This is a genomic window from Arthrobacter sp. MMS24-S77 (genome assembly GCF_054888235.1).
In genome coordinates, this window is the sequence record NZ_JBTZRN010000001.1 from 1,079,301 (window position 1) to 1,309,986 (window position 230,686).

Sequence of the window (230,686 nt, forward strand, 5' to 3'; positions counted from 1 at the left end):
CCGGCCTGTCATGGTCCACGCCGTGCCGCCGATCAAGCAGCCGCCGGGGGATTCAATCAGTCGCTGAATATCGTCCTTTGCCTGTTGGCTCCAGGGGACGGGGTCATCGTGTTTCACTTCCTTGGCGATGACATCCGTATCGACCCCCGCCCTCACCGCGGCGTGGAGCATGTGTTCCACCACCGCATGGGACTGCGCAACAACCCCCACCTTCCAGCCCTCGAGCACCAGCCGGGCAATTACGTGTGAGCCCACGTGGGTCTTGCCCGTTCCGGGTGGGCCTTGGACTGCCAGGTATGACTGATCCAGATCTTTCACGGCCGTGGTGATCGCATCCACATAACCATCGTCGCCTGGGCCGACGGCGGGTAGGGCCGTGAGCATCGCCAGCCTTGGGGGCACACGACGCAGCAGGTCCAAGGCGGGGTCCTTCGGCCACGACGGCAGACTGGAACGCACTTTGACCGCGAGTTCGCTCAAGGCCGTCCTTTGCCCATCTGTGTTGAGCGGGGCATCGGGAGTCAGGGCTATTGGCAACTGTGAGTATTCGGCAGCGCCTTTGGGCAACCGCTCCGATATGGTCACGACGTCGGGCGCGGCGTCGTCGGGCTCCGGAAGAGTAAGGCCGTCACCGGGTCCGCCAGCATCGATCACGTCCGTGCTGAACAGCCCCGATCTGCCCAAGGCACTTTCGTTCTTGCCTCGGAAAGCGTCGGGGAGCGGAGGTCCGTACATCCGGAAGTACTTTTTACCGGGCGCAAAGCCGGAGCCGTCGGCGGCGTGGCCGAACAGCTGTACCGTCCGCGCCGGGTTGCTGCGGGGGGTCGGTTTGGCCCAGTCCCGCACCACCTCGCCGCGTTCCACGATGAAGCAATCCCTGGTGTCCTCCCATTCTGAGACGGGCCGGTCCAGACGGTCGAAGTGTCCCCACCAGAACTGCTTGTCCTCCCGCCGGTGAAAGCCGACAGCGGCCGCCACCAGGGCAACCGCACGGTTGTCATCGGATCGAAGCGCCTCGTCCGGCAATTCTGAGAGGTAGTCGAGGAGGGCTGTTTCCTCGGGCGCGGCCTGGTACTTGTCGGGCTCCGTCTCCGTAGGTAGCTCGGGTAAGGAGGCCGCCGGAACACCGAGTTCGATGGAGCGCTCCGCGGCCAGGCCCAGCAGCCAGTTCCGCAGTTCCAGGGTGGAGAGGCAATCGTATTCGTTGTAGTCGGAGATCCCGGCCAGGATTGCTGCCGCTTCATGTTCGCGATGCGCGTCCCGGGCCGTGCAGTAGTTGGCGTAGGCAACCACGGAGGCTCCGGCATCGGTCACGTCCCCCGAACGCAAGTGCTGGCCCATGTACAGGGGTTCGAGTTTCTTGATGCTGTAGGAGTCTTCAGAGATGCGGATGCTGTGGCGCACGGTGTCGTAGAGGTCCACCAACACGCCCTCACGGAGGAGGTTGTCCACGGCCGCTTCGCCCACGGTGTGTATGACCGACAGATTGCGCAGCGCGGTTTTCTCGTAGGCGGCGTAGTGGTAGATCCGCATGTCCGGATACTTCATTCGGCGTTCGTCCACGTAGTCCAGGAAATCGATGAACGCCTGGCGCTCCTCGGCCCGGGAGTGTGCCCAGAACGGCTTGAACACCGGCGTTCCGCCTGGCTCGGTGGGATTCTCGATCACGCCGAACAAGTACTCCAAGCCCCAACGGCCGGTCACGGGGTCTTGCCACAGCGGGTCGCCTTCGAAGTCGAAGAAGATGTCTCCCGCGTCGGGCCGGGGGAGCCGGGCCAAGGAGTTGGATTCCAGGACGGAGTAGCTGATGCTCTTGGCTTGGCCGGTCTTGTCCGTGTAGTTGACGGTGCCGTCGGGCGTGGCTGTTCCGGTCTGTAGGCGGGCTTGTTCCTGCAGGCGCCGTGTGGCGGAATCGGCGGCGTCGAGCATCCCGGCGAGGGCGTCGATGGTGAAGATGCCGTTTTCCATGAGCTTCTTGCGGCGAGTGATTCTCATCCCCGCGACCATCAGCAGATCCCGGTGGAGGCGCACTTGTTCTTTGCAGTAGTCGCAGCGGCCGCATGCAGTGATCCCGGGCGAACCCCATTGGATGGGCTCCGGCTGCGATCGGTGCGCCTCAGTCAATGCCAAGAAGCGGTCGCGGCGCTCGCGGAACACTGGCAGCACGTCGGCGAGCCGATGGTTGCTGTGTACATAGTCGAAGCCGGCCGCACCCTCCGGCCCAGGCGATTCCGATCCGGCGACCTCACGTTGAATAGTCGCGCCGAGGACAAGTGTCAGGTCCGGTGCGGGAGCAACCCCCGCTTTGAGTAGCTGGTCTCCGTAGGCTGCCAATTGCAGCAGCGCGGTGACCTTGGCGTGGCGCGCGAGCTTGGTGTCGAAAACGGCGTAGCTGTTGTCCGGCTGCTTGACGAGGAAATCGGACCGTCCATGGAACTGTCCATCGAAGAACGCCGCTTGGAAGACCACGTCCGCGCCGGATCGCAACGCGTCGATGGACTCCGCATGCTTGGCTTGCAGGGTGGCGCGGTCCATCGCCGCGGCGGGAACGACGTCGAACACGCCTTTTCGGGTAAGCGGATCCCACCGCCCGAACTCCGCCACGAAACGGTCCAGCACCCTGTGTTCGTGAATATCGCCCAGCACGGCGGTGCGCTCGAGCATTTCGTCGACGTCGAAGACAGGCTTCGGCGACCGGCCCAGCTTCTCGTCCAACTTGCGCAGCAACTGGTACTCGCAGGTGGAGGCCGTGACGAGGTCGCTGGCCGAAAACACCAGGTCCTGCTCTTGCCCTGCAACCTCTGAATCGAGAAAAAACACCGTGCCCCCAGACCGTTGAGCTGATGAAGCCAAGCTATCAGTGGGGTGCGACAATAAGTGGTTGCTCGACAGGGCTTGTTAGCGCTAACATGTGACGCAGATCAAACGGGGTGATCTTCGGGGTTTTCTCGACAACGACGTCAACTGCAATCGAAGGACTGAAAGTGAAACTACGGAAGCTTATTGTCGGCGCTGCGGCCGTCAGTATGGCCCTCAGCGTTGCCGCCTGCGGTAGCCGCGGCGCTAGCGCTGAAAGCAGCGGAGGGGACAACAGCGGATCCTTGGTGGGCATTGCGATGCCGACAAAGACCTCCGAACGTTGGATCAAGGATGGTGATGCCATCAAGGCTTCGCTGGAAAAGATGGGCTACAAGACGGACCTTGAGTACGGTGACGACAAGATTCCACAGCAAGTCCAGCAGATCAGCAACATGATCACCAAGGGCGCTAAGGTGCTGATCATCGCTGCGATCGACGGGACGGCGCTCAGCGACCAGCTGGATAACGCGGCCAAAGCCGGCATTAAGGTGATCGCGTACGATCGCCTGATCAACGGCAACAAGAACGTCGACTACTATACGACCTTCGACAACAAGAAGGTCGGGGTCCAGCAGGCCACCTCGCTGTTGACCGGGCTGGGGATCCTCGATAAGGATGGTAAGGAAACCGGCAAGAAGGGCCCGTTCAATGTGGAGCTCTTCGCGGGCAGCCCTGACGACAACAACGCGACCTTCTTCTACAACGGCGCCATGGAGACACTGAAGAAGTACATCGACGACGGCACCCTGGTGGTCAAGAGCGGCCAGACGGGCTTCACTCAGATCGCCACGCTGCGTTGGGATCCGGCGACGGCCCAGAAGCGCATGCAGAACCTGATCGCCAGCACCTACTCCGGCGGAGCCAAGGTGCAGGGAATCCTCTCTCCGTATGACGGTCTCTCGATCGGCATCATCTCAGCACTGACTGCTTCGGGCTATTCACCCTCGGCATTGCCGGTCATCACAGGCCAGGACGCGGAGGCGGCCTCGGTGAAGTCGATCATCGCCAGCCAGCAATACTCGACGATCTTCAAGGACACCCGCGAGCTCGGAAAGCGGGCCGTCACCATGGCCGATGACCTGCTCAAGGGCAAGACCCCCGAGGCCAATGACACCAAGAGCTACGACAACAAGGCCAAGATTGTACCGACGTATCTGCTGCAGCCAGTCGTCGTCACGAAGGATAATTATCAGAACGTTCTTGTCGACAGCGGCTACTACAAACAGTCGGACCTGAAGTAGTCCTGCCCTGAACCGTGGTGGTGGCGGGCTCCTACCGCCACCACCACACCTTTGAGATCCACAGCGTGAAAACGCGAAAGCTAGGACTTGACGTGACGACGAATATTCTCGAGATGCGCGGCATCACCAAGACGTTCCGGGGGTGAAGGCCCTCCAAGATGTTTCCCTTGAGGTCCAGCGGGGCCATGTACACGCGATTTGCGGCGAAAACGGGGCCGGCAAATCAACGCTGATGAAGGTGCTTTCCGCGGTCTACCCGGTCGGAACCTACGAAGGCGAAATCCACTTCGAAAACGAGCTTTGCGAATTCAAAGACATCAAAGGATCCGAGGCCGCAGGCATCGTGATCATCCATCAGGAGCTCGCCCTGAGCCCCTACCTTTCCATCGCCGAAAACATCTTCCTCGGCAACGAACAGGCCAGAAACGGCTTCGTAGACTGGAACAAGACGAACCTTGAGGCGTCAAAACTGCTCGCGCGCGTGGGCCTCAACGACAACCCGATCACCAAGATCACGGATCTAGGCGTGGGCAAGCAGCAGCTGGTCGAAATCGCCAAAGCACTTTCCAAGCGGGTGAAGCTCCTCATCCTTGACGAGCCGACCGCAGCCCTGAACGACGAGGACTCGGCACACTTGCTGCGCTTGATCAAGCACCTGCAGGCCCAAGGCATCACCTCGATCATCATCAGCCACAAGCTCAACGAAATCAAAGCCATTGCGGACAAAGTGACCATTATCCGCGATGGCCGGACCATCGAGACTCTTGATATGCACAGCGATGAGATCTCCGAGGAGCGCATCATCAAGGGAATGGTGGGCCGGGACCTCGATCATCGCTATCCCGAACACCAGCCCTCCATCGGGGAGGAAATCCTGCGGGTCGAGGACTGGACCGTGCACCACCCGGTGGACCAGAGCAGGCAGGTGGTTAAGAACGCGAGCTTCAACGTTCGTGCCGGCGAGATAGTCGGCATCGCCGGACTGATGGGCGCCGGACGAACCGAACTCGCGATGAGTATCTTCGGCCACAGCTACGGAGCGAAGATCAGCGGCCACGTCTACAAAAACGGCCAGGAGATAAAGACCAACACCGTGACCGCCGCGATCAAGCACGGCATCGCGTATGCCACCGAGGACCGCAAGCACTATGGACTGAACCTGCTTGACAACGTCATGCGTAATGTCTCTGGCGCCGCCCTAGGCAAGCTTTCCCGCTGGGGCTGGGTAGACAGCAACAAGGAGAACCTGGTCGCTGAAGGCTACCGACGCAGCATGAAAATCAAGGCAGCCACGGTTGCCGCGGTCACCGGAAAGCTCTCCGGCGGCAACCAGCAAAAGGTCGTCCTGTCGAAATGGATGTTCGCCAACCCAGACGTACTGATCCTGGACGAGCCCACACGGGGCATCGATGTCGGCGCCAAATACGAGATTTATACGATCATCAACCAGCTGGCAGACGAGGGTAAGGGCATCGTTGTGATCTCCTCTGAGCTGCCCGAACTGCTGGGCATCTGCGACCGGATCTACACCCTCTCGGAGGGCCGGATCACCGCCAACATTCCACGGGAAAAGGCCACCGCCGAGTACCTGATGCAATACATGACCCAAGAAAAGGAAGCCTGATGTTTGCGCTTCGCTCCGCATTGCACTACCTGGCCGGCCAGTTGCGCCAAGTCGGCCTGTTCATCGCACTCATTGTGATCATCCTGTTCTTCCAGGTCAGCACCAACGGCATCACGTTGGCTCCTATCAACGTCTCGAACCTGATCGTGCAGAACAGCTACATTCTCATTCTCGCCATTGGCATGGTGATGGTCATCATCGCCGGACACATCGACCTCTCCGTCGGTTCCGTGGTCGCCTTTGTCGGAGCAATGTCAGGTGTGATGATTACCCAGTGGGGCGTGCCTTGGTGGCTTGCCATCATCCTTTGCCTAGCGATCGGCGCCCTCGTTGGCATGTGGCAGGGCTTCTGGATCGCCTACTTCGGCATACCGGCGTTCATCGTCACCTTGGCCGGTATGCTCACCTTCCGCGGGCTAACCCAGATCGCCTTGCAGAACCAGCAGATTTCCCCTTTCCCGGATGAATTCCGATCCTTGGGCAGCGGCTTCCTTCCTGACCTAGGGGGCGGCACCTCCGCCCTTGAGCCACTCACGATGATCATCGGCATCGTCGCAACCATTGCTCTGGTTGTGCAGGACCTGCGCCAACGGACGGCGCGCCGCAAGCACAACCTCGAGGACGAGCCGTTCGCTTGGTTTCTGTGCAAGATGGTCTTCACCGCGTTGCTGATCCTGCTGATCACCTACCTGCTCGCGGGCTACCGTGGGACTCCGATTGTGCTTATCGTGCTGGGCCTGCTCACCGTCGCGTATTCAGCGGTGATGGCCAACTCGGTTTGGGGCCGCCACATCTACGCGATCGGAGGCAACCGGTTCGCCGCGGAACTCTCGGGTGTCAAGGTCAAGCGGGTCACGTTCACCCTGTTCGTGAACATGGGTGTTCTGGCGGCTTTGGCCGGCCTCGTCTTTACGGCGCAGTTGAACCTTGCCAACCCCAAAGCCGGAGACGGCTTCGAACTTGATGCGATCGCTGCAGTCTTCATCGGAGGCGCTGCCGTCACCGGAGGAATTGGAACGGTAATGGGCGCCCTGATCGGTGGCTTGATCATCGGCATCCTCAACAACGGCATGTCCATTCTTGGCGTCGGTACCGAATACCAGCAGCTGATCAAGGGCCTGGTACTTTTGGCCGCCGTCGCGTTCGATGTCTTCAACAAGCGACGCGCGGGAGGATCGAAAACGAGCGGCCGCCAACAGAGGAAGACCACCCCCGAAGTGCCCCGAGCGACGCAAAGAGCAGGACACCCGTCGCAAGCTCCTAGGCAAGGATGGGCAAAAGCGCAGGTCCCGGCACGAACTTCCGGGGGCCTGCGCTTGGGTCCACACAGCAAGCCAACGGCCAAAGCAGAACACGAAACCCCGGAAAGCAGGCCACGAATGACGCAGCCCGATGCACAACCGTCGCCGGATCCCGCCTCCGAGGCCGCCTTCGAGGCCGCGTACCAGGCAGCCCGGAAGAGCCTCGGAGAAGGTGGCATTCCCATCGGTGCAGCACTTGCCCGTGACGGGGTGGTCATCGCGAGTGGGCACAACGAACGCGTCCAAAACGGCGATCCGATCGCCCACGGGGAAATGTCGGCCCTCCGCGCCGCTGGTCGCCAAAAGAGCTACCGGGACACCACGCTGTACACCACCCTCGCCCCGTGCGCCATGTGTACGGGGACCATCATCCAGTTCAAGATCCCCCGCGTCGTGGTGGGGGAGGCCCGCACGTTCGGCGGAGAATTCGAGCTCCTGCGGTCCCGGGGCGTGGAGGTGGTGGTCCTCGATGACCAGCGGTGCGTGGACATGATGCGCACCTTCCAGGAAGAGAATCCGGAACTGTGGGCCGAGGACATCGCCGAGTAATCCAAGGGAACAGACAGCATCTGGCCACAGCCAAACCCCAAGCGTAGGCTGACAGCATCGGCGTCGGTGCCGGGGGGTCCGCGTCGATACCCAATCGATGAAGGAGGACTCATGAGTGTTGTGCGCGAATTCATGACCACTAATGCCCAGTGCGTCAAGGAAGACCAGTCGTTGCGTGATGCGGCTGTCCTGATGCGCGATCTGGACGTCGGTTCCCTGCCGATCTGCGGCAGCGATGGAAGACTCAAGGGATTCATCACTGACCGCGACATTGTGGTCAAATGCGTTGCTGAGGGATGGGATGCCGGCCAGAAGACAGCGGCCGACCTCGCCCAGGGCACGCCAATCTGGATTGATGCCGATGCAAGCATCGACGCCGCCATTGACCTGATGGAGAAGCACCAGGTCAGGCGCCTTCCTGTCATCACCGACCACAAGTTGGTAGGCATCATCAGCCAGGGCGATATCGCCCGCAACTACGCCGAGCAGCGGGTGGGTGAATTGGTCGAGCACATCTCCGCCAAGACTCCCATGGCGCAACTGGGCTAACCACAACTTCCGCACCCATCAAGCGTCACGGCCTTCCGGCCGTGGCGCTTCCGTGTCCAAGCCAGCGTTCCCGGTCAGCGCGTCCGGGCCAAGTCGCGCAAGCAAGGGCCGCCAAGCTAGAGAAACGCCTCCCGCCCCGTGCCTTCCCGAAGGACCAGTTCCCCGTCCTCGATGGAAACCAGGAGGCTCTTTGCCTTTCCGTGGAGCTTCTTGCTCGCGCTCAGCTTGCGGCTGGTCACCTCAACGCCAACCGTGGATCCCTTTGCCGGCAGCTCCACGGAGATCTCCGCCGCCATTCCCAGCATCTCTCTGGTGGACACATCGCGCTCGTGGTGAGCCTCTTTGTGGTTGACCGTGACTTCTACGTCATCGGCGTCAAAGCCGTCCTGCAGGATGATGAGCAGTTCTTGCATGATGCGCCTCTTCCTTGAGTAGCATTCGTGACCGGGATCCACAGCGGCTCTTTCCACTACAGCACTCCGCGCCCGCTTTAGGTAGGGCAAAGCTTTAGGTAGGGCAAAGCTTTAGTAGGGCAACGCAGTAGGGCAAAATGTCATGGTGACCCAACTTCCCCAAAACCAGTCAGCACAGCACCAGTCAGCAGACGCCGCCATCCACGCCCTGATCGCCGAAGAGCTCGGCGTGAAGTCCTGGCAGGTCAAAGCCGCGGTTGAACTGCTCGACGCCGGATCCACCGTTCCCTTCATCGCCCGGTACCGCAAGGAGGTCACCGGGACGCTCGATGACACCCAGTTGCGCGAGCTTGAGGAACGGCTCCGGTACCTGCGGGACCTCGAGGACCGCCGTCGAACGGTGCTTGAGGCGATTGCCGCGCAAGGCAAGCTGACCCCGGAACTGGAGGCCGCCGTCGTCGGGGCAGATACCAAGTCCCGGCTTGAGGACATTTACCTGCCCTTCAAATCCAAGCGGCGCACGAAAGCGCAGATCGCCCGCGAAGCAGGCCTCGAGCCGCTCGCCGACGCGCTTCTCGCCAACCCACAGCTCGATCCGGAGCACGAGGCCGCCAAGTACCTCAACTCTGAGCACGCCATTGACGATGCCTCTGCGGCCCTCGCCGGCGCCCGCTCGATCCTCGTGGAGCGGGTATCGCAGGATCCCGATCTGGCCGAGACGCTGCGGGAGCGGCTGTGGACGCAGGGGCGCATGGTTTCGCGGGTGAAGAAGGGCCAGGAGACCGAGGGGCAGAAGTTCAAGGACTACTTCGAGTTCTCCCAGGTGCCCTCGGGCATGCCCGGCCACCGGGTGCTCGCGCTCTTGCGCGGCGAGAACGACGGCGTCCTCGAGCTGGATCTCGCCGAGGCAGAACCAGCCGACGACGACGCCCTGGCCGCCGCCCGTGGCAGGTACGAGAACGCCGTGGCCAAGTGCCTCGGGGTTGCCGAGCGCGGCCGGCCCGCCGATTCGTGGCTTGTCCAGACCGCCCAGATCGCGTGGCGCTCGCGCATCCTGGACCGCTTGAGCAACGACCTGCGCGGGCGGATGTTCGCACAGGCCGAGGATGAAGCCGTCCGGGTGTTCGCCGCCAACCTGCGCGACGTGCTCCTCGCCGCGCCCGCCGGAAACCGCGCCACGCTGGGCCTGGACCCGGGACTGCGCACGGGTGTGAAGGTGGCGGTCGTCGATGGCACGGGCAAAGTCGTAGCCACCGATACCGTCTATCCGCACGCTCCGGCCAAGAAGTGGGACGAGGCACTGGTGACGTTGGAGCGCTTGGCGCGGCAGCACGGCGTCGAACTCGTGGCGATCGGCAACGGCACGGCGTCGCGCGAGACGGACAAGCTCGCTGCCCAGCTCATCAAGTCGCTGGCAGCCTCGGGCGGTCCGACGTTGCAGAAGCTCGTCGTGTCCGAGGCGGGCGCTTCCGTGTATTCGGCGTCCGCGCTCGCGGCCGCGGAGCTGCCTGGCATGGATGTGTCCTTGCGCGGGGCAGTGTCCATCGCACGGCGTCTGCAGGATCCACTGGCGGAATTGGTGAAGATCGAGCCGAAGTCGATCGGGGTGGGGCAGTACCAGCACGATGTCACCGCGGCGAAGCTGGACCGTTCGTTGGACGCCGTCGTCGAGGACTGCGTGAATGCGGTGGGCGTGGACGTGAACACGGCGTCGCCCGCGCTGCTGGCCCGGGTGGCCGGCGTCGGGCCGCTCCTGAGTGAAAACATTGTGGCGTACCGCAACGAGAACGGCCCGTTCGCCAAGCGGGCCGACCTCAAGAAAGTGCCGCGGCTGGGTGCCAAGGCGTTTGAACAGTGCGCGGGCTTCCTGCGGATCACGGGGGGAGTGGAGCCGCTCGATGCGTCCAGCGTGCACCCGGAAGCGTATTCGGTGGCCAGGAAGATCGTGGCCGCTTCCCGTGGAGCTGCCGTGTCTTCGCTCGACCCGCAAACCTTCGTGGATGGGACGTTTGGCCTGCCCACCGTGCGGGACATTATGTCCGAGCTCGAAAAGCCTGGCCGCGACCCCCGTCCGGCATTCGCCGCAGCGACGTTCTCCGAGGGCATCGAGAAGATCTCGGACCTCAAGCCCGGCATGATCCTGGAGGGTACAGTCACCAATGTGGCGGCGTTCGGGGCCTTCGTGGATGTCGGAGTGCACCAGGACGGCCTGGTCCACGTGTCCGCATTGTCCAACAAGTTCGTGTCCGATCCCCGCGAGATCGTGAAATCCGGACAGGTGGTGCGCGTGAAGGTCCTGGAGGCGGATCCGGAGAGGAAGCGGATTTCGCTCACCCTCAGGCTCGACGACGAACCCGGCACCGGGGGCGGGTCCGGCTCGCGCGGCGGCGGGCGTGACCGCGGCTCGCGTGGCGAGCGAAGTGGCGGAGAGCGGCGCCCGGCGCAGCAGGCTGGACAGGGTCCGTCGGGTCGGAACGCGGCGCCCGCAAAGGGTGTGCCAGCGAAGGGTGCGCCGGCGAAGGCTGCTCCCAACCCGCCCGTGAACACGGCCATGGCGGAAGCACTCCGCCGGGCCGGGCTGGGGAAATAGCCTCGACGCCCAAGGGCCGATGTTTTCGAACAAGTGCTGCTGATTCTCGAGCTATGAGTGGCATTATGTAGGAGATCAGCATCCGTAGTTTGTGTGCCAGGGGGAGGCATGATTCGAATGCGAAGGCCGGGGAAGAGTTATCCGACGTTGCAGGGCAGCCGCTGATGCGGATTGCCGGGCGTCGGGAAAACGCACCACGTGAGGGGATCACTGGTGCCCTCCAAAGCCTGTTGGATCCGCCCGGTTCGCGGCCTATTCCATCCATGCCCAAATGGTGGCTGCTCGTCATCATCGTGATGGAGGCCGGTGTTGCCTTGGCTGTCGGAATTCCGATGGTCATTGGCGAGGATCCCTGGAACGCTTTCGGCTGGCCAGTCTGGATTCCGGATGTTACTGCTTTGCTGGTGGTTCCCATTGTGGTTTATGCGTCGTTTTCCCTGGTGCGGCAGCAGCTTCGGGAGCGGGCCCAGGCGTCCATGACCACCCGCCTGATGGATACTGTGCTGACCACCAGCCGGGAGTGGTTATGGGCCATAGGACCCGACGGTCGCTTTACTTTCTCCAGTCCGGCATGCGTGGAGCTAACCGGATACGAGCCTTCCGAACTGCTGGGAAGGCATATCAGTTTGATCATCGATCCTGATGACCTTGCCGATGCGCTGCAAGCGGTGGCGTCCAGCCAGGACGAACCTGGCGGATGGTCCGGACTCCACGCCGCGTGCCGCCGCAAGGATGGCAGCAGGGTTCTGGTCGAGGTGTCCGGAAGGTCACTTCGCGACGCCGCCGGCCGACCCGGCGGTTTCGAAGGAACAAGCAGGGCCCTTGACCCCGGGACAGCGGACACGCTCGCCGCCGGAGAGATCAGGAGACGGATCGAAGCGATACTGGCCGGCCGTTCCCTGATGACGGCGTTCCAGCCCATTCGCTCCTTGGAAAATGGCGCAATCATTGGAGCCGAAGCCTTGACCCGGTTCCCTAGCTCTCCAGGCATTTCCCCCGAGGCGTGGTTCGTTGAGGCCGCCGCCGTCGGATTGGATGTCGAACTTGAGATCCTTGCCCTTGAAACCGCCCTCGCGACTGCGATCGGGCTGCCACCCACGTTGTCGGTTTCAGTTAATCTTTCACCCCAGGCATGCCTTGATGCGCGGCTCCCCGGCATCTTTGCGGAGTCCGGAATTTCGACGGAGCGGATAGTGCTCGAGGTGACGGAACGGCACCACGTTGTTGACTACGGCCCTCTCGTAGCGGAGCTTGCACCTTTGCGAGGCCGTGGATTGAGGATCGCCGTTGATGACGCAGGTGCTGGCTTTGCATCCATGCGCCACGTCCTGCTCCTCAAGCCCGATGTGATCAAGCTGGACAGGGAGATCATCGCCGGCATCGACACGGACCCGGGCCAACGGGCCTTGGGAGCGGCCATGGTCGGCTTCGCGAAGGAAATCGGGGCAGCCCTGGTCGCCGAAGGGATCGAAACCGAAGCCGAGTTAAGCGCGGTAGTCGAGCTCGGCATGACTGCGGGGCAGGGCTATCTGCTCGGGCGGCCCTCCCTGGAGCCGGAGGATTGGGCGCAGTGGGGCAAGGCGTTTGAACACAGAGTTAGGACGAAGACGTCGATGAATCCGCGACCGGCTGACGAGTAGCCGGGATGACTAAACGACGGCGGCGCCCCGGTTCCTTTCGTCAGGAACCGGGGCGCCGCCGTCGTTCGCGTTAGCTCTGCCCGCTAAGGTGCCGGGATCGGGAAGAAGGCCCGCGGATCCTGCAACAGGGCCGGGTAGTCGAAGTCCGCGCGGTCGATGATCTTGGTGACCTCGAAGTTGCGGCCGAAACGGCCGTCTTCCAGGGTGATGGGGCGCCCGTGGATCTTGCCCAAGGCGAATTTGGCGCCGCCCTCGACGGGGATGAGGACGGGGGTGTTGCCGGGGAGTGTCCTGAAGGCCTCGTCCTGGCGCTGGCGGTTGCGGGTGGGCTTCTTCACCAGTTGCTTGGGTGCCTTGCGCGCGGTCTTGCCCGGCCGGCGGGACTTCTCGGACTCGTAGACGAACTGGTAACCGTCGCCGTCGCTGTTGGCGGCCTTGGCCTTGCCTGCTGCCGGCATCCCTACCCTGTCGATCTTCTCGGGTTCGACGTCGCCCACCGGCGCGCGAAGCACCCAGATGAAGTCGTCGTAGGGGTCTTCGGGGATGAACTCGTGGCCGGGCTCGGGCCAGAGGTATTCCAGGTCGTTCGGAGTGTCCGGGAAGAGCTCGGCGTAGAAGCGGGGCTCTTTCTGGAGCAGCTTGGAGCGGTGGCTCAGGTGGAAATCGGCGTCGCCCAGCCATGGCGGCATCGGAATCTTGGAGGCATAGTCCGGGTGGGCCGCCTGGGGTGCGAACTCGGTGATGCTGGCGCGGGTGTTGTCCGGATTGCCGCGGGCAATCCATTCGTCCACTATGGCCAAGCCGTAGAGGGTCAGCGCGGGGACATAGCCCATCCACATGCGGATGGCGGGGTGCGAGGGCCGGCCGAACTCGGGGATCACCAGTGCGCGGAGGATCTGCAGTGCTTCGACACGCTGCTTGCCCAGCCTGGCGGTGTCCAAGACGGCAGCACTTTGCTTGAAATCGGGGAACGGGAGGAAGGTCTGCATCCTTTCAGTTTGGGGGCCTGAGGGCGCAGATCCAAGTTGACGCGGTGTGGTCTTCACCTCGGAGGGCTCGCTCGGCTTGCCCGAGTTCGCTTTGCAGGGCGTCCCGATGGGGTTGGCTGGGGTATTCGTCCTAGTCTTGTCGGGTGGAAACTTTTGGCGAAACGACGACGACGGCGGCACCCCCGGTTGCCGAACTGCACCTGCACATCGAGGGGACTCTTCAGCCCGAGCTGATTTTCGCTCTCGCGGAGCGTAACGGGATTGGGCTTCCGTACGCGGATTTGGACGAGCTACGTGCGCGGTATGAGTTCACGGATCTGCAATCGTTCCTGGATTTGTACTACGCCAACATGGCCGTATTGCGCACGGAGCAGGACTTCGCGGACATGACCAGGGCATATTTGGCCCGGGCCGCAGCCGGTGGCGTGCGGCACGTTGAGATCATGATGGATCCGCAGGCGCACATTTCGCGCGGAGTGGCCTTGGAGACATGCGTGACCGGCGTGGCGTCCGCACTCGCGACGTCGGTGGAGGACTTCGGCGTCTCGACGCTCCTGATTGCCGCCTTCCTGAGGGACATGTCCGAGGAGTCTGCGCTGGAGGTCCTGGAACAGCTTCTTGCCATGAAGGCGCCGATTGCGGGCATTGGCCTGGATTCAGCCGAAGTGGGCAATCCGCCGTCGAAGTTCGAACGACTTTACCGCCGCGCGGCGGAGGCCGGGCTACGACGGATCGCCCACGCCGGCGAGGAAGGGCCTGCCTCGTATGTGTACGAGGCGCTCGATCTGCTCGGCGCCGAGAGGATCGACCACGGCATCCGGTGCATGGAAGACCCCGCCCTCGTGGAGAGGTTGGTGGCCGGGCAAGTTCCGCTGACCGTGTGCCCGTTGTCCAATGTGCGCCTTCGTGCGGTGGACACCCTGGCAGATCACCCCCTGCCTGCGATGTTGGCCGCAGGGCTCAATGTCAGCGTGAATTCGGATGACCCCGCGTACTTTGGCGGCTACGTGGACGACAACTTCGAGCAGCTCGTCGCAGCGCACGGGTTGTCTATCGGTGACCGGGCGCGCCTGGCCGCGAACTCGGTGCGTTCATCGTTCGCGGACGCGGCACGGAAGGCTGAGTTGTTAGCTGAGATTTCGGCGTGGGAGAAGGCCGCAGGGGAGTAGAGGGCAGGCTCCCGGCTCCTCCGCGGCTTCCTCAACTTGCCATGTCGATGTAAGTTCCGTAGCCGTGCCGGACTGCGGCATCGAACAATAGACGGCCGATAACGAGGTCCTGCATGCCAATGCCCACGGAATTGAACAGGGTGATGTCCCCGATGTTGCTGCGTCCCGCAAGCCGCCCGGCGATGACGGCTCCGAGTTCTCCCCGGACATCCCCGATCGACATGGCGCCTTCCTTGACCGCCAACATCAGGTCACCGGATTTTTCAACGGCTGTTGCCATGTTGTCCACGAAGACGCTAGAGCGGCTCATGCCGGCGGAGTCGATTTCGCGGTGGTTCGGGCGGGGGCGGGCTCCTACCGCGTTGATGTGGAGCCCGGGCCGGAACCATTCGCCGCGGACCACCGGCTCCACGGAAGGGGTCAAGGTACAGAGCACATCGGCTGCCTCCACCACCTCCCGGATGCTCGACGCCGCGATGACCCGAACAGCATGGTGGGCAATTTTGGCCCGGAAGGCCTCCGCCGTGGCAGGGGTGCGGGACCAAACAATGACCGTGTCGATCGGGAGGACGTGGAGCATGGCCTCGACATGGGCGACCGCCAAGGCGCCGGCACCGATGAGACCGAGTGTGGAACTTGTCGGACGGGCAAGGTGCTTGCTTGCCACGGCGCTCGCGGCCGCGGTCCGCACGCGTGTGGGCACGCGGCCGTCGAGCAAGGCCAGGGTCTCACCGGTGCGTTGGTCAACCAACAGGGTGCTCGAACGCTGGGTCGGCAAGCCGGCGTCCCCGTTCCCGGGGATGTCGGAAAGGAGTTTTACGGCCGCCAGTGATTGGGCATCCGCCAGTCCGGACATCAGCACGAAGCGGGCGTCGGAGCCTGGCAGACGGAGGGATGTGGGTCCGGGTTGGTGGGCGGACCCGCATACGATGTCACCGAAGCCCTGCTCGACGGCCGCGATGGTCGCTTGCATATCTGCCAATGATTCGAGGACGGAGGCGGTGAGGATGAGTGTCATGGGTACCTCTTCTAGTTGACGTTTAAGGATCAGGAGGCCAGTCGTTCGCGCCTTGTCGGCTTCCATCCGGGCCTGGGTACGGCCGCACGCAGGGAGCGCGTGTAGGGATGAGTCGGATGTGCGAGTAGCTCGGATGTCCTGCCCGCGTCGACCACCCGGCCCTGCTCCATCACAATCATTCGGTCTGAAATCTGATTGACCACCGCAAGGTCGTGGGAGATGAAGAGGTAGCTCACTTGGCGCTCCGCGCGAATATCACTCAGGAGATTGAGGATTTGCGCCTGGATTGAAACATCGAGGGCTGCGACTGCTTCATCGAGCACGATCACTCCGGGGTTGGCGGCGAGGGCCCGCGCAATGGCGACCCGTTGCCGCTGCCCGCCTGAGAGCTGATGCGGAAACTTGGCGAAGAAGGGTTCTCCAAGGCCTACACTCTGCAGGATCCCAAGCGCCGCATGCCGAAGCTCCCGTTTCCCGGGGTGCCCTGACGAATGCAGACCGACATTGCTTTCTATGATGTCGCCGATGCGCTGACGACCGTTGAGGGACGAGTATGGATCTTGGAAGACGTACTGGACATCGCTGGCCCAGCGGCGACGGTCCTGGACTCGGCGCGCCCCGCGGGCACGCGACTCGCCACGGACGCTAAGTTGCCCTTCGGTCAGGGATTCGAGTCCGACGAGCATTCGGGCCACCGTGGTCTTTCCCGAACCGGACTCTCCGACGATCGCGAGGCATTCGTCGGGATACAGTTCGAAGGAGACGTCGTCGACGGCGATGACCGGATCCCTCCCCGAGCCCTTCGAGACAAATACCTTTCGGAGATTCCGTGCGATGACGATGGCTTCTTGATCTGTCATGCTCTCGCCTTCAATTCTTCGTGCAATTGTCGGTTGTAGTTCAGCACCGGGAGCCGGTCGAAGCGCTCCTCGATGCTTGGGCGGGCGCCGAGCAACTCGACCGTATAAGGATGGGTAGGAGCGTCGTACACGTGCGCGCCCTGCTCTACGATTTCACCCGCATACATCACAGCGAGCCGATCACAGCATGCCGCGGCCAGCTCCAGATCGTGGGTGATGAAGAGGAACGCGAGCCCGCGGGCCCGGCGTTGCTCGTCGAGGATCGCCATGACGTCTGATTGTGCTGTCACGTCGAGGGCGGTGGTCGGTTCGTCGGCCAGGATCAGGCGTGGTTCGGCGAGAAGCACGCTTGCGATCATGACTCTCTGGAGCAAACCGCCGGACAACTCGTGAGGGTACTGGCTCAGTCGACGCTCGGGGTGCCGGACTCCCACTTCGTCAAGAAGCACGATCGCGCGTCGCTCGGCCTCCTCGCGAGACAGGCTCCGATTTCGAACGAGGGCTTCTGTGAGGAAGTCCCCAACTGTGTGGATTGGATTAACATGTGCCCTCGGATCCTGGAAGATCATTCCGATGTCGTCCGCCCGGAATCTGCGCAGTCGCTGGGGGTTCATCCCGAGTACGGACTCGCCGTCGAACAGGATCTCACCGGTAACGCTGAAGACGGGGTCGAGCATCCGGATGATTGCCTTCGTGGTGAGCGACTTCCCGGACCCTGACTCGCCCACGAGCCCGAGCGATTCGCCGCTGCCGATCTCGAAGGAGACTCCATTCAGGAGGGTCCGCTTGCCCGCAGTCGTGTCCAGGGTCGCCCGAACGCCGGCGAGCCGGAGGAGTGGTCCTGTCATCGCTTGCTCCTTGCTTGGGAAGTGAGCCTGTCGCCGAGCACAGTCACGCACCAGACAATCAGGACAATGAGTGATCCTGCCGCGATTGCCTCGCCCGGGCGTCCGCGGAGAACTGCGTCAAATCCGCTCTTGACCATGAGGCCGAGATCGGCGGAGGGTGGCTGGACACCCAGCCCGAGGAAGGAGGTCGCAGCGAGGTCGATGACTGCGAAGCCGAGAGAGGAAACCGCCTGGGCGATCACCATGGGCTGCACATTCGGCAGGATCTGCCTCAATGCGATTCCTGGCCCGGACTGACCCTGTAGCCAGGCGGCTGAAACGTATGGCATGTTTCGTTCGCGAAGGGCGGCCCCGCGTACGACTCTCGCGACGTAGGGGACGTAGGCGATGGCCAAGCCCGAAACGACCGTGAAGAGGCTGGGCCCGAAGATTGCCACCGCGATGAGGGCGAAGACAATACCAGGGACGGAGAAAAGGACGTCGAGTACCCAACTGATTGCAGTGTCAACCCAGCCGCCGTGCCAGGACGCAACGAGAGCCAGGACAGTACCTGCGAGGGTCGAAAGGAGGATGACCAGGCCGGGCCCGGCGAGGGTGACCCTTGCGCCCCAGATCAGCCGCGACAGGATGTCGCGGCCGAGCGTGTCCGCGCCAAGCAGGTGGGTTGAGCTCGGGCCGCTGAGCGATGAGAAGAGATCCGGGCGGTCCGGATCGTATGGCGCAGTCAGGGGCGCGAACACGGTGACGAGTACGATCACCCCGAGCAGCACGAGGGCGAGGAGGCCAACGGGCCCCAAGCGGTCCGCGGTCGCTCGAACCAGGCCCGGGCTGCCGCGGAGTTTGCCGGTCCAGCGCGCGGTGACAGTCTTTGTGGCGACTTGCGTCATTGTTTGCTCCCCAGTGCGATTCGCGGGTCAATGAGTGTGTAGAGGAAATCGACGATCGCGTTGACCACCACGAAGGCGACCACGAGGACGAGGATCACTGCCTGCACGACCGCGAAGTCGCGCTGCAGTATGGCCCGTACCAAGAGCGAGCCAAGACCATCAAGGGCAAACACGTTTTCGATCACCACCGCCCCGGCGATCAGTGTCGCCACGGTAAGGCCCATGACGGTCGTGATCGGGATAAGGGCGTTCCGCAAGACGTGCCGACGGACCACCACAGCCCCGCCGAGTCCGCGAACGATTGCCGTCTGCACGTGCTCCCGCTCTCGCTCCTCGTTCACGGAGGCCCGCGTGATCCGCGCGAGGTAGGCAGCGCTTGAAAGCGTGAGCGCCGTAGCCGGAAGGAGCAAGTGCCAGAGGGTGTCAAGCCCGCCCGTCCCGGCGCCGTTCGTGGGGAACCATCCGAACAAGACCGCGAAGACGCTGATCAGTGCCACCCCGACGACGAAGACCGGCGTCGAGAGCCCGATCGTTGAGACTGTTGAGATGACCTGGTCTGCCCAGCCGCCCTTGAGCGCGGCAAGCGTCCCCAGGCTGACTCCGACAACCGCGATCATGAGCGCCGCGAGGGCGACTAGTCCGAGCGTGGTGGGGATCCGGCCTGTGATGAGGTCCGAAACGTCTTGCCGGTAGACGATTGAGTGCCCGAGGTTGCCTTGGACGATGTCTCCAAGCCAGCGGACGTACCGCAGCAGGAATGGGTCATCGAAATGGTACTGCGCGGTTACCTGTGCGATCTGTTCCGGAGTGCCGCCGCGTGGACCGAGAACGAAGGACAAGGGGCTACCAGGTGCGAGGTACAGCAGACCGAAGACGATGAAGGAGGTGACGAGGAGAACAAGCAAGAGCCCGCCTGTCCTTCGCAAGAGGAAGGAGGAAGTCGACATCGTGGCTACTTCACTCCGCCGATAGTGGCTGCCCAGGGGAAGTAGAGGTACCCGATGGAGGCCGTCGCGCCGGAGATGTGCTTGCTCTGGACGAGCGTTGTGGGCTCGTAGGTGAGCGGGAGCCACGCCGCGTCGCGGGTGACGAGCTCTTGGGCCTGCACCGTGATCTTGGCCCGCTCAGCGTTGTCGAGTGTTCCGATGGCTTTGTTCACGAGGGCATCGGCCGCGGTGTAGTTGTTGAAGTTGTTGGGGTCGCCCTTGCGGAACACCTGGTAGATGTCGATCGGGTCGGAGTAGTTGCCGTACCAGGTGGTGAAGAACCCGTCGAGGCCCTTGCGCGCCGCGGGGTCGCGGTAGAGATTACCGAACTGTTCGACAGGAATGACTTTCGTCTCGACCTTGAGCCCGATTGAGGCGGCCGCCGCCTGGATGAGGTTGGCGGTCTGCTCATGCACCGCCGAGCTGCTCTGCACGCCCAGGACGATCGGTTTCGTGATGGGACCCACAGCGGTGACTAGCTTCTTGGCCGCTTCGATGTCCGGGGCGGTGCTGAACTTGTCGGCGGCCTGCTTGAAGGTGTCCTTTTCGTTCGCCCAGTAGTCGGGTCCGGCGAGGGTCGCGGCCGGAATCGCCGCGCCTTGGAAGACTACGTCGGCGATGGCTTTCCGGTCGATCACTGAGAGAATCGCCTGGCGCACGCGAGGGTCCGCGAAGGGGCCGTCCTCGGAGGCGCCGGCCAGCGCAAAGAACACGAGCGACTTGCCGTAGGTGGTGGTGACCTTGTCATTGTTGGCGAGCTGGGAGAGGCCCGTCGGCGGGAGGTAGAAGAACTGCCCGTCCACATCGCCGCTGCGGAGCGCGTTGATCGCCGTGGACTCGTCAGCGATGAAGCTGAAGGAGACCCGCTCGGCGTGGGGCATGAGCTGAGCATTCCAATAATTCGGGTTCTTCTTCAGCTCGATCGACTTGCCAGCCTGCCACGCATCGAGCGAGAACGGGCCCGTGCACTGGATGCCGCCCTTAGGAGTGCCGAAATCGGCCCCTGCTGCCTCGACCGCGCTCCGCTTGACGATCGCTCCGGCGGCGCTCGCCATGGCCTGCCCGAATCGTGCGTCGGGCGACTTCAGCTTCACTGTGACCTCACGGTCCCCGGTCACTCCTACCGAGCTCACGTTCGAGAAATAGAAGCCGAAGTACGACGTCGACGACGAGCCGACCTGACGCTGGATCGAGAACGCGACGTCGTCGGCAGTGAGGGGGCTGCCGTCCCAGAACTTCACTCCCGCGCGGATCTTATAGATGACCGTTGTGTCGTTAGGGGTCGTGACGCTCTCCGCGAGTCCCGGTTCGGTAGAGAGATCGGGCTTCATCCGCACCAGGCTCTCGCACATGTTCGCAATGACCGTGTTCTCGGCATAGTTAAAGGAGTGCATGGGGTCGAGCGACATTGGTTCATATGGCAGGTTCCACTTGACCTTGTCCACCGGCTCGGTCCCTGGGGTTGTGGTGGTTGCGAGGTTGTTGAGGTCGGCCTTGAGGGCTTGAACGCCGTTATTTGTGCCGCCGCTTCCCCCTGAGCAGGCGCTAAGAATCAAGGCAGCGGCAACGAGGGACGCTGCCCCCGCGAGGGACTTGGGTTTGGACACTGGAACTCCTTTGTACTGTGTCAGATTTTGTACTGTGTCAGATGGGGCTGTGATGGGTGGGGCACTCCGGGAAGGGAGGGGCTAAGGGTGGCTTATCGCGAGTAGTTGGCGGACGTCCCGTCCGTTGCGAATCACGTGGCTGGGTGTGGGGCGGTCGACGACGAGCTGCGCGATCGATTCTGCTCGGAATTCGAGACGTGTCTCCGCGGAGTTGCCCGTCCAAGAAGCCAGTTCGGGGATGCCTAGCATGCGGCCGCCTTCCGTGGAGGCGATCTGGTAGCAGCGCTCGAGCTCCTTGTCGGTCGAGGCGCCCGTGCGGTATGCGAGCAAGTGCGCTCTGTCGACCATGCTGCCTGTCCCGAAAGGGGTCCAGGCATCCCGCACTCCGTCCGATCCGGCGGCAACCTGGACGCCGTGCTTGGCGAGCAGATCGAGGTCCGGCACGGGGTCGCTGCCTAGCGCACATGTGGTGATCCACAGTTCCGCTTCGGCCACCCGGTCAAGCGTGGAGCGCAGCGTCGGCTGCCAGGAATCCGCAAGGGCGAACGCGTGGCTGACCGTGACCCGTCCCTGCATCCCGGCAGCTTTGGTTCGCCGTGCAATCTCCCGGATCTGGGCGAGGCCTGGCTCGCCGTCGTCGTGCAAATGGATGTCCACGTCACAGCCTCTGCGCTCCGCGAGGCCGAAAACAGCGGCGAGGTGCCCGTCGATGTCTCCTTCGAGGCCCAGGGGATCGATGCCGCCAACCAGATCTGCGCCTGCATCGAGAGCCGCAGCCATGGCTTCGAAGGTGCCGGGGTTCGTGAGCAAACCAAATTGGGGAAGGCCACGATCTGCACGGTCAGGTCCGGTGCTAGTCGATCAGCGGCTGCCCGAACACCTTCGACGTTTGACGTTCCGAGTTCGCTTGAAACGTCAACGTGGGCCCGTAGGGCGAGCGTGCCGCTCTGGAGCGCCTTGTTGAGGAGCGCGAACGCACGCTCTTCGACGTTTCGCATATAGCTGCGTTGCGTGGCCAGATCGTTGGCGATGAACTCAGCAAGGGTTTTGGCCGCTCGCCTCGACAGCCACGGTCCACCCCAGCTCGATTTGTCGGGATGAATGTGCGCGTCAACAAGGCCCGGCGCCGCAAGGGTATCCGCCCCTTGCTCAATGTTGTTCCTGCTCAATTCCTTGGCTCCTTTGTTCGAGTCGGCCGGCTGGCGTGGCTGCTCCGGATGAAATCGGATGACTGGCGCTGGGCTGATGAATCATCCCGTTCTTGTATACCAAAGTGAGAATAGGGCAATTTTCCTGAGATGTAAATCACTTTGTTTCGAGCCGCGTGTCAGCCGAACGCTGCATGGTTTGAGTCCAGTCGAGGCGTTGTCACCCTGAAAACAAGAGGAATGATAGATACAATCAACGCGCCGCGTTAGCTGGCGAGCCGCCAGCGCTGCGGGTCATGAAGCGCGGCCCAAACAGTTTTGGTATACCAATGACAGGATTTGGTCAGCGAGCCGCATCATTTTCAGGCGCAGTGATGCGGGCGGCTCCAGCCGCACCGGGATCGGCGGGCGCATCACCCTTTGATGCTCTTCCGAGGACCATTGAGGATACTCCAACCGTTTGCTACTGTCCGGTACCCGAGACCTCTCCATCACTTGTTGCTGTTTGGGCGTAATAGTGGGTCACGACACACGGTGTTTACCCAGAACAGTCGCCAGAATTTACAGAACATTGGCAGACTGCTGAAGGAATGTTCGCCGTTGAAGGAGACCCAGTGGCCAAGTCCACCGTCGAAAAAAGCAGTGCCCGTCTCAAGACCGTCCTGGACGTCTTGGCTGAGGGAACGTGGTCCGAGAAGTCGTTGAATGCCGGCGAGATCCTGGCAGAGGCGATTGTCCGAGTCCCGCTGGATGAGCGTGAGAGTGAGCTGCTCAGTGGAGGCATTCCGCGCGGCCATAAGAGCCTGACGACGGAGACCGCGAAGCTGGTCAAGGCCGGCTGGCTCGTCAAGGGCCGTTCGGGCTGGACCATCACCGACGACGGCCTGCGTGCCACGGTCGCTTTCGCCAAGCCGGACGAGTTCGTCACGGCGCTGACTGAGGGCATCCCCGTCCCGGCAGATACTCCGCTTCCCACAGCCCCCGTCAAGAAGACCGCTGCCAAGAAGGCTCCCGCAGTGGAAAAGGCACCTGCTGCCAAAGCCGCAGCAACGAAGGCCCCTGCCGCCAAGGCAGCGCCCAAGAAAGCTGCCGCACCCAAAGCAACTGCCGCCGTCGAGAAGCTCGAGCAGCCGTCCGCCGTCGCGATCGCTGGTGACTTCAACACGATTCTCGGCGCGCCGGAGGACTGGGCCCCGCAGTACGACGAGGTGCAGATGAAGTTCAACGCCCGTCGCAAGGTCTGGACCCTCGCCGCGACGCTGCCTGCCGGTTTCTACACGTACAAGATCGCACTGAACCGCTCGTGGGACGAGAACTACGGCGCGTTCGGCGCGCGTGACGGTGCCAACCACGAGCTGAAGCACGACGGCGGCAAGGTCACCTTCACGTACGACCACGCCACGCGGGACATCGTCACGGCATAGCCGTTCCGCCAAGTTTTCTCCAAGTCCACATGTGGACTTGGAGAAAACTTGGAGTTGCTCTGCCTTGCCCAAATTTTGCGCCGCCTACCACCTGTCACCCTCCACCTCTCGTTTCGGAACGCCACGGGGCGTGCCGTTTGACTGGACAAGCCGCATGCCCGTGCGTAATCCTCCTGGTGCATTTACTTACACGTTGGGGGATACGCATGACTGAATGGATTACGGCGTTTTGCAGCTTGTTTGCGCTGATCGCGGCTGCGTGGGCGGCCTTGACGGCGGCACGTGTTCACAAAATTGAGCGGGACCGAGACCTGAAAGCCGACGAAGAAAAGCTCAAGGCCCAAGCGGGCAAGGTAGCAGCGTGGAGCGCGTCCCACGTCGGTTCGGATGGGGGCGTGTTGGCCTACGGGGTAGTGGTGAACAATGGTTCCACCACGCCGATTTTTGACGTTGTCCTAGAAGCGCAGGACGTTCCGGGCAAACTCCGGCCATTGAATCTCCGGCTTTTGCCGCCCGGGCAGTACTTTGTGGAGTCACACAAGGACCGCAGTGGTTGGGCTTTGGCCGATCACACGAGCGCCTTGGCCGGTTTCACCCGGCCAATCACGCGCAAGGAGAACTGGTGCGTAACGCGTCTGGCTTTCCGTGACGCCCAGAACAACGTGTGGTCCCGGACTAATGCGGGATTGTTGGAAAGAGCGGGCCAGCCCGGAATCTAGGAGTCCTCGGTGCCGGATCCGTTGATGGCTGCACGAGCGTCTGCAACCTTGCACAGGGAACAAAGCGCCCTGGCTCCGAGGTTAGGGTATGTCAAGAGGGACCCAACCAAGGAGCTAACGATGACCGATGTCACCATCCGCCACAACGTTGACCGCGAGCGCTTTGAGGTGCTCGTTGGCGGCCGCGTGATCGGCAAGGCCGTGTACAAAACGTATGACGACGGCGGGTCCCCGCAGCGGATTTTCTATCACACCGTGATCAACGAGGAGTATGGCGGACAAGGGCTTGCTGGGCGGCTCGCCGAAGTGGCTCTCAAGGAAACGGTGGGCGAGGGACTGCGCATTGTGCCGGTGTGTCCTTTTATCAAGAAGTTCCTCACCAAGCACCCGGAATATGCGGCGGACGCCACTGCTCCGACGCCCGCGCACCTGGAGTACCTCAGCGCGGCTCTCGCTCCGGCTGCTAGGGCCTAGTGGCTCCTGCGGCTAGGGCCTAGCGACGCGCCCGGGAGCGCCGTCGTCCGCTCCTAGGCGTACATTAGCGAGCCCGGCGTGGTGAGAACCTCACCGGTCTCCAGCCAGGTCTTCAGGCCGGAGAGGATCATCGGCCAACCGCCGTAGATCTGGTCGTTGCCGCCTTCGCGCAGATCGCTGTGGGTGACGGTCAGGTGGCAGGAATCGCCCACCGGTTCGATCTCCCAGGTGATGCGCGAGGTGCCCTCGGCTTTGACGTCCTCGCCCCAGAGTGCGCGCATGGTCTGGACGAGCCGGCGCGGGGGATCGACCTCCAGGTTTTCGCCTTCGCCCAGGACCATTCCGTTGGCCTTGGGGTTGTGCATCTCGTAGTGGCCGCCGGGTGTCCAGTCCGCGGTATGGGTGTTGCCGAACTGGTACTTGCTGCGGATGTCGCTGTCCGTAATGGCTTCCCAAAGCCGTTCCGGAGTGGTCTTGATGTAGATTTCGAAGATCTTTTCCACGGGACTTTCCAATCTGGTTTTGAGGTCGCTCAACGCAGCGGCCCATGGTTCTGCATATTTGCTCACCCAGCGGTCGTGGACGAGCCTGATGGGTACCGGATTCAGGAAATGGAGCTTTTCGCGACCACGACGGCGGGTCACAACCAGCCCGGCCTCCTCAAGGATCTTGAGGTGCTTCATGATCCCGAAACGGGTCATATCGAACCGTCCTTCAAGCGCGCTCAGTGTTTGCCCGTCCTCGCGGAAGAGCTCATCGAGCAGGTCCCTGCGGGTGGGGTCGGAGAGTGCCTTGAAGACGGCGTCCATGGATTCAGAATAGGTGACCATTTAGTCACATGTCAACGGTTTCATGGCCCAACTCCGCGGGTTTATGTCCGGGTGGGTCTGAAGTGGTGGTTGCGTCTGGGTGTTTGGCGGGGATCGACGTGGGGTGGGGGTTTGAACCATGCGGTGCCGGTTTCCATGGTGATGGTCCAGTGTTCTTTGTGGATGACGTGGTGGTGGTGGCTGCACAATAAGGTGCCGTTGTCGGTTCCGGTGGTGCCGCCGTGGGACCAGTAGGTGATGTGGTGGGCTTCGCACCAGGGTGCGGGGATGGTGCAGTCGGGGAAGGCGCAGCCTTGGTCGCGGGCGGTGATGGCTTTGCGGATGTGGGGCGGGAAGACCCTGGTGGTGCGGCCGATGTCCAGGACGCGGCTGTCGCTGCCGAGCAGGACGGGGATGATGTCCGCGTCGCAGGCGATCTTGCGGATGACCGAGGGGTGGATCGGACCCTGGAACGTGGAGGCAGCGGTGCTCGGACGAGGATTCGCGGTAGTGGGGGCGTGGTGTTCGACGCGGTCCAGCAGGTCTCGGTAGTCGATGGTCACCATCACCTGCGGCCGGAGGCCACCCGTGGCGGGCAGTTCACCGGTGGACAGGGCCATTCCGCAGGCGCCGATGAGCCCGTCGAGCAGCTTCTGCGCCCGCGAGCGGCGATCCAGGGAGGGGTGAGCGCCGCCGCCGCCGTCGTCAGCAGGGTCGGCGCCGTGCGTGTCGTGCTGGAGACGGGGGTTGGTGGCGGTGTTCATGACGGTGGCGAGGGTTTCGAATTGTTCCGCGGTGGCGAAGATTTCCAGGTGATGCAGGCCGCGGCGGGGTTTGCGGATGAACGCACCCTGGCGGTGGCGCAGTTCCTCCTCGCCGGGTTCGGCTCCGTCCTGGTCGATCGCGTCGACCCAGCGCTTGGCCATCCGGGACACGAAATCGGGATCGCTCTCAATTGCGGTTCGGGTGAGGGAATGTTCCATCCGCAGGACCGTGTCCTTATCGGCGATGTGCCGTACCTGATCCAGGGCGACGCTGATCACCGTGGCCGAACGGGACGGCACGCCCGCCGAGGACAGGGCCGCGGCGAGGACTTCGTGGCGTACAGGTAGGTCTTGTCCGGCGATTCCGGTCTGCGGGAGTACTCCGGCGGCCAGGGTCAGCCGGCGCCGGGCTTCGCCGATGCCGATCCGCAGCCTGGCCCGCAGGAATTCGGCCGCGTTCCGGTACCCGTCGTCGACCGCGCCGGCTGCTTCCGTAGCGCTGGCGGCAGGAGCCGGGGCCGGGACGGCGGGGGCCTCCGGAACGTCCGGGCCGGATGCCGTTGCCGCGGGCTCGGCTGGCGTGGACTCGGTCCAGCCCGTCCTCCACCCCGGCCCCGCGGACGGCTGCCGTGCGGCCTGGGCTTCGCTGCGCGTCCGTTCCACGGCCTGGGCCGCGACGAGCTGCAGAAACTCCACCGTCCGGGAGATCTCTTCGACCGTGCCGGCGAAATCCGCGGCATCGGGGAAATCGAACGAGCGGGCGTCGGCGACGGCGGTTGAGCGCAGCGCATCCATGGCCGCCACCGCCTGATCAAGGCCACCCGCGGGGGACGGCGCGGCGGCCGGGTTTCGGAGCTGGGCAGGGTTTTGGAACTGGAAAGGGCTTTGGAACTGGGCATGCCGGGCAGGAACGGGCTTCAGGCGGCGGGAAAGACGTCCCAGCGCCGCAATCCCGCCAGCGGGCGGGGCTGCCCAAGGTGCCACGAGTTGACCGATGCCTTCCATGAATAAACCCTGTCACGAGGCTCTGACATTTAAGGCCCTCGCGCCGCCAATCGACGTCGAGGCATTGGACTTCGTAGCGTCTCAGCGAAGAGCACAGTGAAAGGACGCAATGAAATCCAACGAACTGCTGCTGGATGCCTTCGGCCGGATCCGTGACACAGTGGCCGCAACGCTTGAGGGGGTGGACGACGAGTCTTTAGTCCGCAGGCCCTCAGGGAGCGGAAACTCGATCGCGTGGCTGATCTGGCACCTCAGCAGGGTGGAGGACTTTCAGCTCGCCTCCGCTGCCGGCGTGGAACAGGTCTGGACTTCGCAGGAGTTTGCCGGCCGCTTCAAGCTGCCGCTGCCCGAACGCGACACCGGTTACGGCCACACGAGCGACAAAGTCAACGTGGTGCAGGCCCCTCCGGAGCTGTTGCTCGAATACTACGCCGCCGTCCACCGGCAGACGGTGGCGTTCCTGGAAACTCTCGGCGATGGGGACCTCGATCGCATCGTCGACACCCGCTGGGACCCGCCCGTCACTCTCGGCGTGCGATTGGTCAGCACGATTGCGGATTGCCTTCAGCATGTGGGGCAGGCGGCGTACGCCAAGGGGCTGAAGCCCGCGAACGGCTAGGGCCGCTCGGGCTCCTCGCCGTTCGCCGGCTCCTCGCCGTTCTCGGGGTCCTCGCCGTTCGCTACTGCCTCAATCCAGTCGACCGCTTCGTCCGGGAAATAAAACCCCGCGGGCCCGTTCTGGCTAGCCCACCATGTATCGGAAGTGGCCGGCCCGCCGGCCTGGGTGATCTCTGTAACCAGGTCATGGGGAACCGCGTCGCCATTGTTCTCGATCAGCCACTTCTGGGTGGAGGGCTTCAGCTTCGGCCACCAGTGCTCGATACTCATGGCCGAAGTCTGCCATGCGGGGCAGCCCGCCAGGAAGGGCGCCCGTCAGGAAGGGCGCCTGGTCAGGGAGCGCGTACCGGAGTCAGGCGACCTTCCGTGCCTTGAAGACCAGCCCGACGACGGCTGCCAGCGCGAGCGCGGAGAGGACAGTCGCGGACCAGAACCCGGCCCTCCCGCCGGTCAGGAAGTCGCCGGGGATGGCGAAGGCCGCGTAGGTCGAAGCCACGATGGCCAGGCCCACGGCGCCGCCGAGTTGCTGCATTGTCTGGAAAAGCCCGGAGGCGGACCCTGCGTGCTCGGGTTCGACGTTGCGTAGCGCGAGCGTCGTGAGCGGCATGAACGTCATTCCAGCGGAGACTCCTGTACCGAGAAGGGCAAGCACAACAAGAGCGAACGGAGTGTCCGCGTTCAGCTGCGTGAGCGGCAGGAAGGCGACGACGCGAAGGGCGGTTCCGAAGATGACGAGCGGGACCGCCCCGAAGCGCTCGAGTAGCCGCGGGACGATCCGCGACATCGCGAAGATGCTCAGCGGCATCGGCAGGAACGCCAGGCCTGTCACCATGGGCGTGAGGTGTAGATCGTCTTCGAGGTACTGGACCATGAGGAAGAACATCGCCAGCATCCCGCCGTAGGTGGCCGCCATCGCCGCCAGCGCCGCTACTCGGCTCGGGCTGCGTAGCAGCTGCGGTCGGAGCAACGGGTGGGCCACCCTCCGCTCGGTGATGGCAAGCACTGCGATCAGAGCGGCGCCGACCACGAGGCCGCCGATGGTCCGCGGGCTGGACCAGCCGACGTCGCCCGCTTGGATGAGACCCCACACGATGGCGACGGCGCCGCCCGTCGCGGTCACCGCTCCGAGGATGTCGAAACGGCCGGGCCTCCGGGGAGTTTCGGCGACGAGGCGCGGCACTGCAATGAGGACCACGACGCCGATCGGCACGTTAATAAAGAGGGTCCACCGCCAGCTGGTGGTATCGGTGAGCAAGCCGCCGAGGATGAGCCCGAGCGCGCCACCCATTGAGGCGATCGCGGAGAACAATGCGAGCGCTCGGTTCCGCGCGCCGTCGTCCCGTGCGCTCGTGGTGATGAGCGCGAGCACGCTTGGCGCGGCGAACGCGGCACCGAGACCTTGCAGTGCGCGCGCGATGACGAGGAGAAGGGGCGAGGTGGCCAGGCCGCCGAGCAGTGAGAAGAGCGTGAAGGCTGCGACGCCCACCAGGAAGGTGCGGCGACGGCCGAAGACGTCTCCGATCCGTCCGCCGAGCAGCAGGAGGCCGCCAAAGGCAACGGCGTAGCCGTTCAAGACCCAGCTGAGTTCGGCCCGGTCGAAGTGGAGATCGGTGGCGATGTGTGGGAGCGCAACGTTCACGACCGTCGCGTCGAGGACAAGCATGAGTTGGGCCAGCATGACCAGCCAGAGGCCGATGCTGCCGGCGCGGCCGCGCGGACCACCGCTTACCCGGGCGATCCCGGCGGGTGCGCGTGTGGCGATTGTGGGTGTCATGAGATTGTGTCCTGTTCTAGCCGAGGGGCTGACGTACACTAAGAGGAGAGATGCTCCGCTTAGAACTATACGGAGACACTCTCCGGTTTGCAACTGTTTTATTTTGGCTGTTTTTGGAAGGGCTGGTTTCTGTGCGCGCTGACGCTCAACGCAACCGCGATCGGATCGTGGAGGTTGCGCGCGCCCTCTTCCGCGTCAAAGGCTTCGAGGCTGTTTCGATGGATGAAATTGCCAAGGCGGCCGAGGTTGGCCCCGGCACGCTCTACAGGCATTTCCCGACCAAAGAGTCCCTGTACGACGCGGTCCTGGAGGCATGGGCAGAAAAGGTCAACGCCGCCGTCGAACGGGCGCTTGCCCTTGACGCCCCCGCACGGGAGCAGCTGGTGACTTGGTTGACTGACTATGCCGCGATGCTGACAGAGCACAAGGGTGCGGCCGCCCGGATCACCGCCGCAATGGGCGACGCAGGGTCCCCGTTTGCGGCGAAGTGCCAGACCTACCTCGGCGCCAACCAGCGCATGATTGACGCATTGGACTCTGCCTTGCGCCCGGGGGTCGAAGCAATGCAAATCAGTCGGCTGGTTGGCGGCGTGGCCGCCGTCGTTGACAACAGCGAGCTTCCCGCTGATGCGGCAGCCTCGATGCTCGCGATCGTCGCGGACGGACTGCTCGCTTCCTGACTGCACTGCTCGCTTCCTGACGCTCCGGCACTGGCGCGGCGCTGAGTACTGCCACATCTGGGCTGTACTCCAAGTGCAAACCATCACTTACTCGCAAACTCGTTAACTAAGTCCAGTAGGAATCACTCACGGCTGCCCGGAAACGGCTCCGTAGCATCCAAAGTGAGCCGAAAAGAGGCTCACTGCCATTGCTTCTGGAAGCAATGTGCGGCAGTACCAACCCGTCTGGGTCCTGACCCTGCCGAGGATGCACATCATGAAAACTGCAAAACTCATGGCCCTCGCATGTCTTCTTCTTGCTGGGACAGCCACATCGCTCTCCGCCGCGAACGCCGCACCCATGGAGGCGTCGGGCATCGTTTTGGGCAACGACATATCCTGGCCCCAATGCGGCGGCGGACTTCCTGCCGGGCAGGCGTTCGGGATCGTCGGTGTGAACGGCGGGCGGCCGGACAATGCAAACCCCTGCCTGGCCGAGCAGCTTCAGTGGGCTGCCGGTTCGACGGGCGGGACAAGCCAACCCCCGGCCGCGTTGTATGTCAATACCGCCAATCCCGTGGAATCTGGGTCCGCGTGGTGGCCGGCATCCAACGTGGTCGGGGGTGCGGACGTTGCCAATCCTTACGGGCTCTGCAACGGGAGCGCAACCGCGGCCTGCGCTTACATCTACGGTTACGTCATGGCCTATAACGACGTGAACTATAGCGGTGTCAGCGACCCTGCCAAGCGCTTGTGGTGGCTGGACGTGGAGACGGGGAACGCCTGGTCCTGGGACCAAGTTGCCAACGAGGCGGACCTCGAAGGCATGACCGCGTACCTGCAAAGCATCGGCGCCCAGGTGGGCATATATTCCACCTCGTACCAGTTCGGAATCATTACCGGTCAGCTTTTGCCAGGCAGCAGGCTGAACGGCTTGAAGAGCTGGCTTGCAGGCGCAACGTCAACCGAGACGGCAGTGGAACTCTGCTCTGCTCCTCCGCTGACGGCCGGTGGTGTGGTCGCACTCACCCAATTCACCACGGACTTCGACTACAACTACTCCTGCATTCCGCCCGCGCCGCCACCGCCCCCGCCACCTGCTCCGGTAGTGGCCCCGCCGAAGCCTCCCGTCCCGACTTTGACTACAGACGCGAGCGGAAAGCGGAAGCCGCTGCGGCTGCAGCCACAGGGCTGATGCGGCTCCAGTGACGCCCGTGTTGCGTCGCGTTTCGTAACCCGAGGCAACCATGGACCAGACTTAGGGGCGTGACCAACAAACCCCGCCCCGGCCTAGCGATCGCTGCGCTCAGTCTAGGGACAGCTTTGAATCCGCTGAACTCGTCGATGATCGCGGTGGCGCTGGTGGTGCTGCGCGAGGACTTCGCGCTCGACGTCGCCACGGTCACCTGGGTGATCACGTCCTTCTACCTCGCCTCGGCCGCGGGCCAGCCGCTCATGGGCAGGCTCGCCGACCGTTTCGGTCCGCGGAGATTGTTTACTTTCGGCATGGCGGTGGTGGCCATTGCCTGTGCGCTCGCGCCGTTCTCACCGAACTTCGCGCTGGTCTGCGTGGCCCGGGCGCTCATGGCGGTGGGGACCGCGACGGCGTACCCGTGCGCCGTCGTCATGGTCTCGGCACTTAGCCGGCAGGCGAACATCAGCTCTACCCGCCCTTTGGGGCGCATCCAGATGGCGAACACGTCGGCGGCTGCGGTGGGGCCCGTTGTCGGCGGCCTTCTGGTGAGCCTCGTCGGCTGGCAGGCGCTGTTCGCGATCAACGTGCCGATCTCGCTTCTTGCCCTGATTGTGGTGTGGCGGGTGGCGCCGCCCGACGTCGGACGCGAGAGCGGCAAGCTCTCCGTCCTCCTGCGCGATTCGGACATTCCAGGCATCCTGGCTTTCATCGCCTCGCTCACGCTGGCGATGATGGCCCTGCTCAACGTGATGCCGGCCTACCGCTGGTGGTTCATCGCCGTCGCGCTGGTCCTGGCGGGGATGTTTGCGTGGCGCGAGTTGCGGTTCAGCCCGCCGTTCCTGGACTTGCGGCTGCTCGGCCGGAACCGGCCGCTGCTGCTGTTGTACTTGGGGTTCGCGGTGTTCAGCGCGGTCTACTACTTTGCGTTTTTCGGCCTTCCGCAGTTGCTGCAGCAGGCTGGAAAGTACGACGCCGGCGTGGTCGGCCTGCTGATGCTGCCCCTGGCTGCCATGTCAGTTTTCATGACGCCAGTTACGGTGCGGTTCATTGAGCGGTTCGGCGTGCGTTCCGTGATGATCACCGGCGTCGTGCTTTTGGCACTGGCGGCGGGTGCGCTGGGGCTCCTGACTTTGTCTTTCTGGCCGCCGCTGGTGCTGGTGCTCACGGCGCTCATGGGTGTGCCGTATGGCGTGGTCAGCACGGCTTCGAACCAGGGCCTGTACGTATCCGCGCGGCCGGAGGACAGGGGAGTGGCTGCCGGGATCTTCCAGACCTGCCGCTACCTCGGGGCGATCACGGCGACGGTGCTTATTGGCGTGCTCTATGGGTCCGGCGTGAACCAGCCGAATTGGGGGCTCATGGTGTTGGTCATGCTCGGTCTGAGCGTGGTGGTGTTCGCGTTGGCGGTGGCATGGCGGAAGCCGGGGGCAGTGGGTTAGCAAACCTTATTGACACCCCCATGGGGCGGGAATAATCTCGGCTTTACGAGGTTCGTGGTCTCGTTGTGAGTGTTTTCGGCGCTGCCTCTGGGGGAGCTCCGCTAGTCGAATGAACTAGCGAGGAGAGTCCTCAATGTCTTGGGAAATGTCCGGAAAATATGTAGCCAACTGTAGTTGCGCTTTGATCTGTCCGTGCCCGGTGGACGGCAGGCCCAACAGTACGAACGGCGAGTGCCGTGGTGTTGCTGTGTTCCATGTTGCGGCCGGGAAGCTCGATGACACCGATCTTTCGGGTGTCGACTTCGCCTTCGTCAACTTCTTCCCGTCTAACCTCACCGCGGGCGGTTGGAAGATTGGAGTCGTCCTAGATGAAGGCGCATCGGACGGGCAGGCGACCGCCCTCGAAAGCATCCTGCATGGCGAGGTTGGCGGCCCGTTCGGGGACCTGGCGGCGTTGTACGGCGAATGGCTGGGCGTAGAGAGAGCCAAGGTCACCTTCTCGGATGGCGAAGGCCCGTCCGGCACAGTGGGAGACCGTGTGAACTTCACCCTTGAGACGCTGCCCGGACCGGGTGGCGGTGTCACCACCGTCAAGAACGCCATGTACGCCTTCGCTGCCGACTACATGATCGGCAAGGCGCCCGGGCACTCGGATCTCTTCGGCCTGGACTTCGACGGGATCTACGGCGAGAGCGGGGAATTCGCCTACGCAAGCGAGATGGCCGAAGGCGCCCCCAAGGGCCGGGTATGACTGCCGGGCACGTGCCGCGCAGAAGGTTGATCCCGGGAACTGTGGCGGGCTCCACCGCGCGCGCCACAGTTTTCCGTGTTGATCTGCGCGAGGCCAGCTTGGTTGCGGTGCTGCTGGTCCTCGCAGCGGTGAGCTGGATCGTTTCGGCCGTGCAAATGTCCGGGATGGACATGGGGCGTTGGACAGACCCGGGGCCCCTGGGCTTCTTCTTGACCACCTGGGTTGTGATGCTGGCGGCGATGATGTTTCCGTCGGTGGCGCCCATGGTGGTTGCTTACGCCCGGATCACCGAGCACCGCCGCGAAACCGGACGTTACGCTCCATCGGGGTCTACGGCCGTGTTCGTTGCCGGCTACCTGATCTCGTGGACCATCTTCGGCCTCGCCGCCTACGCGCTCTACACAGGGGTGGCGGCGATCGTCCCCGGTTTGTTTTCGTCGGATCCAGGAGGCCGCTACCTGGCTGCGGGGGTGATCTTTGCGGCGGCTGTCTACCAGCTCACGCCGGCCAAGAACGTGTCACTCATGAAATGCCGTACGCCCATGGACTTCATCCTGCGCCGCATCCGCTACGGGCCCATCGGTGCGCTGCGCCTTGGACTCGAGCACGGTGCATGGTGCGTCGCCTGCTGTTGGGCGTTGATGGTGGCACTCTTCGCGCTCGGCGTGATGAGCGTCGGTTGGATGGCTGTGGTCGGGGCGTTCATTGCGCTCGAGAAGATGCTCCCGTGGAAACGGTTCGCTAACCGCTCAGTAGCGGTGGCGCTGGGTCTGATCGCGGTGGCCGTCGCCTTCGCGCCGGGGATGGTGCTTGGAGTTGGGATGTAAGTGCGGGGGAGAAAAATGGGACGGTCTCAATCACTAAGGAGTCGGAGATGGCTGGCAGTAAACTGATCGAGCGCTTTTACAAAGAAATCCTCGAGGGTGGGAATCTCGATCTCATTGATGAGTTGGCAGCGGACGACCTCGTCGATCACGAACAGGCTCTTCCTGGGCAACCGCCCGGCAAGGAGGGCGCCCGGTTCTTCGTCAACGCCATCCGAGCGGCGTTCCCGGATATCAAGGTCAAGACGATCGAGCCGGCGCTGGCTGATGGAAACCTGGAGGCGTGCTACGTGGTTCTCACCGGCACTCATACTGGGGAAATGGCCGGCATGGCAGCAACGGGCAAAAGCGTCGAATTCGACAGCACCGACATTATTCGCGTCGAGGACGGCAAAGTGGCTGAGCATTGGGGAACCACGAACAACCTAAGCCTCATGCAGCAGATCGGCGTCGTACCCCAGTAGCGATTCCCCATAGCGTCTCCCGCCCGCGCTCCTAGCTGCGGGCGGGAGGCAACTCAAGGTGAGCCGGGAAGTCTGGTCGGCAGGCCGATAGCTCTGCCATGGAACCGGAGATCCCCGTGAAAGGAACGTTCACCAGAGGTGGTCTGGGCAGGGCCTTGCGCGCCCGCACCGCGCTGCTGTTGGCGTTTGCTTTCGCGGTCATGGCCGATCCGGTCTCCTCCGTCGCGTACGCCATCGAAGCGGCCCTGCGCGCCTTGAACGGTGATTTGGCGTTGCTGGTCCCGACGATGGTCCTGGTGGTGGCGATCGTCGGCTTGGTCATCGTCAACTACCGGCGACTGATCTCCCGCTACCCGCAAGGGGGCGGGGCGTCCGCCGCTGTGGGTGAGGCCTTCGGAGATGGTTGGTCCTTCATCCCGATCGGTGCCCTGGTAGTGGATTTCGTGCTCACCATCGCGATCAGCGTCTCGGCCGGGTCCTCGGCGGTGATCGCCTATTTCCCCGCCCTTGCCGCGTGGCGGTTGCTGCTCGGGCTGGGCTTGGTGGTCCTTGTCGGTGCTGCGAGCTGGTTCGGACACCTGGGCCGGCTGGTCTTCGCGGCGATGACCGTGGCCTTCATCGTCCTTTCCGTTGTGGTCCTTCTCTACGGTTTGGGCGCAGCGCCTCGACCGGTTGGCACGATCACGGATGCCCCCGGGCATCAGCCGGTCCTTGCGGTGGTGCTCGCCTTCCCGGTCGCCATGGCCATGGCCACCGGTGTGGAAGCGGCGACCTCGGCGGTTGCCCAGCTCGGGCAACTCGGCAACGACGGGAAGCGCCGCTTTGGGCAGCTCACCCTCTGGCTGACTCTCGCCGTCGTCGGGATCATCACCCTGGGCCTCGCCCTGGAGGCCGCGCAGCTACACGTCGGCATACCTCCGGAAAACAGCACGCAGATCGCCGAACTCGCCCGCCTCACGGCCCCGGCACCCGTGTTCGCTGCTTTCCAGCTCGTCACTGCCCTGCTGCTGCTCTCGGCGGCTTCCTCGGGCTTCCAGGCCGGACCGGGCTTGCTGAAGGCTCTGGCACGCCACGTCAACCGCGATGGTGAGACAGTCGGTATCCTCCCTTCCTCCCTGGGCCGCACCAACATCCACCACACGCCCTATTGGGGCGTCGCACTGTTCATCGTCCTGGCCGGAGCCGTCACCGCCATCGCCGGCAGCAAGGACCAGGAGCTTGTCCTGTTCTACGCCGTCGCGGTATTCCTGAGCTTCCTGGCTGGCCTGGTCTCCATGGCACTCTTTGCGCGCAAGGACCGCCAACCGGGATTCCTCATCCTGAACACCGTCGGAGCCATCGTCGTGGCGTTCACTCTCCTTGCCAACCTCTCCCGCGGTTTCCCCATCGCCAGCCTCGCCGCCGCCCTCGCCATCGCCGGGCTCCTTTACCGGGCCTGGACCAAAGCAGGACGCCCGCGCGGCATCCGCAACGCAGCAGCGGAAGCAGAAACCGAATGACGCACCCACCGCCCTCGCTAGCCGGCGTCACTCCGGCGGTCCGCGACGTCGAACGCCTCGAGTACCGTGGCCCCTTCCGCGAGAAGGGGTTCGCGATCGGCTGGCTGGGCCACGAGGCGGGTCACATCGCTGAGGAGGGTCTCGACGTATTGCCGCACGACGGCGCGGTGGGCCTCGTCGCCGAACCACACAAGATCGCGGCACACGCGCAGCAGGGCCCGGACCACGCGAGGCTCGTTCGCGCCGTACCGCCGCACCTGGCCGAGGGCCAGATCCACGAGATAGGCGAAATCGCGAGCCGGTACGTGCAGCCTGACGGTGCCTTGCGCGTCCGCCACGGCCTGTGGGCCGTGCTGCCGGAGGGTGAGGGCCGCGAGGATCGAGCCGAGATGGTCCACCGCTTGGTTCGCGGTGTAGGGGTCGTTGATGGCGGGCGAAAGCGCCTTGGATGCGACGTCGGCGAGTTGCCGGATCCCGAAGGCGACGTCCTGCTCAAGGGTCCGTTCGTAACCGATCCGCACGCTCTGTGCGAGCGCCCGGCGAAGTTCAGTGCCGGCGTCGGGCGCAAGGGGACGTTCGCCGTCGCCGGTGCTCTCCCACACCCAAGCGAGCGGGGACCCGGCGATGACGTGCCGGCCCACCATGGGCACCATTCGGGCCGTGAGGCCCCGGCTCGCGAGCACCCCGACGAAGGCCTCGACATGGAAGGCCTGGACGTATCCCGACTGCGGTACCAGCAAGGCCGTGGCGCCGGGCGGCGGGTTGGGCATGCGAATACCGGGATCGCCTGGTACGAACGACCGCTCGATCACCTTGAGCGTGGCCTTCTCGACGCCCTTCATGACTTGGTCCACCTGGATGGAATGCGATAGATGGTGGGCGAAGAAGACGAGCATGACCATGCTCACGAACAACAGCAGCAGTGCGCCGCTCACCGCGAGGCGCGGGTAGTCCTGGGTGCGCTGTCCGGCGGCGATGCCCACCGTGTAGAGGCCCGCCGTGCTGTACGCGAACGTGGCCACGAACGCGCTGAGCGTCACCTGGTTGGGGATGTCGCGCAGGAAGTTCCGCAGCAGCCGCGGGCTGAACTGCGTCGAGGCGAGCTGCAGGGCCACCACAGTGAGGCCGAGCACGACGGCGATGACCGTCACCATGGTGCTCGCGATCCCGATGAGCAGGTTCCGCGCGTCGTCGGACGTCCCTTGGAAGAGGAGGACGGCGAAGGGAGACTCGGGGTCGAGCTGCACTGCGGAGAGGCTCGCCCCCGCGATGATCGCGAGGACGACGGCACACGTCGGCATCGCCCACAGGGCACTCGCAAGATACTCCCGAACGGCCTCACGCCTCACATGTGACACTCTCGACCGGCGGTCTTCGCGAGTCAAGGGGCCGTGCTGGAATCCTTGACTTCACGGTGAGGCTCAACAAGGGTGGAGGGGATCGATCCACGCGAAATTCTTTCGAACCAGGAGATCCACCATGACTCTTCCCACAGGCCTGACTTCCGGCGTCTGGTTGCTGGACATGTCCCACAGTGAGATTGGTTTCAGCGTGCGGCACGCTGGCATCAGCAAGGTCCGCGGCCGTTTCACGGAAGCGAGTGCCGAGGCCCGCGTGCGCGAGTCCCTGGCCGACGCGTCCCTCCACGCGACCGTCAAGACCGCGAGCTTCGACTCCGGCGATGCCAACCGGGACGCCCACGTCCGCGGCGCCGACTTTTTTGACGTCGAAGAGTTTCCGGAGATGACCTTCCGGGCCACCAGCGTAGAGGGCGACGGCGATGACTACACTCTCACGGGCGATCTCACCATCCGAGGGATCACCAAGCCGGTGGAGCTGGAAGTGGAGTTCACCGGCGTCGCCGTCGATCCATTCGGCGCGACCCGCGCCGGGTTCTCCGCCGAAACTGAGATCAGCCGGAAAGACTTCGGACTGACGTGGAACGCGGCCCTGGAGACCGGCGGTTTCCTGGTGAGCGACAAGGTGAAGATCAACCTTGAGGCCGCGTTGGTGAAGCAGGGGGAGGCTGGGGCGTAGTAGGCGCGGGGACGGGACTCTTGGTGCCGGGGTGGCGTACTTCTTGGGGCCTGGGTGGGCGGGCGTACCATGGGCCATGGCTCGTTTTGGAATGAAGATGGCATGTACGTTCCTCGCTCTTCTTGGGCTGTCGCTGGCGGGGATGGCCCCGGCAGCAGCGGCCCCACCTCCCCGGACTCAGGGTTTGATCGGCAACGATGTTTCCTGGCCACAGTGCGGCAAAACCCTGCCCGGGGACAAGCGTTCGCGATCGTGGGAGTGACCGGCGGTCTCGCCAACAACACCAACCCTTGCTTGGCGCAGCAACTGGCTTGGGCGGCTGGCTCAAAGGGGGAACAGCGCAGCCCAAGGTCGCCCTGTACGTGAACACCGCCAACCCTGGGCTCGCGGGCTCGTGGTGGCCCTCGTCGAACACCTACGCCGGCACACAGGTCGCCAATCCTTACGGGACGTGCGGCGGTGCGGTCGATCTCGCCTGCTCCTACATGTACGGCTACGCGAAGGCTTATGACGATGCCACTATCCGCGGCGTGAACAACCCTGGGAGCTATTTCTGGTGGCTCGATGTGGAAACCGGCAACAGTTGGCAGACCACCACAGCACTGAACAGGGCCGACCTTGAAGGAATGGTCACCTACTTCAAGGGCATCACCTCCGACAATGCCGGTGCGGGTGTCGGGATCTATTCGACGGCAAGTCAGTGGGGAACCATCGCCGGAGCCGTGCCCGCCAGCAGTCCGCTCGCTGGGCTGCCAAGTTGGCTTCCCGGTGCCAACACCTTGCGCGCAGCGAAGTCCAATTGTTCTTCGCCTGGCCTGACGCCTGGAAGCAGGGTGTCTGTGACCCAGTACGTGTCCGCCGGGCTCGACTACGACTATTCCTGCCCCTGAGTAACCACTCGCGCTGCGAGCCCTGTTCGGAGAGTTCGACGGCGGTGGCCAGGTTCTCAGCCAGTCGTTCGCGGTTCTTGGTGCCGGGGATCGGGACGGAGTGCTCTAGCTTGAACCGATCGTTACATGATGTCCCAACTGAGAACCCGGGACGCGCGCGGTAGATTGCTTTCAGGTTCATTACTGGCCATATGGCAGTGACGCGGGACAAAGGGGTACAGATGACTGTCGCTGGAGCGTTTAACACAATCTCGGACGACCAGGCGCGCTCAGGTTTGGAGCGCTATTTTGGACTCGGCGAGTGGGCAGGCATTGGGTACACCGGATCGCATTTCGATTCCTTCGGTGTGAATGGCGATGTCGTCTTCGCCTCAGATGACCTGATCTCCGTCTCTTGCCTTTCGGTGCACGTTCCGGCACCTGCCGCACTCGGGATCCTTGGCGATCGCTCAGCAGAAATCTCAGCCCTTCTGGGAAAGATTCCAAACGACCTGGCGCTTCAAGATATCCCGCTCGAGGATCACGATAAGTACTTCGGAGAAGGTAGCCCCTGTTTGCTTCTTTGGCGACTTTTGCGGTCGCAGGAGGCAGAGCGTTGGGGCGTGGGTGCCACAACCGCAAGCAAGCTTATGGCCCGGAAGCGTCCTGCTCTTATCCCGATCTATGATTCCGTGGTTGCCCGTGTAACGGGCTTCAAGGATTCGACTGGAACGTGGAAAGCTTGGCACGAAGCATTCGCCACTGATTTTGAATTGGTTAGGCGTTTGGAGGCTTTGCGCTCGACCATTGGGCGGGATGACATCGCCCTCCTTCGGATCCTCGACATTGTGCTTTGGATGCACGGTAGCCAAGGAGTCGAAGTCCTTGGGAACGCCGCACAGGAGGTCAGCTAACCATGCCGGTCGGCGACGCGCAGGCGGCGTTTATGGCCGCCGCGGCCTTGGACGGCATCCAACTTGAACCGGCGAAGGTGCCCTGGATCAACCAACGTGGACATTTCGGGCTCCCGGAGCGGGCGGTCATTGCCACAGCAACTTTGAATGACATTTTTGAGGATCTGGGTGGCCAAGCCGGTGTCCACAAGTCCAAAAAGAATACTGCTCTGCGAGGCGACTTTTATCATGGGCGCTCAAGGACCTTTATCGAAATCGACGAAATCCAGCATTTCACGTCCTTTCGCCTTCGGACACTCGAACGATATCCGGGGACCATCCCGCTCGGATTTCACCTTGAGGAGTATTTAGAGTTGTGCAGACAGCACGCTCCTCGGGCGGACAGGTACAGGGCCACCAAGGAAGCCGTTGGCTTCGGCCCGCTAGGGCGGCAACGCCAGCGCGCGTATTACGACGCCCTTCGCGATCTTGCCGTTCCGTCTATGGGATATCCACCCCTCATCCGGATTCCGATTCTCAACGGGGATGGCGCCGCTGGCTATGCCGCGAACCGTGATTGGCTAAGTGGGAGACTCCGGGCGTCGGACGAAGCTTGATGTTGCAACCGCTCGGGGTGCTTGAGAATTATTCGTGGTGGTAAGCGGCAGCTGGATGTCATCTACGTCGGCCGCGCCGCCCCGATCACGAACCGTTTGGGTAAAGGCACTCAGTAGATTTGTGCTGGAACTACAACATGCCGTCTGACTAATTGGCCCGGCCAAGGGAAGCAGGAAAAGGGACATGAGCGATACCGCGCTGCGCGCCGCGAACATCAGAGTGATGGCATGATGACTGCCCCGCTGCGGGTGTGCCTGCCCGATCAGAAGCTCCTGGACGCCATGGAGCCTTCCGCCGACGTCGAGTTCGTGGTGTGGGACTTGGCTGGTCCCGCGCCTGCGGACCGCTTCGACCTGCTGGTGCCGCCCTACATGGGGCAGCCGGATGCCCTCGCGGCGCTGGATGGCGTGCCGGTCCGGTTGGTGCAGAGCCAGTCGATCGGGTACGACGGCGTCGCTGACGTCTTGCCCCCGGGTTGCGTTTTCGCCAACGCGACGGGCGTCCATGAGACGTCGACGGCGGAACTCGCCTTGGGAATGATGATCGCCAGCCAGCGCGGGATTCCGGACTTTGTGCGGAACCAAGCGACCGGTACGTGGGCTGCCGGGCAGCGGCCCAGTTTGGCGGACCGCCGCGTTCTCCTGGTGGGCTATGGGGGAGTGGGGAAGGCCATTGAAGCCAGGCTGTTGCCGTTCGAAACGCACGTGACGCGGATGGCCAGCCGGGAGCGGGACGATGAGCGCGGCCGGATCTTCGGCATCGATGCACTGTACGAAATGCTGCCGCTGAACGAGATCGTGGTGGTGAGCGTGCCGCTGTCCGAGCACACCCGCGGTTTGGTGGATGGCCGGTTCCTCGCGGCCATGCCGGACGGCGCGTTGTTGGTGAACGTGGCGCGGGGCCCGGTGGCGGACACGGAAGCCTTGCTGCGGGAGACTTCTTCGGGACGGCTGCGGGCTGCTTTGGATGTGACCGACCCGGAGCCGTTGCCCGCCGACCATCCTTTGTGGACGGTGCCTGGCGTGCTGATCACGCCCCATGTGGGCGGGGCTAGCTCGGCGATGTTCCCCCGGATGGTCCGGCTGATTGAAAGGCAGATTTCCTTGCTGCTGGCCGGCGAGGCGCCGGTGAACGTGGTGCTGGGTAAGGAATCAGTGGCGGGGTAGGGACTGAGCTGGTAGGGGCGTTTGTGGCGGCGTGAAGGGTGCGTTGAAGGCCACTATGGGCACGTTGGTGGAGGGGGTGCAACGGGTGGATACGGGTGGACCAGGAGCGCACTTACAAAAATTAAAAGCCGTGCCGGGCCTTCTTCATTTGCGCCGGATGTCCGTATGCAGGCGTACATTTCACGCATGACTAACGCAACGAAGTCCGCAAAGGGGCGGTCAACCACCCGGAGATGCCCGGTTTGCGGTCACGAGGCCTGGCCGATCATGTACGGCCAGGTGATGCCGGACGCCCGGGATGAGCTCCCGAAAACCGAGTTTGCGGGCTGCTGCATCGACTCCGAGCGCAGGATTTACCCCGCCACTGGCAAGGTCGAGATAGGTACCCCCAAGTGGGCCTGCCAGAACGACGACTGCCGGCATCGGTGGTGGTGACGGCGCTCCTTGTTCGGAGGGCCCCTCCCTTAGCCGTCTTCCAGCGTCGGCCGCCACGCCTCCGCACGCGCCAGGACCAGCTTCAGCTCCCGGCCGCCCGCCTCCTCTAGCAACCCGGAATCACCCACCACCACCAGCAGGCTCCGCGCCCGGGACAACCCCACGTAGAGCTGCTCCCCCGCCCGGTCCATGTCCTTGAAACCGTTGACGCATAAGACCACAACGGATCGTTCCAGCCCTTTGAAGCCCAGGACGTGCCCGTAGAATTCGGCTTCTCCGGCGTGGAATTCTCGCCAGTACTCTTCGGTGGCTCCTCGTTCGTAGAAGTCCAGATGCACGGGGTGGCGCTCCTTGGTGGTGAGGAGTGCGACTTGGTTGTTGGCCCAACCTTCGGCGATGAGCGCATCTACGCAGTCCCCGGCGACGTCGAGCGCCTCGTCGGTAGGGCAATCCACCAACCGGACAGGTAAGCCCGTGCTGCCGCGAGGCGTGAAGTGCTCTCCGGCGAAGGGCTTGAATGTCTCGGCGATCTTGCGGGTGTTACGGAGATTCTCATCAATGTGGATCGGCACAAAGCTTGCGGTGGGCCCGTAGGCCAGGTCCGCCGTCGCGCCGCCCCACCTGCGGTAGACGTCCTGACGGTCATCCATGAACGCGAAGACCTCGCCGCCGTCGGGGTCTTTGGTGCAGGCCAGCAGCGCTTCCCACCACAGCGGGGCAAAGTCCTGCGCTTCATCGACCACGACGGCGTCCAGCCGCTCGTGGGTCTCCAGTCCAGCCGCGAGTTCCTTGAGGAGCCGCGGCATCTCCTCGTCGAAGTAGGCCTGCCCGGCGCCGTCGGGAACGCCCAGCCCGCGCACGTATTCGTGGAATTCGCCGGTGAAGACGGGCTCGGCTTGACGCCAAGTGGCAACCCGGTCCTGCAGGTATTGTCCGAGGCCCTTGTTGTAGCAGAAGAGGCCGACGCGTTTGCCCTGTTTGCTGAGTAGGCGGGCCTTCTCCACTGCCAGCCAGGTCTTCCCGCTGCCCGCACCACCGGTAAACCGGATCCGGGGGAGTGACCGTGTTGCTTGGAGCAACACTGCCTGACGCTCGGTGAGGTGGTCTTGCGCGTCTTCATCCTCCTTGGGATTTCGGGAGGTCCCGACGGCGGTGTCCAAGTCTCCGCTCAGCTGACGGACGATGCGTTCCAGGAAAGCCGGGGCCAAGGGGGAGGCCCCGCCACCTTCGTTCTCTATTGCCCGGCGCACGAGCTCGGCGGGGGACTTGCTGTCGGTCTGGTCAAGGATGAGCGAGCGTGGGCAGCCTGCCATCGCCCAGTCGTTGGGTACCGCCGTGTAGGGCAGGCTCACCATGTATGCGCAGCGGCTGCTCAGGCGTGAACCAAGCTGTTTCTCGAGCCAGTTCTTGAAAGCGTGCAGGGAGCTCTGTGACTGCGCAATGGGGCTCTGAATCTTGTGCTTTCCGTGCCGGTCGGACTGGTACCACTGCCCGTCGGCAATGCTGACCTGCCCGCCCTTGACCTCGATGGCCGCTATCCCGACGCCTGGCCAGAGGACAAGCAGGTCGATCTCGTGCTCGGCCCGGCCGTCACGAACTTGGACGGAGTGGGCCAGGACAACGTCGTCAGGGAGGCTCTTCCTCAGCGCGTCCCAGACAGCCTTTTCCGCCAGCTGACCGTCGCCGAATTCCGGTTCCTCCGGTAGGCACCTCAACGTTCACCCTCACCGCTCGACAGTGTTTCCACCCCAACTGGTATCACTTCGTACACCTGACCCAATGCGGGAAGATGCATGAGCGTGCGAAGAACGGGTTTGCCCGCGGCTGCCACAAGCGCCTCGCGGTAGGCCGCCATCTGCCCCAAGTACTTCTCCAGAATGTGTCCCTCGGGATCGTTGCCCGGATACGTCTTGTGGTCAACGAGGACGAATCCTTCTGGGCTCTCAAGAAGGAGGTCTATCCATCCTTCCATCACTCGGTTCTCCGGCCGCCAGCTAATAGCTGCCTCTCGGTGTCGGATCCAGCCGGGGAATTCAGTTTCGAGGTATGCCTCGAATCTTGTTCCCGAAGAGAGGAGCAGCTCGGGCTCGATAAGGTGCCCCACGTTCCAGCGAGAGATGATGCGCTCGGCAAGAGATAGCCGCTGGTCGGTGTCGAGGGTTCCGTGCCCCGTCCCGAGGTACGCGTGGACAGCGCTACCGACTGCGCCCCACTCGTTCGTACCATGGGCAGCCAGGTGCGGCCCGAGTTGTGCAGCCAGCAGCACCTTTGCCTCGTGCCCCGAAGAATCTTGGGAGCTGGCAGTGATGCGGGACGGCAGGTGTTTCGCGGTAGGCAGGGAACATGGAGCGTCACTAAACCGGGCTTCCTCAAGGACTGCGAAGGCGGCCCCTTCATCAGGTTCACATCGCGCCACTCGGCCCCGGAGGACTGTACCGCCGGCGATCCTTAGCTCACCGGGATCGTCCGAGCCGTCCACCGCGGCCCAGGAAAGCAGCGAACTGACTCCGAGGTTGTTTAGCAGCTCAGGAGAATTGCCCTTGGCTGTTAGCACAGTCGTCTGCACGGCCCGGGTCATTCCGACGTACATCAGCCGTGACATGTTCTGGCGCTCGCGCTCCTCAGCGTTCAAGGCCACTTGACTCTGCTTGCCACGGGTGTCCAGCGGCGAACCGGCATACGGGAAAGGGCTTGGCCAGAAGCGGATCCAGCGCCCCGCAAGCGGTCGTTCGAGGTCCAGCGCACCATCCTGCTCAACGGCGGCCCCGAACGCAGCGAAGCGCAAGTCTTTGTCGAGCGCCTCCATGACCACCACGGGCCACTCCAGCCCCTTGGCCTTGTGGTACGTCAGGACGTTGACGACGTCCGGCCCGGCGTTCTCGGCCGATTGCTGCTCTTCTGAGCCGAAGAAGGTCAGGAACCCGCGCAAGGTGGCGGGGGAGCGGAGCGCCAGGCAGCGTTCGTAGTAGTCCTCAAGGGTGCCGCGGAATGCATCGAGGTTGCGGAACCGTGTGGCAGGTGCAGACCAGGATTTGATGAGCTCTGGAAGCCCGAGCACACCCACCACGCCTTCGAAGATTTCTGTCGGTGTGGCCGACTTGGCCTGCGTGCGCAGGGCGTCCAAAGCCGTCAGCGGCGGTTCCCCATTCCAGCGTTCAAGGACCGGGGCGGAGTCGACGGCGGACAACAGCTCTTGCTGCCAGGTCCGGTTCGAAGGATGGTCGGGATGGAGGGCAACAATCTCAGTGAGCGCGACCGTGTCGTAGCCGTCCGCGAGGTAGGCCATTCCCGCGCGGGCCAGCTGGATCTCGCGGGCTTCTGCGAGCTTGCGCGGATTGCGGCTTGCCCTGATTCCCAAGGCATCAAGGGCAGCTGAGAGCGCATCGACGTCGGCGTTGGACCGAGTCAGTACCGCGATGTCTCCCGGCCGGATCTCGGAGCGGCGAGCCAGGAAATCAGCGACGCCAGCCGCCGTCGCGCGCAGGCGCTCGGCGTCATTGCTTTGCGGACGCGTCCAAGCCTCAAGGCTTCCGGTGGACCAGCTTTTGTGAGCCTCAGGCAACTCGAGGTGGACGGTTTCGTGCGCCATGCCGTGTTGGGCAAAGACCGGCTCGAAAACGGCATTCGAGAGATCGACAACGGCTTGGTGCGACCGCCATGAATTGGAGAGCTGGCGCTTTGTTGGCACACGGTCCACCACGGCCTGCATGAGGTCCGGGTCTGTTCCGCGGAATTCGTAAATCGATTGCTTCGGATCGCCGACCCACACGGCATCCTTTACCAGACGGCTGAGCTGGAGGAAGAGTTCAAGCTGGAGCGGGCTCGTGTCCTGGAACTCGTCGACAACTAAGAAGCTGATGCGCGTCGCGAACGACGCGCGGAAGCTTTCGCTGTCCCGGACCAGCCGGAGGACCAGCGACTCCTGGTCCACGAAGTCCATGAGTCCATGAAGTCGTTTGAACTCGGCGTAAGTCGTGAGGCATTCGGCGGCACAGGCAAAGATGCGCCGGATGTATTCTTCCAAGTCCGAGTGGAACGCCGGATTGGCGAGGAGTCCCTCATGAATACGTTCACGCAGGTCCCAGAAGATGGATTTGATGGGGCCTATCGGATTGGAGGCCATGAAGCCCCGCCAAGTCTCCCAAGGCGTGTCGTCGACGGAGACCGCCTGATCGAGCTTTTGGATTAATTTGGGGTACTGCTCGATGAAGCCCTTCGTATTGATGTTCGCGGCCTTGCCGTCCGGGCCCACCCCAGTCTTCGCAAGGACGTCGAGTTGTGCACGCCGCTCGAGAAACTGCCGACGCCAGTGTTCCCGATCGTCCTGGCCAGGGTCGTCGAGCAATTCCCGCATGCTAAGCCATGAACGCTCGGCACAGGCAACCAGATCGTCGGCATCAAGGAGGTTGGTTCGAGCGGCGTCGACGATCCCGCGAACTGTCTCCTCCCACGGTTGGGCGTCGCGTGCTCCGGTTCCATCAGTTCCCATCGGGCGGGCGATGGGTAGGATCTCGGTCCCATGTTCGGCGAGGACGGCATCGGTGGCCAGATGGAAGATCCCTTGGAGTTGCTCTTCACCGATTACTTCGAGCGCGGGAGAGAGTCCGGCATCGATCGCGTGTTCCTGGAGCAATTTTCCGCAGACGCCGTTCACGGTTCCGATAAGGCTTGCCGGCAGTTGCTGTGATGCAAGCTGTAGGGCTTCGGCGACATTGGCCTGTCCCGCTGAGGAGGCCGTACTTGCCTGTTCCAGCAGCCGGGCCCCGATGCGCTCCTTCAGTTCGCCAGCTGCCTTTTTGGTGAAGGTGGTTGCCATGACGGCATTTGCGGGCAGCCCGTCCTCGATCTTCTCGGCGATCACCTGAGTGAGATGGAAAGTCTTCCCGGTCCCGGCGCTCGCCGAGACCATGGTGACGTTGTCCAGCAGGTTCATGAAAAGTCCCCCTTCAATCCGCAGAGCACACCGAACTCGCAGAAACGGCAGGGTGGTTTGATGTGGTGTCGGCCGGCGTCGGCGTCTATTTGGGCGCGGTCAGGCGCATCTTCCGCACGGGCATCGTCAGCGGGCTGCGCCGCCGTGATCCGTCCGGCGAGCACTTCCTCTACGGTGAATTCGGCGGCCCGTACAGCCTGAGTCCAAAGTTGAGCGGGCTCGATCGCCCTGGGCAGGCCGGTGCCGAACTGGGTGTGGGCGGACGCGAAAGCGCCCTGCTTGAGTAGGTAGAACGCCGTCGGATCATCGGGTGGTATGTCGCCGGGGTGGAGAGCCCATTGGTAGAGCGCGAGCTGGAGGGCGGTGCCCTGCTGGATTTCCTCACGCCGGTACTTGGCGTTGTTGGTCCACTTGAGATCGACGACGACGGTGCGGCCTTCGGTGTCGATGCCCACTGCGTCTGCACTGCCTTTCACCGGGACGTTGAATTCCTCGCCGCCGGCAGCGAGCCGGATTTCCTTCTCGAACTCCTCCTCGACATTTTGGAGGGTGATGCCGCCGCGTGAAAGCTGGGTGAAGAAAGTCCTGATCGAGGTTACGAGGGTGGCGACGATAGCGGCGCGGCGGCGGAGTTGGCCCGGCAATAGCAACTCCGAGGCGTAATGGGGCATCAGTTCGTCGACGGTAAGCCGGATTTCCGTTTCGTCCGGAACTGCGCGGTTCTCCGCGCGTAGGCGATAGTGAAGGACCTCAACTACCTTGTGCGCGAAGCTCCCGAGCATCTGGTTGTCTGTGGGGATGTTGGCGGCGTCGGCTACCCGCAGGTGCGACTTCTTTCCAAGCACCCAGGCGAGGGAGCAACCGAGCAGAGTGGAGAGCTGGCTAAAGGATAGGCGATCCGGCCGAAGCGAGGAGTTGGCGCCAACTTCTTGAACGGGTGCGGGCGGAACCGGACGGCACGGATCCACGGGAACCAGCTGCGCTCTCCGTCCGGCGAACTGCCAGTCACCATCGGGACGGGTCAGATCGGCGGACGTGGTGCTAAGGCGTGCGAGCCGCTCAGAGAGGGACTCCCCGGAATCTGCCGCCTGCACGGACGGCTGGGCGGCGGCAAGCGCCTCAAGGAGTGGATTGCCTTCTGTGCGTTCACCGTTGAGTTGCTCCACTTGAACGATGACAAGATTCCTGCAACGGCTGGCCGCAGCGAGTGTCTGTGCGATCGATAGAGCCGCGAGATCTTCCGGCGACAGCAGGTGCACGCCCACTCTGGCGAGGGTCTCGACGTCGTGCGCCTCCCAGCTGCGCCCTGACGCTGTACCGCCATTGCGGAATCCCCACCACAGCACGGTTTCGACGTCGTCCTTGAGCTCATTCAGGTGGTTCAGCCGTAGCCAGGGGCTGGCTTCTGTGGCGACCAGGGGGTTGGACGTCGGGGTTACAACAGAGGCAATGATGCGCCGCAGCTCCCTGCGGGAGATGTCCGGCAGCGGCGCAACGAGCTCAACGAGTCGCTGAAGTTGGCCAAAAGCCGTCAGGAAGGATGCGTCGACAGCGGCCAAGGCCCTTAGCCGGTCTGCGAGCCAAACTGATTTCAACTCGAGCTCTGCACCACTGGCGGTGTCGCCGTTGAGCAACTCGGTGCGGAAAAGACGGTCTAGGGTCCGGGCAAGTTCGGAACCCAAATGCTCGTCCTCGGCGATCATCTGAACGGCTTCCTGCCAGGCTTCGCCCCCGGTTCCTGGCGCTTGTTGGAGTGCCCTCAGGAGATGACGAGCTGCCGCCCGTTTGACGGGGGTGGTCGGTAGTGACAGGAATTCACCGAGAAGCCGAACGTCCACTGGTGCCCAGATGAGTTCGAAAAACAGGGGAATAAACTGGTCCTGTGCCCGCCACGGTGAGCGGGTCCCCACGCCAAGACGGGGAAGCCCGTGCCCGGCCAGGTACTGGTCAAGCACTGAAGTGCTGTCGGAGCACACAACCGCCGTGCTGCTGTTGTCACCGTTGGCCAGCCAACGCGCAGCATGCTCGGCAGCTTCCCATTCGGTTTCGGCAGTGAGGACAGTCATCCGGGGTGGTGTTGCTATTCGTGGCGATTCGCTGACGTTGATGCCGCGCTCGCGGAGCTTGCCGATGATTTGCTGCCAAATGCGTGGGAAGGTGGCCTCGGGGTGCTGGAGGATGAGTTGTCCGATGCCGAGGGGGAGCGGGGTCCCCAGGGCGTCGAGCAGTTCCGGGACATCGTCTGCCAGTGAAGGTTCGAGCGCGCCCCCGACCCGTTCGGCTGCAGAGAGCGTCCGGAGAAGAAGTGAAGGAGCTGCGTCCGGATCGTCGCCGGGCAACGTGCCGTCCCAACCATTGCTCACGGCATCGTCCCGCGCGTCGAGGAGCTCGCGTGCGGTGGACCAAGGGTCAACCGTGAGCGAGGCGTGGAACCATGCGCTTGGCGTGTCGACGGCCTGCAGTCGCTGCAGATATTGGCTGATGCGCTCGGCGTGCGGTGTGTCGGGACGTGTGATTCCGAGCCGGGTCTGGAGAAGGCTTGTGAAACCCTTCCGGCCCACCCGCACGTGATTGAGGCCTGGTTGGGTGTAGGCCCACGGCGCTCGGTCCAGAAACCACCCGAACTCAACGATCATTGTTGCCCCCGTGCTTGTCTGCCGGCTTTTGTATCACCGTACGGGAGGAGTCGGACAATTATTTGACAGTCGTGGCCGTGGCTCTATGCGTAATCGGACCGACCTCGGTCTCTGTGTTCTTGCGAGGCTGCTGCCTGGTCGCGTTAAGGATGCGCAGGCGGCGTGCCTCAAATAATTCCAGACTGTCCAGGCGGTAACGCGCGTAGGTTGGCAGGTCGGAGGGCAGCGCCGGCGACTTGAAGTTGTCGAAGGGGAGCAAGAAGCGCACTGCACCACTGGCATCCACGAAGTCGCCGAGATGGAAATGATCGATGTATCCGGCGAAGGATCCGAACAGCGCAAAGAAGCCGTCATAGCGATCCATGGTCGTGGCCAAGGGACTCGTGCCACCCTCGTAAAAGCGCCGGATCGCTTCGAGGGTCAAGTCCCATCGGTCTTGGATCCGCGGATGAGTGCCTCGATTCTGGTTGAGACTGCCTCGCGAGACTGGGAAGATCATGAAACCGCAGATCGTGTAAGAGCGTCGCAGGAACGCATCATTGACCTCGTCTGGAAGCTGCGCGTAAAGGTGGCTCAGTTTCCTCCGATGCCGGGTCGCAATCGTGTCGCTTCCGAGAACGATTCTCGTGACATCTGTTTCATACACAAGATACGGTGAGCGAGCGCGCCCAGCGTGAAGCTCGAACGGCCGCCCGTCAGGAAGCGGCTTGCTCCAGAGGAGCTGGTGGTATCGCCGGAGTGTAGGGCTGTGACTGTCGGGGTCCTTGCCCGCTGGAGTGTCATCGAAGAAGTTGTAGTCGACGTCAATCTCTCTCAGCTCGCCCATGAACTGAAACTAGCAGGAACGGCCGACGGGCTGGTGTCCTACACGCCGATGAAGTGCTTGAACCGTAGAACGAGATTCGACGTCACGCCGTGCGCACGTAGTGCCAAAGGACGATAATTACCCACCACGGTCGCGAGTTCAGTGTGGTCGCACGTCTGGCGAACCTGCTGGATGGTCATCAGGGTGGCGATTACCTCGTTGGATGCCGGTGCGCGCGGCACCCCCGAAAAGGTTCCTGCCGTGGGTGAGGATTGAGCCATGGCAAAAGCGCATCCGCGGCCTAACCGCCGTGATCTATAAGCAGACCGGGTTCGTTCCGGTGATCCAGAGTGCATCCTCATGAAGCAGATGAGGCTCCGGTACGCCGGGGAGTGTCGGCTGTGCAGTGCCTCTCTTCCCGCCGGGACGGAAGCAATCTATGAGAGCGAGACGAGGACCGTCCGCTGCCTGGAATGCATCCCCGAGGCTAAGTCCCCGGATCCGGAGCCACCCGGTGAACCTTCATCGCCCACGGAGTCCGGAGTAGCCGGGTCGTCGGCGCGACGTGAGTACGAGCGCCGCAAGGCCAAGGATGAAGAGAGGCTCCGGGCGAAATGGGGCCGATTGGGTGGCCTTGCCGTCGCGCTCTCCGACGAGCGGCAAAGCACCAAAGCCTGGGACCAGGGTGCGATCGGCGAGGAACGCCTCGGGGCCCGGCTCGATTCCTTGGCCGCCGATGACATCGCGGTCCTTCACGACCGCCGCATCCCCGGCTCGAAGGCTAACATCGACCACATAGCCATCACTCCCGGTGGAATCTGGGTGATCGATGCCAAGCGGTACAAGGGGCGACCCGAGCTGAAGATCGAGGGTGGCATCCTTCGGGCTCGCGTCGAGAAGCTTACTGTCGGCGGGCGCGACTGCACGAACCTGGTCGACGGGGTGCTCAAACAGGTCGGGCTCGTACGCGACCTTGTCGGGGATGTGCCGGTCACCGGGGCGCTGTGCTTCGTCGAAGCCGACTGGCCACTGATCGGGGGAGCGTTCGCCACGGGCGGCATTCACGTTCTCTGGCCGAAACGCCTAGCCAAAGTACTAGCAGAGCAGACAGCCGGCGACGTTGATGTCGCCGCTACACGTGAGTCGTTGGCCTCGCGGTTCAAGTCTGCGTGACGTCAGGGTGTGCTTTCGAACGTCTCGATTACCCGTTCTGCAACTCATGGGATGCAAGACGACACTAAGTCCGGGAGCACGCCACCGAGCGACTACAGAACGACTTCCCGCCCACCGCGAGTACGGCGACCGGGCAGGGGAGTGGGCTCTGCCGGGCACGTTCCTTCGCGAACGCGAGCGGCTGAGTGACGGGGTTCTGAGGTGCCTCAGCGAGAAGACGGGCACCTCGGGCCGGGTGCCGAGGCAGCTGCAGGTCTTCGATGATCCCGCTCGGGATGACCGCGGTTGGGTGCTCTCTGTGGCGCACGTTGATGTGGTGCCTTTGGCGGCGCTGGGGGAGGCGTTAGCGTCCGACGGCGTCAGGCTGGCTTCAGGAGCTGGGGAACCTAGCGTCGTGGCTGGGTTGCCGTGCGGTCATGCGGACATCGTGGCGAAGGCCGTGGAATGGATGCGGGCCGCTTACGCGGAGCTGCCGGATCCTGGTGCGTTGCTAGATGAGCCGTTCACGCTGCGTGATTTGCGCACGCTGCATGAGGCCGTGGCGGGGGAGACGTTGATGCGGGACACGTTCCGGAGGTTCATGGAGCCGAAACTTGTCGGGACGGAGCAGATGTCGGATGGGACGCGAGGGTGGGTGCGCCCGAGAGCATAGATCGGTAGAAACCGAGTCAGACCAAATTGTGCGCAGATTGCGCGCAGTCAGTCGGTGACTTTGGGAGGATTCCCAGCATTCGGCAGCGGTGTGATTGCGTCAGGAGTTATGTGAGGCATGGCGATGAACGCTATATCCTGGCTGAATGATCACCGGGGAGACAGGAAAGCCGTGGATAAGCAACGAGGTTGACGCCACAGTTGAGAGATACTTCGACATGTTCATCATGGACGTTCAGGGGCAACCCTTCGTCAAGGCCGGTGTGTATCGTGAGCTTTCCGACCGGTTCCCTTCGCGGAATGTGAATTCAATAGAACGCAAAATGAGCAATATCAGCGCAGTGTTGGTGGGCCTGGGTTACCCGCATCTGCGCGGCTTGTCCCCGTTAGCAAATTATCAGCAGAGTCTTGTGGAATCTGTTCTAGCTGAATTGAGTCGTCGCGGGTCGCTCGACATGATGCTTGATTCCAAGCTCACGGACCGCGCTCCCGTGGGGGTCGTTGATATCGTGCGGGAATCTCCTGCTCCGACGGAAGTCATTACTGATCTTCTTCACGGCCGGGGAATGGCGAGGCCATTCAAGCGAGACTATCTTCAACTGGAAGCAGCCAACCAAGCGCTTGGATTGGCGGGCGAGTTGGCCGTGGCAAGGCGAGAGCAGTCCTTCCTTCACGGGATCGGACGAACGAAGCTCGCAGACCGCGTTGAGCACGTGGCGCAAACGAAGGGGGATGGCCTTGGCTATGACGTACTTTCCTTTGATCCCACAGGCCGCGAAAAGTGGATCGAGGTCAAGACCACCAAGTACGCGATTGATGTGCCCTTCTTCGTCACCCGAGGGGAAGTCCGGGTCTCTGCCGCCGCTCCTGAGCTCTACCATCTCTATCGACTGTACGGATTCGGTTCGGCTAAGGGCACGGGCCTATATCGGCTTCCGGGAGACCTGGAGAAGTCCTGCAGGCTAGACGCTCTCACATTTGAAGCGGCGCCAATGCAACGGTCGAGCGCGACATTTATCTGAATGGTTTATCAAGCAACCACTCCGCCGCCTCAGGCTCGTGCAGGCAGCGGCTTCCAACCGGCAAGTGTGGCGACGAGCACGACACTTAGCACAGACATGATGACTGCAATCATTTCCTCGGGTGCGCCAAGGCCAGGCGCTGCGCAGGGCGTCACGACACCGCTCGCTCCCTGAACGCTCTGCGCCGAAGTGTCGACACCGCCACGCTTCACGGTCGCAAATTCAGCGGCTTGATCTCCGCCCCTTCCTTGATCAGCCCAAGAAGATCGCCCTGCCTCGCCTGCCCCAATGTCAGCCGATACTTCGCAAGGCCAGCCAGCATGTGCTTGGTTCTGGGCACATCACGGCTCAGCGGGTGGTCCAGTAGCCGCCGCTCGATCTTGTGTTTTCCTGGATGAATCCAATGCGGGGCGAACTCAGTGCTGGAATCCTCCGGCTGCGCAGCGATCCCAGACGCGGCAACCGAGAACAGCGTCTCCCACGGGTTCGTGACCCCCGGCTTCAAAGCCTCTGAACCGTGGGCATCAGCAACATTCTTCCGAACCGCATGGCCCAGGTACCTGTGCACTCGTCCCTCGCGCTGTTCGAAATCGACCGGATTGCCGGGCACATTCCAATGGATGACAGAGTGCGCCCACCAGTGGAAATCGATGCCCTCCTGCCCCACTGATGTAGATGCGAGAACGAACGGCCAGAACGGGCTGTTGAAGGCTCGGCGCACGTCGGGCATGCGGTTATTGTCGCCGTCGTCCGTTTTGGCGTTGCTGTACCGCACGGCGAAACGGACGCCCATCCGGAGTTCCTCAGGAGTGCCAGGGTACTTGGCGAGCATCTGTGCCGGCTTGAGGGACAAGGAGCGTCGGATCTCATCGGCCAGCGTCCACAACTGTTCCGTGGTGATCGTCCCAAGAGCCAGCTGGCTTCGGAGCTGAAAGACGTACTCGTCCAACGCCGCCTGCAGGTTGCCGGCTTCGCAATAGCGCAGGACCTTCTGCCAGTAGGCGCCTTCGGGATAGAGCTTTTCGAGCAGCTCCGAGACGTCGAGCCGGTTGAACAGTGTGCGTAAGCCGGTTGCCGAAAACACCGCGGCCTTCCATAGCTCGGTACCATCGAATTCGACTGGCACCACGCGCTTCAGGGCACGGAAGAGGCAGTTGGCGGGGGAGTTTACAGCCAGGTCTTCAAGTCCGTCTTCCCAACCGGTCGGCTCACCGCCGGAGGCCTCCAGCATCCGTTCAATATGGGCCAAGTAAAGCCCGGCCTCGGAGCCAGCTTCCTGGTCTGTTCCGTCCGAGTCCGACGCTTTGCCGAGTTGCTGGGTGTACTCGTCCAGCTTGCGCAGCTCTCGTACGGCCAACTTGGCATCGTTCTTCCACTCTGACGGCAGCGCGCCCGCCACCGAGAAATAAGATGCCCAGGTTCCGAGGCGGCTGGCGGGGTCAGCTTCGGCACCGCCCACCATAGTTTTGACGGCTTCTGCCACGGCTTGCCGTAAGGCGGACCCAGATACTTGAGATCCCGCCAAGGAGGCGCGTCGCAGCGGATCGCCTTCGAGCGCAATGGCGGCATGGGGGATGAAGAGCGCCAGCGTGGACATGGCCTGCGGTTCACCGTCGCGGACGCGGAACCGTAGTCGGCCGCGGAAGCGCTTGCGAGCTTCTGCCGTGTTTTCACCGTGCAGCTCCGAGCCTTCCAAAATCTGACGCTCGGCTTCATAGGACAGTAGCGTCGCTATGGCCGTTGGAGCGGCATTCCAGGCTGAGAAAACCAGCTGCTTCGTCACGGGTCCGGCCTCGGCAAAGGGACCGTCCGGCAGAATGTAGGGGAGCGACGGCGGCATCCACAGCAGCCTCCACCAGCCCTGGCCGATAGTGTGCTCGCGAACGGCCCGGAACTTGGCGTTGTCGGTCTCGACAGCCCCATAACGGCGATATGCATCGGGGTCGATAGTCGACAGGGCCGGCAGTACTGGGTCAACGGCCTGGCGGTCACACTGAATCCGGCCATCCAGCATCCTGCCAACCTTGTAGTCAGTGAGGAAATGCGCGAACATCGGCACGGACTTCCAGTACTCAATCGGATTTCCCGCGCGCGTGGCACGGAACAAGGCGGCCAGGGACCGGTAGCTCTGAAGGTCCCGCGCGCGCACATCCGTGGGGAGCATCGGGATGACGTCGAGCATGTCGTCTTTACCGAGCTGTGGCCGCTCGGTACGGGTCATGAACAGTTTCAAGCCGTCCTCAATGCGGCGCGTCAGCGCGTCGTCGGTAAGTTGTTTCAGCAGCTGGGTCCGTCGACTGTCCAGATCCGTCTCGATGCTTTCCATGTACCCGGGACGCTCGCTGCTCAGGAATCGCAGAAGCTGCCGGAAGTCTGCAGCGTGGTCGTCGCCGCTTTCCTCGTTCGCTCCGGTGTGCGCCTTGTATGGCGTGGCCGAAAGCAGGATGAGCTTGGCACCCTTGTAGTTCAGGAACTGGCGCGCAAGCTCGGCTGCGGGATCCTCGTCGTCCGGCGCGGAACCGGGGGTGTATAGGAGGTCACGGAAGCGCTGGAACTCGTCCAGGATGATCAGATCCGGTTCCAGGCAATCCAGCCCGGCCTGGGCCAGGTCTCCTCTGAGCCCGCCAATGATGGCGCTCATCCGGGGACGGACAGCCTCCGCTCCGTCCGTCAGGGCATCGCGCATAGAATCTTCAAATGCCGGCAGATTTCCGCTGCTATTGGCGAGCTCAAGAAATTTGTCGCGCACGGCCGTTGCGAATCCGTCAGGGAACTGCTCAACCAGCCTCTTGACCTCCCAGTTGAAGCCAGGGGCCCGCGCGCCGGACCTCAAGAGCTCGATTGCGTCGTCATGACGCTGTTGGCTGATAATCCCAAGCTGCTGGAGGATCCGAAACAACACCGCGCGCTCCCTGGCTTGGCCGGGGGCTTTGCTGACGTTGAAGGACGTGCCCGGCGTCAGCGAGATGAAGTTCACCCGTTTCCGGGTCCCCGATCCGGCTGGAGCGTTGAGTTTCGCCAGCTCGGTTGGCAGCAGCGTCAGCCGCCCGGACTCAATGATGTCCTTCTGCCCGGTGACGTTCAGCCGGTCGAGGTTCTGCTTGGCCAGATCGGCATTGGAGCAGACGTAGACGACGTCGATCCGTTCCACGCCGGAATCCGGCTGGTCGAGTCGCTCGATGGCTTTCGCAATGACGCCGCGGGCCACCATGCTCTTGCCCAGACCTGTCTCGTCGGCGACGAGGAAGCGATCCGCCGGCTGGTCATCCAGATAGAGGCGCTTGAAGACGTGTTCCACTGTGCGGCGCTGGAAGCCACGGAGGCCGTCTAGCGCGAGAGTTGCATCAAACCCCATGAAGTTCCCCTATCTCCAATGCCTCGGTGGCTGCCGTCCACAGCGCGTGCAGCTGCTGAATTTCCGGGTCATCGCCGCGAAGGGCGAGCAGCCGGTCCATCACTACTTTCAAATCCGGGAAGACAGAGCCGGCGTCCGGACCCGCCATCGCGCCGACCATCGCTTCGAAGAGTCCCGCGGTGGAGCCGTCTCCGAACCCCGAGCCGGCGAACCATCCCGTGCCAGTCCCCGAACTGGGAAGGGCATCTTCCGGGGTGAGGAACAACAGGAGGAAGTGCCGGAGCTTTTGCGGGTCGTCCAGCTGGCGGGCAATAATCTCATCCAGCCGTCCAGCAGGGTCGGTACGCAGGCTGCCTTGGATCACAGTGCTCTTGGACAGCCCGGCTTCCGGGTCCTCCAAAGTGAGCGCCAGATACGGGGTCACGTCCGCGAGCGGTATGGCGTGGAAAACGTGTTCGTGGTGACCGCCAGAGGGCTCGACGACGGCGCTCGGCTGGGGGAGTGAAAGGAGCCGAAGCTTCGCGTGGAACTCGGGATTGGGCGACCAGTCATGCCAGACGGTCACCTTGAACGTGTTTTTCGCGTCGCCGTCGGGGATGGCGTCGAGGAGGAACTGCTGGGCTGCAGCGTCCCGCAGCGCATTCTCCAGCCGGAAGACAGCCACATCGTCTTCGGAACGGGCTTCGCCTCCGCTGCCCGAGTAATCCTCGAAGGGAACGTCCTTTAGGCTTTCTCGGATGCGCTGCACCCCCAGGCGTTTCTTGGCTCCCCGCATTTCCAGCAGGAACTCCACGTTCCTGGTGAATCCAGCCTCGGTTGCATTCGCCGAGCCTAGGAGCGCGTAGGTGAAGTGGTCGTAGTCGCAGAAGTAGGCCTTCGCATGCAGGCCGGTCAGATCATCGACAACCCTCTGGACGCCGGACTCGTCGGTGTCGTTCTGCCCTGACTCCGACGATTCGGGGACACCGAGCTCGTTAAGGCTTTGAAAGACGTACGGGAATCGGCCACCGTTTTCTCGTTCAGGAGGTCCAGCTGGTCGCCCCGCGAGTAGACGTAGAGATTCTCTGTCCAACGGTCCTGCAGCCGACCGATCAGCCTGTCATCGAGGAAAGGCGAGATAACCAGCTTGTCTCGGCCCAGGAAGGCGGCGTCTCCAGTCTTCTTGTTGAGTGCGATGAAGTTCTCCGGGTCGCGGAGGTGAGCCACGATCGAGCCTTGTTCGAACTCGTCGCCCATGCCCATCGGCCGGAAGGCCAGGCGGTTTATGTCCTCCGGCAGGTCCCAGCGGACGTCGGCCAAGCGCAAGGCGAGCCCGCGCACCCTGGCCAGCCGCCGGGCGTCGGGCACTACTGTGCAGAGGTCGGGCAGCCCGGCGATGAAGCGCGCCAGAGGCCCGCTGTCAATGCCAGCATTCTCGGTGTCCTGCACGGGTTCGCCATCCAGACGGACAAGGAGGTCCCAGCTGGCATCGGTGGTGAGGTTGCGGCTGCTGCAGAGGAAGCGGTAGCGGCGCTCGGTGTCGTTCTCGAATTCAAGGAGCCAGATCTTGGGGTGAAACAGCCAGGGCTTGACACTGACCTGATGAACCATTGGCTCCAGCAACGCGAGCAGGTCAGAGGCGTCCGAGGGCGCCTTGATGTGACCTGCCTGGCAGAAGATATCGACACGGTCGGAGACTTTGCGCAGTGCGCTGAGCACCGCCACGGGGTTGGTGAATTCCTCTCCGGAACCTGCCACGAAGCTCAGCGGTACCGAGAGGGCGCTGGTCATGTCCAGGGTGAAGGTAGTGCCTACCGCGTGGGAGAGCCGGAATCCTGACGGCGGGCGTAACTGCTGGGTGAGTGCCTGCCTGTTTGCTGCCTCAAGCATTCGATTGCCCTTCCAATGCAAGTCCTGCGTGGATGTCCAGGACATTCCGGCGTACTTGCGTCCAGCGGAAGGCCAGGGCGCCCACCCTGGCCGGTGGCTGCCAGGCGCGGAGTCGGCGTTCGTTGCGGAACCGCGAGTTGGACTTCTTCATAAGTTTCTCCCGGGTTTCGACGGCGGCACGGAATTCCGCGTTGTCAATCAGTTTGACGGGGCTCATGGCTGCCTCGGCCATGGTCCGGGCGAAGTCGGCGGTGTTGATGTTGATGCCGCGGTTCAGTGCCGTGGCGCGCGCGAGGTAATCATCCACGTCCCAACCGGCGAGGAGATCGCGCCTACCATCCCGCTGGTCCTCCCACGCTGCGAGGAGTTCCTGCGTTGGCTCCGCTGTTTCCCCGCCGGCGGAAAATGTCCTCATGGAGAGCTCGGCGAGGAGGTGCTGGTAGAGGATGCTGGCGCCGTTGTGGATGAAGGAGAAGGCCTCTGCGTCTTTGAGCCATTGCGCAGGTTCGCCTTCTGCGCTCTGGCAGACCGGGTCCAGCCAGGGCGCCCAGAGTCCCGGCGTGGGGCTGACATCGGAGCCTACGACGTGGGCCAGCATGGTGCCGGGGCACGTGCTCAGGATGCGTTCCTGCAGCCAGCTCGCCTCTTCGTGGGACAGCGTGAGACCCCGGTCCTCCGTCTCGGGGAAGCCTGCCGGTGGCTTCGGCAGAGTCTGATTCCAGACGGAGTAGCCGGTTTCACCTTCTTCAGGGGTAGGAACGTCTGCGCACATGAGCTGGGCGACGGCGGAGCGGTCTGTCTCGGGGTTCACGATCCCGTAGCGGCGCAGCGCTGACCAGTACGCAGCAGATGGAAGCTGCCGGACGTTCCTGCCGGCGTCGCTTCCGATGTAGCCTTCCGCGCCGAGAGCCTTGAGTCGATCAATCAGCCGCCGTTCGGATTCCTCTGAACGCTTCCGCAAGTCATCGGGGTTTCTTGTGCCGCGGTGGGCGCTAAGGAACGCCCAGGGGACCAGGAGCAGGTAACGGGCGCCCAGATGCAGCACAGATGTGCCGGGGAACAGGCTGTTGCTGATCGCGTCGCGAAGCTGTCCCATCCCGAGATCATCGATGGTTTCCGGCGTGCCAAAGAGCTTCACGAGCTCGCGCATCTTCGAGTTTTCCTCGGTGGACGCGTCGAGCCAGGAAATGAGGGAGGTCATATGGTTCGTTCGTCTCTTTCCTGTTCACGCCGGCCTTATGCAGCGTACGTTCGCCATGCAGTGTCATTTCATCATCAACTTGGCAAGTTACGGCGCTCCGACGCCAGACTCATCTGCCCAACGCGGCTATTGTGCGGAACAGCCGAGCGGGAACCCATCTTCCGCCCCCAACTCATTGAGATGCTCGAAGATACCGGGGCAACCTACAAGGATGACCTGTCGCGAAAGGTTTCTCTCCTCGTCCACGGGGACCTGAGTTCCCAGCATGTCGTCAACGGGTGGGAGCAGCACAGTCAGAAGCTCGAGTTTGTAAAGGCGGAGGCCAGGAGCGGCCGTCACATCTGCGTGGTCACAGCACGTGGATTCTCTATCTTGATACGTGGCCAGACTGCAGACTGCCAGCTTTGGTGTTATTGCCAGTCATTGAGGTAATCCTTCTGAGGGAGTCCACGGGCAACGACTGCCGGGCGGACAATGTCAACAAGATCGTGGTGTCTATGCAAAACTGGCATCCGAACAGCGAGAAAAACTACATGGGGGTTGTACATGAGCGTTGATGCCGTCGTGACTGGGACGTCACAAGTGACCGGCGTTCCAACAGAGGGGCAGCTTGTTGAGGTCCGAGGGTCTCGTTGGGTCGTCACTGATGTCCAGCGCCAGGGACTGACACGCAGCCCGGCAGACGAAGGCATCCAGTCCAGCCAGCATGCCGTTGCACTCCAATCCGTCGAAGACGACCGGTTGGGGCACGAGCTCAAGGTTGTGTGGGAACTTGAACCCGGACGCATGCTCGTCCCGAACAAGGACCTGCCGGACAAGATCGATGCTGATCGCTTCGACGATCCTGAGACGCTCGCCGCGTTCATTGACGCTCTCCGCTGGGGCGCAGTCACATCTGCGGACGCCAAGCAGTTCCAGGCCCCATTCCGAAGCGCAGCCAACGTCGAGGCCTACCAACTGGATCCATTGCGTCGAGCTCTCGAGGCTTCACGAGCCAACCTCCTGCTGGCCGACGACGTCGGACTGGGCAAAACCATCGAGGCTGGTCTCGTCGTCCAGGAACTTCTCCTCCGCCACCGCGCCCGCACCGTCCTCGTCGTCTGCCCGCCGAGCCTCTGCCTGAAATGGCAGGACGAGATGGAAGACAAATTCGGTCTCCGGTTCGAAATCATCAACAGCGAATCCATTGTTGACGTGCAGAAGGCCTACGGACCTCAGGCCAACCCTTTCCTCCTGTACCCCCGCGCGATCGTGTCAATGGCCTGGCTCTCCCAGCCCCGCGCGCAGCGGATGCTCCGCAACATCTACTCAGAGGTCAAGAACCCAACCAACGCCAGGCAGTTCGCCTTCGACATTCTCGTGGTGGATGAGGCTCACCACGTGGCACCATCGTCGCCGTCCGGCAAGGGAGGCGGCGGCTACGCGGTGGACAGCCTGCGGACCATCGCAGTGCGCGAGCTCGCTGAAGCCTGCGAGAACCGGCTCTTCCTCAGCGCCACCCCGCACAATGGCTATGCGGAGTCGTTTACTGCGCTGCTGGAGATGATTGATCCCCGCCGTTTCGCACGCGGCGCGGCCTTGGACCAGGAGGCACTCAAGGCCGTCGCGATCCGCCGCAGGAAGGATGACCTTCCGGAAAAGGGATTCAAGGCCCGCGAAGTCAAAGCGCTTCCCTACACGCCGACCGAGGACGAGGCAGACGCTTACGAGCGCCTGCTTGAGTTCACCACGAGGCGGGACAAGGCCGCGAAGCAGCGGACCGGTTCAAGTGACCTCGTGACGTTGCTGCTCAAGAAGCGCTTCTTCTCATCCCCTCCTGCCTTCGCCATGACCGCGGAAGCATTCGTCTCCACCAACGACTGGAAGTTCGCCAACCAGTCCGCCAGCTACGACGAAACCCTCGGGTCAGAGGCAGCGGACGAAGAAGAAGGCCTTCTGGAACACCCGGAGATGCAGGCCCTGGAAGCCGCGCGCTCCGGACAAATGCTGTCGGCCGAGGACCGGGACCTCCTACAGGAGCTCGCCGCATGGGGCCGTGAATACGAAGGCCGGGCGAACTCGCGTCTGGACACCGTTGTGGAATGGCTCGACGGCGTCTGCCGCACCGCCGGTCCCAACGGCACCAAGCTGTGGACCGATGAACGCGTGGTGATTTTCACCGAGTACGTGGACACCCTGAATTGGGTCCGGGACGTGCTGCAGAGCAACGGGTACACGGATGGCAGGCTCGAGGTCATTGAAGGCGCGACTGACAAGGAAGAGCGGGAGCTGATCCGGGCACGGTTTAACGCGCCGCCTTCGGAGCAGCCGGTTCGGATTCTGCTGGCGACCGACGCCGCCGGTGAAGGCATCGACTTGCAGGAGCATTGTCACCGCCTGATCAACTTCGATATTCCTTTCAACCCCACCCGGCTGGAGCAGCGAATCGGCCGAATCGACAGGTACGGCCAGACTCACAATCCCCAAGTCTTCCACTTCACGCCAGTAGGGGAGTCTAAGGCACTTCTAGGCGGAGATGCGGCGTTCCTTGCCCGCATCGCCGACAAGATTGCGCGGGTCCGGAACGACTTGGGTTCAGCCAACGAAGTAGTTGCCCCGGACATCCAGCGGCAGCTCGGCGGCTGGGATATCCCCAAAGTAGCGCCGAAGAAGAATACAGCCGAAGACACCATCAACAAGATGCTCGCCGGCGGCCAAGAGCTGAACCGCAAACTGACCCACTTGGAAGAAGGGCTGGAAAAGGACCGCAGCGAACTGCACCTGACTCCGGCGAATCTGCAGCGGGTTGTGGCAACCGCACTCGAGCTGGATCGCCAACCGCCGTTGAAGGACGCGGGGAGCGAGGACACAGACGCACTGTCCTTCACTGTACCCACGCTGGAACCGCGCTGGTCACGAACCGTTGATGCGCTGGCCACGCGCCTCAATCCTGGCCTTCAGCGGAAGATTACCTTTGACGCGGAGGGAGCCAAACAGGACAAAGACCTCGTTCATGTCCACTTGGGGCATCCCATGGTCCAGCGGTCCTCCCGGATTCTCCGCTCCGAGATGTGGAACCCTGAGGCGCGCATCAGCCGGGTTACTGCGGTAGTGGTTGAGGGGCTTCAGGAGTCCTTCGTCTCGGCTGCAAGTCGCCTCGTACTGGTGGGCAAAGGCGGTCTCAGGCTTCACGAGGAAGTTTTCTTCGCAGCCACACGGCTCAACCGCCGCCAGGCAATCGCGCAGGGCAGCGTGGAGAAGCTGCTTGCCGACGCGCTCGATGCTGGACGCCTGGTGGCGGCACCGGAACCGCACCGGATCGCCTTGGCAGAAATCTGGAACAGCGAGGCGGAATCGGTGTCCATGAAGCAGCGCGTCCAACAGATTGTGGATGAGACTGCGGCTAAACGCGCTGACAAGGTCCGTGGAGCTTTGGAGTCCCGGCGCGTCGAGGACCGCAAGAGGGTCGATGAAATTTTCAGCCGCTTCAAGAACACCCTGCAGGGGACATTGAGAGGTCTGAAGGAAGCAGAAGAGGACATGAACATCCCGCTGTGGGACGACGCCGAGAAGCGGCAACGGGAACAGGACGTTATCCGCATCAGGGTCAGACTCGATGCGCTGGAAAGCGAAAAGGAAAAGGAGCTTGCCACAGTGGAGCGTCGTTACCAGGATGTGAGTCCGCAAACGCTGGCGGCCGCCGTTGTATTTGCTCTCACTCCCGAAGACGCGAAGCTAACCGTTGTGCAAGCCCAGCAAAGGTGGGCCAAGTAATGATGAATTTTGCAGCACGCAAATCACTGCAGAAAAAGGCCCAAGAGTCGCATACAGCCTGGATTAAGGCATTTGACACTGAAGGTCCGTTCATCTCGATTCCCGTAGCCAAGAAGACCTGGGGCGACGTGGTCCCTCGGCTCTCCGCCGAGGCGCACGGGGCGTTTAGACTTCGCTTCGCGGATTTCGTCAAGGCCTACGACGACCTGGACGCGGCCCGCCTGAACGCGCTAAGCGGCCTGTCGGCAGCCACGGAGCGACTCGAGGCCCAGGAGGGACTTTTCCGCGAGATCCAGGGGGAGTGGGTCGCTTTTGTCCTGAAGGACTTGGCGAAGTGGGGAGATAGGCTCGAAACGTATGCAGGCCCGAGCGCCGAATTCGCGGCTCACAGCCCCAACGGCGCCGTCACTACCTCAGCAAGCGGCCGCCTGCTGAGGGACGGCAAGCCATACGCTCTGCTTCTGACCGGCGACCCGGTGGACAGTCTTCGCCAAGATGGAAAGGACGGCTGGTCTGCGAATCTCATCGACCGGATGGGGGAGATGCTGCGAAACGCCGAGATCGCCTGCGGCATCGTCACGGACGGACGTTGGTGGTCTGTCGTCTGGGCGGACACGCGCACGAACACAACAAGGGTCTCAACCATAGGCAGCGGCATCACTGATGGGCTGAACTGGGCCAGCGACCTTCTCACCCGGGACGCGTACGTCAACTTAGTCAGCCTCAAATCGCTCTCAGGGGCAGACGCAAGCCAGCGGCTTGACGCCCTCATCGGCGACAGCCTGCTCGATGCCGAACAGATCACTGAGTCCCTGGGAACCCAGGTCCGCGGCGCCGTCGAACTGTTGATCCAGGCCTTCTCCGAAAGCTCGCTGAACGCCCGGAAGCTCGGGCTGCCCGAACCGCTGCCGGCCGAGACCCACCACGCCTATGAAGCTGCCGTAACGGTCATGATGCGTGTGGTCTTTCTGCTCTTTGCCGAGGAGAGAGGCCTCATGCCGAATGGGGAGATGTACCGAACGGCCTACTCTATGGCCGGCCAGCTGGACGAACTGGATGAACGCAGACGTTACGATGGCGACGAGTCACTGGAGCGGACCGAGGTGTGGCACCGCCTCTTGGCGGCAAGTGCAGCGCTTTACGAAGGGGCTTCGTTCGATGATGTCCGTATGCCGGCGTACGGCGGTTCACTGTTTGACCCGGAGCGATTCCCATGGATGGAAGGGACCGGCACGGCTGGATTGGCCATTCGTGTCAACGACAGGGTCATGCTGGAAGTCCTGCGGTCCGTTCAGTACGCCGAAACCGGTAGCGGCCGGACAGTCACGCGACAGAAGCTTTCCTTCCGAGACATTGATGTGGAGCAAATCGGTTACATCTACGAAGGTTTGCTGGGCTACACGTGCACGCGGGTGCCCGAAGGACAGATCGTCCTGGGCATTGTGGGAAAGCCGGGGTCGGAACCCGAAATATTCATCGACGAGCTGGAAGAGCTTTACCGGGCGTCCGACGGCGACGATGCCGCCATGGCAAAGAAACTCATCGAATTCTGGAAAACTGATCAGCCGAGTGCCGTGGCAAAGTCGCCCGCACAGCTGACCAAAATCCTGGCCGCCATTGACACCACCCAGAATGAGGCAGTTGACCTCAAGATCCGCCATCTGGTTGAAAATGACGAGCGGCGCAATCAGATCGCCAGCTGGGGCAGTCTTATCCGACGCGACCTCCGCGGCATCCCTTTCGTGGTGTGCGAGGGCGGACTCGTCGTCCAGGAAACTAAATCACGCGCCAACGCGGGCGCACACTACACCCCCCGGTCCCTGGCCGAGGAAGTGGTGCTTCATGCCCTGCAGCCGCTCTGTTATGAGCCGGGACCTCTGCAGACGGCGGATTCGAAGGCCTGGAAACTCAAGAGCTCGACGGAGATCCTGAATCTACGTATTGCGGACATCGCTGTCGGCTCTGGAGCCTTTCTCGTGGCCGCAGCGCGATATTTGGGCGAGCGGTTGCTGGAAGCTTGGCAGCAGGAATCGGCGGCTAGCGGGGACACCACCGGCCGCGACCTCAATCTTGCCATCCGAGAAGTGGTTTCCCAGTGTCTGTACGGAGCTGACATCAACGAGATGGCAGTTGAGATGTGTAAGCTTTCGCTATGGCTCGTGTCGCTTGATCCCAAGAAGCCGTTCAGCTTTGTTGATGACAAGGTTCTCCACGGAAACTCACTTCTGGGACTGACCGACGTCAAACAGCTTCGCGGGCTACACATCAATCCGTCAGCTCGACGACTAAATAACCCTGGCTTCACCGTGGACGTGGATACCCCACTGCAAAAAGCTGCTGACATCCGTGCGAAGCTCTCCACTCCCATCGCCGACCAAGCCGAGCTCGACCCGCAGCGGAGCGCCAAACATAAGAAGGCGCTTCTTGCGGAGTCGAAGGCGGTTACGGACCGCCTCCGCACAATTGCAGACGGGATCGTCGCTGCGGGACTGAAGGTTGGGGGAAGCCTGGCAACGCTCTCAACGCGGCCTATGAGAATTTATCTCTAGCACTCCTTAGGGCGTATCCGAATTCGTCCGTAGATGCCGATCCTCGGATGCTGGAATCCATAATTCAGGCGGGCCTCATGCCTACGGTTGAAACCGACTACAAACAGTGGAAACCGATACATTGGATCGTCGAGGTTCCAGATGTAATGATCCGACATGGCGGTTTTGATGCCGTTATCGGAAACCCGCCGTTTTTGGGCGGTAAGAAGATTTCTGGCGTGATGGGAGATAATGTTAAGTCCTGGTTTACCTTGCAAATTGCGCAAGGTAGGCGCGGGATTGCAGACCTTGTGGCGTATTTCTTCTTAAGATCACAAGTGCTTCTTAGGCCTGCATCGGGACAATTGGGACTGATTGCCACAAATACTGTGGCTCAAGCCGACACGCAAGAAGTCGGGCTAGCATCAATGGTTAATAATGGTCTAACGATACGTCGAGCCATACAGAGTGCCCCATGGCCTTCAAAGAGTGCCGCACTTGATTTCGCTGCCGTCTGGGGTAGTCTCGCGCCCCTTTCTGAAACAGCTATCACGATGGCCGACGGACGCATAGGGACCGTCTCTCCTTGGTTGACGATAGAAGGTCGTGTGACGGGCGCGCCAAAGCCATTGCACACCAACACTGGCATCGCTTTCACGGGCGTGTATGTTCTGGGAACCGGTTTCATACTGTCTCCGTCGGAGGCAAATAAAATGCTGCAGGATGACCAGGCCAATTCTGAAGTGATTTTTCCTTTCCTTAATGGAGAGGACGTGAATGTGAATCCTTCGCTTTCTGCGGCGCGATTCGTAATCAATTTTGCGGCACGTTCTCTCGAAGAGGCCAAAGTTTACGAAGCTCCATTCGATCATGTTCTTTCGAAGGTTTTTCCTGAGCGACAAAAGATTAATGATGCTGTCGGTAAGGAAATATGGTGGCGATTCCTGCGCGCTCGGCCTGAGTTGCGGAAGGCCATTGGCGACCGAAGGCAAGTTCTCGTGCTTACTCGACATAGCAAGACGGTAATGCCCGTCCGTGTCGACGCAGCACAAGTTCTCAGTGACGCTCTCGTGGTCTTTGCAACTGATTCCTACGTCGTCCAGGCGGTTCTTTCGTCTCAAATACATCTAGCATGGGTGCTTGAATACTCTTCTACGCTCGGCACGACCACCAGATATTCCCCATCTCACGCATTCGAATCCTTTCCACTTCCAGAACCCTGTAATCAGCTGGAGGACATCGGCAGGAGGCTTAATGACTATAGGTCGAACATGATGATTAATCGCAACATGGGAATAACCAAGCTATACAATCTCGTCAACGATCCTTCTCATTTGGGCGACGAGGAAGTGGATGAGCTCCGGACCATCCACCGTGGGCTTGACACTATGGTTTTGGAGGCATTCGGTTGGAATGATATTTCTCTTGAATACGGATTTCATACGTATCGAGGCTCAGAACGGTGGACGGTCTGCCCAGCGGCGCGGCACGAGATATTGGACCGATTGTTAGAAGAAAACCATCGGCGTGCTGCCGAGGAAGTTACGAGTGGCAGTTCGACGAAGCCCCAGCGGACCTTCGCAGCCAGGCCGGCCGTCCAGCTCGCCGATGCCCAAGAGAAGATGTTCTGATGTCAACATCATTTGAAGCCCGTGAGGACTTCGTAGACCTCGTTCGACTCAATCTGCTTGGACCGCGGCTTGGGGAAACTGAGACTCTGACCCAGAGTCCGCGAGATGCCTACCTCGTGGGCGCGCTGGCCCCGTCGTCGTTGGAACCAGACGTAATCAAGGGCAACGTGCCCCTTTCACCGGAAGACGCCGGCGACGAAGCTGCCCAACGTCTTTCCTTGGCGGACCCCCAGGCACAGCGCGGCGTCGCGGTTGAGGCGGAAGAGGACAACGAGGACGAAACTGAGGACGCTGATGACTCGGGAGTAAAGACCGTTAAGAAGGGCTTGATGGCCCCCTCATCCATGGGCATGCGCTTCCAACTTCCTGCCGAGGTGACCGCAGTACGGGTGATTGCGTCGTGGGGCCGCTACAGCACAAGCACGATAGTTCCGGAAGTGCCCGCGGAAACGTCAGTGGGCGTGCAAGCCAGGAAACCCCGGAGCGTCTATCAGCGTGAACCCTTCAAAATTGAGGAGACGCTCAACTTGGACGACATGGCGCCCGGGGTGACCCAGCGTGTTGATCTGTCCAAACCCGTGATCCTTCAAGTCGATCGGTACCTGCAGGAGAACGGAGCCCAGCTGATCGAACTCGCTCTGTGCAATGACCTTCCAACTTCTGCCAAGATCCCTCTTTACGATTGGCTCTTCCAGACCAAGGTCGAAGTGACCGCTGTTGACGGCTCATCCGTCTTCTTGCCGAGCCATGACTACCTTGGCGATGACATCGGGCCGCATCTGGAGGACGAGGAAAAGGCCTTGGCCTTGCAGTACCGCAATCGTCTGGAGTTCGCTGTCGGCCGCACATGCTCGGTGACGTGGACAGCGGACGAGGGTTCGCGGCGGGCGAAGTCCGTGGAGACCTCCTGGCTGCCCGTCGCCGAAATTCCGCAGACCCAGGCCCCCTCCATGAAGGATGTCGAGCTGGACATGGATGTCCTCGCCAACATCAGCTCGGACGGTGTTGCGGCTGCTCTCATGCCGATGGTGGACGGATACGCCACTTGGCTCGCTGAGCAGGAGGCAAAGGCCAAGGCTCTTCCGGACAACCTAGGCGAAACGGCTACGGATCTTATTGAATCCGCCGATTACGCCAAGAATCGGCTAGCCGAGGGAATCCAGTACCTCGCAGACAACGAAGTGGCCTTGGATTGTTTCCGCTTCATGAATGCGGCCATGCGCGACCAGCGCTTCCAATCGCAGGTGGCACAGGCTCGGGCCGCGGGGGAAGCTAGTTCCCTCGAAAGCTCGAGGCAGCATGTGCGGGCCGAGGCCGGCTACAGGCCGCCGGCTTGGCGCGCATTCCAGCTCGCCTTCATCCTGATGCAAATCCCTTCCATGGTTGAACCGCACCACCCGCGTCGGTCAAGTCCTGCGGCGAACGTCGAGCTGCTGTTCTTCCCCACCGGTGGTGGCAAGACTGAGGCGTATCTGGGTCTGGCCGCCTTCACTTTCGCTATCCGGCGGCTGCAGGGAACCCTCAAGACCGGAGACGAATTTGCGCAGCAGCTTGACGGCGAGTCCGGCGTCGCCGTCCTCATGCGCTACACACTCCGCCTGCTCACCGCACAGCAGTTCCAACGCGCAACCGCGCTCGTATGCGCCGCCGAAATGATCCGCCAGGTAGACCCCGCAAAATGGGGCAGCAAACCATTCACGATCGGGCTCTGGGTGGGCATGAACGTCAGTCCCAAGCGCTTTGATGACGCCAAAGAGCAGATCGATAAGGTCCGCGCCAACAACAGCGCCAAGGCGCACGGTCTCACTGTTCTCCAAGTGAGCCGCTGCCCCTGGTGCGGAACGGCAATCGACGGCCGCAGCCATGTAGAAGCTGATGCCGACCGTCAGCGCGTCTATGTGTACTGCGGCGATGATGAGGAAGTTTGTCCCTTCACCAAGGGAAGAAGCAGCAAGTGGGAGAACCCGGGTCTGCCGATTCTGACGGTAGACGAGGAAATCTACCGGCACCCGCCAACCTTCCTGCTCGGCACTGTGGACAAGTTCGCCCGGCTCTCGCGCGAGGGCGAAGCCGCAAGCCTCTTCGGCTACGTACGGAAATACTGCGAACGCCACGGCTACGTCCACGCTGACACGCGATCTTGCGGCGGGGCGGAGAGACACAATGCCAAGGGATCGATGCCCGTGGCCAGCGTGGTTGACTGCGACCGCCTGCGGCCGCCGGACCTGATCATCCAGGACGAACTCCACCTCATCGCCGGAGCGTTGGGAACCGCCGTCGGACTCTTCGAGTCAGTTATCGACGTTGTCAGTTCCTGGACGGATGCCGAAGGACGCGAAGTGCGCCCGCTCATCATCGCGTCCACCGCGACCGTGCGAAACGCACACGAGCAGGTCCGGGCGCTCTACGGGCGGACGCCGAGCGTGTTTCCGCCGCAAGTGCTGGATGTCGAGGATACCTTCTTTTCGAAGGAGCTCCCCGTGTCAAAGGAGAACCCCGGCCGGCGCTACATCGGCGTCTGCGCCCAAGGCGTGCGTCTGACGACCGCGGAAATATCGCTGGCATCGTTGCTCCTGCTGTCTGGGCAAAAAGTTCTGGATGACTTCGGTGAAGCCGCCGATCCATACATGACTCTGGTCGGCTACTTCAGCGCAACACGGGAACTCGCCGGCATGAGCCGCTACGTGGCCGACGATGTAGCCACGGCCGTCGGCCGGCCGCGTGAGGACTCCGGGTTCTCGCAGCGGATCTTGGGCTATCAGTTGCAGTACGGCGAGCTGACGTCGCGCATTTCGTCCGACGATATTAAGTCGACCCTGGACAAGCTGGCTCTAGAATTCGATCCCGAGGTCCAGTCAACATCAGCCCGTAAGGCTTGGCGCGAGGCCAGGGACGCGGGCAACAGTCTTGATTCAAGGAAGGGCCCGTATCCATACGACGTGGTACTGGCGACGTCCATGCTTCAGGTGGGCGTCGACGTCGGCAGACTGGGTCTCATGCTCGTCGTCGGACAGCCCAAAAACACGGCCGAGTACATTCAGGCGTCGTCCCGCGTGGGACGTGTCGCGAGCAAACCGGGAATCGTGGTGTCGCTGGGAAACTGGACACGGCCCCGCGACTTAGCCCACTTTGAACAGTTCCAGCACTATCACGACACCTTTTACTCGCAGGTGGAGCCGCTATCCGTGACCCCTTATTCCGAAACATCGATGGATCGTGGGGTGGCGGGCTTGCTGGTAGCGGCAGTCCGGGTGATCGAGGGAGCCTCCGTTGGTGATTCGCTCAATCCTGAACAAAAAGCCGGACTCGTCGGGGCCCGATACTCAGCGGTTGAAAACATCATCGCCAGGCTCGTCTCTCGTGTGGAGTCGGCCTCCGATGAACACCAATCCGAACGCTTCAAGGATCTGATTCAAATGAGGCTCAACCATTGGGACTCAAGAGCAAAACAGACCGCTCATGACCTGGGATTCACTAAGCCAACGAGCGCCAACGCCAACGCCAGTGCATTCCTGCTGAAGAGCCCCGAGGAACTTGACGCCAAAAACATGGACGACTTGTTCCGCGTTGCGAACTCGATGCGTGAAGTCCAACCCGAGATCAATCTTCTCGTCAGCCCCCTCAAGGAGAACCTCGTGGCAAATGAGGCCAGACTTGGTGCCGTTGACTGGATCTTCCCTGTTGAGGACGGTGCCAAATGACTGAACAACTGACATCTGACCCTTCTATAGCCATTGACGCTGCTGTCAACCTAGATCCGCTGGGCGATGCCGAGGTTTCGGGCAGCAAGAACCGCGCGAAGGTCAGCGGCCAGAGACCGAACGCGCTGTTGTACTCCTCGGGCGTCGGGGCTGTCGTCGATCTGCCCAACATGACGGTGATGCCGGCCGGACTCGATGCCTGGGACACAATCTACGCCCGCAGGGAGCACCAGACGACGATCAGCGAGCCGAGGCTTCTTGACGTGGTACGTGGGCACCTGGGCCCCCAAGTGGAGCAGCTTCGCCCGTTCCCCTGGCAGCCCACCGCAAACGGCCACAGGGACGAGGGTAAGGACCTGGGAGTACCTGCGCGGGTGTTCCCGCAGTGGTTGCGCTGCACCGGGTGTGACCGGTTGGCTCGGGTTTCCAGCTCGGTGTTCACCTACAAGAACACAAACCCCTTTAGGCCCGATCAGGCCGGGTTCACGCATGAAGGCTGCCCGGGGCGGTCGAAGGCCGTTGCCGCTGTTGACGGGACGCCCAAACCCGACAAGAAAGGGTCGGCACGCCCTGCGGTACCGGCGCGGTTCCTGCTGGTTTGCACCAACGGCCATGTGGACGAATTCCCCTACCAGGAATGGGTCCACAGGGGCGGAAAGTGCGCCAAGGCCTCCGGCGCACCAACGCTTCGACTCCAGGATCTCGGAAGCTCGAACCTTACCAAGATTACGTGCTTGTCTTGCCGGGAATCCCGGTTCATGAACGAGGCTTACGGACCGGCCGCTCACGACAAGCTGCCACGGTGCAGGGCCAGGCACCCTCACCTCGACTGGTTCGACCCGAAAGGATGCACCGAGGAAGTCAAGACGCTCATGATCGGTGCGGCGAACCTGTGGTTTTCGTCGCTCGTTTCGACACTAGTGTTGCCTCGGAAGATCGACCGATCCGCGACTGAAGTCGCGAGAGAGTTGAAGGGTGCGCTGTATGCGGCTGACCTGGCTCAGGTTCAGTCAATTGTGCCGACAGGTCTTATCAGCGTGCTCCGGGATCAGATCAAGGCGAAGTGCCAAGTGCCCGTTGACGACTTGACTGATGAACTCCTCATCCAAGCGGTCGGATTGGCATTGAGCGGGGAAGACCTGACCAACATTGCCGACGTGAACTCGGAGGCCTTCGATCAAGTGAAGCTCTTGGACCCCGAGTGGCGTGTGCTGAGTGACCCCAGTCAGTTCCCCAAGATCGCGGCGACGTCTGATTTCCAAATTGCCGATGTGTCCCCTCCGGCTGGTGCGGGAGGTCTTATTGCCGGCGTGGGGGCCGTGAACAAGCTTAAGAAAGTCAACGCCATTGTCGGGTTCACCCGGATAGACGCCCTGGACAGAATCTCTGACCACAAAAGCCGCGTCGTGCCGCTACGCCGGACCAAACCCGAGTGGGTGCCGGCGACTGAAGACCGCGGAGAAGGTATCTTCATCCGGTTTGATGAGGACACTGTTGCTGCCTGGGAGAAGCAGGTGGAGGGGTCCGTCGTGTGGGAGCGTCACCGCCAGGCGCACACCCGCAACTGGGCCAACAGGCTCTCCGACACTGCGGGGGCAGGGACCGCGGATGAGAGATTTCCGCCGCCGCGTTTCTGGGCTGTCCACACCTTTTCTCATGCGCTGATCCGTCAGATGACTCTTCGGAGCGGGTACAGCTCGGCGAGTATCGGGGAACGCTTGTATGCGTGGAAGGGCGATGGGGTCCTGCAGCCGGCCGCCGGAGTCTTGATTTCCACCACCGCTCCGGATTCTGAGGGAACTCTAGGAGGATTGGTTGCACTCAGCGATCCCGACAAGCTGGGCAAGTTAATTCGGGACGCTCTCCTACGAGCCTCACGGTGTTCTTCGGATCCAGTGTGCGCTCAGCGTGTCCCTCATGATCCGGAGGACTTCCTGCATGGCGCCGCGTGCCATTGTTGCCTATTCAACTCGGAGACGTCCTGCCAGAACTCCAACCGGTTCCTTGACCGGCGGTTCATGGTGGACCTTCCGGCGTCGAGCGAAGCCGGCGGCGAAAAGGTCCCGAGCCTGTTCCAGGCACTCCTGGAGGGATGACATGGCAGCTGCGGGTGGGGGCGCATTCGCGGAGCTTGGCAGAATACTGACGGCAGCAGAACTAAAGAAGCTGGTTGCTGCTTTCGATATGGGCCAGAGCTGTGGAATGGCGGCCAAGCAATTATCGGGAAGCAAAGTGCAGGTGGTCAGCCGCCTATTCAATGAAGCTGAGCTGAGCGAAGTGTCGCCGCGCCTGCGGTCCGGAATTTGCACGGCACTTCTGTCTGCCAGGGCAGAGGTACAGGCGGAGATCGAGACTGTTTGGACAATGCCTGCGCTGGCCCAGGTTGCGGGACTTAGCACTTCCGCGATGTTCCACGAGATCAGTGAGGCCAAGGAATCTATCGTCGCCTCTACTTTCAACATTCAGTTGCAGAGCGCGATGGTACGGGCGTTACGGGATGCAGCCGTGCGCGGAGTGGCCGTCACCCTGATGGCAACGCCAGGAGGCAAGTACGGTCCAGCAAATGGCATGACGCAGCTGGGTATTCAGCTCAGCCACGAGATCCCCGGCTGCAAGCTCCTAACGCTTGCCGACGCTGCCGACGGATCGTATCAGGTGCTCCACTCAAAGTTCGTCGTTGTCGACTCCAAGTGGGCATTCGTCGGAAGTGCCAACTTTAGCAATGCGGCGTCGTCAAAGAACGTCGAGCTGGGTCTGCAGGTTCACTCGGAAACGCTGGCAAGAAAGATACTGAGGGATGTCCGGGCCTTTGAGACCCAAGGTCTGCTAATTCAGGTGCAATCTGCGACTCAACACTCGAGGTCTTCATGATGAACGTTGTTCAGCTTTTCATTTCCGAGATACTCCGGTTGCCAACGAAGAACGGACAATAGTGGATTACTTACCGGAGATGGAAGCCGACATCGATGATTCGCACATCCACATCCGAATGTTTCCCGTCGAGAAGCGCGAACTCAAAGGCGAGATCTTTCGAGCGCTTGAAACAGACTGGACTGTGGTTCGTCAGTTGGCGACGCAGTTTCGGGAAGAGACGCAAACCGGTTCTGATCCTGGGAATTTCGGTGAATGCGGTGAAGTGTGGCTAATCCAACCACGCAAGGTGCTTCGGGCGACCTATGAGTTGGCGTGCGGTGTTGTTCAAATGGAAAAGTTTCCCAGCGGATGGCTCCTTTGTTTCTGGTGGATTCACCCGAATCAGCGAAACAACGGGCTCTCGCTATCTGTGTGGAAACAGCTCGAGGGAATCTATGGTGATTTTTCGATCGAAGCACCAACGTCGAAAGCTATGAATGCGTTCTTGAAGAAAGTTGATCCAATGCGGGCGCACAGGATCGTCATATGTCGATAGTGGTGCGGTATCGCGGTCACAATTTGGATTTGTTCAACGCAACGGACTGGGTTCTGCTGGCGCTGATCTTGTACCGGAGGTCTGCGTCGGTTTGCAGGCCTCGAAACCGCTGTTGAATTTCGCAAAGAGGACGTGGGCAGGACGACACTCCTGAAGTTGGGCCTTGGGCGATTTGGACTTGCTGGCGTGGGCATTAATCTGAACTGAGTTGACGTCGGCTGAGTTGCCGAAGATTGGGGAACACAATGGGGCTTTCGAACCGCGAGTACGTCGGCCGTGCTCTGGACACCTTGGCAGCCGGACTTGGCCCCTACATCAGTGCACATCTGGGTGGCTTGGCGCCAGGAATCTCCTGGCCCAAACTTCTTGAGCACAAAGATGCCAGCGCGGGTAAAGCTCCGAAAAGCTATGCAGCCACGGATCTGAGCGTTCAACTGCGCGTTATGACCGAGTCTCTCGGCTCGCTCGGTTACCCCTTCAACCTGGGGCACGACGCCCGCAGCTACACCTCCGAACTTCGCCAGATGCGTAACCTCTGGGCCCACAACGAGGCCTTCGACAACGCGGACACCTACCGTGCCTTGGACACAGCGGGCCGGTTGGCTAAGTGTTTGAAACTCGACGACGCTGAGCAATCTGTCGCCGCACTGCTTGAGGAATACAGAACTAAGGACAAGGGCGCCGTCGGAAACGGCTTCGAAGCCACCGCACTTCCAGGTGAGGCGGACGAACTCCACGAATCATCGTCCGGCGAGCCTGCCGAGAAACCTCAGCACCAGATCCTTGTTGAGATCACTGCGGCTGACGCGCTGAGCTACGCGATGGCCCACAACGGTTTCAAGTTCGTCCGGCAGATCAAGATCACCAATCCAGGCGCCGAAGTCCGGGGCGCGGTGGTCCGGATCGAGGTGATGTCCACTGCGGGGAGGATCTCTGAGGACTTCCAACAATACGTTGACCTTGCCGCTGGCCAGAGCGTCTTCCTGGACGACGTGGACGTGCCGGTTTCGGCCAACACCATGTACGAGCTCTCAGACAAGCAAGCCGGCAGAGTAATCGTGACCGTTGGATCCGGCACGCGAGACGGCGCAACAGAGATCGGCAAGGCGGAGGTCCGCATCGATCTCCTTCCGGCCCAACTCTGGATCGCCGGCAACGGACTGGTTTCATACGAATTCTTGGCGGCTTACGTTCAGCCGCACCACCCAGCAATCGGAAGGCTTGTCTCCGAGGCAGCCGACCTTCTTTCAGCTGCCACCGGCAGTAGCAGCCTAGGCGGCTATACGGAAGGCTCCGATCGCGTTGACGAAATCGTCTTCGCGCTTTCCCAAGCTGCTAGCAACAGGAACATTCGCTATAGTTTGCCGCCGACTAACTGGGGAGTCCAAGGGCAGACGGTTCGCACCCCGGAGCAGGTGCTCGAGGATCGGCTCGGTACGTGCCTCGACACGACAATTGTCCTGGCCGCCGCCTTGGAATTCTCCGACATCAAACCACTGCTTTGGATTGTGGACGGCCACGCGTTCTTGGGATATTGGCGGGAAGAAGGTGTGCTGCCCACAGCCGCATCCGACGACGTCCCTCAACTCGTCAGCCTTGTCCAACGGGGTTACATCGGTCTGATCGAGACGACGCTGCTCACGGGCAGCCAGCCCATCACCCTTGCCGCGTTGCGGAACGCACCCGTAGCCAAATACATCGAATCGGGCAACGACCAGATTCAGGCCGTAACGGATATCCGGCGCGCTCGGCTTGACGGCATCTACCCGCTGCCGGCCCGGACCACGTCTGAGACCGGGACTCCGGTAGTGACCACTTACGCTCCCGCAACGAAGGTGGCACCGGCACTCCCCGAGAAGCATGGTCAGGTCGTCCGTACCGCTAGCCATGCAACCGAAATCCCGCCTCGTGTCACTCAGTGGAAAAACGCGCTGCTGGACCTGAGCTTGCGGAACCGGCTGATCAACTTCACCGACACCGCACGCTTCCCACTTGCCGTTCCCAGCTCGTGGATCGGCTCGTTTGAGGACCTCATCAACAACGGCACCCCGATCAGCCTGCTACCTTCCAACCAGATCAGCGCGGTTTACCAAGAGCGCGGTATCCGCTTTGGCCGTGACCTGCCACAGGATGAGCTCATCGCCTTGCTCAGTTCCAAGAAGGCAGTGTTCGCAGAGGTCAGCGAAGATGCTTACAGCACCAAGATGCGTGGTCTGGCCTACAAAGCCAAGACCCAGCTGGAAGAGACCGGCGCCAACAACCTTTACCTGGCTCTCGGCAGCCTTATGTGGGAACTCGACGGCCGTACCCTTCGCTCGCCGTTGGTACTTGTACCGGTCAATCTGACTTCCGCAGGCAAGCAGGGGCTCTACCGCGTGACCTTGGACGAAGCTGGCCAGTCCACTCCTAATTACTGTCTGCTTGAGAAGCTTGCTTTGACTCACGGACTGCGGATTCCTGGGTTGTCCGAGCCTGTTGAGGATGGCTCAGGAATCGATCTCGACGCAGCTTTCAACGCCGTCCGCGAGGCAGTCTCGGCCAAGGGGCTCGCCTTCCGGGTGGAGAACACCGTTGACCTGTCCGTGCTCCAGTTCGCCAAGTTCCGGCTCTGGAAGGATCTTGATGAAAACTGGGAGCAGTTCGCCAAGAACCAGCTGGTGCACCACCTCATCAGCACCCCCACGGAACTGTTCCAGGACGCCGTGACCGTGCGTGACGACGTCGACCTCGACGCACTCGCTGCCCAATGCCCCATTCCGGCTGACTCATCACAACTTCAGGCCGTCGCGTCGGCGGTGTCCGGTCAGACCTTCATCCTGGAAGGACCTCCAGGGACGGGGAAATCCCAGACCATTACCAACCTGCTCACGCGCGCAATCGTCGAAGGAAAGCGGGTGCTGTTCGTCGCCGAGAAACGAGCTGCACTTGAGGTCGTGCAGAAGCGCCTCGACGAGGTGGGAATGGGACCGTTCTCCCTGGACCTCCACGACAAAGGCAGCAAGCCTGCCGTGGTCCGAGCTCAGATCAAACGGGCCCTGGAACTCCGACTGGATTCGGATGCCCAGCAGCTCGAAACTGCCTCAACGGACTTGGCCGCCGCCCGCCGTGGCCTCATTCGCTACGCCAGCAACCTGCATGAGGAAAACGGGGCGCATCTCTCCCTTTACAGTGCCCGCACGAAGGCGCTCACCTACGAGCCGGACGATCCTGCGATTGCACTCGGAACAGACTTCACCTCCTCAGTGAACGATTCCGCTCTGGAGGCGGTCCGAAGCGTTCTGCGTGAGCTGCCTGAATACACCGACCGTGCCCGACCAGGGAAGGACCACCCATGGCGGTTTGTCGCGGCTGTCGCAGGGCCGGAGCAGGCAGAGCAGTTGCTGACCATCGGGAGGCGTCTCGACGCAGCGCTCGACGCCGTCCGCTCCGTTGAGGGATTGGCCCACGTCGTCCTCTCCGCCGGCCAGCCGTCCGACGTCGCGACTCTCGCCGCGCTGCTGAAAGACAGGAGCGTTCCGCTGGAAACGCTCGACGTCGTCCGGTCCGGGCAGTGGTCCACCGGTGCCGGCCATCTGGAACAGCTGGTGGCCGCGTTCGCCGCGGTTAATCACCCGGGTCTTGAACAGGTGGCGCCGGAGGCTATGGACCTTCCGCTGCAAGACATCCTGGCACGCGCTCGGCAGGCCGCTGCGACCGGGTTCTTCGGACGAAAGAAGCGGCTACTAGCCGTCGCGGCTGAACTGGACACCGTTGTACGCCCAGGCGCAGAGATTCGGCACAAGGAACTGCTGCCGCTAGTGGAAAATTTGGTCAGCGCACAGCAGCAAATTCAGGGGCTCCAAAACGAGGCTCAGGCTGTCCCCGGTGTCTCCGTTCCTCAATCGTGGAACCCGCTGACGGAAGCAGGGCAGGCGGCGTTGAACCACCGTCTGGGATGGCTGCGCTGGGCGGCCGAGGCAGTAGTCCCGAACAACGGGAAGAGCGATTTCCCTTTCCAGAGGGCTCTGCGCACCTTCCTCAACGAGGGGCCAGCTGTGCACGAAAACATCGTCGGATGGCTGTACGAGCTTGGGCAGGCGTGGGAGGCCTTCACGAAGGTCCCCGCGGTCGCGGGGTCCGAGCTGAGGAGCTGGGCGGGAGATGATGGCTTTCTGCAAGTCTGGGGAGACACTCGCTCGGCCCGGCGCCTGGATGCCGCCGGTTCGGCCCCGCTGCAGCGCTGGGTTGAGCTTTTAGAGCACATTGAACCGCTCCGGTCCGTGGGACTGCACGGGGCGCGCACTGCGATCCTTGACGGCCTTCTGGATGCAGACGACGCAGCAGCTGCCTTTGAACGCGGACTTGCCGAGAGCTCCCTCAAGGAACGCAGTCTCGCCACCGGTCTGCAGGACTTTGATTCCCATGCCCACGAACGCAACATCGAGCGGTTCACCTCGCGAGCGGCAGCCGTTCGCGAGCTACTGAGGCGCAACCTTGCCGCCGGGGTCGTTACCGGAAGGCGGGTCTCGTCGTCGTCGAACTCTGGCCGGATGGGGGAGTTGCAACGTCAGCTGACCCGGCAGCGCGGCGGGATGACCGTCCGCAAGCTCATGGAAAACTACGCGGATCTCGTCACGCAGATCATGCCGTGTACCTTGGTCAGCCCCGACTCGGTGGCGCGGTTTTTTCCCGCAAAGGCAGACCTGTTCGACATTGTGGTGTTCGACGAAGCCTCGCAGATACGCGTTGCGGACGCTGTTGGCGCCATGGGGCGGGGTGCCTCCGTGGTGGTCGTTGGAGACAGTAAGCAGATGCCGCCGACGTCGTTTGCTGAATCCTCCGGCGACTCTGGCGATGAGGTCGAGAACGACATCACGGCAGTGGAGGATATGGAATCCATCCTTTCCGAGTGCGTGGAGGCACGGGTACCGCGGCAGTGGCTGTCCTGGCACTACCGGAGCCAGGACGAGTCCCTCATCGCGTTCAGCAACCAGCAGTACTACGACAGCAAGCTCTCGTCCTTTCCCGGACCGTCGCACGGAGCGCCGGATCCCGGGCTTCGCGGCCACGGCGTCAACTTCGTCCGGGTGCACGGACAGTTCCACAGGTCCGGGCCGTCCAAGGTGCTTCGCACCAACCCCATCGAGGCGGGGGCCGTGGTGGCGGAGGTCCGCCGGCGTTTCGACGTGGATTCCGTAGGTTCGCCATCGGTGGGTGTGGTGACGTTCAACCTGCAGCAGCGGGCACTTATCGAAGGCTTGCTTCGCGACACGGACGATCCCCGGATCATCAAGGCGCTGGACGAAGACGTTGAAGGTTTGTTCGTGAAGAACCTTGAAAACGTTCAAGGCGACGAGCGGGACGTCATTCTCTTCTCCACGGGCTTCAGCAAAAACGATAAAGGCTACTTGCCGCTTAACTTCGGCCCGCTGAACCGCGCCGGTGGTGAGCGGCGCCTCAACGTGGCCGTGACCCGTGCTCGCCGGCAGGTGATCGTGTTCTCGAGTTTCAGCCCTTCGGAGCTGCGGGCCGAGGAGACGAGCTCTGTAGGGATCAAGCATTTGCGTTCTTACTTGGATCTTGCCGAACAGGGGACCAGCGCACTCCCATATGATGGTCGCCGCGCCATTGGGGTGGACTTACACCGTGAGGAAGTTGCTGACGCGCTCCGGGACCGCGGGTTTGCCGTCGCCACGGACGTTGGCTTGTCCGACTTCAAGGTCGACATCAGCGTCGCGTCCCAGGAGTCCCCGGACCGCCCGGCAATGGCCATTCTTCTTGACAGCCCCGCTTGGGCGGCCCGTCGCACGGCGGGCGACAGAGACGGCTTGCCAGGCGACGTCCTCACCCGCATGATGCGCTGGCCGTCAGTTCAGCGGGTCTGGCTGCCGGCGTGGATCAAGGACCGGGACGAAGTGCTGGACAAGCTTGAGAAAGCTTTCGAGCAGGCGGATTCTGGTCCTGCTACCTCGCCGTCCGAGTCTCTCGGATTGGCGGAGGGTGAGCTTGAGCTTTCGACGGTCGAGCCGATCCTTTCGGGTGATCATGGCGACGACGTATTCAGCTACGAGCCAGCGTCAGCTCAGGGTTTGTTGTTAGCTCCCGCGACTCAAATCCTTGGGCAAGCCACCGCCGCCGACGAACCTCAGCAATCTGTGTTTAGTCCATGGACAGTTCAGCGGTTCGGCAACGTGGACGTTTTGGATAGTTTGCATTCGCGCAGGTCCGTAGAGTCGGTCCGTCAAGTGATCCGTGTGATTGTTGATGAGGAAGGCCCGATCCACCGCGATCGGCTGGCCAAGCTCGCTTGCGCCGCGTTCAGCCTCAACAAGGTCAACGCGCAGCGCGCAAAATCGGTGTTGGATGTATTGGACAAAACGGTTCACCTCTGCGATTCGGACGGTTTCATCTGGGACGCATCTACCGACCGGGACAGTTGGTCCGACTTCCGGACCAGCGGACCTGAAATCGATAGGAAGCCGGAGCACATTAGCATCGTGGAGCTTCGCAACGCGATGGTGGACATTGTCCGGCTTTCCGGCGGAGTCTCCATTGATGAGTTGCACAGGGAGACTGTCCGGACATTCGGCGGAAAACGGCGCACGGCCGGCATCACTGCGCGACTCAACCAGGGCCTCCAACACGGCGTCGATACGGACCAGCTCGAGTTGCGCGACGGCGTAGTTCATCTAGCCGGGTAGCGCTTCGCAGAGCTTGGTTGATGAGACGAAGACGCGCGATGGGTGTCGGTGTCGGGGTCCATGCCTACGATTGTTCCGCCGATCAACTTGGCTGGGCGTTCCCGGGTAGGGTCGACGTTACCCAGTTTGGACAACGAAGGAGAAGCCTTTTGTCAAGGCACCTACGAAAACAGCGCGTCATATCCTCGTTTTCGAGATCTGCTGCGGAGAATCCGGCGCAGGCGTTGGAGTCTGTCCGTAAGGATTTGGAAGCTCAACTGGATGAAGCTCGCCGCGAGGATCCAGGATTTGTGATCACGACGATCTCTCACCACCTCACCGAGTGGAACCGAAAACCGATGGTGACTGCCGTGGCGACGTTGGACGTTCTCTAGGGTGACTTGTTTTCCGTAGCAGACCGCAGCTGGCTCCCTACCTGTCGTCGTGGTTTTCTTTCCTTGGTCGTATGACGGCCGGTCGTGTCCCGAAGCCAAGTGCCGCCCCGGCGATCAGCCCCGTGACAAGCACGATAGGCACCACCATACGAGCCCATTGGGGGATCTGTTTGAACCTTCCCAGAGAGACAACCCTTTGGCGACCGGTCGGCGTCGTGCCCTCCGACACTGTGCCGACCAAAGGCGACCATGCCGGCATTCCCGGCGGTGTGGGTGGTTCTGATTGCCACGGATCAGGACCCGGTTCAGATGGCGTATTCATGATCATTCATCCCCATCCATGATTTCTTGAGTGAGCGCAGTATGTGGGGATCCGGTGCCGTGCTCCGGCACCGGATCCAGCGATCAAATAGCTGCTACTTGCTGCTGCCGGTGCAGTTCGCCATGGCAGTTGTTCCAGAGCCGCTGTTCTTTGACACGCTCTGACCGTCGACCAGGATTTCGCAGGTCACGTTGCTCGGGCTCGTGTAATCACCAGTGACGGTCAAGGAGCTCAGGTTGAAGCCCTTGGCAGTTACGTTCTTCTTCCAGTTGGCTGCAATGTCCTCCGTGGACATGCCGCCCTCGGTCCAGTAAGAGACGTGCGCCTTACCAGTGACAGTGACGACGTAGTCAATCTTGTGTTCCTTGTTCACCGAGTCGCTTACGCTCTGAGCGGCGGCAGCGATGATGGCGGTGACGATGATTGCGACGATCACGGAGAGGACACCCAAGATCAGTCCGGCAGCCGAGGTTCCCTTCTTGGAGAACTTACGAGTCAACCCAATGACACCGAAGATGATCGCAAGCGGGCCGAGGAGGAAGGCAATGAAGCCGGCGATAGGGATGATCGAGAAGACGATGGCGAGAATGCCCAGAACGAGGGCGGCGGTGCCGAAGCCGCTGCCCTTCGACGGTTTGGCCTCGACGGGAGCAACCGGTGCAGGCTGCGTGTACGGTGCGAGTGGTTCGGTCATGATTGGTCCTTCGGGTTGAGCGATTCGGAGACAATGCAGGGCCGCGAGTGCGAAAGCGTTGAAATGACCCCTGCTCTTACTCTCGGCAGCCTGCTGTGCTCACGTTAGGACCGCGGTCGGACATTTTAGGGAAGATTCTCGAAAACGCCAGTCAACTCCCTGCGTTCGCCCACCGCCACGAGTTCTTGGGAGCCGAAATACTCAAGCCGCCGTCGTTCTATTCGCTTCTGCTGGCCCGGCGACGGGATCCGTGCGCCTTTCGCGCGGTTGCGTCGGCTGCAGGCGGCTACGAAATTCTGCAGCCGTCCCCTCATAATCCTTGGCGTTAGCAATTTAGATTAATCTACGAGGGTCCGGTTCCAGCCTGTATCTAGAAGCATCGACGGCGAAGCAGACCAGATTTACCTTGATTGCTTCCTGTAGACAAACCAGATCGCAAAACTCGCTGAAGCCGCGGCGAGCGACAAGACCGCCATGGCCAGGTTGCTGAAGGACGCAGTAATGGCGACGATCAGGGACATCACCGCCGCGGAGAGAGTTAGAAGTTTCATGAAACAACTACCCAAGAGACAAGGAATCGCGGAGCGAACGATGCGCTGTGACCTTCAAACTGTGCCTCCTCCGGTCGGCCGATTCCTTCGACTAATCCCGTGAGCAAGTCTGATCCCGTTCAGTGAAAACCCTGGGCTGAAGGCAACGCTCGTAAGGGGTAGTGTCAGAACGAGGTCTGCGGCGATCATGGCCAGAGCGAAAGTCCACAGTCCCATGAGGAGTGCGATTCCGGCATGGAAGAGTGCCGCTAGAAGGAATAGGTAGGGGCGCCACGCAATGGGGGTCACCAGAGTCACCCCAAGGGCGAATTCGAGGGCCAGGACTGACCAGGTTAGGAAACTGACCGTGGCTTCATTTTCAAGCAGCGGTGCCAGTAGGACTCTGACGGGATCTGAGAAGCCGAACACGCCTGAAGCGGTGTAGTAGAGGTTGTTTCCAGTTGCCCACTCGGTCTGCGCAGTTTTTTCGATGCAAGACTGCAAATACAAGATCGATACCTGAATCTTGACGCCGATCAAGCCCGCGATGGCCCATCCGCGTCGCCAGCCCGTCGAGATCGTGGAATCCGGTGAGGGCGACCAGTGGTTCCGGCGCGGGTCGGTCATGCAGATGGGTATCAGTAGGAGGGTCAACACGACGGTGATTTGATCTCCTCCGTCGGGAATGGCTATCCCATTGAACACGGAGAATGAGATCCAGTAGTGCAACAAAGAGGTGACCCGTGGAAAGTACCCTGACATGACCAAGAGCAGCAGGCCGAGCGCGACCCATTTCGATAGATCGAGGCTGTTGGCTCCAAGGGCACAGAAGAGGTTGAGTGCGTTAATTCCCTTGCATGCTGGCTGGAGGCCGATACCCCACAGGGGCTGGAATAGGCTGGCGGTTGGCGTCGCGCTGAGCGTCAGGAAACTTGCGAAGGCCAGAGTAGATCGAAGCACGCCGATGGCCGGTGACCAGATCACAGCATTGATTCGCTCGATTCCCGGTTGAAACATCCTCAGGAGCATCTGGACTCCAAACTCATTGCCTACTGCGCCTGGAATCGGGCATCAGTCAGGTGCCGGTAGGCCCATGGGACGGGAACTACCTCCACCGCCTTGATAGATCCACAAAGACTCGGCTCGGGCTTCTCGTTGCGCACCTGGACGGCCGCCATGGGCTTATCAAGACAGGACGTGGTGGTAGGGCCACATTTGTTCCAACCTTGGGACCCAACCCGGTTGACGATGTTTGCGAGTTCAACGGGCTGCCCGCGGCCGAACCGGTTGATGCCGAAATAGTTCTCGACGCGGGCAGTCGGTAGTTGAAGTATTTCTCGATGCGCGCCCGCCTCGTCATTCGCATAAACCAGCAGGAAGGGATCCCTTGGCGATTTAGTGAAGAAGGCCCAGCCCTGAGGAACCGCTTTTGACAGTGCTTCCTTTACTGTGTCTGTTCCTGGCGGATGAAAAGTGGAGTGTGGTGAAACAGCGAAGATGGAATATGTCAGTACCGCGCCAACCAAGAAGATCGGTATTGTCATGCGCCACTTCGCGACGCGCAGTGAATGGAATCGTACCCGGCGGGAGAAACACAGCATGTGCTTCGGCCTCGGAAGATCTTTACTTCGCGAATGCGACAGTCAACGCTGCCACGGTGTCTTCGGTGACGGCGCGGTGCTCATCTGTGGCAGCCACAGTCTCGAGGCTTGAAGAGCTCCGAACATTCACCGGCACTGAAGCATTGAACCAGCCAACTGCGTTAACAGCGCCTGCCACGTTGACGACACCTGCGTAGTTGACCACCACTGCACCGCTCCAAACCGCCACAGCGGCGACGGCAAAGACCCACAGGCAGTTGCCCGATGCGCCGCCGTCATTACTGACTGAGGCTACTTCCACGGGGTACTTTTCCCGTACGGTTTGAAGGACGTCTGTACTTGTCGCTGCAAGCGAGGATTCCACCTTATAGACGTCGCCGGAGGTGAGGTTCTTGTACAGAGTTGCGAGGTACCCCGGTTGTGATTTTTCAAGACGCTCGGCCACGTCGTTTGCCATTTGTCGTATGTCAGTTTCCTGGCTGGCATGTTCGTTCAGATAGGTCCGAAAACTCTGGCTCCGGACATTCTCACTGAGCTTCGGCACCTGATCTCCAGTGGCAAACCAGATTGCTTGAAAAAGGGAACGGGCCGCGGCTTCATCACTCTTCTTGGCAGATTCAATCAAAGCGGACGGGCTGGCGTCTGCGAATGCCGGGGTACCCGCCGGGATCCCGGTGAGGAGCAAAGCCGAAACTACGCCAGTGATGAGTATTTTTTTCATGATTCCCCCATTTGTTCTTATTCGGATAGTGCGGTTGTTCACTTATTTGTCATTTGAAGCCGGATTGTTGTTACAACATCCTCGGGATCGGCGGCAGAGATGATCCATCGGCGGCTGGCCGTTTCCAAGGCAACCGCGGGCCCACCCACCAGCACCCCTCGGGTGTTCTTACCCAAGACGCGGATGCCGTAGCCCTCAGAAAGGGACGTATCAGGGGCCCTGGTTACGGCTGAAAGGTCTGAGAGGAGAATCGCTGTTGAATAGAAGGGCTCACAACGTAGGACGATCTTCTCCTCCTTGATGGCGATGGAGACGGTCATTCGAACGATCAGCCAGGTCAGAGCCACGATGCTGGCGGCGACTAGGAGCCCGGGTAAGAGGATGCCCCCGGCTTGGGCGGAGATGACAATGACGATTGCGGATGCGCCGACAATTCCCCAGATCAAGCCTTTGGAATCACGCGCAAGCCGGGCCTCAGATATCACCATGTCTTGTCCCCAATCCGCCCGTATCCGGCAGCGAGTCTTGCTGTCTCCGTGCGAGAAAGGCTATGGTCCAACTCGGCAACTAGGTGGACGAAACCTCAAAATGAGTGCTGAAAAGGCAAAACTAGGTGTCACAAAGGCCCAATCTGTGTGTGCCCGCCGCTTGATCTAGGTGCATATCCCTCACACACTCACCGGCCCTCCGCATACGCGGCGTCGTCGGCCACTCCCAACCGCCCACACAATCCAACCCACAACACTCTCCGGCCCACCCCAACCACCCAGCTCCGAGCCGTACCCTTATCCCAAGTGCGACTCCCTTAGGCGACGCATTCGAATGGATACGGCGTGTCAGATCTCGAAGTCCAGGAGCGGCACGCCACACAGCTGCCGATCATCAACGCCGCGTGCCTTCAGCCGGACGAAGTACTGGATCACCTCGGCTCCAGTCCGGCAGGCCTGACAAACAAGGAAGCCTCGGAACGCCTTGCAGAACTTGGCCCGAACGCCGTCCGGACCCACCGGGCCAACGCTCGGGCGCGACGGGACCACGCAGGATGTGAACGTCACCGCCTTGGTGCCCGGCGACGTCGTACACCTCAGTCTGGGCGCCATCATCCCCGGTGACATCCGCCTCCTGAGCACCAAGAATCTCCTCTGCGACGAAAGCATCCTCACGGGGGAGCCCCTGCCGGCCTGCAGGGACCCGGCCCCGGTGGCGCCCGGATCGGCGCTGGGCGACCTCGCATCCTGCGTCTTCATGGGAACCGTCATCCAGTCCGGCGGCTACCACGACCCGTGAGCCAAGTGAGGTCTAAAGTTGGAGTCCGCAACAAAGGATGGTGCAGATTCCAGAGTCGACAGGGCCGTAGCCGACGCGCCAATACAATAGCGGGCTCAAGGAATCCTGGACCCGCTATTGTACGGAAACAATACTACTCATGCGTTTCTCACTAGACCCTACAATTCGTTACCGCCAGAATCATGACTGGGCAGTTTTTGATCAAGTTCGCGTCGAGCATCCCTGATTGCATTCTTTACGGCTCGATAAATGACACCGTAGAGGACATACAGGAATATCGCGGCAAAGATCGCCGGCACGAATAGTGTCAGAGTGAGGTCCAAGTTAGAGAGCTCCATAGATTGGTTGAGAAGATTGTCGCAGGACATCGCCCTGGCTTTCGTTCAAGTCGAGAATCGCGCCGTGGCGATCACTTCTTCGACGAACGCGGCTTCGCGGCTTTCGGTGGAAGAGTTGCCACGTATGCGAAGGCCTTGTCGACCCATTCCGCCGTTTGCTCTTCGTCGGCGTTCCAGGCTTCGGGCAGGCCGACATAGCCGCCCATAGAGCGACCTTCTGGGCCGAACGGAAGCGTCTGGTGCCCGGCCTCGATGACCGCCTTGTCGGCGTCGGAAAGCCTGACGCCAATCATCGGGCCGAACAGCCCGGCGAACATGTTGCCGTTTACGAAGGCGCCCAAGTTGCCGAACATCGGCTTGACGACTACACCGGGGTTGTCTGGCAGGACCGCGCGGAAACGGTCCTTGTCGGCGTCGGACGGTTTGGGTATCTGCATGTGCCTGCTCCGGGGTAGGGGATCGAAAGCTTAGGGCTTACTGCAGCATACGACGCGAGTGTGTGGGCTCCCAGCGTCAAGGCATTGTGCTCCGTCGCGAACGACCGCCCGGAGCCGTGAGCCGGGCTGGGCTTCCACCCTCTGGGATAGGAACCGCCCCGGATCCGCCTGCGGCACGCCAAACATACGGATGCTGCAGGGAGTTGGGCCGCGGAACACTCATTGGACGCTTGACGACCACTCAATTTGGCCTTGCCAGCACCTATTTCGGAGTTTTGACCACCTATTTTCCGGGTTTGACCACCTAGCGGACAATTTCGACTGTAGCCTTCCTCCCACGAACACACTGCGAGCTGAGGGGAAGCTTTGAAGAAGAAATTGACCGGATGAGACCCGTTCTTCGAATCCATCCCGTGCCTATATATGTGGCCTTCGTGTTCTCCTCCCTGTTGTTCAGTTCGGTGTTTCTCTTCGGACTCTTAGTCCCCCGGTCGAAGCAAGAACCGTCGTGTCGACGTACGGGACAGCCGTGTGTACCAGTTTGCTTCTGACTCAGTTCCTATGGGGTCCGATAGTTCACCGCCTCAGGAGATCGCGGCTGCCGAACGTGACGGTGCCTTTGTGTGTAGGCGGAGCCACTTTCGCTTTGGCCTTCTTCTCCGGCGTAGTGGAGCGCTTCCTTGTCGGTGGGCCGACCGCCGCTATGCTCCTGGGTACGTACTTTGTCTCGGTTGCAGTGGTCGGAGGAACCCTACTTGCGGTTTGGAAATTCGGTTCATCGCATGACGACACGGATTCTGCCCCCATCCGTGTCGTAGTGAGCCGCATACATAGAACTTTGAATACTGGCCGCATTCCGAACGCCGGCAAGAGATAGAGAAAACGTTGAACAAATCGGTAAGCAGAGGATTACTCTTCGGGGCCGGGTTCGGATGCACCTATGCGCTGGTGATTCTTCTCTTAAGCGGGTCCATCGGCCCGGGCTTGGCGATACTCAGCGGGCTCGGTGGCGCGGTGGTGGGTACCGTGTCAGGTTGCATTATCGCCGTATTGACATTTTGGGTCGTTCGGCTGGCCAGAATTCGACGTGATCTTGAAAAGGGCTTTGCCGCCGTGGTTACGGGGCCTTCGACTTTGCTGATCCTCACGGCTTTGGCACCGGTTTCGGATTCAAAGTGGCCATGGTGGACGCATGTTGTTTCGGCGGGTGCGGCAGCTGTTGTTGGTGGACTGGCGTGGCCTCGGGAGAGGACGGTGGTTGGGGAGTCCCATTAGGCTCCCCAACCACAGCCTACGTTTGTATTAGTAGAGCGGATAGAGCGCCCCGGGCTCCAACATTCCTTGCCGATCATGAATGTCGGCAGGCAGCGCCCTTCGGCTATTTGCGTGGTGTAGCCGGGGGCGAGAGTTGCTGCGGGAAGTATCCAATATTCCAGTGATCGTTGTTCCAGTTCAGCCAGATCAGAATCGTAACCGGTGCACCATCAGCCCGCTTTGCCTGGATAGTGGTGTCATAGAAGCCCAGTCCGCCGGGAGACTTGTAGGAAACCTGGTAGTCGACGGCGTCCACTCCGCCCCACCTCTTGGGCCAATCGTCCACCGCCTGATCAAGGTTTTTGAAATTCGCAGCAAACATGGTTTTCAGGCCGGCTGCGTCTTTGGCATGGAGATAGGACATGGTTTGGTGGATTGTCTGGTCACGCAACTCCGGCTTGGGAGGGTCGCCGGGCGTCCCATTGTATGGACCGCATGCCGACAGCGTGACAAGGACCAGGACAAGCCAGCAGCGCAGAAGCAACCGTCTCATGTGGTTTCCGATCTAGGTGCGGAGCGAGTAGTAGGTGGACGTTAGGTGCTTGTAACTCGCCGAAGTCACCATCGGCGCCCGGACCGACGATGCGGGTACCGTCGTCGACACTTTTGACATCGATGAGGGCGTCATCTGCAGCAAGCTCGACGTCGACGCGCCCGGCTAGCCCTTCGGCTCACCGTTGGGCCCGAGGTTCTTCGGGTGCTGAAGTTCCTTGGGAAGAGGGGCCGGGTTACCGTTGGCATCTCGGTAGATCTTAGCGCCGAGCCCAGATCCCTGCTCCGACGGTCCGGACGCTGCAGACTCATCAGCGGGACCAATCACAGTTGTCGGGAGCAGGTGACTCGGTTTCGTGGGCCGCGTGCCCGTGATCTTCCAAGCCGCTCCCGTTTTCACCAGATCGAATCGCTGTTCATAGACGTAGATCTGGTCAGGGCTCGGAGTCTCGTTCTGCGATGCGTACGATAGGTGGGTCGTTTCCGTGACAACTGCCCATGCCTGAGCACCCGTCACGCTGAGATCCTTGACTGCGATCTCGGATTGGCTGCCGGTGAAGACGACCCCGTAGGCCACGAGCCCGTCCCTGCGCGTGCGTAGTTTGGAGTATTCCTCCTCGGTTGAAGCCACGGCATCAGCGGCGAAGTCCTGGCCGATTTCATCCGCCTGGGCGGGTGGGTTCTCCTTGACCACCTGATGATTCCTGCGGTCGATCGCCCGAGCAATAAGCCGCTGAATCGCTGCCGATTCGGTGTCCGGCTTGCCGGCCGGGCTCACTCCCGCGGATGGAGGAGCGGGCTGTGCGGGGCCTGTATTGTCGTTAACGAAAACGGTTTGCAGTTGAATCCCTACCAGGGTAACTCCGAGTGCAATAACCCCGGCTGCGATTGATCGCTTGGTCTTTGTCTTTTCTTGCATTCAATCCCCCTGTGAGTGGTTCGAGTTTAGGCGAGGGCACAATGCTGAGAAGGCGCTCCCGTGTCTTGTCATTTCCTTGCAGCCACGGCGACCGGCTCGGAGCGACACGTCCTAGCGAGACCTACAGTTTCCGTGGGCAAAGGCTATGATCCGATTCGGCGACTAGGTGGTGAAAATCGTCAAAATGAGTGCCAAAAAGCCGAAAATGAGTGCCAAAAGACCGAAAATGAGTGTGGAAAAGGACGGGACTAGGTGTCCGCAAGTGCCAGCTGATTGCAGACTCCCCGTTCAATCTCGAAGTGCTTGCCGCGGAATCGCATCCAAAGACCTTCGGGTGCGGCAACCTCACCGCCCAGCCACGCGCCCCGCAACATACTCAGCATCCACCCCGACGCCGCCGACGATCGACGAGTAGTGACCTGTCAACCACGGGAGTCCGACCACGTATAGCCCCGGCTGCTCGGTGACGCCTCGAACATGCCGCGGATAGCTCCATTGGTCCAAAACGGGAATGTCCACAAAGCCAAGGTCGAGCTTGTAGCCGGTGGCCCAGAGCACTGAGGTGATGTTCTCGGCGGCCAGGTTGACCCGCGGCGACGACACGGGTAGCCAGTCGTCCGCCGGCGCCGGCTCGTGTTCGGGCGCGTCGATTCCAGCGGCGGCGATGTAGGCGTCGAGCGCACGCCCCATCCGCTGGCCGAACCCGGCCTCGACTGTTGCCAGGCGTTCGGGGAGGTCGTCCGTGAAGGTGAGGTCGCCGTCGTCGGCTGCTTCCAGGTGCCCGTGCAGGCGGACGCCCTTACGGCCGAGCTCGCGGAGGTGGATGTCGTGGCCGCCGTTGGTTCCGGAGAGCAGGGGGTTGCAGGCGAACCGTGCGGCGGGGGAGGGTAACTGCCCGACAGTCAGGGCGGTGAGCCCGTACTCGGGCCCGTGGATGCCGGCCTGCAGGATCCAGTAGATGATGTCGTGCCCGCGGTACCGGCGCGGCGCCTCCGGACACGTGGCCACCGCCAGATGCACCTGACGGCCGACGGCGAGCAGGTCCTCCGCGATCTGCCCACCCGACTGCCCGGTGCCGACAATCAGCACGGCGCCGTCGGGCAGTTGTTCCGGATTGCGGTAGTCGTGGGTGTGAAGCTGCAGGACGCTCCCCGGAAGACCGGCGGCCAGGGCAGGGATTTTAGGTATCTGGTACGCGCCGGTCGCCAGCAATACATTGCGTGCCCGCCACATCCCGTCGGACGTTTCAACGCTGAAGCCGCCGTCCGACGTCGAGATCCGCGTGACGTCCGTGCCGGTCCGGACCGGTGCATCGATCCGCCGCGCATAGTCCCGGAAATAGTCCACCGCGCGGTCCCGCGCCATGAACGCCTCCGGCTCCGGACCGCTGTACGGCATCCCGGGCAAGTCCAGCGAGAAGTTCGGCGTGTTCAGCACGAACGCATCCCAGCGATCCTGCCAAGCGCCACCCAGCGCGGCTCGCCGTTCAAGGACTTGATGCTCGACGCCGGCCCGGCTGAGGAAGTAGCTCGTGGCCAGTCCCGCTTGGCCGCCGCCGACTACGAGGGTGTTTGTCTCGAAGGCGTGGTTTCGTTGGGCGGGTGGGAGCGGGTCTGTCTCCATGATCGATCCCTTCTCCCTGCTGCCAGGGATTGCCCCGGGGCAGTTCCTGGCTGAACTCTACGCTCAGGGATTCGGGTGCGGGAGGCATGCAGGTGCGGCGGAGGTGGGACTGTGCCGCCAGGACACTCCTCCCGGGACATCGGGATGGGACCTCGCGAAACCAGGCCAACAATTCAGGACCCGCTCTGTCCTGAATTGGTATTAGAGTGCCGGTTATGGCTATCGCACGCTTCCCGGTCGTCGTACTCGACTGTCCTGATCCCAAGACCTTGGCTGAGTTCTACAGCGCCCTGCTCGAGTGGAAAATCGAGCGGAACGACGACAACTGGTGGTCCGTCCGCGCCGAGCACGGCGATTCGCTGGCTTTCCAGAGGGTCGACTCCTACACGCCGCCACAATGGCCCGGCCAGGATGTCCCGCAGCAGATGCACCTCGACGTCACGGTCGACGACCTCGACGCCGCTGAGGCATCCGTGCTTGAGCTCGGCGCGACCAAACACGAATACCAGCCGGGAACGTCATTCCGGGTGTTCCTCGACCCTGCTGGTCATCCGTTCTGCCTCTGCATGGACTGACGCAATTACGGCGACGCTGATACATCTGGTGCTGCACCTGCAGAACCGATCTGGCAGAGTGCTCGCATGGAATATCAATTGCGCATTCCCACCGCCGCAGACACAGAGGCAGTGACACAGCTTCACGTCGAATGCTGGCGTGAGACTTATGGTGACCTGCTGCCGGAGTCATTCTTCAACGACGAGCTCGTTGAACAGCGTCGAACGATGTGGACGGCCAACCTGCGGTCGATTTCTCCCGGGTGGGACATGCGGGTTGCCGAATCGGAGGGCGAACTGGTCGGATTCGCGCTGGCCGGGCCGGCAGGTGGAGAGTCCCCGCGTGCACGAGAGCTGCACCTGATCTACGTGCTACGTGCCCACCAGGGCGCAGGATTGGGGCAACGCCTCCTGGACTCCACCCTTGGCGCGGACTCCGGCATTCTCTGGGTCGAGAAGACGAACGAACGGGCCCAGGGCTTCTACCGACGCAATGGCTTTGAACTTGACGGCACTGAGGAAACCGACGAGCAGAACCCCGTCTTTGTCGACGTGAGAATGGTGCGGTAGCCGATCGACTTAGGGGCGGACGCCGGCGGCGATGCCCCCAAGGGGTGGCCCCCTTAGCTGATCCGCTCAGCCAGGGAAACGATGATTCCCTCTGGGCCGCGCACGTAGGCCATGCGCCAGGCGTCCTCATACTGGCCGATGCCACCGACCAGCCCGTATCCCTCCGCGGCCAGTCGATCGACGTGCGCCTGAAGATCATCGACTTCGAAGGACAAGCTGCGCAGTCCGAGTTCGTTGGCCATGGCGTCTGGCGAACCCGGCTCGGGGTCTGGCCGAACGAAACTGGAAAGCTCCACCCCCGTTCCTCCGCCAGGTGTCCGCAACATGACGATCTCTGTGCGGGAATCGGGGATCGCGATGACGGTGTCGATGAATTCGCCCGCCACGAACGTCCGGCCCTCGACCTCGAGCCCGAGGCCAAGGAAGAACGCCGTCACTTTGTCGAGGTCCTGAACGGTGACACCGACGTGGTCGAACCGCATGATGCGCGACATGAGAAAAGCCTCCAAGTGTTCGTTTTGCGCGGCGTAAGACGCAGCCTACAGCGGACTCTACGGCGGATTCACGACGGCGAATAGCCTCCTGCCGTGCGCGGCAGCCTCCTCCCGCCAGAACAACCCGGCGTTTCCACTTGCGCCGGCAGCCCGCCGTCCGCCAAACTGTCCTTGGATCCATGAGAGACAATTACCTCCCAGATCCCGCCGCCTGACCTTCAAGGCCGGCCACCGCCCCATCATCGAATGCCGGGCGCATTTCACAAAGTATCGCTTACCACCTCGCTTGAGCACCCTTCCCTGGAGCAACTCACTCCTGACCTCCCCGACGCACCTCGAGCCTCGAAAGAGAGAAGCATCATGATCAAGCACCTCCCCGACCTCGTCCTGGAAATCACCGCCCACGATCCGGGCACCATCGAAACCGAACTGAACACCGCCGTCGAGACCTTACTCGCCCAGGCCCTGCGCGAGCGCTCGCGCGGCATCCTAGTCACCCAGCATGGATACAACCGGTACACCGTGACCCTCAGCCCCGAGGTCCCTTACGGGCAGACGCACGAACACCGCGAATGGGACCGCGCCGATAGCGCCTCGATCCACACCCAGGCTCCCGTCCCCGAGGACCCCGAAGCCCAGCCCGAACAGCGCGCCGCATAGGGTCCTCCGCGACTAGTGTTGACCGATGATTGAATCGCGCCAATTAAGTGAAAGCGTCAGCATGCGTGTACTGCGCCTGAGTGATGCGGCAGCGCTTGCCGCCGCATATGTGCGCAACCGTGCGGATCTTTCACACTGGGAGCCAGTACGCCCCGAGGAGTACTACACCGAGGCCTGGCAGGCCTCCGACATTGCCAGCCGTCTCGTCGCGCATGAAGTCGGCGAGGCGTATCCCCTTGGCCTGTTTGCTGGCGACACACTCGTTGGTCGATTCAACGTCGCCGGGATCGTGCGTGGCCCCTTCCAGAGTGCGGGGCTGGGTTACTGGGTGGACAGCAAATATGCAGGCCGTGGGCTGGCGTCCACTGCGGTCCAGGTGATCGTCGAAATGGCACGCGACGAACTTGGACTGCACCGCATCGAGGCGAGCACCTTACTGCACAATGTTGCCTCGCAGCGTGTGCTATTGAAGGCCGGGTTCAAGCAGATTGGTATGGCGCCGCGGTACCTGAAGATTGCCGGAAAGTGGCAAGACCACAATCTCTACCAGGTGGTCCTGCATGACTAAAGTGTCTAATTCGTGCCCGGAGTTGGATGATGGCCCCGCGGACGATAATGGATATCGCGGGGACCATTTTGGTCCTTCGGTCCACATCTCCAAACAACGCTTTGGCTTATTCGATCGTGTTTTGCGGCGTCGGTGTGATGATTTGCGGCTATTTCATCGGAAGGCGCAAAAGCTGGAAATAACCCCGATGAAGGAATCTTTGCCCACGGCCGCGAGCGGTTGGCTAGACTTTCCCTTCTTACATCCCAGGGTTCTTGACCGCGCAATTATCGTGGGCGAGGCTTGGCGCATGGCAACTCGATACTTTCGAAGCATCGCCGCCGCGGCAGCCGCGCTGGCGGTTTTGAGTGGATGCACCGCGCCGGCAGCCCCGAAAAGCAACACCTCGCCAAGCATCACCTCGCCAAGCATCACCTCGCCAAGCCCGACACCCACCGCCGCATCGAGTGTCCCTTTCACTCTCCTTACGCACTGTGGCATCTACGAGGCAAAGGTGCAGGGATCGTTCTTCGTTGCCGACCAGCCGTTGGACGACGGCAACGGCAATCCGCCTGCAGGCTGGGGCAACCCCTTCCAGCAGGGCAACATGACCGTGGAGGGACAAAGGGCGGTCTTCCGTGACGACAGCGGCCACAGCGTGACCTTCCACGAACGGCCCGGTGCCACGAGCTTCCTCAGAACCTGCTCCTGAATCGGTAGTTTTCCGGGACGGCTCCGCATCCGCGAAGGTCAGGCAAACGCGCTGATACGTCTGGTGCTCCGTCCCCTCGCCCGAACCATGACAGATCCACAGGCCAACCAGATCCGCGACAATGTTTACCTGGCCCTGCACGAAGGACCGGTCAAGGAACTCATCGCAGGGTAAAGCCGTGCCGGCCGAGTGAGCAGCACGCCCGACTTGCTGCTCGCTCGGAGGGTAAAGATCTGGCGGTGAACGTACTTCTCCTCGCTTCGGCTCGCCTTCGATCGATTTCCAAGCACGTGTCAGGATTCGTAGCTGGCCGGAAATAAAGCCAGTGTCATGGAAAGGTAATCCTGAGCAAGGGGGGTGATGCGGATGAGTGCCATGGGAACGGCACTGTCCGTGGCGGACGGGGAGGACACGGTTCCGGAGAGGGAATTCGCTGACTTCTACCGACGCCATTACTGGTTGGTATTCGCGTTCGCGCAGCGGCGCCTGCGGGACGAGGAGACGGCGCGCGAGGTCGCGGCGGACACGTTCCGCATTGCGTGGTCGAAGATGCACCAGCGCGGAGCCCACGAGCTCGCCTGGCTCTACACGATCGCCCGGAATCTCCTCGGCAACGAGTACCGGCGCCAGTTCAGGGAACAAGCCCTGTTGTGCCGTGTCGGAGACGGGTTGGCTGCCGGCTCCGTCCAGACGGAAGGGGACCTGGTGCGAGAAGCACTGCTCGAGCTCCGGGACAAAGACCGGGACATTCTCTACCTCACCTACTGGGAAGAGCTCAGTGCCGCTCGTCTCTCTGCAGTGCTCGGATGCTCCGAAGCCACTGCCTGGAAACGCCTCAGCCGAGCCCGGAAAGCACTCCAGCACATCCTGCAGCGGAAAGGACACACGCATGGAAACTCTTGAAGACCTCATCTGCCGTGCCAACCCCACACCGGTGGACGCGCACCGATCACTGGACGAACGCGCCGAACACGATCTGGCCGCCATCCTTGGACGCACGGCCGCCAACGGAACTCGGGGACAGCGAAGCCTCCACCGCCGAACTCTCCTCCTCGCCGCTGGCGCCGCCGCCGCTGCGGCCGCCGGCGTCGTCCTGGTCACCAGGCCAGCAACCCCCGGCGCGCCGAATGCGCAGAACACTCCGATCGCGGAACCCGTCCTCGCTGCGGCACCGATGATGCTCGACCCCAAACCCATCGCAAAGGACGCCGCCACAGTGCTCGAGGAGGCCCGCCAGAAGCTCCGGACTCCCGACGGGCCAGGATACAGGCCCGGGTATTTCACGATCCACCACTGGGAGGCCGGGATCATGCAAGCCCCTGACAACTCGCCGGCTATGGACGTCTCCCTCCCAGTTACGGCTGAGACTCGTCGGGAGGCCGATGGATCTGGGACCCGGACCATGGCCGTGGGCCAGCCTTTCTCCCCAACCCGCTCGGATGTGAAGTTCCGGGCTCTCGGCTGGCCGATGGACGTCCAGCCCGGGCAGTCCAAGCAAGAGACTTTCGGGCCGGGCCAGTTCCCTGCCCTTCCGCTGCCTCAACCTGTCCCGACCGACGACGCAGGCATGGCCGCGTACATCAGCGCCTACCAAGTCCGCTCCTCGGCGATGGTCAACGAAGGCCCCCAAGGTGTGTTCCAGACCATTGGGTTCTTTGTCGGGTACTGGAACCTCTCCAACGCCCAAGAACACGCCGTCCTTGGCGCAGTGGCCAAGCTTCCCGGCCTGGCGGTCCTCGGCGAGGTCACCGACCGGCTCGGGCGTCCCGGGATCGCGCTCAGCGTCGAGACCCAGGACGAACGCTACGGGACCTCAAGAAACATCCTCGTCGTCGACCCCACCACTGGGCGCATCCTTGCCACCGAAGAAGACTACGTGCAGGGCCCCCCGGACGGAGGCAAACCCCTCGGGCCCGTCCCAACGGTCATGCGCTACATCGCCGTCGAAGACTCCGCCACCAAATAGTGAATCATCCTGATGTAGGCGCCAATCAGGACAATAGTTGACCTATTTGCCGCATAGTGTGACGAAACAACGCACATCTCGCTGAATGGAGATTCTGGTGACAAGTATTCCTGGTGGCAAAGCCACCGTGACGCCCTACGTCGTGGCGCACGGTGCCGATGCATTCCTCACGTTTATTGAGAAGGCCTTCGACGCCGACGTCTACCTCCGGGTCCCCAACCCGGACGGGAGCATCGGGCACGCCGAAGCGAAGATCGGATCATCGGTACTGATGACCTTCGACGCTTCACCGGATTGGCCAGCCACGCCAAGTTTTCTGAGTGCCTATGTCGACGACGTGGACGCCACCATCAATCGCGCGGTCACCGCAGGAGCTGCCATTGTCACCGACGTGATGGAGTCCGCCATCACCGGCGATCGTGGCGGTCGCCTCCGTGACCCCATCGGCAACGTCTGGTGGGTCCAAACCCACCAGCGGGACGTCTCTCAATCCGAGATGCAGACCGCTTTCGGAGACTACGACGAACTGATCAAAATCCGTTCCGCTCAGGAGTCGTTCGACACCGAGATGAGGTCCAGGCGGATCGACTGACGCACACTATCGAGGCGTGTGGACCACTGCATGCACGGGTCAGGCGCGGTCGTGCAGGGTGATTTGGTAACCGTCGGGGTCGGCGAAGGCAAAGGTACGCCCGAATGGTCCGTCGAACGGTTCGACGACGATTTCGGTACCGGCCGCCGCTAATTTGTCGTGGATCGTTTGCGTTTCCGTAGCGTGCAACCACAAGCCGATGCCGAGGCCAGGCTGCGGGACGGAGGCAAGGCTGACGCCCGGCGCCAGGTCCCGGACCGCGAATGCGACCGGTTTGGTGTCAAATACCACCGCGTGGGGTGGCCCCGCCTGGGAGCGGGTCAGCCCGAGGTGCTGTTCGTAGAAAGAGGCAGACGCTTCGAGGTTGCGCACTTGGATGGAAATGAAGTCGGGTCCGGTGACGGGCATGAGGGTCTCCTTAGTGTCAGTTAGTTGACACTAAGGCTATGTCAGAATGTTGACATGAGTCAAGACGTAACAAGAGTAAGCCTCGATACATCGCTCGGATATCTCCTTAAGGAGACGGCTAGTGCGCTTCGCACGGCAATGGAGAGTGTGTTGCGGCCGCTGGGCATGAGCATCACCCACTACGCCTGCCTTGAGCTCCTTGCCCAGCGGCCGGGGCTGTCCAACTCCGAGCTCGCGAGAGGTGCCTTTGTGTCTCGACAGTCGATGAACGTTTTGTTGCAGGCGCTAGAGCGTGACGGCCTGGTTTCTCGGGCGACTGAGGCTTCCGTCGGACGAATACTGCCGACCGAACTGACGGCGCATGGACGCCAGCAGCTCGAAGCCGCCAGTGCTGCAGTCAAGGCGGTGGAGGACACCATGCGCTCCGGCCTTACTGACGGCGAACAGAAACAGCTCCAAGACATGTTGAGGAAGTGCGTCGCTTCCCTGCAACCGGCCAGCCAATAGAAAGAAGCACATCGGTCAGGATCGGAGAAGCGGGTCAGTGAGGCCCCGGCATAGAGTCAAAATCACGAAGCTATCCAACTCACTGAAGGACAAGCCATGACCTCCATCGAATCAGTCACCCTTGAAGCACCCGACCCCACGGCTGCCTCTGCGTTCTACGACGCCGCCTTCGGATTGGGCGCACGCGTGCAGGTGCGAGCCTCGGATGCCCCGACTTCCGGCTTCCGCGGGTTCACGTTGTCGCTCGTCGTGTCGCAGCCGTCCACCGTCAGCAGCCTGATCGGCTCCGCCGTCGAAGCCGGCGCCACGACGCTGAAGCCGGTCGAGAAGTCTTTGTGGGGGTACGGCGGCGTCGTGCAGGCTCCGGATGGCGCGATCTGGAAGATCGCGACGTCGGCGAAGAAGGACACCGGTCCCGCTACCCGGGAGGTCGACAAGATCGTGCTCCTGATGGCGGCCGCTGACGTTGCTGCGAGCAAGAAGTTCTACGTCGACCGCGGCCTCGCTGTGGGGAAGAGCTTCGGCAAGTACGTCGAGTTCGCCATGCCGTCGAGTCCCGTCAAGTTGGGGCTCTACAGCCGCCGCGCCCTCGCCAAGGACGCCGGCGTCTCTCCCGACGGCACCGGATCGCACCGACTCGCCATCGGCAGCGACGCCGGCCCGTTCACCGACCTGGATGGGTTCGCGTGGGAGCCGGCATCGGCGTGAGCCGGACAGGAAGTCAGCGCACCCCCACTACGCTCCGGCGCCCGCACGGGCGCTGAGGCCGGCCTCGAGGAACTGGATGAAATCCACGCCCTTGGACGCGCCGCCGCCCCATTGCTTGCCGTCGACGAACGCGGACGGGACGCCATTGATTCCGCTGTCCAGGGCGAGCCTGTTGGAGTACCGCGCCCACGCGAGGAACGTGCCGCCGTCGATGCATTTCGACGCATTGGCGCCGGCTGCCGCAGCGAGGGACTCGAGCTCCTGGTTGCTCAGGCCCGCGGACCCCTCGGCTGGTTGGTGGGCATACAACTGGGCGAGGAAGTCCGCATACCTGTCCGGGTGCGCATCGGCGACGCACGCGGCAGCGGCGGACGCGCGCGACGAGTACCTCGTGGTGGACTCATTGTCGAGGATGGTGATGGGGCGGTACTCGACCGTGATCTTCCCTTCATTTCGCAGCCGGTCAAGGGTGGGCACATAGGAGCTGTTGAAGGCGCCGCAGGCCGGGCACATGAAGTCCATGTACACCACCACCTTGGCCGGCTGCCCCTTCGGCGCCGCCTCTATCCCTGGCGCATGCGGGTTACCGAACGTCGGGGCGGCGGGGTCCGGTGACGGGAGGGTGGTGGCGTCAACGCTCGACGCCGGAACGGACACTACCTGTCGGCCCGCCGTGAGGGTGATCCCGCCGTTGGCGTTCATGTTCGCTGGGCTCGGCCCCCGGTCGGGGAGCCGAAAGAGCGGAGTGGGCGAGGGGCTGCTTCCGATCGGCCCGCTTCCGATCCACTGCCCGGCGGTCATGGTGATCCCGGTGGCCACGAGCGTCAGCGCGAGCACGGCCGCAAGCATGCCAGCCGCGAGGCCTGCGTAGCCGATCACCAAACCCGCGACGGCGAGGCCACGGCCGCCGTCGCCGCTCCGCCTGATCCGTGCGAGGGCGATATGCCCGAAGATGATGCCCAGCAGGCTGATCACAAAAGAACAGACGAGGGAGGCGATAGCCAGTGGCTCGGTGCGCGGAGTCGGCGGGGGATAGCCCTGCCGCGGGTCGGGCCAGGGGCTGGGGCGTGTCTCGTAGTACGTAGTTGGCTGGGGCGGCCACGGGCGTTGATCGGGCTGGTAGTCACTCATCCGAAGTGCTCCTTCTACTGTGCAGGAGCGACTGCGCCCCCCAATGGTCAGAGCATAGCGCCACGCGTGGTGCCCGAGGCAGGGTCTCGGAGCCGTTAGTTCAGGCGCCGGCCAACTCGCTCAGCGCGCAGCTTACCCACCTCAGACGACCCGATCCGCCCGTTCCCAGTGCTCGCGCAGCAATGCGCCAAGCCGGTCGGGTTCGATCCGGTGCGGGGGATCGAAGTGGTGGCGGTCAGGGAAGACCTCAAGGCGGAAATCGGGGAACACCGTGGACAGCCGCTCGGCAACCTCGCCATAGTCATCCGGGTTGCTCAGGCCACCGAGGACGAAAAACACCGGCCGATTGAACGCAGCCAACCGGTCCCGGTCCAGATCGTAAATCTTGAAGTCTCGCAAGAACGCCCTGATCCCGCCGGGCCGCTTGGCCATCCACGGCGGCGGTCCGCCTTCGGGCGGTGGCGGAAGGACGACGTCGGGCTTCACTCCCAGCCTCATGAAGGCGGACATGAACTGCGTAGGCGGGAGCGCCTCCAGCGCTTCGTATTCCCTCCAGAGCTCGGCGTGCGCCGGGCTCCAGTCCCAGCTGCCGGCCCAGGCGGGCTCCAGGAGCGTGAGGCTAATCAGGCGCTCGGGGTGCTTGGCAGCGAACGCCAACGAGGCCGATCCGCCTCCTGAATAACCGAGCAGGTGGAACGTGTCCCAACCGCGGGCTTCGGCCTCGCGGAGCACACCGTCGATCTCGGTGTCCAGGCTCCACCCCGGCGGCGGCTCATCGCCGTCGTACAGCTCCAGGTCCTTCGCGACGGCGTCGACGTCGGGGCCCAGCGCTTCGATCAGCGCGCCATAAGCGGGTTGGGCGGGAAGAACGCTCCCCGGAAGAAGGACCACCCGAATCGGCTCCATGGCGGAACTCTACGCCGGTTGGGGCAGTAAAGGACGGGGGAGAGCGGCTATTTTCCGGGCGAGAGGACAGTGACGCCCGCGTCAACAGCGGCGGCGAGAAGTTCGACGTCGTAAGCGACCATTAGATCCGCCTGGAGCCTGATCGCTGCTGCGAGATGGATCGCGTCCGCGCTCCGCAGCCCGCCAGGAAGGGCGGCCGCGTACATCAGGTCGGAGCGGGCGACGTCCACCAGATTGATGCCACCGAGTACGGTATTCACCGGTCCCGCGTCCAGGCCCCGCCGACGCGCCGCGCAATGGAGCTCTGTGTAGAGCAGCATTGACGCGACGAGGCGGTGTCCGCTTGCCGCGGCCGTCGAAAGGTACTCGGCGAGGGCAGCGGATTCCGATTCGTCGACCACAAGCTTGAGGACCGCCGAGGTGTCCACATAGGTGATCACCGCTCGCCACGCAGATCGGCCAGTATGTCTGACGTGCCCATCTCAGTACTGATGCGGGGCACAAGCCTGAAATCCACGGGATTCTCGGCAGCACGCCGGACGCTGCCTGACTGCAGCAGCCGTTCGAAAGGCGAAGCGGATGGCGGAATGAGGGTGGCCGCAATTTCCCCGTTGTTGGTCACATCGATGATTTCGCCATTTTTCACGCGTTCCAGAATTTTGCTGCTGCTGTTACGGAGTTCGCGGTGCGGGATCGTGGTCATCATTTACCTCCGTAGCAATCGTAGCACCTTCGCATTCCGGGAGGTCGATTCGCTTGATCCGCGTCGGGGTTCGCCCGGGCGGAGGCGGCCAGCAGATGAAGAGTTTTTGCCAAATAGTAGCCATCCGCCCAAACCCCTGTATGCTTGTAGCTGTTGTTGTGTTTGGCATTTGGTAGTTCAGGCAGTTCCCGCGGTTCATCAACCGCGACCTTCTGAAGTAACGGTGGAGAACACCCCACACCGGAGGCCCGACAGTCGGGACAACCTCCACCTTCAGTAAGGAAACTGAAAAAATGGCTACAGGTATCGTCAAGTGGTTCAACTCCGAAAAGGGCTTCGGCTTCATCTCCCCGGAAGATGGCAGCCAGGACGTTTTCGCTCACTACTCTGCAATTAACTCGGGCGGCTACCGCTCCCTCGAAGAGAACCAGAAGGTTTCCTTCGACGTCGAGCAGGGCCCCAAGGGTCCCCAGGCAGTAAACATCCAGGCTCTCTAAGCTTCGGATTTCAAAAAGCAGGGCCGGTCAATGACCGGCCCTGCTTTTTGTGCCTATTTCTCGCAGCCGATGCCGTCGTTATCCCTATCCAGCGCGGGTCGGTAACCTGGCTGTCCCCGATAGATAGGTGCGGCTCCCGCGGCCCGGGCGGCCGTACAGTTCGCATAGTAAACGGACGACGGCGCCGGCGGCTGTACAAGCCGAGCCTGGGCTTGGTCTTGTTGGGCCTTCGCCGCTGCAGCGTCGGCGTCTGCCTTCGCCTGGGCCGCTGCTTGGTCCGCGGCCGCCTTGTCAGCTGCCGCCTTGTCGGCCGCTGCCTTTTCCGCAGCAGCCTTCGCCGCCGCTGCGGCACGAGCGTCCGTTACCTTCTTGGACTCCGAGCGTTCCATCCAGAGCAGGGCCCCCGCGTCGGACTTCGTGCAAACAAACTCTTTGGGCGGGTAGTTCTCTGTTGCGTTCTCCGTCACGCAGGACGGGGATTTCGGCGCGGTACGTGTGGGCGTTGGCGTGGGGGTCGGTGAAGCGGAAGCCGAAGCTGAAGCAGAAGCCGACTGCGTGGCACCCCCGTAAGAGCTTGTGGCGCTTCCGCCGCACGCCGCGAGGGAGAGCACTGCGGCTGTTGACGTGACGATGGCAAAGACCTTAAAGCCAGCTTTCCGAGGGTTCGAAAAGTCATGCGACGCGTGCTTTATTGCCCCGTAGTTTTTAGGCGCGCGAATATTCATTTATTGCCCCCAAGATTCAGTTTTTGACGCGAATGTCCGCAGATTCTAGCATCCAAAATGCGAGAAAAGGAAGAGTTTTCCACATGCGCGAAAAAGCATCTTGACATGGCCTCAAAATAGGTGGGGCGACACTCGTTATCGAATATATGTTCGAGTTAGAGAAGATGGATTCGAATAAATATCCACATGTGCGGGGTTTGGCCTAGAGACGGCCGCGAAGTCCCCGTAGCGTCTCAAACAAGAGGACGCCGACAGGAGAAACGTGGAGAAACCGTCACCGCCAAGCCTCACCTCGGTTGTCCCGGGGAACACCTAGTCGTCGCGGGCGCACACTCAGATGCGGAACAAAACCGCAGGTCGGCACACCTAGACGGCTCCCGGCGCACACGGAGTTTCGCCATCACACCACCTAGACGCCGGTTTCGGAATCTACGGTTCCCTTGGGAAGCGGTTCGTGGAAAAGCCTTGGGGATCCTCTCGGGTTGCCTCGGAATCCACTACCTAATGCCTGTCTCTGGACAGGCAGCAGTCGAATCGGATGGACGTGGCACCTCCTAGGGCCCGGAGCGTCCCGATTAGAGCATCAGAGAAAGTTGGATCGCGAGTGTTCGAACAGGAAGTTCGGCGAACGCTGGACTATATTGCTCGCGGCATGATGGTCCGAATTGTCGGTGCGCCCGGAAGCGGACGCACGAGCGTCGCGCAAAAGACAATCGCCGAGCTAGAGAAAACCGGAGCTACGGTTTACTCTATTTCGGCCCTTCGCTCACATCGTGAAATACCGTTTGGTGGAATATATAACCTGGGACTTGATATTCGAATAGGTCAATTGGGCGTGCTGGGGGTGGTTGACACACTGGCTGGACGGCTCGCCAGGCCCGGGGAGCGTGTGCTTGTTGTCGATGACCTCGAATTCGTCGACACGGAGACCCTTGCGGTCCTGGATGCCGTGAGGCTCAGGACGAAGCGGCCGATGATCGTGACAATGGGCGAGTCTTCCCCTTACGCGAAGGGACGGCGCGCCGTTCTGAGTCCCGGCCCTGAAGCCAGAGTCCAGCTGAATCCGCTTCGCTATGAGCACGTGAGCGAGCTCATCACCGATGTCTTAGGCGCTCCCGCGGACGCTGATACCACTGCCCGCATCCTCACGAAATCCGCGGGAAACCCCAGACTTGTGGCCCGAATCGCGGAAACAGCCTCACTCAGTGATTTGCTTGCCCTTAGCAACGGGCAATGGCACATGACAGGCGACACCCTGTGGAATGAGCACCTGCAGGGCACTGTGGAATCTCTCCTTGAAGGACTCGAGCCCGGCGAGCTCACCGGCCTTCAGACCATGGCCATCGCCGGTACGGCGCCCATCGATGTGCTGCAACGGGTAGTCGACGCAGATATTCTGGACCGGCTCGAACAGCACGGCTTGATTTCCGTCATGGAGGATCAACACAACAACGTTTGCGCTGCGATCACGCCGCCGGTGCTGGCCGACTATTTCCGCGGCCAACGGGTGCTCACGAGCCGGCGGGTACTGCAGGATCGAATCACCCGGACCTTGAGCGTCCCGCCACAGGAACCCAATGGTGACGTCACGCCAGCCGATTCGCTGGTGGGGGTCCTGGCCGCGGTGCGCCTTGAACGGAGTACAGACGACGCGGCTACGGCGCGCCATCTACATGAGAAAATCTCGGTTCTAGAGCGTCGCCGCTTTGACCGGTGGGATGCCGAAAAATCGGTATCGAACGCCGTGGCGCTCCTGAGCGTTTACTGGGGCTCGCCCGCTGACACATCCAGAATTGAGCGCGTGCTTTCCGAGACAGTGAGCTCGGAGGGAGACACGTGCGAACTCCTCTTCTTGGCAGTTAGCAAGGCGCTTTGGGCTATCCACTCCGGCAAAGGGCTGGACTATGCGGCCGACGCCCTGAGGAACTTTGGGAAGGAACACCCTGAATGGTCGGCCGAGGTTGAATCGGTAGAACTTTTCCTCGGAGCGTCATACGACCGAATGCCTCAGAATCTCGACGACACCCTCGCGCGTCTCCACGATCGCCACCCTGAAAGCGGTGTCCTGGCCTGCGTTCGGGGGATGTTGGAACTCTACCGCCTCAACCCTTCCGCGGCACTCAATGCCATCGACTCCTCAAACGGATTCAGGGGATTTCCCCTCATCGGACCTTTCATCCGAGGACTGGCATTGTTCACCTCCGGGCGGATCGAGGAAGCAATTGTCTTTGCGCTCGACCAACGCGCGGAAGCCCGCCGCAAGCTGGACCAATTCGGGATAGTGTCGAACACCTATGTCGCCGCCCAGGCACTCGTCTACCGTGGCTATTTCGACGAGGCAGAGTACCTGATGGGCAGCGTCTTCGCCATGGGACGGCCGGGCTTCCTAGTGGATTCCCTCCATGACGCCATGCTGCGGCTCGCCGGGCTGAGGGCTGCGACGTCGGCCATCTTGCCCACCGCGACCCTTGCAACGCAGGCGCGGCGCGAGGCCGAAGACGTCGGCCCTCTTCCGGGAATCGCAAAGGGAGTCTACGAGCTCGTCGCCGGGCGGCCCCTCATCCCCGCAGTATTCGACAGGAAAGCCGCACGCCTCATTCGACGGCAGCTGGAACGTGGCTATGTTCTGGAAGCGACGTACTCTGCACTCTTCTTCACTTGCCTTCTTCCTGGCCGGAAGGTTCTTGAGATTCTTCGGCAGACCTTGAAGGAACACGCCTGCACTTCACACGACCAGCTTGTGGCAATTGCGGCAGCGGTGGTGGAGCAAGACCACCAATTGCTCGGCGTCCTGCTCGAGAATTACGAGCCCGACTCCGATCTCTACCAGGTTCGGATGCTGCTCAGAGGTGCGTTTAAGCGATATGCCTTCGTGGACGACACCGTAGGGGCGGCCGAGATGGAGCGGGCATACTCGATTTTTGCGACTCGATTCCCTTCGGCAGATGAGCCCATGGCATTCAATTCCGGAAGCTACTCGCCTCTGACGGTCCGGGAAATTGAAATAGCTGCCCTGGCCGGTCATCGCTCCAACCCCGAGATCGCAGAGCACCTGGGAATCAGTATCAGGACCGTTGAAAACCACATTTCCAACGCGCTCCGAAAGACCGGAAGCCCAACGCGCGCTGCCCTATTTGACCTGGTCCGGGATACGGCTCCCTTCCGCTAGGAACGGCTTTCCGGGCATTGAGTAGTCCCGATCCATGGATTGGGTGTGCGTATCGGAACTACGCGGCCACGTGTCTCGGCTACGCCTCCACCTCGGTTCGCTCGAAGACGAAGGAATGGCCAATCGGCAGCTGGTCGGGAACTGTATGGGAGACAAGCACTACTAGTTTGTGCTGTGCCCACTCGCTCAGCTCTCCGACAAGGGCCTCGATGCCTTGAACGTCCATACCGTTGAAGGGCTCATCGATGGCGACCACCGGGGTATCGGCTACGGTACACATCAGAAGCCAGAGCTTTCGGATATTGCCCGTCGACAACATCGACACGGGCTGCTCCGCCCAATCTTCCAATCCATATCTAGCCAGACGTGCGAGCCCTGCCTCCGGGCCGACCTGACGGCTACGGGCCGCGAGCGCCAGATGGTCGTGAACGGTCATGGAAGGAAAGAGCGCGGGCGTCGTGCGGCAGACACTCCGTACATGGCGGGCATCGGGGGAACTGGCATCGATGCCGCAAAGGCGCACGCTTCCGGCCCAAGGCTGCAAGAAACCGCTAATGAGCTCGAGAAGAGTCGACTTACCGCTGCCGTTGCCACCAGCCACCCTGTAGAGCCCGGGCGCATTCATACTCAGACTGAGTCCGTCCAGGACGGGCGAACCTTGCCGGTAGCCGGCAGTTACAGAATCAATCTCGATCGAAGTCTCAAAAGACGTTGATTCAGACATGTGGCGGCCCCCAGGGTCAAAAGGATGGAGTAGCCCAACAACAGCAACGTGCTGAATTCGGGGCTGACGATAAGGATGAGCGAGCAAGGAGAAATCAGGAGGAGCGTAAACAGGGCGTCCATGATGTCATTGGACTTCGTGCCGTCGGTAGTGGTCGGCGGTCGGGAACACGATTCCGCAACGACCCCGGACGCTGCGACGATCATGCCTATAGCGACAGTGCCGGGGCAAGAATGCCCAGGAGAAGGAGCGCACCGAGGAAAACAAATCCTCCGATGACCGCCCCCGCCAGAATGTAGATCCCCATGAGACGGGCAACGATCGCGGTGCCGGAGAAGCCGTTCTCCCAGACAAACCGGTAGTGGTAAAGCTTTGCTGTGGGCCCGATCCGATAAAGCATCGGTTCCGTGACTCCCAGGCCCAGGAGAACGGCAACGCCAACCAGGAACTTGCGCAATTCCTCGTCACTGAGGGTCGAGTCGAGGGGGAGAACGCCTCTTGCTCCGAGCAGGATGCCAACGACGGTAATCCAAGCGAGGACGACCGTGCTGACCACAGAGCCATGCTTGCTGCTCAACAGATCGGTGACAACGAATAGACCAAACTTGGCCACGGATCGGCGCCTGGGGTCCCGTTGCGTGTCTAGGGAGATCTTTCGATAGGCGAGGCCGCGCCACTTGCGGATGCCGAGCATGACCAACAGCCCGCAGGAAGTCGCCGCTAGCAAACACAGCACCGGAAGGGCACGCGAAGTGTCTTCTGCGAGGCCGCCGAGCGGAGCGAGCCGAGGCACAAGAAACCCTGTGGCCGCTCCGAGCGCCAGTCCGAGAACCAGCGCTAAGAAGCAAAAAAGCCAGTGAAGGCCTATCCGTCGTACCGGCGCGGAGGCGAAATGAAGAACAGAGAGGAAGCAGGCGCAGGAAGCGCAAGCCAACACGGAGATCGAAGCCGCCAGGACGTTGAGGTAGGTCGGCGTCTCCTCGAAGAAGATCGCGAGGAATATCGCAGCAGAATACCAAAGCATGCCTGTGCGCCGGAACGCCGGGATCAAGCCGTATCTCACCACAACCTGCTGGAGCGGAAGTTCCATTGCCCTGAAAAGCTCCAGGTGCGGGGTGCCGGCGACTGAGAGCCGTCGGCTTGAGATGACCTCGCTGAGCACCGTGGCGACGGCGGCATAAAGGATGCTGAGGAACCCCCAATTGAGCACAGCAGCTATGTCATGGCGGAACGGGCCGTCGCGGAGAACAGACATCGTGGAAACGAACACGAGGGTTCCAACCACAATCAAGGCTATTGATCCGAAGGTCGCGAGGGCCCTGAAACCGTCCAGGGTGAGTGGCAAGCGCATCGCATTGACGATTTCGAAAGCCCGGAAGTCGCGCAAGATTCGGTAATCGGACCTCCAGACCGACGCGCCAGCGGGCTTGGCGTCGCGGACCCGGCCATCGATGTCGGCAGGGGCTTTTGTGCTCATCATTGCCTAGAACTTGTTCCGGGGAGTCTTCTTTTGGACCGAGTCGATGAAGGCCACAATGGTGAGAACTGCCAGCCCGAGTGCACAGACGACGGCGATGACCGACGTCGTTCCCTGAAACGGGACAACTATCGCGGGACCGAGCGCGGCCGCGTTGGCAAAACCGGCGACGGCGAAAACGGCAGCTTTGAGCGGCAGCCATTTCCGGGCCGGGCTGAAGGCGGCAATCAATGGTGCGGCCACACCGAGTACGAGGAGGACCGCGACGGCCGTATTCCTTAGAACGAGTGGATCAATATTGTTGAGTCCCTCCGGGGGAACCGCGGACCAGATGAGGCTGGCGGAAATACCGGAGAAGGTGGCCACTATGAATCCAAGGATTCTTAGAAGAACGCTATAGAGATAAGTAGTCATGAGGATTTTCTGTCTGGGGGCGATGGTTGAGGGAGGTCAGCCGATGGCGACTATTGTTGACAGTCCTAAGGCTGAAAGCCCAAGGAGGATCTTCCTGCCTGTGGAGAACTCCTGCCAGTGCCGGTAGAAGATCGCCAAGACGAGAACGACCATCAAGGGGAAATAGAGCCAGTAGCCGGGAACATCCCTCGGCTGGATCACGCCGAATGCCACGCTGAATAGATTTACAGGGATGGTGGAAAGCATGGCGATCACAAAGAAGACCCCCACATTAAAACGGCCTGCGAGCACCGATTTTCCTGGGATCACCCGCTTGTCCAGGAACGCGGCGAGGGAGAAGTACAAGGCGATGATCACCGCGTACACGAGGAAGAACAACACGGTACCGACCGTCATGGAGAGGTCCAGTAGGCGTTCGTCCCCAAGTTCGGACCGTACATCGGCGGGCACGTTGGAGCTGAGATACCGCCGGGTCAAGGGAAGCCGGAGAGCTACCAAGGACATCAGCACAACGTAGCCTGTTATCCACAGGGCGCGTGACGTGGAGATCCATTCATTGGCGATGGATGGCTCGGGCCGCAACTTTCCGACCGTTGCCACCCTGATGACGGTCTCGGACTGTTTATGGTTGTCCATATTGGTCATGGAATTCCCCTTACTTGAATCAGGACGGCCTCGATGACGGCGCCGAGGACAATCAGGACGAGGGCAATGAACAGAGTGCCCAGCGAACGCGCCATGTCGTCGATGAATGACCTCACTGTGACAGGTTCCGTCTTGAAAACCAGCCTGCGAGCAAGGCCTGCGGTGGGCTGGAATCCGGCGGTCGCCGCCATCACCAGGCCGAAAAATTCGAACGGGACATACCAGATCACGTCTGCAAGAAGGCCGGCACCCCCGACGGAATGCATCCCGAGAGATAGGGTGGCACCAACGTACAGTGCCAGGATTCCGGCCCCCACGAGCGTGGTGAGCCCAAGGGTCGCGACTCCCGAGTAGAGCACCAAGGCCGCTCCGACGTTTCGCCCAAGGATCTGCAGGAAATCCTTGCCGTAGAGGGGACTTCCACCCATATTCCTGGCGTCCCGGATCCACGACAGGTCCACCGCTGCGTACCCGAAGGCGGCGATGGCAGCCATGATCAAGCCCGTGCTTGGGAGCAACCACCCAGGGATGCTCCCAAGCACGCGTGCTGTCTTAGCAAGCATCGATTTAGGCGACAGCTTGCGCCCGGCCGATGCGGAAGAGGATGCTTCGAGCCGTTGCGATCAAGGCGCCAGTGATTCCTGCCCCGAACACAGCGCCGATGACAACGAGCGCCCAGCCTCCGACCTCAATGGCCTGCATGATTTGGGACGCCGCCGCGGCAGAGATGCCGAGAGACCCCGCGATCCATGAAACAGCCAGGCTTGCGCCGAAGATGCCAACCACGGCCAGCGCAGCCGCGGCCGCCGCCTGAAGCCCCGTCCTTTTCGTCATTGCTGATTCCACTTCAACTCCATTTCTCGAGATGACCGGCCAACGCATAGCTGGCCTTGAAGAGTGGTGGCATCCTCCTAAGAGGAGCCATCCACGGTTCAGATTCTCTCCATGAAATAGAGCGTCTAGGTGGTCGTGGGGGCAAAAACCCGTGTGCCTGAGGCGTTTCTAGGTGTGAAATTGCTGAATCTAGGTGGTCGTACAGGCCCGTCTAGGTGTGCACGAAGGAGGGTACCTAGAGCGGAAGCTCACCGTCGCGTTGACGGTGCCTTGGCAGGCGGGCCCACGATGAACGGCCGGGTGTTGACCGGTTCGACGGGGAGGACAACAGGCTTTGCCTCGGCACGGATCTCCACGGTCTCGGCGAACGAGCCAGTTCCGAGGCCACGAATAGTCCACCCCTCCGCCTTCCATGCCCCGGCGTCCAGGACGTTCCGCGCGTCCAGCACCATCCGGCGTCGTACGAGCGAACCGACAGCGGCCGGTGAGAGGGCGCGGTACTCGTCCCATTCGGTCAGCAGCAGCACCAACTCAGCGCCCTCGAGCGCGCGAGTGGTGGACGCTTCGAAGCGGAGCTGGGGGTAGCGCATCCAGGCGTTGTTGATGGCCTTGGGGTCGGTCACGGTCACGTGGGCGCCGGCCGCGGCCAACTGGAGGGCGACGTCCAGCGCGGGGGAGTCGCGGATGTCGTCAGTGTCGGGCTTGAAGGCGGCGCCCAGCACGGTGACGGTGCGGCCGGACAGGAAGCCCTTGCACATGTCACGCGCCACATCGACGGCGCGGGCGCGCTGGCCCAGATTGATGGAATCGACCACGTTCATCCACTCGTCAACGGAAGACACGGACAGCGCCTGTGCCTGCGCCCGGAAAGAACGGATGTCCTTCGGCAAGCAGCCGCCGCCGAAGCCCAGGCCGGCGTGCAAGTACCGGTTGCCGATGCGCGGATCCAGGCCCATCGCCTCGCTGAGTTCGGTGACATCGGCACCCGAGGCATCGCAAAGTTCGGCCATGGCGTTGATGAAACTGAGCTTCGTGGCGAGGTAGGCGTTCGAGGCGGATTTGATGAGCTCGGCCGTCGCGAAGTTGCAGACCAGCCGCGGGATACCGGCGGAAATCAGCGGTTCGTAGACGGCGTCGAGCGCTGCTGTTACGGGGACGCCTGCGGCAGAACCCTTGCCGCCCGGCACGCCGTACACCAAGCGATCCGGTACCAAAGAATCCTTCACAGCCGTGCCCTGGCGCAGGAACTCGGGGTTCCAGCCGAGCAGGACATCAGGCCTCCGGGCAAGGATGCCGCGGAGCATGTCCACCGTTCCTACGGGGACGGTGGATTTGCCGACGACGGCGGCGCCCCTCGCCAGATGGGGGAGGAGGCTTTTCGTAGCCGCGATCACGTAGGACAGGTCCGCCGTGTCCGAGGTCTTGGACTGCGGAGTGCCCACGCAGAGGAAGTGCGTCTGGGCGTCGGCAGCATCGGCAAAGTCAGTGGTGAACGTGAGCCGTTTGGTGGCGAAGCCGTCCCGGAGGAGTTCATCAAGGCCGGGTTCGTGGAAAGGCGCGAAGCCCTTGTTCAGGTGGGCCACCTTCTGGGCGTCGACGTCGATGCCCACCACGGTGTGGCCCATCGACGCGAGCGTTGCGGCATGTACTGCGCCAAGGTAGCCGCAGCCGACGACGGAGATTTTCATGCTGGGAGTCCTTTGCTGGAAGTCACGGAAATGGTGGCGGGCTCGGCCGCCCGAAGCTCGGCCGCCCGAAGCTCGGCCGGGTGGATGGGTACAGTAGGTGGCTCCACCAGCGCATCACCGTCGATCACTGCCTCGTAGTGCTGCACGAGTTGGGCACTCAGCACCGGCCACGTCCGTCCTTGGACCGAAGCGAGTGCTGCCTTTCCGAACGCGCGGCGCTTGGCGTCGTCGCCCACCAGGTCCTGCACGTAGCCGCGCAACTGGGCGAGATCACCCGGCTCGTAGAGCCAGCCGGTACGCGAGTTTTCCACGAGGTCGAGGGGGCCGCCGCGTCCGGTGGCCACCACGGGAACCCCCGATGCCATGGCCTCCTGGATGGTCTGGCAGAACGTTTCGAACTCGCCGGGATGAACGAAGAGGTCAAAGCCCGCAACAACCTGGGCGAGTTCGTCGCCACCCAGGAATCCGGTGAAGACGGCGTTCGGCAACGCCGCTTCGAGGACAGCGCGCTGCGGCCCGTCGCCCACAATGACCAGGCGGGTTCCCGGCAGATCCGCCAGCACCGCCAGGTCTTCCACTTGCTTTTCCACCGCAAGGCGGCCGACGTAGCCGATGACGCGCTCGCCGTCGGGCGCTACGGAGGCTCGCCACGCCGTCGAGCGCTTAGTGGGGGAGAACCGCGCGGTATCCACACCGCGCCGCCACATGCCCACCCGCAAGATCCCGCGGCCGCGCAACTGGTTGAGCGCGAACGTGGACGGGACCAGTGTGCGGTCTGCGAGTAGATGGATGTTGTCCACTCGGTTCCATGCCCAGTTTTCCAGGATCGGCACGCCATACCGCGCGGCGTAGCTGGGAACCTCGGTCTGGTAGATGGCTACCGTGGGGATTCCGAGCTGGTGCGCGGCCTGCACAGCCCGCCAACCGAGGACGAAAGGGGATGCGAGGTGGACGACGTCCGGTGCGTAGTCGGCAAGGATTCTCTTGACCCGGCTCACACCGCCCAACGCCACCCGCACATTCGTGTATCCGGCCAGCGGCACGGAAGGGAGGCGGTGGACAAACGCGCCGTTCACGACGTCCGAGACAGCAGTGTCCGACGTCGACGGCGCAATCACCATCACTTCGTCGCCGCGCTCTTGAAGATGCTCCAGCACCCGCAGGATGGAGTGGGTTACCCCGTTCATGAGCGGCAGGAATGATTCGGCAACGATAGCGATCCTCACCCCTCCACGGTGTGCTCGGCGGTTGGCGAAGCGGGGGAATGGGCGTGACGCTGGGGGAAGGTTTGGTTAACAAACTGATGTTGCTGTCACGAGTGGAGGATCCCGAGCGGCGGAAAATGCGCCAATCTAGGTAATTACGGAGCTGAAAGACGGGTAGAACATACTCTTATTCCCTACTAGGGGCCCGACTTACGGTGAAAACTGTAATGAACCTCGTGGCCATGACTGGGGCTTGTCCCGGGCACCGGGGTATTTCGGCCAGAGAGCGCGCCGACTGGTCGGCGCATCCTCACGTGCTGAACAGCGCCGGGTGTTATCACCCCGCGCCGCCCGTATGTCCGGCCAGGCCACTGCCTAGAATCGAGCCAGACCTTATGAAACTCTTCAACCGTACCGAGCAGCACCGGACGTTCAGGGGAACGATCCGCGGAAAATGGTTCACGTGGTTCTCCACCGTTGTGGTGGCACTTGCATTCGCAGGCGTCACCACCGGTGTGACCGCACCCGCAGCCCAGGCTGCCAACCCCACCGTCATCACCCTGACCTTTGACGATGCAAATGCCGACCAACTCAACGCCGCGCAGACCCTGCAGAGCCTGGGCCTGGTGGGTACCTTCTTCACGCCGTCCGGATTCATTAACAACCCCAATTATCTGACGACAAGCGACATGCAGGGCCTTGTGGCGAACGGCAATGAGATTGCCGGCCACACCGTTACCCACCCGGATCTGACTACCGTGACGTCGGATGAGGCAGCTCGCCAGATTTGCAACGACAGGGTCAACCTCAGCAACCTTGGATTCACGATCACTGACTTCGCGTATCCATTCGCTGCCGAGAACGCATCCATCGAAACCATAGTCAAGAACTGCGGCTACAACAGTGCCCGCAATCTTGGTGACATCAAGACGCGGTTCAGCTGCAACGGCTGCGCCCTCGCGGAGACCATTCCGCCGGCAAACCCGTACAACACGGCGGCCCCGGATGAAGTGGACAAGACCTGGACGCTTGCAGACCTGCAAAAGTCCGTCACCCAGGCGGAGCCCGCAGGCGGGTGGGTCCAGCTCACCTTCCACCACATTTCAGCTACCAGCACGGACCCGCTGAACATCACGCCAACCCTGTTCAACCAGTTCGCCACATGGCTCAAGGCCCGCCCTGCAACCACCACCGTCAAGACGGTGGCGCAGGTGATCGGCGGAACCGTCAAGCCGCTCGTCCCCGGACCGGCAGCCCCGCCAGAGGGTACTGGCAACCTGATCAAGAACCCAAGCCTTGAAACGTTGGTCAGCGGGGCCCCGCAGTGCTGGGCCGGAGCGGGTTACGGCACCAACACGGCAACCTTCTCCACCGTCAGGCCGGGACACACAGGGAACGTGGCAGAAAGGCTGGTGGTCACCAACTACGTGGACGGCGACGCCAAGCTGTTGCCCACCCTTGACCTGGGCGGGTGCTCACCCACAGCCACGCCTGGGAACGCCTATTCCATTGGTGCCTGGTATAAATCGACCACAAGTACCCAGTTCGAGCTCTATTACCGGATCGGCGTAGGCTCGTGGAAGTACTGGACATCAAGCCCCTGGTTCTCAGCGGCCACGACCTTTCAAAAGGCCACGTGGACAACGCCTCCATTGCCTACCGGTGCCAGCGGTATCAGCTTCGGCCTGAACCTGTTCAGCAACGGCACGCTGACCACGGATGACTACGAGATGTTCGACGTCGGCACGCCGCCACCGCCTCCGCCGCCACCACCAGCCGGCGGCAACCTGGTACAGAATCCCAGCCTTGAAACGGCCGGCGTGGGCGCGTTCCCACAGTGCTGGCAGGCAGGTGGATACGGCACCAACACCGCCGTGTTCAGCACGGTAGCTACTGCCCACACCGGCACCAAAGCGGAGAAGCTCACCATCACGGGCTACTCCAGTGGTGACGCGAAGCTGCTTCCGACCCTCGATAACAGCACCTGCCCACCTGCGGCCGTAGCGGGACACACCTACTCGCTCAGGGCCTGGTACACGTCAACTGCAGTCACGCAGTTCGCGGTGTACTACCGGGACGCCTCCGGCAACTGGGTGTACTGGACCTCCGGACCGTGGCTGCCAGCCACGAGCACCTACACGCAGGCAAACCTCACGACGCCGGCACTCCCCGCCGGGGCCACTGCCATCAGTTTCGGACTGAGCCTGTTCAACAACGGAACACTCATCACGGACGACTACGCGATGTATGACAGCGTGGGAGCCCCGCCACTGGGGTGAGTCACTGAGCAACTGAAACGAACGCTGAGGGCGGCTACATAGGTAGCCGCCCTCAGCTACTTGTTGCCCGCCCTCAGCACGTCTGGCAGCTCGTCAACGAATACGGTCCCGGGTGGCTCGTAGTAGATGACCAGCACCTCATCGCCGACGTTGAAGACACTGGTCTTGTCGAAAGGGTGCGCGTGGAAGGCACTCGTGCCGCCATGGAACGGCAGCATGACTTCCCCCACGGTGCCTGGACCGATTCGCCCCGTGACCCTCCCGATCTTGCCGGTCAGGCTCCGATCAACCTCTTTGTGCATCAGTTTCGCTATGCGTCAGGGGCTTTGGTAGGCCGCTTGGGAGGCACCTGGCCGTTCTTGAGGGCAGCCGTGATCGATGGCAGGAAGTTGCCCACCTGGGACAGGATTCCTCCCACCATGCTGTTGAGCCCTTCGCCGCCGTTGAGGACCGTCAGTTGCCCCACGTGCGCAAAGGGCTCGGCCGCGGCCGCCACGATCGCCGGCATGTTCTCCGCAAGCTGCTGGGAGATGACCGCCTCTTGGTTGGTTCCAAGTGCTTCCGCGCGGGCCTTGATACCGTCGGCTTCCGCCAAGGACTTGGCCTTGATAGCGGAAGCCGCGGCATCACCGCGTGCCTTCGTGGCTGCCGCTTCGGCCTCACCGGTGATCTTTGTGGCTCCCGCAATCGCGGCCGCGGCAGTGGCGTTGGCTTGCGCTTCGACTTCCACCTTGCGGGCGTTCGCCTGGGCCTCGAGCTCCGTACGCCGTGCCCGCGCCTCCGACGCGCTGATGTCGGCAGCTTTTTGGGCTTCTGCCTCGGTCCGTTGCGCGTAGGCCTTGGCGTCGGCAGGCTTGCGAATGGACGTTTGGAGCTTTTGCTCCTCGCGGTCCGCCTCAAGCTTGGCCACCTCGGTTTCCTGGACCACCACTTGCTGGCGCGCCGTGGCATCGGCCAAAGGCCCGGCCTGTGCCGCGTTGGCCCGGGCAGTCTCGGCGTTGGCCTGGGCTGCTGATTGCTTGATCGCCGAGATGCTCTGGGCGTCGGCAATCTGGGCAGCCGCCTCAGCTTCCTTCTCAGCTGCCTCGCGGTTCCTGGTGGCTTCGGCTATGCGGGCCTCCATTTTGACCTGGGCAATATGCGGCTTGGCCAGGTTCTGGATGTAGCCCGTGGGATCCTGAAGGTCCTTAATTTGCAGGGAATCAACCACCAGGCCGAGCTTTTCCATTTCGATACCACTGGCACTGCGGACCAATGAGGCGAGTTTGTCCCGCTCGCGGATGATTTCTTCCATGGTCATGCTGCCAATGATCGAGCGCAGGTGTCCTTCAAAGACGTTGTAGACCTGGCTTTCCATTTTGGGCTGCTGGCCGAGAAACCTCCTGGCGGCGTTCGCAATGAATGGCGCGGCGTCACCGATTTTGTAAATAACCACGCCCTCCACAATCACCTGGATACCTTGCGAGGTCACGCAGTTGACTTGGAGTTCTGTTTCGTTCAGCGTCAAGGACAAAGTCCTCACTGTCTGGAGCCCGGGAACCACCAAGGCACCCTTGCCGGTGACAATTTTGAAGTCCATTCCGTCCCTGGTGTCCAAACTTCCTCGGGTCAGGCCGGAAATGATCAATGCCTCGTTTGGTTCAGCCACCTTCCACATCAATGTGATGAGCAGCCTAATGACGGCAACGGCAACGACTACCCCCAATACGGTGACAAGAATGGGGAGATAAGCAACGAGGTCGAACATGACTGTCCTTTCAACGGCAAGCACTCAAGCGGCTCGTGTAGTCAGTCTGCTGTGGTCCGCTCCAGTAGTCCAGCAATTTGTTTGCCTACAACCGACATAACGGATACTCCTAAGCGTGCGTTCCTGCTAGCGATCCTTTCCGCTCCTCAGGCCTCACGCGGACGTCCATATCGGTATTGATTGAGGCACCCGCCGCAGCTTCCGCCCGGACCTCCGGGACGCCGTCGCCCGCTTGGCCGTAAAGCCAGTCGTTGTACTGGAAGTCGCCGTCCTTGCGGCTCTTGAAAAGCAGGTTCCGCAAGACACGGGCGACGCCGGAGACGTGCCAGGACTCGCCCCAGATGCGCGCCGTGCGCTGGACGCGGGCCGTGCGGGCCGCCCGGGCTGAGTTGAATTCGCTGATGGCGCGGTCCCAAGCAGCGGCGTCCACGCCGTCGTCGTTGGTAAACACGGAACCGACTGTGGAGTCTTGGAGCACCGCGGCGTCTTCAAGCGCTTGGCAGGCTCCCTGGGCCAAATACTGGAGCATGGGGTGGGCGGCGTCGCCCATCAGCACCAGGCGGCCGTCGATCCAGTTCTCGATGGGATCGCGATCATACATGGGCCAGCGGATGCCGGTCCCAAGGTTCCGCAGGGCGGCCTGGACCGCCGGGACGCAGTCCTTGTAGGCGGCCTCGAGTTCGTCCACGCCGCCGTATTGTTCTTCTCCGCGCTCGAACGACCGCGACTTGAAAACGGCCACCGTGTTCAAGAGCTCGCCCTTGCGCAGGGGGTACTGCACCAAGTGGCAGTCCGGGCCGAGGTAGACGATGACGTCCTCGAGATCGGCCGAGGGAGTGTCTGCGGTGATGGGCACCGTTCCGCGATAGGCAACGTACGACGACGACACTGGGCAGTCCTGCGCGACGGCGGCACGGAGCGTGGACTTGAGGCCGTCCGCGCCGATCACGACGTCGGCCTCGTAAACGTCGCCGCTCGCCGTGTGCGCCATGCCGCGGGCGTTGACCGTCTCAACCTTCTCCACGACGACGTCGTTCACCAAGCGGACGCCGGCGTCCTGGCAGGCTTCCAGCAGGATCCGATGCAGGTCGCTCCGGTGGATCACGACGTACGGAGCGCCGTACCGTTCTTCGAACTCGCCCCCGAGGGTCTGGCGGGTGAGCTCCTCACCGGTCAGGGCGTCGCGGAACACCAAGTGCTTCGGCCGGACGCCGATTTCCAGCGCCTTCTCCAAGAGGCCCCAACGCTTCAGGACACGGGAGGCGTTGGGGGCCATCTGCAGGCCGGCTCCGACCTCGCCGAATTCGGGGGCCCGCTCAACCAGCGTCACCTCGGCACCGTTTGCGCGGAGGGCCAAGGCACCGGCGAGGCCGGCCATCCCTCCGCCGACGACGAGTACTTCAGTGGACGGATTGCGGTCAGACATTGTTAGCTCCTACAGGGGTGGTGTTGTTGGATTGGGTTTTTGCGGTCTTCATCCTGGCGGTCTTGATTTTGGCGCCGATGGCGCCGAGCAGGACCGCTGCTGCGGCGGCGGCCCCGGCAAACGCCAGGAAGTTTGAGTTGACGCCCAGGCCGGCTGCCAGCAGCAGCCCACCTACCTGGGGTGCGGCGACCGCGCCAATGCGGCCGACGCCGAGGGCCCAGCCGAGCGCTGTGCCCCGCAAATGCGCCGGGTAATGGCTGGCGACTGCCGCGATGATGAGGCACTGGGTTCCGTGGGTGCCGACCCCGGCCAGCACCAACATGACGTAGACAAGTCCTACGTGCGGACCCGCCACCAGTACGGCCAGCGCGACGGCGGCGACGGCGGCTGCCGCTATCGCCGTCGGGATCGGACCGAAGCGGGTTCCCGCCCAAGCGGTTGCCACCGAGCCGACGACGGCGCCGAGGTTGAGTGCCAGGGCGAACGTCAATGCCGATCCAAGGTTGTAGCCGGCCAGTTGCATCAGGTTCGGTAGCCAGGTGCCCAGGCCGTACCAGGCAAAGAGCGTCACCAGCGTGGAGATCGCGAACAGGAGACTCATGCCGAGGTACGGAGCCCGGAGCAAGGACCTGAAGCCCGCGGACTCCGCCGTGCTCTTCACGGGAGCCAGCGTCTCCGGGAGGAAGCGCAATCCCATCGGTACCACCACGAGCAGCGCGACGGCGGCCACCAGGAACATGATCGGCCAGCCGAAAGCGGGAATCAGGGGGATGCCTGCCAGCGCGGCAAGCGAGCCGCCTATCGGGACGCCGGACATCATCAACGTGGCAATCGTGGAGCGCCATTTCGCAGGGACCAGTTCGGCGACCAAGGCATTCGCTGAGGGAACCAGCCCGCCGAGGCCGATCCCGGCCAGCAAGCGCAGGCCCCCGAAAACTGCTGCGTTCGGGGCGAAGGCGCACAGGATGGTGAAGAGCGAAAACAGCGCGGCGCAAGCGATGATGGTCCGGCGACGGCCCCAACTGTCTGACATCCTGCCGGCGAAGATGGCTCCGATCATCATGCCCAGGAACGCCATCGACCCAACTGTTCCGGCTGTGGCTTTGGTGAGCCCCCAGCCTGTGTCGGTGATGAGCGAGCTCTGCACGGTGCCGTAGACGATGAGGTCATAGCCGTCGAAAACCACCAGCAACCAGCAGACGAGGACTGCGGCGGCGGACCGCTTGGATAACCGTGTTGAGGACTTGGTGGGGGCCTCAGCAGAGTGGTGAACGCTGTGTTGGGTCCGCTCCGGCGCTGCAGCGGAAGGTGTGTGATTCATCCCACCACTGTGTGGCCGCCGTCGGCGTAGCCCAATAGAATTCTGTGGTGCAGAATCTTCCAGCCCGCAAGAAGCCGGCCTATTCCATTGAGGCCGTGGACAACGCCCTGCAACTGCTTCAGCTCTTGCGCGACGGCGGCAGCCTTCGGCTCAAGGATGCCGCCGAGGAGTTGGGTGTTGCCCCTTCCACCGCCCACCGGCTGCTGGCCATGCTGGTGTATCGGGGATTTGCGGTCCAGGACGAAACCCGCCGGTACGTTCCTGGGCCGGCCATGGGAGTTGGTCCGGCCGGACTCAGTTGGACCCGCCTGTTGCGCACGGTGGCGCAGCCGCACATGGAGCTCCTGAGCGGTCGGATCAACGAGACAGTCAATCTCATGGTCCGAGTGGGGACCAAGGTCAGGTTCCTTGCCACCGTGGAGGGGACCAACGCCTTGCGGGTAGGTGACAGGCAGGGAACCGTGCTGCCAGCCAACAAGGCCTCTGGGGGCAAGGCAATGCTGGCCGAACTGGAGCCCGCCATGATCGAGCAATTGTTCCGTAGCCACAATGCGGAAATCGGCGGGGACAGCATTCCCGACGCCGAATATCCAGCCTTTCTCCGGGAGCTGGAGACCATTCGGAGCAACGGATTTGCTGCCAACTTCGAGGGCACCGAGGAAGGGATCAGCGCCCTGGGAGTGGCTCTTCACAACAAGGATGGCGTCGCCGTGGGCGCGCTGAGCGTGGCGACGCCCGTGGCAAGGTTCCGGAAGCTGTTCGACGCCGGACTCGTGGGCATCATGCGGGAAACGCAACGCCAGTTGGAGATCGACATTGCAGCCAATCCGGCGGAGTCCCAGCCGTAGCCCACCCAACTAGTCCCCACCGCCACCCTCGCCTCGCAAGCTCGGCCAGGGAACCCTGGCGGCGTGGGCCCACGCAGTTGATGTCGTTTTGAGGGCCCATAACGACATCTACTGCCAGTCAGTTGGGCCAGCGGATTCTGGCTAGCAGAATATGTTGGAGATCACTTGAGGGCTTCTCTAGGGTCTGGAGTACGCCAAAACCGTTCCGTACCCATCGAGGAGGCCTCCGTGTCCATCAGCGCCGATAGCACAACCCACGAATCAGTTGCCACTGATCATTCCGTTGGCACAGCCCAGGCGGTTCCGGAGCCGACGCCCGAGGAAACTGCCCAGCTTGAGCAGTTGTACCGCGACTTCGAAGCCGGAAACCTGATCCCCCTGTGGACGGAGATCGCGGACCTCATGCCAATGGTGCCGACCCCGAAGGCCGTGCCGCACGTGTGGCGCTGGAACGACTTGTACCCGCTGGCCGCCCGTGCCGGGGACCTGGTGCCCGTGGGACGTGGCGGAGAGCGCCGTGCCATCGCCCTGGCCAACCCGGGCCTCGCTGGTACGCCTTACGCCACGCCCACTCTGTGGGCCGCGATCCAGTATCTGGGCGCGCATGAAACAGCGCCGGAGCACCGTCACTCGCAGAACGCCTTCCGTTTCGTCGTCGAGGGCGAAGGCGTCTGGACCGTGGTGAACGGGGACCCGGTGGCCATGCGCCGAGGCGACTTCCTCCTGACCCCGGGCTGGAACTTCCACGGCCACCACAACGACACCGATCAGCCGATGGCGTGGATCGACGGATTGGACATCCCGTTCGTGCACTACGCGGACGCGGGGTTCTTCGAATTCGGCACCGAACGCGTCACGGACGAGGCCACTCCGGACATCTCACGCTCCGAGCGCCTGTGGGCACACCCGGGCTTGCGCCCGCTCTCAGGACTGCAGGACACGGTGAATTCCCCGATCGCGGCCTACCGTTGGGAACACACCGACGCCGCCCTGCGCGAGCAGTTGCTTCTCGAAGACGAAGGCCACCCGGCCACCGTCAGCCAAGGCCACGCCGCCATCCGATACTCGAATCCGACCACAGGCGGAGATGTCATGCCGACCATCCGGGCCGAGTTCCACCGCCTGCGCGCCGGGGCTTCCACTGAGGCTGTGCGCGAGGTCGGCTCCAGCGTCTGGCAGGTCTTCGAAGGGACCGGCACCGTGATGTTGAACGGGGAAACCAAGTTCCTGAAAAAGGGCGACCTCTTCGTTGTGCCGTCCTGGCAGGAATGGTCCCTGCGGGCAGAGAACGAGTTCGACCTGTTCCGCTTCAGCGATGCCCCCATTTTCGAACGACTGAACTTCAACCGCACGTACATCGAAGGACGCAACAAATGAAACTCCTCACCCTCCGCACCGGGACCGGCGCCGCCAAAGGTACCGTGGCCGTCCGCCAAGACGGCGACACCTTGACCGAGATCGACGGGTTCTCCGACGTCGGCGCCCTCCTGCAGGACCCCGCCTGGGCGAGCATCGCGGAGGCGGCCCACGGCGCAACGCACGCGTACGACGCCGCGGACCTCGCCGCCGTCGTCCCCTCACCGGGGAAGATCATCTGCGTTGGGCACAACTACCGCAACCACATCAAGGAGATGGGCCGGGACATCCCCGAGTACCCCACCCTGTTCGCGAAGTACCAGGAATCGCTGATTGGTCCCAACGACGATCTGGCGTTGCCGCAGGAATCGGACACGGTCGACTGGGAGGCCGAGCTCGCCGTCGTGATCGGCAAGAAGGGGCGTCGCATCAGTGAAGCCGACGCGGCGGACCACATCGCCGGCTACTCGGTGCTGAACGACATCAGCATGCGGGACTACCAGTTCCGCACCGTGCAGTGGCTCCAAGGCAAGACCTGGGAGAACAGCACCCCATTCGGGCCGGCACTGGTGACCAATGACGAATTCACTGTCGGACCGCTGATGACCTCCGCAGTGGATGGCGAGATTCAGCAGAGCACCCCCACCGGCGATCTTGTGTTCACACCCGAATTCCTGGTGTCCTACATTTCCACCATCATCACGCTGAACCCGGGGGACGTCATCGCGACGGGCACACCCGGCGGGGTGGGCCACGCCCAGAACCCGAAGCGCTACCTCCAGGAGGGCCAGATCCTAGTCACCGCCATCGAGGGCTTGGGCCAGCTGACGAACCGCGTGGTCAAGGAAGCCTGATGGTTGCCCGCCACGACCTCACCACCGATCCGGGCTTGCAGGAGCAGTTGCTGCAGGCCCGGCGGGGGACCGCGTTCTTCGCCCGCAAGCTCAACGAACTCAGCGACGCCGAACTCGACGGCGGTTCGCTGCTGCCCGGTTGGAGCCGTCGCCACGTTGTAGCACACATCGGCTACAACGCCCGGGCCATCGCACGCCTGGTCGAGTGGGCCTCGACCGGGGTGGAGACACCCATGTATCCCTCCATGGCCGTGCGGGATGAAGAGATCAACTTCGGCGCCACCCTCTCACCCATAGCGTTGCGGAACCTCTTTGACCACTCCGCGGTGCACCTGAGCGTGGAATGGCGGGACCTGCCCCACGACGCCTGGGACCACACGGTGCGGACCATCCAGGGCAGGGAGGTTCCGGCATCCGAAACCGTGTGGATGCGAAACCGTGAGGTCTGGGTTCATGCCGTGGACTTGGACAACGGGGCGACCTTTGCGGACATCCCGGCGTCTGTGCTGGAACGGTTGCTTCGCGATATCACCGGTGCGTGGGCCGTCCGTGGCACCGACAAGGGGCTCTTGGTCAAGGTCACGGGCACCGCCCTCGTCTTCGGGGACCCGGAGGCCGCCGTCGTAGTTACCGGCCCGCTGGCCGGCGTCGCGCAATGGGCCACCGGTCGGGGGACCGACGGCGTGACGGCGGGCGCTGCGCCGGTGCCGGCGGCACCCAAGTGGATCTGACGGCGTCGGGCACAAAGAAGGTTGGCACAGCACCCGGCTTCGTCACCGGAAGAACTGCACCAACCGCTTGTATGACTATTCAGATTTAGCTGTAGATCCTACCCATTGGCGGCTCCTGTAATCCCGGGCTAACTCAATCCGGGCTTGTGAATAGGCTATTTTGCTTCGTCAGCCAGATGCCGTGAAAACATCCAGCCGGCGGCGGCCATCAGAATGCCCAGAACCATGAACGTCCAGTTGTCGAGAGTGTTCAGCGACAGGAAGTTGGCCGCCGAATCAACCCCGACACTCAGTCCGTAAACACTGAGCACGATGTACAAGGCACCGAAGCTCATCAGGATATTGCGTGCGCTATGGCCGCCCGAGCGGGACATCGCCCAGCTGGTTCCACCGATGGCGAGCTGCACAATGTTGAGCAGCAGGGACACTTGGAACACACCCAGGAGCATTGCGTGCGAATTTGGCCCGAAGAACTGCAATTCCCCGTACCGCATGGTGATGCCCGGAATGAATCCGAGAAGGCCCACCAGCGCCATCAGAATACCTACACCCATGCCGATGTTCTGAACGTCCGTGCGTCCGAAGTGAACACCGTGTGCATGTGGGGTTGCGGTAGTCATTTATGCCCTCCATCCACCTATTGCGAACACTCCAATTTTACGTCTGCTTTATCCAAAAAGCGCTCGGAACGGCGGGTGCACGGCCCCTTGAACAGCCCCGACGCTCGCTCACCTTTAGGGTTCTTTTCCCCCGACGCTCGCTCACGTATGTCGGGTTTCCCCCCGACGCTCGCTCACCTTTATGGGGTTTTCGGGCGACCGTCGCGCACTTGTACGACGGCGGCAGGGCGGATGTGCAGGAGCGTTTGGCTTTCGGGCGTCATAGGTGAGCGAGGGTGGGCCGGGAGGGCGTCATAGGTGAGCGAGGGTGGGAGGTTTGGTGGGATCCGCGGGTGCCTGCCGGGGGAGCGGAGCACACCGTGGCACGATAGGACACGATGAAACTGCGCGCTGATCAGACCGGTAACCGTGGCCTGCCCATGCCCTTGTGGCTGCAGGGTGCCCTTGAGTCGGCCCAGGCCGCCATCATCTCGGCGCTCGTGGTGGTCCTGCCGCTGATCGGAGTTTGGGCCACAAATGGCTTCCAGAACCACAGCATCGACTTCCTGGCACGATTGGCCGGCCAAACCTGGCTGCTGGTCCATGGTGTGCCGCTGCAGCTGGCTACAGTGAACCTGGGTACGGCGGGGCTACCGGGCTCCGGGATGCTGTCCCTTATCCCGCTCGGACTGACCCTGGTCCCCTTTCTTTTGGCGTGGCGAGCGGGCCGCCGCTTGGCCAGGGCGTCCTACACGGACCAGCTGTGGCAGGCGTTCTTCGGTGCGCTGCTTGTCTACGGGGCATTCGGTGCGGCCACGGGCTTCATCTGCCGCACCCAGGATGTGGTCATCAACATCTGGTTCGCCGCGTTCCTGCCGCTTATCCCGTTCGGCCTCGGCATGGTGGTGGGTGCCCGGCGGGAGTCCGGCTCCTGGAGCAGGCTCATTGGCGTCGACGCCGTTGATTGGCTCGCGCGAACCAGCCAACATTCCCGCTGGGCCGGGTCCTACTTCGGCTCCGCCATCAAGGCCGGGTTCGTGGCGATCATGGCGGCACTCGCACTTGCTGCACTGCTGCTCGCCGTCGTGCTTGTGGTGCACTGGACGGACATCATCGCCGTGTACGAGGGCCTGAAGGCCGGTGCTCTCGGCGGCGGCGTTTTGACCATCGCCCAGCTCGGCTACCTCCCCAACCTGGCCGTTTTCACCCTGGCGTGGTCCTCCGGCGCTGGATTCTCCCTCGGCGTCGGCTCACACGCGGGCCCGCTGGGCACCGCCGTCGGGCCCCTGCCCGCAATCCCCATCTTCGGCGCGCTGCCCACCGGGCAGCTCGACCTTGGCGCGGCGGCGCTTGCCCTTCCCGTGCTCGCCGGACTGTTGGCGGGTTGGTGGTTCCTACGCGAGGGCGAGAACCACTTCGATGAATGGCTCTCCATCAAGATCAGGGCACGTTGGTTCACGGCCCCTGTTTCAACGCTGTTCCTGGGCGCGCTCGTCGGGGCTGTCGCCGGAGCTTTCGCCGGGGGACTGGCTTGGCTGGCGCGCGGTTCCGCCGGAATCGGGAGACTCACGGAGATCGGCCCGGATCCACTGTGGACGGCCGTCTGGATCGCCGCGGAGGTGGGGATCGGCGTCGTGATCGGCTATTCGGTGGGGCCATGGTTGGAACGGCGGCAGAAACTCCGCGAAGCGGACCTTGACGCTTCCGTGTACGACGGCGACCACAGCTAAGCTGCCCGCCTCGCCTTAGCTTGCGTCCGGGTTAACGCAGCCCGGAAGGGACCGACTTCTGGAAGTCCACTTGGCAGGAGTCCTGGGCTTGGATGGTCAGCGCGTTCCGCGAGCAGTCCTGCAAGGTGCGGATCTGCTGGAAAAAGACGACGGCGGTGAGAACCAGCAGGCCCATGATGGCCGTGACCACCAACCCGGAGATGGTCCCGAGCAGCACCAGGCGGGGCTGCTTGAACCTGATGGTCCGGACGAGGACCACCACACCAAGTACTCCTGCGATGACCGTGAGGATGGCACTGAGCCAGACGTAGCTGATGTTCAGGACATAGACGAAGACGGCGCCGAGCACCGTCAGCAGGAATGACCTGAAAAGGGTTTGGGTAACTGCAAGCGCTGATTTGGCAGCCTCGCTCTGTGGATGCTGCTGAGGGCTGGGTCCAACGCCGGAATTCATGTTTTCCAGCCTACGCGAGCCACCCATAAGCTAGTGCAATGCGCATTGTTGTCCTCGTCTCCGGCACCGGTTCCAATCTCCAAGCAGTTATCGACGCCGTGAAGGCAGGCGAGCTCGACGTCGAGATCGCAGCCGTGGGTGCCGACAGGCCGGGTACCTACGGTGTGGAACGCTCCGCCCGGGCCGGACTGGACACCTTCGTGGTGGACTTCAAGGACTACGCAGACCGGGCCGACTGGAACGCCGCGCTTACCAAGGCCGTGGCTGCGTACAACCCGGATGTGGTGGTTTCCTCGGGGTTCATGCGGATTGTCAGCCCGGAATTCATCGATGCCTTTGATGGCAAGTACCTCAACACGCACCCCGCACTGCTGCCCTCTTTCCCGGCGCCCACGGAGTCCGCGATGCCATGGCCTACGGGGTGAAGGTCACGGGCTGCACTGTCCATTGGGCCGATGCCGGCGTGGACACCGGGCCCATCATCGCCCAGGAAGCTGTCGACATTGCCCCGGACGACACCGAAGACACCTTGCACGAACGCATCAAGGTGGTGGAGCGCAGGCTCCTGGTACGGACCCTCGCAGAACTCGCGGCGGGGCAGCACGTCTGAGTCCTCTTCCTGACCCAACTAGCTCGCATTTGTTGTCGTTATGACGCCTCAAAACGACAACAAATGCGAGTCAGTTGGGAAAGCAAGGGGCATGCTCAGTCGAGTTCGAGCTGTTTGGTCTCCGGTGCAAACAACGCCATCCACACCACGGACAGCACGATCAGCCCGCCGGCCAAGGCAAAGGACGTGGCCAGGCCAAACTCGGGCCAGAAATACGATGCGAACACGAGTGGCCCGATGCCGGCACCAACCCGTGAGAACGTGGACGCCCAGCCGAAGCCGGAGCCCCGAAGCTCGGTGGGGTAAAGCTCCGACACGTAGGCGTAGAGCACCGGGATGGCCACCTGGACCACGAAGCCAAATGCCAGCAGCCAGAACACCGCCGCGTCGGGAATGTCCACCACCAATGAAACGATCACCAGGGTCAGTGCCGACAACGGCCCGGTAATGGCCAGGATCCATTTACGGCCTACCCGCTCTACGAGCATCGCGGCAACCACCACGCCCAGGAGTCCGACGGCGGCCATCCCGGCCGTCGTCACGAAGGCCTTGTACTCCTCGAATCCAGCGCCGATCAGGATCCGCGGCATCCACGTCAAGCTCAAGTAGTAAACCAGAAGGATGCTGAAAAACAGGGCCCAGGCCGCCGTCGTGATCTTCCAATTGAACTGCCAAAGGCGGCGCAACTGCTGCCAAGTGCTGCCGGCCGAGAGGCGCGGCGCGTCTTGCGGCGCGGGCAGGCTGTAGGCGCGGGGTTCGGCGCCGGTGGCCACGACAAGGCGGTCAATGACCTCGGCCGCTTCTTGGCGCCGGCCCTTGCGGATGAGGAAAAGCGGCGATTCCGGCACGCTCCGCCTGACCCAGAAAACCAGGAGGGCAGGCAACACCATCACCAGCATGGTCAAGCGCCAATCCGCAAAGGCGGCGATCAGTCCGGCCGAAATGAAGCCGCACAAGGCGGCGCCCACGGGCCACCAACCATCCATGGCAGTGAGCACCTTGCCACGTTGCTTCCGCGGCGTGAATTCACCCACCAAGGCATAGTCCACGGGAATGCAGCCGCCCAGCCCGAAGCCGGCCATGAAGCGGAAGATGCAGAACCAAACGATGTCCGGGGCAAAAGCTCCCAGCACGGTGAAGATCGAGAAGATGAGCAGGGTGGCGGTGAATGCCTTCTTACGCCCGATCGTGTCCGCAATGGTGCCCCAGGCGAAGGCGCCCACGGCCATGCCGATCAGGTTGGCGGTGCCGATCCACCCGGCGTCGGCGGGTTGCAGCGACCAGTGCTTGGAAAGCAGCGGAATGAGGATGCCGTTGAGGGTGACGTCCCAGGCATCGAACATGAAGCCAAGGCCGCCGATCAGGAAGATCCGTCCCTGGACCTTCCACCGCCACGGCAGCTCCTGGACCACCTGCTCGCCACTCGGGACAGTCGTGTAAGTATTCATTTCCCCTCCTCGGGGAAAACTCTATCCGTGGTTCTGGATCGCCTTTCGCAGGAAGCCCCCGGCCTCGTCCAAAGCACTCTGCGCCTGCCTGGGATCGATGCCCGTCAGCACCACCAGGATGGCTGCCTTGACGGAACCACCCACGGAATCCAGCGCGCGAATCGCCGTCTCCGCGTCCACGCCGGTGGCGTGTTGGATGGTCCGCTGGGACCTCGCGAGCAGTTTGTTGTTGGTGGCGCGCAGGTCCACCATCAGGTTGCCGTAGGTCTTGCCGAGCTTGACCATGGCGAGCGTGCTGATCATATTGAGGACAAGTTTTTGCGCCGTGCCGGCCTTCAGCCGCGTGGAACCGGCAACGAACTCCGGACCGACCACCACGTCGATCGCCACGTCCGCCAGTTTGCTGATGGGTGAATCATGGTTGCAGGCGAGCGACGCGGTGAACGCCCCTCGGCTGCGGGCTTCCTCGAGCGCCCCGATCACGTACGGGGTTCGGCCCGAGGCTGAAATCCCGACGACGGCGTCCGCCTCGGTCACGTTGATATCGTGCAGGTCACGGGCTCCGGCCGTGGCGTTGTCCTCGGCGTATTCCACCGGTTTCTGGATGGCCTGCGTGCCGCCCGCGATGATCCCGACGACGAGGCCCGGGGGAGTGCCGAAGGTGGGCGGGCATTCGCTCGCGTCCAATACCCCGAGCCGCCCTGCCGTTCCGGCACCGACGTAGAGCAGCCGGCCGCCGCGGGCGAGGCGTTCCGCTACGGCGTCGACCACTGCGGCGATCTGTTCGCTAGCTTGTTCGACGGCGGCCGGAACGCCGCGGTTCTGCTCGTTCATGGCGGCGACGAGCTCGGCCGTGCCCATCGTGTCCAATTCGCTGAGCCCGGGCGACGCCGCTTCGGTCTGCAGGCCCGCGAGTTCGGAGCGGAGTCCCGCGAGCCCGTCATCACCGAGGGAGGCCGGGGAACCTGCGTCAGACTGTTCCGTCACGGTGAATATACCTTTCCTGGAGGAGCCCGCGGCGGGTCGCTGCGAGGGCGGCCCCGTCCATTCCATCGCCGAGCGCCGCAACCACCTCAATCCCAGCCGAAGCGAGGGCGTTGTGCAAGAGCCCGCCGAAGAACTCCGATTTCACCACCCCGCCAAGAAGTGCCACCCGCTTAATCTCCCCCGAAGCGAGGGAGACGGTGTTCACGAGAAGCCTGCACGCTTCGTCCACAATGCCGCGTGCGACGGCGTCTCCCGTTTCCGCCTCCCGCAGCACCACGGGCGTGAAACGCGCCATAGTCCGGGCCGGGTTGTCGGATTCGGCGAGCCACGCCGGGAGCTGTTCGGGTGAGCCAACGAGTGCGGCAGCCGCGTCGAGCAACGACGTGGCAGGGCCGCCGTCGTGCGCTTGCAGCGCGGCCTTCAGGCCCCGCTCTCCGATCCAGCGGCCGCTTCCGCGATCGCCCAACAACGGTCCCCAACCGTCGGCGCGGTGCAGGGTCCCGGCGTCGTCAAAGCGGAAGGCAACAGCCCCGGTGCCTACAATCAGCACCGTCCCGGGAGCGCCGTTCAGGGCGCCGAGCTGGGCCGCTGTCGCATCCGAGAGGACCGCGGCCGGGACTTTGAAGCGTTCGGAAAGCAGGACGGCGAGTTCCTTGGAGTTCGCCGCGGAAGCCTCAACCCCGGCCACGGCCGCGCCGATCCCGCCCAAGGCTCCGGTTGGAAGCCCTCCCGGTAACATGGCTGCCGTGTCCGCGAGCAGCTCAAAGGCGAACCGTGCCCCGTTGTCCATGCCTAAACCGGGGAAGCCCTGCTGGTCCGCCGAGCCCAACACCTTGTGGCCCTGCCTGAGTTCAACCCGGCATCGGCTCTTGCCGACGTCGGCCACCAAAATCACTTCTGCGGATTCCATGGCCCAACCTTATGTTGCGGGCGGCGACACGTCTCGAAAAACGAAGAGGAGCCACAACACGATAAACTCGTCCGTATCCCCAGCAACCGCGGAATCCCGCGATATAAGACGGAGACTTTTGTGAGCTTGACGCAGCTTGACCGTGTTCCCATCCGCCGTGCACTGATCTCGGTTTACGACAAGACGGGGCTGGAGGAGCTCGCGAAGGGCCTGCACGCAGCAGGAGTCGCCATCGTCTCCACCGGCTCCACCGCGAAGAGGATTGCCGCAGCCGGTATTCCGGTCAAGGAAGTCGAAGAAGTCACCGGATCCCCGGAGATGCTCGATGGCCGCGTCAAGACCCTGCACCCGCGCGTGCACGGCGGCATCCTGGCCGATCGCCGCGTCCCTGCCCACATGGAAACGCTCGCCAAGATGGAGATCGAGCCCTTCGACCTGGTAGTGGTCAACCTCTACCCGTTCGTGGAAACCGTCCGCTCGGGCGCTGCCCAGGACGACGTGGTCGAGCAGATCGACATCGGAGGCCCCGCCATGGTGCGTTCGGCCGCCAAGAACCACGCCGCCGTCGCGATCGTGGTTGACCCGTCGTTTTATGGTTCGGTCGTGGAAGCGGCCGCTGCTGGTGGCTTCGACCTGAAGACACGCCGCCGCCTGGCTGCCAAAGCTTTCGCCCACACCGCAACGTACGACACCGCCGTTGCCACCTGGACCGCCAGCCAGTTCCTCGACGAAGACGGCGACGGCGTCATCGACTGGCCCGCCTACGCCGGCCTCGCGCTCGAACGCTCCGAGGTCCTCCGCTACGGTGAAAACCCGCACCAGCAGGCCGCCCTCTACGTGGACAAGGCCGCGCCTGCAGGTATCGCCCAGGCCGACCAGTTGCACGGCAAGGCCATGAGCTACAACAACTTCGTCGACGCCGACGCCGCCTTGCGTGCCGCCTTCGACTTCTCGGAGCCTGCTGTCGCCATCATCAAGCACGCCAACCCCTGCGGTGTGGCCGTTGGTTCCGCCGATGCCGCGGACCCCATCGCCGACGCCCACGCCAAGGCCCACGCCTGCGATCCGGTCTCCGCTTTCGGCGGCGTTATCGCTGCCAACAGCATTGTCACCGCCGGCATGGCCCAAACCGTGGCCGGGATCTTCACCGAGGTTGTCATCGCCCCGGGCTTCGAGCCGGAAGCCGTTGAAATCCTGTCCAAAAAGAAGAACATCCGCCTCCTGGCGCTGCCGGACGGATACGGCCGCTACCCGACGGAGATCCGCCAGGTCTCGGGCGGCGTCCTCGTCCAGCAAGCGGACAAGGTGGACGCCGACGGCGACAACCCCGCCAACTGGACCCTCGCCGCGGGTGTTGCCGCCGACGACGCCACGCTGGCCGACCTCGCCTTCGCATGGACCGCTTGCCGCGCCGCCAAGTCCAACGCGATCCTCCTCGCCAACAACGGTGCCGCAGTGGGCATCGGCATGGGCCAGGTCAACCGCCTGGACTCCTGCAAGCTGGCCGTTGAGCGCGCCAATACCTTGGGCGTTCAGGTGGAGTCCGACGTCGATGGTGCCGGCGGCGCGTCAAATGCCGCTGCGGCTGGCGCACCCGAGCGCGCCCGCGGTGCCGTGGCCGCTTCGGACGCGTTCTTCCCGTTCGCCGATGGCCTGCAGATCCTGATCGACGCCGGTGTCCGCGCCGTCGTACAGCCTGGCGGTTCAGTGCGCGACGAGGAAGTCATTGCCGCGGCCAACGCCGCCGGCATCACGATGTACTTCACCGGTGCGCGCCACTTCTTCCACTAAAGTCCTTTCGCTCCACCAAAAAATGGACATGCCCTCCCTTCCCGGGAGGACATGTCCATTTTTCGTGGTCAGGACTGGGCATGGTGGCAATATGTCCAGTTCTGGGAGCTAGCAGGGGGCATGTCCGTGGTTACCGTGCCGTGAGCGCTAAGCTGCCGTGGTTACGGCGCCGTGGACGCGGTCTGGTAGGTGCCTTGGATGACCGTGCCCCAGTATGGGCCGTACATCTTGGTGGAGTTGCTGCCGTAGCCGTAGCTGTTCACCGAGTTCTGGTATCCGCTGGAGCTGGTGCCGATGAACCACGGGCCACCGGAGGAGCCACCCGTCATGTTGCACGGGATCCCTTGGGTGTTGTACTGCGGGTTGTAGGGATCATTCGTGGCCGTGCCGGAGCAGCTTTTGAGTGACTCGCCGTTGAACGGGGATGCGGCAGGATAGCCGAACGACTTGTATGCCAATCCTCGGGCCGCATTGAACTGGACTCCCGAGGCGCCCACCACGGTTGAGAGCCTCTGACCGTTGAGGGTGTTCATGACGGCGAAGCCGGTGTCGTACTGCATGTCTCCGTTCGAGGACCACTGGCTGGTGGTGTACAGCGCCTTGGCCGTCCACTTGCCATAGGGAGCGGCACCATTCAGGTAGGCAGGGACGAACGTGAAGTTGGTTGCGAACGCCCCGGGGCCCTCGTTCAGGCAGTGGCCCGCAGTGGACACGGTGCTCTGGTTGGCCGAGGTGACGGAATTGCCGGAGCAGACATAGTTCACGCCGCCGAGAGTGAAGAACACTTTTCCGATGTTCGGGACCGGGCTTTCACTGGCGTTGGCCTTGCGATCCACGGTGGGGGTCTCAGCTGCCGTGTTGGTGGCCTTCTGGCCCTCGATAGTCACGGAGCGGCCCAGTTCGGGAAAGACCTGCTCGGGTGAAACCTGGAGATCGACAGGGCCCACTTTGGCTTGTCCGCGCGTGAGCGCCTTGTCCGCCAGAATGTCGCCGGAAACGGCGTTCTTCATGCGTTCAGGAGTCCAATAGTCCGCAGTGTTGCTGTCCGACGGCGAATGGCTGCTGACGGTCGAGGCGTCGGTGCCGTGGCCGGCGAACGGAGCCGCAATGGCTCCGCTACCGGCTCCCAAGGCGAGGAATGCGGCGGCAGAAAGGCTCAACAGGCTTGTGGCCAGGGTTTTGGTTCTCGTCACAATTGTCCTAGCTATCGAAAGTGGAGGCGGCCGGTCTGTGGTGGCCGCCGACTGACGGAACCGAAACTACCCAAGCTGTGACATATTTGTAAATAGATTTGTCAAATTTTGTGAGATTTGACTTTCGTTTTTGACTGGTTGTGAATTGTATGGATGCCTTTCGTGTGGGGCGATTCAGGATGTGGATGCGAGTTGGTAGGTATCTCGGATGACCGATCCCCAGTAAGGCCCGTAAATCAAGGCTGGTCCACCGGGGTAGCCGTAACTCGTAATGGAGTTTTGGAAGGAGTCGTGCTTCGAGTCGACCATCCACGGGCCGCCGGATGATCCTCCGGTCATGTCGCAAGGGATTCCCTGTGCCCTGAACTGTGGATTGATGGGGTCCTTGGTGGCGTCACCCGAGCAACTCTTCAATGATTGGCCGTCAAACGGCGGGGCGGCAGGGTAGCCAAATGCTTGGTAACTCAAGCCCCGGTCCATGTTGAACTCTATCCCTGACGCGCCAACGACGTCGGCCAGGTGCTTGCCGTTCACCGTGGCGGTGACAGCGAAGCCGGTGTCATAGCGGATGTCGCCAGCAGCGCGCCACTGCTCGGTGGTGTAGAGGGCTTTGGCCGGCCAAATGCCGTAGGGAGCCGTGCCGTTGAGATAGGCCGGAACGAAGACGAAATTCCGGACAAACGCCCCGGGACCCTCGTTGACGCAGTGGCCCGCAGTCGCCACCGTGCTGTCGTTGTCAGACACGACGACGTTGCCGGAGCAGACGTAAGCGAAGATTCCCATGGTGAAGAAGACTTTGCCAACGTGGTCAATGGGGTCTTCGTCTTGGTGGAGGCTCGTGCTGCCCGCCTTGGCGGCGCCCGCGATCTTCACGGGCGGGCCCGATTCGACAGGGCCACTGGCAGTTCCGGAGGCAGAAGCTCGCGCGAGGGCTTTACCGGCGAGGACGTCGCCCGGGATCGCTGTTCGCATCCGCTCTGGAGTCCAAAACCCGGTGGGGTCGGTGTTTGCCGTTGCCAGGCTGACGAGTTGCGGCGTCCCAGGCGCTGCGAAGCTCGAAACCGTGTGAAGGGGTGTTGCCGCTGCCGCCCCTCCAGCGGCGCAGAGGGTCAAAACGGCGAAGGTGAAGAGGCTCAGGAGACCGGTGATGGGGAGTGATTTCTTTGTCATGATTGTCCTGCCAATCGATGATGTAGCCATCTGTTATCGGCCACAGTTGACCCATTGAACCTACTCCGATTCGGCCTCTTGGTACATAAGGTTTGGCCCGATGTGACGTTGCCTACAAGGCGCGAGGCCATGCCAGTAGGCGCCAAGACGGCGCCCTCGGGTAAGTTAGAGATGTTGAAATCTGCAGACTTTCAGGGAGATGCCCCGCCAATGGCAAAGATTATCTATACCCACACTGATGAAGCGCCGATGCTGGCGACTTATTCGTTCCTGCCGATTGTGGAAGCTTTCGCCTCGACGGCCGGCGTGGAGGTCGAGACCCGCGACATTTCGCTGGCCGGCCGAATCATCGCAGTCTTCGGTGACTACCTGACTGAAGAGCAGAGGATCAGCGACGCACTGGCTGAACTGGGCGAACTGGCCAAGAAGCCCGAAGCCAACATCATCAAGCTCCCCAACATCAGCGCTTCCGTTCCCCAGCTCAAGGCGGCCATCGCCGAACTGCAGGGCCAGGGCTACGCGCTTCCGGACTACCCGGACAACCCCTCCTCTGACGAAGAGACGGACATCCGGTCACGCTACGACAAGATCAAGGGTTCCGCTGTCAACCCGGTCCTTCGTGAAGGTAACTCGGACCGCCGCGCGCCCCTGTCGGTGAAGAACTACGCCCGCCAGAACCCGCACTCCATGGGTGCCTGGAGCGCCGATTCCAAGACCAACGTTGCCCACATGACGGCGAACGACTTCCGCTCCAACGAGAAGTCCGTGGTCATCCCCGCCGACGACACCATCAAGATCCAGATCGTCCGCGAAGACGGCACGGTCAAGGTCCTCAAGCCGGCCTTCCCCGTCCTCGCCGGCGAAGTGGTTGACGGCACCGTGCTGCGCGCCGCGGCTTTGGACGAGTTCCTGGCTGCCCAGGTGATCCGCGCCAAGGAAGAAGGCGTGCTGTTCTCCGCACACCTGAAGGCCACCATGATGAAGGTCTCCGACCCCATCATCTTCGGCCACGTCGTCAAGGCATACTTCTCTGAGCTTTTCGACACCTACGGCAAGCAGATCGCTGCTGCCGGCCTGAGCGCGAACAACGGCCTGGCTTCCATACTTAACGGCCTCGACGAACTCCCCGAGGACGTCCGCGAAGGCATTCAGGCAGCCATCAAGAAGGGCCTGGAAGACGGCCCGGCGCTGGCCATGGTCGATTCCGACAAGGGCATCACCAACCTTCACGTGCCAAGCGACATCATCGTTGACGCCTCGATGCCGGCAATGATCCGCAGCTCCGGCCACATGTGGGGACCGGACGGCAAGGAAGCCGATACGCTCGCCGTCATCCCGGACAGCTGCTACGCAGATGTCTACCAAGTGGTCATCGATGACTGCCGTGCCCACGGCGCTTTCGATCCAACCACCATGGGTACGGTCCCGAACGTCGGCCTGATGGCACAGGCAGCCGAGGAATACGGCAGCCACAACAAGACCTTCGAGGTTGAATACGCCGGCACCATCCAGGTGGTGGACTCCTCCGGAACCGTGCTGATCGAGCACCAGGTCGCCCCGGGCGACATCTGGCGCGCCTGCCAGACCAAGGACGTGCCGATCCGCGACTGGGTCAAGCTGGCCGTCACCCGTGCCCGCGCGTCCAAGATGCCGGCTGTCTTCTGGCTCGACGAAACCCGCGCCCACGACGCCCAGCTGATCGCCAAAGTCAAGGAATACCTGAAGGACTACGACACCGAGGGCCTGCAGATCGAAATCATGTCCCCGGAGAAGGCCACCGCGTTCACGCTGGAGCGGATCCGCAAGGGCGAAGACACCATCTCGGTGACCGGAAACGTGCTCCGCGACTACCTCACCGATCTGTTCCCGATTCTCGAACTTGGCACCAGCGCCAAGATGCTCTCCGTGGTTCCGTTGATCAATGGTGGCGGACTCTTCGAGACCGGTGCCGGCGGATCTGCCCCGAAGCATGTCCAGCAGCTCCTGCAGGAAAACCACTTGCGCTGGGACAGCCTGGGCGAATTCCTCGCCCTCGCCGTCAGCTTCGAGCACCTTGCCACCACAACCGGCAACGCTCGCGCACAGGTCCTCGCCGACACCCTGGACCGTGCAACGGGAACGTTCCTGCTCGACAACAAGTCCCCGAAGCGCAGGGTCGGCGAACTCGACAACCGAGGCAGCCACTACTACCTCGCCAAGTACTGGGCCCAGGAACTGGCGCAGCAGAGCGACGACGCCGAGCTCGCCGCGGCGTTCTCTGCCGTCGCCGAGGCGCTGACGTCCAACGAGGAAACCATCATCGCCGAGTTGCTCGGTGTCCAGGGTTCGCCCGCTGACATCGGGGGTTATTACCGCCCCGACGCCGCGAAGGCAGAGGCCGTGATGCGTCCCTCCGCAAAGCTCAACGAGGTTGTCGCCACGCTGAACTAGGCGCCCGCCCCACCCAAGTGGCCCCACCGCCACCCTCGCCTCGCAAGTCCCCACCGGCTCCCAGCCTTCGCAAGCTCAGGCCGGGGCCCTCGCCGGTGGGGCCCCACGGCCAGGGAACCCTAGCGGCGTGGGCCCACGCAGTTGTTGTCGTTTAGAGAGCTCATAACGACAACAACTGCGGGCTAGTTGCATTTAAGCTCGGCGGAAGCGCCGCGGCGCGTCGATCCCGTCGACAAGATCGGCAAGCACGCGGCCGATAGCCGGGGTGAACTTGAAGCCGTGCCCGGAGAACCCCGCCCCAATTACCAGGGGGCCAAAACGGTCGAGCACGAAGTCCTCGTTGGCCGTGCTCGTGTAGGTGCAGCTGATGGGAACCGCCGATTCGGCATCCACACCCGGCAGCCATTCACGGGCGTAGCGGCGGAGGGCCTCCAGCTGGACAGGTTCGGGTTCGAACGTGCGGGCATCAGGATCCGTGACAGGCCCGACTCCATGCCACCCCGCCTTGACCCCTTCGCCCGGCGTGAGCATCCCATAGACAGGGCTGTACCAATAGTCGTCACGAGGATCTCCGGGGTCCGGCGCGTGGTTGAAGCTCGGCCAGAGCTGGGATTCATCGATGGGCGCGAAGTGGGCAGGTTGCTCCTGGGTGACCACCAGGCGGGGGAGCGGCACCTGCGCCCCGATGAGCTTGGCGGTCCAGGCGCCCGCCGCGATGACTACCCGGCGAGCCGTGATCTCTTGTGAATCGGTCACGACGACGGCGCGTTCGTCGCCGAGGACGCGGATGTCGCGAACAGGAGTCGAAAACTCGAAGCGAGCACCGTGCGCCTCGGCCGATGTGCGCAGCGCCCTGAGGGCCTCGGCCGCCCGGACCCGGCCCGATTCCGGCACGAAGAGCACATCGCTTCTGAAGACCATGCCCGGCCAACGCTCCGACGCCTCCGCGGCGGCAATGAAATGGCTTGCGATGCCCCGCTCCGCGTGCGCGGTATGGACCTCCAGGAGCCGGGCGACGTTGCCATGGTTGGCGAGGCCGACAAGGTCCAACAGTTGTGTCCCGGTTTCCTCGGCCAGCCCATCCCAGAGACTCCTGGCTTCGCGGACCAAGGCGAGGTAGTCGTCCTCCGCGTATGCCGTGTTGAAGTTGCGCGTCGCGCCGTGGGAAGCGCCTACACGGTGCCCCTCTTCGAACTGTTCGAGGAGAACCACCGATCGCCCTCGGAGAGCCAGCTGCCGCGCGGCAGCCGATCCCATTGCGCCTCCGCCGACTACGACGACGTCAACATCCATCCCGGGTTCACCAATCCTGTCCGGGCCTCCCAGCGAGGCCCACTGCAGCTTCCATTCTGCCGTCCACCGGCTGACGCCCACGGTCAGGAGGCGAATTCCTCGCGGTAGCGGCTTGGCGTGTTTCCGAAGGCAGAGCGGAAATGTTGCCGGAAAGCGGCCGCGGAACCGAAGCCACAGGAGGCTGCAATTTCTTCGATTCCGGCGTGGCTGGATTCCAACATCGTCCGTGCCTGGTCCAGCCGCTGTTGTGTAAGCCAATCAAGGACGGTGGTTCCCGTCCGGTGGCGAAAATGCCTTGTGAAGGTCCTGCGGCTCATCGAAGCAGCGGCAGCCAACTGGTCCAGTCCAATCGGCTGGCTGAGGTTTTCGCGGGCCAGCGCCATGGCGCGTTCGATTCCGTCGTGGCCCGCGCCGCGCGGGAGCCGGGCCGGAATGAACTGGGCCTGGGTGGCATTGCGGTGAGGTGCCATCACCAGTCCGCGCGCCACGCGATCGGCCGCGTCCGAGCCGTAGTCTTTTCGAAGCAGATGGATGCAGCAGTCGAGTCCGGCCGCAACGCCGGCCGAGGAGACGACGTCGTCGTGGTCGGCCCACAGCGCATTCTCCACTACCCGCAGGGCGGGATAGCGCTCCTGCAATTCCCCGGAGTATCCCCAATGGGTCACTGCTTCGCGGCCGTCCAGTAGCCCGGCGGCAGCCAGCAGGAACGCGCCGAGGCACAGTGAGACAACCCGGGCACCGTCCCGATGGGCCGTCCGGATAGCATCCACGAGTTCATTGGAGGCTTGGACGTCAGGATCCCAGCTTGGGAGGACAACAGTGTCCGCCCAAGCGATGGTTTCCAATCCGGGTTCAACCACCATGTCCGGACCGTGGCCCATCCGGAGCCGGCCGGGATGGGGCGTGAAAACCCGCACCTCGTATCGAGTAGCGGCCCCGGACGGATCGGGATCTTCGAAGACCATCTGTGGCACTGCAAGGTGGAACGGGCTCATGCCGGGCATGGCAAGCACAGCAACCTTGTGGGATTGGTGAATCATCATGGCCCGATCCTAGCGATAATTGTCTTCCGGGCCACTTTTTCGCCGCCACTTGGACCGGCAGAGTTGCCTCATGAACATTCCACAAGACGTCAAACGGCCCATATTGACCCATATTGGTGGGCCGACCATCCTGGTCCGCTACGCAGGACTGAACTTCCTCACTGATCCCACTTTCGATGCACCCGGCGAGTACCCGGTAGGCGCAGGCCGGACCCTGGATAAGCTGACCGGTCCGGCTGTGGCGGCAGAAGACCTGGGACGCATCGACGTCGTTCTCCTTTCGCATGATCAGCATGCCGACAATCTGGACAAAAGCGGGAGGGCGCTCCTGGACGACGCCGGAATGATCCTGAGTACGGGGAAGCCGCGGGCCGGATACCCGCGGTGCATGGACTCCGTCCTTGGGAGCAGATGGCGGTGACGGGGGACGTGCCCGTGGTGGTCACCGCCGTGCCGGCGCTGCACGGACCCGGCGGCGCCGAACCTGTCACGGGTGAAGTCACCGGGTTCGTGCTCGAGGGGGATGGCTGGCCTACGATGTACGTCTCCGGGGACAACGCATCGCTGGAACTGGCCGCCGAAATCTCCCTGCGGTTTCCGGCTACCACCGTTGCCGTGGTTTTCGCGGGAGCCGCACGAACACCGCTTTTCGGCGGCGCACCGCTGACACTCACTTCGCGAGACGTTGTGGAATTGGCCCGGCTTTTCCCTCTTGCCACTGTGGTCCCGGTGCATACAGAAGGCTGGCGGCACTTCACCGAAGGGCCCGACGTCGTGAAGCAGCTCATGGGGGACGCCGGCCTGGCGGCACGGCTCGCCGTTCCTCCGCTCGGCGAGCCGCAACTAGCCTGATTGGCTAAGCCGCCAGCTTCCGGCGGACCCAGGCGGAGAATTGATCCACCACGATGATCAGTGCCAGCACGATGAGGATGTGGGTGAGCATCGCGTCGAAACGGAACGACTTGATGGACTGGTTGATCAGCAGCCCGATGCCGCCGGCTCCCACCAAGCCGAGGACCAGCGAGGAACGGACGTTCACGTCGAAGCGGTAGAGCAGCAGGCCCACGAATTGCGGCACCACCATGGGCAGTGTTGCATTTGCCACTTGCTGGATCCGGTTGGCGCCGGCAGTGCGCAGCGCTTCCTGCGGACCGGCGTCGCTCTCTTCCATGGACTCGGCCCACAGCTTGCCCATCACGCCTGTGTTGTGGCAGATCAGGGCCAACACGCCGGCAAACGGTCCCAGGCCCACGGCCGTCACGAAAATCAAGGCGAAGACGATGTCCGGCACCGCGCGGAAGAACGACAGGACTGCGCGTGCGCCTTGGTAGACCAGCCGGTGCGGCGCGGTGGTCCTGGAGGCCAGTACCGCGAGGAGCAGGGCGAACGGAACCGAGAACGTGGTTCCCAGGAGCCCGATCCAGAGCGTCACCAGCGTGGCTTCCAGGCCTGGCCGGATGGTCTTCTCCCAGCTCAGGTCCGGTGGAAACGCGTCGGCTACGAAGGCAGCCATCCCCTTCCAGCCGTCCACCAGCAGTCCGGGCTGAAAGCCCGTCCCCTGGATAGCGAGCGCGTGGAGGACGACGAAGGCGGCAATCGCTACCGCCGTCGAGATCCATCGGAGGGGCTGCTTCGGGCGGACGGGAAACGGTTGGATTTTATCGCTCACGCCGCCACCACGCGGTCCCTGTTCAAGATGGCGGTCACGGTTTCATCCATGAACGGTGCGGCCGTGCGGTGGTAGTGGTGGGAGTCCCCGAGGATCAGCGTCCCGTCGGGGCGTTGCGTGAACATCACGTTCGCTCCGATGTCCATCAGTTCGGGCCGGTCCTGTTCCACTTCTGCCCGCAGCGCGGCCGCCGCCGGCATGTCCGTGAAGGCCGGGTAGCGGAGCATTGACGTCGCGGTGAGGACCGCGGGGCCGATCGTCAGCCCTGGCGGTTGGGCGGCGCGGGACATTTGCAGGGCACAGCGTTCGATCCGGTGCTCCTCGGCGAGCGAGGGAAACAGATAGTCGACGTCGTGGCCAACGCAGACGAAGACCTGTTTACCCTGGAAGTCACCACGGGAAGTGTGGACCGTGGGCTGGCCGGCGCTGTCTTCGAAGCCAAGGACAGCGGTGTTCCAGTGGATGCGGACGCCGGGCTGGCGGGCGAGCCAGTCGGCGAGCTTGGCGACCGTGGTCCGGGGGTCCACCCGCACGTCGTCCCGGAGGAAGGCTCCCCCCACCAAAGCGGGCCAGGAAGCAGGGGCCGCTCCGCCGTCGTCGGGCATTGCGTTTCCGGTGCCGGAACCCAGCCGGGACCGCACGCCGGCGGGAGAGAGAAGCTCAACCTGGCCCTCTTCGCGGGCCGCGGACAGTTCCCGGAGCACGGCCATTTCGGCCTCGGTCCGGGCGAGCACCACGGCGCCGGATTCGACGGCCCAGAAACCGGCCAGGGCCGCGAACTCGAGCCAGTACTTACGGGAGGCCTGTGCCAGTTCGTAGAGCTCTCCGGACTGGGCGGTCACGCAGCAGTGGCCGAAGTTCCTGATGGAGGCCCCCACGGCGCGGTGGTCGCGCTCAAGAATGGTCACACTCAGGCCATTTGCAACAGCGTGTGCGGCGTGTGAGAGCCCGACGATGCCGGCGCCCACGATCACGACATCGGAGCGTGATGTTGTGGCCGGCGGACTGCCGGAGGGGGAAGGTTGGATGTTCACGCCATTGACATTGGACTGCTTGGAAGGCGGAATCAAGCCAGAATGCCACTTGTATATACAAGTTTACTGAGACTTTACCTTTGGTCACGATCGTTCATGCATCGTTTACCTTCTAGGCAGGAAATATAGGGCAGCGAGCCGCGTCAACTTGTATTATCAACTCGTGAGTATCCAGCCGAACGCACCCCTACATGTACGCCTCAGCGAGGAGTTCATGCGCCGCATCACCGATGGAACGTGGCCGCCGGGATCGCAATTGCCCAGCGAGGCAGTCCTTTGCAAGGAGTTTGGGACGTCCCGGGGGCCCATCCGCCAGGCACTGGCGTTCCTGCGGGCGGAGGGTGCAGTCACCGGCGGCCGCGGACGTCCGCCGATGGTTCGTTCCACGGTGCCGTCCCAGTCTTTCTCGACGTTCAATTCCTTCACCGAATGGGCCACCGGTATTGGCAAGACCCCCGGGCAGCGAACGTTGGAGGTGGCACGCCGCGAGGCGAGTGCCGAAGCGGCCGACGCACTGGGGCTGGAGCAGGGGGAGAAGGTGGTGGAGTTGCTGCGTGTCCGCTACCTGGACGGCGTGCCCGCCATGATCGAACGGACCAGCTTCATCCTCGAGGTGGGGCGGCTGCTGTTCGATTTCGACACGGATTCCGGCTCCATCTTCGCTTTCCTCAAGGCTCAAGGCGTGGACCTCTACAGTGCACGCCACACTATCGACGCCGTGGCCGCCGGCGAGGAAGACGCCGAACTGCTGGAACAGGCGGAAGGGACGCCCCTTTTGCGGGAACGCCGGGTGACCAGCTCCGCCAACGGCACGGCCATCGAATACTCGGAGGACCGGTACCTTCCGGCACTCACAAACTTCACCATCGACAACACCGCGGAACGCCGCGCCGCCTTGGTGCGCATCCACGCCGAATAGACCAGAAGGACACATGATCAAGCTCGTAGCCTGCGACATGGCTGGAACCACCATCGACGAACACGGGGACGTTTACGTGGCGCTGGCGCGTTGCGTGGAGGAGGCCGGGGCACGCACCACCCCCGAAGCCGTCCAGGAATGGATGGGAGCAGACAAAGTGGAAGCCATCGCAGCGCTGATCACCAAGGGTGGTGGCACTGCCACCACGGACGTTGTCCAGGCGGCTTTCCAGCGCTTCAAGGAGCTGCTCGCGGACTTCTACGTGCAGAACCCGCCGGTAGCGCTCGACGGCGTTGAGGACGCCTTCCGCGAATTGCGCAGCCGGGGCGTCAAGATTGCCCTGACCACTGGATTCTCCCGCGATGTCGCGGAGCCGCTTCTGGCGCGGCTCGGCTGGTCGCTTGCGGACAAAGGTGCAACGCCCGACGACGGCGGCTTGCTTGACGCCGTCGTCTGCTCTGATGAGGTGGCGGCCGGACGCCCGGCGCCCCACATGATCCGCCGCGCCATGGAATTGACAGGCGTGATGGACGTCCGCGAGGTTCTTGCCGCCGGCGACACCACGAACGACCTCAGGGCGGCGAAGAACGCGGGAGTCACGGCTGTTGGGGTGTTGACAGGGAAATTGGGACGCGAGGAGCTCGCTGGAGAGCCGCACGATCACATCCTGGCGGGCGTCAAGGATATTCCGGCGCTGCTGGCGTGATGGCACAGGACTTGCCTGATGGCGCTGCCACCGTTTTGAGCTGTGCCGTTGGCATGGAAGATTGGACCGGGTGAAATTCCTCCTTCCTTCGCAGACCTCGTCCTCGCGTGGCATCGCTTTTCTGCGGATCGTGTTCGGCGGCCTTTTGTTGCTGCATGGAGTCCAGAAGTTGTTGGCCGGGCAGCCGGTATTTGAGGCAACCATCGCCGCGATGGGTGTTCAAAAGGCGGAGCTGATGTCCTGGCTGGTCATCTGGGGTGAAACTGGATTGGGCGCACTTTTGGTGTTCGGCGCCCTGACCAGAGTGGCCGGTTTCCTGGCCGCTCTGATGTACGCGGGGATCTGGTTTGTCACCGAATCAGGCAAACCCTTGTTGAGCGATCGCCCCGGAATCAACGCGGAGCTGCTGATTCTGTACATCGCCGTGTCACTGGCGTTTGCTTTCATCGGTTCCGGAGCGGCCTCCCTGGACCGGAAACTGTTCGCCGCGAAGCCGGCCCGGAAGCCAGTTCGCTAGGCGCATCAGCGCCAGCCAGGGCCCTGAGGGGTTGGCACCGCGCCCTAGCGCCGTCCGGTCTGGAGACCCGCGCGGGCCATGGCGTCCGCGTAGGAGCGGCCCATTTCGATCAGCCATTCGGTCTGGCGTTCCTTGGAGCCGGCGAAGGCGCGCCCGTGCAGCGAACGGGCCTTGTAGACCTTCAGGCCGCGGCGCCAGATCAGCTGGTTGTCAGTCTTGAGGAGCATCTGCGCCAGGCGGTTGGCCTCCGTTCCGTGGGCGACGATCGCCGAGGCGCGTGGAACGAGTTTGAGGAAAGCGATGAGCGGCTTGAGGCCGGCGGCGACCTGCTCGGGAGTCAGCTTTCCGTTCGCCGCGCCCGGAGTGAACCACGGGTGGGTGTTCCACGGCATCATCCATTCCGGGCGCAGGCCGAGCTGGAACTGCAGGCCCAGTAGCCGGGTGGCGGCGGCGTCGTCGCCGGCCCAGACAACGCCCCGCGGGGAGGCCTCGCTCGTGTTGGAGAACAGGGTGACAATCCGGCAGTCCTCCACCGAGTGCATCGGATCCACGTAGGGGACCTCGAAGCCCGGGCGGAGCTTGCGGAGGAACTCCACATGCTCGTTGACCGGGGCGATGTGCGGGGCGAAGAAGGGGCTGTCCGGAACCGCGGGTGCCTCGGCTTCTTCGGCGGGAACCTCACCCGAACGTGCCGGTTCGGGGCTTGCCGGTTCGACGCTTGCCGGCTCGACGCTTGCCGGCTCGGCGACGGCCCTTTCGATGATGGTCACGGACGCCGTCGTTTCGGCGACGGGAGCCGCAGTCGGGGAAGGCTGTTCGGCAACGGGAGCTTCGACAAGGCCCTCTTCGGCGGCGTCGGCAAGCGGGGCTTCAATCGCGGGAGCGCCCACAGGTACCACCCTGCGGGTAATGACCGGGCTGGCCTTGGGCATCGACTTTGACGAAGCTATTTTCGGCGTGGCCGTCTTTACGGCAGCGGCCTTCGGAACGTCTTTCCTGGCCGGAGCCTTCTTTTCGGCCTTGGCCGGGGCGTCGAAGTCATCCTCGTCGTCGAACAAGCCATTGAAGAGCTTGTCGAGTTCGTCGTAGCCGTTGCCGCTGCCGTAGTCGTCGTCGAGTTCTGGGCCGTGCCCGAAACCTTCCTCGTACCGCGAGTCCAGTTCGCTGCGGTAATCCTCGTCGTATTCCTCGAAATAGTCCGGTTTGGCCAATGCGGTCATGAGGGCGGGGGTCTCCTCGGGCAGGGCAGGGGCCGGTACCGGGCGCGTGGAGGCACGTCCGTTCCGGCCAGTTGATGGGGAGGCTCTCCGGGTTGCCGGTTGAGCCTTTAGATCTTAGCAATCCCAGAGTGCTCTGGTGTCCTTCCGCCGTTCATTTGAGACCGTAAGTGGCGCAGCCCCGGCGCAGTCCCGGCGCATGAAGGAGGCGCGATGCGTCGAATATCACCCAGATGCGTGGCCGAGCGGGTGCGTAAAGACGCCAGAGGGCGGGTGGATTGGACCAAAAGAGTCCGTTCCACCCGCCCTCTGGCGTCAGTTGTCCGGCGTCAGCACTCAGACATGGATGACAAATTGCGCAAGTGCCGCGGCTGCTACGAAACTCGCGGAGAACGTGATTGTCGCCACAATCACCGTGCGCCAGTTCAGGGACTTCAGAGCGTTGACGTCGCGCCCCACGTTCATGCCGAGCAGGGCGATCGATCCAAGGCCCACGTACAGCGCGTCAAGGTTGTGGGTGAAGGAGACGATCATGCCACTGAAAGGAAGGATCGGGGCCGTTGCCAAGGTGGCGAGAGCAAGGACCCAGACGCTCGACGGTACGGCCGGCACGTACTTGGCGAGCACGAATGCCAGGCCGGTGAGGAGGGCAAGGATCACCACGCCGATGACATCGTTGACACTAATGGACTTCGTCCCCAAAGCGTTGAGGACCACTCCCGTGGCGATGCTTGCGACGAAAGCGATGATCCACGTTGAAGGCTTCATGCGCACCTCGGGGTCCTGGATTACGGCCGAAACGTCTACCTTGCGTCGGTCTTGTGGCCGGCGCTGGTTCGCGGAAACGGCGTTTCCGTAGCGGTCAAGGCGCTTGCCCTCATCATCGCGGCGGAAGAGGCGGGACCAGAACTTGTAGAGCCGGAGGGACATCGGCAGCGAAAGGAATGCCCCGGCGTAGAAGCCGACGAGGTTTGTCACCAGGTTCGACACGGCCGCCAGGGCCATGATCTCAGGTGCTTGCTGCGGGTAGATGATGGACAAGGCAGCGACGCCGCCAAGCATCATGGATCCCGAGCCGAGGCCCAGGCCGAGCGCCAGGGCACGCGGGTCGAAGATGCCCATCCCTCCGAGCAAGCCAGCCAGCAGGGAGATGAAGACTGCGCCAAAGACGCTGCCCAGCAGCCACACGGAGAACACGCCTCGGTAGACCGGGGACTTCACGCCGAAACGCTGCAGTGCGTACGCCAAGTACGATTCACGGTCGATTGCCCAGGTGGCACCGATGGCCGTTCGGCCCATGCCCAGTGCGACGCCGACCGGCAGGGCGATGATGACCGTTCCGAAGATGTGGCCTACTTCCTGGAGCAGGATGGCCGGGCCGAGGGTGGTCAGTTTGGCGAGGGAGGGGCCCACCTGGGTGCCGAGGGCCGCCAGGAACATCACGATGCTGACGTTGAGCAACACCGAGGCCACGGCACGGCTTTGGCCGGACATCGGGCGTACCTTCTGCACGCCGATGACAGCGCCGATCAGTACGGCCCACAAGACAGGCATGAGCACGATTGCGGCGTTGCCGAGGGGAATCTTGTGCGTACCCGCCAGAATGGCGACGGCGCAGACGGCTGTGGACAGCAGGATCATCGACCCCCATTGCCGCGTGGTCGGGGTGAAGAGGCGGGTCGCGCCGTCATCGACCTTGACTACGGGCGCATCCACCTCCGGAGTGGTTGTGGATTTGTTCTTCATTGTTGTGCACCCTTCGTGTGCTGCAGAGGCGAAGGACGGATCTGTCCATGCCATTTGGTATACCAAAAATGGTAAGGTGAATCACAGTGCTATGCAAGGCATGTCACGGAAGTCGCTAAAAGTCTTGGAAATGAGGGCATCCATGCGCTCGGCCAACTTCGAGCTTTTGGGCGGCTGTTCGATCTGGGATACCTAATTTGGAGGGTTCATGATTACTCAACTTTCTGCCCGGTACGTCCTTGGCTATGACGGGACCAGGCATGTGATGCACACAAACGGGCACGTCGTGATGCGGGACGACGAGATCATCTACGTCGGTACCGGATACACGGGTCCCGTGGACGAACGCCGGGACTTTGGCCAGAGCCTGATCGCACCTGGCCTCATCGATCTCGATGCCTTGACGGACATCGACCACATGATCTTCGACTCCTGGCCCACAGAGGAGATCGCTCCGGGCCTGCAATGGTCAGAGGACTACTTCAACAACCGCCGCCGCGATGTCTTCACCGCGGCGCAACGCCAAAGCGTGCGCAAGTTCGCACTGGCGCAGCTAGCCTTGCACGGCGTGACCACCTACATGCCGATCGCCTCGGAGATCCACAGCTCTTGGGCTGAAACCTTCGAAGAACTCCAAGGAATGGCGCAGTCCAGCATCGAGCTCGGTCTGCGCGGGTTCCTGGGCCCGGCGTACCGCTCGGGGATCAATGTCACCGACAACGACGGCCAGCGGGTCATCCTCTTCGACGAGGAAGAGGGGCGTGAAGGACTCGCCGACGCCGCACGGTTCCTCGACTACGCCGACGAGCTCGGACACCCGTTGCTTACTGGTGTTCTGCTGCCGTGCCGAATCGAGACTCTCTCGGACGAACTCATGCGTCAGACCGCCGAACTGGCCATCGAACGCAACGCACTGGTCCGCCTGCATTGCCTCCAGGGGGCCAATGAAGACGGGTTCCTCATCAAGCTCACAGGGCGCACCGTCCTGGAGCAGCTTGCGGACTCCGGTCTGCTGGATACCCGGCTCCTTATCCCGCACGGGGTTGTCATAGACGGCACCGACCCGTCGTCCAGCGCGGCGGGCGGGCCGTTGGATGTGCTTGCCCGGCATGAGATCAGCATCATCCACTGCCCCCTGACGTCGTTCCACTATTCAGGCATGCTCAAGTCTTTTGACGCATTCGCAGCCGCTGGCGTGAACATGTGCTTGGGAACGGATTCGTTCCCGCCGGACCTGATCAAGGGCATCGACGTCGGCACGCACCTGGCCCGCATCGCCGAGGGCCGCCGGGACGCCGGCACGGTGTCGGCGTTCTTCGACGCCGCCACGCTGGGCGGTGCCACGGCATTGGGCCGCGACGACCTGGGACGCCTGTGTCCCGGCGCGCAAGCGGACATCATGATCGCCTCACTGGGTGACTTCCGCGACGGGGTCGTGGAAGATCCACTGCGCACGCTGATTCTCAACGGCTCGGCACGCAACGTCACCGACACCTACGTTGCGGGCCGCCCCGTAGTTGTTGGCGGGTCGCTCCCGGGCATCGAACTGGATGAACTGCGCGCTGAGGGGCAACGTCTTTTTGGGCAAATGGTGGAAGCCTACGGCGAACGCGACTACCGGCGGCGCGAAGCCTCCGAGCTGTTCCCCCGGTCTATGCCCCGGCTGCGGTCAAGATCCATGACAAGGCCGCGATGTAGCGCGCCTTTGGGGCGTGTTGGCGGACTACAGCCACAGCCAGGAACACCACAACTTCTAACACCACGGCAGCAACGCTGCACCACAGATTTTCCTTTGTCCGAGGAAACCAGAAGGGCCGGCCAACTTGAACTGCTCCCGAAAGTTGGACTGAGAAATCAGTTCTGACTTTCGGGGAGCAGTTTTATGGATGGAAGAAGTTCGTTGTCCGAGGAGCAGCGCGAGGCCGCGGTAGCGTTGTTTGAAACGGGTTGGGGTGCTTGGGCGGTAGCGACCCGACTCGGAGTAGGTAGAGGTGCCATCAAGCGTTTGTATGGACGATGGCGGACACGCGGAGGTACGACCCTGGTGGCGAAGCCAACACGACCGGTGTTCTCGTTTGAGTTCAAACTTGATGCTGTGCAGCGATACCGCTCGGGTGAGCCCAAAGTCGCCCTGGCGAAAGAGCTTGGGCTGTCCTCTCCGCTGTTGCTCGAGAAGTGGGCGCGTCAGTACCGGACCGAAGGCGAGGATGGGCTGCGCCCCAAGCCGAAAGGCCGTCCGAAGACGAATCCCGGGACAGCAAGGAAACCTGAGTCTGAGGTAGAGCGGCTGCGCCGTGAGAACGAACGACTGCGCGCAGAAGTGGCCTTCCTGGGAAAAGTAAACGCCTTGAGGGACGAGGAACAGCGCTAAAGGTCCGCGCTGTCATCGCTCTCAAGGCTGAGCACCGGTTGGAAGTTCTCCTGGACGTAGCCGGGTTAGCCCGGTCAACCTTCTTCTACCACCAGGCCCGTCTCCAAGGACCTGATCCACGGGCGTCCCTGAAGGCCGCTATTACGGAGATTTTCAAGAAGAACCACGGCCGGTATGGCCACCGCCGGATCCATATCGAACTGCTCAAGCAAGGGTGGACGGTCGCCAAGAAGACCGTCCTGAAGCTGATGCGTTCCCTGCGGCTGGTCTGCAAGGTCCGAAGCAGGAAGCGGTACAACTCCTATCAGGGCGAGCAGGGCATCGTGGCCCCGAACCTGCTGAAACGCCAGTTCGAAGCGGACGCCCCGGACCAGAAGTGGGTTACCGATGTGACCGAGTTCAGCGTCGGTGACCGGAAGCTCTACCTCTCACCGATCATGGATCTTTTCGACCGGCAGATCATCTCCTACGCGATTGGCACCTCGCCCAATTTAGAGCTGGCCAACGCCTCGCTGCGCGGCGCCTTGGCCACGCTGGAGAACGGGCAGAAACCACTCGTGCACTCCGACCAGGGATTCCAGTATCAGCACAACTCCTGGCGCACACTCTTGGCGAACGCCGGCGCGGTCCAATCGATGTCACGCAAAGCCAACTGCTACGACAACGCCGTCATGGAGAACTTCTTCGGACACCTGAAGGAAGAGCTCTTCCACCGTGTCCGGTTCCTCAACACCGACGCACTTGCATCAGCGCTGCACGAGTACATCCGCTGGTACAACACCGAACGAATTTCCACCAGGCTCAAGGGTTTGAGTCCGGTACAGTACCGTGCTCAAACGCTTGCGGCATAGGTCCCTCTTAGCCAACCCTGGGCAGGACACCTGGCTCCACTTCTTAACGATGTCGGTCAGCGCCGCCTGATCTAGTCACTTGACTCCCGGGCAATAAGGGATGACAGCGCAGCGGCGGGTTCTACGTCGTAGCCTGTTGCGCGGTTCCCCGACCAATTGAGTCCCAAGTTCAGCCCGTCGTTGTCAAGACCCTGTATCCACTTTGTTCGCCACTCACTAAGAGGGATGGCTACCTTTTCAAAGCCTTCGTATGCCTCGACTGTCGAGATGATTTTTTCTGCCCGAGAGGCTAAGGACCAAAAGGGCATTGAACGTACTCCGTTGCTTCCCATTGGGGCTGGGATGCCGTCAGAATCCCTAATCGTCCACACCCGCCCTTCTCGGACTACTTCGTCGAAGAACGCAGATGCGTGTGCGCCGCTGATGCTCATAGCGCTATGGTCTCAGAATCTGGGGATAGGACTAACGCCATAGACCAATCTCCGACCGTACTTCCGATTGGACGAACCTCAAACGAACACTCACTTTAGCGGCCATAGAACTGTTAGCAACGACAGAAGTCCCCGTCCCAAATGGGACGGGGACTTCTTCGAAGAGCCGATCGCTGGCCGCTAAAGTAGACCTCGCACAATAACGAGTCCAACTTTCGGGGACCAGTTCAACTGAACAGCCGGCCCTTCGTCATGCCTACTTGATTGAATACCAGGCGCCACAGCTGCCAGGACACTGGAATAAAACCGGACGGCCGTCTTGTTTTTATGGTTTTGCTGACTTATTCTGTGACCGGTGATCTCGCGGGTTCCGCGAGATCACCTTTATCTGAGTTGGTCCGTTGATCCTTTGCACCTTGGGTGATCGGCTCCGCTCGCATCAACAAGCGCTACCCGACAGGGCGGCGCATCACAAGCAGGGGTCCTCAGTGGAGGCTCGGAAGGTTGTGGTGTTCTTGCAACGACCGGGGCTGTAGCGGCCAGAGCCTGGACTCAGTACCCGGTGGAGGGCGGGACGTGGAATTACGGTTGACTGCGCACCAAGGCAAAGCGAAATCCTACGGGGGGAACCACACCCACATGCTCAAAACTCTTGTCAGGCTGACATCGCTCGGTATCGCGATATTCCTGTCCATCCTCGCGGGAATTGTCATCTCGACAGCAGACGATGCTTTCCCCCTGGGCGCGGAGTTCAAGGTGAGCCTTGACTTTACGCACAGCCAGGTAACCAAGGATCAGGCCATCGCTGATCTCGATTCCATTGCAGACGCGTCTGGTCTGCGCCTTGCCAAAGTCGTGGCTGACCCGAACGACTTCTTCAATTCCCGGTCCCTCTACGCCTTTGGGCAGCAGGACCCGCAGGAACCCCAGAACATCGACTGGTTCAAACCTGGAATGACCGGACGTCTCCTGCCATCCAGTGAACTGGGCACCGCCTCGCTCAACGGTCCTTACGTTTACTCCGGGGGCCAGGCAGCTGTCGACGAGTTCGTTGGCTGGATCGATTCCCACGGAATTGAACGGAAGGTCGTTGCCAAGAATCAGGGATCAATTGTCGGTCAGGCCTTGGTGGAGTCCGGAGCATGGCTGACCTTTTTGACCTGTGTCGTGCTCTCCTTCACGACGGTGATCTCCTGGTATGTTCTGCGGGCCCGTGCCCGAGCCCTCAAGGTATTGAACGGGGCCCATACAAAAAATCGCCTTCAACGACCTGCTTTCACTCCTGGTCTCCTTTGGAGCACCTGCTCTAGCTGGCCTGGCGGTCGCAGCTGCCGCGGTTGCCGTCCAAGGCAAGACCTCAAGACTTCCCGAGTTCCTTCTCACAGCCGGCACGTTCCTCGCAATTGCGGCGGCAGGAATGATCCTGTGCGCGCTCGTCGTCGGGTTCATCACCTGGCCGACGGTAGACGGGATCGCGTCACGCCGACCCCCCGAGAGCCACTTCCGCACGGCCGGCGAAGTTCTGAAAGGAGCGACGCTCATACTTGTCGCAGTAATGCTGCCCGTGCTGGGCACGTCCATCGGCCACGCCACAGATCTTTCGAACCAAGGCGCCAAGTGGCAAGCACTGAAAAACCACGTGGCGCTCCGCATTTCCGTGCAGTCAGACGCGGAATTCGTCAGCCGACAATCGGACCTTCGAGAAATCAGCGAATCGGCCTCCACCGCAGGCAAGCTCACACTGTCATACGCGTTTTCACCTCGGATGCACGATCGTCCCAGCCAGGAACCCCTTATGGACACCGGCGAATTCGATGGCATCGTGGTGGTCAACCCGGACTACCTCCGGGCTATTTCACCACTGATCTCCTCTGCCGGCACGCACTTGGACACAACACTGCAGGGCGTCGGTGAACAAGTGGCCTTCGACGCTCTTCCGAGTGGAATTAGGGAATTCTGGTCCGAACAGTTCCCTCTGTTGAGCCGGGAGGGTGCGAGCCCGGAAGGGAACACGGGCCTTCAATACTACCGATACACAGGCCAGCAGCTCTTCCCTGCGCTCCCCCCGGTGATCGGAGAAATGGCCGAGTTCCGCAACCCACTGATCATCGTTGCCGACCACCCCGAGTCAACATTCAACGACGCCACAATTGCTGCGTTCCTTTCCTCTGGAAACCTCATCTTCAACGACTCAGCATGGGTCGGCGAGTACCTTCAGTCGTCATCGCTTGCAACCGCTGTCCTTTCAGTCGACAGGGTCGCAGACGCGGCACTCTACAACAGCCAGCTCCAGAACCAGTCCGCCGGCATGAAGACGCTCTCGTTCACACTGGTCTTGCTTGCCCTCACAATCAGCATCGCCGTTTCCGCGCTGGTCTACGCCCTTTCCCGCGCCAAGCGACTTTTCGTCGAACGCACCGCCGGGTGGGCATGCGAGAAGTCCCTCGCCCGAAGGGCCATATGGGAAGCTGCGCTTGCGTGCGCGCTGACCACCGGCATGTTTCTGGCTCTCGGCGGGGCTGCACGCCCTGAAGTATTTTGGGCCCTCACTGGGATACCCCTGTACATGGCAATCTCCTGGACCCTGCACATCGGCTTTGCCCAGCACATCTTCAAGACAACCCTCGCCCGAAAGGCCTAACCCACTAGACCTCTTGAAAGGGGAATCCCGATGGAAATCTCAGCAGAGAACGTCACCGTCACCATCGACGCGCACAACGTCTTAGCACGGCAGAGTGTATCCGCGGTCCCAGGGGGCACTCTGGCCCTCACCGGTCCCAGCGGATCAGGCAAGACCACCCTACTCAATGTTTTGGGCCTGCTTCGGCGCGTGAACGACGGCAAGGTGATGGTCGGAGGCCAAGACGCCACCCACTGGAACGACCGCCAACGGCGCAGGTTCTGGCAACAAAACGCAGCATTCGTCTTTCAGGACTACGGGCTCATCGAAGAAGAATCGATCGCAGTCAACGTTGCCCTCTCCAGACTCCCGGTCTTCGGTCGCCGGAATAGCCAGAGGAATGGCGTCGAGAAAGTCCTAGAACGAGTCGGCCTCGGGGGTAGGTCCGCCCTCAAGGTCTCAACCCTTAGCGGAGGTGAAAAACAGCGGGTCGGGCTCGCCCGGGCCATGTTCAGATCTGCCGACGTCATCCTGGCCGACGAGCCGACAGCATCTCTCGACCTGGAAAACCGAAACCTTGTCACCAGGTTCCTCCTGGAAGAAGCCGCAAGAGGTGCCACTGTTGTCATAGCCACTCACGACGAGACGCTCATGTCAGCCTGCGATCAACGCCTGCATGTCGGACGCATCGTCGATACCGTCCAAGCAAGCGTTTGAACAACCATCCCATCCCTAAGAACCTTCGCCAATAGCGCCACAGCCTGTGGCACTATTGGGATTTTTCTATCAATTCCGTGTTCGGGTGGCCCGCGCCCCGCCATACCAGGGCCTCGTCCGGACCAAGGGCTGAAGGTCCCTGCCGAGGCCACGCATCGGCTCCTCCGCAGGCCGGTTTGCCTGCGGAGGAGCCGGGAAACGGGTTGCGATCCAGTGCGGTGGAGCAGCCCTAACCGGTGATTATGCGGGAATGCTGGCCCGGATCTTCCGGCTGCCCACCATCACGATGAGTCCGACCAGTAGCAGGGCCGCTGCGAATAGCAACCACAGGCCATTGAAGCCAGTGCTCGCGAGAACAGCGGTTCCCGCTCCGACAACAGCTGTTGCAGTAGCGGCAGTGACGCCGGCTTGCGTTGCCGCTCCGGATACGACAACCGACGGTGTCTCAACCGAAGGAACGACGCCGGAAGGGGCACCAATTCCGGCAGGGGCGGCAGGCGGGTTCACGACCTGCGGGTTGACGACAGGCGGGGTGACGACGACTGAAGGAAGGCCCAGGCCCACTGAAACGGTGCCGACGGTGACTGGCAGGTTCAAAGGTGCGGTGAGTCCGGCAACCAGGAGGGATCCGAGGTCTCCGGTGCCTGTCGGGACGGTCCCGAGCAGACCCATTGGGTCGGTGAGTCCAGTTCCCAGGAGGGATCCGAGGTCTCCGGTGCCTGTCGGGACGGTCCCGAGCAGACCCATTGGGTCGGTGAGTCCAGTTCCCAGGAGGGATCCGAGGTCTCCGGTGCCTGTCGGGACCGTCCCGAGCAGACCCATTGGGTCGGTGAGTCCGGTTCCCAGGAGGGATCCGAGGTCTCCGGTGCCTGTCGGGACGGTCCCGAGCAGACCCATTGGGTCGGTGAGTCCGGTTCCCAGGAGGGATCCGAGGTCCCCGGTGCCTGTCGGGACGGTCCCGAGGAGGCTGACGGTGGTGTCGCCGACGGTGACGGGCGCGGTGATGCCGGTTCCGGTGGTGGTGCCTGCCGGGGTGGTTCCGAGGAGGCTGACGGTGGTGTCGCCGACGGTGATTGGCGCGGTGACGCCGGTTCCGGTGGTGGTGCCTGCCGGGGTGGTTCCGAGGAGGCTGACGGTGGTGTCGCCGACGGTGATTGGCGCGGTGATGCCGGTTCCGGTGGTGGTGCCCGCGGGGGTGGTTCCGAGGAGGCTGACGGTGGTGTCGCCGACGGTGATTGGCGCGGTGATGCCGGTTCCGGTGGTGGTGCCCGCGGGGGTGGTTCCGAGGAGGCTGACGGTGGTGTCGCCGACGGTGATTGGCGCGGTGATGCCGGTTCCGGTGGTGGTGCCTGTCGGGGTGGTTCCGAGGAGGCTGACGGTGGTGTCGCCGACGGTGATTGGCGCGGTGATGCCGGTTCCGGTGGTGGTGCCTGTCGGGGTTGTTCCGAGGAGGCTGACGGTGGTGTCGCCGACGGTGATTGGCGCGGTGATGCCGGTTCCGGTGGTGGTGCCTGTCGGGGTTGTTCCGAGGAGGCTGACGGTGGTGTCGCCGACGGTGACGGGCGCGGTGACGCCGGTTCCGGTGGTGGTGCCTGCCGGGGTGGTTCCGAGGAGGCTGACGCTGGTGTCGCCGACCGTGACGGGAACGGTCACCGGTGCCGCCACTCGGGCGCTAGAGGCTGTCCCGGCGGTGGAATTGCCAAGAACTGCCAGAGAGGTGGCTCCGATATTAACAGGGACCGATATCGGAGCCACCGCCTGGGTTCCGGACGGGACAGCTGGTCCGCCGGAATTAGTCGCCGAGGCCACAACCGAGGCGAGTGCAGGGGTGGTGGTCGCGGCGCTCGAAGTTCCAAGTATCGTGAGCGACGTCGACCCGACGTTCACCGGGATGGTGACCGGCGCAACGACTTGAGTGCCTGAGGCGGTGCCTTGTGCACTTGTGGTGGTGTCTGCCGCATTCGCGGCAGTTGCGCCGAGGGCTATCAACCCACCGGCAAAAAGGGTGCCAAGCAGCCCCTTGCGAACAATGCTGTGCATTTTGTTTTTCTCCTGAACGAGTGGTTCCTAGAGGCGTCCGCAGGAGCCTGCGTGAACGCCCGATTGGCCATCTGCCGCTGCCGAGAATTGGCTTCTGGAAAGCGGCGTGGCTCGGAACTAATCAGGAGAAGAACCCGGGTCAAATGACACCGGAGCCGGAACTCTACCGGCAGCAGCCGTGGACACAAGGGCCCCGGCAAATGGATAAAACAGGTTCATGCTCGGGAGCCAGGCGGTAGCCGCTCCCGAAGGATTGCTTGGAAGGGCCGCTGAGCCGTTTCCGCCGTCGCTGCTGCCTGGAGTGCCGTCCGGGAATTTCCCGTCAGACGGAGACCCGGGCACTGCAGGATTCGCGTAGCCGACGTATTGGAGGGTCGCGTTCCAAGGTGCCTTACGCAGGCCCGGCGGGCCATTGGTTCCAGCGAGGCTGACCAACGGAACCGCGACGGCCTGCGCAAGCGGCGCGATCGTGGGGACCGAGGGCTGCTCTGAAGGAGTTCCACCTGTCCCGACGCCACCAGGGATCGTTATCGGCAGGCTGCCGATGGGAAGCGCGTCCACGGTGGAGCCGACGGCATCCAACGCGGGAGAAAGAGCATCGCCAACTAAGGCGCCGACGCCTGACCCAACCCCACCGACCGCACTGGCCGCCGGAGACAAAACAGGTGCAGTCACGGCGCCAACGGTGCCTTCATGGATGATGTCGTTGACGATGGGCGTACTGGCCGCACTCCGGTCGATAGCTTGAGTCAGTCGCGGTAGTTCGTGGACAACGGTGGCTGGTACCTGAGCGACTGGTAGATGGATCACCGGGGCCGGAGCGGAAGCCACTGTCGGAGCAGGTACGGATGCGACGCTCGCCGGAGCGACGCTGCCGATGATTCCCGCGGTCGCGTTGTGCACAACGTTTGTCACGGCGGATTCTGCGCCGCCCAGAAGCGTGTGGTTGTTAGCGCTGCCGGAATCAGCGTTGGCAGCTGTCGAAGAGAGGGCCAGCCAAACAACAGCCCCGGCGCCGGCCAGCATGACGGAGCGGAGAACATGAAGAAGGCGCGGCGTACCTCGCACAGCTTCCATCTCGACACCCCCCAGCGTCCTTGACGATCGCTCCCATCGTAGGACTGGACTAGTTAATTAGTCCAGAGGTTGCACGGATAATGACCACAACTGTCACGCAGGGAAGGGGAACATGACAATAACCAACCGACGGTATGGAAACTGTTCCCATGGAGGACGACATCGTCATTCGAGTCACCGGGCGTCGTTCGCGTACCGGACTCCGAGCTGGGAGCGCACCCCGTCGAAGAGACGCATCGTGTTCAGTGAATCCTCCAGGGGCATCACAGGACTCTCGGTCAACCCTTGCTGGACACAGCGTGTGACCTCACGGAGCTCGTAGGTGTAGCCGATCCCGACCGCGTCAAAGCGCTCGGTCCGCGGCTCGTCCCAGCCAGTTCGAATCAGTAGCTCGCGCGGATTGTTGATGGAACCTTGCGTCTGGAGGAAGCCCTTGGAGCCTGCGACTGACGCCGAGCGCGGCCCGTGGGCCAGCAACGAAGAGGTCAGCTGGGCGATGGCACCGCCGTCGTAAGCCAGTGTGAGCGCATTCTGGGAGTCGACGCCGTCGTCCGTCAAAGTGCCCACTGCGCTGACCGACTGCGGGAAACCGAGGGTGCCCAAAGGCCAGAGCAGCGCGTACACGGTGAGGTCCAAAAGTGCCCCGCCGCCGTCTGCAGGGGCCCAGATCCGGGCCGAGGGGTCATAGGGGGCGGGGAATCCCAAGTCGGCGCTGACCCACTTGATGTCGCCCAGTTCGCCGGACGCGGCGATGGCGAATGCCCTCTGGATGCTGGGCAGGAAGCGGCTCCATACGGCCTCCATGAGGAACAGTTTCCGGTCACGAGCGAGGCTGACCAGCTCCGCCGCCTCACGGCCGTTAATGGTCAGGGCTTTCTCGCACAGGACGTGCTTGCCCGCGTTGAGGGCATCCCTGACGATGTCGAAATGTTGGGCGTGCGGAGTGGCCACGTAGACCACGTCGACGGCGTCATCGGCGAGTAGCCGCTGGTAGCCGGGCACACCGCCGTCGTCCCCATAGGACTTCGTGATCCCGTGCGCGGCGGCAAAGGCATCCGCGGATTCCTGGCGCCGGGAACTCACCGCGTAAAGGTTTGCGTCCTCAAGCTGGGCGAGGTCGCCGCTCACGGTTTTGGCGATCCCCCCTGTGGCGACAATGCCCCAGTTCAGGGCCTTGCCGGTGGCTGCGCGAGGATCCTGGTTCGGCTGGCTGAACAACCACGGCTTGGCGATATGCAGACTCATGCGCCCTATCCTCTCATTCCGCCGCATGCGTTATACAGCACACGCTCAAGTCACGAGCGGTCCCGATTTCGTCGGAGCCATCGCCTAGGCTGATGGTCATCATCCCTCGCAGAGAGGTTCTGTGGGGAGTTACCGAATGGAGCAGGGATGGGTGTTTTTCGACGCGTCATTTTGCCTGTGGCATGGCTGCTGGTTTTTGCAGTGATCGCCGTGGCCTTGGTGAAGATCGCCTTTGTGGATGGGCTAAAGCCGCAGGGTACCGAACCGGCCCCGATGGCCAGGGTGGAGACGCCGATCGTGCCGGCGGCGCGCGCAACGGTCACCAATACTGTGCAGATCAAAGCCACCGTTCAGAGCGACCCCGCTGTCGGTGTCCGGAGCACGGCGGCGGGAATGGTTGTCCATATCTATGTGGAGCCGGGCGTGATCGTGGCCAAGGGGGACCGGCTCTTCCAAGTCAAATCCGAGCGGACCAAGCCTGCCAGCGGCGCCACGACGCCCGGGGAGAAGACCGCGTCAGAGCCCGTGTACGTGTACAGCGACGTGCTTGCCCCCGCCGACGGAAAACTCAATGACCTGACGGCCCTCCTTGACCAGCAGTTAAGCGTGGGCCAGGCTGTGGGCAAGGTCGATCCCGGGACCTTCACGGTTTCCGGCCCGGTCAACGCCGCCCAACAGTATCGGCTTCTTGCCAAGCCGGGCTCAGCACAGATCTCCCTGGTGGGCGGACCGGCGCCGTTCGCATGCCCTGCGGTGACGCTGAAGAACAACGCCAACGACGCCGGAGCCGCTGCCGGCGGGAGTGGAGCCGGCGGCGTTGGGATGGCGGCGCCAGCTGGCGCGCTGCCGTTGGCCGCGGCTGGGCCGGGTGTGGCAGCGCAAAGTGACGGCGTGAGCACCGGGACGCTTAGTTGTCCTGTGCCGGCCGGAACGGAAGTCTTCGCCGGCTTGGGAGCAACCATGACGGTGAGCGCGGGCGAAGCCAAGGACGTGGTAACCGTTCCACTGACCTCGGTGAAGGGCAGTGTCAAAGAAGGAATTGTCTGGATAGCCAGCGCGGCTGCCGGGGGTAAAGCACCAGAACAACGGCCGGTGAAGCTGGGCCTCAACGACGGCGACAAGGTGGAGGTGCTCTCTGGCCTCGCCGAAGGGGAACGGGTGCTTGAATTCGTCCCTGGCGCCCCGGCCGCGCCTTCCCAGCAAGGTTACGGGCCGGGCCCGGCGGCGTACCGCCCGGCGGGAGGCTAGGTATGGAAAGCCTCGTGAGCTTGCGCGGCGTCACGCGTACCGTGGTGCTGCCCGATGGTCAGGAGCTTCATATCCTCCGGGGGATCGACCTCGAGATTTCCTCAGGCGACCACACCGCGATCATCGGCCGCTCCGGCTGCGGGAAGTCAACCCTGCTGAACCTCCTGGGTCTGCTGGACGTACCCACGGCCGGTGAAATCCAGTTTCTTGGCACACCTGTGCTACAAATCGGAGGCAACGAACGTGCCCGGTTGCGAGGCTCCACGGTGGGGTTCGTGTTCCAGCAATTCAACCTGCTCCCCGGACGTAGTGCATTGGACAATGTCATCACGCCGCTCCTCTACGCCCGCGGCCGGGATTTCCTGCGGCGACGTGAGCTGGCCATGGACATGTTGGACCGTGTGGGACTTGCTGGCCGTGCCCGGATCATGCCGAACATGCTCTCGGGTGGTGAGCAGCAGAGGGTGGCCATCGCGCGGGCCCTCGTCCGGCGGCCCCGTTTGATCCTTGCCGACGAACCCACAGGCGCGCTCGATGTAGAGACCGGGCAATCGGTCATGGCACTTCTTGACCAAGTGGCCACGGAGTCCGCCGCCGCGCTCGTGACCATCACACACGACAGCAACGTGGCGGCACTGGCACGGTCCAGCTTTCGTCTGGACTCGGGCATTCTGCATCCCCTTGACGGCCAGGGGACCCCGGGGATCGCTTTGCCGGAACCGGCCGTCTCTGCGCTGGTTTCCTTCGGTCCGGCTCCGTTGGGGCCCACATCGTCGGAGGTCCGTCGATGATCGGTTTCATGTCAGCCATGGTGGAAGCCTGGCAGGAATTGCGGATCAACAAGGTTCGGATCTTGCTGGCTTTGCTGGGCGTAGCGTTGTCCGTCGCGGCACTCACATCCGTGGTGGGCGTCGGCAACCTCGCCCGCGAGGGATTCAAAGCCTCGTCCGAGCGCACCGGCGGACGCTCGGCCACGCTCGCACTCGGGGTCAACGGTCCAACCCAGCCGGATCCAGCGCGCCTGGATGCGGCCTATCAGTCCATCGTTGACCGTTACGGTATTGCCTTCTCCTCCCACGAGGGCCACGCCGAGCAGCCGTTCCAGTTCCCTCGCGGTGTCCAGTCCGTCCAATTGATGGTGGTGGACCCCGGATATGGCGTCATCCACCGCCTGGAGTTACAGCAAGGGTCCTGGTTTGCCAGCGACGACGAACAGCGGCTGGCGCCCGCCGTCGTCGTTTCTGAAGCGTTCTACAACGCGGCTGGCAGGCCCGATCTCGCCTCGCAACCCGGCGTCAAGACCGCAGGCGAGCAGGAATCGAAGACGGTGATCATCGGCGTCGTGCCGGACACCTGGCCGGACGCGCCCCCGGCGGCATACATCCTGTCCGGCGCCGCCAAGCAGATGGGAGTCAACCAGCTCGGTGGGCAGTTCAATGTATGGGTACAGGAAGGGCAAGCAGAAATGCTCGCGGCAGCCATCCAAGCCGACTTGGCGCAGCAGTTCCCCGAAATGAACATCATGGCGCAGCGGATGGACTTTGCCGCCCACGGAGATCCGTTGGCCCCGGTGCAGATGGTGGTGGGCGGTATTGCAGGCCTGGTCCTCTTGTTGGGCGCGGTGGGGATGTTGAACATCTCGATGGTCACGGTCCGCTACCGGGTGCGGGAAATCGGTATCAGAAGGAGTTTCGGAGCTACCTCGGGGCGGATCTTCCTGGGGGTGATGATGGAGTCCGTCGTGGCCACCGCAGTGGCCGGGCTGGCCGGTGTCATGGTGGCGGTGGCGGTGGTCAAGCATCCCTGGATCCAGTCAAAGGTTGCCCCAGCCCTTAGCCAGTACCCGCCGTTCCCCATCGAAGCGGCAATGCTCGGTTTCGGCGCAGCCGTACTGGTGGGCGCATTGGCCGGGGCCATCCCGGCCCTTGTGGCGGTGCGCGTCAAGGTTATTGACGCGATTCGCTTCTGAGGTCGCCTGGGGCCCGCAGCCCGGCGTCGCCGGGGCGCCCTCGGCCGCGCCGGGCAAGCCATACAGAAGGGCCGGGAACCATTCGATTCCCGGCCCTTCTGTCCCTCAATGACTTTTCAGCGATAGCATCAGGCCCCTGCGGCGACCCTCGGACGCGCAGTTTCCTCGCTCAGTTTGCCCTGCTGCAGCCTGAAGCGCCGCTCGGTCTTCTGTGCCAGGCTCCGGTCGTGCGTCACCACAAGAATGGTGGTGTTGTGGTCCCGGCTCAGCGAACTGAGCAATTCGATGATGTGCTCGCCGGTCTGCTCATCGAGATTTCCGGTGGGCTCGTCGGCCAGGATGAGCTTGGGCTCATTGGCCAGTGCCCGGGCGATGGCAACCCGCTGCTGCTCGCCGCCCGAGAGCTTGTTGACGCGACGGGACTGTTTCTCCGGATCCAGCTGCACCTGCTCCAGCAGGGACCGCGCCCGCTCCAGCCTGGCGGCCTTCCGCATTCCGGCGAATTCCATGGGCAGCATCACGTTGTCCACGGCGGAAAGGTTGGGGATCAAGTTGAATTGCTGGAAGACGAAGCCGATGTCCCGGCGACGGTATTCAGTGAGCTTGCCATCGGGCAGCCCGGCCAGGCTGACCCCATCCACCACCACGTCGCCGCTGGTGGGCTTGTCCAGGGCGCCCAGCAGGGAGAGCAAGGTGCTCTTGCCGCTGCCGCTCTTGCCCACGATGGAGGCGAGGGTGCCTTTTTCGAGTTCGAAGCTCACGCCGTTGACGGGCTTGATGGTGCGGTCGCCGGACTTGAATTGGCGGACCAGGTCTTTGACTTCAATCATGGCTATTCTCCTCGGAGGACTTCGATGGGGCGGATGCGGGCAGTGAGGAGCGCTGGTACCAGTGCGCCCACGACGGCGACGCCGAAGACCGCGGCCACTCCGGCGGCGATGACGGCGGGGGAGGCGCTTGCGGTGACGGAGGTGAGCAGCTGGGAGGCTCCGCCGAAGGGATTCCCACCGGGCCCGAAGCCTCCGCCGCCGGGCCCGCGCTGGCCGGTCGCCGCCGTCGTGCTGTTGGAACTGATGAGCGCCGAAGCGATGCCGCCGCTGGCGACGGAAGCAATGGCAGCCCCCACGACGCTGCCGAGCGCCACGAGGACCAGGGCTTCGAGCACGAACTGCAAGCCGATGGTCCGGTTGCGGGCGCCGATGGCTTTGAGGACTCCGATCTCACGACGGCGCTCGCGGACCAGCATGACCATGATGAGCAGGATGATCAGGCCCGCCGTGCCCAAGGCGGCGATGAAGGCCACCAACGAAATGTTCTTGACGCTGTCCAATGAACTGACGGCAGTCTGGAGGTTTCGCTGGCCCTGGGTCACGTCGGCCTTGCCGGATCCCAGGGCAGCCTGCAGCGCAGTCTTGGCAGCGTCCACGTTCTCCATGCTGTTGACTGTCACAACCATGCTGGAAAGTTCGCCAGGAGTTGCGGCGAGAGCCTGGGCCTCTGCCAGCGTTGTGTAGACGGCGTTGTTGCCGAACGTGGTGCCCGCATCGAAGATACCGGCCACCGTGAACGTCTTGCCGGCGATCGTAAACGTTGAGCCAACCTTGAGGCTGTTCTTCTCGGCGAGAGTCGTGCCGACGAGGGCCTTGGTGCCGGCCACGGTGTAGTCGCCCAGGCCCGTACCGCTCGTGATGCTCAAGGCCTTGCCGGCTGTGTCCACCTCGGCGCCGATGCCGGTGGCCGTGATGGGTAGCGAGAACGTCGGCGCGGTTCCTGTGGTGCCCGAGCCGGTGCTGCCGCTGGCGTTGTTGCGATTGCCGAGGGTGCCGGCATCGATGGCTGCTTGGAGGTTCGTGGAGACGCTGGTGCCGCCGCCAGGTCCGCCTCCCGGTCCGGCCTGCTGCGTCGTCGTGCCGGTGGTTGAGTTCGAAGCTGCCGTTTCGGTCTGCAACCGCAGTGCCTTGGTGCCCACCACGGAAACGACGTTCGGTACGGCTGCCGCCGTCGCGGTCTGGGCCGTAGTGAGCGGCTCGCCGCCGCCATCAAAGCCTTGCGCGCCGGCGGGGTTCACGGTCAGGACCGTGCCCACGGAGGCGTTGAGCTCCTGGACTTTGCCGCCAACGGCTTGGTTGGCCACGAGCATGGCCAGTGCCAGCCCGATTGCGACTGCCAGAACTGCCACCACAGCCGCGGTTCTTATCTTGTTGCGGAAGGCATTGCCTACACTCCGGGCGAGGACGCTCACGTTTCTCCTTTGGACCCGGCCCGCCCCAGCGGCGCGCCTGCTCACCTAAGAGTGCTCACCGCGGCTGTGCGGCTGTTCAGCCGAAGCTATGCGGGGCCTGTGAAGTGTTGCCCCGACGGCGGATCGCTCCGGACACGACGACGGCGGCCACCCCCTTCAGTGGGGATGGCCGCCGTCGTTGTGGTGCTTGAAACGCTAGTACTACTTGGTGAGCGGGCCGAGTACCGGATCGTCCACGTAAGCCGTCTTCACGTTGTCCTTGGTCACGATGACCGGAGGAAGCAGGTAAGCCGGCACGGTCTTGACGCCGTTGTTGTAGGACTTGGTGTCGTTGATTTCCAGCTGCTTGCCTGCCTGCAGATCCTTGGCCATGGTGATGGCGTGCTCAACGAGCTTGCGGGTGTCCTTGTTGATGGTGGAGTACTGCTCACCCGCAAGGATGGACTTGACCGACTCAACTTCCGAGTCCTGGCCGGTCACGATCGGCAGCGGCTTGCCTGCGGCCTTGACCGAGGTCAGGACGGCGCGGGCCAGGGTGTCGTTCGGGGACAGCACACCGTCCAGGGAGGCACTGGTGTACGTGCCTGCAAGCAGGGTATCCATGCGCTTCTGGGCGTTCTCTGCCTTCCAGCCCTGGGTCACGGCCTGTTCAAACGACTTCTGTCCGGAAACCACCTTGAGGGTCCCGTCGTCGATCTTCGGCTGCAGGATGCTCATGGCGCCGTCGAAGAAGACCTTCGCATTGGCGTCATCGGGGGAGCCTGCGAACAGCTCGATGTTGTACGGGCCGCTCGCCTTCTTGGTCTTCAGCCCGTCCAGCAGGGCCTGACCCTGGAGCACGCCGACCTTGAAGTTGTCATAGGCCACGTAGTAGTCCACGTTGGCGGTGTTCAGCAGGAGACGGTCGTAGGCGATGACCGTGGCGCCCGCGTCCTTGGCCTGCTTGAGCTGCGTGCCAAGCTGTGCGCCGTCGATTGCACCAACGATGATGACCTTGTCGCCCTTGGTGACCATGGCGCTGATCTGGTTCTGCTGCTCCGAAACGCCGCCGTTGGCGAACTGCACATCCGGCTTGAAGCCTGCGCTCGTGAGCCCGTCATTGAACAGCTTCTCCGCCAGGACCCAGTTTTCGCTCGTTTTCTGGGGGAGCGCGACGCCGATCGAGGAACCCTTGGGGAATGCCTCACCGCCGCTTGATGAACCACCGGAGGTGCCGCTGTCCGTACGGCCGCAGGCCGTCAGCGCCAGTGCCGCGATCGCAGCTACTGCTGCTGCCTTTCCTGCTTTACCAAACATTCGCATAACTTGGTTCGCTTTCTTTGTTGTGGATGGAACACGTTGTCCTGAAGCCGATCAGGCTTCCTTCGAGATGACTTCCTTGGTTGAGGTTGTCTCGTCCGGAGCGATTTCGCTGCTCCGGCCGAAGTTCTTCATCATCATTCCGATGATCGATTTCTTGCCCTGGGTCTTGTTGTAGACGTCGAAGGCGACTGCGGCGAGCAGCACGAGGCCCTTGATGATCTGGGTAAGGTCTGCACCGACGCCGAGGAGTTGGAGGCCGTTGTTGAGGACAGCCATGACCAGGCCACCGACGATGGAGCCGATCACGGTGCCCACGCCACCGGTAACTGCTGCACCACCGATGAAGACGGCGGCAATGGCGTCCAGTTCCCAGCCGACGCCGTCGAACGGACCTGAAGCGGTGGAGCGGCCAACGAAGATCATGCCGGCGAGTCCGGCCAGGATGGACATGTTCATCATGACCATGAAATTGACCTTCTTGGACTGAACCCCGGAGAGCTCGGCCGCGTGGCGGTTGCCACCGACCGCGTAGATGTGCCGCCCGATGACCGTCTTGGCGGAAATAAAGCCATAGATCAGGACCAGCACGGCCAGGATGAGGCCGGGGATGGGGAACGACGTGCCGGTGCGGCCGGTGGCGAACAGGTAGGTGGCGTAGAGGATGGCTGCGTTGACCAGCACGAGCTTGGTGACCATCACCCAGCCTTCAGGAACCTCGGCACCCAATGCCTGGGCAGTGCGGCGGGAACGGATTTCACTGGTGATCACGAAGGCAACAGCAATGAGTCCCAGGAGGACCGTCAGGTTGTTGAATCCCGTGCTGGGCCCTACTTCAGGCAGGTAGCCGGAGCCCAGGTACTGGAAGTCTTCGGGGACCGGAACGGTGTTGGACTTGCCGACGAACTGGTTGAAACCGCGGAACAACAACATGCCCGCCAGGGTCACGATGAATGCCGGAATGCCGACATAAGCCGTCCAGAATCCTTGCCAGGCGCCGATCAGGGCACCGAGCAGGAGTCCGAACAGCACGGCTGCATACCAGGGCAGGTGCCAGTCCCTGATGGCCAGTGCCACCGAGATGCCGACGAAGGCCGCAACCGAACCTACGGAAAGGTCGATGTGGCCGGCGATGATCACCAGGACCATACCGATGGCCAGGATCAGGATGTAGGAGTTGCCGTTGAAAAGGTTGATGACGTTGCCCGGGGTAAGCGTGCGGCCCGAGGTGAAGATCTGGAAGAAGATGACGAGTGCAACCAGGGCGAAGATCATGCCGAATTGGCGGGTGTTGCCACCGAATAGCTTCTTGAGCGCGTTCATTGTTTTGGGTCCTTGTGTCCGTGTGGTTCTGGAGATGACCGGGGTCAGGCGGCTTTGCGGCTGGATGTCATGAGCTTCATGAGGCTCTCCTGGCTGGCTTCGTCCTTGTTCAGTACGCCAGTGATGGAGCCCTCGAAGATGGTGTAGATGCGGTCCGAGAGGCCCAGCAACTCGGGGAGTTCGGAGGAAATCACAATCACGCCCTTCCCTTGGTTGGCCAGCTGTTGGATGATGCCGTAGATCTCGTACTTGGCCCCGACATCGATTCCGCGGGTGGGTTCATCCAGGATGAGAAGGTCAGGATCGGTGAACATCCATTTGGCGAGCACAACCTTCTGCTGGTTGCCGCCGGAGAGCTTCGACACGCCTTCCTCCACTGACGGGGTCTTGGTCCGCAGCGACTTCCGGTATTGCTCCGCCACCATGAATTCTTTGTTGGTGTCGACGACGATTCCCCGGCTGACTTTCTTCAAGTTGGCAGACACCGTGGTGGTCTTGATGTCGTCCAGGAGGTTCAGCCCCAGGCTCTTGCGGTCCTCGGTGACGTAGCCAAGACCGGCGTCGATCGCTTGGCGGACGCTGCGCATGGTGATGGGCTTACCGTCCTTGTACACCTGACCCGAGATGAACCGGCCGTAGGAGTGGCCGAAGACGGAGCGGGCAAGCTCGGTTCGTCCGGCGCCCATCAGACCCGCGAATCCCACGATTTCGCCGCGGCGCACATGGAAGTTGGAGTTCTTGCAGACCAAGCGGTCCTGGATCTGGGGGTGCCCGACATTCCAGTCCTTGACTTCGAAGAACACCTCACCGATCTTCGGTGTGTGGTCCGGGAAGCGGGACTCGAGCGTCCGGCCGACCATGCCCTTGATGATCCGGTCCTCGTCGACGCCGTCTTCCTTCACGTTGAGCGTCTCGATCGACTTGCCGTCGCGGATGATGGTGATCTCGTCCGCGATCTGCTCGATCTCGTTGAGCTTGTGGGAAATCATGATGGACGTGATGCCCCGGCCCTTGAGGCCGAGGATGAGGTCCAACAGGTGCTGGGAGTCCGATTCGTTGAGGGCAGCAGTCGGCTCATCCAGGATGAGCAGCTTGACGGACTTGTTCAAGGCCTTGGCGATTTCCACCAGCTGCTGCTTGCCGACGCCGATTTCCTTGATGGGGGTATCAGGATCCTCGCGCAAGCCGACCCTGGCGAGGAGTTCAACCGAGCGCTTGCGGGCCTCGGCCCAGTCGATGATGCCGCGTCGGACGGGTTCGTTGCCGAGGAAGATGTTCTCCGTGATGGACAGTTCCGGGATCAGCGCGAGTTCCTGGTGGATGATGACGATTCCGGCCTGCTCGCTCGCCCGGATGTCCCTGAACTGCTGGACTTCCGCCTGGTACACGATGTCGCCGTCGTAGCTGCCGTAGGGGTAGACCCCTGAAAGCACCTTCATCAACGTGGACTTGCCTGCTCCGTTTTCGCCGCAGATAGCGTGGATCTCGCCCACCTTGACCCGGAGGCTAACGTTCGAGAGCGCCTTGACGCCGGGGAATTCCTTGGTGATGGACCGCATCTCGAGAAGGACCGGGTCCTGGTGCGTTACGGGGGTCGACATACCCTTGCGCCTCCAATGTTTGACGTCGTTGTCGGCCCGCGGATGGCGAGCCTATCTGATGTGAAAGTAAACTGGATCACACCGCTTGTCGTCAAGACTTTAACGCAAGACGGCGGTAACAGCGTGGTAACGAAATGTTCAGGACTGCTTGATGCCGGCGTGCTGGAACACCAAAGCGGCCGCCCCGAGGGCCTCCGCCCTGGCACCGAGCGACGACATTGCCAAGTGCGTTGTCTCGCCGATCACGGGCACCGCATGGCGGACGAGGCCGCGCCGGATCGGGTCGAGGAGGATGTCTCCGAGGCCGGCAAGCGGGCCGCCCACCACGATGACTTCCGGGTTTATGAGATTGGCCACATTGCCCAGGGCGCGCCCCACCGCGAGTCCGGCGTCGTCCACGACGCGGAGGGTTGCAGAGTCCCTGGCCAGGGCGTTTCGGACAATGTCCTCAGGCTCGAGGTGCACGCCTGAACCCTTGCCTAGCAGCTCGATCATGGTGGTGGTGGAAGCCATGGTTTCCAGGCAGCCCCGGTTGCCGCAGCGGCAGATGGCGCCGTATTCGTGGATGGTCGCATGGCCGATCTCTCCCGTGATTCCCACCGCCCCGTAGTAGGGCGCACCATTGATGATGAGGCCCGCGCCGATGCCGGAACCGATCTTGAGGAACATGAGGTTGCTGATCCCGCTGTGCGGCCCCCACGTGACCTCGGACAGGGCACCCAGATTGGCGTCGTTGTCAACGTATACGGGCAGATTGAGGGCTTCCTCAAGCCGTTCGAGAATCTGGATTCCCACCCATTCAGGCAGGATGGCCCCCTGCGCCACCGTACCGGAACGGCGGTCGATGGGGCCCGCGATGCCGGCCCCGGCGCCCACTACCGCGCTCCGGTCAACACCGCTTTCCAGCAGCAGTTTGTCGAGGAGCGCGACGGCGGCGCTGATGCCCTGTTCGGCGTGGTGGCCGAGGGGGAGGGTGACTGTTTCCTCGACGATGATGTGGTAGCCCAGCGACGCCAGGACGACCCGCAGGTGGCGCCGGCCAAAATCGATTCCCACCGCCACGGCGCCGTTGCTGTTGAGTCTGACGTTCAGGGCCCGGCGCCCGGAGCTGGTGATCGGCTCGGTGGAGACAAGCCCGGCGTCCTGCATGATCTTGACGATGTTGGACACTGTGGCCGTGGAAAGACCGGTTTGCCTGGCGAGCTCGGCCTGGGTGGATGGGCCGCTCAGCAGGCATTCGATGAGCCGCTGTTGGTTCAGGTGGCGCAGCGCTGATTGCGAGCCGGGGTTCTTGCGGTGGCTCTTCGTCGAGCGGGATGTTGCAGGCATGACATGAAGCGTGCCCCAAATCACAGTTGCAGTCAAGAAGTTAACGCAACGTTCCAAAGTTGCGTCGTGGTCATGGACTTTGCCCTTGGCATGTACGAACCATCCCCGTTCGGCCCTTTGCGGGTCCATTTGTCCTTCGTCAGCGCTCAGGGGCTGGCTACGCTGGAACCACGAGGAATCCCGGTTATGTCTACAAAAGAACGATTGCCCGGGGATGCAAGGTGCTATTGAGGTGGTAAAGATGCTGCTGTCTGTCCTGCAGGCCAACGCTGTTGTCCTGGACATCGACGCCAATCTGAGAGTGATCGACGCGGCAGCACAACGCGCTGCCGCGGCCGGCTCTGCCCTCCTGCTGACCCCGGAGCTCTTCCCCGTGGGCTACGCCCCGCTCAGGATCCACAGCGATTTCGACCCATTGGCGCTTCCCGATATCCGGCAGCGCCTTGCGGACATCGCCCGCACGCACGCAATCGGGCTGGTCTACAGCCTCCCGGCGCCAGCTGCCGACGGTGGCTGGCACATCTCCGCCACACTCCTGGACGCACGCGGAACCGTGCTCCTGGACTACAACAAAGTGCACCTCTTCGGCGCCGAAGAGCGCAAGGCGTTCTCCGCCGCCCAAGCAGCTCCCGCCGTCGTCGACTTCGACGGCATCAAGACGTCGCTGCTGATTTGCTATGACGTCGAATTCCCGGAGGCCGTCCGTGCCGCGGCAACGCGAGGTGCCGAACTTCTCCTGGTCCCCACCGCTTTGTCCGCGGGCTTCGATGCCGTGCCTCAGGTACTGATCCGTGCGAGGGCCCTGGAAAGCCAGCTCACCGTGGCCTACGCCAACCACAGCGGGCACGAGGACGGCTGTGACTTCCTCGGCGGAAGCGTAGTCGCCGGTCCGGATGGCTCTCTGTTGGCTGCCGCCGGTGACGGGGCGGCGCTGCTTTTCGCCGAGATCTCCACGGAAAGCGTCAAGACGGCCCGGGAACAAGTGCCGTACCTGCGTGAACGGCGCCCGGAGTTGTACCGCGAGTGGGACTCGTAGTCCTGTTTCTCTAATGCCGGGATTCCGGATAAGCGCGGTGGCAGCCTTGGACCGGGTCGCCAGAAACGCAACAGATCGTTGGTAACGTCGCACTGATAGTCGGAAGCCACGGAAGTCGCCGCAGCAGGCGGAGCGGTCGTGGAATTTCACTCATTAACCCGAATTACGGGACCTACATGAAAGCCGGGCAAGACTACCTGCGGCGCCTGTGCGAAGGGAAATGACAGTGGCCCGATTGAGATTGACTGAAGGTACGATTTTCGAAGTCCCTACCAACAAAGGGGATGTGGTTGGAGTTGTATCTCGCATGGGGCGCGGGAATGCAATGATTGGCTATTTCTTTCCTCCAGGAATCCTTGAACTCGAACCCGGCTACGCTGCACTCAACCCGACCGACGCGATAGCTGTCCTTCGGTTCGGTCCCCTCGGATTCAAGATGGACGGATGGCCCTTAGTTGGGATCATCCCCGACTGGCAGCGCGATAAGTGGAATATGACCACATTCAAGACGCAACAAACTGGAATTCCGGGTTATTTACTGAATGAATATGACGATAACGATATTTCCAAAATAGTTCGCACGGAGCGAGTTCCTGCCGATCCGGTCGACATCCCCGACGACGGGCTCCGCGGCCACCGCCTAATACCCGCCCACCTTGAGCGACTTCTCCCATAGGCCGCCATCCCCGCCACCCACCAACTCGTCCGTGTACTGCAGCGCTATCCAGAGTTCGGCACGCACTTGGGCCTGGTTCAGGTCGGCGTCGAGCAATTCGGCGAGCAGGCCAATCTGGCGGCGCACGCTGTTGCGGTGCAGGCCCAGTAGTTTGGCGGAGGCATCCCAGCTGCCGTTCTCGCTTAGCCAGCCCCGGAGCACGGCCAACAGAGGATCCCGTCGTTCGGGCTCCAAGGTGAGTACCGGTTCAAGCAGCCGCGCGGCCAACATGGACCCGGCCTCACGGCCCAGGAGCCCGGTCACGGACCACGTGACCTCGTCGACCCGGGCGCTCTTGCCACTCGATTGCACACGGCTGCGGAGCGACGTGACGCGCTGATGCGCTGCCGCGAGCCCCGTCAGTTCCGTGGGATCCCCGATGACCAGCCGCCATCCGAGTTTCTCGATGTCGGCCAGCAGGGCGTCGTCAACTTTGAGCCGTGTGATCGCAGCGAATCCGTAATCGGTGATTTCCACGAGTTTGGTGTCGAAGAGGCGCCGCCACTGCAATAGCTCGCGCACGGGGCTGTCGCCGGCGGGCCATTCAGGAGAGTCCACTTTGATGCCCTGGACCACGCGCAGGGGAGCGGAGCGTGTGGAGGCCACGCTTTGCGCGAGGAGGTCCTTGAGCCCGTTGATGTGCCGCGTACTGCCAGCGGCAAGGCTCTCCGGGTGCAGGAGCAATGCTGTAGCCAACTGGCTCGGCGCGAGCGAGCCGCTGGTGCGCTGCCGGACCAGCAACTCCAACAGCCCCACCACTGACTGCACCACGCTGTTCTGGGCGGGAGTCAGCGCAACGTCCGAGCCCAGAACCAAGGCGCCGAGGTTGGCGTCCTTGGTGCTCCGCAGCGGGTGGCCGAAAACCATCGCGGAGCCCGGCTGCTCAAAGCCGTCCACCTCAACGCGCGGCCCGCTGCCCGAAAGGAGCCGTTCCAGCATGGGCTCCAGGAGTGAATGCTCGACGCCGGTGCTGCCGCCGGCGGCGTGGGCCCGCGCACGGATGCGCCCGTCCGCGCCGACCAGCAGGGCCCAGACAGGCGCCTTTTGGACCAGGGCGGCGAGCAGTTCGTGTTCAGGCCGGGGGAGAGGACAGCCCGCATGAGTTGCCTGTTGGTGTCCGCGAGTTGGCGGAAGACCTTCGCGTTGTCCGATTCCAGGAGCTGGGAGAACTCCAGCCCGATCGCGGCGAACGGGATGGACTCCGGGATCTCAATCAACGTGAGCTTGTGCCGGCGGCACGCCTTGAGCAGCTCGGACGGGACGGCGTCGAAATACGGCCTGATCCCGAACCCCAGTGCCGCAACCTTAGCCCCGACCAGCCGCTTCACGTAAGCGTCAACGTTCTCTTGGGAACCGCCGTCGCCCAGGAAAGGGAGCCCCGCGGTCAGCAGGAACTCCCCTTCCGGCAGGTAGGGGGTGGGATCGTCCAGTTCGCTTGGCTCGACCCAGCGCAGCAGCTCCCCGCCGCTGCCGCCGTCGTGGAGTATCTCCAACTCGGGCGGCAGCTGCTTGAGGAACTGATCGAGTGTGACAAAACTCAGTCGACCCTGGCTCGGCTCAGGCGACATCGCTCGGTGCCTCCCTGACTGCAAGCTCCTGGTAATCGGGGCATTCGTAGGCACTGGACTCATACGCGCGGGGGAGGCGGGGCGCGATCCGGTTGATGATTTCGTCGCCATGGCTTCCGATCGCGGCGCCCCAATCGTCCGCGCTCGCAGCCCCTTCGGCCGGATCGCCGAACAGTACAGCCGTGTCTCCGACGGCGATGCCGGACGCATCCGGGCCGAGGTCCACCATGAACTGGTCCATGCACACCTTGCCGATCACGGGGACTTTCCGTCCGGCGATCTGGACCAGGCTGCGGCCGCTGATGCCCTTGGGGATGCCGTCTGCGTAGCCCAAGGGGATGAGACCGAGATAGCGCGGCTCATGCGTGATGGCTTGGTGTTCGTAGCTGACGCCTGTTCCCGCGGGGACTTTCTTGACCATGACGAGCGGTGCGGTGACGCTCAGCGCGGGGCGCAGTCCGAAGTCGGCAGGATCCAGGTGGTCCGCGGGGGCTAGCCCGTAGATGGCCAGTCCGGCCCGGACCATGTCGAAATGGAATTCGGCCCGCTCCAGGATGTTGGCCGAGCTGGATACGTGCCGGAGTTGCGGGTCCAGACCGGCGGCCCTGGCTTCGCGCACGGCGTCCTCGAATTCCGCCACGGCGGCTGCGTTGCCCGGGTGTGCGGGAACATCGGCCCAGGCCAGGTGCGTCCAGATGCCGCGTACCAGCACAGTGCCGTCCTGCTCGGCCTTTCGCGCATGGGCCACGAGCTCCGGCCAGTCTTCCTTTCGCGCGCCGCCGCGGCTGAGGCCGCTGTCCAGTTCCAGGTGTACGACGGCGGGGCGTCCCAATTGCCCCGCGATCCCCGCCAGCACCTCTAGCTGGCCGACGCTCCCAAGCGAAACGTCGACGTCGTATTCGAGTGCCTCTCGGATGGTTGCGCTGGTCTGGGATGCCAGATAAAGCCAGGACAAGACCGGCACGGTGATGCCCGCCTTGCGCAAGGTGATGGCTTCGCTCAGCTGCGCAGTTCCCAGCCAGTCAGCCCCTGCCTTGACTGCAGTGCGGGCTACATCCACCAGGCCGTGCCCATAGCCGTTACCTTTGACGACGGCCATGAAATACGGCGCGGCGGTGCGCTTCTTCAGGGCTTTGATGTTGTCTGAAATCGCAGACAGGTCAACACTGACCTGTCCGGAAAGAGCCGCTTCCGGCGTTGGTTCTGATTGTGCAATACGTCTCATGGTTGATCACTATAGGTCATTTTGCACCGCCCTGAGAGCTGGCTCACAGGCTTACGGTGGACACGGGAAACCGCAAACTACTCTGAAGGGACGTCAACGGTGACTGTGCCTACCTCCACCCAGACCAAGCCAATACACGCCGCAGAGGCTGCCCGCCGTCCGGGGCTCGGGGCGCAACTGCTGCGCCGCAAGCCCATCGGGCAGATGGTCAGCGAAGCCGGAAGCAGCGAAGGTGGAACACCACTGGTCCGCAGCTTCGGTGTCCTCCAACTGACCATGATCAGCGTCGGCGCCACCCTTGGCACCGGGATCCTGGTGATCCTCGGCGAATCCGTGCCCCTGGCTGGACCCGCAGTCTGGATTTCCTTTGTGGTGGCGGGTCTCGCTGCCCTGTTCTCCGCAGTGTCCTACGCGGAAATGGCGGGCCTCGTACCCGTAGCCGGCTCGAGCTACTCCTACTCCTACGCCACCATGGGCGAGGGCATGGCCTGGATCTGTGGTTGGTGCCTCGTCCTCGAATACGCCGTCTCAGTAGCTGCCGTGGCCGTCGGCGCAGGGCAATACGTAAACGAAACCCTGGCAGCGTTCGGGCAGTTCCTCCCCGACGCGATGTCCCAGCCACCGGGCAGCGGTGGCGTGGTCAACATCCCCGCCATGGCGATTGTTGTCCTCGCGATGATCCTGCTGGTGCGGGGCGCCAAGGAGAGCGCGTGGATCAACACGGCGATCGTGACCATCAAGATTGTCATTCTGCTGTTCTTCTGCGCCGTTGCCTTCACCGCGTTCAACGCCGGCAACTTCGAACCCCTCATGCCGATGGGTGCCGCAGGTGTCTCGGCCGCCGCATCCCGCGTCTTCTTCTCCTACATCGGCTTCGACGCCGCCTCCACTGCCGGAGAGGAAGCCCGCAACCCCAAGCGCGACCTGCCCCGGGCCATCCTGCTCTCCATGGTGATCGTGACCAGCATTTACGTCCTGGTCGCCGTGGCGGCCATCGGCGCGCGGCCCTGGGAATGGTTCGGCGGCACCGAGGCAGCCCTGGTCCAGATCCTGGAGGAAACCACCCAGCAGCCCTGGATCGCGCTCGTCTTCTCCATCGGAGCCGTGCTCGCCATCGCCAGCATCGTCCTGACCGTGCTCTACGGCCAGACCCGGATCCTGCTCTCCATGTCCCGCGACGGACTGGTCCCCGAGGTCTTTGGCCGTATTTCCCCGCGCACCGGCACCCCGGTGGCCGGAACGCTCATCGTGGGCACCGCCGTCGCACTCACCGCAGGGCTTGTCCCGCTCGGCGCGCTGGCTGACGCCACCAGCATCGGCACCCTCTTCGCGTTCGCGCTGGTGAACGTCGCCGTCATCTACCTGCGGCGCAACCGCCCCGAGCTGAAGCGCAGCTTCCGCGTGCCGCTTTACCCGATCACCCCCGTTCTCGGCACCCTGATGTGCGCCTACCTCATGGCCAACCTGGGCGCAGACACCTGGGTGGTGTTCGGTGGCTGGATGCTCGTGGGGATCGCCCTCTACTTCGGCTATGGACGCCGGAATTCCAAGGTAGCGGCCCTGACCGAACAGGATTACCGTGAACTATCCGCAAGGGTCCCTGACCCGGAAACTGTGAAGGCAGAACTTTCATGACCATCGCCACCGAATTGCCCACGGAACCCACACCCCGCGCGGGGGACGCGGGGAATTCCCAAGCAACGCCGGCCGACGCTCCCATCACCATGCTGAACCCCGACTTCCCGTTCAGCTACGACCACTACCTCGCCCACCCCGACGGTCTGGCGGTTGTTCCGCCGGAACTATACGGCACGGAGGTCGCAGTGATCGGCGCCGGCCTCTCGGGACTCGTCACGGCCTACGAGCTCATGAAACTCGGACTGCGGCCCGTGGTCTACGAGGCTGACCAGATCGGCGGGCGGCTCCGCACCGCGGGCTTCCCCTCGGCTCCTGGAGTGGTGGCAGATCTTGGCGGCATGCGGTTCCCGGTGTCCGGCAAGGCGTTCTACCACTATGTGGACCTGCTCGGCCTGGACACCCAGGAATTCCCCAACCCGCTCGCGCCCGCAACAACAAGCACGGTGATCGAGTTGGCCGGGCAGAAACACTATGCGGCCACGTCGGCTGACCTCCCGGAGTTCTTCCACGAAGTTGCCGCAGCCTGGAAGGCCGCCGTCAATGACGGCGCGGCGTTCCAGGAAATGCAGGAAGCCATCCGGGCCCGGGACACCACCCGCATCAAGGAACTCTGGAACGAACTGCTCCCGCTCCTGGATGAGCAGACCTTCTACGGCTTCATCGCCGCAAGCAAGTCCTTCAAAGAGGCCGGATTCGCGCATCGCGAGGCCTTCGGGCAGGTAGGTTTCGGTACCGGCGGATGGGACACCGACTTCCCCAACTCCATCCTCGAGATCCTGCGCGTCGTCTACACGGACGCTGATGACCAGCACCGGCTCATCACTGGGGGAGCGCAGCGGCTCCCCGAGGCACTGTGGCACCACGCGCCGTCGGGCATGGCCCACTGGCCCGAGGGCACCTCGCTGGCATCGTTGCATTCCGGTTCCCCGCGCGGAGCCGTGGACCGCATCGAGCGCGGCGAGAACGGCGATCTCATGGTGCGCGAACGTTGGGGCCGCGAAACCGGCTACCCCGCCGTCGTGACCACATGCCAGTCCTGGCTGCTGTCCACGCGCATCCACACCCAGGAATCCTTGTTCCCCTCGGAACTGTGGACCGCGATCGAGCGCTCGCACTACATGCAGTCGTCCAAGACCTTCGTGATGGTGGACCGGCCGTTCTGGAAGGACATCGACCCCGAAACGGGCCGGGAGGTGTTGTCCATGACCCTGACCGACCGGCTCAACCGGGCAACGTACCTGCTCGACGACGGCCCGGACAAGCCTGCCGTCATCCTGCTTTCCTACACGTGGAACGACGACGCCCTGAAGTGGCTCTCGCTCAGCGCCGAGGAACGCGTCAAGCTCATGCTGCACTCACTCGAGCAGATCTACCCGGGTGTGGACATTGCGAGCCATATCGTGGGCCAGCCCATCACGGTCTCCTGGGAGGCCGACCCCAACTTCATGGGGGCCTTCAAGGCCAACCTGCCGGGGCACTACCGCTACCAGCAGCGCCTCTTCACGCACTTCAAACAGGACAACCTGCCGGAGAGCCAGCGGGGTATCTTCCTGGCCGGCGACGACGTCTCGTTCACCGCGGGTTGGGCCGAAGGCGCCGTTACCACAGGGCTCAACGCCGTCTGGGGCGTGGTGAACCACCTCGGCGGCTCGTCCGTGGCCGGCAACCCCGGTCCCGGTGAACTGTTGGACGAGCTGGGTCCGATCAGCCTGGACTAGTCCCATCCCGGACCCCTAAACCGGATACGAAAATGCCCGGCAGGAGAATCATCCTGCCGGGCATTTCGCTTTAATCCCGTGCGTGCATCTCGCGGTGCGCCGCTGCTAGCTCCCTGTAGTGCGCCGCGTTGCGCTTCACGCCGTCGAGTTCTTCCTCGCTCAGTTCGCGGCGCACTTTGGCGGGCACACCGGCAACCAAGGAACGCGGCGGGATGACAGTTCCCTCAAGGACGACGGCGCCCGCCGCCACGAGCGAACCGGTACCGATGACGGCGCCGTTCAGGATGGTGGCGCTCATGCCGATGAGGCAGTCGTCTTCCACAGTGCACCCGTGCACGACGGCACTGTGTCCGACACTGACGCGCTCGCCTACGGTGCAGGGGAAGCCGGGGTCGGCGTGCAGGACCACATTGTCCTGGAGGTTCGAGCCGGCACCGACGCGGATGGCGGCGGTGTCTGCGCGGACGGACACGCCATAGAAGGCGCTGGAGTCCTCGCCGAGGGTGGCCTTGCCGATAATGGACGCCGTCGGTGCCACGAAGGCGGTGTCATGGATGGCCGGGGTATCCCCGGCAAAAGTGTAAATGGGAGCCATGGGGCAAGCCTAGATGACGGCGTCCCAAGCCAACTAACTAGCAATAGGTGTCGTTTTGAGCGCTCAAAACGACATTAACTGCTAGTTAGTTGGGTGGGGCGTTCGGAGAACCAGGAACTGGTAGTGCTGCCTCCAATTCCCCGCACCCGGCCCGGATTCGGTTCCCGTGCCCTCCGGCCAGGTCTCAAAGTGCTCCACGTCGCCGTGCGCGCCGAAGATCCGAAGCAGAGTCGCGTCGCTCCGCCGGCTGAAGAACCGCCGCGGCTCGTCTTCGTCCTCGGGGTTGAGGACTTCTTCATCGTCACCTGACCAGAGCCCGACGGCGATTGGCGCGCCCGGCGCGGCGACCCGCACAAGTTCGCTGACGACGTCGTGGATTCGAGTGTTAGGGACATGGAGCAAAGTGCTCATGGTCCACACGGCGGGGAACACGCCGTCGGCGAATGGCAGGTTGCGGCCGCTGGCCACGCTGGCATCCAAGCCCTTGGCGCGGGCGACGTGGATGCTTTCCTCGGAAAGGTCGACGCCGGTGTAGTGCAGTCCCGCTCGCACGAATTCCAGCCCTTCGACGCCGGTCCCGCAGCCTAGTTCGAACAGTGAGTGCCTGTGTTCGACCTTGAGCATACGGATGAACCAATCGCGGCATTCCGTCCGACGCGGCGTCAGGGCCCGGGTGTTCTCGGCGGGGGCCTGCCGGTCGTAATAAACCGCGAGGTCCGCCTCGTGGTCGACGCTTTCGTCGCTGGATGCCGTCGGGGTCCCGTCCATGCACCCAGCGTAGGACACCCAACTGACTAGCAGTAGGTGTCGTTATAAGGCCTCAAAACGACACCAACTGCGAGTTAGTTGGGCGGGGAATGCTAGTTGAAGACCACCGTGCGGGTGCCGTCCAGGAGGACGCGGTGTTCGGCGTGCCACTGCACGGCCTGAGCGAGGGTGCGGCCCTCGACGTCGCGGCCCATCTGCACGAATTGCTCGGCGGTTCGGGCGTGGTCCACGCGGATGACTTCCTGCTCGATGATGGGACCTTCATCGAGATCCGCGGTGACGTAGTGGGCGGTGGCGCCAATGATCTTCACGCCCCGGGCATGCGCCTGGTGGTAGGGCTTGGCGCCCTTGAAGGACGGCAGGAAGGAGTGATGGATGTTGATGGCCTTGCCGTTGAGCTCGGCGCAGAGCTCGTTGGAGAGGACCTGCATGTAGCGCGCCAGGACAGTCAGCTCGATGCCGTGCTCATGGATGAGCTCGAGGAGTTTCGCCTCGGCTTGGGGTTTGGTGTCCGGGGTTACGGGGATGTGGTGGAAGGGGATGCCATAAAACTCGGCCAGCCCTTCGAGGTCCCGGTGGTTGGACACGATGGCCGGTACTTCGATGGGGAGGGTTCCGGAACGTTGCTGGAAGAGCAGATCGTTGAGGCAATGCGCGTCCCTTGAACCCAGAATCAGGGTCCGGACTTTCTCGCCCACCGGGTTGATCTGCCACTTCATCCCGAATTCTTCGGCCACCGGGGCCAGCGCCGAACTCAGTTCAGCCTGGGTTGAGGACGTGGTGGCTTCCACCCGCATGAAGAAGTTTCCCGTGCTGGGGCTGCCGTATTGCTGGGAATCGGCGATGTTGCAGCCAGCTTCCAACAAGGCGCCTGCAACGGCGTGCACAATTCCGGGCCGGTCCGGGCAGGACAGGGTTACAACAAAAGACGTGGGCAGGGTGGAGTCAGTCACACAGTCAAGCCTACCGTTGCGCACCTGTTGTACTGTTTAAGTCGTCGCGACTGGCGTTGGGTGGGGTACCACCAGGGAGCGGCATTGATGAAGACCACGGATCGTACGCCTGGGCCGAGGGTCACGTTTTACTGTCGCTGTGCCATGCCCCGTAATCAAAGGCATGGAAAAAACCCAGCCGGTAGCCTGACCTGTAGAAATACCCGTTGCCTATCCAGGAGATCTTCGTGACCACCACCATCACCTCCGCGACCATCAGCAACCAGCCGCTTTCCGAACTCGACCCCGAGATCGCAGCAGTTCTGGAACAGGAACTCGGCCGCCAGCGCGGCACCCTGGAAATGATCGCTTCCGAGAACTTTGCACCCCGCGCCGTCATGGAGGCCCAGGGTTCTGTCCTGACCAACAAGTATGCCGAAGGCTACCCGGGCAAGCGCTACTACGGTGGTTGCGAATACGTGGACATTGCCGAGCAGCTGGCAATCGACCGCGTAAAGGCACTCTTCGGTGCAGAGTACGCCAACGTTCAGCCCCACTCTGGTGCCCAGGCCAACGCGGCTGCCCTCTCCGCCCTGATCAACCCGGGGGACAAGATCCTGGGCCTGTCCCTGGCCCACGGTGGCCACCTGACCCATGGCATGAAGTTGAACTTCTCCGGCAAGCTGTACAAGGTTGCCGCCTACCAGGTCGAAGAAGACACCTTCCGCGTGGACATGGACAAGCTCCGCGAGCAGGCCATTGCCGAGAAGCCGCAGGTCATCATCGCCGGCTGGTCCGCCTACCCGCGCCACCTCGACTTCGAGGCCTTCCGCTCCATCGCCGACGAGGTTGGCGCGCTTCTCTGGACGGATATGGCCCACTTCGCCGGCCTTGTGGCAGCAGGCCTGCACCCGAGCCCGGTGCCGCACTCCGACGTCGTCACCTCCACGGTGCACAAGACGCTGTCCGGCCCCCGTTCCGGTGTGATCCTCGCCAAGGAAGAATGGGCGAAGAAGCTCAACTCCAACGTTTTCCCGGGCCAGCAGGGCGGTCCGCTCATGCACGTGATCGCAGCCAAGGCCGTTGCCTTCAAGATCGCCGCGGGCGAGGAATTCAAGGAGCGCCAGGAACGAGTCATCGAAGGCGCCAAGATCATCGCCGACCGGCTCAACCAGGCTGATGTTGCCGGAGCCGGTATTTCCGTCTTGACCGGCGGCACCGACGTCCACCTGGTCCTCGTGGACCTGCGCAACTCGCAGTTGGACGGCCAGCAGGCCGAAGACCTCCTGCACTCGGTGGGCATCACAGTCAACCGCAACGCCGTTCCGTTCGACCCCCGCCCGCCGATGGTCACCTCCGGCCTGCGCATCGGTACCCCGGCCTTGGCCACCCGCGGATTCGGTGCTACCGAGTTCACCGAGGTTGCCGAGATCATCGCTTCGGCGTTGAAGGCCGGTTCCGCCACCGACGTTGAAGCCCTGCAGGCCCGTGTCGACAAGCTCGCCGCTGACTTCCCGCTGTACCCGCAGCACGAGCAGTGGTGAACCCGTCCATGGCGCAGACCGCGAAGATCCTTGACGGCAAGGCCGCTGCCGCCGCCATCAAATCCGAGCTCACTGAGCGCGTCGCTGCCCTGAAGGCCAGCGGCGTAACTCCGGGCATTGCTACTGTGCTCGTAGGCGCGGACCCTGCTTCGCAGCTTTACGTGTCCATGAAGCACAAGCAGTCTGTGGAGATCGGGATGAACTCGATCCAGCGTGAGCTTCCGGCGGATGCCACCCAGGCCCAGGTTGAGGCCCTCATCGACGAACTCAATGCGGACCCCGCCTGCCACGGCTACATCGTGCAGCTGCCGCTCCCCAAGCACCTGGACACCGACGCGATCCTCGAGCGGATCGACCCCGCCAAGGATGCCGACGGCCTGCACCCGACCAACCTGGGCCGGCTGGTGCTCAACGTCAACGGAGAGATCACCTCGCCGCTGCCGTGCACGCCCCGCGGCGTCATCGAGCTCCTGGAGCGCAACGGCTACAGCCTCGCCGGCAAGCACGTTGTGGTGGTCGGCCGCGGCGTCACGATCGGCCGCTCGATCGGCCTGCTGCTCACCCGGCGGGCCGTGAACGCCACCGTGACGCTGACGCACACCGGCACCAAGAACCTCTCGGAGCTGCTGCGGCAGGCGGACGTGATTGTGGGCGCGGCGGGTGCCAAGCACATCGTCAAGGCTGCGGACGTGAAGCCGGGCGCGGCCGTGCTCGACGTCGGTGTAACCCGTGAAACCGACCCCGAGACGGGCAAGAGCAAGGTCCACGGCGACATCGATCCCGCCGTTGCCGATGTAGCCGGCTGGATTTCGCCGAACCCCGGCGGCGTCGGTCCCATGACCGTGGCGCTGCTCATGACCAACGTGGTCGAAGCCGCGGAACGCCAATTGGCAGCGGGAAGCATCTCCAGCGCCGTCTGATTTGCTCCCCACCGCGGTGTAGGGCGCCTACTCCCTCGGGAGTAGGCGCCCTACACCGTTAACCCGACGACGCCGGAGCCCTCCGCGACTAGGCTCGGAGCATGCAGCGGCGTTTCCAGGGTCCCCCTACGAGTTTCATCGTGATCGCGGTGGCCCTGATCCAAGTCCTGGGGACCGTCTTTTCGGCAGGCCACCAGGCTGACCTGCGCCCCTTGGACCCCCTGGCCTTCATCCTGTTGCTGGCAGGACCCGCGGCCCTGGCTTTCCGGTCTAGCAGGCCCGTTGTCATGCTTCCGGTCACCTTGGCGGCCACTTTCAGCTATGTGCTCCTCGGTTACGCTTGGGGTCCGATCGTGCTGTCCCTGGCGCTGTCCATCATCCTGACCGCGGCCGCCGGACTGCGCTGGCAGGCCTGGCTGGGGGCAGGGATCTGCGCCGTCGCCGTCGTGCTGTTCTCCCTCTTGACGGGAGGTGAGACCGGGCTTGTCCGGGCATCCGCCGGCATCGCGTGGGTGGCGATCCTGGTCCTGATCGGTGAAGGCTTCCGACGTCGGGGCGAGCGGATGGCCGAATACCGTCGGCGGCGCGAGGCTGCGAAACAGGCCGAACGGGACGAGTACCGTCTCACGCTCGCCCGTGATATCCACGATGTGGTGGCCCATTCCTTGTCGATGATCAACGTCCAGGCCTCCGTGGCGCTTCACTTGGGCACGAACGATCCCGAGAAGCTCCGTCCGGCGCTGGAGGCCATCAAAGCAGCGAGCAAGGAATCCTTGGCCGAGGTCCGTCAGCTCCTTGGCGTACTGCGCGACGACGCTCCGTTGAGTCCTGCCGCACCGCCAAGCCTCGCGCGGATTCCGGAACTCGTGGAAGACGCGCGGCGCGGCGGCCTGCAGCTGCGGTTCGAGAACTCCGTAGACCGCGAACGGGTGGGCCCGGAACACCTGGGCCCAGGGCACCTTGGAACAGTACAGGAGGAAACGGCCTACCGGATTGTCCAGGAAGCGCTGAGCAACGTGCGCAGGCACTCAGGCGCGGCGTCCGCCGTCGTACTTCTGGAATTGGCGGGGAACGCGCTGAAGGTGAGGATCGACGACGACGGTGCAGGCATGCGGGGAGCGACTGCCGGCAACGGGTTGACAGGCATGCGCGAGCGCGTCGCCGCGTTGGGCGGGACACTTAGCCTGACCCCGCTGGATCCCGGGCTGCGCGTTGAAGCGATGCTTCCGCTGGATCACACAAAGGGAGAACACCAGCCATGATCCGCTTGCTGCTGGCAGACGACCAGAACCTTATCCGGGCGGGATTCCGGGCGCTCCTGGATGCTGAACCGGACCTGGAAGTGGTGGCAGAAGCGGGTACCGGCAGGGACACGGTCAGGCTGGCCGAGCGAGAAGCACCCGACGTCATCCTGATGGACATCCGCATGCCCGACGGCGACGGGCTCTCCGCAACCCGGCAGATCCTGGCCAACCCCCGCCTCGCGCACACCCGCATCATCATCCTCACCACGTTCGAACTGGACGAATACATCGCCGAGGCCGTGCGCGCGGGTGCCGCTGGCTTCCTCGTCAAGGACACCGAACCGGAGGAACTGATCCGCGCCGTGCGGGTGGTGCACGACGGCGATGCCCTCCTTTCGCCATCGGTGACTCGCCGCATCATGGCCCAGCTCGCCCTGCACAGCAAGGCGGCGTCGAAGACAGTGCCCCTGGACCACATCACCGAGCGCGAACGGGAAGTGCTCGCACTGGTGGGCGAAGGCCTGAACAACGCCGAGATCGCGGAACGGCTGTTCATCACCCCGCTGACGGCGAAGACGCACGTTTCCCGGATCATGACCAAATTGCTGGTGCGGGACCGTGCGCAATTGGTGGTCCTGGCGTACGAATCCGGTTTGGTCCGGCCCGGCTGGAGCAGCTAGCGGTTCTGCGCAGTCTCCCGTGGGAGTAGGCGGCAGGCCGCAAGTGCCTCCCGGTGGCCGACGCGATTGGATGGGCCGAAAACCAGACTGGAAACAGAGCCGAGATACGGCCTGTTGAGAGTTTGGACTGGACATGTTGACATCACTGAGCACCACCATCGGCGCCGCGGCCGCGCAGCTTCCCGCCGACGTCGTCCATGGACCGGGGGACGGATTCGTCTTCTGGCCGCTTTTCCTCCTGATTCCGCTGTTTTGGATCCTGGTGATCGGATTCTTCATCTTCTTCGGCCGCCGCATGTGGCGCCGGAACCACTACTGGGCCGCAACGCAGGGCGCCGAAAGCGTGCTGAGGGAGCGTTACGCACGTGGCGAAATCGACGAGACCGAGTACCGCCAACGCCTGGAAGTGCTGCGGGCACATCCGACGAAATGAGGGACCGGCGGATTTTGCTGGATCATTCGTCTTGATAATCCATCAGGCCTTGGAATCACGCGGTTCCAAGGCCTGATGCGCGGAATGATCCAGCGGAATCCGACGCCGGCTGCTTTCCGATGGCGATCCGGGGCCGGGGGTTATTCCAGAAAATTGCGCAATACCTCTTTCACGTATTCCTTGGCTCTACTAGTCTGCTGTGGGTGCACAATGAAGCCACCCGCTCTTTCTCCACGTCAGCCAGCTTCCAGATGAACCCACCCGCAGTCATCACAGCCGAAAACCTCACCAAGACCTACGGTGAGCTCACCGCCGTCGACAGTATCTCCTTCGAGGTTTCGGCGGGGGAGTCCTTCGGCCTGTTGGGTCCCAACGGGGCAGGTAAGTCGACCACCATGAAGATGATCGGCGGAGTCTCCCAGCGCACGTCCGGGAAGCTCAGCATCATGGGCCTGGACCCGGAAACCCATGGCCCGGAAGTCCGCGCGCATCTAGGTGTGGTGCCACAACAGGACAACCTGGACGAGGAACTGAAGGTCCGCGAAAACCTGATTGTCTATGGCCGCTACTTCGGCCTGCCCTTGAGCTACTTGCGTCCCAAGGCCGATGAGCTGCTTGAGTTCGCGCAATTGACGGATAAAGCCAAGTCCAGGGTCGATGCCCTCTCGGGCGGTATGAAACGGCGCCTGACGATTGCCCGCTCACTGATCAACGAACCCAAGATCCTGCTCCTGGATGAGCCCACCACGGGGCTGGACCCGCAGGCCCGGCACATCCTTTGGGACCGGCTCTTCAGGTTGAAGGAACAGGGTGTCACCCTGATCCTCACCACCCACTATATGGACGAGGCCGAACAGCTTTGCGACCGGCTGATTGTGGTGGACAAAGGCCGCATCATGGCCGAAGGCTCGCCGGCCAGCCTGATCCGCGAATATTCCACACGCGAGGTCCTGGAGCTCCGCTTCGGGTCCGAGCGCAATACCACCATCGGCGTCGAACTCGAAGGCGTGGGGGAGCGGGTGGAGACACTGCCGGATCGTGTGCTCATCTACGCGGACGACGGCGAGTCCGCCTTGGAACAAGTCTCCGCACGCCGGCTCCGCCCCCTGACCTCGCTGGTACGTCGTTCTTCCTTGGAGGACGTCTTCCTTCGGCTCACCGGACGAAGCCTTGTTGACTAGGGACCAGTTGAGTAGGAGGACGCATGACTGACGCCCAGCTCCCGACGGCGGACCATCCCTTGCGCGCACACTCGCCGGCCGTCTCGGCCAGCCGGGCGCGACGCTGGGGATCGTTCTTCTACGCCGAGCAGGTCCTTCGTGTGATGCGTGGCTACGGCTGGTCCGTGTTCCTCTACAGCGTGGGGCAGCCGGTGGCCTACCTGTTCGCCATGGGCATCGGGCTGGCAAGCCTGGTGGATGCCAACAGTGCGGCGGTGTTCGGTGGCGTGAACTACCTGACCTTCATCGCGCCGGCACTGTTGGTCTCATCCGCGGTGATGACGGCATCGGGGGACTTCTCCTACCCGATCATGGACGGCTTCAAGTGGCGCCGCGTGTTCTATGGCCCGCACGCTTCGCCGCTGGTTCCGCAGCAGATTGCCGCGGGCCACATCATGGCCAGTGCCTTGAAGTTCCTCGTGCAATCGGTGGTCTACTTCGTCATCGTGGCCATGTTCGGTGCCTCGCCAAGTTCCTGGGGCTGGGTGTCGGCGGTGGTCGCCACCGTGGCCGGGTTGTCCTTCGGGTTGCCGCTCATGGCCTATGCCTCGAGCATCACCAAAGACTCCGGTCAGTTCGCGTTGGTTCAGCGCTTCATCGTGGTGCCGTTGTTCCTGTTTTCCGGGACCTTCTTCCCGCTGGATTCGCTGCCGCTAGGGGTGCGCTGGATCGGCTGGATCTCCCCGGTGTGGCACGGTACGCAGCTGGGCCGCATCTTCACCTACGGACTTGAGGAGAGCCCCGTGCTCACCCTGGCACACGTCCTGTTCCTTGTTGGCGCAGCTGCCGCCGGGTGGACCCTGACGCGGCGGCAGTTCGTCAGGAGGATGGGGGCATGAGCGTCCTGACCGGAGGGCACAGTGCTACGGACGCTGCCCGCGAGCGAACGTTCGGCCCCCTTTACTCCCGCAATGCGCTTGCTGTTGTGGCCAGGGGTCTCATGGCAGCGAAGAGCAGTACCTGGCTTATTTTGGTGTCCGGATTCTTCGAACCGGTACTGTACCTGATCTCCATGGGCGTGGGGCTGGGCCCGATCGTCGGAACCGTGGCCGGACCGGGCGGCCAGGAAATCAGTTACGCGGCCTACATTGCGCCGGCGCTCCTGGCCGTGTCCGCCATGAACGGCGCAGTCTATGACTCCACGTGGAACGTCTTCTTCAAGATGAACTTCGCCAAGCTGTACCAAGGCATGCTCTACACCTCGCTTGGACCGTTGGATGTAGCCATCGGGGAGATTTTCCTGGCCCTGCTGCGTGGTCTCCTGTACGCCACGGGCTTCACCGCGGTCATGGCCGTCATGGGTCTCATCACCACGCCGTGGGCCATCCTGGTTATCCCGGCGTCCGTGCTCATTGCCTTTGGCTTTGCGAGCTTCGGCATGGGCATCACGAGCTTCATGAAGACTTTCCAACAGATGGACTGGATTAACTTCTTCATGCTGCCCATGTTCTTGTTCAGTGCCACCTTCTACCCGCTGAGCGTCTATCCGCAGTACATTCAGTGGCTCATCCAGGCGATGCCCCTGTGGCATGGCGTGGAGCTCTTGCGGCAGATCAGCATTGGCTCCTTCAGTCCTGCGACGGCAGTCCACATCGCCTACTACCTTGTGATGATCGCGCTCGGCATCACGCTCACCACGGGACGGCTGCGCAAGCTCTTCCTGAAATAGCGGCCGGGCTGTTCGCCGGGGGTGGAAGCGGCCGGCTGTTCCTGCGGAGTTTGCGACAATGGGTGCATGCAATCTCTCGGCGACTCCCCGTCATCTGTTCCCCCGTCCGCTTCCGCCAAGAGCCCTTTCAAGGGCTTCCGCATCGGTGGACTGGGCATGACGGTGGTGCTCATCGCTTTCCTGGTGGCCGTTATTTTCGCCGCGAACCAGAACGACGTGGTCGGTTGGATCGTCGCCGTTGTTTCCTTCGGCTGGCTCGCCCTCGCCGCTTTCGTGGTTTTCAGCATCCAGAAGGCCGCCAAGCGGGCTGGAGAAAAACTCGCCGAAGCGCAGAACGCCTTCAACGCGGCAACCGGCCGGGCGCCGTCGTCGTCGAGCGCGGACCATGGCGGCACGCGCGTGGTCTCGGAACGCAGTGAAGCGGATGAAATGCGAGACCTCAAACTGGACCACTCGTTCAAGATTGTGCAGGTACAGGTTCGCGTGGTGGAGGCGGAGCGCGCCAAGGGCGAATCCGCCGATCAAGACACCATCAACCGCGCCTTGGAGACCATCGCCATCACGTCAAGCAACGCAAGGGACATGATCAAGTCTTCCGGCGGAACCGACGAGCCCGTCTCGGGCACCATCATCGACTAGAGTAGGCGGGGTGAGCTCGGCATTGAAGAAGGACTTCCTTCGCATCGCAACTGTCAACGTCAACGGCATTCGCGCCGCCTACAAGAAGGGCATGGCGGAGTGGCTGGAACCGCGCGACGTCGACATCCTGTGTCTGCAGGAAGTCCGCGCGCCTGATGAGGTGGTTCACCAGCTCATCGGCGAAGGCTGGCACATCCTCCACGCCGAAGCCGAGGCCAAGGGCCGCGCGGGCGTAGCGATTGCCTCCCGTCAGGAACCAACCGCCACCCGTGTAGGTATCGGCGACGATTACTTCGCCACCACCGGACGCTGGGTGGAGGCCGATTACGTCGTTCGAGACGGCGGCGGCAAGGACACTACCCTGACCGTCGTCAGCGCCTACGTGCATTCCGGCGAGGTAGATACCCCCAAGCAAGTGGACAAGTACCGCTTCCTCGATGTCATGGTCACGCGGCTCCCGGAGCTCGCCAAGCACAGTGACCACGCCCTGGTGGTTGGCGACCTCAACGTGGGCCACACTGAGCTCGACATCAAGAATTGGAAGGGCAACACCAAGCGTGCGGGCTTCCTTCCTGAGGAGCGTGCATACTTTGACCGCTTCTTCGGCGACGAGATCGGATGGAGGGATGTCCACAGGGGCCTGGCAGGAAATGTCGATGGCCCCTACACCTGGTGGTCCCAGCGCGGTAAGGCCTTTGACACTGACACAGGCTGGCGCATCGACTACCACATGGCCACTCCTGGACTCGCGGCAACCGCTCTTTCGGCCGTCGTTGACCGGGCGCCGTCGTGGGACACCCGTTTCTCCGACCACGCACCGCTGGTAGTCGACTACCGGCTCTAAGCTTTCGAAAGTTTCCCCATGACCAGTTCCACCACGACTGAACCCGCTGCGGCCGCGACCATGGCAACATCCACCAAACTGGCTGCCGGAGCCAAGCACCGTGTGCTGTCCGGCATGCAGCCCTCTGCTGACTCCCTCCATCTCGGCAACTACCTCGGTGCCTTGGTCAACTGGGTCCGCATGCAGGACGAGTATGACGCCATCTTCTTCATCCCGGACCTGCACGCCATCACGGTGCCCCAGGATCCTGCCGAGCTGGCTCGCCGTACACGTGTCACTGCTGCTCAGTACATCGCCGGCGGAGTAGACGTCAACAAGTGCACCCTTTTCGTCCAGTCCCAGGTCCCCGAGCATGCCCAGCTCGCTTGGGTCCTGGGCTGCATCACGGGCTTCGGCGAGGCCTCGCGCATGATCCAGTTCAAGGACAAGTCCTTGCAACACGGCTCGGATCACGCCAGCGTCGGGCTGTTCACGTACCCGATCCTGCAGGCAGCCGACATCCTGCTGTACCAGCCGCACGGAGTACCCGTGGGCGAAGACCAGCGGCAGCACATTGAGCTCAGCCGCGATCTCGCCCAGCGTTTCAACAGCCGCTACGGCGAGACGTTCCAGGTGCCGCAGGCCTTCATCCAGAAGGAATCGGCCAAGATCTACGATCTCCAGCACCCCACGGCCAAGATGTCCAAGTCCGCAGAGTCGCCGGCCGGCTTGATCAACCTGCTGGACGACCCGAAGGTCACGGCCAAGCGCATCAAGTCGGCGGTCACGGACACCGAGACGGAAATCCGTTTCGACCGTGAGGCCAAGCCCGGGGTGTCCAACCTGCTGAGCATCTACTCATCCATCAGCGGGCAGCCGGTGGAAAAGATCGTCGCGGACTACGAAGGCAAGATGTATGGCCACTTGAAGGTCGATCTCGCCGAACTCGTCGCCGGCCACCTCGGGCCCATCCGGGACCGCGCCAACGAACTGCTGGCAGACCCGGGCGAGCTCGATCGCCTCCTGGCCCATGGGGCAGACAAGGCCCGTGAGATTGCCTCGGCCACCCTTGCCGATGTCTACGCCAAGGTGGGCTTCCTGCCTTACGGCGGAGCACCAGGAATCCGCTAAAACCATGTGCGCAGCTGGCAAGCTCAGCGTCCAGGCTGGCTCCCCTCCAGGGGGAGCCGGCCGGGCCACTGATGCCCGCCCGGATGCGGGTGGAAACCAGTCTGCCAGCGCGTGCGGCGACAGTATGTGCGTGGGCGTCATTCTGGGTTTTCCGCCGGATGTGGCGCAGGAGCTGCAGCAGTGGCGCGCCTCCTTCGGTGATCCCATGGCCGAGGTCATCCCTGCCCACATCACGCTGGTCACCACCACGCCAGCGCAGGATTGGGAAGCCACGCGTGAGCATGTTCGGGAGGTCGCCCGGCGCCAGGCGCCGTTCAAAATCACGATTTCCGGAACGGGCTCCTTCCGTCCCGTGTCCCCTGTGGTATTCCTGAACGTCGAAGACGGTTTCACCGAGTGCGTGGGCCTGCACGAACAACTGCAGACCGGTCCCTTGGAACGGGATCTGCCTTTCCCTTACCACCCGCACGTGACGGTCGCCCACGACGTCGCTCCCGAAAGCCTGGATGAGGCCGAAACGGTTCTGAAGAACTACACCGCCACCTTCCCTGTGGTTAGCATGGGACTTTACGAGCACGACAACAATGGCATCTGGCAGCTACGGGAAGAGCTCGATTTTGGCGGGGACACAGATCAGGCACGGGAAAGCGCAGCGAACAGCGGAGATTCCGCCGCAACCAACTGAGCTCGCCAAACTCAGGCTGCAACTGATCCATCGCAGGCTCGACTGGGGCCATACTCGGCGCTCCAACGCTGGCACCGCAGCGAAGCTGATGGCCTTCGTGCAGCTGTTCCTGGCCCGGCTGAACACCTTCCGGGCCATGCGGGCGTGGCAGCACTACTCTCTGCGCCACGGGCCGCTCATGAGTGCCGGCATCGGGTTCACGATGTTCTTCTCCATCACCGGTTTACTGGCCACGGGATTTTCGATCGCGGGCCTCGTCCTGAGCGGTCAGCCATTCTTGGTGGACGCCATCATCGCGAACGTGTCCAAGAGTGCGCCGGGGCTCTTGAAGGTGGACGGCGGCGAGGGTCTGGTCAATCCACATGACCTGCTCAATCCGAACGGACTGGGCTGGACCGCGGTCATCGCCGCTGTAGTCACGGTGTTTACTTCCTTGGGTTGGATCGCGAGCGTACGCGAGGGGCTGCGTGGGGTCATGGAATTGCCACCCCTGCCCCGCAACGCGGTCCTGGCGAAACTGTTCGACGCCGGGACGCTCCTGCTGCTTGGCGTGGCGCTGGTCCTGAGCGCAGGTGTCTCCCTTGTCTTCGGAACGGCGGCCGGCTGGGCGATCGGCCTCCTTGGCCTGGATGAAGGCATTGCGGGACCCGTGATTGGCGTCGTGAAGCTGGCGGTGCCATTGTTGCTGAACTGGGCGACGGCGGCCATCCTGTTCCGGCTTGCGGGGAACCTCCCACTCGGGCGGCAGGCCTTCGTGGAGGGAACCATCATCGCGGCCGTCGGAACCACCGTGCTCCAGGTCTTCAGCACCGAGCTGCTGGCGCGCGCAGGCCAGAACCCCGTCCTCGCACCCTTCGCCATCATTATCGGGCTTCTCATCTGGTTCAACCTGGTCAGTCAGGTCTATCTGGTGTCCGCGGCCTGGTCGGCTATCAGGGAAGCGGACGGGGACGCACATGAACCGCACCGGAGGGCCGCCCTAGGATCGAGGCACCTTCCGCCGCGCACGTTCCACGCAAAGGGCTCTTGAGGGTGGCCAGGGTCCCAACTAATACGAAAGTAGGGGTGGGTCAGGCTGCGGTGACCGGTGTGAGCGTGACGTCATAGCCGAGGCTGGTGAGTTGCTTGATGGCGTTGTTCTTGGCGCGGGTCGGGTTGATGCGGGTGAAGTGGTCGGCTCCGGGCTCGTTGTAGCACTCTCCGTTGGCGAGCATGTGCCAGGCTGCGGTGAGGATGGAATGTTCGACGGCGACGAGGGCTTTGTTGCGTCCGCTTCGGGCTGTGATGCGGTGGTATCTCGCGGCGAGGTAGGTGTTCTTGGACCGTGCGGCCGACATGGCCGCGGTGCCCAGGGCTGCTTTGAGGTATTTGTTCCCGGGCAGGATGTGCGCGGATTTGATCCGTCCGGCGGACTCGTTGGATCCGGGACTGACGCCGGCCCAGGACGCGAGCCGGGCGGGGGTTTCGAACACGGCCATGTCCGCACCGGTTTCGGCGATGATCACTTCGGCAACTTTGAGGGAGACTCCGGGGATGGTGGCCAGGGCTTCCCTGGCGTCGCGAAAGGGTTCCATCGCCTCCTCGATCCGTGCCGTGAGGGCGTCGATGACCCGGGTGTGGGTGTCGATCTGGTCCAGGTGCAGGCGGGCCATGAACGCGTGGTGGGGTTTGAACCGCCCGGTGAGCGCGTCAACGAGGGCCGGGATCTTCGAGCGCAGCACTCCCCGGGCCATGCCGGCCAGGACATCGGGGTTGCGTTCCCCGTTGATGAGGGCCTCGAGCATGTCCCGGGAGGACACCCCGGTCAGGTCCGAGACCACGGAGGAGAGCTTGATCCCGGAACTCTCCAGGAACTTCTCCAGCCGCTGGATCTCCCGGGCCCGGTCGCGGGTGGCGATCGCACGGGCCCGGGTCAGGTCCCTGAGTTCACGGATCGGTTCCGGCGGCACGAACGAGGCCCGCAACAACCCGAAAGCGGCCAACTGCGCCAGCCAGGCCGCGTCGGAGACGTCCGTCTTGCGCCCGGGGATGTTCCGGGCGGCCTTGGCGTTGACGAGCATCACCGGCAGCGTTTCCTCCATCAGGTAGTAGAAGGGCTTCCAGTAGTCACTGGTCGCTTCCATCACCACCGTGGTCACATGTTCGCGTTCCAGGAACTCCCGCAGTTCCAGGATCTTCTGTGTAGTCGAGCCCCAGGTCGTGACCGTCGACGCATAGGTCCCGGCCCGCGGGCCCGGCACCCGCACGCAGAGTTTCGCGTCGCGTTTGGAGATATCCAACCCCGCGGCCCGCTCGTGAACAATGTCCATTCCTTCTTCCCTCCAACACCCTCAGGCGGCCATCTACTGTGTCCGTCTCGGGGAGGACAGGGAATATGTTCAGGAATCTAATACCCGTGCTTCACAGCAACAATCCACGGTTCCCGTGGAAGCCCTCCCACACCACGCTGACTCACGGACTCAAGGCACCAACTTGGGTCGGCGTTCACCAAGACGAACACCTCCATGATCACCGAGCCGCCCGGAGAGGGCCAGAGTCCAGGTGCGCCAGACGCATACTTTCCCGGTCCACGGCGCGCTAGCGGCGCTCATCCGCTGACTCGCAGTTGTTGTCGTTTTGAGCCCTCATAACGACAACAACTGCTAGTTAGTTGGGCTGGGTTTCGCGCTAGTCGCCGAGGTACTGCCCGGCCCAGGCTGAGATGATCCGGGCAACCCGGGCGGCTTGTCCCTTGCCTGTCAACAGGTGGTCGCTGCCTTCGAGCGAGACGAAGCTCCGCGGGTGCCGCGCCGTTTGGAAGATCTCGCTGGCATTGTCGATGCCCACGGTGTTGTCCGTGGGGGAGTGCAGCACCATGAGGGGTCTGTGCAGGGTACGGATGCAGTCCCTGAGGTCGGCCTGCTCCACGTCCTCCACAAAGTGGCGGCGAACCTCCATGCGCCTGCCGCCTAGGTTGACCTCTGCGCTGCCTTCGCTGAGGATCGTGCTCACTTCGGCGTCGAACATGTGCTCCACGTGTTTGGGCTCGAACGGGGCGCCCACAGTCGCAACGGCCCGTACCTCGGGAAGGCTGAGGGCCGCCGCCAGCACAGCCGCTCCGCCGAAGGAGTGGCCCACCAGCAGGGAGATTTCCTTGTCATCGGCACGCATGAACTCTGCGGCTCGGATGGTGTCTGCCACTTTCACGCTGAACGATCCAGCGGACCATTCGCCGGCGGAGTCGCCCAGCCCAAGGTTGTCGAAGCGAAGCATGCCGACACCAAGGTCCGCCAAGCCCTTGCAGATGCGCGAAGCAGAGGGGCTGTCCTTGCCGAGGGTCAAACCATGGGAGAACACACCCCAGCCCCGGACCGGGCCCTCAGGCACATCCACGATCCCCGCGAGGAGATCTCCAGTGCTGCCTTCGAAGCTGATCTTCATGGATTTGGACACCTTGTCCGCCTTTCGTTTTGCGAGTTGCCCGGCTTTCGTGAACGACTCTTAAACAACGACGACGGCGTACCCCGCCAAGGGGGACACCGTCGTCGTACTCTAACTTCGGAAACTAGATCTTGCGTGCCAGGATGGCCTGCTTGACCTCGGCGATGGCCTGGGTCACCTGGATGCCACGGGGGCAAGCCTCCGAGCAGTTGAAGGTAGTGCGGCAGCGCCACACGCCTTCCTTGTCGTTGAGGATCTCCAAGCGCATGTCGCCAGCGTCGTCACGGGAATCGAAGATGAAGCGGTGCGCGTTCACAATGGCGGCCGGGCCGAAGTACTGGCCGTCCGTCCAGAACACGGGGCAAGACGAGGTGCACGCAGCGCACAGGATGCACTTGGTGGTGTCGTCAAAGCGCTCACGGTCCTCGACGGACTGCAGACGCTCCTTGGTGGGTTCGTGGCCCTTGTTGATGAGGAACGGCATGACCTCGCGGAAGGACTGGAAGAACGGCTCCATGTCCACGATCAGGTCCTTCTCCACGGGGAGGCCCTTGATCGGCTCAACAGTGATGGGCTTGGACGTGTCCAGGTCCTTCAGCAGGGTCTTGCAGGCGAGGCGGTTGCGGCCGTTGATGCGCATGGCATCGGAGCCGCAAATGCCGTGTGCACAAGAGCGGCGGAAAGACAGCGAGCCGTCGATCTCCCACTTGACCTTGTGCAGGGCGTCCAGCACGCGGTCCGTGCCGTACATGGTCAGCTGGTGGTCTTCCCAAGCTGCCTCTTCCGAGACCTCGGGGTTGTAGCGACGCACGCGCAGGGTGATGTTGAAGGTGGGAATTTCCCCGCCTCCGCCAATGCCTGCGGGAAGCTCGATCTTGGAGGCCGGCTCAGCCATTTCGGTCGTCATTAGTACTTACGCTCCATTGGCTCGTAACGGGTAAAGACAACGGGCTTGGTCTCGAGACGGATGCCCGCTACGGATTCGGCTGACGATTCGGTGGTGACCGAGCTGTCCTTGTAAGCCATGGAGTGCTTCATGAACTTCTCGTCGTCGCGGTCCGGGAAGTCCTCGCGGTAGTGGCCGCCGCGGGACTCTTCACGGTGCAGTGCACCGACCGTCATGACCTTCGCCATGTCGAGGAGGAAGCCCAGTTCCACGGCCTCCAGCAGATCCAGGTTGAAGCGCTTGCCCTTGTCCTGGACAACTACGTTCTTGTACCGCGCTTCGAATTCGGCGATGTCGCTGAGCACCTGCTCCAAGGATTCCTTGGTGCGGAACACCTGCATGTTGGTGTCCATGGTTTCCTGCAGTTCCTTGCGGATCTGCGCGACACGCTCGGTTCCGTTGCCGTCCAGGAGCCCGGACAACATGGTGCGGGTGTGTGCTTCGGGATCCTCCGGCAGCTCGACGAAGTCGGCAGTCTTGGAGTATTCCGCCGCGGCAACGCCGGCGCGCTTGCCGAAGACGTTGATGTCCAGGAGGGAGTTCGTGCCAAGGCGGTTGGAGCCGTGGACCGAAACGCAGGCAACCTCGCCGGCGGCGTACAGGCCGGGCACGATGGTCTCGTTGTCCTGCAGCACCTCGGTGGTGATGTTGGTGGGGATACCGCCCATGGCGTAGTGCGCCGTCGGGAACACCGGAACAGGCTCCGTGAACGGTTCCACGCCCAGGTAGGTGCGGGCAAACTCGGTGATGTCCGGGAGCTTGGCCTCGATGTGCGCGGGCTCGAGGTGGGTCAGGTCCAGGAGGACGTAGTCCTTGTTCGGACCACAACCACGGCCTTCGCGGACTTCGTTCGCCATCGCGCGGGCCACGATGTCACGGGGCGCGAGGTCCTTGATGGTGGGGGCGTAGCGCTCCATGAAGCGTTCACCCTCCGAGTTACGGAGGATAGCGCCTTCGCCACGTGCACCTTCGGTGAGGAGGATGCCCAGGCCCGCAAGGCCGGTCGGGTGGAACTGGAAGAACTCCATGTCTTCCAGCGGGATACCACGGCGGAAAGCGATGCCCATGCCGTCACCGGTCAGGGTGTGGGCGTTGGAGGTGGTCTTGAAGACCTTGCCGGCGCCGCCGGAGGCGAAGACCACGGATTTGGCCTGGAAGACGTGCAGTTCGCCGGACGCGAGGTCGTAGGACACGACGCCGGCAACGCGCTTCTGCTTGTACGGCGTGCCGTCCTCGCGTACTGCGTCTTCTTCGACGAGCAGCAGGTCCAGGACGTAGTACTCGTTGTAGAACTCAACGTTGTGCTTGACGCAGTTTTGGTACAGCGTCTGCAGGATCATGTGGCCCGTGCGGTCTGCCGCGTAGCAGGCGCGGCGGACCGGAGCCTTTCCGTGGTCACGGGTGTGACCACCGAAACGGCGCTGGTCAATGCGGCCCTCGGGCGTGCGGTTGAACGGCAGACCCATCTTTTCCAGGTCCAGCACGGCGTCGATGGCTTCCTTCGCCATGACCTCGGCTGCATCCTGGTCAACCAGGTAGTCTCCACCCTTGATGGTGTCGAATGTGTGCCACTCCCAGTTGTCCTCTTCGACGTTGGCCAGGGCTGCACACATGCCGCCCTGGGCTGCGCCGGTGTGGGAACGGGTGGGGTAGAGCTTGGTCAGTACTGCAGTGCGTGCGCGCTGACCGGATTCGATCGCGGCGCGCATGCCGGCGCCGCCGGCACCGACAATAACGACGTCGTACTTATGGACCTGCATACCAGATGCTCTTTCTCTCTAAGTCAGATGGTCGGCGGAGCCTGCTCCGCGTGTTGTGCACCATCCGGACATTGCCGGTGGTGCAGCGGAGCCGCTACGGCGCCGGGCAGAACCCGCCCGGCAGCTGAACGCCGTTGACGACTGGGCACGGGTTGAACGTGAAGATCACCAGGGTGCCCAGAACGATGATGACGAAGCTGGCCGCGTACAGGACCACCTTGAGCCAGAAGCGGGTGGCGTCCTTTTCGGCGTAGTCGTTGATGATGGTGCGTACACCGTTGGTGCCGTGAAGCATCGCGAGCCACAGCATGGCCAGGTCCCAGAACTGCCAGAACGGGTCGGCCCACTTGCCTGCCACGAAGCCGAAGTCGATGGCGTGGATGCCCTCTCCCACCAGCAGGTTCACGAAGAGGTGGCCGAAGATCAGCACCACGAGCACAACGCCGGAGAGGCGCATGAACAGCCATGCGAGCATCTCGAAGTTTCCCCTGGAACCGGTGCCGCGGCGGTACTGCGGAGCGATCTTTCCGCTACTGATCTTTCCGCTGCGGGGATTCTGAATATCAGTACTCATGGCTTAGTGGCCTCCCAGAGCGAGGGACAGGTGGCGGATGGCGAAGGCCGCGAAGGTGACCAGCCAGAGTGCCAGGACAACCCACAGCATCTGGCGCTGGTACTTGGCGCCCTTCTTCCAGAAGTCAACGGCGATGATGCGCAAGCCATTGAAGGCGTGGAAAACGATCGCTGCGACGAGGCCCGTTTCGCCCAAGGCCATGAGGGGGTTCTTGTAGGCGCCGATGACGGCCGTGTAGGCCTCCGGGGACACACGCACCAATGAGGTGTCCAGCACATGGACCAACAAGAAGAAAAAGATCACAACACCGGTAATACGATGTCCAACCCAGGACCACATGCCTTCACGGCCGCGGTACAAGGTGCCAGCTGGTTTTGTCGGCACTGAATAAACCTTCCTGCAACACAGCGGCGCTGGCACGGGATCCATGCGGGGGGAACGCCAGCTGCGAGAGCACTCGTAGCTCAGCCTAAATCTAGGCTTCGCTCACAGCTTATTCAATTTAGGCGCCCCTTCTTGTAACGAGATTGCGGGTGTTCGCCTGAATTCCGGTCTTTTCGCCGCGGGGGTGAGACGAAGACCACAAAGTGGGACTTGCGCCGGTGTCCGATAAGGTGTTGCGGTGAGTACAGAAAACGCTGCAAGCCCCGAATCGCCATTGCGCCACTTCCACGCGGTCATTCCGGCCGGCGGAGTGGGCACGCGCCTATGGCCGCTTTCGCGTGCTGCCGCGCCCAAATTCCTGCACGACCTCACAGGCTCGGGAAGCACCCTCCTGCGGGCTACGTATGACCGCCTCGAACCATTGGCGGGAAATCGGGTACTCGTGGTCACGGGCGTGGCGCACCGCGCTGCTGTCTGCCGCCAGCTTCCCGAAGTAGGCGACGACGAGCTGGTCCTCGAAAGCGAACCGAAAGACTCAGGGGCGGCGATCGGCCTCGCGGCCGCCATCCTGCACCGTCGTAACCCGGACACCATCATGGGTTCCTTCGCGGCCGACCACGTCATTAGCCCGGACCACCTCTTCCAGGAGACAGTCCGCGAGGCCATCCACACCGCCGCCGCAGGAAAGATCGTCACCATCGGCATCAAGCCCACGCATCCTTCAACCGGGTTCGGGTACATCCGTACCGGCGACTTGCTCCATGTGGACAACGCGCCGAATGCGCATGCCGTGGTCGAGTTCGTCGAAAAGCCGAGCGAAGACATCGCGAAGAAGTACCTCGAAACCGGCGATTACGTCTGGAACGCCGGAATGTTTGTCGCCCCTGTGGCGCTCATGCTCAAGCACCTTGAAGCAAACCAGCCGGTCCTGTTTGCCGGGCTGCAGCAAATTGCGGAAGCCTGGGACACCCCGGAGCGCGATGAAGTGACGGCTCGCGTGTGGCCCACGCTGCCCAAGATCGCCATTGACTACGCCGTCGCAGAACCCGCCGCAGCGGCGGGGGATGTCGCCGTCGTGCCCGGTACCTTCCGTTGGGACGACGTCGGAGACTTTGCCGCGATCGGCCGCCTCAACAACGCCGGCGACGTGGACGAAGTGACGGTCCTCGGCGAAGGCGCACGTGTCTTCACCGAGAACGCGAGCGGCGTTGTTGTCTCCGATACCAAGCGTGTGATCGCGCTGATCGGCATCAAGGACGTGGTGATCGTGGACACGCCGGACGCCTTGCTTGTTACCACCAAGGAGCACGCCCAGCGGGTCAAGGGAGCGGTGGACGCGCTCAAGGCAAGTGGAGATACCGACGTTCTCTAGTCCGAATGCTCGAGGCGCGGTCCGTAACCAAGAGACCCCTTTCGTTATTCGAGGGGCGCGGATGGCTAGAGTTGTGAGGTGCGCAATTTCACTACTGAAACCGAGCCGACCCCCGTGGTGAGGCCGTGGCTTGACGATCTCTTGCCGGAACTCCTTGAATTCCGTCGGGACCTCCATGCGCATCCGGAGCTTTCCTTCAAGGAATTCCGCACCACTGACAAACTGGTGGAACGGCTCGAAGCTGCCGGACTGAACCCTCGCCGGCTCGAAGGCTCTGGGCTGACGGTCGACGTCGGCGAAGGGCCCATCGCCACTGCGCTGCGCGGTGATATCGATGCCCTCCCCATCATCGAGGAGACCGGGCTTCCGTTTGCGTCGAAGAACCATGGAGTGACCCACGCCTGCGGGCACGACGTCCATACCACCAGCATGCTCGGGATTGCCTTGGTGCTGCACGCAATGCATCAGGAATCCCCGTTGGGCGGCACGGTGCGCATCATCTTCCAACCCGCCGAGGAAACCATGCCCGGCGGTGCATTGTCCTGCATCGAGCAGGGCGTCCTTCAGGGAGTCCCCCGGATTCTGGCGCTGCACTGCGATCCGCGCATCAACGTTGGCCAGATCGGTACGCGCATCGGGGCCATCACCTCTGCCTCGGACACCATCAAGATCGAACTGACCGGGCGTGGCGGCCACACTTCCCGGCCGCACTTGACCGAGGACCTGGTCTTCGCGCTGGCCCAGATCGCCATCAACGTCCCGGCCGTTCTGTCCCGTCGCGTGGATGTCCGCAGCGGCGTCTCGGTAGTGTGGGGCCAGATCACGGCAGGTTCCGCGCCCAACGCCATCCCCGCCAACGGTTACATGGCCGGTACCATGCGCTGCCTGGACCGCGATGCATGGCACAGCGCAGGGGAACTGTTGGACGACGTCGTCCAGCAGGTTGCCGCGCCGTACGGGGTTGACGTCCATCTCGAGCACACCCGCGGTGTCCCTCCGGTGGTCAACTCGGAACACGAGACCGCGCTCATAGAGGCTGCGGCCCGGGCTGAACTCGGTGAGCACGCCGTGGTCCTGACCCCACAGTCCATGGGCGGCGAGGACTTCGCCTGGTTCCTGGCAGACCTTCCGGGCGCCATGATGCGGCTCGGAACCCACACGCCCGGCGGTGAAGAATACGATCTCCACCGCGGTGATTTCATCGTGGACGAACGAGCGCTCGGCTTCGCCATCCAAGTCCTGGCCGCCGCCGCATTGCGCACCATCCGGGATCTCTAAAAGTCTGAGCGCGAACTGGCAGCAGGTGCCCTCAAATCCGTTTTTGGGGGCATCTGCTGCCAGCTCGCGCTCATCTTTTGGGCAAGTGATTTTTTGGGTAATTGAGTTGTGCACAATTTAATTGTGAGCTATCGTTATTCCCATGAGTGAAGCCCCCCGTCTCAACCACCAGGTCTGTTTCGCCCTCTACTCCGCATCGAAGGCGGCCACGGCGGTCTACCGGCCGGTGCTGGATGAGCTTGGGCTGACCTATCCGCAGTACCTCGTGATGCTTGTTCTCTGGGAAAGCGAACCGCGGAGCGTACGGGAACTGGGGGCTGAGCTGGGACTTGACTCGGGCACACTGTCGCCCCTGCTCAAGAGGCTTGAAGCCTTGGGCCTGGTGGAACGCCGTCGTTCGGCTGAAGATGAGCGCCGCGTCGAAATCCACCTGACGGACCCGGGGCTTGCCCTGAGTGCCAGGGCCGGGGCCGTACCACAGCGGCTCGCGGACGCAGCAGGCTTGAGCGCTACCGAGCTCGCGCAGCTTCACGACACCCTGGGCAGGCTTACCGCCGCCCTCCATTCAGCCATCTGATCGTCCATCCCAACACGTCCATCCCATCCAAGGAAAAGGAACCCCATAGTGAAGACTTTGTACACAGCCGAGGCGCTTGCCTCCGGTGAAGGCCGTGACGGCAACGCACGCACCAACGACGGCAAGCTGGACGTGGCACTCGCCAGCCCGGTGGAACTGGGCGGAAACGGCCAGGGAACCAACCCCGAGCAGCTTTTCGCCGCCGGTTACGCGGCGTGCTTCCACTCGGCACTCAGGCTGGTGGGGCGCAAGGCCCGGGTGGATCTCAGTGATTCCGCGGTGGCAGCCAAGATCCACTTCGGCGCCTTGGAAGGCCGCGAGGGATATGGCCTTGCCGCCGAGCTTGAGATCGCCTTGCCGGCCCTCGACCGGGAAACCGCCGAGCAGCTCGTGGCCAAGGCGCACCAGATCTGCCCATACTCCAACGCGACCCGCGGCAACATCGCCGTCGACATCAAGCTTGTGGAGGTGGCCGCATGAGCGCCGGAGTTCCCAGCCGCACGCGTGAAGTCCAGCTCGCATCCCGCCCGCAGGGACGTCCGGTCCAAGAGAATTTCCGCCTGGCGGAGACTGATCTGCCAGAGCTGCAGGACGGCCAGATCCTCGTTCGCAACGAGTTCATGTCCGTCGACCCCTACATGCGCGGCCGCATGAACGACGCGAAGTCCTATTCGGCGCCTTTCCGTCTCGATGAAGCGCTCGACGGCGGCGCGGTCGGCGAGGTGATCGCGTCCCGTTCCGAAGAACACAAGGTGGGCGACGTCGTCGTGCACCAGCTCGGCTGGCGCGAGTTCTCCGTGGTGGACGCCGCACGTGTGACGCCGGTTCCGGCCGGCCTCGCGCCGACCTCGGCGTTCCTTGGTGCGCTCGGTATGACGGGACTGACGGCGTATGCCGGGCTCCTCAAAGTGGCCGAGTTCAAAGCCGGAGACGTCGTCTTCGTCTCCGGCGCCGCGGGCGCGGTCGGCTCGATCGTGGGCCAGATCGCCAAGGCCATGGGCGCCTCCAGGGTGATCGGCAGCGCCGGTTCGCCGGAGAAGGTGGCGCGCTTGCTGGAACTCGGCTTCGACGCAGCCTTCGACTACCACGACGGTCCGGTGGTGAAGCAACTCCGTGAGGCGGCGGGGGAGCGTGGCATCGACGTCTACTTTGACAACGTGGGCGGCGAACATCTCGAGGCTGCCCTCGCAGTCCTCACTGTGGACGGACGTGTGGCGATGTGCGGTGCCATCTCGCAATACAACTCCACGGAGCCCACAACTGCTCCGCGCAACCTTGCTGTGGCCATTGGAAAGCAACTGACCCTCCGAGGCTTCCTGGTAAGCGGGCAGCGCCAGCACGCCGCCGAGTTTGCCGGGAGGATGGCCGGTTGGCTCGCCGATGGAACGGTCCGCTACGACGAGACGATCGTTGACGGGCTGGAAAACGCGCCCCAGGCCTTCATGGATCTCCTGGATGGGGCCAACACCGGCAAAATGCTGGTCCGCCTGAACTGAGTACCTCTGCATTGGTACCTCTGCACTGAGTACCTCCGAGCGACTGGGCCCATCGACTCCGGCGCGGAGGGTAGGACCGTTGGCTGGGAGTTCCACTACTGCTTGGTAACAAAAGCTCAACAATCTTAGGGTTGTTGGGCTTTTGTGTTACCGGGGTGTGTTCCATCCCACTAAAGTTGTGCCATCAGTGCGCCCCCGGCGCAGTGCTGCGAAGCATCAGTGAAAACAGAATTTCAGCCTCGAGTTTTCGAAACGGACACTCATTGACCAACTGTCGTAGCATCAATCACTTTCTTCCTGGAGGAAAATTGAAGCAATCACTGCGTGCCACCCTAAAGCGCGGTTCATTTGCAGGCGTCGCAACTGCTGGCGCCGCTGCTCTTTTGCTGGCAGGCTGCGGCAGCGCACCGTCTGCGTCGAGCTCGGGCAGCGCCACGAAGTCGGACTACACCGCATGCATGGTGTCCGACTCCGGTGGCTTCGACGACAAGTCGTTCAACCAGTCAGGCTATGAGGGCCTTCAGGCAGCAGCCAAGGATCTTGCCATCCAGGAAAAGCACGTCCAGTCCAAGGCCGACACGGACTACGACCCCAACCTTCGTTCCATGGTCCAGCAGGGTTGCAAGCTGACGGTTACGGTCGGCTTCCTCCTGGGTGACGCAACCAAGTCGATCGCCACGGCAAACCCGAACAGCCACTTCGCCATCATCGACTACTCGGACCCCACCTTCCCGAAGAACGTCAAGCCGATTGTCTATGACACAGCCCAGGCCGCATTCCTGGCCGGCTACCTCGCCGCCGGTACCTCCAAGACCGGCAAGGTTGCGACCTTCGGTGGCCTCAACATCCCCACCGTGAGCATTTTCATGGACGGCTTCTCTGACGGCGTGAAGTACTACAACCAGAAGAAGGGCAAGTCCGTCCAGCTGCTCGGCTGGGACAAGGACAAGCAGGACGGAACCTTCGTGGGCGACTTCAAGCAGGTGGATAAGGGCAAGGTCCTCACCCAGGGATTCCTGGACCAAGGCGCAGACGTTGTCCTTCCCGTCGCCGGTCCTGTCGGCGCAGGCGCCGGAAGTGCGATCCTTGACGCCAAGGCTAAGGGCACCGATGCAAAGCTGATCTGGGTCGACTCGGACGGCTACCTGACGGCACCCGCCTACAAGTCGGTCATCCTGACCTCGGTCCAGAAGACCATGGCCACCGCTGTCGAAACGGTCATCAAGGCCGACAAGGACGGCAAGTTCGACCCCAGCCCCTACGTTGGCACGCTTGACAACGGTGGCGTGGCGCTTGCCCCGTTCCACGATCTCGACTCCGCGGTGCCGGCTGACATGAAGAGCGATCTCGACCAGCTGAAGAAGGACATCATCTCCGGCGCAGTGAAGGTCGAATCCAAGTCCAGCCCGAAGTAATAATCCGGGCTAAACCACGTCGCGCTGCCCTTCAGCCGAGTTTTGGCAGAAGGGCAGCGCGTTCTGCGTTGCCTTCAATTTTGCTCTTCGACACTCCTTTGCCGAGCACTATGCTGGGAGCACGGTGATGACGAGGAGCCATCCTTTATAGATGGGTTGGAGTTTTGAAACTCGAACTGAAAGGGATCACGAAGCGCTTCGGATCCCTCGTAGCCAATGACCACATCGACCTCGTGGTTGAACCCGGCCAAGTCCATTGCCTTTTGGGCGAAAACGGTGCCGGTAAATCCACCCTGATGAATGTCCTTTACGGACTTTACGACCCCAGTGACGGTGAAATCCTGGTCGACGGCAAGCCTGTCGTCTTCAAGGGTCCCGGCGACGCCATGGCGGCAGGAATCGGCATGGTCCACCAGCACTTCATGCTGATTCCGGTTTTCACCGTGGCCGAAAATGTCGCGCTGGGAAACGAAGCCACCAAAGCCGCCGGTTTTCTAAATCTCGATGAAACCCGCCGCAAGATCTCCGAGATTTCCAAGCAGTACGGATTCCACGTCGACCCCGATGCCCTCGTGGAAGACCTTCCCGTGGGTGTGCAGCAAAGGGTCGAGATCATCAAGGCACTGGTGCGCGATGCCGAAGTCCTGATTCTCGACGAACCGACAGCCGTTCTCACTCCGCAGGAAACCGACGAGCTCCTGGACATCATCCGGCAGCTCAAGGCTGCCGGAAAATCAATTGTCTTCATTTCGCACAAGCTGCGTGAGGTCAAGGAAATTTCGGACATCATTACGGTGATCCGGCGGGGAAAGTGGTCGGCTCGGCTGACCCTTCAGCGTCCCCAACGGAACTCGCCTCCGCCATGGTGGGCCGCGCGGTCAGCCTGACTCTGGAAAAGAAACCTGCCCAGCCGGGCGAGGCGACTTTCAAGGTCCGGGACCTCACCGTTGTTGACCACAATGGCCAGCACGTCGTGGATGGGCTGAGTTTCGACATCGCCAAGGGGGAAGTGCTTGCCATCGCCGGTGTCCAAGGCAACGGCCAGACGGAACTCACGGAAGCCATCCTCGGCGTCCAGCCCCATGTCACCGGGTCCATCACCCTCGACGACGTCGAACTGCTCGGCAAGAGCGTCAAGCAGGTCCTTTCCGCCGGCGTCGGGTTCGTCCCCGAAGACCGCAAGATCGACGGCTTGGTTGGAACGTTCTCCATTTCCGAGAACATGATCCTGGACCTGTACGACAAGCCGCCCTTTGCACAAGGCATCGGCATGAAGCCGGCCTTGATTGCTTCCCACGCGGAGAAGAAGGTCGAAGAGTTCGATGTGCGGACGCCCTCGATCAACGTCGCCGTGGGCACGCTCTCCGGTGGAAACCAGCAAAAGGTGGTGCTGGCGAGGGAGCTGTCCAGGCCCTTGAGGCTCTTCATCGCATCACAGCCCACCCGAGGGCTCGACGTCGGCTCCATTGAATTCGTGCACAAACGGGTCATTGCCGAACGTGACAACGGAACTCCGGTGATGATCGTCTCCACGGAGCTCGATGAAGTGCTTGAGCTCGCTGACAGGATCGCCGTCCTTTACCGCGGAAGGCTCGTCGGAATTGTTCCCGCCGGTACCTCCCGCGATGTGCTGGGCCTGATGATGGCAGGCGTTCCGGAACACGAGGCAGAACTGGCTGCGCACAAAACCCTCGAGGGAGGAACACATGTCTGAGTCCAATACCCCTCGACACAAACACGAGGCCGATCCCGTGCTTCCGGAAACAGTGAATGATGAGGTCGTCCTGGATGTCGCACTGGACACAGCGGACGGTGCGATGGCCCCGTCAGCGGTTCCGGCCACCAGCCAAGGCGGACAGATCCCGCACGCTGCCGGTGGTTCGGTCTTCCGGCAGATCGTGACCGGAAACGCCACGGTGTCGGTGCTGTCCGTGCTGCTCGCGATCGTGCTCGGCGGAATCCTGATGGCCGTGACCAACCCCAAAGTGGCCGAAACGGCAGGATATTTCTTCGCGCAGCCGGGGGACATGCTCACCGAGGTGTTCAGGCCTTACGTGGCGCTGGTCCAGGGCTCGCTGTTCAACTGGGCAGGGGCCGACGCCGCAGCCCAGCTGTACCCGATTACTGAAACACTGACGGTGTCCACCCCGCTGATTTGCGCAGGACTTGGCGTGGCATTGGCCTTCCGTGCGGGGCTGTTCAACATCGGCGCGCAAGGCCAAATCATCTTTGGTGCCTTGTTCGGCGCCTACGTTGGCTTTACGTGGCACCTGCCGTTCCTGGTCCACCTCCTGGTGGTCATCGCTGCCGGACTCGTCGGCGGCGCGGTGTGGGGCGCCGTCGTCGGTCTCCTCAAGGCGAGGACCGGCGCGCACGAGGTCATCGTCACCATCATGCTGAACTACATCGCCAACTTCCTCCTCCTTTTCCTCCTGACCACTCCGGCCTTCCAGCGCAAGGGTTCGACCAACCCGATCTCGCCCTTCCTGGACCAGTCGGCGCTGTTTCCGGAGTTGCTCGGACCGCAGTTCCGGCTCCACGCCGGCTTCCTCCTGGCGGTGCTGGCAACGGTCTTCGTCTGGTGGCTCCTCAACCGCTCTACCCTTGGCTTTGAATTCCGGGCAGTCGGCGCCAACCAGAGCGCCGCACGCACCGCCGGAATCAATGTTCCCCGGGCCGTGATCCTGGTCATGGCGATTGCGGGCGCCCTTGCGGGCCTGGCCGGCATTGCGCAAGTGTCGGGAACGGAAAAATACCTCTCGGGAGGCGTCGCGGCTTCCATCGGATTCGATGCCATCACCGTTGCCTTGTTGGGCCGTTCGACGCCGTGGGGAACCTTCTTCGCCGGTCTCCTGTTCGGTGCGTTCCGGGCGGGAGGCGTCGCGATGCAGGCACAGACCCAGACCCCGATCGACATCGTTTTGGTCATCCAGTCGCTGATCGTCCTGTTCATTGCGGCACCGCCCCTGGTGCGTGCGATCTTCGGGTTGAATCCCCGGAAAAAGAAGAAGGCCCCGGGCGGCCCCGGCTCCGGAACGATCCCCTCCGGAAAAATTGAGAGCGGAGCGGCAACAGCATGAGCACCACAACAACCACATCCGGCGGTGGCACGCCCGCCGGCAACGCCCCTGCGCGCACCGGAAAACCGGGTGTCAGCGAACTGGTCAGCTGGAAGGCCGGAATCGGACTGTCCCTGCTCGCAATCCTGGGAACCATATTGTTCGGATTCATGTCCAATTCGAAGTCGGCAGGCTTCGGCATCGCCGAGGCGGCCAATGAAGCTGCCTCGAATGTGGCTGCGTGGGTCACGCTGGTCCTTGCCCTCCTGCTTTCAGCTTGGCTCGGATACCTATGGTTCGTCCGCCGTCGTTCGGGCCTAGCATCGGGATCTGGCACAGTGCCGGGCTGGCTGCCCGCAGCCACCGTCGGCGCTGTTGTGGTTCTCGGCCTTGCCGCGCTCGGAGTCGCGAAGGTTGTCCGGATCACGGTTCCTTCCGCGGCCATCGGCTGGATCTGCGCAGTTATTCTTCTGGGCCTGGCGGGATACACGGTGTACCTCACTCAGGCAAAGAGGATCATTCCCCGGTGGGTTGGAGGTACTTTCGCAGCCCTTTTCCTGATTGGCTTCATGGTCTGGATTGTGGCCCATGGAAATGACGCAGAGCCGTCCATCTCCCTCGCCGGGCTGATTGCAGGATCCGTGACCTTGGCCGTGCCGTTGGTGTTCGGTTCCCTTTCCGGGGTCCTGTGCGAACGCGTGGGCGTGGTCAACATTGCCATTGAAGGACAGCTCCTCTTGGGGGCGTTTTCCGCGGCCGTTGTTGCTACAGTGACGCACAACGTCTACGCCGGGCTGGTGGCGGCAGCAGTGGCCGGGGGGCTTGTTTCCCTGGTTCTGGCCATTGTCAGCATCAAGTACCTCGTCAACCAGATCATCGTGGGCGTCGTCCTCAACGTCCTCATCAGCGGGTTGACGAGCTTCCTGTTCTCGACGTTGCTGACGGCCGACCCGGAAGGCCTCAACAAGCCTGGCCGACTGCCCCCGGTGGATATCCCCTTCCTGTCCGATATCCCCATCATTGGCCCCATCCTGTTCCACCAGTCCCTCGTGGGCTATTTGATGTACATCGCCGTGATCGTGGTCTACCTCGGCCTCTTCCACACGAAGTGGGGGCTGCGCGTGAGGGCCGTCGGCGAGCACCCGCAGGCAGCCGACACCGTGGGCATCAACGTCAACCGGACCCGTTTTTGGAACGTGCTCATGGGCGGCGCGATCGCAGGCATCGGCGGCTCCTTCTTCACGTTGGTATCCGTGGATGCGTTCAGCAAGGACATGTCCGGAGGCCGCGGGTACATCGCCCTCGCGGCGTTGATCTTCGGGCGCTGGAACCCGATCGGCGCGTTCCTGGCCGCGTTGCTGTTCGGCTTCGCGGACAACCTCCAGAGCGTCATCACCATCATCGGATCGCCCGTGCCGAGCCAGTTCATGGCCATGCTGCCGTACGCCCTGACGGTCTTCGCCGTCGCTGGATTGGTGGGCAGGTCCCGGCCGCCCGCGGCAAGCGGCATACCGTACGTCAAGGGTTGACCGTGGCGGCCACGGATACCGAAGGAGTGGATTGGGCGGCCCTCGAGGCCGCCGCTGTCGCTGCCATGGGTAAGGCCTACGCTCCGTATTCGAAGTTCCCGGTGGGGGCTGCTGCCCTCACCGAGGACGGGCGGATTGTGAGCGGCTGCAACGTCGAGAACGCCAGCTATGGCCTCACGTTGTGTGCTGAGTGCGCACTGGTGGGTGACCTCCACATGGGTGGCGGCGGCAGGTTGTTGGCGTTCTACTGCGTCGACGCCAAGGGGAACGTCCTCATGCCGTGCGGCCGCTGCAGGCAATTGCTGTATGAATTCCGGGCACCCGGCATGCAGCTTATGACAACGCAGGGCATCAAGACCATGGACCAAGTGCTGCCCGATGCGTTCGGTCCCGACAACCTCGAGGAGAACCGGTGACGCAGACTGAAGCGTTTGATGCCGTCCAGATCATCAGCATCAAGCGGGACAAGGGCACCCTGAGCCCGGAACAGATCGACTGGACCATCGATGCGTACACTCGCGGCGTCATCGCCGACGAGCAAATGGCGGCCCTGAACATGGCAATCCTGCTCAATGGGATGGACCGCGCCGAGATCTCGCGCTGGACCGCGGCGATGATCGCCTCGGGCGAGCGAATGGACTTCTCCAGCCTTCGGCGTCCCGACGGCGGCATGAAGGCCACCACTGACAAGCACTCCACCGGGGGAGTCGGGGACAAGATCACCCTTCCCCTGGCGCCGTTGGTTGCGGTCTTCGGAGTGGCGGTTCCCCAGCTTTCGGGCAGGGGACTGGGCCACACCGGCGGCACCCTCGACAAGCTCGAAGCGATTCCCGGTTGGCGTGCGGATCTGAGCAACGAGGAAATCCTGGCCCAATTGCAGGACGTTGGAGCGGTCATTTGCGCCGCCGGAACCGGATTGGCCCCGGCGGACAAGAAGCTCTACGCCCTCCGGGACGTTACTGGCACCGTGGAAGCCATCCCGCTGATTGCCTCGTCCATCATGAGCAAGAAGATCGCTGAAGGCACGGGCTCCCTGGTGCTTGACGTGAAGGTGGGCTCGGGGGCGTTCATGAAAGACGAAGCTCGAGCCCGCGAGCTGGCCGAAACCATGGTGGCCTTGGGCAAGGATGCCGGCGTCAACACCGTGGCCCTCCTGACCAACATGAGCACCCCGCTGGGCTTGACCGCGGGAAATGCCATCGAGGTTGAGGAATCGGTGGAGGTGCTTGCAGGCGGCGGTCCGGAAGACGTCGTCGAACTGACCGTCAGGCTCGCCGAAGAGATGCTGGCCTGTGCTGGAGTGCACGACGCCGACCCCGCGGCCGCCCTCAAGGACGGCCGGGCGATGGACGTCTGGAACCGCATGATCGAGGCCCAAGGCGGCGATCCGCGTGCGGCGTTGCCCGTGGCCAAGGAATCCGAGGTCATCGCAGCCCCGGCCGACGGCGTCCTGGTGGAGCTGGACGCATTGTCCGTGGGCGTGGCTGCCTGGCGGCTCGGTGCTGGCCGGGCCCGGAAGGAAGACATTGTCCAGGCCGGTGCAGGGGTGCGCATGCATGCCAAGCCGGGCGCCTTGGTGCGGGCGGGGGAGCCACTGATGACCCTCCTGACGGATACCCCTGAGAAATTCGAAAGAGCAAAGGAAGCCTTGGAGGGGGCAGTGCTCATCGCGCCGGAGGGCTCACGGCCGGCGCAGCGGCTCATCATCGACCGGATCTCCTAGGCTGGTCTCCCGGGCGTTTCAGACGCCCGGGAGACTATCCCTTCGGCCATTCGTTAGGAAAACCGTGCAGGCAATCAACGACTTCATCCTCGCCGCAGCCGGGCAGCCCTGGGTCTTGCTTCTGGTCTTTGCCTGCTGTGTGATCGACGGATTTTTCCCTCCTATTCCCAGCGAGTCGGTGGTGGTGGGACTCGCTGCCGTCTCCGCGACTGCCGGAGTGCCCAACGCCTGGCTGCTGATTCTGGTAGGCGCGCTGGGGGCTTTCACGGGCGACAACATCGCTTACTTGATCGGCCGCCAAATAGGTGTCCGCCGCTGGCGGTGGATGCGTTCCCAAAGGATGCAGGGCGCCTTCCGTTGGGCCGGGCGGGAACTTCGACGCCGGGCCGCGTCACTGATCATGGTGGCACGGTTCATCCCCATCGGACGGGTGGCAGTGAACCTCACTGCCGGGGCTACCCACTTCTCCCACGGCATGTTTGTGGGGCTCACAGCAATGTCTGCCGTCCTATGGGCGAACTATTCGGTGGCTATTGGCTTGTTCTTTGGGCAGTGGTTCGAACACAACCACTTGCTCGGGGCGATCATCGCGATCGTCGCGGCAGTCATCCTCGGAATCATCGTGGACCGGGTCATCAGCAAAGTCCGTGGCTCCGTCCCACTGGACGAACCGGCCGAAGATGCCGGGGAGACCGAAGAAGAACCCGTCTCCTAGTCGGACCACTCAGCCAGGATCGTTGCGTCTCCACCCTGGGTAGGGACGTCTCCTCCCTGGGTATGACGCAACCAGGAGGGGAAGATCCCTCCGCGGACGGATGCTCACGTTCCAACTCCCGAGCTAGGCTTAAATCGTGTTCTTCCCCGGCCGGGGCGTAGCGAACGACGCTCCGGCCGTGGGACACTGGATAGCGATCTATGTCACTCAACCGTGTGACTTTCCCTGAGGAGCAATGCCTGCGTGGAATTCCTGAACCACATGCTCGAGCACGCCGCCGGGCAGCCGTGGATCTACCCGGTGCTCCTGGTTTTCTTCTTCATCGACGGCTTCGCCACGATCCTTCCGAGTGAGACTGCGATCGTAGGACTCTCCGCCCTGGCAATGCACCGTGGCGAGCCCAACCTGTGGCTCCTCGGCACTACCGCGCTGGTCGGGGCCATGGGCGGCGACAACATGGCCTACATGCTGGGCCGCAAGATCGGCCTGGATCGCTGGAAATGGATGCGCAAGCCGAAGGTCCAGAAGATGTTCGCCTGGGCGCACTACGAGCTGGACAAGCGCGGCGCCGTGCTCATCTTCACCGCCCGGTATATCCCGTGGGGCCGTGTGGCAGTGAACTACGTTGCCGGACAAACCGGGTTCCGCCACAAGACCTTCTTCTGGCTGGATGCCTTCGCCTGCTTTACCTGGGTAGGTTATTCGATCGGGATTGGATCGCTTGCAGGCCACTGGGTGCACAACAACCCGCTCCTCGGCGTGGGGATTGCCGTGGCATTTGCCGTGGTGCTCGGCGTCATTGTGGACCACACCCTGCGTTGGTGGCACAAGCACCTTGAGAAGAAGGACACCGAGAAGAAGGAAGCAGCTTCCGCGGAAGCAGCCGCAGCAGATGCAGACGTTGCAGTCAAGGCGACGGCCGGCGTCGAGCGCTCACACCCTGCTGGCTAAGCTCCTTCCGTCCCCCTAGAGTTGGAGACGTGACTGAGCCCATTGTTGATGCCGCCCCTGCCCTTGACTTCGACCTGAAGAGCCTCCCGAAGGTTTCCCTTCACGACCATTTGGACGGGGGACTGCGCCCGGCCACCATCATCGAGCTGGCGGAGGCCGTCGGCCACACCCTGCCTTCCACGGATCCCGTAGCGCTCGGCCAATGGTTCCGTGAGTCTGCCGACTCCGGTTCTTTGGTCCGCTACCTCGAAACCTTTGACCACACGATTGCCGTCATGCAGACCAAGGAAGGCCTGGCGCGCGTCGCCAAGGAGTTCGTGGAGGACCTGGCGGACGACGGCGTTGTGTACGGCGAGATCCGCTGGGCACCTGAGCAGCACTTGCAGAAGGGCCTCACCTTGGACGAGGTTGTGGACGCCGTCCAGGAAGGGCTCGACGCCGGTGTGGACGCCGTGGAGGAGTCCGGCCGCCAGATCCAGGTCGGTCAGCTCATCACGGCGATGCGCCACGCGGACCGCGGCCAGGAAATCGCTGAGCTCGCCGTGCGCCACCGGTACAACGGCGCGGTCGGTTTCGACATCGCCGGAGCCGAGGATGGCTTCCTGCCTTCCCGTTTCAAGGACGCTTTCACCTACCTGGCAGAACACAACTTCCCGGCTACCGTGCACGCCGGTGAAGCAGCAGGCCTGGATAGCATCCAGTCCGCCCTGGTAGACGGCCGCGCCCTGCGCTTGGGCCACGGCGTGCGTATCGCAGAGGACATCACCGTTGAATTCGAAGATGCCGAGGGCGAAGAAGCCGACGACGACTCCGAGGACACCGTTGGCATGGTCACCTTGGGTGAGGTGGCCGGCTGGGTCCGCGACCGCGGAATCGCGCTGGAAATCTGCCCCTCGTCCAACCTGCAGACCGGAGCGATCGCGAACTTCGGCGAAGGCATCGAGAACCACCCGCTGGACATGCTCTACCAGCTGGGCTTCAACGTCACTATCAACACCGACAACCGGCTCATGAGCGGCGTCACGCTCACCGACGAGTTCGAACTCCTCGTGGAAACCTTCGACTACGATCTCGACGATCTCCTGGAACTGACCCTCAACGCGGCAGAGTCGTCGTTCCTGCCGTTGGATGAAAAAGAGGCGTTGGTGGAGTACATCAACGACGCCTACGCCAACCTTGGCTAAGCAGACTCCTGCAGGTGCCGCCTCCGGAGAAGGTCCCGTTGGGGAGCTGATGGGAAAGATCGCTTCTTTGCGCGAGCACTGTCCGTGGATGGGCGCGCTGACCCACGAATCCCTGGTCGAGTACCTGATCGAGGAAGCGTACGAGGTGGTCGACTCGATCGAGGCCGGCGCGTCCGGTTCCGATACTTCCGACGAACTCCGCGGCGAGCTGGGCGATGTGCTGCTTCAAGTGGTGCTCCACGCCCGGCTCGCCGAGGAGCAAGGACGGTTCACGTTCGACGACGTCGCGCGCGCCATTACGGAGAAGATGGTGCGGCGCAACCCGCACGTCTTCAAGCCGGACGGATCCTTGCAGGAATCCTTCCCGGCCACCGTGGAGGAGATCGTCGAAAAGTGGGATGCCGTGAAGAAGGCCGAAAAGCCCGGGCGATTCGATCCCTTCGAAGGCATTCCACCCCACCTTCCTGCCCTCGCCTTGGCGCAGAAGTCCCTTGACCGTGCCGAGCGCGCGGCTCGCTCTGGCAGTACCGAAGGCGGTGGCCGCACTCTTGCGGCAGCGGAGGTTCCCGACTCGGAAGCCGCACTCGGAGACTTCCTGCTTGCCGTCGTCGCGGGCTCGAAAGAAAAGGGATTCGACGCCGAACGGGCTTTGCGAGCCGCTGTCCGCCGCTACCAAGGACGCGACGACGAAGCCACATAACGTGAGTGGTCCGACGCCGTTCCGTAACGTTGGCCGGTCTCGACTAGGCTAGTGGCGACGAGGACGTCGAGAATTTCCCTCTAGATTCCCAGTAAATCGCTTCACCATAAGGAGCAGTCCATGGCGCTTATCGATGCCATCCACGCCCGCGAGATCCTTGATTCCCGCGGAAACCCGACAGTAGAAGTTGAAGTTCTGCTTTCCGATGGCCAGATCGGCCGCGCGGCAGTTCCCTCCGGTGCTTCCACCGGCGAGCACGAAGCCGTTGAACTGCGCGACGGCGACAAGGGCCGTTACCTCGGCAAAGGCGTCCAGAAAGCCGTTGACGCGGTCATCGACGAAATCGCCCCGGCCCTCATCGGCTTCGACGCGACGGACCAGCGCAGCATCGACCAGGCCATGATCGACCTCGACGGCACCCCGAACAAAGGCAAGCTCGGCGCCAACGCCATCCTGGGCGTTTCCCTGGCCGTGGCCAACGCAGCCGCCGCATCCGCAGACCTGCCCCTGTACAAGTACCTGGGCGGCCCGAACGCCCACGTCCTTCCCGTCCCGCTCATGAACATCCTCAATGGTGGCTCCCACGCCGACTCCGACGTCGACATCCAGGAATTCATGATCGCCCCGATCGGTGCCGAGACCTTCTCGGAAGGCCTGCGCTGGGGCGTTGAGGTCTACCACAACCTCAAGTCCGTCCTGCAGGCCAAGGGCCTCTCCACCGGCCTCGGTGACGAAGGCGGCTTCGCGCCGAACCTCCCGTCCAACCGCGCCGCACTGGACTTGATCCAGGAAGCCATCAGGAACGCCGGCTACACCCCGGGCAAGGACATTGCCCTCGCGCTGGACGTCGCCTCCTCCGAGTTCTACAAGGATGGTGCCTACCAGTTCGAAGGCAAGGCCCTCTCGGCCACCGAGATGAGCGCCTACTACGCCGAGCTCGTCGCAGACTACCCGCTGGTCTCCATCGAGGACCCGCTGGACGAGAACGACTGGGAAGGCTGGAAGACCCTCACCGACACCATCGGTGACAAGGTTCAGCTGGTTGGTGACGACCTCTTCGTGACCAACCCTGTCCGCCTGCAGCAGGGCATCGACTCCGCCACGGCGAACTCCCTGCTCGTCAAGGTCAACCAGATTGGCTCCCTGACCGAAACCCTGGACGCCGTTTCCCTGGCCCAGCGTTCCGGCTACACCACCATTACCTCGCACCGCTCGGGCGAAACCGAGGACACCACCATTGCTGACATCGCCGTTGCCACCAACGCGGGCCAGATCAAGACCGGTGCCCCGGCCCGCTCCGAGCGCGTCGCCAAGTACAACCAGCTGTTGCGCATCGAAGAAGAACTCGACGACGCCGCACGCTACGCCGGCCGCAGCGCTTTCCCGCGTTTCAAGGGCTAGTATCCGCTGAAACAGCTGACCGGTGGCTATGGTGGAAAGACCATAGCCACCGGTTCTGTTTAACGAAATGTGAGAGCACTTCGGCAAGGCCGCAGGCTCCATGAGGCACACAAAGCGCAGCAACCCGCCAGGCAAGCACCAGGCATTACAGGAGTGTCATGGCCACCCGCCGTCCCAAGGTCCCCCGAGCAGACGCCCTGGGGCGGTCGCCCCAAAAGAACCCCGACGGCGGCCATGTCATCCGTGCCGATTTCGGCGAGTCCCGCAAGTCGGCGGCTGCGCAGCAGGAGGCCACGGCCTCAAAGGTTGCCCCTGCAACGGCGAAATCGGGACGTCCGGTGCCAGGCCGGGCGGGAAACAGCTCGGTCACCAGTAAGGCGTCCACCAAGGCATCCGGTACGGATTCCACCCACCTCGGCAAGGACAAAGCGGCCGGCCCCGTGCCGGCAAAGGCCTTCTCGGGGCGCATGCTCGCACTCGCCGTAGTGATGGTCGCGATCACCATCATGCTCGCGCCCACGGTCAAGATCTTCTTGGAGAAAAAGGCGGAAATCTCCGCCCTGGAGGCCGACATCGCGGGCAAGCAGGCCGAGCAGGCAGGCCTCAAGAAGCAGATCACCCGCTGGCAGGATCCCAACTACGTGAAACAACAGGCCCGCGACCGCATTAACATGGTTATGCCGGGTGAAGCAGGCTACTGGGTGTTTGGTGGCGACGTTCCCGCCGGCACACCGGGCGGACGCACCGGTTCAGGAGCGTCCGGAAGCCCTGCCAATCTGCCGTGGGTGGATGGGCTGTGGGAATCCATCCGACGCTCGGCAACAGACTAGACGCGGTGCCCGCCGCCGTCGTGCCCTGATAGGTGCGGCCAAACAGGGCAGGAAGGATGGCAGCGCCAGTGGAAGACAACTTGGCACCTGCATCGCAGGAGTACCGCAAGCCATCAGCACACGATCTGGAAATCCTCAGCCGTCAGCTCGGACGGCCCGTCCGCGACGTCGTCGAAATCCCCGCACGCTGCGTGTGCGGCAATCCGTTGGTCGCCGCAACTGCTCCGCGCTTGAGCAATGGCACGCCGTTTCCCACGACGTTCTACCTGACGCACCCCGTCATTACCGCCGCAGTGTCGCGGCTGGAAGCCGGTGGGCTCATGAATGAGATGAATGAACGGCTCACGGCCGATGAGTCTTTGGCAACGGCCTACCGGAGTGCCCACGAGGCCTATCTTCACGCGCGTGACGAAATCGCCGGACGTGCCGGGACGGGACCTGTTCCCGAGATCGCGGGGGTCTCGGCCGGCGGCATGCCGACGCGTGTCAAGTGCCTCCATGTCTTGGTCGGCCACTCCCTGGCGGCCGGGCCTGGAGTCAATCCGCTCGGCGACGAGGCCATTGAAGCGATCAGCGAGTGGTGGACCGCTGACCGCTGTTACTGCGACGGCGCTTGGGACAGTGCGGGAGAGGTCCCGTCCAAGGATCTCAGCCGACACGGTCCGCAGGGGCTTCCGGACATCGTGGGCCGCCCGGCACCTGTTCGCAAGTCCACGTCCTCCCAAACAACAAATGCGTTTTCCGGCGAGCCGTTTTCAGGGGAGCACCACGCATGAGCCGCGTAGCTGCCATCGATTGCGGCACCAATTCGATTCGGCTCCTGATCGCGGATTCCAACGGTGCGGACGCCGGGTCTCCCTTGCGGGACGTTGTCCGTGAGATGCGCGTGGTGCGCCTCGGCCAAGGGGTTGACGCCACCGGCGAGCTTGCCCCCGAGGCGCTCGAACGCACTTTCGCGGCAACCGCCGACTACGCGGAGCTGATCCGCCATCATGGCGCCGGGGGCGTCCGTTTCGTGGCGACCTCCGCGAGCCGCGACGCGCGCAACCGGGACGTCTTCGTTGACGGGATCCGGGACTTGCTGGGGGTCGAACCCGAGGTCATCTCAGGTGATGAAGAAGCCGCCCTGTCCTTCGCCGGAGCAAGCAGCGTGCTTCCTTCGCGCGGCAAGGACCCGGTGCTCGTGGTTGACCTCGGTGGCGGAAGCACCGAGTTCGTCCTTGGAGACTCCGACGGCGTCATTGCCGCCAAATCCGTTGATATCGGCTGCGTGCGACTGACCGAACGCCACCTCCACAACGACCCCCCGACGCCCGAGCAGATCGCCGCCGCGGAAGCCGACGTCGACGCGGCCATTGACCTCGCCCGCCGCACGGTCCCGCTGGGCCGGGCCACCGCCGTCGTGGGCGTCGCGGGTTCCATCACCACCATCACGGCACATGCCCTGGGCTTGAGTGAGTACGATCCCGCACTGATCCACGGCGCCAGCCTGGATCTGGGGACCATCAGCGACGCCGCCACGAGCCTGCTGGAAATGAGCCGCGAAGAGCGCGCCCGATTGCCCTACATGCACCCTGGGCGGGTCGATGTCATCGGAGCCGGAGCGCTCGTATGGCGCCGCATACTTCAGCGCCTGGCCGAGCTTGGGGACGGGTCCATCAGCGTGGCCACCTCCAGCGAACATGACATCCTCGACGGCATCGCGCTGAGTATTCGTTAACGATGGGTATTCGCTGATGACGTTGCAATGCCGCTGGCGCCGCCGAACCGCCTCGGCCGCGCTGGCCGCGATGCTGGCCGGGGGAAGCCTGGCAGGCGCTTTGCTCACCGCGCCTGCGGCGTTCGCCGACTCCTGGCGGGACAAGGAATACTGGCTCAACGAATACGGGATCTCCGCCGCTTGGCAGGTATCCAAGGGCGCAGGCGTGAAAGTAGCGATCATTGATAGCGGGGTAGACGGACAACACCCCGATCTCAAGGGCGCGGTTGTCGGCGGAACCGACGCTTCCGGCTCGGGCGATCCGAACGGACAGAAGAGCATCGGCGCCAAACCCGAGCACGGGACCCTCGTCGCCACCCTCTTGGCTGGGCGCGGACACGCTCCGGCCAGTCCTCCGCCGTCCCCGCCCTCCTCCGGATCCGTTGGCCCGGACGGAATCGTCGGCGTCGCCCCCGAGGCCTCGATCCTGTCCGTCTCCGCTTGGCTCGGTTCGCCGAACCCGGCGGGGAAGACAGACCAGGAGCAGATTCCTGAGGCTGTGCGATGGGCAGTGGACAACGGTGCCAAGGTCATCAACATTTCCTTGGGAAGCACCTCGCCCGAGTGGCCCCAGAGTTGGGATGCGGCGTTCCTTTATGCCGAACAGAAGGACGTGGTGATCGTCGCCGCGGCTGGTAACCGGATTGGCGGAAACGTCCAAGTGGGCGCGCCAGCCACCATTCCCGGGGTTCTGACCGTGGCAGGCCTTGACCGTAACCGCACGGCCAGCGTCGACGCCTCTTCGCAGGGGATCAGCATCGGGGTCTCGGCACCCGCAGAAAAGCTGGTTGGTGGCCTGCCCGGCGGGAGCTACGAGGATTGGGCCGGCACGTCCGGCTCCGCGCCCATTGTCTCCGGCGTCGCGGCATTGATCCGTTCGAAGTGGCCGGACATGAGTGCCAAGCAGGTCATCAACAGGATTGTGTCCACGGCGGAGGACGCGGGGGCGCCGGGCAAAGACCCCATCTACGGCTACGGCATCCTCAACGCCGAAGCGGCATTGAAAGCAGATGTGCCCGAGGCCAAGAGCAATCCGGTGGGATCCATCGCGGACTGGATCCGGGTCCATCGGCGGGGGGACCTCAGCAGCCCCACGCCTGAGCCGACATCGAAGCCGAACAGTCCCGCAGCCACCTTGGCGGATCCCACAGTTCCCGTGGCGAAGGCGCCCTCCCAAGCCGACACGGCCGTTCCAGCTGCGGTGGTCATCGGCTTTGGCTCGCTCTTCGTTGCCATCGTTGCGGGCGCTTCGATCCAATTGAGGCGCGCCTACCGGAGATCTCCTGAGCTACCTGAAGAACCAGTCACTGGCGTGGTAGACGTCGTGGATCCGAGTACCCCGAAATAGCCCGCGTTGCCGGTATGGCAGCCCGGTGAAATAGTTAGTGAAGATTTTCACAAGGTGCTGTACTCTATTCTTATGGCAACCACCCCTGAGCTCATTGACCGTCCCCGTGTTCTCGTTGTCGGCGGCGGATACGTCGGCCTGTACGTAGCACTCAAGCTGCAGAAGAAGATCGCGAATGCCGGCGGAATCGTTACCGTCGTTGATCCGCTTCCCTACATGACCTACCAGCCCTTCCTTCCCGAAGTGGCCGGCGGCAACATCGAGGCACGTCACGCCGTCGTCTCCCACCGCCAGCACCTCAAGCAGACGGAACTCATCCAGGGCCGCGTCACCAGCATCGACCACCAGAACCGCACCGCAGTTGTCGCCCCGGCCGACGGCGGCGCGCCTTTCGAGATTCCTTACTTCGACGTCGTGGTTGCCGCCGGCGCCATCACCCGCACCTTCCCGATCAAGGGCCTCGCCGATGAGGGCATCGGCCTGAAGACCATCGAAGAAGCAGTAGCCCTGCGCAACAAGGTCCTTGAGCGCATCGAGGTCGCCTCCACCATGACGGACCCCGCTGAGCGCGCCAAGGCCCTGACCTTCGTGGTTGTGGGTGGCGGATTCGCCGGTATTGAATGCATCACCGAGATGGAAGACCTGGCCCGCGCCGCGGTCAAGAACAACGCGCGCATCCGTCAGGAAGAAGTCCGCTTCGTTCTTGTCGAAGCCATGGGCCGCATCATGCCCGAGGTCACCGCTGCCCAGGCCGAGTGGGTTGTCGAACACCTGCGCAGCCGCGGCATCGAGGTCCTGCTCAACACCTCCCTCGACAACGCCGAGGGCAGCCTCAAGCTCATCAACCTGCCGGACAAGACGCCCGCCCAGGAATTCGAAGCCGACACCCTCGTGTGGACGGCAGGCGTTCAGGCCAACCCGATGATCCGCTCCACCGACTTCCCGCTGGAGCCCCGCGGACGTGTCCGCGTCCTTCCGGACCTCCGCATCGCGGGCGACGAAGGCATCATCGACAACGCCTGGGCAGCCGGCGACATCGCCGCCGTCCCGGACCTCACCGGCAGTGGCCTGCCGGACGGCACCTGCGTTCCGAACGCCCAGCACGCACTGCGCCAGGCCAAGCGCCTCGCCAAGAACCTGTGGGCTTCCCGCTGGGACAAGCCCATGGGCGACTACAAGCACAAGAACCTCGGTGCGGTTGCCGGCTTCGGCGAATGGAAGGGCGTCGCCAACATCAACATCCTGGGCCGGATCGGCCTCAAGGGCGGCCTCGCCTGGCTGGCCCACCGCGGCTACCACGGCTTGGCCATCCCCACCGGTGAGCGCAAGGTCCGCGTGATCTTCAACTGGCTCCTGGGCATGACCATGGGCCGCGACACCACCCAGCTGTTGGACCTCGACAACCCGCGCGGAGCCTTCGTGGCCGCGGCCACCCCGGCTCCCAAGCCGGCCGCCGCACCCGCTCCGGCTGTTGAGCCTGCCGAGGCCAAGGCACCGGTCACGGCTGACGCCAAGTAGCGATACCCGAAGCAGTCCTGACGACGGCGACCTTCTCCCCCGAGGGAGGCGGCCGCCGTCGTCGTTTAATTCCCGGCCTGTCTGCGACGGCGAGTCCTAGACTTGTCAGCATGGCTGGCGAAAGCGATCTGACGACCCTCCTGACATCCATGCACCCCGTGGTTCGCGACGGCGACTATGTGTACGCGTTGTGGCCGCACGGGAAACCGCTTGAGGGCAATATCGAAGCCGCTGTCCGCGAAGCGGAAGGCCTCACTGTGGTGCTGCGCCGCGAGGAAGCCGGGCGACTCGGGCTGTCCTACGATTTCGTGGCGGCCTGGATCACCCTTCAGATTCACTCCGCGCTGGAAGCAGTTGGCCTGACAGCAGCCGTCAGTTCCGCCCTGACCGCAGCTGGTATCAGCTGCAACGTCCTGGCCGGGTTCCATCATGACCATCTGCTGGTTCCATCCGCCGAACGCGGGCACGCCATGGAGGTGCTGCAGCGGCTGGCACAAGGGCTGGTGCTACGGACGGAGAAGCCAGCTGACCGCGGGGCGGTCCTGGACCTGACAGCCAGCGCGTTCTCGATCAGCCCGGTCACCGGCCTGCCGGTCGAGGGAATCCCGGCGGAAGTGAAGCTGTTGCGCGAACTGTTCGACTGCGACGAGTACCTGCCGGAGTTCAGCATCGTGGCAGAGATCGGCGGCGAGATCGTGGGACACATCATCAGCACCCGCGCCCGGCTCGGAAATCTCGAACTTTTGGGACTCGGCCCCATCAGCGTCCAGCCGCACCTGCAGCGGCGTGGCATCGGGTCTGCGCTCTTGCGGGAAACCTCCCGACGGGCCGAGGGCGCGGGCGAACCGGGCATCGCTTTGTTGGGCAGCACCGAGTATTATCCGCGCTTCGGATATCTTCCCGCCAGCCAACTGGGTGTGACGGCGCCCGACCCCGCGTGGGGAGACCATTTCCAGCTGTTACCGCTCAAAACATGGCCCGACGGCGTCAGCGGCACCTTCCGCTATGCCACGCCGTTCCAAGCGCTCTAAGGGCGCCGCGCTCCTTGCCTTTGACGCGTTCCAGGCCGCGGGCTGGGTTACCATTATCCGGGCGCCCCAGTAGCCCAATCGGCAGAGGCAGCGGACTTAAAATCCGCTCAGTCCGGGTTCGAGTCCCGGCTGGGGCACGCTTGCATTCCCTGCCGCCGCGCGGATGACCGCGGATTCGACGCAACCTCCGGGGATACTCCCAGCTGACCATAAGATTTCCCCCATGCAACGAGTGTTATAGGGCTGTGACCTGAATCACTTATGTTCCCGGGCCAATTGCATTAGTTTGAGTCTTATTCAGGAACACCTGATCAATCGCATCAAAGGCAGATCGCACCTCTCGATCGAGGAGACAATCCATGTTTGATCTTTCCCAAGCGGCGCCCCGTGCGGCCAAGCTCACCGCGCTTGGCATCGGCGTCGCTCTTCTAGCCACGGCCTGTGGTGGATCATCCACTCCAAGCTCCACTGGAAGCACTTCGGCCGGAGCCGCGGGCATCGCTTGCCCAGCCCCGAGTGCAGGAGCAGGAGCCGGCGCCAGCCAGGCTGCAACAACGACGGGTCCCGTGCCTCCCTCGACCACCACCTCCGCTGCGCCTTTGAAGATCGGTTCGCTTCTGCCTACCACGGGCTCGCTGGCCTTCCTCGGCCCGCCCGAAATCGCGGGCGTGAACCTTGCCATCAAGCAGATCAATGACGCAGGCGGTGTCCTCGGCCACCCGGTCGAGGTGATCCATCGTGATTCCGGTGACACGAAGACCGATATCGCGACCCAATCAACCACGGCCCTCCTCGGCCAGGGAGTCAGCGCTATTGTCGGTGCAGCGTCTTCAGGCGTTTCGAAGACCGTGATCAACCAGATCACCGGCGCCGGCGTCATCCAGTTCTCCCCGGCAAACACCTCTCCGGACTTCAGCACCTGGGACGACAAGGGCCTCTACTGGCGTACCGCCCCCTCTGACGTCCTGCAGGGCAAGGTCCTCGGAAACTACATGGCATCCTGTGGTGCCCAGACGCTGGGCATGATCGTCCTGAACGACGCCTACGGCACGGGCCTGCAGAAGAACGTGAAGTCGGCGTTCGAAGCGGCCGGTGGAAAGGTTGTTGCGGAGGAGCTCTTCAATGAAGGCGACTCCCAGTTCAGCAGCCAGGTGGACAAGGTGATTGCAGCGAAGCCTGACGCGATTGCCCTGATTTCATTTGACCAGGCCAAGAGCATCGTTCCGCTGCTGACGGGCAAGGGTGTCAAGCCAACGCAGTTGTTCATGGTTGACGGCAACACCTCCGACTACAGCAAGGACTTCAAGGCAGGCACGCTCACCGGAGCCCAGGGCACCATCCCCGGCACCTTCGCGAAGGATGACTTCAAGAAGCAGCTCCTGGCCGTCGACCCGAGCCTGAAGGACTACAGCTACGCTGGTGAATCTTGGGACGCAGTCAACCTGATCGCCCTGGCGACGGAAGAAGCGAAGAGCACGAAGGGTGCGGATATCGCTAGCCATCTCCAGGATGTTTCCCAGGGTGGCCAGAAATGCAACGACTTCCCGAGCTGTGTGACGCTGCTGCGCCAGGGCAAGGACATCGACTACGACGGCAAGTCCGGTCCGGTGACCTTTGACAAGAACGGTGATCCGAGCGAGGCCTACATCGGTATCTACCAGTACTCTGACGACAACACCTACAAGCCGATCCGCGAAGAATTCGGCAAGCTCTAAGCCGGAAGCTGGACCAGACTGAACCACAACGAAATGAAGTAAGCAGGACCCCCGGAGAAAAACCTCCGGGGGTCCTTTGCTTTGCCCCGTTCGCTCCCGAAGAGCGCACAGAAGAGAGCGCGCCAAAGTGGGCAGCAAAAAGCCCGGCACCGCAGTGCCGGGCTTTTGCCTTAGTGTCCCTCGCCCTCCACGGTGTCGGCCAAGGTGCCGAGGTAAAGCTGGATGACCTTGGGGTCCTTCATGAGCTCCCGGCCTGTGCCGGTGTACGCGTCCTTGCCCTGGTCCAGGACGTAACCGCGGTCGCAGATCTGCAGGCAGCGGCGGGCGTTCTGTTCCACCATGATCACTGAGACACCTGCCCGGTTGATCTCGTGGACGCGCAGGAAGGTCTCGTCCTGTTTGACGGGGGAGAGGCCTGCGGACGGCTCGTCCAGCAACAGGACGGCGGGATCCATCATGAGGGCGCGTCCCATGGCCACCATCTGGCGTTCACCGCCGGAGAGCGAGCCCGCACGCTGGGCTCGACGCTTGCCCAGTTCCGGGAAGAGCCCGGTCACGAAGTCGAAGCGCTCGGCAAACGCCTTGGGCTTCTGGAACATGCCCATCTGGAGGTTCTCCTCGATGGTGAGCGTGGCAAACACGTTGTTGTTCTGCGGGACGAAACCCACGCCCTGGGTCACCAGCTTGTTGGCTTTGAGCCCGGTAAGGTCCTGCCCTCGGACCACCACCGAGCCGGAGTGGACCTTGACTAGCCCGAACATCGCCTTCAGGAGTGTGGACTTTCCTGCTCCGTTGGGCCCGATAATGCCGATCAGTTCGCCCTTTCGGGCTTCGATGCTGCAACCGTTGAGGATGTTGACGCCGGGCAGGTACCCGGCAACCAGGTTGGTGACGCTCACCACGGCCCCGTCGGCCGGTGTGCTGCTGGCTGTGGGCATTGCGCTGGGTGCACTCATTTGCCATCCTCCTCTTCCAGACGGGCGACGACGACCTCGGGCGCGATCATGCCTGCATTCTCCGTGCCCACGATCGATTCCTCGTCTGCCTCGAGTTCTGCTTCGAGCTCCTTGATGCCCTCGGCGTCCCCAAGATCGACGTCGTGGTGGGCGCCCAGGTAGGCGTCGATCACGGCCGGGTTCTTCATGACTTCCCCTGGTGGGCCTTCGGCGACGATCCGCCCTTCGGCCATGACCACCACCCAGTCGGCGATGTGCCGGACCATGTTCATGTCGTGCTCCACGAAGAGCACAGTCATGCCTTCGGCCTTGAGGTTCTTGATGTGGTCAAGGAGGGACTGGGTCAGCGCCGGGTTGACGCCTGCCATGGGCTCGTCGAGCATGACGAGCTTGGGCCTGACCATGAGCGAACGGGCCATCTCCAGGAGCTTGCGCTGGCCGCCGGAGAGGGAGGCTGCGTAGTCGTCCTTTTTTGCGTCCAGCTTGAACTTCTCCAGCAGGACGTCTGCCTGGGCCGTGATTTCCTTTTCCCGGCCGCCCCAGATGCCTTTGAAGAGGGCCTTCGAGAGGCGCTCGCCTGGCTGGTCTGCGGCACCGAGCCGCATGTTTTCCATGACAGTGAGCTTGCCCATGACTTTTGTTAGCTGGAACGTGCGGACCATGCCCATACGGGCCACCTTGTAGGAGGACACTCCCGCAATGTTGCTTCCTTCGAACTTCCACTCGCCGGAATTGGGAGTATCAAAACCCGTCAGCAGGTTGAACAAGGTGGTTTTGCCGGCGCCGTTGGGGCCGATGAGTGCCGTGATCTTGTGCCGCGGGATCTCAAGGTACTCGACGTCGACGGCGTTGATGCCGCCAAAGCTGCGGGTGACGTTTTCCGCCACCACGATCGGGTCCCTCTTCTTGCAGCCCGGCAGGTTCTCTCCGATGGCAATCGGCCGGGAATCGGTCATGTAGTTGATTTCTTCTGTTTTCACGTCATGCGAATCGTCGCGAGGCTCAGTCATGCGAATGCGAGCTCCTTCTTGTTGCCGAAGACGCCCTGCGGGCGGAAGATCATCAGGAGCATGAGGGCCACGCCCACCAGGATGTAGCGCAGCTGGCCGGCCTGCACCGTAGTGAGCCATGTCACCGCTCCGGACTCGATCAGGCCGTACAGGATGCTCTGGGTCAGGGACAGGACCACCCAGAAGATCATGGCGCCGATCACGGGCCCGAGGACCGTGGCCATTCCGCCCAAAAGCAGGCAGGTCCAGAGGAAGAAGGTCAACTCCGTACCGTAGTTGGATGGCTGGACGGCGCCTCGTGGGAGGGTGAAGATCATGCCTGACAGGGCGCCGAGCACGCCGCCGATCATCAGGGCTTGCATCTTGTAGGAGTAGACGTTCTTGCCGAGCGAACGGACGGCGTTCTCGTCCTCGCGGATGCCTTTCAGGACACGCCCCCACGGGCTGCGCATGAGGAGCCACACCAAGGTGCAGCAGACGATGACCAGGCCCCAGCCGACAACCCTGATGAAGAAGTCACGGTTGTTCATGCCCAGGTACGTACCTGGCGGGAACGGATTCATCACAAAGAAATCGCCCTCGAAGGCCGCCAGGCCGTTTGCCGAACCCGTAAAGCCGGTCAGCTGGTTGGTGGTGACGATATACCGCAGGATTTCGGCGGAGGCGATGGTCACGATGGCGAGGTAGTCTGCGCGAAGCCGCAATGTGGGAATACCCAGGATGAACGCAAATGCCACCGAGCAGATGACCGCGATGAGCAAACCGACAAAGAACGGAACCTTGAAGGTCAGCGTCGATATGGCGAAGCCGTATGCGCCGACCGCCATGAATCCTGCTTGACCGAAGTTCAGTAGGCCCGAGTAGCCGAAGTGCACGGCGAGGCCGAGCGCGGCAAGGGCGTATGCCGCCGTCGTCGGGCTGATCAATTCGCCCGCGGCGCTGGAGAAAATAAATCCAAAGTCCATGGCCGTCTCCTAACCCACACGCTCACGCCGGCCGAGGATACCCTGCGGTCGGAACAAGAGGACAACAATCATGATGAACAAGGCGCCGACGTATTTGAGGTCGGCGGCGAGGCCGAACACCGTAGTTAGCTCCACGAAGATTCCGACGACGATCGAACCGATCAGTGCGCCAAAGACGGTTCCAAGACCGCCAAGGGTCACGCCGGCGAAGATGAGCAGAAGGATTTGCGAACCCATGTCGAAGGTGACGCCTGGCCGGTAGTAGGCCCAGAGGATGCCACCGAGGGCGGCCAGCATTCCGCCGACGATCCACACGATTCGAATGACGGAGTCGACGTCGATGCCGGAGGCGGCTGCGAGGGCGGGGTTGTCCGCCACTGCGCGCGTTGCCTTGCCGAGCCTTGTCCTGAGCAGGACGATGCCGATGAGGGCAATGACCACTGCACTGATGACCAAGGACCAGAGGTTGTTGGGCGAGATGGACACTGGGCCAATCTGGATTTCCGAACTCTGGGCGTAGGGCAGCTGCTGCGTGGCGCCGCCGAAGAAGAATTGGATGACGTAGCGGATCGCCAAAGCAAGGCCGATGCTGACGATCATCATGGGTACCAGGCTTGTGCCGCGGCGTCGCAATGGCCGCCAGAGGCCGGCATCTTGAACGTAGCCAAAGAGTCCACCGCCAAGCAGCGCGAGCACGATAGCCAGCCAGAACGGCAGGTTCATCGCATTGAAGGAAAAGACCAGCACGGCGCCGAGCGTCACCATTTCGCCGTGTGCAAAGTTCGTCAGGCCGGTGGTGCCGAAGATCAAGGACAGGCCGACGGCGGCAAGCGCGAGCAGCAGTCCGAAGCTCAAGCCGGCAACCAAGCGGTTGAGCAGGTTCTGCCCGAAGTCCTGCTGCGTGACGACGATGCCCTTGCCGAAGGCGAAGATCACCGAGAGGTTGGAGGTTTGGCTGAAGGTGACTTTGCGGGGATTCTCCTGGCCTTCGGCAAGTTTGATGCCATTGGGCAGGGTGGACGTGTCCAGCTTGACCTCGTAGGTACCCTGCACGGGCACTCCGATGCTCCATGCTCCATTGGCGCCTGACGTCGCGGATCCCTCGAAGCCGTTGCCGGTTGCAGTGATCTTGACTCCCGGGATGGGGGCGCGGGCATCGTCGCGGAGGAATCCGCTGATGCTGTTCTGGAATTGTTCCGGGGCGGGGGAGGGCGATGGGGTGGCTGCCTGTGCCGCCGGGGCTGCGAGCAGTGCCGCCAGGAGGACAGCGAATAGCGCCCCCATGGCTTTCTGCAGTCCCTTGGACGGTCTCTTGGACCGATCTCTGGATGTGCTTCTCAAGATGGAAAACCTTCCACATTGGGGGTGGTCCCGGCTGCGCCATTGCGGCCGGTGCGAACGGTCATGGGCTCCGTGGCAGCATCTCACTGCATTGACACTGCCTCTGTGACATTCGTCACCCATGTCCGCTTATGCTACCGCTCACGCGGCCTAAAAAATGCCCCCCAAAGGGCCTGGGACGTCGCGATCAGATAACAACTGTGAAGCTGCAGGCAACTATTTGCTTAGTCCAGCTAAAGTAAACCCTTGTTGATCCCGAGTGCATCTAAAGAGTCTGTGAACATACGGAACTTTCGCTGCGGACCAAGCGTGGGAATTGGTAGCGTGAACTATCACTTCGCCCCCTTACCAAGAAGGAAATCCACCATGGCACTCGGAGGCAACCCGGTCTTCAACGGAAAGAATTTCCGTGGAGCAACACAGGCACCGCCTGTTCCCAGCTATTCGCAAGGACAGAGCCAGTACGGCCAGAACCAGTACGGCCAGCCAGCCTGGGCAGCACAGCAGATGAGCACCGATCAGCTGCAGCAGATGTACAACCAGCCTTCGGCCGGTCCCGCAGAAACCGGCCGGATGACTTTCGACGACGTCATCGTCAAGACTGCCGCCTGCCTCGCTGTGCTGTTGCTTGGCGCAGCCATCACCTTGTTCGTGGCCCCTGGCACGGCCAATCTCCTCATGGTCGTCGGAGCGTTGGGCGGCTTCGTGCTGGCCATGGTCAACACCTTCAAGAAACAGCCGTCCCCGGCGCTGATCCTCACCTACGCCGGTCTTGAGGGCTTGTTCCTCGGCGGCCTGACGCGCCTCCTGGATGGTTTGTACCCGGGAGTCGGACTGCAAGCGGTCATCGGTACGCTCGCCGTGTTCGGGGTGACCCTGGCGCTCTTCAAGAGCGGCAAGGTGCGCGCCACACCCAAGGCGGTGCGCTTCTTCATGATCGCCACCCTCGGCTACCTCGTCTTCGCCGTGATCAACATGGTCATGGTGTGGACCGGCGCCGTCCACTCGCCCTTCGGCTTGAGCACCAGCGTGCACATCTTCGGCATCCCGCTGGGCGTCTTCATCGGAGTCCTGGCGATTGGCCTGGCTGCTTTCTCGCTGGTCATGGACTTCACGAGCATCGAGCAGGGTGTCCAGCAAGGCGCTCCCCAGAGGTACTCCTGGACGGCCGCCTTTGGCCTTACCGTCACCCTCGTCTGGCTCTACGTGGAGATTATCCGCTTGCTCGCGATCCTGCGCGGGGACGACTAAACCTCCCGAGCTTGAGGACCTAGGACAGCCGCTCGAAGACCACCGCCATGCCCTGACCGCCACCGACGCATAGGGTTGCCAGGCCCAAGGTGCCGTCCCGTTCGCGGAGGCCATTGAGCAAGGTGGTGGTCATTCGGGCACCCGTCATGCCGAAAGGGTGCCCGAGGGCGATTGCGCCGCCGTGAACATTGAGCTTCTCCGGATCGATGCCGAGTTCGCGGGCGCTCGCCACCACCTGGACGGCGAAGGCTTCGTTGAGTTCCACGAGGTCAATGTCTGCCATGCTCAGCCCCGCCAGGGCCAGGGCGCGGCGTGAGGACTCCACCGGTCCCATGCCCATGAGCTCCGGGGAAAG

The 230,686-nt window shown here is 62.8% G+C and carries 199 protein-coding genes, 1 tRNA gene, 7 pseudogenes and 1 riboswitch (2 of these 208 only partly in view); of the genes and pseudogenes, 114 read left to right on the forward strand and 93 right to left on the reverse strand.

All coding sequences use genetic code 11. The features are described 5' to 3' along the window. Positions 1-2,820, reverse strand: the 5' portion of a protein-coding gene (locus ACX5I4_RS04980) for a TM0106 family RecB-like putative nuclease (RefSeq protein ID WP_461835687.1). Its footprint begins 852 nt before the window's first position; the window shows 2,820 of its 3,672 coding nt (coding positions 1-2,820); its start codon is at positions 2,818-2,820; its stop codon lies beyond the left edge, outside the window. A 164-nt stretch (positions 2,821-2,984) separates the two neighbouring features. On the opposite strand from ACX5I4_RS04980, the gene chvE reads away from it, so the two are divergent. From chvE to ACX5I4_RS05005, 5 genes and pseudogenes are all read left to right on the forward strand, one after another. Further along, positions 2,985-4,100 (forward strand): multiple monosaccharide ABC transporter substrate-binding protein, encoded by a 1,116-nt coding sequence (chvE, locus tag ACX5I4_RS04985; RefSeq protein ID WP_461835688.1) that lies wholly within the window; start codon positions 2,985-2,987, stop codon positions 4,098-4,100. Positions 4,101-4,213: 113 nt separating this feature from the next. Beyond that, positions 4,214-5,724 (forward strand): annotated as a pseudogene (mmsA, locus tag ACX5I4_RS04990) (multiple monosaccharide ABC transporter ATP-binding protein). Further along, a pseudogene (gene mmsB, locus ACX5I4_RS04995) lies at positions 5,724-6,908 on the forward strand (multiple monosaccharide ABC transporter permease); the annotation flags it as partial. The pseudogenes mmsA (ACX5I4_RS04990) and mmsB (ACX5I4_RS04995), both read left to right, overlap by 1 nt. Before the next feature lie 195 nt (positions 6,909-7,103). Then, positions 7,104-7,574 carry a nucleoside deaminase gene (locus tag ACX5I4_RS05000; RefSeq protein ID WP_461838651.1) on the forward strand — a complete coding sequence of 157 codons (471 nt, stop codon included), beginning with the start codon at positions 7,104-7,106 and terminating at the stop codon, positions 7,572-7,574. Between the two features lie 111 nt (positions 7,575-7,685). Next, entirely contained in the window at positions 7,686-8,123 is a 438-nt protein-coding gene (locus tag ACX5I4_RS05005) for a CBS domain-containing protein (protein WP_461835689.1), read from the forward strand. Between the two features lie 116 nt (positions 8,124-8,239). Here the strand turns inward: ACX5I4_RS05005 and ACX5I4_RS05010 are convergent, their stop codons facing one another. Next, positions 8,240-8,536: a hypothetical protein gene (locus ACX5I4_RS05010; RefSeq protein ID WP_461835690.1), complete on the reverse strand. Its 297-nt coding sequence runs from the start codon at positions 8,534-8,536 to the stop codon at positions 8,240-8,242. Between the two features lie 142 nt (positions 8,537-8,678). On the opposite strand from ACX5I4_RS05010, the gene ACX5I4_RS05015 reads away from it, so the two are divergent. Together ACX5I4_RS05015 and ACX5I4_RS05020 are read left to right on the forward strand one after the other, a co-directional pair. Further along, the gene (locus ACX5I4_RS05015) at positions 8,679-11,126 is read left to right on the forward strand and encodes a Tex family protein (protein ID WP_461835691.1); all 2,448 of its coding nucleotides are present in this window, start codon (positions 8,679-8,681) and stop codon (positions 11,124-11,126) included. A gap of 263 nt (positions 11,127-11,389) precedes the next feature. Continuing rightward, positions 11,390-12,766: a sensor domain-containing phosphodiesterase gene (locus ACX5I4_RS05020; protein ID WP_461835692.1), complete on the forward strand. Its 1,377-nt coding sequence runs from the start codon at positions 11,390-11,392 to the stop codon at positions 12,764-12,766. An 83-nt stretch (positions 12,767-12,849) separates the two neighbouring features. Here ACX5I4_RS05020 and ACX5I4_RS05025 read toward each other — a convergent pair whose 3' ends face one another. Next, positions 12,850-13,755 (reverse strand): MSMEG_6728 family protein, encoded by a 906-nt coding sequence (locus ACX5I4_RS05025; RefSeq protein ID WP_461835693.1) that lies wholly within the window; start codon positions 13,753-13,755, stop codon positions 12,850-12,852. A 143-nt stretch (positions 13,756-13,898) separates the two neighbouring features. Between ACX5I4_RS05025 and ACX5I4_RS05030 the strand changes: the two genes are divergently transcribed. Continuing rightward, positions 13,899-14,924: an adenosine deaminase gene (locus ACX5I4_RS05030; RefSeq protein WP_461835694.1), complete on the forward strand. Its 1,026-nt coding sequence runs from the start codon at positions 13,899-13,901 to the stop codon at positions 14,922-14,924. 31 nt (positions 14,925-14,955) lie between these two features. On the opposite strand, the gene ACX5I4_RS05035 is transcribed toward ACX5I4_RS05030, so the two are convergent. The 7 genes from ACX5I4_RS05035 to ACX5I4_RS05065 all read right to left on the reverse strand — a co-directional run bounded on the left by ACX5I4_RS05035 (position 14,956) and on the right by ACX5I4_RS05065 (position 21,910). Then, complete coding sequence (locus ACX5I4_RS05035) at positions 14,956-15,942, reverse strand: ornithine cyclodeaminase family protein (protein ID WP_461835695.1); 987 nt, start codon at positions 15,940-15,942, stop codon at positions 14,956-14,958. Positions 15,943-15,971: 29 nt separating this feature from the next. Beyond that, positions 15,972-16,802, reverse strand: a complete 831-nt coding sequence (locus tag ACX5I4_RS05040) for an ATP-binding cassette domain-containing protein (protein WP_461835696.1) — start codon at positions 16,800-16,802, stop codon at positions 15,972-15,974. Beyond that, positions 16,799-17,650 carry an ABC transporter ATP-binding protein gene (locus ACX5I4_RS05045; RefSeq protein WP_461835697.1) on the reverse strand — a complete coding sequence of 284 codons (852 nt, stop codon included), beginning with the start codon at positions 17,648-17,650 and terminating at the stop codon, positions 16,799-16,801. Before ACX5I4_RS05045 ends, ACX5I4_RS05040 begins: the two co-directional genes overlap by 4 nt. Further along, positions 17,647-18,537: an ABC transporter permease gene (locus ACX5I4_RS05050; RefSeq protein ID WP_461835698.1), complete on the reverse strand. Its 891-nt coding sequence runs from the start codon at positions 18,535-18,537 to the stop codon at positions 17,647-17,649. The genes ACX5I4_RS05045 and ACX5I4_RS05050 overlap by 4 nt, the downstream gene beginning before the upstream one ends. Further along, complete coding sequence (locus ACX5I4_RS05055) at positions 18,534-19,484, reverse strand: ABC transporter permease (protein ID WP_461835699.1); 951 nt, start codon at positions 19,482-19,484, stop codon at positions 18,534-18,536. The genes ACX5I4_RS05050 and ACX5I4_RS05055 overlap by 4 nt, the downstream gene beginning before the upstream one ends. A gap of 5 nt (positions 19,485-19,489) precedes the next feature. Beyond that, positions 19,490-21,130, reverse strand: a complete 1,641-nt coding sequence (locus ACX5I4_RS05060) for an ABC transporter substrate-binding protein (protein ID WP_461835700.1) — start codon at positions 21,128-21,130, stop codon at positions 19,490-19,492. 81 nt (positions 21,131-21,211) lie between these two features. Further along, entirely contained in the window at positions 21,212-21,910 is a 699-nt protein-coding gene (locus ACX5I4_RS05065) for an amidohydrolase family protein (protein WP_461835701.1), read from the reverse strand. Positions 21,911-22,892: 982 nt separating this feature from the next. On the opposite strand from ACX5I4_RS05065, the gene ACX5I4_RS05070 reads away from it, so the two are divergent. The 3 genes from ACX5I4_RS05070 to ACX5I4_RS05080 all read left to right on the forward strand — a co-directional run bounded on the left by ACX5I4_RS05070 (position 22,893) and on the right by ACX5I4_RS05080 (position 24,895). Further along, complete coding sequence (locus ACX5I4_RS05070) at positions 22,893-23,702, forward strand: pullulanase X25 domain-containing protein (protein WP_461835702.1); 810 nt, start codon at positions 22,893-22,895, stop codon at positions 23,700-23,702. A gap of 206 nt (positions 23,703-23,908) precedes the next feature. Further along, complete coding sequence (locus tag ACX5I4_RS05075) at positions 23,909-24,421, forward strand: hypothetical protein (RefSeq protein WP_461835703.1); 513 nt, start codon at positions 23,909-23,911, stop codon at positions 24,419-24,421. Between the two features lie 120 nt (positions 24,422-24,541). Next, the gene (locus tag ACX5I4_RS05080; protein ID WP_461835704.1) at positions 24,542-24,895 is read left to right on the forward strand and encodes a GNAT family N-acetyltransferase; all 354 of its coding nucleotides are present in this window, start codon (positions 24,542-24,544) and stop codon (positions 24,893-24,895) included. A 53-nt stretch (positions 24,896-24,948) separates the two neighbouring features. Here ACX5I4_RS05080 and ACX5I4_RS05085 read toward each other — a convergent pair whose 3' ends face one another. Together ACX5I4_RS05085 and ACX5I4_RS05090 are read right to left on the reverse strand one after the other, a co-directional pair. Beyond that, complete coding sequence (locus ACX5I4_RS05085) at positions 24,949-25,704, reverse strand: ArsR/SmtB family transcription factor (RefSeq protein ID WP_461838652.1); 756 nt, start codon at positions 25,702-25,704, stop codon at positions 24,949-24,951. Positions 25,705-25,766: 62 nt separating this feature from the next. Next, positions 25,767-27,473, reverse strand: a complete 1,707-nt coding sequence (locus ACX5I4_RS05090) for an HNH endonuclease signature motif containing protein (RefSeq protein WP_461835705.1) — start codon at positions 27,471-27,473, stop codon at positions 25,767-25,769. Between the two features lie 109 nt (positions 27,474-27,582). Here ACX5I4_RS05090 and ACX5I4_RS05095 point away from each other — a divergent pair, with 109 nt between their 5' ends. Further along, positions 27,583-28,092: a mycothiol transferase gene (locus tag ACX5I4_RS05095; protein ID WP_461835706.1), complete on the forward strand. Its 510-nt coding sequence runs from the start codon at positions 27,583-27,585 to the stop codon at positions 28,090-28,092. On the opposite strand, the gene ACX5I4_RS05100 is transcribed toward ACX5I4_RS05095, so the two are convergent. Both ACX5I4_RS05100 and ACX5I4_RS05105 read right to left on the reverse strand, forming a co-directional pair. Further along, positions 28,089-28,361, reverse strand: a complete 273-nt coding sequence (locus ACX5I4_RS05100) for a hypothetical protein (RefSeq protein WP_461835707.1) — start codon at positions 28,359-28,361, stop codon at positions 28,089-28,091. The genes ACX5I4_RS05095 and ACX5I4_RS05100 overlap by 4 nt on opposite strands. An 82-nt stretch (positions 28,362-28,443) precedes the next feature. Then, the gene (locus ACX5I4_RS05105; protein ID WP_461835708.1) at positions 28,444-29,865 is read right to left on the reverse strand and encodes an MFS transporter; all 1,422 of its coding nucleotides are present in this window, start codon (positions 29,863-29,865) and stop codon (positions 28,444-28,446) included. 131 nt (positions 29,866-29,996) lie between these two features. Here ACX5I4_RS05105 and ACX5I4_RS05110 point away from each other — a divergent pair, with 131 nt between their 5' ends. From ACX5I4_RS05110 to ACX5I4_RS05140, 7 genes are all read left to right on the forward strand, one after another. After that, positions 29,997-30,545, forward strand: coding sequence for a TetR/AcrR family transcriptional regulator (locus ACX5I4_RS05110; RefSeq protein ID WP_461835709.1), 549 nt, complete (start codon positions 29,997-29,999; stop codon positions 30,543-30,545). A 256-nt stretch (positions 30,546-30,801) separates the two neighbouring features. Further along, complete coding sequence (locus ACX5I4_RS05115) at positions 30,802-31,719, forward strand: hypothetical protein (protein WP_461835710.1); 918 nt, start codon at positions 30,802-30,804, stop codon at positions 31,717-31,719. Between the two features lie 71 nt (positions 31,720-31,790). Next, positions 31,791-33,158 (forward strand): MFS transporter, encoded by a 1,368-nt coding sequence (locus ACX5I4_RS05120; RefSeq protein ID WP_461835711.1) that lies wholly within the window; start codon positions 31,791-31,793, stop codon positions 33,156-33,158. 145 nt (positions 33,159-33,303) lie between these two features. Then, positions 33,304-33,909 (forward strand): DUF1326 domain-containing protein, encoded by a 606-nt coding sequence (locus ACX5I4_RS05125; protein WP_461838653.1) that lies wholly within the window; start codon positions 33,304-33,306, stop codon positions 33,907-33,909. After that, complete coding sequence (locus ACX5I4_RS05130) at positions 33,906-34,736, forward strand: DUF2182 domain-containing protein (RefSeq protein WP_461835712.1); 831 nt, start codon at positions 33,906-33,908, stop codon at positions 34,734-34,736. Before ACX5I4_RS05125 ends, ACX5I4_RS05130 begins: the two co-directional genes overlap by 4 nt. 47 nt (positions 34,737-34,783) lie before the next feature. Next, positions 34,784-35,197 (forward strand): ester cyclase, encoded by a 414-nt coding sequence (locus ACX5I4_RS05135; protein WP_461835713.1) that lies wholly within the window; start codon positions 34,784-34,786, stop codon positions 35,195-35,197. A gap of 98 nt (positions 35,198-35,295) precedes the next feature. Then, positions 35,296-36,696: an APC family permease gene (locus ACX5I4_RS05140; protein ID WP_461835714.1), complete on the forward strand. Its 1,401-nt coding sequence runs from the start codon at positions 35,296-35,298 to the stop codon at positions 36,694-36,696. A 17-nt stretch (positions 36,697-36,713) separates the two neighbouring features. On the opposite strand, the gene ACX5I4_RS05145 is transcribed toward ACX5I4_RS05140, so the two are convergent. After that, on the reverse strand, positions 36,714-38,045 hold the full coding sequence (locus ACX5I4_RS05145) for a DUF2254 domain-containing protein (RefSeq protein ID WP_461835715.1): 1,332 nt from the start codon (positions 38,043-38,045) through the stop codon (positions 36,714-36,716). 130 nt (positions 38,046-38,175) lie between these two features. On the opposite strand from ACX5I4_RS05145, the gene ACX5I4_RS05150 reads away from it, so the two are divergent. From ACX5I4_RS05150 to ACX5I4_RS05175, 6 genes are all read left to right on the forward strand, one after another. Beyond that, positions 38,176-38,733, forward strand: a complete 558-nt coding sequence (locus tag ACX5I4_RS05150; RefSeq protein ID WP_461835716.1) for a YceI family protein — start codon at positions 38,176-38,178, stop codon at positions 38,731-38,733. A gap of 290 nt (positions 38,734-39,023) precedes the next feature. Next, the gene (locus tag ACX5I4_RS05155; protein ID WP_461835717.1) at positions 39,024-39,623 is read left to right on the forward strand and encodes a hypothetical protein; all 600 of its coding nucleotides are present in this window, start codon (positions 39,024-39,026) and stop codon (positions 39,621-39,623) included. 191 nt (positions 39,624-39,814) lie between these two features. Further along, positions 39,815-40,516, forward strand: a complete 702-nt coding sequence (locus ACX5I4_RS05160; RefSeq protein ID WP_461835718.1) for a DUF6308 family protein — start codon at positions 39,815-39,817, stop codon at positions 40,514-40,516. Between the two features lie 2 nt (positions 40,517-40,518). After that, a complete protein-coding gene (locus tag ACX5I4_RS05165; RefSeq protein ID WP_461835719.1) occupies positions 40,519-41,112 on the forward strand; it encodes a DUF7255 family protein in 594 nt (197 codons plus the stop codon). A gap of 231 nt (positions 41,113-41,343) precedes the next feature. Next, entirely contained in the window at positions 41,344-42,279 is a 936-nt protein-coding gene (locus tag ACX5I4_RS05170) for a 2-hydroxyacid dehydrogenase (protein WP_461838654.1), read from the forward strand. Between the two features lie 186 nt (positions 42,280-42,465). Next, positions 42,466-42,714, forward strand: a complete 249-nt coding sequence (locus tag ACX5I4_RS05175) for a hypothetical protein (protein WP_461835720.1) — start codon at positions 42,466-42,468, stop codon at positions 42,712-42,714. A 29-nt stretch (positions 42,715-42,743) separates the two neighbouring features. Here ACX5I4_RS05175 and ACX5I4_RS05180 read toward each other — a convergent pair whose 3' ends face one another. Genes ACX5I4_RS05180 through ACX5I4_RS05200 form a run of 5 tightly spaced genes read right to left on the reverse strand, consistent with a single transcriptional unit; the run spans position 42,744 to position 51,369 of the window. Beyond that, positions 42,744-44,429, reverse strand: coding sequence for an NERD domain-containing protein (locus ACX5I4_RS05180; RefSeq protein WP_461835721.1), 1,686 nt, complete (start codon positions 44,427-44,429; stop codon positions 42,744-42,746). Next, the gene (locus ACX5I4_RS05185) at positions 44,426-47,647 is read right to left on the reverse strand and encodes a UvrD-helicase domain-containing protein (protein WP_461835722.1); all 3,222 of its coding nucleotides are present in this window, start codon (positions 47,645-47,647) and stop codon (positions 44,426-44,428) included. Before ACX5I4_RS05185 ends, ACX5I4_RS05180 begins: the two co-directional genes overlap by 4 nt. Continuing rightward, positions 47,644-50,283: a PD-(D/E)XK nuclease family protein gene (locus tag ACX5I4_RS05190; protein ID WP_461835723.1), complete on the reverse strand. Its 2,640-nt coding sequence runs from the start codon at positions 50,281-50,283 to the stop codon at positions 47,644-47,646. The genes ACX5I4_RS05185 and ACX5I4_RS05190 overlap by 4 nt, the downstream gene beginning before the upstream one ends. 58 nt (positions 50,284-50,341) lie before the next feature. After that, entirely contained in the window at positions 50,342-51,109 is a 768-nt protein-coding gene (locus ACX5I4_RS05195) for a DUF6994 family protein (RefSeq protein ID WP_461835724.1), read from the reverse strand. Between the two features lie 38 nt (positions 51,110-51,147). Next, on the reverse strand, positions 51,148-51,369 hold the full coding sequence (locus ACX5I4_RS05200; protein WP_461835725.1) for a hypothetical protein: 222 nt from the start codon (positions 51,367-51,369) through the stop codon (positions 51,148-51,150). A 79-nt stretch (positions 51,370-51,448) separates the two neighbouring features. Here ACX5I4_RS05200 and ACX5I4_RS05205 point away from each other — a divergent pair, with 79 nt between their 5' ends. From ACX5I4_RS05205 to ACX5I4_RS05215, 3 genes are all read left to right on the forward strand, one after another. Continuing rightward, positions 51,449-52,261, forward strand: coding sequence for a nuclease-related domain-containing protein (locus ACX5I4_RS05205; protein WP_461835726.1), 813 nt, complete (start codon positions 51,449-51,451; stop codon positions 52,259-52,261). A gap of 448 nt (positions 52,262-52,709) precedes the next feature. Next, positions 52,710-52,913: an NrtR DNA-binding winged helix domain-containing protein gene (locus tag ACX5I4_RS05210; protein ID WP_461838655.1), complete on the forward strand. Its 204-nt coding sequence runs from the start codon at positions 52,710-52,712 to the stop codon at positions 52,911-52,913. A 145-nt stretch (positions 52,914-53,058) separates the two neighbouring features. After that, positions 53,059-53,934 (forward strand): protein NO VEIN domain-containing protein, encoded by an 876-nt coding sequence (locus ACX5I4_RS05215; RefSeq protein ID WP_461835727.1) that lies wholly within the window; start codon positions 53,059-53,061, stop codon positions 53,932-53,934. A 208-nt stretch (positions 53,935-54,142) separates the two neighbouring features. On the opposite strand, the gene ACX5I4_RS05220 is transcribed toward ACX5I4_RS05215, so the two are convergent. From ACX5I4_RS05220 to ACX5I4_RS05235, 4 genes are all read right to left on the reverse strand, one after another. Beyond that, positions 54,143-57,289 (reverse strand): helicase C-terminal domain-containing protein, encoded by a 3,147-nt coding sequence (locus ACX5I4_RS05220; RefSeq protein WP_461835728.1) that lies wholly within the window; start codon positions 57,287-57,289, stop codon positions 54,143-54,145. After that, positions 57,279-58,082 (reverse strand): hypothetical protein, encoded by an 804-nt coding sequence (locus ACX5I4_RS05225; protein ID WP_461835729.1) that lies wholly within the window; start codon positions 58,080-58,082, stop codon positions 57,279-57,281. The genes ACX5I4_RS05220 and ACX5I4_RS05225 overlap by 11 nt, the downstream gene beginning before the upstream one ends. Before the next feature lie 98 nt (positions 58,083-58,180). Next, the gene (locus ACX5I4_RS05230; RefSeq protein WP_461835730.1) at positions 58,181-59,158 is read right to left on the reverse strand and encodes a hypothetical protein; all 978 of its coding nucleotides are present in this window, start codon (positions 59,156-59,158) and stop codon (positions 58,181-58,183) included. Then, a complete protein-coding gene (locus ACX5I4_RS05235) occupies positions 59,151-60,359 on the reverse strand; it encodes a DUF6361 family protein (RefSeq protein ID WP_461835731.1) in 1,209 nt (402 codons plus the stop codon). Before ACX5I4_RS05235 ends, ACX5I4_RS05230 begins: the two co-directional genes overlap by 8 nt. A 546-nt stretch (positions 60,360-60,905) precedes the next feature. Here ACX5I4_RS05235 and drmD point away from each other — a divergent pair. The 8 genes and pseudogenes from drmD (at position 60,906) to ACX5I4_RS05275 (ending at position 82,061) form a co-directional block, all read left to right on the forward strand. Continuing rightward, positions 60,906-64,112 (forward strand): DISARM system SNF2-like helicase DrmD, encoded by a 3,207-nt coding sequence (drmD, locus tag ACX5I4_RS05240; RefSeq protein WP_461835732.1) that lies wholly within the window; start codon positions 60,906-60,908, stop codon positions 64,110-64,112. Next, the gene (locus ACX5I4_RS05245; RefSeq protein ID WP_461835733.1) at positions 64,112-66,661 is read left to right on the forward strand and encodes a hypothetical protein; all 2,550 of its coding nucleotides are present in this window, start codon (positions 64,112-64,114) and stop codon (positions 66,659-66,661) included. Before drmD ends, ACX5I4_RS05245 begins: the two co-directional genes overlap by 1 nt. Positions 66,662-66,684: 23 nt before the next feature. After that, positions 66,685-68,271: pseudogene (locus ACX5I4_RS05250) on the forward strand (type IIL restriction-modification enzyme MmeI); the annotation flags it as partial. After that, positions 68,271-71,972: a DISARM system helicase DrmA gene (gene drmA / locus ACX5I4_RS05255; RefSeq protein ID WP_461835734.1), complete on the forward strand. Its 3,702-nt coding sequence runs from the start codon at positions 68,271-68,273 to the stop codon at positions 71,970-71,972. The pseudogene ACX5I4_RS05250 and the gene drmA, both read left to right, overlap by 1 nt. Next, the gene (gene drmB, locus ACX5I4_RS05260) at positions 71,969-74,068 is read left to right on the forward strand and encodes a DrmB family protein (protein ID WP_461835735.1); all 2,100 of its coding nucleotides are present in this window, start codon (positions 71,969-71,971) and stop codon (positions 74,066-74,068) included. The genes drmA and drmB overlap by 4 nt, the downstream gene beginning before the upstream one ends. 1 nt (position 74,069) lies before the next feature. Continuing rightward, the gene (locus tag ACX5I4_RS05265; protein WP_461835736.1) at positions 74,070-74,843 is read left to right on the forward strand and encodes a phospholipase D-like domain-containing protein; all 774 of its coding nucleotides are present in this window, start codon (positions 74,070-74,072) and stop codon (positions 74,841-74,843) included. Between the two features lie 79 nt (positions 74,844-74,922). Next, complete coding sequence (locus ACX5I4_RS05270; RefSeq protein WP_461835737.1) at positions 74,923-75,381, forward strand: hypothetical protein; 459 nt, start codon at positions 74,923-74,925, stop codon at positions 75,379-75,381. Positions 75,382-75,626: 245 nt separating this feature from the next. Next, complete coding sequence (locus ACX5I4_RS05275) at positions 75,627-82,061, forward strand: DUF3320 domain-containing protein (protein ID WP_461835738.1); 6,435 nt, start codon at positions 75,627-75,629, stop codon at positions 82,059-82,061. 790 nt (positions 82,062-82,851) lie between these two features. Here the strand turns inward: ACX5I4_RS05275 and ACX5I4_RS05280 are convergent. The 6 genes from ACX5I4_RS05280 to ACX5I4_RS05305 form a co-directional block, all read right to left on the reverse strand. Continuing rightward, complete coding sequence (locus tag ACX5I4_RS05280) at positions 82,852-83,451, reverse strand: hypothetical protein (RefSeq protein ID WP_461835739.1); 600 nt, start codon at positions 83,449-83,451, stop codon at positions 82,852-82,854. Positions 83,452-83,852: 401 nt separating this feature from the next. After that, the gene (locus ACX5I4_RS05285) at positions 83,853-84,002 is read right to left on the reverse strand and encodes a hypothetical protein (RefSeq protein ID WP_461835740.1); all 150 of its coding nucleotides are present in this window, start codon (positions 84,000-84,002) and stop codon (positions 83,853-83,855) included. A 54-nt stretch (positions 84,003-84,056) separates the two neighbouring features. Then, positions 84,057-85,010, reverse strand: a complete 954-nt coding sequence (locus ACX5I4_RS05290; protein ID WP_461835741.1) for a sporulation-delaying protein SdpB family protein — start codon at positions 85,008-85,010, stop codon at positions 84,057-84,059. A 20-nt stretch (positions 85,011-85,030) separates the two neighbouring features. After that, positions 85,031-85,525: an SdpA family antimicrobial peptide system protein gene (locus ACX5I4_RS05295; protein ID WP_461835742.1), complete on the reverse strand. Its 495-nt coding sequence runs from the start codon at positions 85,523-85,525 to the stop codon at positions 85,031-85,033. A 79-nt stretch (positions 85,526-85,604) separates the two neighbouring features. Continuing rightward, positions 85,605-86,345: a hypothetical protein gene (locus ACX5I4_RS05300; RefSeq protein WP_461835743.1), complete on the reverse strand. Its 741-nt coding sequence runs from the start codon at positions 86,343-86,345 to the stop codon at positions 85,605-85,607. After that, a complete protein-coding gene (locus ACX5I4_RS05305) occupies positions 86,342-86,791 on the reverse strand; it encodes a hypothetical protein (RefSeq protein WP_461835744.1) in 450 nt (149 codons plus the stop codon). The genes ACX5I4_RS05300 and ACX5I4_RS05305 overlap by 4 nt, the downstream gene beginning before the upstream one ends. A gap of 345 nt (positions 86,792-87,136) precedes the next feature. Here ACX5I4_RS05305 and ACX5I4_RS05310 point away from each other — a divergent pair. Together ACX5I4_RS05310 and ACX5I4_RS05315 are read left to right on the forward strand one after the other, a co-directional pair. Next, a pseudogene (locus ACX5I4_RS05310) lies at positions 87,137-87,259 on the forward strand (hypothetical protein); the annotation flags it as partial. A 16-nt stretch (positions 87,260-87,275) separates the two neighbouring features. Then, positions 87,276-87,590 (forward strand): P-type ATPase, encoded by a 315-nt coding sequence (locus tag ACX5I4_RS05315; RefSeq protein ID WP_461835745.1) that lies wholly within the window; start codon positions 87,276-87,278, stop codon positions 87,588-87,590. Positions 87,591-87,999: 409 nt separating this feature from the next. Here the strand turns inward: ACX5I4_RS05315 and ACX5I4_RS05320 are convergent, their stop codons facing one another. From ACX5I4_RS05320 to ACX5I4_RS05335, 4 genes are all read right to left on the reverse strand, one after another. Continuing rightward, positions 88,000-88,365: a TfoX/Sxy family protein gene (locus tag ACX5I4_RS05320; protein WP_461835746.1), complete on the reverse strand. Its 366-nt coding sequence runs from the start codon at positions 88,363-88,365 to the stop codon at positions 88,000-88,002. 1,378 nt (positions 88,366-89,743) lie between these two features. Beyond that, complete coding sequence (locus ACX5I4_RS05325; RefSeq protein WP_461835747.1) at positions 89,744-90,172, reverse strand: hypothetical protein; 429 nt, start codon at positions 90,170-90,172, stop codon at positions 89,744-89,746. A 165-nt stretch (positions 90,173-90,337) separates the two neighbouring features. After that, a complete protein-coding gene (locus ACX5I4_RS05330; protein ID WP_461835748.1) occupies positions 90,338-91,090 on the reverse strand; it encodes a hypothetical protein in 753 nt (250 codons plus the stop codon). Positions 91,091-91,435: 345 nt separating this feature from the next. Then, on the reverse strand, positions 91,436-92,713 hold the full coding sequence (locus tag ACX5I4_RS05335) for a flavin-containing monooxygenase (RefSeq protein WP_461835749.1): 1,278 nt from the start codon (positions 92,711-92,713) through the stop codon (positions 91,436-91,438). Between the two features lie 215 nt (positions 92,714-92,928). On the opposite strand from ACX5I4_RS05335, the gene ACX5I4_RS05340 reads away from it, so the two are divergent. Continuing rightward, positions 92,929-93,288, forward strand: coding sequence for a VOC family protein (locus ACX5I4_RS05340; RefSeq protein ID WP_461835750.1), 360 nt, complete (start codon positions 92,929-92,931; stop codon positions 93,286-93,288). Between the two features lie 66 nt (positions 93,289-93,354). After that, the gene (locus tag ACX5I4_RS05345; RefSeq protein ID WP_461835751.1) at positions 93,355-93,837 is read left to right on the forward strand and encodes a GNAT family N-acetyltransferase; all 483 of its coding nucleotides are present in this window, start codon (positions 93,355-93,357) and stop codon (positions 93,835-93,837) included. 53 nt (positions 93,838-93,890) lie between these two features. Here ACX5I4_RS05345 and ACX5I4_RS05350 read toward each other — a convergent pair whose 3' ends face one another. Then, positions 93,891-94,331: a VOC family protein gene (locus ACX5I4_RS05350; protein WP_461835752.1), complete on the reverse strand. Its 441-nt coding sequence runs from the start codon at positions 94,329-94,331 to the stop codon at positions 93,891-93,893. 360 nt (positions 94,332-94,691) lie between these two features. Here ACX5I4_RS05350 and ACX5I4_RS05355 point away from each other — a divergent pair, with 360 nt between their 5' ends. The 6 genes from ACX5I4_RS05355 to ACX5I4_RS05380 all read left to right on the forward strand — a co-directional run bounded on the left by ACX5I4_RS05355 (position 94,692) and on the right by ACX5I4_RS05380 (position 98,808). After that, the gene (locus tag ACX5I4_RS05355) at positions 94,692-94,991 is read left to right on the forward strand and encodes a hypothetical protein (RefSeq protein WP_461835753.1); all 300 of its coding nucleotides are present in this window, start codon (positions 94,692-94,694) and stop codon (positions 94,989-94,991) included. A 25-nt stretch (positions 94,992-95,016) separates the two neighbouring features. After that, complete coding sequence (locus ACX5I4_RS05360; protein ID WP_461835754.1) at positions 95,017-95,559, forward strand: GNAT family N-acetyltransferase; 543 nt, start codon at positions 95,017-95,019, stop codon at positions 95,557-95,559. 289 nt (positions 95,560-95,848) lie between these two features. After that, a complete protein-coding gene (locus ACX5I4_RS05365) occupies positions 95,849-96,250 on the forward strand; it encodes a hypothetical protein (protein ID WP_461835755.1) in 402 nt (133 codons plus the stop codon). A 366-nt stretch (positions 96,251-96,616) separates the two neighbouring features. Continuing rightward, positions 96,617-97,153 (forward strand): RNA polymerase sigma factor, encoded by a 537-nt coding sequence (locus ACX5I4_RS05370; protein ID WP_461835756.1) that lies wholly within the window; start codon positions 96,617-96,619, stop codon positions 97,151-97,153. Further along, complete coding sequence (locus ACX5I4_RS05375) at positions 97,140-98,216, forward strand: CU044_5270 family protein (RefSeq protein ID WP_461835757.1); 1,077 nt, start codon at positions 97,140-97,142, stop codon at positions 98,214-98,216. Before ACX5I4_RS05370 ends, ACX5I4_RS05375 begins: the two co-directional genes overlap by 14 nt. Positions 98,217-98,313: 97 nt before the next feature. Further along, entirely contained in the window at positions 98,314-98,808 is a 495-nt protein-coding gene (locus ACX5I4_RS05380) for a VOC family protein (RefSeq protein WP_461835758.1), read from the forward strand. 39 nt (positions 98,809-98,847) lie between these two features. Here the strand turns inward: ACX5I4_RS05380 and ACX5I4_RS05385 are convergent, their stop codons facing one another. Next, positions 98,848-99,216, reverse strand: coding sequence for a VOC family protein (locus ACX5I4_RS05385; RefSeq protein WP_461835759.1), 369 nt, complete (start codon positions 99,214-99,216; stop codon positions 98,848-98,850). Positions 99,217-99,270: 54 nt separating this feature from the next. Between ACX5I4_RS05385 and ACX5I4_RS05390 the strand changes: the two genes are divergently transcribed. Further along, positions 99,271-99,723: a MarR family winged helix-turn-helix transcriptional regulator gene (locus ACX5I4_RS05390; protein ID WP_461835760.1), complete on the forward strand. Its 453-nt coding sequence runs from the start codon at positions 99,271-99,273 to the stop codon at positions 99,721-99,723. Between the two features lie 96 nt (positions 99,724-99,819). Then, positions 99,820-100,431, forward strand: a complete 612-nt coding sequence (locus tag ACX5I4_RS05395) for a VOC family protein (RefSeq protein WP_461835761.1) — start codon at positions 99,820-99,822, stop codon at positions 100,429-100,431. A 27-nt stretch (positions 100,432-100,458) separates the two neighbouring features. Here ACX5I4_RS05395 and ACX5I4_RS05400 read toward each other — a convergent pair whose 3' ends face one another. From ACX5I4_RS05400 to ACX5I4_RS05415, 4 genes are all read right to left on the reverse strand, one after another. Beyond that, the gene (locus ACX5I4_RS05400; protein ID WP_461835762.1) at positions 100,459-101,562 is read right to left on the reverse strand and encodes a thioredoxin domain-containing protein; all 1,104 of its coding nucleotides are present in this window, start codon (positions 101,560-101,562) and stop codon (positions 100,459-100,461) included. Positions 101,563-101,703: 141 nt separating this feature from the next. Next, positions 101,704-102,468, reverse strand: coding sequence for an alpha/beta fold hydrolase (locus ACX5I4_RS05405; RefSeq protein WP_461835763.1), 765 nt, complete (start codon positions 102,466-102,468; stop codon positions 101,704-101,706). 47 nt (positions 102,469-102,515) lie between these two features. Next, the gene (locus ACX5I4_RS05410; protein ID WP_461835764.1) at positions 102,516-102,908 is read right to left on the reverse strand and encodes a type II toxin-antitoxin system VapC family toxin; all 393 of its coding nucleotides are present in this window, start codon (positions 102,906-102,908) and stop codon (positions 102,516-102,518) included. Beyond that, the gene (locus tag ACX5I4_RS05415; protein ID WP_461835765.1) at positions 102,905-103,174 is read right to left on the reverse strand and encodes a type II toxin-antitoxin system Phd/YefM family antitoxin; all 270 of its coding nucleotides are present in this window, start codon (positions 103,172-103,174) and stop codon (positions 102,905-102,907) included. The genes ACX5I4_RS05410 and ACX5I4_RS05415 overlap by 4 nt, the downstream gene beginning before the upstream one ends. 290 nt (positions 103,175-103,464) lie before the next feature. Between ACX5I4_RS05415 and cspE the strand changes: the two genes are divergently transcribed. Then, positions 103,465-103,668 (forward strand): transcription antiterminator/RNA stability regulator CspE, encoded by a 204-nt coding sequence (cspE, locus tag ACX5I4_RS05420; RefSeq protein WP_028266315.1) that lies wholly within the window; start codon positions 103,465-103,467, stop codon positions 103,666-103,668. A 53-nt stretch (positions 103,669-103,721) separates the two neighbouring features. Here cspE and ACX5I4_RS05425 read toward each other — a convergent pair whose 3' ends face one another. Next, positions 103,722-104,135: an excalibur calcium-binding domain-containing protein gene (locus ACX5I4_RS05425; protein WP_461835766.1), complete on the reverse strand. Its 414-nt coding sequence runs from the start codon at positions 104,133-104,135 to the stop codon at positions 103,722-103,724. Positions 104,136-105,237: 1,102 nt separating this feature from the next. Between ACX5I4_RS05425 and ACX5I4_RS05430 the strand changes: the two genes are divergently transcribed. Next, positions 105,238-107,562, forward strand: a complete 2,325-nt coding sequence (locus ACX5I4_RS05430) for a helix-turn-helix transcriptional regulator (protein WP_461835767.1) — start codon at positions 105,238-105,240, stop codon at positions 107,560-107,562. A 79-nt stretch (positions 107,563-107,641) separates the two neighbouring features. On the opposite strand, the gene ACX5I4_RS05435 is transcribed toward ACX5I4_RS05430, so the two are convergent. From ACX5I4_RS05435 to ACX5I4_RS05470, 8 genes are all read right to left on the reverse strand, one after another. Continuing rightward, on the reverse strand, positions 107,642-108,286 hold the full coding sequence (locus ACX5I4_RS05435; RefSeq protein ID WP_461835768.1) for an ABC transporter ATP-binding protein: 645 nt from the start codon (positions 108,284-108,286) through the stop codon (positions 107,642-107,644). Between the two features lie 208 nt (positions 108,287-108,494). Beyond that, a complete protein-coding gene (locus ACX5I4_RS05440) occupies positions 108,495-109,766 on the reverse strand; it encodes a hypothetical protein (protein ID WP_461835769.1) in 1,272 nt (423 codons plus the stop codon). 3 nt (positions 109,767-109,769) lie between these two features. Beyond that, positions 109,770-110,177, reverse strand: a complete 408-nt coding sequence (locus ACX5I4_RS05445) for a hypothetical protein (RefSeq protein ID WP_461835770.1) — start codon at positions 110,175-110,177, stop codon at positions 109,770-109,772. Between the two features lie 36 nt (positions 110,178-110,213). Then, the gene (locus ACX5I4_RS05450) at positions 110,214-110,822 is read right to left on the reverse strand and encodes a hypothetical protein (protein WP_461835771.1); all 609 of its coding nucleotides are present in this window, start codon (positions 110,820-110,822) and stop codon (positions 110,214-110,216) included. Then, positions 110,819-111,364 (reverse strand): stage II sporulation protein M, encoded by a 546-nt coding sequence (locus ACX5I4_RS05455; RefSeq protein WP_461835772.1) that lies wholly within the window; start codon positions 111,362-111,364, stop codon positions 110,819-110,821. The genes ACX5I4_RS05450 and ACX5I4_RS05455 overlap by 4 nt, the downstream gene beginning before the upstream one ends. Before the next feature lie 25 nt (positions 111,365-111,389). Further along, positions 111,390-111,656 (reverse strand): uberolysin/carnocyclin family circular bacteriocin, encoded by a 267-nt coding sequence (locus ACX5I4_RS05460; RefSeq protein WP_268024459.1) that lies wholly within the window; start codon positions 111,654-111,656, stop codon positions 111,390-111,392. A gap of 248 nt (positions 111,657-111,904) precedes the next feature. Beyond that, on the reverse strand, positions 111,905-113,344 hold the full coding sequence (locus ACX5I4_RS05465; RefSeq protein ID WP_461835773.1) for a UDP-glucose dehydrogenase family protein: 1,440 nt from the start codon (positions 113,342-113,344) through the stop codon (positions 111,905-111,907). Further along, positions 113,341-114,570, reverse strand: coding sequence for a glycosyltransferase family 4 protein (locus ACX5I4_RS05470; protein WP_461835774.1), 1,230 nt, complete (start codon positions 114,568-114,570; stop codon positions 113,341-113,343). The genes ACX5I4_RS05465 and ACX5I4_RS05470 overlap by 4 nt, the downstream gene beginning before the upstream one ends. 374 nt (positions 114,571-114,944) lie before the next feature. On the opposite strand from ACX5I4_RS05470, the gene ACX5I4_RS05475 reads away from it, so the two are divergent. Further along, entirely contained in the window at positions 114,945-116,828 is a 1,884-nt protein-coding gene (locus ACX5I4_RS05475) for a polysaccharide deacetylase family protein (RefSeq protein WP_461835775.1), read from the forward strand. Positions 116,829-116,884: 56 nt separating this feature from the next. Here ACX5I4_RS05475 and ACX5I4_RS05480 read toward each other — a convergent pair whose 3' ends face one another. The 4 genes from ACX5I4_RS05480 to ACX5I4_RS05495 all read right to left on the reverse strand — a co-directional run bounded on the left by ACX5I4_RS05480 (position 116,885) and on the right by ACX5I4_RS05495 (position 121,322). Further along, positions 116,885-117,130 carry a hypothetical protein gene (locus ACX5I4_RS05480; RefSeq protein ID WP_461835776.1) on the reverse strand — a complete coding sequence of 82 codons (246 nt, stop codon included), beginning with the start codon at positions 117,128-117,130 and terminating at the stop codon, positions 116,885-116,887. Between the two features lie 8 nt (positions 117,131-117,138). After that, the gene (locus ACX5I4_RS05485) at positions 117,139-118,575 is read right to left on the reverse strand and encodes a flotillin family protein (RefSeq protein ID WP_268024449.1); all 1,437 of its coding nucleotides are present in this window, start codon (positions 118,573-118,575) and stop codon (positions 117,139-117,141) included. 109 nt (positions 118,576-118,684) lie between these two features. Continuing rightward, positions 118,685-120,001, reverse strand: a complete 1,317-nt coding sequence (locus ACX5I4_RS05490; RefSeq protein WP_461835777.1) for an FAD-dependent oxidoreductase — start codon at positions 119,999-120,001, stop codon at positions 118,685-118,687. Beyond that, the gene (locus ACX5I4_RS05495; protein WP_461835778.1) at positions 119,994-121,322 is read right to left on the reverse strand and encodes an MFS transporter; all 1,329 of its coding nucleotides are present in this window, start codon (positions 121,320-121,322) and stop codon (positions 119,994-119,996) included. Before ACX5I4_RS05495 ends, ACX5I4_RS05490 begins: the two co-directional genes overlap by 8 nt. Positions 121,323-121,369: 47 nt before the next feature. Here ACX5I4_RS05495 and ACX5I4_RS05500 point away from each other — a divergent pair, with 47 nt between their 5' ends. The 4 genes from ACX5I4_RS05500 to ACX5I4_RS05515 all read left to right on the forward strand — a co-directional run bounded on the left by ACX5I4_RS05500 (position 121,370) and on the right by ACX5I4_RS05515 (position 125,111). After that, positions 121,370-122,170 (forward strand): IclR family transcriptional regulator, encoded by an 801-nt coding sequence (locus tag ACX5I4_RS05500; RefSeq protein WP_461835779.1) that lies wholly within the window; start codon positions 121,370-121,372, stop codon positions 122,168-122,170. Positions 122,171-122,398: 228 nt separating this feature from the next. Then, complete coding sequence (locus ACX5I4_RS05505; protein ID WP_461835780.1) at positions 122,399-123,547, forward strand: cupin domain-containing protein; 1,149 nt, start codon at positions 122,399-122,401, stop codon at positions 123,545-123,547. Continuing rightward, on the forward strand, positions 123,544-124,380 hold the full coding sequence (locus ACX5I4_RS05510; protein WP_461835781.1) for a fumarylacetoacetate hydrolase family protein: 837 nt from the start codon (positions 123,544-123,546) through the stop codon (positions 124,378-124,380). Before ACX5I4_RS05505 ends, ACX5I4_RS05510 begins: the two co-directional genes overlap by 4 nt. Further along, positions 124,380-125,111: a maleylpyruvate isomerase family mycothiol-dependent enzyme gene (locus tag ACX5I4_RS05515; protein ID WP_461835782.1), complete on the forward strand. Its 732-nt coding sequence runs from the start codon at positions 124,380-124,382 to the stop codon at positions 125,109-125,111. Before ACX5I4_RS05510 ends, ACX5I4_RS05515 begins: the two co-directional genes overlap by 1 nt. A 155-nt stretch (positions 125,112-125,266) precedes the next feature. On the opposite strand, the gene ACX5I4_RS05520 is transcribed toward ACX5I4_RS05515, so the two are convergent. After that, entirely contained in the window at positions 125,267-125,731 is a 465-nt protein-coding gene (locus tag ACX5I4_RS05520; protein WP_461835783.1) for a DUF4383 domain-containing protein, read from the reverse strand. Positions 125,732-126,108: 377 nt separating this feature from the next. Here ACX5I4_RS05520 and ACX5I4_RS05525 point away from each other — a divergent pair, with 377 nt between their 5' ends. Next, positions 126,109-127,440, forward strand: a complete 1,332-nt coding sequence (locus ACX5I4_RS05525; RefSeq protein WP_461835784.1) for a cell division protein PerM — start codon at positions 126,109-126,111, stop codon at positions 127,438-127,440. A 31-nt stretch (positions 127,441-127,471) separates the two neighbouring features. Here ACX5I4_RS05525 and ACX5I4_RS05530 read toward each other — a convergent pair whose 3' ends face one another. Continuing rightward, positions 127,472-127,894, reverse strand: coding sequence for a hypothetical protein (locus ACX5I4_RS05530; RefSeq protein ID WP_461835785.1), 423 nt, complete (start codon positions 127,892-127,894; stop codon positions 127,472-127,474). Positions 127,895-127,932: 38 nt separating this feature from the next. On the opposite strand from ACX5I4_RS05530, the pseudogene purN reads away from it, so the two are divergent. Then, positions 127,933-128,504, forward strand: a pseudogene (gene purN / locus ACX5I4_RS05535) (phosphoribosylglycinamide formyltransferase). Positions 128,505-128,599: 95 nt separating this feature from the next. Here purN and ACX5I4_RS05540 read toward each other — a convergent pair. The 3 genes from ACX5I4_RS05540 to ACX5I4_RS05550 are packed head-to-tail and all read right to left on the reverse strand — an operon-like array spanning position 128,600 to position 131,849. Then, positions 128,600-129,952: an MFS transporter gene (locus tag ACX5I4_RS05540; protein ID WP_461835786.1), complete on the reverse strand. Its 1,353-nt coding sequence runs from the start codon at positions 129,950-129,952 to the stop codon at positions 128,600-128,602. Between the two features lie 21 nt (positions 129,953-129,973). After that, the gene (murQ, locus tag ACX5I4_RS05545; protein ID WP_461835787.1) at positions 129,974-130,939 is read right to left on the reverse strand and encodes an N-acetylmuramic acid 6-phosphate etherase; all 966 of its coding nucleotides are present in this window, start codon (positions 130,937-130,939) and stop codon (positions 129,974-129,976) included. Next, complete coding sequence (locus ACX5I4_RS05550) at positions 130,923-131,849, reverse strand: N-acetylglucosamine kinase (RefSeq protein ID WP_461835788.1); 927 nt, start codon at positions 131,847-131,849, stop codon at positions 130,923-130,925. The genes murQ and ACX5I4_RS05550 overlap by 17 nt, the downstream gene beginning before the upstream one ends. 120 nt (positions 131,850-131,969) lie before the next feature. Between ACX5I4_RS05550 and purH the strand changes: the two genes are divergently transcribed. Then, positions 131,970-133,640 (forward strand): bifunctional phosphoribosylaminoimidazolecarboxamide formyltransferase/IMP cyclohydrolase, encoded by a 1,671-nt coding sequence (purH, locus tag ACX5I4_RS05555; protein WP_461835789.1) that lies wholly within the window; start codon positions 131,970-131,972, stop codon positions 133,638-133,640. Positions 133,641-133,801: 161 nt separating this feature from the next. Here purH and ACX5I4_RS05560 read toward each other — a convergent pair whose 3' ends face one another. Then, complete coding sequence (locus tag ACX5I4_RS05560; protein ID WP_461835790.1) at positions 133,802-134,833, reverse strand: trypsin-like serine peptidase; 1,032 nt, start codon at positions 134,831-134,833, stop codon at positions 133,802-133,804. A gap of 174 nt (positions 134,834-135,007) precedes the next feature. Beyond that, positions 135,008-136,003 (reverse strand): trypsin-like serine peptidase, encoded by a 996-nt coding sequence (locus tag ACX5I4_RS05565; RefSeq protein ID WP_461835791.1) that lies wholly within the window; start codon positions 136,001-136,003, stop codon positions 135,008-135,010. A gap of 210 nt (positions 136,004-136,213) precedes the next feature. On the opposite strand from ACX5I4_RS05565, the gene ACX5I4_RS05570 reads away from it, so the two are divergent. Next, complete coding sequence (locus tag ACX5I4_RS05570; RefSeq protein WP_461835792.1) at positions 136,214-138,433, forward strand: NADP-dependent isocitrate dehydrogenase; 2,220 nt, start codon at positions 136,214-136,216, stop codon at positions 138,431-138,433. Between the two features lie 192 nt (positions 138,434-138,625). Here ACX5I4_RS05570 and ACX5I4_RS05575 read toward each other — a convergent pair whose 3' ends face one another. Both ACX5I4_RS05575 and ACX5I4_RS05580 read right to left on the reverse strand, forming a co-directional pair. Next, positions 138,626-139,726, reverse strand: coding sequence for an FAD-dependent oxidoreductase (locus ACX5I4_RS05575; protein WP_461838656.1), 1,101 nt, complete (start codon positions 139,724-139,726; stop codon positions 138,626-138,628). Positions 139,727-139,809: 83 nt separating this feature from the next. Next, complete coding sequence (locus ACX5I4_RS05580) at positions 139,810-140,769, reverse strand: GlxA family transcriptional regulator (protein WP_461835793.1); 960 nt, start codon at positions 140,767-140,769, stop codon at positions 139,810-139,812. 70 nt (positions 140,770-140,839) lie between these two features. Between ACX5I4_RS05580 and ACX5I4_RS05585 the strand changes: the two genes are divergently transcribed. Together ACX5I4_RS05585 and ACX5I4_RS05590 are read left to right on the forward strand one after the other, a co-directional pair. After that, positions 140,840-141,190, forward strand: coding sequence for an MBL fold metallo-hydrolase (locus ACX5I4_RS05585; protein ID WP_461835794.1), 351 nt, complete (start codon positions 140,840-140,842; stop codon positions 141,188-141,190). Further along, positions 141,187-141,621 (forward strand): MBL fold metallo-hydrolase, encoded by a 435-nt coding sequence (locus ACX5I4_RS05590; protein WP_461835795.1) that lies wholly within the window; start codon positions 141,187-141,189, stop codon positions 141,619-141,621. Before ACX5I4_RS05585 ends, ACX5I4_RS05590 begins: the two co-directional genes overlap by 4 nt. Positions 141,622-141,625: 4 nt before the next feature. Here the strand turns inward: ACX5I4_RS05590 and phnE are convergent, their stop codons facing one another. Both phnE and ACX5I4_RS05600 read right to left on the reverse strand, forming a co-directional pair. After that, a complete protein-coding gene (gene phnE, locus ACX5I4_RS05595) occupies positions 141,626-142,438 on the reverse strand; it encodes a phosphonate ABC transporter, permease protein PhnE (protein ID WP_461835796.1) in 813 nt (270 codons plus the stop codon). Beyond that, positions 142,435-143,472, reverse strand: coding sequence for a TIGR03364 family FAD-dependent oxidoreductase (locus tag ACX5I4_RS05600; protein ID WP_461835797.1), 1,038 nt, complete (start codon positions 143,470-143,472; stop codon positions 142,435-142,437). Before ACX5I4_RS05600 ends, phnE begins: the two co-directional genes overlap by 4 nt. Before the next feature lie 163 nt (positions 143,473-143,635). Here ACX5I4_RS05600 and ACX5I4_RS05605 point away from each other — a divergent pair, with 163 nt between their 5' ends. The 3 genes from ACX5I4_RS05605 to ACX5I4_RS05615 all read left to right on the forward strand — a co-directional run bounded on the left by ACX5I4_RS05605 (position 143,636) and on the right by ACX5I4_RS05615 (position 145,614). Next, on the forward strand, positions 143,636-144,391 hold the full coding sequence (locus ACX5I4_RS05605; RefSeq protein ID WP_461835798.1) for a GntR family transcriptional regulator: 756 nt from the start codon (positions 143,636-143,638) through the stop codon (positions 144,389-144,391). 13 nt (positions 144,392-144,404) lie between these two features. Further along, positions 144,405-145,097, forward strand: a complete 693-nt coding sequence (locus tag ACX5I4_RS05610) for a phosphonatase-like hydrolase (protein WP_461835799.1) — start codon at positions 144,405-144,407, stop codon at positions 145,095-145,097. A 70-nt stretch (positions 145,098-145,167) separates the two neighbouring features. Next, positions 145,168-145,614: a DoxX family protein gene (locus ACX5I4_RS05615; protein WP_461835800.1), complete on the forward strand. Its 447-nt coding sequence runs from the start codon at positions 145,168-145,170 to the stop codon at positions 145,612-145,614. 44 nt (positions 145,615-145,658) lie between these two features. Here ACX5I4_RS05615 and ACX5I4_RS05620 read toward each other — a convergent pair whose 3' ends face one another. Both ACX5I4_RS05620 and ACX5I4_RS05625 read right to left on the reverse strand, forming a co-directional pair. Further along, a complete protein-coding gene (locus ACX5I4_RS05620; RefSeq protein WP_461838657.1) occupies positions 145,659-146,156 on the reverse strand; it encodes a uracil-DNA glycosylase family protein in 498 nt (165 codons plus the stop codon). 1,011 nt (positions 146,157-147,167) lie between these two features. Next, entirely contained in the window at positions 147,168-148,577 is a 1,410-nt protein-coding gene (locus tag ACX5I4_RS05625) for a DUF3100 domain-containing protein (protein WP_461835801.1), read from the reverse strand. A gap of 208 nt (positions 148,578-148,785) precedes the next feature. Between ACX5I4_RS05625 and ACX5I4_RS05630 the strand changes: the two genes are divergently transcribed. The 3 genes from ACX5I4_RS05630 to ACX5I4_RS05640 are packed head-to-tail and all read left to right on the forward strand — an operon-like array spanning position 148,786 to position 151,799. After that, the gene (locus tag ACX5I4_RS05630) at positions 148,786-150,441 is read left to right on the forward strand and encodes a chlorohydrolase family protein (RefSeq protein WP_461835802.1); all 1,656 of its coding nucleotides are present in this window, start codon (positions 148,786-148,788) and stop codon (positions 150,439-150,441) included. A gap of 18 nt (positions 150,442-150,459) precedes the next feature. Beyond that, positions 150,460-150,948: a helix-turn-helix domain-containing protein gene (locus tag ACX5I4_RS05635; protein ID WP_461835803.1), complete on the forward strand. Its 489-nt coding sequence runs from the start codon at positions 150,460-150,462 to the stop codon at positions 150,946-150,948. Positions 150,949-150,986: 38 nt separating this feature from the next. Beyond that, positions 150,987-151,799, forward strand: coding sequence for an IS3 family transposase (locus ACX5I4_RS05640; protein WP_461835804.1), 813 nt, complete (start codon positions 150,987-150,989; stop codon positions 151,797-151,799). Between the two features lie 71 nt (positions 151,800-151,870). Here the strand turns inward: ACX5I4_RS05640 and ACX5I4_RS05645 are convergent, their stop codons facing one another. Together ACX5I4_RS05645 and ACX5I4_RS05650 are read right to left on the reverse strand one after the other, a co-directional pair. Next, a complete protein-coding gene (locus ACX5I4_RS05645; protein ID WP_461835805.1) occupies positions 151,871-152,230 on the reverse strand; it encodes a DUF2750 domain-containing protein in 360 nt (119 codons plus the stop codon). 582 nt (positions 152,231-152,812) lie between these two features. Continuing rightward, positions 152,813-153,301, reverse strand: coding sequence for a hypothetical protein (locus ACX5I4_RS05650; RefSeq protein WP_461835806.1), 489 nt, complete (start codon positions 153,299-153,301; stop codon positions 152,813-152,815). A 484-nt stretch (positions 153,302-153,785) separates the two neighbouring features. On the opposite strand from ACX5I4_RS05650, the gene ACX5I4_RS05655 reads away from it, so the two are divergent. Further along, on the forward strand, positions 153,786-154,871 hold the full coding sequence (locus tag ACX5I4_RS05655; RefSeq protein WP_461835807.1) for a hypothetical protein: 1,086 nt from the start codon (positions 153,786-153,788) through the stop codon (positions 154,869-154,871). 30 nt (positions 154,872-154,901) lie between these two features. Beyond that, positions 154,902-155,567 (forward strand): ABC transporter ATP-binding protein, encoded by a 666-nt coding sequence (locus tag ACX5I4_RS05660; RefSeq protein ID WP_461835808.1) that lies wholly within the window; start codon positions 154,902-154,904, stop codon positions 155,565-155,567. Between the two features lie 240 nt (positions 155,568-155,807). Here ACX5I4_RS05660 and ACX5I4_RS05665 read toward each other — a convergent pair whose 3' ends face one another. From ACX5I4_RS05665 to ACX5I4_RS05675, 3 genes are all read right to left on the reverse strand, one after another. Then, positions 155,808-157,607, reverse strand: coding sequence for a hypothetical protein (locus tag ACX5I4_RS05665; RefSeq protein ID WP_461835809.1), 1,800 nt, complete (start codon positions 157,605-157,607; stop codon positions 155,808-155,810). 117 nt (positions 157,608-157,724) lie between these two features. Beyond that, a complete protein-coding gene (locus tag ACX5I4_RS05670) occupies positions 157,725-158,684 on the reverse strand; it encodes a hypothetical protein (protein WP_461835810.1) in 960 nt (319 codons plus the stop codon). 174 nt (positions 158,685-158,858) lie between these two features. Beyond that, positions 158,859-159,929: a Gfo/Idh/MocA family protein gene (locus tag ACX5I4_RS05675; protein ID WP_461835811.1), complete on the reverse strand. Its 1,071-nt coding sequence runs from the start codon at positions 159,927-159,929 to the stop codon at positions 158,859-158,861. Between the two features lie 147 nt (positions 159,930-160,076). Between ACX5I4_RS05675 and ACX5I4_RS05680 the strand changes: the two genes are divergently transcribed. The 3 genes from ACX5I4_RS05680 to ACX5I4_RS05690 are packed head-to-tail and all read left to right on the forward strand — an operon-like array spanning position 160,077 to position 163,146. Continuing rightward, on the forward strand, positions 160,077-161,177 hold the full coding sequence (locus tag ACX5I4_RS05680; RefSeq protein WP_461835812.1) for an efflux RND transporter periplasmic adaptor subunit: 1,101 nt from the start codon (positions 160,077-160,079) through the stop codon (positions 161,175-161,177). A gap of 2 nt (positions 161,178-161,179) precedes the next feature. Then, positions 161,180-161,968: an ABC transporter ATP-binding protein gene (locus tag ACX5I4_RS05685; RefSeq protein ID WP_461835813.1), complete on the forward strand. Its 789-nt coding sequence runs from the start codon at positions 161,180-161,182 to the stop codon at positions 161,966-161,968. Positions 161,969-161,976: 8 nt separating this feature from the next. Then, positions 161,977-163,146 (forward strand): ABC transporter permease, encoded by a 1,170-nt coding sequence (locus ACX5I4_RS05690; protein WP_461835814.1) that lies wholly within the window; start codon positions 161,977-161,979, stop codon positions 163,144-163,146. 128 nt (positions 163,147-163,274) lie between these two features. Here ACX5I4_RS05690 and ACX5I4_RS05695 read toward each other — a convergent pair whose 3' ends face one another. From ACX5I4_RS05695 to ACX5I4_RS05720, 6 genes are all read right to left on the reverse strand, one after another. After that, on the reverse strand, positions 163,275-163,976 hold the full coding sequence (locus ACX5I4_RS05695) for an ABC transporter ATP-binding protein (RefSeq protein ID WP_461835815.1): 702 nt from the start codon (positions 163,974-163,976) through the stop codon (positions 163,275-163,277). 2 nt (positions 163,977-163,978) lie between these two features. Continuing rightward, the gene (locus ACX5I4_RS05700) at positions 163,979-165,388 is read right to left on the reverse strand and encodes an ABC transporter permease (protein WP_461835816.1); all 1,410 of its coding nucleotides are present in this window, start codon (positions 165,386-165,388) and stop codon (positions 163,979-163,981) included. 201 nt (positions 165,389-165,589) lie between these two features. Continuing rightward, the gene (locus ACX5I4_RS05705; RefSeq protein WP_461835817.1) at positions 165,590-166,690 is read right to left on the reverse strand and encodes a substrate-binding domain-containing protein; all 1,101 of its coding nucleotides are present in this window, start codon (positions 166,688-166,690) and stop codon (positions 165,590-165,592) included. 51 nt (positions 166,691-166,741) lie between these two features. Next, a complete protein-coding gene (mmsB, locus tag ACX5I4_RS05710; protein ID WP_461835818.1) occupies positions 166,742-168,010 on the reverse strand; it encodes a multiple monosaccharide ABC transporter permease in 1,269 nt (422 codons plus the stop codon). A gap of 44 nt (positions 168,011-168,054) precedes the next feature. After that, positions 168,055-169,611: a multiple monosaccharide ABC transporter ATP-binding protein gene (mmsA, locus tag ACX5I4_RS05715; protein WP_461835819.1), complete on the reverse strand. Its 1,557-nt coding sequence runs from the start codon at positions 169,609-169,611 to the stop codon at positions 168,055-168,057. Positions 169,612-169,749: 138 nt separating this feature from the next. Further along, positions 169,750-170,940: an ROK family transcriptional regulator gene (locus ACX5I4_RS05720; protein ID WP_461835820.1), complete on the reverse strand. Its 1,191-nt coding sequence runs from the start codon at positions 170,938-170,940 to the stop codon at positions 169,750-169,752. Between the two features lie 241 nt (positions 170,941-171,181). Here ACX5I4_RS05720 and ACX5I4_RS05725 point away from each other — a divergent pair, with 241 nt between their 5' ends. Next, positions 171,182-171,976: a nitrilase-related carbon-nitrogen hydrolase gene (locus ACX5I4_RS05725; RefSeq protein WP_461835821.1), complete on the forward strand. Its 795-nt coding sequence runs from the start codon at positions 171,182-171,184 to the stop codon at positions 171,974-171,976. Positions 171,977-172,202: 226 nt separating this feature from the next. Next, positions 172,203-172,652 carry a hypothetical protein gene (locus ACX5I4_RS05730; protein WP_461835822.1) on the forward strand — a complete coding sequence of 150 codons (450 nt, stop codon included), beginning with the start codon at positions 172,203-172,205 and terminating at the stop codon, positions 172,650-172,652. Here ACX5I4_RS05730 and ACX5I4_RS05735 read toward each other — a convergent pair. Both ACX5I4_RS05735 and alr read right to left on the reverse strand, forming a co-directional pair. Next, positions 172,617-174,259 (reverse strand): annotated as a pseudogene (locus tag ACX5I4_RS05735) (PucR family transcriptional regulator). The gene ACX5I4_RS05730 and the pseudogene ACX5I4_RS05735 overlap by 36 nt on opposite strands. Further along, positions 174,249-175,484, reverse strand: a complete 1,236-nt coding sequence (gene alr / locus ACX5I4_RS05740; RefSeq protein ID WP_461835823.1) for an alanine racemase — start codon at positions 175,482-175,484, stop codon at positions 174,249-174,251. Before alr ends, ACX5I4_RS05735 begins: the two are co-directional and overlap by 11 nt. 204 nt (positions 175,485-175,688) lie before the next feature. Here alr and ACX5I4_RS05745 point away from each other — a divergent pair, with 204 nt between their 5' ends. Continuing rightward, entirely contained in the window at positions 175,689-177,119 is a 1,431-nt protein-coding gene (locus tag ACX5I4_RS05745; RefSeq protein WP_461838658.1) for an amino acid permease, read from the forward strand. Continuing rightward, positions 177,116-178,840 (forward strand): flavin monoamine oxidase family protein, encoded by a 1,725-nt coding sequence (locus ACX5I4_RS05750; RefSeq protein WP_461835824.1) that lies wholly within the window; start codon positions 177,116-177,118, stop codon positions 178,838-178,840. The genes ACX5I4_RS05745 and ACX5I4_RS05750 overlap by 4 nt, the downstream gene beginning before the upstream one ends. A gap of 70 nt (positions 178,841-178,910) precedes the next feature. On the opposite strand, the gene ACX5I4_RS05755 is transcribed toward ACX5I4_RS05750, so the two are convergent. The 3 genes from ACX5I4_RS05755 to purU all read right to left on the reverse strand — a co-directional run bounded on the left by ACX5I4_RS05755 (position 178,911) and on the right by purU (position 181,156). Further along, entirely contained in the window at positions 178,911-179,435 is a 525-nt protein-coding gene (locus ACX5I4_RS05755; RefSeq protein WP_461835825.1) for a gamma carbonic anhydrase family protein, read from the reverse strand. Positions 179,436-179,516: 81 nt separating this feature from the next. Beyond that, positions 179,517-180,203, reverse strand: a complete 687-nt coding sequence (locus tag ACX5I4_RS05760; RefSeq protein WP_461835826.1) for a class I SAM-dependent methyltransferase — start codon at positions 180,201-180,203, stop codon at positions 179,517-179,519. A 92-nt stretch (positions 180,204-180,295) separates the two neighbouring features. Beyond that, the gene (purU, locus tag ACX5I4_RS05765; protein WP_461835827.1) at positions 180,296-181,156 is read right to left on the reverse strand and encodes a formyltetrahydrofolate deformylase; all 861 of its coding nucleotides are present in this window, start codon (positions 181,154-181,156) and stop codon (positions 180,296-180,298) included. 36 nt (positions 181,157-181,192) lie between these two features. After that, positions 181,193-181,278, forward strand: a riboswitch (ZMP/ZTP riboswitch). A gap of 105 nt (positions 181,279-181,383) precedes the next feature. Here purU and glyA point away from each other — a divergent pair. The 13 genes from glyA (at position 181,384) to ACX5I4_RS05830 (ending at position 193,153) form a co-directional block, all read left to right on the forward strand. Beyond that, complete coding sequence (gene glyA, locus ACX5I4_RS05770; RefSeq protein WP_461838659.1) at positions 181,384-182,679, forward strand: serine hydroxymethyltransferase; 1,296 nt, start codon at positions 181,384-181,386, stop codon at positions 182,677-182,679. A gap of 8 nt (positions 182,680-182,687) precedes the next feature. After that, the gene (locus tag ACX5I4_RS05775; protein WP_461835828.1) at positions 182,688-183,599 is read left to right on the forward strand and encodes a bifunctional methylenetetrahydrofolate dehydrogenase/methenyltetrahydrofolate cyclohydrolase; all 912 of its coding nucleotides are present in this window, start codon (positions 182,688-182,690) and stop codon (positions 183,597-183,599) included. 101 nt (positions 183,600-183,700) lie between these two features. Next, positions 183,701-184,861, forward strand: coding sequence for a sensor histidine kinase (locus ACX5I4_RS05780; RefSeq protein ID WP_461835829.1), 1,161 nt, complete (start codon positions 183,701-183,703; stop codon positions 184,859-184,861). Next, complete coding sequence (locus tag ACX5I4_RS05785; protein WP_461835830.1) at positions 184,858-185,523, forward strand: response regulator transcription factor; 666 nt, start codon at positions 184,858-184,860, stop codon at positions 185,521-185,523. The genes ACX5I4_RS05780 and ACX5I4_RS05785 overlap by 4 nt, the downstream gene beginning before the upstream one ends. Positions 185,524-185,656: 133 nt before the next feature. Further along, a complete protein-coding gene (locus ACX5I4_RS05790; RefSeq protein WP_461835831.1) occupies positions 185,657-185,956 on the forward strand; it encodes an SHOCT domain-containing protein in 300 nt (99 codons plus the stop codon). Between the two features lie 251 nt (positions 185,957-186,207). Then, positions 186,208-187,137 carry an ABC transporter ATP-binding protein gene (locus ACX5I4_RS05795; RefSeq protein ID WP_461838660.1) on the forward strand — a complete coding sequence of 310 codons (930 nt, stop codon included), beginning with the start codon at positions 186,208-186,210 and terminating at the stop codon, positions 187,135-187,137. Positions 187,138-187,160: 23 nt separating this feature from the next. Further along, positions 187,161-188,015 (forward strand): ABC transporter permease, encoded by an 855-nt coding sequence (locus ACX5I4_RS05800; protein WP_461835832.1) that lies wholly within the window; start codon positions 187,161-187,163, stop codon positions 188,013-188,015. Continuing rightward, on the forward strand, positions 188,012-188,845 hold the full coding sequence (locus ACX5I4_RS05805) for an ABC transporter permease (protein WP_461835833.1): 834 nt from the start codon (positions 188,012-188,014) through the stop codon (positions 188,843-188,845). Before ACX5I4_RS05800 ends, ACX5I4_RS05805 begins: the two co-directional genes overlap by 4 nt. A gap of 66 nt (positions 188,846-188,911) precedes the next feature. After that, entirely contained in the window at positions 188,912-189,484 is a 573-nt protein-coding gene (locus ACX5I4_RS05810; protein WP_461835834.1) for a hypothetical protein, read from the forward strand. Between the two features lie 10 nt (positions 189,485-189,494). Beyond that, complete coding sequence (locus tag ACX5I4_RS05815; RefSeq protein ID WP_461835835.1) at positions 189,495-190,328, forward strand: exodeoxyribonuclease III; 834 nt, start codon at positions 189,495-189,497, stop codon at positions 190,326-190,328. 18 nt (positions 190,329-190,346) lie between these two features. Then, positions 190,347-191,438, forward strand: a complete 1,092-nt coding sequence (trpS, locus tag ACX5I4_RS05820) for a tryptophan--tRNA ligase (RefSeq protein ID WP_461835836.1) — start codon at positions 190,347-190,349, stop codon at positions 191,436-191,438. Between the two features lie 124 nt (positions 191,439-191,562). After that, entirely contained in the window at positions 191,563-192,123 is a 561-nt protein-coding gene (locus tag ACX5I4_RS05825) for a 2'-5' RNA ligase family protein (RefSeq protein WP_461838661.1), read from the forward strand. An 85-nt stretch (positions 192,124-192,208) separates the two neighbouring features. Further along, positions 192,209-193,153 (forward strand): YihY/virulence factor BrkB family protein, encoded by a 945-nt coding sequence (locus ACX5I4_RS05830; protein WP_461838662.1) that lies wholly within the window; start codon positions 192,209-192,211, stop codon positions 193,151-193,153. 40 nt (positions 193,154-193,193) lie between these two features. On the opposite strand, the gene ACX5I4_RS05835 is transcribed toward ACX5I4_RS05830, so the two are convergent. The 6 genes from ACX5I4_RS05835 to sdhC all read right to left on the reverse strand — a co-directional run bounded on the left by ACX5I4_RS05835 (position 193,194) and on the right by sdhC (position 199,207). Next, positions 193,194-194,432: an IS110 family RNA-guided transposase gene (locus tag ACX5I4_RS05835; RefSeq protein ID WP_461835837.1), complete on the reverse strand. Its 1,239-nt coding sequence runs from the start codon at positions 194,430-194,432 to the stop codon at positions 193,194-193,196. A 358-nt stretch (positions 194,433-194,790) separates the two neighbouring features. Continuing rightward, entirely contained in the window at positions 194,791-195,555 is a 765-nt protein-coding gene (locus ACX5I4_RS05840) for an alpha/beta hydrolase family protein (RefSeq protein ID WP_461835838.1), read from the reverse strand. 112 nt (positions 195,556-195,667) lie between these two features. Then, positions 195,668-196,450, reverse strand: a complete 783-nt coding sequence (locus ACX5I4_RS05845; protein WP_461835839.1) for a succinate dehydrogenase iron-sulfur subunit — start codon at positions 196,448-196,450, stop codon at positions 195,668-195,670. After that, positions 196,450-198,249 (reverse strand): succinate dehydrogenase flavoprotein subunit, encoded by a 1,800-nt coding sequence (gene sdhA, locus ACX5I4_RS05850; RefSeq protein ID WP_461835840.1) that lies wholly within the window; start codon positions 198,247-198,249, stop codon positions 196,450-196,452. The genes ACX5I4_RS05845 and sdhA overlap by 1 nt, the downstream gene beginning before the upstream one ends. Positions 198,250-198,343: 94 nt before the next feature. Continuing rightward, complete coding sequence (locus tag ACX5I4_RS05855; protein ID WP_461835841.1) at positions 198,344-198,823, reverse strand: succinate dehydrogenase hydrophobic membrane anchor subunit; 480 nt, start codon at positions 198,821-198,823, stop codon at positions 198,344-198,346. Between the two features lie 3 nt (positions 198,824-198,826). After that, a complete protein-coding gene (gene sdhC, locus ACX5I4_RS05860) occupies positions 198,827-199,207 on the reverse strand; it encodes a succinate dehydrogenase, cytochrome b556 subunit (protein ID WP_265978566.1) in 381 nt (126 codons plus the stop codon). 238 nt (positions 199,208-199,445) lie between these two features. Between sdhC and ACX5I4_RS05865 the strand changes: the two genes are divergently transcribed. The 24 genes and pseudogenes from ACX5I4_RS05865 to ACX5I4_RS05980 all read left to right on the forward strand — a co-directional run bounded on the left by ACX5I4_RS05865 (position 199,446) and on the right by ACX5I4_RS05980 (position 224,808). Continuing rightward, positions 199,446-200,579: a mannose-1-phosphate guanylyltransferase gene (locus ACX5I4_RS05865; RefSeq protein WP_461835842.1), complete on the forward strand. Its 1,134-nt coding sequence runs from the start codon at positions 199,446-199,448 to the stop codon at positions 200,577-200,579. A gap of 78 nt (positions 200,580-200,657) precedes the next feature. Continuing rightward, positions 200,658-201,857, forward strand: coding sequence for an amidohydrolase (locus ACX5I4_RS05870; RefSeq protein WP_461835843.1), 1,200 nt, complete (start codon positions 200,658-200,660; stop codon positions 201,855-201,857). A 142-nt stretch (positions 201,858-201,999) separates the two neighbouring features. Further along, entirely contained in the window at positions 202,000-202,434 is a 435-nt protein-coding gene (locus tag ACX5I4_RS05875; protein ID WP_461835844.1) for a MarR family winged helix-turn-helix transcriptional regulator, read from the forward strand. A gap of 48 nt (positions 202,435-202,482) precedes the next feature. Beyond that, positions 202,483-202,914, forward strand: coding sequence for an organic hydroperoxide resistance protein (locus ACX5I4_RS05880; RefSeq protein ID WP_461835845.1), 432 nt, complete (start codon positions 202,483-202,485; stop codon positions 202,912-202,914). Further along, positions 202,911-203,930, forward strand: a complete 1,020-nt coding sequence (locus ACX5I4_RS05885) for an NADP-dependent oxidoreductase (protein WP_461835846.1) — start codon at positions 202,911-202,913, stop codon at positions 203,928-203,930. Before ACX5I4_RS05880 ends, ACX5I4_RS05885 begins: the two co-directional genes overlap by 4 nt. A gap of 308 nt (positions 203,931-204,238) precedes the next feature. Continuing rightward, positions 204,239-205,345 (forward strand): BMP family lipoprotein, encoded by a 1,107-nt coding sequence (locus ACX5I4_RS05890; RefSeq protein ID WP_461835847.1) that lies wholly within the window; start codon positions 204,239-204,241, stop codon positions 205,343-205,345. A gap of 164 nt (positions 205,346-205,509) precedes the next feature. Further along, a pseudogene (locus ACX5I4_RS05895) lies at positions 205,510-207,059 on the forward strand (ABC transporter ATP-binding protein). Beyond that, on the forward strand, positions 207,052-208,425 hold the full coding sequence (locus ACX5I4_RS05900; RefSeq protein WP_461835848.1) for an ABC transporter permease: 1,374 nt from the start codon (positions 207,052-207,054) through the stop codon (positions 208,423-208,425). The pseudogene ACX5I4_RS05895 and the gene ACX5I4_RS05900 overlap by 8 nt, the downstream one beginning before the upstream one ends. Beyond that, positions 208,422-209,933, forward strand: coding sequence for an ABC transporter permease (locus ACX5I4_RS05905; protein ID WP_461835849.1), 1,512 nt, complete (start codon positions 208,422-208,424; stop codon positions 209,931-209,933). The genes ACX5I4_RS05900 and ACX5I4_RS05905 overlap by 4 nt, the downstream gene beginning before the upstream one ends. A gap of 2 nt (positions 209,934-209,935) precedes the next feature. Continuing rightward, positions 209,936-210,349 (forward strand): cytidine deaminase, encoded by a 414-nt coding sequence (locus ACX5I4_RS05910; protein ID WP_461835850.1) that lies wholly within the window; start codon positions 209,936-209,938, stop codon positions 210,347-210,349. Then, positions 210,346-211,656, forward strand: coding sequence for a thymidine phosphorylase (locus ACX5I4_RS05915; RefSeq protein ID WP_461835851.1), 1,311 nt, complete (start codon positions 210,346-210,348; stop codon positions 211,654-211,656). Before ACX5I4_RS05910 ends, ACX5I4_RS05915 begins: the two co-directional genes overlap by 4 nt. Before the next feature lie 64 nt (positions 211,657-211,720). After that, on the forward strand, positions 211,721-212,371 hold the full coding sequence (locus ACX5I4_RS05920) for a DedA family protein (protein WP_461835852.1): 651 nt from the start codon (positions 211,721-211,723) through the stop codon (positions 212,369-212,371). A gap of 261 nt (positions 212,372-212,632) precedes the next feature. After that, a complete protein-coding gene (locus tag ACX5I4_RS05925; RefSeq protein ID WP_461838663.1) occupies positions 212,633-213,322 on the forward strand; it encodes a DedA family protein in 690 nt (229 codons plus the stop codon). Between the two features lie 29 nt (positions 213,323-213,351). Further along, positions 213,352-214,506 (forward strand): adenosine deaminase, encoded by a 1,155-nt coding sequence (locus tag ACX5I4_RS05930; protein ID WP_461835853.1) that lies wholly within the window; start codon positions 213,352-213,354, stop codon positions 214,504-214,506. 49 nt (positions 214,507-214,555) lie between these two features. Then, a complete protein-coding gene (locus ACX5I4_RS05935; protein WP_461835854.1) occupies positions 214,556-215,206 on the forward strand; it encodes a MazG nucleotide pyrophosphohydrolase domain-containing protein in 651 nt (216 codons plus the stop codon). Positions 215,207-215,326: 120 nt separating this feature from the next. Continuing rightward, positions 215,327-216,607 (forward strand): phosphopyruvate hydratase, encoded by a 1,281-nt coding sequence (gene eno, locus ACX5I4_RS05940; RefSeq protein ID WP_461835855.1) that lies wholly within the window; start codon positions 215,327-215,329, stop codon positions 216,605-216,607. 158 nt (positions 216,608-216,765) lie between these two features. Next, on the forward strand, positions 216,766-217,437 hold the full coding sequence (locus tag ACX5I4_RS05945; RefSeq protein ID WP_461835856.1) for an FtsB family cell division protein: 672 nt from the start codon (positions 216,766-216,768) through the stop codon (positions 217,435-217,437). 56 nt (positions 217,438-217,493) lie between these two features. Then, entirely contained in the window at positions 217,494-218,213 is a 720-nt protein-coding gene (locus ACX5I4_RS05950) for a DUF501 domain-containing protein (protein WP_461835857.1), read from the forward strand. Continuing rightward, complete coding sequence (locus tag ACX5I4_RS05955; RefSeq protein ID WP_461835858.1) at positions 218,210-219,157, forward strand: Ppx/GppA phosphatase family protein; 948 nt, start codon at positions 218,210-218,212, stop codon at positions 219,155-219,157. The genes ACX5I4_RS05950 and ACX5I4_RS05955 overlap by 4 nt, the downstream gene beginning before the upstream one ends. A 16-nt stretch (positions 219,158-219,173) precedes the next feature. After that, positions 219,174-220,544 (forward strand): S8 family serine peptidase, encoded by a 1,371-nt coding sequence (locus ACX5I4_RS05960; RefSeq protein WP_461835859.1) that lies wholly within the window; start codon positions 219,174-219,176, stop codon positions 220,542-220,544. Positions 220,545-220,616: 72 nt separating this feature from the next. Beyond that, positions 220,617-222,062, forward strand: coding sequence for an NAD(P)/FAD-dependent oxidoreductase (locus ACX5I4_RS05965; protein WP_461835860.1), 1,446 nt, complete (start codon positions 220,617-220,619; stop codon positions 222,060-222,062). 110 nt (positions 222,063-222,172) lie between these two features. Next, on the forward strand, positions 222,173-223,093 hold the full coding sequence (locus tag ACX5I4_RS05970) for an N-acetyltransferase (RefSeq protein ID WP_461835861.1): 921 nt from the start codon (positions 222,173-222,175) through the stop codon (positions 223,091-223,093). A 63-nt stretch (positions 223,094-223,156) separates the two neighbouring features. Continuing rightward, positions 223,157-223,230: transfer RNA gene (locus ACX5I4_RS05975), tRNA-Leu, on the forward strand. 222 nt (positions 223,231-223,452) lie between these two features. Further along, positions 223,453-224,808 (forward strand): ABC transporter substrate-binding protein, encoded by a 1,356-nt coding sequence (locus tag ACX5I4_RS05980; protein WP_461835862.1) that lies wholly within the window; start codon positions 223,453-223,455, stop codon positions 224,806-224,808. Between the two features lie 170 nt (positions 224,809-224,978). On the opposite strand, the gene ACX5I4_RS05985 is transcribed toward ACX5I4_RS05980, so the two are convergent. The 4 genes from ACX5I4_RS05985 to ACX5I4_RS06000 are packed head-to-tail and all read right to left on the reverse strand — an operon-like array spanning position 224,979 to position 229,023. Continuing rightward, positions 224,979-225,764 (reverse strand): ABC transporter ATP-binding protein, encoded by a 786-nt coding sequence (locus ACX5I4_RS05985; protein WP_461835863.1) that lies wholly within the window; start codon positions 225,762-225,764, stop codon positions 224,979-224,981. Then, on the reverse strand, positions 225,761-226,774 hold the full coding sequence (locus ACX5I4_RS05990; RefSeq protein WP_461835864.1) for an ABC transporter ATP-binding protein: 1,014 nt from the start codon (positions 226,772-226,774) through the stop codon (positions 225,761-225,763). Before ACX5I4_RS05990 ends, ACX5I4_RS05985 begins: the two co-directional genes overlap by 4 nt. Further along, complete coding sequence (locus ACX5I4_RS05995) at positions 226,771-227,739, reverse strand: branched-chain amino acid ABC transporter permease (protein ID WP_461835865.1); 969 nt, start codon at positions 227,737-227,739, stop codon at positions 226,771-226,773. The genes ACX5I4_RS05990 and ACX5I4_RS05995 overlap by 4 nt, the downstream gene beginning before the upstream one ends. Before the next feature lie 9 nt (positions 227,740-227,748). After that, entirely contained in the window at positions 227,749-229,023 is a 1,275-nt protein-coding gene (locus ACX5I4_RS06000) for a branched-chain amino acid ABC transporter permease (RefSeq protein WP_461835866.1), read from the reverse strand. A gap of 423 nt (positions 229,024-229,446) precedes the next feature. Here ACX5I4_RS06000 and ACX5I4_RS06005 point away from each other — a divergent pair, with 423 nt between their 5' ends. Further along, positions 229,447-230,331 (forward strand): Bax inhibitor-1/YccA family protein, encoded by an 885-nt coding sequence (locus tag ACX5I4_RS06005; RefSeq protein ID WP_461835867.1) that lies wholly within the window; start codon positions 229,447-229,449, stop codon positions 230,329-230,331. Between the two features lie 19 nt (positions 230,332-230,350). Here ACX5I4_RS06005 and ACX5I4_RS06010 read toward each other — a convergent pair whose 3' ends face one another. Continuing rightward, positions 230,351-230,686: the 3' portion of an acetyl-CoA C-acetyltransferase gene (locus ACX5I4_RS06010; protein WP_461835868.1), read on the reverse strand. It continues 903 nt past the right edge of the window; only the last 336 of its 1,239 coding nucleotides appear in the window; its start codon lies off the right edge, out of view; the stop codon is at positions 230,351-230,353.

Bases quoted from the DNA above. Each gene is read 5' to 3' on its own strand.
- ACX5I4_RS05000 (WP_461838651.1), top strand. From the start codon at position 7,104: ATGACGCAGCCCGATGCACAACCGTCGCCGGATCCCGCCTCCGAGGCC.
- ACX5I4_RS05005 (WP_461835689.1), top strand. From the start codon at position 7,686: ATGAGTGTTGTGCGCGAATTCATGACCACTAATGCCCAGTGCGTCAAG.
- ACX5I4_RS05010 (WP_461835690.1), bottom strand. From the start codon at position 8,536: ATGCAAGAACTGCTCATCATCCTGCAGGACGGCTTTGACGCCGATGAC.
- ACX5I4_RS05015 (WP_461835691.1), top strand. From the start codon at position 8,679: ATGGTGACCCAACTTCCCCAAAACCAGTCAGCACAGCACCAGTCAGCA.
- ACX5I4_RS05020 (WP_461835692.1), top strand. From the start codon at position 11,390: ATGCCCAAATGGTGGCTGCTCGTCATCATCGTGATGGAGGCCGGTGTT.
- ACX5I4_RS05025 (WP_461835693.1), bottom strand. From the start codon at position 13,755: ATGCAGACCTTCCTCCCGTTCCCCGATTTCAAGCAAAGTGCTGCCGTC.
- ACX5I4_RS05035 (WP_461835695.1), bottom strand. From the start codon at position 15,942: ATGACACTCATCCTCACCGCCTCCGTCCTCGAATCATTGGCAGATATG.
- ACX5I4_RS05040 (WP_461835696.1), bottom strand. From the start codon at position 16,802: ATGACAGATCAAGAAGCCATCGTCATCGCACGGAATCTCCGAAAGGTA.
- ACX5I4_RS05045 (WP_461835697.1), bottom strand. From the start codon at position 17,650: ATGACAGGACCACTCCTCCGGCTCGCCGGCGTTCGGGCGACCCTGGAC.
- ACX5I4_RS05050 (WP_461835698.1), bottom strand. From the start codon at position 18,537: ATGACGCAAGTCGCCACAAAGACTGTCACCGCGCGCTGGACCGGCAAA.
- ACX5I4_RS05055 (WP_461835699.1), bottom strand. From the start codon at position 19,484: ATGTCGACTTCCTCCTTCCTCTTGCGAAGGACAGGCGGGCTCTTGCTT.
- ACX5I4_RS05065 (WP_461835701.1), bottom strand. From the start codon at position 21,910: ATGGCTGCGGCTCTCGATGCAGGCGCAGATCTGGTTGGCGGCATCGAT.
- ACX5I4_RS05075 (WP_461835703.1), top strand. From the start codon at position 23,909: ATGACTGAATGGATTACGGCGTTTTGCAGCTTGTTTGCGCTGATCGCG.
- ACX5I4_RS05080 (WP_461835704.1), top strand. From the start codon at position 24,542: ATGACCGATGTCACCATCCGCCACAACGTTGACCGCGAGCGCTTTGAG.
- ACX5I4_RS05085 (WP_461838652.1), bottom strand. From the start codon at position 25,704: ATGGACGCCGTCTTCAAGGCACTCTCCGACCCCACCCGCAGGGACCTG.
- ACX5I4_RS05090 (WP_461835705.1), bottom strand. From the start codon at position 27,473: ATGGAAGGCATCGGTCAACTCGTGGCACCTTGGGCAGCCCCGCCCGCT.
- ACX5I4_RS05095 (WP_461835706.1), top strand. From the start codon at position 27,583: ATGAAATCCAACGAACTGCTGCTGGATGCCTTCGGCCGGATCCGTGAC.
- ACX5I4_RS05100 (WP_461835707.1), bottom strand. From the start codon at position 28,361: ATGAGTATCGAGCACTGGTGGCCGAAGCTGAAGCCCTCCACCCAGAAG.
- ACX5I4_RS05105 (WP_461835708.1), bottom strand. From the start codon at position 29,865: ATGACACCCACAATCGCCACACGCGCACCCGCCGGGATCGCCCGGGTA.
- ACX5I4_RS05115 (WP_461835710.1), top strand. From the start codon at position 30,802: ATGAAAACTGCAAAACTCATGGCCCTCGCATGTCTTCTTCTTGCTGGG.
- ACX5I4_RS05125 (WP_461838653.1), top strand. From the start codon at position 33,304: ATGTCCGGAAAATATGTAGCCAACTGTAGTTGCGCTTTGATCTGTCCG.
- ACX5I4_RS05130 (WP_461835712.1), top strand. From the start codon at position 33,906: ATGACTGCCGGGCACGTGCCGCGCAGAAGGTTGATCCCGGGAACTGTG.
- ACX5I4_RS05135 (WP_461835713.1), top strand. From the start codon at position 34,784: ATGGCTGGCAGTAAACTGATCGAGCGCTTTTACAAAGAAATCCTCGAG.
- ACX5I4_RS05140 (WP_461835714.1), top strand. From the start codon at position 35,296: ATGGAACCGGAGATCCCCGTGAAAGGAACGTTCACCAGAGGTGGTCTG.
- ACX5I4_RS05150 (WP_461835716.1), top strand. From the start codon at position 38,176: ATGACTCTTCCCACAGGCCTGACTTCCGGCGTCTGGTTGCTGGACATG.
- ACX5I4_RS05160 (WP_461835718.1), top strand. From the start codon at position 39,815: ATGGCAGTGACGCGGGACAAAGGGGTACAGATGACTGTCGCTGGAGCG.
- ACX5I4_RS05165 (WP_461835719.1), top strand. From the start codon at position 40,519: ATGCCGGTCGGCGACGCGCAGGCGGCGTTTATGGCCGCCGCGGCCTTG.
- ACX5I4_RS05170 (WP_461838654.1), top strand. From the start codon at position 41,344: ATGACTGCCCCGCTGCGGGTGTGCCTGCCCGATCAGAAGCTCCTGGAC.
- ACX5I4_RS05175 (WP_461835720.1), top strand. From the start codon at position 42,466: ATGACTAACGCAACGAAGTCCGCAAAGGGGCGGTCAACCACCCGGAGA.
- ACX5I4_RS05185 (WP_461835722.1), bottom strand. From the start codon at position 47,647: ATGAACCTGCTGGACAACGTCACCATGGTCTCGGCGAGCGCCGGGACC.
- ACX5I4_RS05190 (WP_461835723.1), bottom strand. From the start codon at position 50,283: ATGATCGTTGAGTTCGGGTGGTTTCTGGACCGAGCGCCGTGGGCCTAC.
- ACX5I4_RS05195 (WP_461835724.1), bottom strand. From the start codon at position 51,109: ATGGGCGAGCTGAGAGAGATTGACGTCGACTACAACTTCTTCGATGAC.
- ACX5I4_RS05200 (WP_461835725.1), bottom strand. From the start codon at position 51,369: ATGGCTCAATCCTCACCCACGGCAGGAACCTTTTCGGGGGTGCCGCGC.
- ACX5I4_RS05205 (WP_461835726.1), top strand. From the start codon at position 51,449: ATGAAGCAGATGAGGCTCCGGTACGCCGGGGAGTGTCGGCTGTGCAGT.
- ACX5I4_RS05210 (WP_461838655.1), top strand. From the start codon at position 52,710: ATGCGGGCCGCTTACGCGGAGCTGCCGGATCCTGGTGCGTTGCTAGAT.
- ACX5I4_RS05215 (WP_461835727.1), top strand. From the start codon at position 53,059: ATGATCACCGGGGAGACAGGAAAGCCGTGGATAAGCAACGAGGTTGAC.
- ACX5I4_RS05220 (WP_461835728.1), bottom strand. From the start codon at position 57,289: ATGGGGTTTGATGCAACTCTCGCGCTAGACGGCCTCCGTGGCTTCCAG.
- ACX5I4_RS05230 (WP_461835730.1), bottom strand. From the start codon at position 59,158: ATGCTTGAGGCAGCAAACAGGCAGGCACTCACCCAGCAGTTACGCCCG.
- ACX5I4_RS05235 (WP_461835731.1), bottom strand. From the start codon at position 60,359: ATGACCTCCCTCATTTCCTGGCTCGACGCGTCCACCGAGGAAAACTCG.
- drmD (WP_461835732.1), top strand. From the start codon at position 60,906: ATGAGCGTTGATGCCGTCGTGACTGGGACGTCACAAGTGACCGGCGTT.
- ACX5I4_RS05245 (WP_461835733.1), top strand. From the start codon at position 64,112: ATGATGAATTTTGCAGCACGCAAATCACTGCAGAAAAAGGCCCAAGAG.
- drmA (WP_461835734.1), top strand. From the start codon at position 68,271: ATGTCAACATCATTTGAAGCCCGTGAGGACTTCGTAGACCTCGTTCGA.
- drmB (WP_461835735.1), top strand. From the start codon at position 71,969: ATGACTGAACAACTGACATCTGACCCTTCTATAGCCATTGACGCTGCT.
- ACX5I4_RS05265 (WP_461835736.1), top strand. From the start codon at position 74,070: ATGGCAGCTGCGGGTGGGGGCGCATTCGCGGAGCTTGGCAGAATACTG.
- ACX5I4_RS05270 (WP_461835737.1), top strand. From the start codon at position 74,923: ATGGAAGCCGACATCGATGATTCGCACATCCACATCCGAATGTTTCCC.
- ACX5I4_RS05275 (WP_461835738.1), top strand. From the start codon at position 75,627: ATGGGGCTTTCGAACCGCGAGTACGTCGGCCGTGCTCTGGACACCTTG.
- ACX5I4_RS05280 (WP_461835739.1), bottom strand. From the start codon at position 83,451: ATGACCGAACCACTCGCACCGTACACGCAGCCTGCACCGGTTGCTCCC.
- ACX5I4_RS05285 (WP_461835740.1), bottom strand. From the start codon at position 84,002: ATGAAACTTCTAACTCTCTCCGCGGCGGTGATGTCCCTGATCGTCGCC.
- ACX5I4_RS05290 (WP_461835741.1), bottom strand. From the start codon at position 85,010: ATGCTCCTGAGGATGTTTCAACCGGGAATCGAGCGAATCAATGCTGTG.
- ACX5I4_RS05295 (WP_461835742.1), bottom strand. From the start codon at position 85,525: ATGACAATACCGATCTTCTTGGTTGGCGCGGTACTGACATATTCCATC.
- ACX5I4_RS05305 (WP_461835744.1), bottom strand. From the start codon at position 86,791: ATGGTGATATCTGAGGCCCGGCTTGCGCGTGATTCCAAAGGCTTGATC.
- ACX5I4_RS05320 (WP_461835746.1), bottom strand. From the start codon at position 88,365: ATGCAGATACCCAAACCGTCCGACGCCGACAAGGACCGTTTCCGCGCG.
- ACX5I4_RS05325 (WP_461835747.1), bottom strand. From the start codon at position 90,172: ATGAGACGGTTGCTTCTGCGCTGCTGGCTTGTCCTGGTCCTTGTCACG.
- ACX5I4_RS05330 (WP_461835748.1), bottom strand. From the start codon at position 91,090: ATGCAAGAAAAGACAAAGACCAAGCGATCAATCGCAGCCGGGGTTATT.
- ACX5I4_RS05335 (WP_461835749.1), bottom strand. From the start codon at position 92,713: ATGGAGACAGACCCGCTCCCACCCGCCCAACGAAACCACGCCTTCGAG.
- ACX5I4_RS05340 (WP_461835750.1), top strand. From the start codon at position 92,929: ATGGCTATCGCACGCTTCCCGGTCGTCGTACTCGACTGTCCTGATCCC.
- ACX5I4_RS05345 (WP_461835751.1), top strand. From the start codon at position 93,355: ATGGAATATCAATTGCGCATTCCCACCGCCGCAGACACAGAGGCAGTG.
- ACX5I4_RS05350 (WP_461835752.1), bottom strand. From the start codon at position 94,331: ATGTCGCGCATCATGCGGTTCGACCACGTCGGTGTCACCGTTCAGGAC.
- ACX5I4_RS05355 (WP_461835753.1), top strand. From the start codon at position 94,692: ATGATCAAGCACCTCCCCGACCTCGTCCTGGAAATCACCGCCCACGAT.
- ACX5I4_RS05360 (WP_461835754.1), top strand. From the start codon at position 95,017: ATGATTGAATCGCGCCAATTAAGTGAAAGCGTCAGCATGCGTGTACTG.
- ACX5I4_RS05365 (WP_461835755.1), top strand. From the start codon at position 95,849: ATGGCAACTCGATACTTTCGAAGCATCGCCGCCGCGGCAGCCGCGCTG.
- ACX5I4_RS05370 (WP_461835756.1), top strand. From the start codon at position 96,617: ATGAGTGCCATGGGAACGGCACTGTCCGTGGCGGACGGGGAGGACACG.
- ACX5I4_RS05375 (WP_461835757.1), top strand. From the start codon at position 97,140: ATGGAAACTCTTGAAGACCTCATCTGCCGTGCCAACCCCACACCGGTG.
- ACX5I4_RS05385 (WP_461835759.1), bottom strand. From the start codon at position 99,216: ATGCCCGTCACCGGACCCGACTTCATTTCCATCCAAGTGCGCAACCTC.
- ACX5I4_RS05390 (WP_461835760.1), top strand. From the start codon at position 99,271: ATGAGTCAAGACGTAACAAGAGTAAGCCTCGATACATCGCTCGGATAT.
- ACX5I4_RS05395 (WP_461835761.1), top strand. From the start codon at position 99,820: ATGACCTCCATCGAATCAGTCACCCTTGAAGCACCCGACCCCACGGCT.
- ACX5I4_RS05400 (WP_461835762.1), bottom strand. From the start codon at position 101,562: ATGAGTGACTACCAGCCCGATCAACGCCCGTGGCCGCCCCAGCCAACT.
- ACX5I4_RS05405 (WP_461835763.1), bottom strand. From the start codon at position 102,468: ATGGAGCCGATTCGGGTGGTCCTTCTTCCGGGGAGCGTTCTTCCCGCC.
- ACX5I4_RS05415 (WP_461835765.1), bottom strand. From the start codon at position 103,174: ATGATGACCACGATCCCGCACCGCGAACTCCGTAACAGCAGCAGCAAA.
- cspE (WP_028266315.1), top strand. From the start codon at position 103,465: ATGGCTACAGGTATCGTCAAGTGGTTCAACTCCGAAAAGGGCTTCGGC.
- ACX5I4_RS05435 (WP_461835768.1), bottom strand. From the start codon at position 108,286: ATGTCTGAATCAACGTCTTTTGAGACTTCGATCGAGATTGATTCTGTA.
- ACX5I4_RS05440 (WP_461835769.1), bottom strand. From the start codon at position 109,766: ATGATGAGCACAAAAGCCCCTGCCGACATCGATGGCCGGGTCCGCGAC.
- ACX5I4_RS05445 (WP_461835770.1), bottom strand. From the start codon at position 110,177: ATGACTACTTATCTCTATAGCGTTCTTCTAAGAATCCTTGGATTCATA.
- ACX5I4_RS05450 (WP_461835771.1), bottom strand. From the start codon at position 110,822: ATGACCAATATGGACAACCATAAACAGTCCGAGACCGTCATCAGGGTG.
- ACX5I4_RS05460 (WP_268024459.1), bottom strand. From the start codon at position 111,656: ATGACGAAAAGGACGGGGCTTCAGGCGGCGGCCGCGGCTGCGCTGGCC.
- ACX5I4_RS05465 (WP_461835773.1), bottom strand. From the start codon at position 113,344: ATGAAAATCTCCGTCGTCGGCTGCGGCTACCTTGGCGCAGTACATGCC.
- ACX5I4_RS05475 (WP_461835775.1), top strand. From the start codon at position 114,945: ATGAAACTCTTCAACCGTACCGAGCAGCACCGGACGTTCAGGGGAACG.
- ACX5I4_RS05480 (WP_461835776.1), bottom strand. From the start codon at position 117,130: ATGCACAAAGAGGTTGATCGGAGCCTGACCGGCAAGATCGGGAGGGTC.
- ACX5I4_RS05485 (WP_268024449.1), bottom strand. From the start codon at position 118,575: ATGTTCGACCTCGTTGCTTATCTCCCCATTCTTGTCACCGTATTGGGG.
- ACX5I4_RS05490 (WP_461835777.1), bottom strand. From the start codon at position 120,001: ATGTCTGACCGCAATCCGTCCACTGAAGTACTCGTCGTCGGCGGAGGG.
- ACX5I4_RS05495 (WP_461835778.1), bottom strand. From the start codon at position 121,322: ATGAATCACACACCTTCCGCTGCAGCGCCGGAGCGGACCCAACACAGC.
- ACX5I4_RS05510 (WP_461835781.1), top strand. From the start codon at position 123,544: ATGAAACTCCTCACCCTCCGCACCGGGACCGGCGCCGCCAAAGGTACC.
- ACX5I4_RS05515 (WP_461835782.1), top strand. From the start codon at position 124,380: ATGGTTGCCCGCCACGACCTCACCACCGATCCGGGCTTGCAGGAGCAG.
- ACX5I4_RS05520 (WP_461835783.1), bottom strand. From the start codon at position 125,731: ATGACTACCGCAACCCCACATGCACACGGTGTTCACTTCGGACGCACG.
- ACX5I4_RS05525 (WP_461835784.1), top strand. From the start codon at position 126,109: ATGAAACTGCGCGCTGATCAGACCGGTAACCGTGGCCTGCCCATGCCC.
- ACX5I4_RS05530 (WP_461835785.1), bottom strand. From the start codon at position 127,894: ATGAATTCCGGCGTTGGACCCAGCCCTCAGCAGCATCCACAGAGCGAG.
- ACX5I4_RS05540 (WP_461835786.1), bottom strand. From the start codon at position 129,952: ATGAATACTTACACGACTGTCCCGAGTGGCGAGCAGGTGGTCCAGGAG.
- ACX5I4_RS05550 (WP_461835788.1), bottom strand. From the start codon at position 131,849: ATGGAATCCGCAGAAGTGATTTTGGTGGCCGACGTCGGCAAGAGCCGA.
- ACX5I4_RS05565 (WP_461835791.1), bottom strand. From the start codon at position 136,003: ATGACAAAGAAATCACTCCCCATCACCGGTCTCCTGAGCCTCTTCACC.
- ACX5I4_RS05570 (WP_461835792.1), top strand. From the start codon at position 136,214: ATGGCAAAGATTATCTATACCCACACTGATGAAGCGCCGATGCTGGCG.
- ACX5I4_RS05575 (WP_461838656.1), bottom strand. From the start codon at position 139,726: ATGGATGTTGACGTCGTCGTAGTCGGCGGAGGCGCAATGGGATCGGCT.
- ACX5I4_RS05580 (WP_461835793.1), bottom strand. From the start codon at position 140,769: ATGATGATTCACCAATCCCACAAGGTTGCTGTGCTTGCCATGCCCGGC.
- ACX5I4_RS05585 (WP_461835794.1), top strand. From the start codon at position 140,840: ATGAACATTCCACAAGACGTCAAACGGCCCATATTGACCCATATTGGT.
- ACX5I4_RS05610 (WP_461835799.1), top strand. From the start codon at position 144,405: ATGATCAAGCTCGTAGCCTGCGACATGGCTGGAACCACCATCGACGAA.
- ACX5I4_RS05620 (WP_461838657.1), bottom strand. From the start codon at position 146,156: ATGCACTCGGTGGAGGACTGCCGGATTGTCACCCTGTTCTCCAACACG.
- ACX5I4_RS05625 (WP_461835801.1), bottom strand. From the start codon at position 148,577: ATGAAGAACAAATCCACAACCACTCCGGAGGTGGATGCGCCCGTAGTC.
- ACX5I4_RS05630 (WP_461835802.1), top strand. From the start codon at position 148,786: ATGATTACTCAACTTTCTGCCCGGTACGTCCTTGGCTATGACGGGACC.
- ACX5I4_RS05635 (WP_461835803.1), top strand. From the start codon at position 150,460: ATGGATGGAAGAAGTTCGTTGTCCGAGGAGCAGCGCGAGGCCGCGGTA.
- ACX5I4_RS05645 (WP_461835805.1), bottom strand. From the start codon at position 152,230: ATGAGCATCAGCGGCGCACACGCATCTGCGTTCTTCGACGAAGTAGTC.
- ACX5I4_RS05655 (WP_461835807.1), top strand. From the start codon at position 153,786: ATGCTGCCCGTGCTGGGCACGTCCATCGGCCACGCCACAGATCTTTCG.
- ACX5I4_RS05660 (WP_461835808.1), top strand. From the start codon at position 154,902: ATGGAAATCTCAGCAGAGAACGTCACCGTCACCATCGACGCGCACAAC.
- ACX5I4_RS05665 (WP_461835809.1), bottom strand. From the start codon at position 157,607: ATGCACAGCATTGTTCGCAAGGGGCTGCTTGGCACCCTTTTTGCCGGT.
- ACX5I4_RS05670 (WP_461835810.1), bottom strand. From the start codon at position 158,684: ATGGAAGCTGTGCGAGGTACGCCGCGCCTTCTTCATGTTCTCCGCTCC.
- ACX5I4_RS05675 (WP_461835811.1), bottom strand. From the start codon at position 159,929: ATGAGTCTGCATATCGCCAAGCCGTGGTTGTTCAGCCAGCCGAACCAG.
- ACX5I4_RS05680 (WP_461835812.1), top strand. From the start codon at position 160,077: ATGGGTGTTTTTCGACGCGTCATTTTGCCTGTGGCATGGCTGCTGGTT.
- ACX5I4_RS05685 (WP_461835813.1), top strand. From the start codon at position 161,180: ATGGAAAGCCTCGTGAGCTTGCGCGGCGTCACGCGTACCGTGGTGCTG.
- ACX5I4_RS05690 (WP_461835814.1), top strand. From the start codon at position 161,977: ATGTCAGCCATGGTGGAAGCCTGGCAGGAATTGCGGATCAACAAGGTT.
- ACX5I4_RS05695 (WP_461835815.1), bottom strand. From the start codon at position 163,976: ATGATTGAAGTCAAAGACCTGGTCCGCCAATTCAAGTCCGGCGACCGC.
- ACX5I4_RS05705 (WP_461835817.1), bottom strand. From the start codon at position 166,690: ATGCGAATGTTTGGTAAAGCAGGAAAGGCAGCAGCAGTAGCTGCGATC.
- mmsB (WP_461835818.1), bottom strand. From the start codon at position 168,010: ATGAACGCGCTCAAGAAGCTATTCGGTGGCAACACCCGCCAATTCGGC.
- mmsA (WP_461835819.1), bottom strand. From the start codon at position 169,611: ATGTCGACCCCCGTAACGCACCAGGACCCGGTCCTTCTCGAGATGCGG.
- ACX5I4_RS05720 (WP_461835820.1), bottom strand. From the start codon at position 170,940: ATGCCTGCAACATCCCGCTCGACGAAGAGCCACCGCAAGAACCCCGGC.
- ACX5I4_RS05725 (WP_461835821.1), top strand. From the start codon at position 171,182: ATGCTGCTGTCTGTCCTGCAGGCCAACGCTGTTGTCCTGGACATCGAC.
- alr (WP_461835823.1), bottom strand. From the start codon at position 175,484: ATGAGACGTATTGCACAATCAGAACCAACGCCGGAAGCGGCTCTTTCC.
- ACX5I4_RS05745 (WP_461838658.1), top strand. From the start codon at position 175,689: ATGGTCAGCGAAGCCGGAAGCAGCGAAGGTGGAACACCACTGGTCCGC.
- ACX5I4_RS05750 (WP_461835824.1), top strand. From the start codon at position 177,116: ATGACCATCGCCACCGAATTGCCCACGGAACCCACACCCCGCGCGGGG.
- ACX5I4_RS05755 (WP_461835825.1), bottom strand. From the start codon at position 179,435: ATGGCTCCCATTTACACTTTTGCCGGGGATACCCCGGCCATCCATGAC.
- ACX5I4_RS05760 (WP_461835826.1), bottom strand. From the start codon at position 180,203: ATGGACGGGACCCCGACGGCATCCAGCGACGAAAGCGTCGACCACGAG.
- ACX5I4_RS05775 (WP_461835828.1), top strand. From the start codon at position 182,688: ATGGCGCAGACCGCGAAGATCCTTGACGGCAAGGCCGCTGCCGCCGCC.
- ACX5I4_RS05780 (WP_461835829.1), top strand. From the start codon at position 183,701: ATGCAGCGGCGTTTCCAGGGTCCCCCTACGAGTTTCATCGTGATCGCG.
- ACX5I4_RS05785 (WP_461835830.1), top strand. From the start codon at position 184,858: ATGATCCGCTTGCTGCTGGCAGACGACCAGAACCTTATCCGGGCGGGA.
- ACX5I4_RS05790 (WP_461835831.1), top strand. From the start codon at position 185,657: ATGTTGACATCACTGAGCACCACCATCGGCGCCGCGGCCGCGCAGCTT.
- ACX5I4_RS05795 (WP_461838660.1), top strand. From the start codon at position 186,208: ATGAACCCACCCGCAGTCATCACAGCCGAAAACCTCACCAAGACCTAC.
- ACX5I4_RS05800 (WP_461835832.1), top strand. From the start codon at position 187,161: ATGACTGACGCCCAGCTCCCGACGGCGGACCATCCCTTGCGCGCACAC.
- ACX5I4_RS05805 (WP_461835833.1), top strand. From the start codon at position 188,012: ATGAGCGTCCTGACCGGAGGGCACAGTGCTACGGACGCTGCCCGCGAG.
- ACX5I4_RS05810 (WP_461835834.1), top strand. From the start codon at position 188,912: ATGCAATCTCTCGGCGACTCCCCGTCATCTGTTCCCCCGTCCGCTTCC.
- trpS (WP_461835836.1), top strand. From the start codon at position 190,347: ATGACCAGTTCCACCACGACTGAACCCGCTGCGGCCGCGACCATGGCA.
- ACX5I4_RS05825 (WP_461838661.1), top strand. From the start codon at position 191,563: ATGTGCGTGGGCGTCATTCTGGGTTTTCCGCCGGATGTGGCGCAGGAG.
- ACX5I4_RS05835 (WP_461835837.1), bottom strand. From the start codon at position 194,432: ATGGACATTGTTCACGAGCGGGCCGCGGGGTTGGATATCTCCAAACGC.
- ACX5I4_RS05845 (WP_461835839.1), bottom strand. From the start codon at position 196,450: ATGACGACCGAAATGGCTGAGCCGGCCTCCAAGATCGAGCTTCCCGCA.
- sdhA (WP_461835840.1), bottom strand. From the start codon at position 198,249: ATGCAGGTCCATAAGTACGACGTCGTTATTGTCGGTGCCGGCGGCGCC.
- ACX5I4_RS05855 (WP_461835841.1), bottom strand. From the start codon at position 198,823: ATGAGTACTGATATTCAGAATCCCCGCAGCGGAAAGATCAGTAGCGGA.
- ACX5I4_RS05875 (WP_461835844.1), top strand. From the start codon at position 202,000: ATGAGTGAAGCCCCCCGTCTCAACCACCAGGTCTGTTTCGCCCTCTAC.
- ACX5I4_RS05885 (WP_461835846.1), top strand. From the start codon at position 202,911: ATGAGCGCCGGAGTTCCCAGCCGCACGCGTGAAGTCCAGCTCGCATCC.
- ACX5I4_RS05900 (WP_461835848.1), top strand. From the start codon at position 207,052: ATGTCTGAGTCCAATACCCCTCGACACAAACACGAGGCCGATCCCGTG.
- ACX5I4_RS05905 (WP_461835849.1), top strand. From the start codon at position 208,422: ATGAGCACCACAACAACCACATCCGGCGGTGGCACGCCCGCCGGCAAC.
- ACX5I4_RS05925 (WP_461838663.1), top strand. From the start codon at position 212,633: ATGCTCGAGCACGCCGCCGGGCAGCCGTGGATCTACCCGGTGCTCCTG.
- ACX5I4_RS05935 (WP_461835854.1), top strand. From the start codon at position 214,556: ATGGGAAAGATCGCTTCTTTGCGCGAGCACTGTCCGTGGATGGGCGCG.
- eno (WP_461835855.1), top strand. From the start codon at position 215,327: ATGGCGCTTATCGATGCCATCCACGCCCGCGAGATCCTTGATTCCCGC.
- ACX5I4_RS05945 (WP_461835856.1), top strand. From the start codon at position 216,766: ATGGCCACCCGCCGTCCCAAGGTCCCCCGAGCAGACGCCCTGGGGCGG.
- ACX5I4_RS05950 (WP_461835857.1), top strand. From the start codon at position 217,494: ATGGCAGCGCCAGTGGAAGACAACTTGGCACCTGCATCGCAGGAGTAC.
- ACX5I4_RS05955 (WP_461835858.1), top strand. From the start codon at position 218,210: ATGAGCCGCGTAGCTGCCATCGATTGCGGCACCAATTCGATTCGGCTC.
- ACX5I4_RS05960 (WP_461835859.1), top strand. From the start codon at position 219,174: ATGACGTTGCAATGCCGCTGGCGCCGCCGAACCGCCTCGGCCGCGCTG.
- ACX5I4_RS05965 (WP_461835860.1), top strand. From the start codon at position 220,617: ATGGCAACCACCCCTGAGCTCATTGACCGTCCCCGTGTTCTCGTTGTC.
- ACX5I4_RS05970 (WP_461835861.1), top strand. From the start codon at position 222,173: ATGGCTGGCGAAAGCGATCTGACGACCCTCCTGACATCCATGCACCCC.
- ACX5I4_RS05980 (WP_461835862.1), top strand. From the start codon at position 223,453: ATGTTTGATCTTTCCCAAGCGGCGCCCCGTGCGGCCAAGCTCACCGCG.
- ACX5I4_RS05985 (WP_461835863.1), bottom strand. From the start codon at position 225,764: ATGAGTGCACCCAGCGCAATGCCCACAGCCAGCAGCACACCGGCCGAC.
- ACX5I4_RS05990 (WP_461835864.1), bottom strand. From the start codon at position 226,774: ATGACTGAGCCTCGCGACGATTCGCATGACGTGAAAACAGAAGAAATC.
- ACX5I4_RS05995 (WP_461835865.1), bottom strand. From the start codon at position 227,739: ATGGACTTTGGATTTATTTTCTCCAGCGCCGCGGGCGAATTGATCAGC.
- ACX5I4_RS06000 (WP_461835866.1), bottom strand. From the start codon at position 229,023: ATGGGGGCGCTATTCGCTGTCCTCCTGGCGGCACTGCTCGCAGCCCCG.
- ACX5I4_RS06005 (WP_461835867.1), top strand. From the start codon at position 229,447: ATGGCACTCGGAGGCAACCCGGTCTTCAACGGAAAGAATTTCCGTGGA.